Raw genomic sequence first — 230686 nt, forward strand, 5'->3', positions numbered from 1 at the left:
TGTGGGAACCACAACTCAGTCGCGTACTGCATTTTGAAAGAGCCTGCTTTTTCTTGCGTCACAACTTGATAGAAGTTATTGCCTTTGTAAGTGTATTTACGTTGAGGTACATGTTTCCAATCTGAATCAGCAAACGTACCGACAACAAACAGAGGTTTAGAAATTGGGCCTTTCGCCGTGCTATCTGGGTTGTCACAAGCTGCCATGAAAGCAACGACTTCGTCTTGAGACAGATTAACAATAGGTTCAGCAGCACCTTCTGGTTCTGCTGTCGATTGACAACCAGCAAGAGCAACAAGTAAGGCAGCAGCAAGTGAAGTTTTCATCATGTTCATTTTCACGTTAATTCCTTTTTAATATTCCAAAGTAAATACAAACTCACCAATCTGGATAAAGTTAATATTTAAAAAGAACAAAATACCAAACTAGCGATAAAGAATATTATTCTCTATCTTGCTGAGCCAGATTACTTTGAGAGGTTTAATTATTTCCTAATCGATGACGAGTAAGGTTAGGAACACACTTTAATTATTGATCTGTTAAATATGAAAAACAAAGTAAAACAAATAAATTTGTGAATAAGTTAACTATATGTAGGGGTGAGTTTTATCGTTTTAAAATTAATTAAAAAAGGCCAGCAATTTGCTGGCCTTTTTTATTCGTTTATTTGGTATTTACCGCTTTAACAAATACTTCTTGTGCACCTTCGATGCCCAATTCTTTTGCTTCATCAAGCAGTGTTAGCGCTTTAGGAATATCGTCCGCTGCGACCGCTGCCTTAATGGAGCTGTGGTAGTAGCTGGTTAAATCCGTACCTTGAGGAATGTTGTCGTTTTTCGCAACAATCTTAGTATTCACGATGTCGTTCGCGGATACTGAAAAGCGGAACTGGCCAAGTGGGCTGTGTTTCGCTTGAGGATCTGCAATATCTGGCGGCTGAGTATGATTTGCCAGTGCGAAGGCTTTTGCAGGGTGAAGAACTTCAGAACTTCCTTTTAGATCAGCGGAAGTTGTGTAAACCAGTACATGCAAGTCATTACCTGTCATGTCTGGAATCACGTTCATTTCAAGTACGAATTTATCGTTATCCAACAGTTTTGCTGGCTCGTACTTAAACTTTGAGAAATCTGCTTGGTAAATAGTTTCACCTGCCGTGTTCATAACAACGACGTTAGGTGCGTAAAACTCTAGATTTTTGTTTACGAAGGTCTCTAGTTTGATATCGAGACTGCCACGATTGCCTGGTAATGCGAACGCTGCAATTGCACCTGCGCTATTACCATCTAGTAGCATCTGGCTTTTATCAGTCAAAGCGAACTCAGTAACCACAGGTACATCAACTGGTACCCATTGAATATCACCCGATTGCGTGATCACTTGTTGTTGACCTTTCGGGCTCATATCGACTTGTTCTACAGAAGTACATCCTGTAGCCAACATTCCCAACAGCACGGGAGCAAGCCATTTTTTCATTACCGTCTACCTCGACTCATTATTGTTTTTTGAAATAAATACAGCCAGATAAGTTTCTGGCTGTATCATTCTAGGACAATTTAGGACTTAGTGGCTAGATGATTACCACCAAGCTTCAGCTTGTACACCGAATTGGAATGTATCGTCTGAACGACCGCCGTCAAATGCGTTAGAGTTGTCGTCTTTATCTGCAGTTAGGTACGACGCGTAAACGCGGATTTCAGGACGAGCCCAGAAGCTAGAGCCAGCAGACCATGCTTGAGCAACAGTTAGTTTACCGAACTTATTCTCTGCACCGTCGTTATCATCGATAGCGTAACCAGCTTCGAAGATAGTTTTGTGGTTGTCATCCCATTTGTACATTGGACGTACAACTACAGACATTGCTTCCCACTTGTCTTGGCCAGCCCACATGTCTTCACCAACACCGTATACTAACTGGTGACCCATTTCCCAGTTTTCGCCCATGCCGATTACACCCCAGTTGATTAGGCGGTAACCAGATGCGCCACTGTCAGCTTCTGCACCGTACCAGCTACCGTCGCCGTAGAATGCCATTGTTTTAGAGTAGCCTTCTGTACCGTACTGGAATACTGTTTTGTTGAAGCCTGAATCTAGACCTTGAGTCAATTCAGCAGTGAACATTACACCGTCTTCTGCATCTTTAGTGCTGTTTGGTGCGTCGTCAGTTTCGTTAACTAGAGCGTAGTTTAGACCTAGTTCTAGAGAGCCGTTTTCCCATACTGGAAGACCAGCGTAACGTACGTCTAGAGTGTTAACGTTTGCATCGCCGCCATCGTTACCTGGGTCAGCGATATCGCCACGGTCGTTACGAACCCATGCAAAAGATACTTTACCTGGACCAGCTTCGATGCCTTCAACACCAGCGCCCGCGCCAGAGATGTTCCAGTAGTAGAAGTCAGAGATATGGATGTCGTGACGTTGGTAGTAACGCTTACCTGCCCATAGAGTTGCTTCTGGAGCAAAGCCTAGAACGCCTTTAGCTTGAACGTTGAACTGACGTAGAGCGAATTGAGCGTCGTCAGTACAGCTTACTGCATCACCAGCGTCGTTTAGGCCACAGTTAGTTGCAGTGCTTTCCCAGTCGTTAGAACCGTTAGAAGTCATTGCAATCATAGAGTCTACGTAGAACGTTTTACCGTTGTTGTTGTAAACTTCTTTACCTAATTGGATTTCCCCGTAGATGTCGCCTTCGTTACCTAGACGACCAATTTTGTTCTTTTCGAACGTTAGTTGTTGGCCACCGTCAGCGCTTACGCCAACACCAGCACGCATGTAACCATGAAAGTCCACTGCGAAAGCAGAACCAGCAGCTAAAGTTGCAGCAACAGCAGCAGCAATTACACTTACTTTTTTCATTCTTAACTCCATTAAGGGTATTTATAATTCTGTCTTCCCTGCTCACTCTTTTAGATACATATAGGCAGTAAAAATGCACCTAAAGAAAGAGAGGTAAGATGGGAACAAGTCCCCGTTTGTTTCAACAGTCTGCAGATTACCCAAGGAGTACAAGGATGACTTCCTCCGCCCCAAACTAATTTAGGGGGGATGAGAAGGGATGAGAAAATATACCGAATGGTGTTTTTTCGAGTTAGATCACCAATCTAGGGAGGAATTAGTAAGTTTCTTCAGTTTATGTCCGCTACAAAGTGATAGCCATTTCATATTTTTGTCAAAAATAGGTCGTAGAAAGTAATTTAATTACAGTGATAATTTTCGATATAAGGTGGTTGACCTTAGTAAGACAAAGTTTTTTACTTATAGTTTCTTAAAGGTAGCAATAAAATTAAAAAAAGATTCGCTGATGACACAACTTCACTCTCGCCCATACCCACTCGGCGCAACCGTAAATAAAGAAGGTTGTAACTTCTCTATTCACGCTCCGAGTAGTAAAGACATTCAACTTGCGCTATTTGCGGAAGACGGTAGTTACAAGCTGCACGACTTACCAGGCGAATATGCAGGCATTCGCCATACTTTTATCCCTGACATCAAACCGGGGCAAAAGTATGGCTATGTAGTGACGCATAAAGACGAACCTTTGCTGATCTCCGATCCCTATGCAAAGTCGATTGATAAAGCCCTTCACTACCAGCCTCCATTTTCCCCTGCAAAAAGCTTCGATATGCCAAAGTGTGTCGTCATAGAAGACAACTTTGATTGGCAAGACACAGATCATCCTCGCATACCACGAGAAGAGATGGTGTTGTTTGAAACTCATGTTAAAGGGCTCACTCAGCAGAACCCTGAAGTTCCAAGCGATATAAAAGGCCGTTATTTAGGTTTGTCTTCACCTGAAATGTTGGCGTTCTACAAACAGCAAAACATCAATACGTTGCAATTGCTACCTGTCGCAGCGTGTATGCATGAACCGCATTTATTAAAGATGGATAAAGTGAACTACTGGGGTTACAACCCATACTTGTTCATGGTGCCGGACCCTCGCTATGCAGAAAAAGACGCGGTAACCGAGCTCAAAACCACCATCCGCGAGCTACATAAACACGGCATCGAAGTGATTCTTGATGTGGTTTACAACCACACGGCGGAAGGTGGTGAAGGCTCAACGATCTTCAACCTAAAAGCACTCGATTCACGTTTCTACATCAAACATGGTCAGAACTTCGCGAACTTTACTGGTTGTGGCAACACAGTCGACTTAACTTACCAGCCAGCTCTGAATCTCGTTATGGATACGCTGAGATACTGGGTGAGCGAATTTAAAGTTGATGGCTTCCGTTTTGACTTGGCAGCAACGCTAGGTCGCCAAGGCGATGATTACAACCCAGAAGCAGCCTTCTTTAAAGCCGTCGCGCAAGACCCAATTCTTCGCGAAACCAAATTGATCGCCGAACCTTGGGATATCGGTCCTAACGGTTACCAAGTGGGCAACTTCCCATTTGGTTGGAACGAATGTAACGATAAACTGCGCGATATCTCTCGCAGCTTCTGGCGTGGTGACCAAGGCTACCTAAAAGAATTTGCGACTCGTTTGATGGGCTCTCGTGATATTTACAGCGCAGCAAACTGGCCTTACAAACTCACGGTTAACTACATCACGTATCACGATGGTTTCACCCTGCAAGATTTGGTGTCTTACAAGCAGAAGCACAACGAGGCAAACGGTGAAGAAAACCGCGACGGCCATGGCGATAACCGCTCTGAAAACTATGGCGTGGAAGGTGAAACCGAAAACTTGATGATCATCGCCACGCGTGAAAAACAAAAGCGCAACTTAATGGCGAGCTTGCTGTTTGCCTTTGGTATTCCTCATATCCTAACTGCGGATGTGTTGTCGCACACGCAAGCCGGTAACAACAATGCCTACTGTCAGGATAACGAAACCAGCTGGCTAGATTGGTCGAGCACAGAACGTAAACAGCACTTCAAAGTGTGGATGTCACAAATGGTTGCTAATCGTAATCAGTATATGGTGCCATTCATTCGAGCATTCAGTGGTGAGAATCGCAACAACAACCGTATCTTCTGGCGTCGTATTGATGGCAGCTTGATGGAGCACGACGATTGGAATCGTCTAAGCTCTGTAGCGCTGCATTTAGGCATCGGCAAAGAAGGGCAAGAGTTGGTTTACCTGATCAACCAAACCAACGCCCCTGCGCGATTCAAGCTGCCAAATGAGCGTGGTCAAGAGTGGGTAACCGTGTGTGATACCAATGTGCGTAATCTCAATCCTGGTCATGCGGAAGGCGAAGTGTTGCTTTCTCCTACGTCGATGGCAATTTTGCATTATCAACCAGAGTAAGAACCTTACCTGACAAAAGCGAAGCGTATTCCTACAAGAACTGACAAACCCAGCCATGCGCTGGGTTTGTTTTATCAACGTTTCGGATACATAAACAGCAATCAGCTGAAATAGCACACCATACGCATTGATGCACAACTGAAACTAATCTAATATTGCTAGCCAAATCACATTTATAATATATACAACGTTATTTGGCATATGGCTCTACCTAAATTCTTAATCCGCATTCTGCGGCCTTACCTGCTATTACTCGCAGGTTTCATGGTCTATCTGGCTTATGCTCAGTTAGTCGATTCCGAGTCGATGGTCTATCGGCAATCACAGACCAATATCATCACTGCAGAACGGTTGATCCACTCCCAAATCGAAGCGGCTTTCAGCAAATTCTACCTTCTAGAGACCGCATTAAAAGCAAGCAAACAAGACCTCAATGCTCCTGACTTCCGTGAACTAAGCCAAGGCATCATCGATTACTCTCCGCAATACTCCAATATCCTCTATACCACATCCAACAACAGCGTCGCTTATGGCCTATCTGGTCAAATCAAACAAGCAGACACCAGCGCAATCCAATGGCATAAGCTCGATACTGTGAGCGATAAATTTTCTATCTCTTCGCTGTACCAAAACCCACAACAACGCTGGGTATTCGCCATCAAACACGTCAATCCAAATCTAAAATACCAACTTTGGCTTGAGTTCGATCTTCTTCATACCACTCAGCAATTGCGTGGTCTAAAAACACTGAATAAAGGTTATGTGTTTGTCGTAGACAGAGATACAGAACGCTTGGTATTCCATCCAGATCCAAGCCGCATCGGTGATTACTCAGTAAGTTATCATGGCGGTATCAGCGATAAAGTTGCATCGGGCTTACTGTTCGGTAAACACGAATACTATTACCAAGATAACTTTAAGATTTCAGTCTTCGATGCAGACAACGGCTTAAACTGGGTGTTTGTCGCAGGTACAGACCGTGCCGATATCCTTAACAGCAGTTATCCGTTCACGCTAACGGCCGGTGTCATAGCCTCTCTATTAGCGCTGGCCATCGGAATCAACTACCTCACTTACCAACTGCATTTGTCTTTAGCCCGCCTAAATGGCACGGAGAGCGTTGGTGAGTTCAAAACCCAACTCAAGCATGTCTTGGATCGTTTTTGCTACCACAGAGGCATACAGTTCTGTTTATACGACAGCTTGAATTACAGCTTTTACACCCTCGATTATCACGGCAATAAAAAGCTGGTGTTAACTGACGCGGAACTCGCGGCGCGTTTTTCTCATAGCGCTTTAACGTACAGAACGAAGAAGTACGGCGACGAGCTGACGAAAAAGCTCAAGATCAACAGTAACCACTACTGCATTCCATTGTTTGATGGACGAGAGCTGCTTGGAGTGACTTACGTAAGTTGCCGATTCCCAACCTACAAATGCGTGCTGAGCTTGATTCAGAACTACGCCCAAGTGGCCTTAGCAAACCTCAAATTACATGACCGTTTGCGCCATCAAGATCCAATGACGCAACTCGAAAATAAAGCGTGCTTAGCAGCAAAAGTGTCGAGAGAGCTTCATTCAGAGAACCGTTTTATCGCGATGGTCGATATTGATAACTTCAAATACATCAACGATAAATTCGGCCACCCAGTCGGTGATTTAGTCATCCAAAAAACAGCTGAAGTGATGCGCGACTGTTTCCCTAAACCAAAAGGGATTTGTTTAGCGCGCTATGGTGGTGAAGAGTTTGCCATCATGTTCCAAGCCAATGACGAGTTTGATGCCAAACATCAGCTTGATAACTTCCTAACCGCGTTGCAAAGAAGCCATCTCACATTGGGTTGTGGCGATGTGCGATTTACGGCAAGTGTTGGGTTTACACCACTAGAAACCAGCTATCACCATGTAGTGGAGCAAGCTGACAAAGCACTTTATCAAGCAAAAAGATTGGGCAAGAATCGCGTCTGCCACCTCAAAGCAGCATAGCGAATTTCTTACGAAAAACGACAAAGCCAGAGCTGACAAAGCTCTGGTTTTTTATATTTATTACAGTCAGTTAAATCAAAAAAATCTGACACTCCCCTTCCCTCTTTCCCGTCTTTTACCCGACTCAAGTTCTTCCCCCAAAGACCCTCTCGTTAATCAGTTCTGAACAGGTGTTTATTTTTCTTTGATTTAACTTAACGGCTCTCATCAATAACCTTAAATGCATCAGGGGATTGCACGAAGCCAATTGAAAATGAAAGAACTGGACGATTACGTAGAGCAGATAAATTTAGACCTGACTAGCGAGATGTTAGAAGAGCTAGGTTGGGTCAGCGATAACGTCCATCAAGTTCTTTATTGGGTTATTGCCGCCATCCTATTCGTTGTATTGATTTGGGGTATTTTCTCATGAAGGCATCCAATCCATCTTATGGTCAGGTTTATTTGGTTGGAGCAGGCACAGGCGATGCGTCGCTGCTCACCATTAAAGCATTTCGTCTGCTTAATCGCGTTGATGTCGTGCTTTATGACCATCTGGTTTCGGAAGAAGTCTTGGACGTCATCCCACGAAAAACCCTAAAAATCTGCGTGGGTAAACACTACGGTAAGTGTTCGCAAACTCAGGCAGAAATCAACGAAATGATGAAGGGCTACGCAATCACAGGTCTAACGGTATGTCGCTTAAAAGCGGGCGACCCGTTTGTATTTGGTCGAGGCGGTGAGGAGGCGACCTATTTAACACAGCAAGGCATCAACTATGAGGTTGTACCGGGTGTAACTGCGGCACTTGGATGCTGCGCTTACGCGGGGATACCGGTCACTCATAGACAAGTTTCGAGGGGTGTAACCTTGGTAACGGGACGAAACTGTAATGATGCTAGCGAACCGAATTGGAGCGCACTTGCCGCCATCGACCACACCCTAATTTTCTACATGGGGCTACACAAAGCAGAAGCGATCGCAGACAACCTTATTGCTCACGGTCTCGCGCCAGATACACCTTGCGCTATCGTCAGCAATGGGACACGAGAAAATCAAAACAAGATCGTCACTACCTTAGCTGGACTGTATGAAACCTGCAAAGCGCAAAAACCACCACTGCCAGCAATCATAGTGGTGGGAGACGTGGTTTCCCTTTCACAGTCACTGGAATGGTTTGAGTCCACCGCCGAGCCCTGTTTAGAACGCACGATTCATTAGTTTTTGAAAATAACGAGATAGAACAATGCCTAAGTTTTTAACTACTCAGCAAATGGGTTCGGCGATCGAAGCGTTACGTCAGAGCTATAAGGTGATGGCGCCCGTCTATGAAGAATACGCAGGTCGTTTTGCCCATACCCCAAATTTGGATTACCAAGAATTAGAACGTTACGACCAACTGGAGTGGAAAGAGAAAAGCCATTTTTCACCCAAAGAGATCGTCTTTCCGATCACCGAAACTCTGTTTTGGTTTAACGCCGACGAGTTGCGAGAATCCAGTGTCGATGCGCGCCCTGTGTTTCTGTTTCTCAGAGCTTGTGACATCAATGCGCTCAAAAGTCTTGATTACATGTTTTTAGAAAACGGCGGTCACGAAGACTTCTATTACAAACGTCTACGTAAGAAACTCAAACTCGTACTGATTGAATGCAGCGAAAGTTTCGAAAACTGCTTTTGTGTCTCCATGGGCACCAATAAAACGGACAACTTTGCAGCTTCAGTTCAATTTAGTGAGCATGGCGCAATTGTCACTATTAAAGATCCAGAGCTAGCGCCCTACTTTTCACAAGGCAAAGACGTTGAGCACAGTGTCAGCTTCGTCAAGTCCAATCCGGTCAAAGTCCGCACGCCAGATTCGGTTTGCGATGACCCAACGAAAATACGTGAAGTCTTACTCAGCCATCCGGTGTGGTCAGAATACGACTCACGCTGCATTGGTTGCGGTCGCTGCACTTCTTCATGCCCGACTTGTGCCTGCTTCAACGTGTTTGATGTGGTTTACAACCAAGAAGCCAAAGTGGGTGAGCGTCGCCGCCAACACGCCAGTTGCATGATTGATGGCTTCTCGGATATGGCAGGCGGTCACAGCTTCCGTCATAAAACCGGAGAGCGCTTACGTTATCGCGCCTTACATAAGGTCAACGATTTTAAGTCTCGCCAAGGCGAACACCATATGTGTGTCGGATGTGGACGCTGCGACGACCGATGCCCTCACTACATCTCATTTAGCAACATCATCAACAAGATGACATCGATTGTAGAGGAGGCGCTCTAATGTGCGATTGTGAAAACAAAATGCTGCCGCAAAGCTACCCGATTATTCATATCGAAAAGCACACAGAACTGGAATGGAACTTTCGCGTCGCGTGCGACTTTCCGGTGCACTACGGACAATTTGTCGAAGTGGGTTTATCCCTTGTGGGTGAAGCTCCTATTTCCGTCTCCGACTACGGCTTAGGTTACGTCGACTTGCTGATACGTAATGTCGGCAAGGTAACCAGCGAGCTGTTCCAATTAAACGCCAGTGATCGCGTGATGATGCGCGGCGCAATGGGCAATGGCTACCCGATGGAAGCATACCAAGATAAACACCTCATCGTGGTCGCGGGCGGCACTGGCGTTGCTCCGGTTAAAGGGCTGATTAACTACTTTCACAACAACCCAAGTGATGTGAAGAAGATGTCCTTGATCCTCGGATTCAAAAACCAAGATGCCGTGTTGTACAAAAACGACTTGCTGAATTGGTCTTACTCCAATCACGTCATCACCACCTTGGATGACGGTGGCGACGAACACTTCTATGAGAGCGGCTTAGTCACCGAGCACATCAGCAAGCTTGACCTCTCAGACAAAGAGAACATCCGCGTCATCGTAGTGGGTCCACCAATCATGATTAAGTTTGTCGTGCAGGACTTCTTATCCAGAGGCATTCAAGAAGACCAGATTTGGGTCGACTACGAACGCAGAATGGCCTGCTCAGTTGGTAAATGCGGTCACTGCCGAATTGGTGACAAATACGTGTGCTTGGATGGTCCGGTTTTCCGTTATGACCACGCCAGAACCATGATCGATTAGGAGGGAATCACAATGACGATGGACGTAGATATCATCAAAATGCGCGCCAATGGCGATTACCGCCTATCGAAAGTGCGTGGCGAGTGCATGATCAGCGTGCGCATTCCGGGGGGCATTATGCCCGCATACTTACTCGGTGCTGCGCAAGAGATCGCCGAAAAGTGGGGCAATGGTGTTATTCACCTCACCACACGACAAAAGCTGGCGATGCCCGGCATTCGTTATGAAGACATTCCTGAAGTCAACAAAGCGCTTGAACCCTTCATCAAAGACATCACCGTCGATACGTGCGGCATTGATGTCGAAGATACGCAAGCCGGCTATCAGTCGATTGGTGGACGCAATATTGTCGCGTGTCAGGGCAGTCGAATCTGCCAGAAAGCTAATACCGATACGACTGGCCTGGCGCAGCGAATGGAGCGCCACGTTTACCCAAGTAAATACCATTTAAAAATGGTCATGGCAGGCTGTCCGAACGATTGTGCAAAAGCCAATATGGCGGATTTTGGCATCTTAGGTATCGCCAAGATTAATTTCGAAAGTCATCGCTGTATTGGTTGCGGCGCCTGCGTCAAAGCTTGTGCGCACCACGCAGTAGATTGCTTGTCACTCAAAGACGGTAAAGCGGTGAAGGAAGAAAGCAAATGCATTGGTTGCGGCGAATGTGTGCTCGCTTGTCCGACGCTGGCTTGGCGTCGAGATCCAAAACAATTCTATATGGTCAAACTGGGCGGTCGAACTTCGAAGAAGACCCCTCGCGTTGGCAAGATGTTCCTCAATTGGGTAACGGAAGACGTCCTACACCCTGTCATCGACAATCTGTTCGAATTTGAAAAAGAGATGTTGGGCGGTAAGCCGATTTACCTCCACATGGGACATCTGATTGATAAAGGCGGCTACTTGCGTTTTAGAGAGCGCGTCTTAGATGGCGTTAGCCTGAATCCGGAAGCTAAAGTCGCCGAACGTATGTATTGGGCAGAAGATGAATACGTAGCGAACATGCACGTGAAATAGGCATAGTATGAACAAACTAGAAGAGATGTTTAAAGAGGTGTTAGCCCCAGCAGGTATCACCATCAATGGTTCTAAACCGTGGGATATCCAAGTGTTTAACCCAAAAGTGTATGAGCTTGTGATGCAGTCAGGCTCCTTGGGTTTAGGGGAAGCGTACATGTCCAAGATGTGGGATTGCAGCCGCTTGGATCAGTTCTTTGAACGCATACTTTTAAACGATATTGAAGGCAAACTAGGACTGGCTGAAAAGCTCAAGTTCGCCTCTTCCGCTGCGAAATTAAAACTGAAAAGCTGGGTTAACCCACAAAGCATTGAGCGCTGTAAATTCGATGTACCGCACCATTACGACATCGGCAATAAGCTTTACCAGAAGATGCTCGATTCACGCATGACCTACACCTGCGGGTATTGGAACCGAGCTGCAACGTTAGACGAAGCGCAAGAACATAAAATGGATTTGATTTGTCGCAAGCTCGATCTACAACCGGGGATGCGTATCCTCGATATTGGCTGTGGTTGGGGCAGCTTTATGATTTACGCAGCGAAGAAGTATGGCGTAATTTGTGATGGTCTGACTCTATCCAAAGAGCAGAAGAAGCTCGGCAGCAAACTGGCAATAGAAAACGGCGTAGTCGCGAACTTCATTTTGAAGGACTACCGCGAGTTCAAGCCCACCGTGCAATACGATCGTCTAGTGTCTATCGGTATGATTGAACACGTGGGACCGAAGAACTACGCGGAATACTTCGAGTGCGCAGAGCGCTTCATGAAAGACGATGGCGTGTTCTTGCTACACACCATTGGTTCACACCACAGCACTACTGCATCGGACCCGTGGATCTCGAAATACATCTTCCCAAATGGTGTCATTCCATCGATGAAGAACCTCGCAGAGGCGATGGAAGACCGATTCAATATCGAAGATGTGCACAACTTCGGTGAAGACTACGACAAAACCCTGATGTGCTGGTTCTCCAACTTCCAACACTCGTGGAATCAAATCAAAGGCGATTACAGTGAAGATTTCTACCGTATGTGGAAATACTACTTACTCAGCTGTGCTGGCGCCTTTCGCTCACGAGATTTGAGTTTATGGCAACTCGCCCTAACTAAGATTGGCCGCCGCCGACCACTGACCGTACGTTCCATGTAAGCAATCTGCCTCCAGATTGTGTTTTGAGCACCTTCGTTTAGCTCCAAGCCAGAATGGGCGGTTTCATTCTGGCTTTTTTTATACCCAAGTGACTTCAATGTGAAAGATTCAAAACATCGTCATTAGCGAGAGGTTACTTGGGTATATATTACAAGAATTTACGCTTTCATTCGTAAATACAATTCAATATTTACTTAATTACACTTAATTGAACGAAAATATATTTTCTAGAAAGAAGCAAAGAAAATATTTTTAGTTAACTTTTTATTTCTAATTTATTTCGGTTATTCCGTAGATAATAAAAAAGCCGCTTACGCGACTTTTCGTAAAACAGAGTTTTGCTGATTAACCGCCTCGGCGACCACCCATGGCATAACACATATTGGGTTGCATCATGACAACCTTGCCATCAATCAGGCACGCCTCATACCTTGAAGAATCAGGCATATTGCGTTCACTACTCGCAATAGACAAAGGCGCGATGAGCATAATCAGTACAGCCAATACAAACTTCTTCATATTACTCTCCTTCTATAATTACTCTAAAACGTACTACTTGATATGTAAAATCCGCACGCAGTTATGATTTATTAGATATTGAATCTGAGACTATTAAAAAGTAATTTAATCCAACTCTCAATAGTTATTTTTATTTTAGATGCAATAAATCAAACTTGGTAATTTATTTTTTCTTTATAATAAACCTCAATAATATGAGTATCTAAGCTAACTCGATTTATTTGTATAACATTCGATTTTTGATAACAATTCAAAGCAGCTCTGAATCACCACTTCGCTCTCCTACCCCATCGAGAGCTTCTAACTTATCGTTTTACTTGTTTAAGTCTCAAAAGGCATGACTAAAGCATCAGGTTTAATGACTTTCATCGCAATTACTCATACTTAGTAACGCCTATTGTTACTTTCAGTCTTCTTAACTGTGACTTGTTCAGCATTGATGGCCGTACTGTGCACGCTCAGGCAATCTTCGTCTCAAGCAAGGCTCATACAGAAAACCAAAACCAGAGCCATAATAAAAATATTGAGAGTAACCATTATGAAAGCCATCAAATCAATCATCATCGCACTGCTATTCACGTCAACACTTTCTGGTTGCGTGTCTACATCAGGTCATTATCGCCTCGCGCCCAATGTTCGCCCAACGCTGATGAACGCGAACATCAACGTTCAACCACTGGTCAACACGGCGGTTTCTGTTGGCAAGGTGGTATTGCCTTACGCGATTTCTGCAGGGCATGCTTACGTAAATACGCCTTATTTCTTGCTGCGATAAGCCTAAACGCTCGCCTGTCGCTCTTCGAAAGAAACCCAAAATTAAAGCCGATGCGTCTTCTCCACATCGGCTTTACGTTCAATTTCAATACATTTTCGGGAACGTTCTCTAAAGTATTCTTACGTTAGCAGCTTTCACGCTCAATGTTTTGGAAAGTAAGCACAACTTTACTCATCTCTTTTCCTCGACCTTCGATTCGTTCAATCAACATTTTCGCTGCGTTTTCGCCCGCTTTATCAAACGCATAGTTGAAAGTAGATAGGCTTGGAATGCTAATGCTTGCCAGTTCATCGTTACCCACACCGAGTACACGAACTTGCTCTCCCACTTTTACACCCATCTCACGAAGCGCTTTAACCGCGCCTACGGCAATACGGTCGGTGGCACAGAAAAGTCCGTCCAAATGAGGATACGCTTCCATCTGTTCTTTCGCTTGCTGATAGCCAGATTCAATCGAAAAATCACCGCGCGCGTGGAACAATAAAGCTTGCTGATGAAAGTCCAAAGATTGCTTTAACCCTTGCGAGCGCTGCACATCAACAGCGATATCTTCACCTTGCACACCAATAAAACCAATCTGCTTGCAACCCGCGGCGACTAAGCGATTACCTGCTTCAAAGCCAACTCGAACATCATCGTGCACTACGCTTGGTACGTTATGCAGTGAACCATCTTGCCCTACCAATACGACAGGAACATTGGACTGTTGAATGGCCTTGTTCAGCGCGGCATCAAAGTGCGTGGCGTAAAGGATAATGCCCTCTACACGCTTCTGGTTGAAGATCTGAATGTACTCGATTTCTTTTTCGTACACTTGGTGAGTATTCGCTAACAGGACGTGTTTGCCTGCTTGCTCAATGATCGCGGTTAAACCATCCACACCCTGAGAAATCGCATGGGATGAAACACGAGGCACAATCACACCAATCAAATTGGTCTTTTGCGATTTTAGGTCTTTGGCGACTTGGTTGACGACATAGCCACACTCTTCCACCGCTTTGCGCACCTTGATTTTCGTCGCTTCTTTTACCCCGTATTCATTATTGATCACACGGGATACTGTAGATTTGGATACGCCAGCCAAACGCGCCACATCGTGCAAACTCGCCATATTGTCCCTATTCCATCTTTGTCATTGTTGATTATTGGGATTGTTTGCAGAAATCTGCTACTTCCCATGAAGGATTAACGTGATTTTACCCTCGTTAAGCGGATCATTGTCACCCAATATAACGATCATTCTCACATAATTCGGCCTTATCTTTTGACCCGTTGCCATTAATCATCAAAAATCCGCTTTGCAAACGTTCCCAAAAATAACCAAAACAATATTTATTTCAATTAAAGACAAGTAATACCAACCGGGGTGTGCAATGAACTATCCAGTCATAGCAAAACAACTACTTGAGCATTTAGGCGGTAAAGATAACATTCAAGCCCTTGCTCACTGCGCAACACGTTTACGTTTAGCGCTAAAAGACGAAGAAAAGGTCAGCGAAGAAGCGATCGGCAACCTTGATGGCGTAAAAGGCCAATTCAAAGTAGCGGGTCAATACCAAATCATTTTCGGCTCTGGCATCGTAAACCAAGTTTACGCAGAGATGGCGAAACAAACGGGCTTGGCTGAGATGTCGACCAACGATGTTGCTTCTGCCGGAGCGGATAAACAAAACCTAATTCAACGCGCAGTTAAAGGATTGTCGGATATTTTCGTTCCGATCATTCCAGCGATCGTTGCAGGTGGTTTGTTGATGGGTTTGTTCAATGTTTTAACGGCACAAGGCCTATTCATTGAGGGTAAATCGATCATTGATGCCTACCCAGGGCTTACCGATTTAGCCAATATGATCAACACCTTCGCGAACGCACCATTTGTCTACCTTCCTGTTTTATTGGCGTTCTCAGCTTCGAAGAAATTTGGCGGTAACCCATTCTTGGGCGCAGCGCTGGGTATGTTAATGGTTCACCCCGATCTGCTTAACGGCTGGGGTTTTGGTAGCGCTTCTGTATCCGGCACGGTACCGACTTGGAACATCATGGGTTTGGAAATCCAAAAGGTTGGCTACCAAGGTTCGGTGTTGCCTGTTCTGGTTTCTGCATTCATTTTGGCTAAGGTTGAACTTGGTTTACGTAAAGTCATTCCATCCGTATTGGATAACTTGCTCACACCAATGCTGGCGATCTTCATTACGGGTTTCGTAACGTTTACTTTGGTCGGTCCGTTTACGCGTGACCTTGGCTTTATGCTGGGTGATGGCCTGAACTGGCTTTACGATTCAGCCGGTTTTGTGGGTGGCGCGCTGTTTGGCTTCATCTACGCACCGTTCGTTATCACTGGTATGCATCACAGCTTTATCGCAATTGAAACCCAACTATTGGCTGATATCGCAACCACTGGCGGTACCTTCATTTTCCCTATCGCGGCAATGTCTAACGTTTCACAAGGTGCTGCAGCACTGGCGGTTGGCTTTACTACTAAAGATACCAAGATGAAAGGCATCGCGGTGCCATCGGGCGTGACTGGTCTACTAGGGATCACCGAACCAGCAATGTTTGGTGTGAACTTGAAGCTACGCTACCCATTTATCGCTGCGATCATCGGTTCAGCTGTCGCGAGTGCATTCATCACGCTATTTAACGTTAAAGCGCAGGCACTAGGAGCTGCAGGTCTGCCAGGCATTATATCTATCGCACCAGATAAGATTGGTTACTACATTGTCGGCATGGTTATCGCGTTCGCAACCGCGTTTGTTCTGACCGTCGTATTGGGCATGCGTGATAAAGCAAAGACAGCGACAGCATAAGAAGTTTTAACTCCTTGCCCATTCAACACAGTCTCATCTTGCTTGTTCGGTATCGGGGGCTCAGTAGTATCGAGCAGTAAGGTGGGGTTGTGGGGCATAATCCCCCTGCCACTCGCTTTGAGTAGCAAGCCAGCCAGAAGGTTTCTGACTGGCTTTTTTTGTGCTTATTCGCAAGGCGGCGCTAGGTGAATCAAAGCCAATCCACCCAGTGACGTCTCGCGGTATTTCTTGTTCATGTCTTTGCCCGTTTGATACATGGTTTCAATCACCTTATCCAACGAGATCAAACATTTACTATTACGCTTTAATGCCATACGAGAAGCATTGATCGCTTTCATTGCGCCCATTGCATTACGCTCAATACACGGTACTTGCACTAAGCCACCGATTGGGTCACAAGTCATGCCTAGTGAGTGCTCCATGGCGATCTCGGCCGCAATACAAATTTGCTCATTGCTGCCACCACGTAGCGCGGTCAAGCCAGCTGCCGCCATGGAAGAAGACACGCCAACTTCGCCCTGACAACCCACTTCGGCACCCGAGATAGACGCATTGGTTTTGTACAAGATGCCAATCGCACCGGATACAGCAAGGAAGTCTTTAAGCTGTTTAGTATCAAGCTCTTTGATGAAGCGATGGTAGTACATCAATACTGCAGGAATCACACCCGCCGCACCATTGGTTGGTGACGTTACGACTTGTCCACCAGCCGCGTTTTCTTCACTCACAGCAAAAGCAAACAGGTTAATCCAATCCATGATTTCCATTGGATCGTTTTCGATTGCTGCATTTGCTTCAAGCTTCTTCAGCAAGTTTGGCGCACGGCGGGTCACGTTCAAGCCGCCATCCAAGATACCTTCTGTCTCGAAACCACGCTCCATGCAACGCATCATCACACGCCAGATTTGTTCTGCGCGTTGATTGATGGCTTCCATATCCTGAAACGCTTGTTCGTTTTTCAGAATCATGCCGCCGAGGCTCATGCCGTTCTTCTCAGCCTGTGCCAACATTTCGTCTGCACTGGAGAATGGGAACTCAACGTCTACGGGAGCAGTCGCACTGCCATTTTGCAGTTCATCTGCCGTTGCGATGAAACCACCACCGATAGAGTAGTAAGTTTCAAACCCAACCTGATTGCCGTGTGCATCTAACGCAGTAATCGTCATGCCATTCTCATGCAGAGGAAGGTTCTCTTCGTGGAACAACATGTCCGTTTTGTAGTTGAATTCGATTTCATGACGGCCATCGACAGACATCATGCCCTCTTCAATCGCCTTGCGCATCGCTTTGTTCGCAGAAGCGATTTTGATGGTATCTGGTTTGTTACCCAACAGACCCAAAATCGTTGCACGGTCTGTATGGTGACCAATCCCCGTTAACGAGAGTGAGCCATATAAATCGACTTGAATACGAACCACTTTTGCCAAGTTCGATTCAATCAAACGAGTGAAGTGGTAACCCGCGATCATTGGACCATTGGTGTGAGAGCTAGAAGGGCCCACACCAATCTTGTAAATATCAAAGATGGACAGCATAAACTTACCTATTACGACAATGCAGCATAAAGCCAATCAGGGAGAACCATACAAGCAGCGATGGTCGCCACAGCGAACACCAACAACCCGTAATGGCTTGCGGTTGGCTTTGCAAAAAGATGTTTTTGATTATTGATAAAGATTTGTTGCTCGGCAGTCACAGCGCCCCAACGACGGCTCACTAACACACCAAACAAAAGGAAGACGAACGTACCAATTGGCGCGAACCACGGCCAAGCCACGTCGAGATACATCGCAGTAAACACCGCAATCACACTCATGATACTGCCAACGATCACGCCTTTCTCATTGGCTTTCGCCCAGAATAAACCAAGCACGAATGAACCCAAACGAATACCAACGAAGATAGAAGTCAGACTAGCGATGGTTTTGAGTACCGATTCATTCGATACCGCCAGTAGAGCTGGCACTACCACCATGGCCGCCGCAAGCAAACTCATCTTTCTTGCGACTTTTTCGTAGTGCTCATCATCGGCACTCTTGCGAACGAAACGCTTGTAGATATCGAACGTTGCGACGGTCGCCATCGAGTTGTAGGTCGAGTCCAGCGTCGACATTGCGGCCGCCGCCAATGCGGAAATGATCAAACCAACCACAATAGGGTTAGTGTGGTTGAATACAAAATCCAAAATCACTTCGTTACTGTTTTCAAACGATTGATCTTGATAGAAAACACTCAAAAGAACACCGAGTACCGCGAAGAACAAGTACACGAAAAACGCACCGTAACCACACAACAGCATCGACTTCTGCGCCGTCTTTTCACATCTCGTCGCTAACGTACGTTGGATGATCAATTGGTTGGTGCCGTACACACTCAAATGCAAAAAGCTCACGGCAACCACGCCAGCCCAGAGTGTGGTATCCACGCCCAAATCAAAGTCTAAATTGATGATATTCAGGTGATCACGAGAAAGGTAATCTGCCGCATTAATCTCTGTCATTAGAATGGCAAAGATAGCGATGCTGCCCGCAACCAATACTGCAGATTGCAACATATCGGTCCAGATAACCGTGGAAATCCCGCCCGCATAGGTATAGCAAGCGGTGAAAATACTAATGTAGATAATGGCTTCAGAAATACTGATAGGCAGAACTTGCACTAAGATCAGCGCCACGGCATACAAAATCACACCCGCTGAGATACATTGAACCACAATAAACACTATCGAGTTGATGGTTCTTGCATACACCCCAAAGCGGTGCTCAAGGTATTCATAAATCGAAGTCAGACCCAGCTTATAAAAGACAGGCACAAAGAAAATAACAGTGAAAAAGATAACGATGGGATAGTTAAGGTGAATACTCATCGCTTCCATGCCAGAGCTATAAACCCAACCAGGCATCCCTACAAACGTCATCGCACTAATGTAAGTCGCAAGTATCGAAACACCTGCCGTAAACCAACCAAATTGCTTTCCACCCGTGGAAAAGTCGCCACCATTGCTGTAGCGCTTATTCACTAAATAGCTGATTAGTATGGTAATTGCTACATATAACGCAATTACCACAAAACTTGAGTACGTAACCATTTTAAGGTTTTCCTAATTCTGGGTAGCTAATTATTATGCCCAGATATTACTGTAAAAAGGCATTTTTAAACGACAATCCCACTGTAAGTGTGATTATTATCACCAATATAGGCGAAAATGTATTCAAAATCGCCAAAAACGCCGATTAGTGAGATCCTTGTCACTAAAACCCACAAAATGGGTACGCATTCATTTTAAAATTGATTTTGATCACGGATCTAATAACCTTAAAAAAACTATGATTCACCCCGACACGAAATCGAAGATGATCCAAATAAGATCGTGTTCATTAAGTTTGAATAGCAACAAATCCTAAGTGAAATAGAGGTTTATCGGTCATGAATGCCAAAAGACACATGAGCGAAGTTCCTATGATTCAAAGGGTAGCTGCCTATCTAGCGATACTGGTTGGTTACTTTTTCTATTGTTATAACTTTGTAATTATTGACTACGTACGCCCATACATCGTTGAAGCGTATGATGGTATTAGCCTGTCAGACACTGCCCAGTTCTATACATGGCAGTCGGTTGGTGCACTTATCGGTGCATTGAGCTGTGCTTGGTTCGCAACAAAATTTGGTAAGAAATCCACTCTTATTACCATCACAGCCCTAAACGGTGGCGCAACGATCATCAATATGATGTTCACCGACTACGCAACATGGGCAGCAATGCGTTTCATCATTGGTTTGTCACTGGGTGGTTACTTCACCGTGGCAGTAAGCCTAATGATCGGCCTATTTACACCAACGGTACGTGGTAAGTTGACGGCATTCGCGTCTTCTATGTTCTCTGTAGCACTGATGGTCATGGGTGCGTATGCAGCATTTATTGCAAGCATTGATGCACCATGGGAAAGCCTAATGCTTGTAGGTGGTATCCCACCATTGGCAGCCGCTGTTGTCATGATCTTTGTACTACCTAGCGACAGCAAAGTGATCGCTTACGGTGAAGAAGAGCAAGCAAAAGTAGAAGAATCAAATGCACCAGCGAAAAAAGGCTCTTGGGGCGAAATGCTAAGCAAGCCTTACCGTAAGATCACACTAACGTGTCTATTACTGGCTGGCCTTAACTTCTACGGTTTCCAATTCTTTGGTGGCTTCGTAACCACATACCTACGTGATGTACGTATGTTCGACGGTGCAACCATCGGTCTCATCTTCTCTATCTCAGCATTTGGTTCACTGTTTGGTGCGTGGTTCTGGGGTTGGGTAGCTGACAAATTCGGTCGTAAGGTGAACGCGTTTGGCTTCATCCTAGCGGGCATCATGGTTTCAATCTTCTTTGTTGCACCTGGCGACATGGTGATTGGCGGCCTAAACATGCTGGCTCTACTTGGTCTGATTTACAACTTCGGCCTGTCTTCTTCAGCGGTATGGGGTGGTTACTTCTCAGAACTGTTCCCAGCACACCTACGTAGCTACGGCGCGGCGCTATTCCACGGTGGTCGTATCCTCGGTATGTGGGCACCAATGGTACTTATCTTCATCCAAGAGCGTACCGACCTACAAACCGCAATGTGGGGTTCACCAATCGTATGGATCCTTGCTGGTCTTCTATGGCTATCACTGCCAGAGACACTAAAAGGCGGCGTGTTCGATAAGAGCAAAAAAGCCGAAGCAGCAAAAGCGTAACTGAATTTCAAAAACTCCGGCTGGCTCCCCGGCCGGATGAAAAAACTTAATTTCGAGTCCTGTTCCCAAAGCCGACTCGACAGCAAATAAGAGAGTTTATTATGTCTAAATATCAAGAAGCGAAACGCGTTGTACGTGAATACTTCAGCGCAATGGAAAACGCAACTCACGAGAACGTGGCAGAAGTACTAAAAGCACACACTTCAGAAGATTACCTATGGCGTGGTGTTTACCCATTCCGTGAGCAACAAGGCGCTCAAGCAGCGGCTGACGTTTTCTGGGCTCCTTTGATGAAATCAATGACTCGCATGCAGCGTCGTCAAGACATCTTCATCGGTGGTGAGAACGAAGTAACATCAGGTGAAATCTGGGTAATGAGCATGGGTCACTTCATGGGTCTATTCGACGCTGAATACCTAGGCATGCGCCCAACTGGCAAAATCATGAACATCCGTTACGCAGAATTTAACTGTGTTGAAAACGGCAAGATCACTAAGACTGGCCTATTCCTAGACCTTCTAGGCGCGATGGACCAAGCGGGTTGTTACCCACTACCACCATCAACAGGTAAGCACTTCGTATACCCAGGTCCTCGTAACCACGACGGTCTACTGTTCGAAGACGCAGCACCAGAAGAAGGCGTAGCAACACTAGCACTAGTGAACAAGATGGTTGATGACCTATCTGCACTGAACGACAGCGGCGCTATGGGTTGCCCACCAGAAGTTCTTGAGAAGAGCTGGTCTAAAGACATGATCTGGTACGGTCCATGTGGTATCGGTGCGTCTTACACAATTCCTCGTTACCAACAGCAGCACCAATTGCCGTTCCGTAACAATCTGAAAGACAAGAAGTTTAACGGCCACGTATGTCGTTTCGCAGAAGGTAACTTCTCTTGTTTCTTCGGCTGGCCAAACCTATCTAACACGCCAATCGGTGGTTTCCTAGGTATGACAGGTGGTGAAGTACGTGCAGACATGCAAGTGGTTGACGTTTACTACCGAGACGGCGACAAGCTATCTGAGAACTGGGTACTGATCGACCTACCTTACTGGCTAAAACAGCAAGGTCTAGACGTGTTCGAGCGTACTCAGCAGATCCTAAACCCTTCTCTATAAGAAGTCCTAGGGGCGGATTGTCAACCCGCCTTTATGTTGCCTGAATCCCCTCTCGGTTCAGGTGACATGCTCCCAACTCGTGCCTCAAGGATGGGGCACAACCTCAAGATAGAACCCCTATTCAAAACGGGCATGAACGCACGGTGGCTTTCTGCGCCCTGAATAATGAGATTGATGATGAAAAAGTCGACCCTTTCTGCAGTGATTTTAGCAGCGCTTACTTCTAGCTCAGCCTTTGCTGCACACACTTTTGTTAATGACGCTGGCGACAGCCTAACCATCGATGGCCGTTTCGATCTTCGCTACCAAGACCGTGGCGGTGATGACAACGGCGAATGGAACAGCGGCAGCTCACGTTTCGGTTTGAAAGGCCAAATGGGTCTGGATAACGGCTGGACTGGTTTCGGTCACGCGGAATGGGGCTACAACTCTGGCGCGAACGGCGACAACATTTACGACCGCTTGCTATACGCAGGTGTTGATCACGAAAAATACGGCAAGATTGCTGCGGGTACTAAGCAGTGGTCGACCTTCTACGACGTAGCATGGTACACCGATTTAGGTCGTGTATTCGGTACTCGTGGCTCAGGTGTTTACAACCTAGCTGACTGGGGTATCGCATCCGGTGCTGGTCGTGCAGAAAACTCAATTACGTACCGTAATTCAATTAATGAAAAAGTGAGCTACGGCTTTACTTACCAAACCACGCGTGAAGATGTTGCTCTAGCAAGCAATGCGACAGCCTCATTGAAAAACGGTATGGGGGCGTCGATCACTTACAAACCGGTTGACGGCGTAACACTGGGTGCAGCTTACCATCAAAATGAAGTTGCGGATCTAGACGCAAGCGTGGTTGGCGTAGAAAACGGCGACAACATGCGCATCATGCTATTGGGCGCAAACTACAGCAACGGTGGCTTCTACGCGGGTGCGACTTTCCACGTTGGCGAAAACTGGGAAGCAGTGAGCCAAGGCGGTACGGACGTAATGTTCGATACCCTAGGTGGCGAAATCTACACTTACTACCACTTCGATAACGGCCTACGCCCAACGTTGAACTACAACTACATGGAAGATCGCGGTGACGAGACACAAGGTTACGAGCGTAACTTGCTGATCCCTGGTCTTGAATACCACTTCCAGAAGAACAAATTCCTAGTTTGGACTGAATACCAGTTCGACCTAGGTAAAGATCAGTACGATGGCAGCAAATACGAAAACCGTGATGATCAATTCGCGGCAGGTATTCGCTACTACTTCTGATAACCACGAGATAAGTTATTCCGGTTACGTAACTTATTCGATTTAGTGGAAATGGGAAATAAGAGCAAGCCTTACCTTTTTTGGGTAAGGCTTTTTTCGTATGCAAAACATGAAATGTGACTTGGGTACTACCCAAATTGCGCCACCAAAGACAATCTAACCCTTTATTTACTTAAATCTTGCTTATTTCTCTTTATGACTACGTACCTATTTGTGTTAACCTAGTCACAGTTAAACTGACTTATGAATCAACTCACATGAATCCTGCAAAACAAACCGTAACATCGAAGGACGTTGCCAAACTGGCTGGCGTTTCTCAATCTACTGTATCGCGTGTGTTTGTTCCGGGCAGCTCAGTATCTGAAAAGACCAAGCAAAAGGTCTTCGAAGCCGCGAAAGCCCTAAACTACCGTCCAAATGCTTTTGCACGTAGCTTGACTACCAACGAATCTAAGTTGATCGGTTTGGTATTCCCAGATGCGGACTACCCTATCCACATGAAAACACTTCAATTGATTTCAAGTGAATTGCAGAAGCAAGGCTACTCAGCGGTGTTGATTCCATGGCAAGTGGATGATGAAGACAACCACTCAATCCCGAACATCTTCCAATACCGTGTAGATGGTGTCATTGCCGCTTCCGCTACCTTCAACAAATCACTGTATGAAGAGTGTGAAGAGTTCAATATCCCTATCGTTCAGTATGCACGCGTCGTAGAAGGCACTAAGAGCAGTTACGTTATCAGTGACAACTACGAAGCTGGCCAACAAGCGGCACAACTGCTGCACGAAAGCGGGGTGAAAAACGCGGTTTACCTGACGGGTGAAGTGCCAACCTTTACCAACGACGAGCGTCAGAGTGGCTTCAGCTCTGAGTTTGAAGACTTAACGGGCAAAACGCCGCGAATTATTGAAGCGAGCTACGACTACGCAAGTTCGCTGGATAAAGTACGTGCGATGCTAGCCGATAAGAATCGTCCTGAAGCCGTGTTCTGTGCAACCGACAACCTTGCAATGGCGGTAATGGACATTGCACGTATTGAGTGTGGTATTCGCATCCCTCAAGATCTGAAAGTCATCGGCTTCGACAACATTCCACAAACGGAATGGTTGAGCTACCAACTGACCACTTTCCGCCAAGACTTCCGTCGTCTAGCGCGTGAGTGTGTGAAAATTATCGTTGATCAAATCAACAATAAAAACAGCAGCTTGGTGAAGATGATGGTGCCAGTCAAATTGATAGAGCGCAGCACCACCAAAGCCTAATCTCAGAGAAGCCAACCCTAGCGGTTGGCTTTTTTATTTCCTCATCTCTTCTTTCTCTTGCCCCTCACCTTTTACTTTTACTTCTAAGATTTCGAGCCAATGGTTCATTTGGTGTTGTGGTTACTAATGAACCTCTGTATATTTATGGACCATTACAGTATATGAACCAACTTCAAGAGACGCATTGCATCCATGGCTACATTTCTCTATACGCGGCACTCGCCTAAAAACCGAGCTTACCCTGAGCAGCTCAACGCTTTGAGAGCCTTTGCTCCTGAAGCAATTCACCTTGAAGACAAGGTACGCGGCTGCACGCCACCAGCCGAGCGACACGCCTTTCAACAACTCTTAGCTACGGTGCAATCTGGCGACACCGTTGTACTTTGGTGGCTAACCGCCTTTGGCCGAGACTTCAGCCAAGCCCTAAGCACGATTCAAACTCTGCTTAACAAAGGCGTCACCCTAAAAACCGTCTGTGAACCACTGACCTTTGAGCCTGGTTCCGTACAAACGCAAACCTTGCTTTCGCTGCTTTCAGGTTACGGACAAGTGCAAACACAACATCGCTTGTTCGCCGCAGAACAAGGCCGAAAAGCGCTAAAAGACGACCCACAGATGTGGAAGCAGAAATTCCGAGGTCGCCCAGCAGACAAAGCGAAGCATCAACACATTGCGACTTTGCTTCTGGAAGGCAATACGCTACAAAGCGTCGCAGAACAATGCGAAGTCAGCCTATCGACGGTCAAACGAGTGAAAGCCAAATTGAATGAATTTGATGAGGAAGGAAGCCTGCGCCGCCGTGGCGATGGTGAAAAATCATGAGCCGACCGATTGAATTTAAAACCATCTTGCTGGCGTGTCTCATCATCAGTGTTGGTCAGCTCAGTATGGGCTTGGTGTTCCCATCCCTGCCTTGGATCGCCAAAGATTTCGACATTTCCCTCGACCAAGCTCAGCTGTTAGTCAGTGTTTACTTACTTGGTTTTGGCCCGTCTCAGTTTATCTATGGCCCGGTATCCGATGCGTTAGGCCGTAAAAAGGTGCTGTTAGCCGGCTTGTTGATTGCCATGCTCGGTCTATTGATGATCATCTTCCTAAGCCACACTTTCACTGGCATGGTAGCAGGTCGTTTTCTGCAAGGTTTAGGCACAGGTTGTTGCGCGGTGTTAGCCCGAGCGTCTACTCGCGACCGCTTTAATGGCCCTGAGCTCCCTGTCGCTTTGTCCTACATTGCGATGGCGGCTTCTATCACACCGTTAGTTGCTCCTGTTATTGGTGGTTTCATTAACGCCCACTTCGGCTGGACTATGGTGTTTATCTCGCTGTTGGGTTACGTATTATTGGCTTGGACTGTGATCGTATTTCGCTTCCAAGAAACCATCACACAAACCTCAGCCTTGCCATCACCGAAAAAGATGCTGCTGCAATATCGTGACCTACTGACTTCTCGTTACTTTATGAGCTTTGCCAGTATCGGTTGGCTTAACTTCAGCTTGATGATCACCACTGTTTCGGTGATGCCTTTTATCATGCAAAACCAAATCGGCATGACATCCGATCAATACGCGATGTGGGCACTGATTCCGGCGTTCGGCATGATTTGCGGCACCAGTATCTGTAACCGTGTGCGCCCAATCATCGGCACGAAAAAGATGCTATTAGTCACGCCAATCCTGCACGTCAGTTCCGCAGCATGGCTGTTCTTCTGTCCTGTTGAGCCGCTGTACTTAATGCTAGGCCAACTGCTGATGATTTTGGGCAATGCTATCGCTCTACCTTGTGCTCAAGCCATGGTAATGCAACCCTACAAGAAACAAGCAGGGGCAGCTGCGGCGATGTCGGGCGGTGGCCAAATGGTGGTGTCATCGATTGTGAGTATGGCATTGGTGCAGCTCGGATTAAGCCAAGCGTGGCACCTGTCATTGGTGATTGTGGTCTTTGCGACCATTACACTGACCAACGTTCTGCGAGGCTTTGCCACTGAGCAACCTTCCGAGCAATAGAGCCCGGGCAAAATAAAGTAACAAGGAAGACAAATAACAACATGAAATCACTCAATCTTGCACAAGCACAGAAATTGGCTCTGCTCTCTCAAGGGTTGTCGCTAACAAGCAACAAAGGCAGCGCCAAAGCAAAGACCTTAGCCGTCTTTGAGCAACTGGGCTATGTACAGATTGATACGATTTCTGTCGTTCAACGCGCTCACCATCATACTTTGTGGAGCCGAAACCCAAGCTACCAACTTGAGCACCTAGACCAACTGGTGGCAGAAAAGAAAGTCTTCGAATATTGGTCTCATGCGGCGGCGTATTTACCTATGTCGCAATACCGTCATAGCTTACCTCGCAAAGCGGCGATCAAATCCGATCAGCAAAAGCATTGGTACAAAAAAGACCACGACTTGATGGCGTCTATCTTGAAGAGAATTGAGCAAGAAGGCCCATTGATGGCAAAGGACTTCGAATCTGCCAACCATAAGACCGATGGCTGGAATACTAAGCCAACCAAACGCGCCCTAGAGAACTTATACATGCAGGGCGATTTGATGATAAGCGAACGTCGTGGTTTCCAGAAAGTGTATGACCTGACCTCACATGTTCTGCCTCGAGACGTTGATATATCGATGCCAACCGAGCAAGAACACGCGCGATTCTTAGTCCTCAACTATCTTAAATCTCATGGGTTCGGTACTTTGCCTGAAATGGTTTACCTACTGAAAGGAGTTAAGAAGCCAGTACAACAAGCTCTGTCCGAATTGGTCGATTTGGGTGAGATTGAAGCCATTAGCATCAACAATTCAGCTTACTATGCCTGTAGCGATGCACTGAACTTGCTCGACAAACGGCTCAACCGCAAACGCGCTAAAATCCTTTCCCCATTTGATAACCTACTTATCCAACGAAAACGCGCCAGCGCAATTTTCAACTTTGATTACTTGCTTGAGTGTTATGTTCCAGAGCCAAAACGCCAGTTCGGTTACTTTTGTTTGCCAATATTGTGGGATGGGAAGCTGGTCGCGCGCGCCGACTGCAAAGTGGATAAAACCAGTTCAACGCTGAACGTTCTTAACCTAGTAACCGAGCCTTCGCTCAAAGACAGAGAAGCGTTTTTCGTCGCCTTAGAAGAGGAACTACAAGCTTTCGCGCAGTTTAATCAGTGCCAAGCGTTTGTGATTCAGAAAGTGGGTCAAAGAACGTAATGAAAGGAACTGGCCCGAAGAATCGAAGAGCAAAGTGCTGAGAAACCAAACTGTTCTCTTCAAGCCCATGCACTCTGCATATCGATTCTGAATTACATCCGTCTCTCGCTATTCCAAGAGACGAAATACTTAGGTGATAGTGACCTTTAAGAACTTTGTAGGCTCACCAAAATCACGCCAACGGTGATCAAGCCAATCCCCATCCAGTTGACCATACTGAGCTTTTCTCCCAATAAAACCACACTGAATATCGCCACCAGCACCACGCTTAATTTGTCGATCGGTGCAACTTGAGAAGCTTGCCCCAATGACATCGCGCGGAAGTAACACAGCCACGATGCACCTGTCGCTAAACCCGATAGCACCAAGAACACCATGCCTTTGGTCGAGATCTCTCCAATGGCACTGAACTGCTTGGTCGCGTAAGCAATCAAACCAACCAAAACAAGAATCACGCAGGTACGAATAAAGGTCGCCAAGTCTGAGTTGATGTTCGCCACACCAAGTTTGGTCAACACTGCGGTCATCGCCGCAAATACCGCCGACATGAGCGCCCAAAATAACCAAGAAGTTTGAAGCATTATCTTTTCCTATTCATCCCTAAAAGCAAAAAAGGCGTTACAGAGTGTACTGCAACGCCATGTCTTGCTGCGATTAAATTCGACTTAAATCCAATCTAATCAGTCTGTAATTAGAGCTTAAAAGTCTGCTGTCATACCAACGTAGTAAGTACGCGGTGCTTCAACATAGCCGATGTTTTCTAGCTCTCTTGATACGCTTTCATCGGTTAGGTTGGTGATACCCGCACGAATACGTAGTGCGTCATTCACATGGTAAACCGTACCTAAATCCATCGTGGTGTAAGCGTCTTGTGTTAGCTGAGAGTCAATCTTACGGTCACCACGGTAGCGTGCGCTCGCAAACAGGTTCAAATCTTGAGTTGGGTACCAGTTTAGGCGAGCAAATGCAGAGTGCTTGTAACGCTCGTTCAGCTCTTCACCTGTCGACTTATCTTCTGTGTCTAAGTAGGTGTAGTTACCAGACATCGCCCATTGCTCATTGAACTGAATGCTACCGGTTAGCTCCACACCTTGAATAACGGCTTTCGATACGTTTTGGTAAGACTTGTACGGGTTAGACAGTTCACGATCGATTGGGTCGCCATTGTCATCAATACAGCTCATCACTGCACTGGACCAAGTACCGACTTCACAGAAGATGTCTGTCTGTTCGATTAGGTTTTCGATTTCGTTACGGAATACCGCGCCTTCTAGGTTCCAGTTACGACCACTGTATAGCGCCGAGAACTCGTAGTTTACGCTAGTTTCTGCTTCCAGATCTTCGTTACCTACGATGTTACAGTTACCTTTACAGCTGCTCATCGAGAAGTCTGGGTGGTTTTGCGTCATGGTTGGTGCTTTAAACGCTTTACCCACACCACCTTTCAGTACCAAGTCTTCCGTTGTTTGGTGTACTAGGTACACTCGCGGGCTGAACTCTTCACCGTAGTGCTCGTGCTTATCCAAACGACCACCAATCGTCGCCATTAGCGTATCGGTCATTTCCCATTGGTCTTGGATAAATACCGCACCTTGGTAAGCTTCTGCTTTGTTACCCACGATGTGCTCTGGGTTGGTTAGCTCACTAGTTTGGTAGTCCACGCCAAACGTCACAGTGTGGCTTTCACCTAGGTAAGTGGTTGCTGACGCTTCAAAAATTTGTGTTAGTTCTTCAATTGAATCAGCACCATCGTTTGCCGCTTCAATGTTCTCTACGCTTTCACGTGAGTAACGAACTTGCGTATCACCCCAAGACCAAAAACCGGTATGCGATAGCGCTTGGCTGTTACGTTTGACGCGAGACTCCGAGAACAGAACCGTAGTGCCACTTTCTGCTGCGGTATCACGCTCGTCGTCGCTGTAACCAAGGTCAAGGTCGATAAATTGATTGTCCGCTAAATGCCATGAAAGCGTACCGAACATCGCTAAACTATCGCGATCTTCAAGTGCAGTAACCTCTTCGCGATCGATGCCGCCTTTCTCGCCAGAGTATGGTTGCCACGCGTTGCGACTCGTTTGAGAAACAGAGAAACGAGCGAATAGAGTGTCTTCAATCAGAGCACCAGACGTCGTTAGACCCACTGTGTACTCTTGCCCACCATTGCCATCGTTTGGCGTGGTGTTGTCTAAGCTAAGTTGCGAGCTCCAATCGTTGCTTGGTGACTTAGTGATGATGTTGATCGTACCGCCCATACCATCAGAACCGTAAAGCGCCGACATAGGACCACGGATGATCTCCACTCGCTCAATTGAATCCATTGGGATCGCAGAAAGATCGAAGTCGTTACCACGTACGATCGCACTCGCCGAACTCATACGACGGCCATTTACCATGATCAGTGTGTATTTCGAATCCATACCACGAATCGAGATCTGCTGACGACCTGCACGTGTGCTGTCGAAATCTGACTCCACGCTGGTTGCGTTAGACACGATGTCCGCCAACGTGATGCCTGGATCGTTTTCGATGTCTTCAGCGGTGATCACCGACATAGAAGCTGGAGCATCTTTCAGCTCCATCTGGGTACGAGTTGCTGTTACAACAAGCTGCTCATCGGTTTCGATTGGCGTTGTATCAGCAAAGACGGAAAAAGAGGTACATAACGCACCGATCACCACTGCTAATGGTTTTGGCGCAAACGGAGTCGTCTTCGACATGGTAAAAACCTATAAATTTTAATGGAACTTATAATGATAATGGTTCGCATTAAATAGCCTTTATTTGACGAAGACAAGCAACCAAGCATTTGTAGGATTAATTACCACTATGTCGAAAATGAATAATAATATTCTTTACCATTCAGCCTCAGTTGAGCCATATATTTCCTTGAATAATGACTTAACCCAATTACACATCGGGTCGTTATGGTAGCGCTTATGCCAGTACAAATAGACCGATTCACTGTCCATCCGAATCGCTTTTGGTACGGTTTTGGTGACCAATTTTCTGCCCTGACAAGCGTCTTGTGCAAACGGCGTTGGCAAGTGGAAAATCACATCCGTTTGTTCAGCAATCGCTGGCGCAGCGTTGAAGTTTGAAAGCTGAACAGGAATCGATAATTGGCGCTTTTTATCTACCACACCAAGCTCAACAAAACGGTGATAAATCGATAGTGTTTTGCCACCTTGAAGTGAGATTTGACCGAAGTTGCAATCGAGCAGCATCTCCACCGTCAGTTCCTCAACATGGGCAAGTGGATGGGTTTCGCTCATCAAGAATCGGTAGTCGCGATTGGCAATTTTCATGCGGTACAAATTCTGCTCAGAGCTAGGCGGCTCGGCGGTTGAGAGCACAAAATGCACATCCCCCGCGATTAGCGCATCGAAATGGCGCTTCGGGATGGAATCGATATCGACAATCATGTTCGGCGCTTCTTCGCGGATGCGAGAAACAATCGGTGGCAGTAAGAAAATTACCTGTGGAACCAAGCCGTAAAAACGGATCGTACCGTTGCTCTTTTCTGGCACAAATGACTGGCCGTACATCAGCTTTTCTAGCCCGGTTAGAACGGTGTTCAAATCTTGCTTGATCACTTCCGCTTTTGGGGTCAATTCGTAGCCGTGTGCAGTACGTACTAACAGCTCATCGTTGAACAAGTTTCTGAGTTTCTGTAAAGAGCGGCTCACCGATGGTTGACTCATATTGAGCGATACCGCGGTGTTGGAAACATGCTTCTCTTCAAGTAGGTGTTTGAGAATAAACAATAAGTTCAAGTCGACTTGAGCTAAATTCATTTTTTGAATACTCACTATTCCGCTAATTCTGTTGCTGCATATAGACTATCTGCTAATGTGTCTGCAATCAATAATCATTCTTATTTGATTTTAATCAAATTAGTTATACCGCTTTACGACTAATCTCGCGCTCTATTTTTTAAAGCACTATTTGTTTTTTAAGGCACTAATGCGAGATTGCATCGCACCTTTTGGAAATCATTATGTTGGGTAAAACTTCTCTTCGCGTAGCAACGGGAGCTTTGCTGCTTGCATTGGCTCCTATCGGGGCAATGGCTAAAACCTACCAACACAGCTTGGGCACAGTAGACATTGATGGCGTTCCACAACGTGTCGTTGTTCTAGGCTACGGCAGTTTAGACTACATCGACGCTTTGGGCATAACACCCGTCGGCATGCCAAAGACGCTGCTGCCAAAATCACTAGAAAAATTCCAAATCGACTCGTTTGTGAATACAGGTAGCGTAAAAGAAGTGAACTTCGAGACGCTGTTTACGCTCAAGCCAGACTTAATCATCGCAGAAGGTCGCATGGCAGATATCTACAAGGATCTGAGCGACATTGCGCCAACTTACATGTTCCGTATCGACACCACCGACTACTGGAAAACAACCCAAGAACACTGGCGCACGCTGGGTGACATCTTCGACAAAGAAGAGCAAGCAGAGCAGTTAATCGAAGACGTTCAAGAGCAAATCGACCATCTTCACGCGAAAGTAGAAGAACAACCACGACGCGCACTGACGGTCTCAAACAGCGGTAACAGCTTGGCGATGTTTGGCACTAACAGCCGTTTCTCATTCGTGTATGAAGAAGCAGGTTTTGCAACTTCAACTTCTGAGAACGTGAAATCTGTACCACGTACTCACGGTAATTTGATTTCATTCGAATACATTGCTGATGCGCAGCCTGAAGTACTGCTTATCCTTGACCGCGAACAAGCCATCGGTCAGAGCAGCGGTAAAGCAAAACAGCTATTCGACAACGATCTTGTCAAGTCGACGCCAGCGGCGAAAAACAACCGCGTGCTGTTTATGGACCCAGCGGCTTGGTACTTAACCGCAGGTGGTTACCAATCGACGCAAACCATGATTAAAGAGTTGAACCAAGTCATTGCTAACTAACAGATTCGGCTCAATCTCACTCTAAAAGATGACCTTTCCCGCTTCACGGTGCGAAAGGTCATTGTTGTTTTTATCACCCTACAAATACACCATGAAATTACATCATATCTTGGCTTTTTTATTGCTCGTCGTACTCGCCTGCGCCTCTTTGCTGGTTGGGGTGGCGAACGTTTCTCTCTCGCAGATTTTGGCCGGTGACAGCCACAGTCTGAACATCTTACTGGTTAGCCGATTACCCCGCTTGTTAGCCATCGTCTTAGCTGGTGCAGGCTTAAGTATTGCAGGTTTGATCATGCAGCAGATCGTGCAAAACCGCTTTGCTGCCCCGTCTACAACGGGTACCGTCGATTGGGCAATGTTCGGCTACATCGTCGCGCTGATTCTGTTTGCAGACATGAGCAGTTGGGTACACCTGATCACCATCTTCGCGTTCTCTGTGATTGGTACGGTGATCTTCGTACGCTTCTTACAACGCTTGAAGTTTAAGAACACCGTGCTCGTCCCTCTGATAGGTATCATGTATGGCAACGTGGTTTCGTCCATGACCACTTTTATTGCCTACAAATACGACCTAGTACAGACCCTTGGTTCTTGGACGGTGGCTAACTTCGCATCAGTATTGCGCGGTAACTACGAGTTCTTGTATCTCGCTCTGCCAGTCTCGGTTCTGGCTTACGCTTACGCCAACCGCTTTAGCGCTGCGAGCGTGGGTGAGAGCTTTGCTAAAAACATCGGTTTAAACTACCAGCGCATTGTTTTGGTCGGTGTCGTTCTTGTGGCTGTGCTGTCGTCATCGGTGGTGATGATCGTTGGTATGATTCCGTTTCTTGGGCTTATCGTGCCAAACCTTGTGTCGCTGTTCATTGGTGACAACATGCGTCGTAACTTGCCTTGGACCGCATACGCAGGCGTGATTTTAGTGCTTACTTGCGACATCCTCGGTCGTCTTATCATCTTCCCTTACGAGATTCCAATTTCGATGATCATCAGCATCTTGGGTGGCTCAATCTTCATTTACCTAGTTCTGAGAGACAAATCGAATGCGTGATTCTATGAAAGTAACGCTGCTGGCAATCGCGGCGGTTTTGATTTGTGCGGTGTTCATCGGTAAAGGCTTAACGCCAGATAACTACCAGTTCTTCTTGTCACGTCGCATCCCGAAAGTACTGGCGATTGTCTTGGCAGCGATGGCGATTGCGTCGTCGTCACTGATTTTCCAAACCATCACCAACAACCGAATCCTCACCCCTTCGATTCTGGGTTTCGATTCCATGTACGTGATGATTCAAGTGCTGCTTGTGGTGATGTTTGGTGGCTTGAGTGCTTTAGTCATCAACAGCAAGCTCAACTTCGTGTTGTCGACTGGCATCATGATTGTGTGTGCGATGACTTTGTTCAGCTTCTACTTCCGTGGTCGTCAGCGCAATATCTTCACCTTGTTGTTGATTGGTATCGTGTTGAGTAGCTTGTTCAATAGCGTCACTGGTTTCTTCACCATGATCACCGACCCAGATGAGTTCACCTTCATCCAAAGTTCAATGTTCGCGAGCTTTAACAACATCAACAGTGAATTGGTGTACTGGTGTGTGGTTCCGATGCTGCTGTGTGGCGCGTACCTAATGCGTATCGCCCACAAATTGGACGTAATGTGGCTTGGCGTCGACAACGCGAAAAGCCTTGGTGTGGATACCCACAAACTGACCATGCAAGTCATGTTCATCATTACTTTGATGGTGTCTATCTCGACCGCATTGATTGGTCCAATCTTGTTCTTTGGTCTGATTGTTGTGGCTCTGACTCGCCAAATCTTCACTGGCTACCAGCATCGCTTATTGATTGTGGCGAGCTCAGTACTGTCGGTTGTACTGCTGTCTGGCGGTCAATGGGTGGTTGAAAACCTGTTCGATTTCGACACCACCATCAGCGTTATTATCAACTTTATCGGCGGCGGCTACTTCTTGCTTCTGCTTATGAAAAACAAATTCGATTAAGGGTTTATCACATGATCCGTATTCAAGGTCTTAGCAAAAAATACAACGAAAAATACGTGGTAAAAAACGCCGATGCCCTTTTTCCACTTGGTAAAGTAACCAGCATTATTGGTCCGAACGGCGCGGGAAAAAGTACCCTGCTGTCGATGGCGAGTCGCCTAACAGAAAGCGATGCTGGCAGCGTCGTGATTGGTGATAAGCCACTTGACCAATGGAACACCGAAGACTTAGCAAAGCGCCTATCAGTGCTGCGCCAGTCAAACAACATCAACATGCGCTTTACGGTGCGTGATTTGGTGGCGTTTGGTCGCTTCCCATACTCGCAAGGTCGCCTGACAGAAGACGATCACCGCATCATTGATGAATCGATGCAACATCTGGAAATCGACCATTTGAAAGATCGCTTTATCGACCAACTGTCTGGCGGTCAGCGCCAAATGGCGTTTATTGCTATGGTGGTGGCGCAAGATACCGACTACATCTTCTTGGATGAGCCGCTGAATAACCTCGACATCAAACACTCCGTCGACATCATGAGTACGCTTCGCAAGCTAGCGGAAATGAAGAACAAAGCCGTAGTGATCGTGATTCACGACATCAACTTTGCGTCTTGTTACTCTGACCACATTGTGGCGATGAAGCTTGGGGAAGTCATTAAAGCGGGCTTAGTTGAAGAAGTGATTGATGCCGACGTGCTGAGCGATATTTACGAGATTCCATTTATCGTGCAAGAGATTAACGGCAACCGTATTTCGTTGTACTACCGACGTTAACGTAACCCAATCTGATTCCAAAGGCGGCCCCGTGTCGCCTTTTTTAATTTTGGTCAATGAAGAACCGTTAAACACGGAAAAGCGGTGTGTCTCGGCGGTAATAATGATACTGTACTGAACAGTTTTATTTAAGTTGATTTAGTTATGCGCGCATCTACTGAAAAGAAAAGAACTCGAATCATCGAAGTGGCAACCGAGCTGTTTATTGAACAGGGTTACAAGGACACGTCACTCGATCAAATCGTTGCTATTTGTGGTGGTTCAAAACAGACCCTTTATCGTTACTTTTCCAACAAAGAAGGCTTGTTTGTTGAAGTGCTCGCGCACAACACCAAAGTCAGCCTAGAGTCCGTTTTCCAACTTGCCGATAAACAGAACGAACCTCTAAGAGAAACCTTAGAAGACTTCGCGAAGAAGTATCTACGCGGCATTTGCTCTAACCCAATCCTATCGCTTTATCGCATCATCTCTGCCGACTTCAACAAACATGACTCGGTTCCAAATCAGTTTTGGCAAACCGGACCGCAGCGTATTCACCAGTACTTAATTGAGTTTTTAAAAACCGACACCATCAGCCAGCAGCTTAACATCGACGATGCCGATTTAGCTTGTGGTCAGCTACTCGCGCTGATCAAAATGGATTACCAGAACATGGCACTGATGGGCTTTGATTTCTTAAGCGATGAAGAATTGGATTCGCATACACAAAAAGCCGTGGCGGCGTTCCTTAAACTTTATCAGCGATAAGAACCTCAAAACTAAAAAGCAAAGGGAGCACATTGGCTCCCTTTTGTTCTTTTACGGCTTAGTTACCGAGTTGCTTGGCTAGCTATTTGTTCTGTTTACATAACCTCAGTACGCTTCTTGTTTTGCGGCTAGCTTCTTACCAATCAACAAGATTGGCGCAAGCGCAAAAATAGAGACAATAAACATCACCAACGAATTACTCAGTGCTAATGTCGTAGCTTGCTCTTTCACAACCGCACTAATTTGGCTCATCCCAAGTGCCGGATTAGGTAAGCGACCATGAGTCAGAATCGCACTGCTCAATGCCTGTTCATACGCCGCAAACACATGGTTTGAACCGTCCAGAGTGCGACCGATTTCGCCCGATGCTTGCGCGCTGTGGCTTTGAATCACACGAGAGAAAAACGCTCCACCAATGACCCCGCCCATGGTTCGGAACAGATAGAAGTTAGCAATGCCTTCTAAGCGCTGTCCTACTTGGAAGTACATCAACACAGCAATCGTCACCGACACATTCAACAAGCCAACACCAAAACCGCGCAGCAGCATTGGAATGGGTAGTGACTCCGTACCAACAAAACTTGGTAATTGGCTGAACTCGTGTACCGACAGCAGAATCATCAGCACGCCAAAAGGCACCACTGCATCTGCCAGTGGACGGCGGAAGTAATACACCAACACACTCACCAGCATGCCGACCAACATGGCGTAAAACGATGGTAATTGTGCATAACCCGCATTGAGGCTGTTGTAGTGCATCGCCATTTTTAGGAAGTTGGCAAACAGCACTGTACTTGCCATCACGGCAAAGCCTGCAAGAAAGGCGTTATACATAAACACGTTGGTCTTTAACTTACCGTGCAATTGCATCGACGCAGTATCCAATGGGCGCGTTTTCACCAACTGATACACCGCCAACAAAACCAGTGCCGCAGCGACAGAAGAAGCCTGCACAAACCAGTCTGAATCCAACCAGTTGTAGTAGCTGCCACGCATTAGTAGGAACACCACCAAACTCATCGTTAACGCGAGTACGAGGTACACCGAACCTGAAGACTTTGGCTTGGCTTCAATCTCAATCGCCTGAGGCTTGTACACGCCGATCATCACTAGAGCAGAAAAGTACAACCAAGCCGAGGCAACGTTCAAAAACGACCAATCAAACACTTCGACAATCTCAGCCACCAACCACGGATAAGCGCCCATTGGTAACAGTGTTGAGAAGATCAGTGTCAGCGCAATAATCGCAGGCAACCAACGCTGCTCAAAGGTATTGAGTAGATAAAGGTTCACCACCACCAATAACATGCTCATGAAAAAGCCGCTTACTAACCAAGTTAGCGTGAACAACAACGCATGCTGACCAGTCCAATAGAGCGCAACGTTTGTTCCCAAACCCACCAGCAATGCGGAATGCAATGGCAATGACGTACCAAGCTTACGCACCAAGATAGGGGTAAACATAAACCCCAACACTTGAGTGATCATAAAGCCGATTTTCACTAACTCGACTTCATCTGCGGACAAACCGGATGTGGCTGCCATCTCGTGGGACAACTCGGTAAACATCACCGAATTGACCCCAAAAGCCGCAATGGCGAACAGCGCAAAAATCAGCAATGGTGAACGTGTTTTCATGGCGATTAACCTTGCGTTGCGGTCTCAATCGACACTTCAGCCGACAAGCCAGGGTAGATGCGCTGTTTCAGCTCTTGCGGGATATCCAACTCAATACGCACTGGCACGCGTTGTACTACTTTCACAAAATTACCGGTCGCATTTTGCGGTGGCAACAAACTAAACTGCGCGCCTGTTGCAGGGGTGATAGAAGATACACGACCATGCAACGGATGATCAGGGAACATGTCTAACACCACTTCTACATCTTGCCCTTGTGCGACGTTCTCTAGTTGAGTCTCTTTGAAGTTGGCCTCAATCCAAACGTAATCCGGCACCATCACGATCAACCCCATACCCGGTTGAACAAACTTACCTACTTGCACTTGTCTGTCTGCCACATAACCATCAAATGGCGCTCGAACGATGGTTCGCTCAAGGGCGATATTCACCAGTCTCAAGTTCGCTTCGGCTTGTTTGCGTTGCGCGGTTAACTGCATCTTTTCTGTCACGAGCGCGTCAAGCTGCTTCTGTTCTGCGGCTAACGCTAGCTTGGCAGTTTCAAGATTGCTGTTCGCTTCAATAGAACGCGTTCTTTGCGCCTCAAATTGGTTCTTACTCACCGATTGCTTTTGTACCAAACGAGACAGACGTTTGAACTCCGCGGCTTGATGTTCCGCGTTGGCACTTGCACTGTGAATGCCCTGCTTCGCCTGCTCAATCTTTACCAGCTGCATTTCGGTTTTGGTTTGATTTGCAGTCAGCGCAGCTTTTGCGACATCTAACGCTGACTTCGCGATTTCTTGGTTGGCAATGAAATCTTCATCATCAATCGAAAACAGTGGCGCACCTTTGCTGACCCACTGGTTATCTTCGACAAAAAGTTGGCTTACCTGCCCACCGACTTCCGGAGAAATCGCCGTCACATCCGAGTGAACATAAGCGTTATCAGTGGTCACTGTATTCGGTTGGTATAACGCACAACCTGCAGCGACTAACGAACCAATAACAAGCGACAACACAATGACTTTCTTCTTCATTTTTGAAACCCAACTTAATGATTTTTACAAACTGTACTGTACCGTACGGTTTTAGTAAAGATACATTTGATCATTGATAAGAAGAAAAGATCCATCCCACTGATTTTTATCGATCTTATTTGGTGGTTACTTTTGAATAAAAGAGAAGGAATTGAAGGGCTGTCGCGAGAAAAACAAAAAAGGCGACACCGAGGTCGCCTTTTGATTATGAAAAAATGCTTCGAGATTGAAGCCGGTGAGTCACGCTTATTGCTGCGCTACCTTCACTTGTGGTTTGGTTGAGCTTGTGTAATCGAAGTCAAACACAATGCCATCTTTGGTTACGTCCAAAGCCATACCACCGATAAGTTCACCTTGTAGGCTCATCTTCACGTCTTCCGGTACTGGCTCGCCAGACACTTCCGATGCTGTTTCAATCACTTCTAGTACGCGGTCTGAGTCCATAGTGAAGCTCAATAGACCATTCGCCGTTAGCGGTTGAGCCATGACTTTCTCACTTGCTGCCGCTGCTGCCTCACCACTGTAAAGCGTTAGGTGGCTGCCGTTTAGACGAGCAAATACATCCATTGGTTTACCTGCGTATGGTTCAAGCAGACCACCGATGTTCACTGGTTGGTTATCCGGTTGGATTTGAATCTGTGCCAGCTCAGGCATGAACATTTGTGCCGTTTGCAGCAGCATGTTTGGATCGTCCGCTGAAATAGAGAAGATCGCATCCAGCTGACCTAGTTCAGGTCCGTATTGGCCATTCATGTTCACATCAAGACCGAACATTTCCATGCTCAAACCTTTCAGGCCATTTGCCATACCTGCGCCCATGCTGATCGCCGGAGCTGGGTTTTGACCACGCATGTCATTTTGCGCCTGCGCTAGGATTGAACACTGGTACTCAGGGGTCGTTAAATCTGTCCAGATCTTACCAATCGCCGGAGCCAACGTTGCAACGTCTAGGCCTAATGCCACGCTAAACATGCTCTGCTCACCATTTGATTCTGCCAAGACACCGCGCACTGATTGCAATGCTTCAAGAATCACTTGGTTTTTCGATTCAACAACAAAGCCGCCGTTGATACGAGCCTTATCGTCACCCGCGCTGTACTCGGCAAACGCGACCATTTGCGGCCAGTTTTCAGCGATTTGAGTGAACTCAGTGTGACACGCAGGAGAACGCAGTTGCTCTAGCGTTGGGTCAGAGTCGGCCATCTTCAGTTGGCGCGCCATTCTGTTGCCATCAAGTGCCGTTAGACCTTTAATGATTTCGCGGATGTCGAAAATACCGAACGAGTTGTTGCTCGCACCGTATTTAGTTTGTACCGCTTCAAGACGTCCGGAATCGACAATGCTGCTCTTCGGAGATTCAAGACCAAAAGCCAATTTAAGTGGGTTCTCAACACCAAGCTCAGGAATGTCGAAAGTCACGGTCAGTACATTGTTAACCACTGCCACTGCCAGACCAATACCCAATTGTGGGTCTTGCGAATCCGTCAGCTCGTAGCGGCGGAACTCAACCGTATCTAGCTTCACAAGCTCATGTTGGATGCCAGCAAGTTGCTCTTGCTCATCCAAGGTTTTCCAAAGCGCTGCAGGGTTCTCTAGTTGTACCTTGTAAACAGGAACAAGGCCTAGGGTGTACATAATTGGGCTCACCATATCGCCCGTACCTAAGAAGGCTTTCAAGCTTTCAGGAGAAGACGCCGCAGCCATGTACGCATCCAAGAAGTTAACCGCAAACTCTAAACCAGGAGTCAGATCTTCTTCTGCGAACAGTTCTCCCATTGGTGGTTGCTGCGACGTACCGAATGCGTTCATGTACTCGTAGTGATTAAAAGGTTCCGTTTGGTAGGTAATCAACAAGGTATCCGCTGGAACTTGGGAAAGTAGCGAGGTTGAAGATTCACCTTGGGCAAGGTTATTTTGGTACACATACGCGGCACCGCCTGCTGCTGCGACCACTGCAGTAGCTAATAATAGTTTTTTCACGACCAACTCCGTTGTCTTAGTTTTATTTCCTCAAACCAACAGATTGGTTTGAGTGAGCATTAAGCCCCGAATAAATGCTTGGGAAGGATGACAATTTTCGGCATTTATTCATCTGCAATGCCATGATAAACGGCCTAACAGAGTTATCAATTTGCTGAATGCCAATTTCTTAAGATATCCAACATTTATAAGATGAACCGTGAAGTGGGTTAAATTGCGCGACCGCACTATTAGCAACTCACTCAATAAAATTTCATAAATGCTATACCCTATCGGCCAAAATCCACGCAATATTAAATCCAATTACCGATTTTTCTCTATTGTCTGAAAACAGCTCACGACCTGACATTTTCGTCGATTCCTCCTCTAGAAGACGGTCGTACTTTTACTTAAAGTCAGAGCTATCAATAACGAATGTTGAACGTCTATCGCGCCATTAATCACCATGAAAGATCAGCTGACTATCTCTATTTCCAACATCAATGGCTCTAAGCATTGGTACTTCAGCAAAGCCATGCAGCGCAACTTTAAAACGGGCTTGGTGGCATTTATTTTGGGATTAACCGCAACCGCTATCTTGATCAATCATCTTTATTCTCAGGTCGATGACGCCGTACTTGAGCAAGCAAAGTTAACCGAGCAATCGCGCAGTATGGGTCAGGAGTTAAGTGAGCTAAAGGCTCTGAAATCAGAGCTTGAGAATGACCTCTCAGAGCGAGAAGAACGCGTTCAATTGGTCTCGGAGCGTTTAGGTGAATTGGAGAAAGTGCTCGGTGTCGCCAACGAATCCAACACTGAAAGTTTGGATGCGCGCTTTGATACTGCAGCTATCACGTCTAATGTTCGAATGGTGATGCTCAACCAGATCCCAAACGGCTCTCCAGTCGGTAAAGCACGGCTTTCATCAGGGTTTGGCAAGCGCGTTCATCCGGTTACCAAAAAAACAAAAATGCACCGAGGATTAGATTTTGCGGTTAACACTGGTACCAAAGTGTATGCCTCTGCTGATGGCGTAATAGAGACCACACGCCGAAGTAGCAAAGGGTATGGAAACTTACTGCGTATACAGCATTCCTTTGGCTTTTCGAGCGCTTATGCCCACTTGAAAGAGTTCAAAGTCAAAACCGGTGAGTTCGTCAAAAAAGGCCAACTCATCGCCATTTCTGGTAACACCGGGCTCTCTTCCGGCCCTCACCTCCATTATGAGGTGAGATTTATTGGAAGAGCCGTAAACCCAAGGCCATTCGTGGATTGGAACCTCAATAATTTTGAAGACATCTTTACCAAGGAGCGAAGAATACGATGGGAATCTTTAATCAAAACCGTGGAACAACGAGTGGCTCATCAGCTTCAACTCTCATCGCCAAAGGCTGTTCTGTTAGCGGAGAACTCAAAGTAGAAAGCGATATTCAGGTTGATGGCATTATCGAAGGCCAATTGCACATCGAAGGCACATTGGTCGTCGCAGAGAGTGGCCGTGTTAAAGGCGATATCTACGCAAAACAACTTATCATCAATGGCCTGCTTGATGGTAACTGCCATGCGGAACACATTCAGGTTTTAGCGAAAGGACGAGTCAGTGGCAAAATCTGGAGCAACAACCTGAGTATTGAAGCGGGTGGTAAGTTCTTCGGAGAGGCCGCAGAACTACCAGAAAAAGAAGTGGTGACGCTGAAAGAAAAGTCCGCTGAAACCAATAAAACGGACAAGTCACAAGCTCGCAAAAGCGCGTAATTGATGATCTCAAAAAGGGCACTGACTGTGCCCTTTTTGAGTTATTTCTATTCTTGCGTTAGACCAAATTAGAATTCGTAGAACAGGCGAACACGCGCGCCGAAATCGTCTTCTTCTTGAAACGCTTCGCTCGGTGAGTTTGCGCTAAGATCGTTGGTAACGGTTGTAAAGTAAGAACCCAACAGCACTGAGAAGTTCTCAACCTCTAGTACGTCCGTGAACTCGTAAGAAGCGTAAAGCGTCGATACCTTCACATCGCCTTCTGCCCAGCCTTGAATCTCTTTGTTTTCGTATTCGTTCAGCGCGTAAACGTAACCAATACCTAGCCCTTTCCAAAGTGCGTTAACCCCTGTCGAGAAGTTGTTCTCGTCAACCGCATCTAGGTAAGCCACATTTGCATTCACAGACCAATCACCGCTGGTCCAGTTACCTGTTAAGCCGTAACCAGTACGGTCGGAGATATCAACACCTTGGTCGGTCACCACCGCATCAGAAACGAGGTTGGTTTCCATCGAGGCTGCTAGGCTGAAATCACCCATTTGGTAAGCAACAACAGGGCGTACTAAGAAGGAGTCTTTGCTGCTTGTAATCGTTTGACCGTGGTATTTGCCGCCATCGGTACCTTCATGGAAAAGATCCGAACGGTCACCAATCATGGTGCTCAGTTCCAGATAAAGATTGCCGAAGCTTTGGCTGTACATCAGCTGACCATCAGATCCGCGACCGCGTGCTTCTTTCATTTGATAGGTGTAAGCCGAGCCATCAGTGTAAAGCTCGTTAGAGGTATCACCTGAGTACTCTAGGAACACATCCAAACCAACAGGGAACATGTCATACGCTTCAAAACGACCCGCTTTGATTGCCCAACTGTCTTTCTTACCAAACTCGAAATAAGCATCATCAAGGTTTACGTCGCCCGTGCTTTCAAACAAAGGCTGCGCTTTCACGCCAACATAGTGACCGTTGCTTGTGAATTTCTCACCTGCAAATTCGATCAGTACGCGACCATCTTGGTTGAATTCTTGATCGCCAGAATCGTTCGACTCGCGGTCTTGGTAGTTGAAGTTCAATTCAACGTCACCGCCGATAGAAAAGTTACCTTCTTCGTTGTCGATAATGCTGATGCCCGCATTTGCCGATAGTGCCGTGCATACGCCGATGGCGCTCAGAGATAGTTTCAGTGCTTTGTTCATGTTAAACCCTATATGTATTAGATTTTATTGTGTAAAAGTGCTGATTTTAGAGACAGCAAGCCCCGCCCTTTCTTTTGAAAAAAGAAAGACTTAGTAAGATTTATTGTTGTTATTTGAGTATCCCCTAACCGCCGTAAATCTCGCGGTTAGGGAAATTTGGAATATCGAGAATTAAGCAGATTGCTGCGCGACTAGCTCAACCGCTTCACGCGTTAGCTGAGCTAATTCTTCCCACTTACCCACTTCGATAAGTGTTTTGTCGACCATCCAAGTACCACCACATGCCAGCACTCGCGGTACGGCTAGGTAGTCTTTAATGTTCGAAGGATTGATACCGCCAGTTGGCATGATTTCCACATCACCATAAGGGGCCAACAGTGCTTTCACCATATTGACACCACCAGATGCCTCTGCCGGGAAGAACTTCAATGTTGTCAGTCCCATTTCTAATGCCGCTTCAACTGCGCTTGGGTTGTTGACACCAGGTACGATATCAATACCAATCTCTTGGCAGGCTTTAACGGTGTTAGGGTTAAATCCCGGAGAAACCACAAAGGTTGCCCCCGCTTCTTTGGCTGCAATAGCTTGTTCACGATTGAGCACTGTGCCTGCACCAATCAGCATGTCTGGTTGCACCTCACGCAATAGACGAATGGCCTCAACAGCGGCATCGGAGCGAAATGTGATTTCGGCTGCTGGCAGGCCGTTTTCTGCCAACACGTTACCCAGTGGGATGATGTCTTCTGCGCGATCAATGGCGATCACTGGGATCACTTTTAACGCTTTCAATTGAGCTTTTAAATTCGACATGTTGTTTCCTGTAAATCTATTTCTTGAACTGGGCAATCGCCGTATCGGTTGCCGCTTGTGGGATGATGGCGCCTTTGTGTTGAATAACGGTACCGGCGAGGGTATTACCATTCATACACGCTTGTTTGATGTTGCCGCTCGACAAGTAAGTCGCGAGGAAGCCACCGTTAAATGAATCGCCTGCCGATGTAGTATCGACAACATTATCTATGGGCGTTGTTGCCACAGAGTAAGGCTCAGGTGTATTTGAATCCGCGACTAAACAGCCTTCTGCACCGAGCTTGACCACCACATTTTTCACTCCTTGCTTCTGCAAGCGCGTGATTGTGTCGTGCGCCGTTGCATCACCCCAAGTAAGCTGTTCATCATCGAAAGTGACCAATGCCAAGTCTGTAGTCTGGTACATCACTTGATAGCATGTTTGAACTGTCTTCATTTGGTCTTGCGGCCAGAGTGCCGGACGGAAGTTGCTGTCAAAAGCAACCTTTACGCCTGTAGCTCGCAAGCGACTCAAAAGCTCAAGCAGTTGGATACGATCTTGCTCAGGCAGAATCGCCAAGCTAATACCACTAACAAACACCATATCAACTTGCTTGAGCGATTCCGCCACACGTTCGAACTCAGCGTGTTGGATCAAGTAGCGCGCTGCCGATTGATTGCGCCAGTAAAGGAAAGTGCGCTCGCCTTGGTCATCTAACTGAATCAGATATAGGCCCGGCGTGCGCGTTTCGTCTCTCAAGACTAACTCTGTAGCCACGCCTTCTTGTTGCCAACGCGCCACCATGCCGTCACTCAGTGGGTCTGTCCCCATGGCAGTGACGTATTGCACCTGCACTTTCGGTGATGCGCCTAGGGCTTGGCTGCAACGGCTGAGATAAACCGCCGCGTTAAGGGTGTCGCCACCAAACGTCTGCTGCATGTCGCTAAACGGCTTGCCGTTCAACTCGATCATGCATTCGCCAAGTATTGCGATTGTCTTCATAACAGTTCTTTTAAGCGTGCTGAAGAGACCTGTCGCAAATGGACACGACAGATCTACATAGAGAGAAGAAAGGGATTATTTGTTGTCGATGCGTACAAACATCATGGTCATTGCGAATGACAGCGTGAACACGCCAATCACACCCAATACCGCTTGAACAAAGTTCTGAGTACCGCTTGCCAAGTAAGCTGGCAGGCTGAATACCGAAGATAGGATGTAGCTTGTTAGGTGAGTATCGATAGTCACTGAAATCGCGCCTACGATACCCGTCGCCAAGCTCGCCATGAATAGTGCTTTAGTGTACTTAGTCAGTACGCCGAACAGCGCTGGCTCTGTGATGCCAAGGATTGCGGTCACACCCGAGCTTACGGTTACTGAAGATTGCTCTTTGCTTGCGTATTTACGTTGCTTGTACCAAATCGCCATCGTCGCGCCTGCAATACCTAGGTTACCCAGACACATAATTGGCATCAGCAAATCTTTTCCGTACAGCGCGAAGTTATTCAAGCTAATTGGCGTCATGCTGTGATGAATACCGAACACAATGGTAATTGGACGAGTTAGACCAAACACGAATCCGGTCAGCGTTGGTGAGATCTCTAATAGTGAGCTCACTACCCAACCTGCGCCGTTACTTAGCCACATCCCCGCAGGGGCAACAACAGAGAGCACAAGAGTCGACGTCACAGTGAAAGCAAGTAGCGGTGTGAATACTGGTTTGGCAGAAGCAGGAACTAACTTATCTACCATAGGGGTGATTTTGGACAGCACCCAAACCGCTAGAATCGCAGGTACGATCGCGCCGCCGTAGTTAAGCAGCTCAATTGGAATCACACCAAATACGTTCAATTCCGGTGCATTGCCAGCTTCAGAAAGAATGGTCGCTTTTTCCAATAGTTTTGGCGACATCATCGCTGCAGCCACCGCTAACGCAATGTATTCGTTAACTTTAAACACTTTCGCCGCAGAGAAAGAGACCAACATAGGTAGGAAGAAGAACACCGCGAGAGAAATCGAACGGAAGAAGAAAACGGTATCTGAGCTTTCCGAAATCACGTTGGTCGCAATTAAGCCCGATAGCAAACCCATCAACATGCCCGAACCCGCAATCGCAGGTACGACAGGACCAAAAATGCCCGCCACCACGCGCATCGCGTTTTGGAATAGCTTGCCTTTCTCTTGCTCGATTTCTGCATCTTCTGGTGCAGCACTCGCGCCAGACAGCGCTAAGTACCATTTTTCAACGTCGACACCGATGATCACCTGCGTCTGACCTTGTCCAAGCACCACGCCTTTTACGCCTTGAATTGCTTCAAGTTTTGCTTTGTCGGCTTTCGATTCGTCCACCAGCTTGAAGCGTAAGCGGGTCATGCAGTGGGTAATGTTAGCAATGTTCTCGTTGCCGCCCAGTGCCGCGACCAATTCTTGTAGTTTCATGCTAAAGCTGTCTGCCTTATCTGACGACGCATCGCCAGTTGCCATATTTGTTTGTGTCAATTGCATCATACTTTCCTATGTGCTTTGTCTGCTCATTCACTGCGCTCATCTTAGCTACTGGAGGTATTTATCCAATCGACAAATTAGTGATTAAACTCACATTAAAACGGCTAAAAATTAAATTTTCGGCTTTTTTCGCCAATTGGTTCGTTTTTCTTGCCGAATTCAAAACAGGAACGAACCAGTTAAATTTAAGCATAATTTACCGCTTGTAATTTGTATTTTTTCACGCTTATATAAAATAAATCCTGTTAACTAGAGATAGTTTGAAGTGAACAAAAATACCATATCAAATATTGAGTGCGTGATTACTAAGCCAGACAGACATAACCTGATCACTGTTATTGTAGAAACAGAATCTGGTGTAACAGGCTACGGTTGTGCGACATTCCAACAACGACCATTGGCAGTAAAAACCATGGTTGATGAATATCTTAAGCCATTATTAATTGGTAAAGATGCAAATAATATTGAAGATCTGTGGCAAATGATGATGGTCAATGCATATTGGCGCAATGGCCCTGTGATCAACAATGCTATTTCTGGTGTTGATATGGCACTTTGGGATATTAAGGCAAAAATAGCTAACATGCCGCTTCATCAATTATTTGGTGGTAAGTCTCGTGACGCTATTCAAGTATATACGCATGCCACCAGCGATACGATGGAAGGCTTGTATGAGCAAGTCGATAAATACCTAGAACAGGGTTATCAACATATTCGCTGTCAGTTAGGTTTCTACGGCGGTGTGCCAGAAAATATTCAAACGGCACAAAATCCAACCCAAGGCTCTTACTACGACCAAGACCAATATATTGAAAACACGGTAGAAATGTTCAAAAACCTACGTGAGAAATATGGCAAACAATTCCATATTCTTCATGATGTACACGAGCGTTTGTTCCCGAACCAAGCGATTCAATTCGCGAAGCAAATCGAGCAGTATAACCCCTTCTTTATTGAAGATATTTTGCCGCCAAGTCAGACAGAATGGTTGGATAATATTCGCAACCAATCGAGCGTGTCTCTAGCGCTGGGTGAGCTGTTTAACAACCCTGAAGAGTGGAAAGCGTTGATCATCAATCGCCGTGTCGACTTCATTCGTTGCCACGTATCACAAATCGGTGGCATCACACCAGCACTGAAACTCGGTCACTTCTGTGAGAGCTTTGGCGTTCGCATTGCTTGGCACTGCCCACCAGATATGACACCAATTGGTGCCGCAGTGAATACTCACTTAAATGTGCATCTGCATAACGCTGCGATTCAAGAACATGTAGAGTACAAAGCCAATACACAGCGCGTTTTCCCGAACGCAGCAGAGCCAATCAACGGTTACCTATACGCATCTGAAATTGCAGGTATCGGTGTGGAGATGGATCGCGAAGCGGCACAAGACTTCCCTGTTGAATACCGCCCACACGAATGGACGCAAAGTCGTTTACCAGACGGCAGTATTCACACGCCTTAATGCCTCATTTTTCCTAGCGACGGCGTTAAATGCAGACCTAAAAAAACGACCGCTATTCGCGGTCGTTTTGATCTCGGTAGTTAAGACTCTCGGGATTAAACTTAGTGTGATAAGTACACTGGTAATTAATATCAATAATATCGCTCACCACAAAGACCTCACCTGTTTTTAAGAATCCTCGATTAGTAATGTTCATCGCGGAACTATTACGTTTACAACCCAATAAATCCGCATCTTCTTTAGAAACATTAATTGCTTGATAAGTGGTTAAATAACTGTCGATTTCTAAACCTAAAGACAACACGTGTTTCTGTAATGAACTCTCAATAATCTCTTCGGTAATTTTAGGAAACATACTTACAGGTAATTTTGTTTCCTCAATCTGTGTCACTTTACCCTGAATTAATCGCAGACGTTTAATATTCCACAGATATTCATCTTCCTCGATAGAAAACATCTGCATTTCATGCGTAGTGGGTAGACGTTTATTCAGTTTTATTTTCTTGTATGAAATCTCACCAAATTTATTTTCAGTGACCGAATTATAGATGAGTGGCGAACCAATAATTGAGGTATTAACGAAATAACCCGAACCTACTTTGGATTTCACAATACCAATCGCTTCAAGTTTGGACAGCGCCTTTCGTACCGAAAAACGAGAAATATCATACTTTTCCGCCAATTCACGCTCAGACGGCAACTTCACATCGATGACGTTTTGGCAAATTTTACTGATGATATCTTGAACTAATTCTTCGTATTTCTTCATAAGCATTCAATTATTATCGACAATGGGTGATTTATACCATCTTTTACTTATCAATATAATCCAAATACCGAAACTTAGAAGAAAAATAGAGAATACGCGCACCTTATTTTATTTCCGAGTGATTATTTACTTAGCATTCACTATAAGAGTGAAGATTACCTTGGCTCAAAAACAACAAAAGGGCACATTCCGTGCCCTTGTTTTTTGGGGTGATAAACCGTCGAAGTTACTTGGCTTTCAGCCAGACGACGTCGTATGCGCCCATGACCAGTTCGTCGCCAGTTTTCTCGTCTCCCGTTAGGATGTCTGCGACTTGGTGTGAACCTAGAACGTCACAAATCGACATTGGGATACGTTGTTCATGCTCGCTGAAGTTGCACACTGCCAGCAGTTTATCGCCATTGTCATGCTGTCGGCAGTAAGCAAACAGATGTGGACGATAAGTTTCTAAGATCTCGGTTTTCGCCGCGCCAAACACAGGGCTTTGACGGCGCAAACTGACCATTTGCAGCAAGTCGCTGTGAATACGATGCTGATAACTGCCTTTGGTTTCTGCCAATGCGACGGCTTCTGCGCTAATTTGTGGGCGGTTAACCCAGCGTGCATCTTCGCGTTTAAACTCATCATTCAAGTAGCTATGATCGTTCAAGATACCCAGCTCATCACCCTGATAAATCAGCGGAATACCACCGATGCTCAAGTTGATGCTATTAAGCAGACGAATACGCTTCAATGCGTGCTCAATCGCTTGTGAATCATCCGCTTCTATCGCTTTTTCTAGCCCTGCAAGAGAGGCCAAAGAGCCACATACTCGGCAATCACCCGTGGTTGGATTTTCTTGGAATGGCACACCCTGAGAGAATGAACCGTCAAATTTTCCAGTGTAGAACTGGTTTAGGAAGCGGCGATGCTCATAGCCATTAATGCCAAGCTGCTCAGCGACTGCATCATCAAACGTCCAGCCAATGTCGTCGTGACAACGAATGTAGTTCACCCATGAACACTGGTCTGAAATCTCAAAGCTTTTCTTCAGGGAGGCGGTAAGAAGCTCAGTTTTACGTGTTGCCAAACTTTCCCACATCAACGCCATCATCAGTGGGTTGTAGGACAACTGACACTCTTCTTTGTCGATGTACTGTGCCACCTCGTCCGGGTGCACAATCGCTTCAGATTTGAATAAAACGGCAGGTGCTGCAATCTGCAAACAGGTATTGAAACACTGAATCAGAGTATGCGCCTTCGGCAAGCTTTCACATTGGGTCCATTTCTCTTTCCAAATAAACGCCAGCGCATCAAGACGCAATCCTTCACAGCCAATATTGGCAAGGAACAACATCTCATCGGTAATCGCATTGAACACCGCTGGGTTTGAGTAGTTAAGATCCCATTGGAAGCTGTTGAAGGTTGTCCAGACGTACTTCTCTACATCTTCTAAGAAAGTGAAGCTGCCACGACGAACGGTTGGGAAGATCTCGCGACAGGTTTGGTTGTATTCATCCACTTCTTGCTTATCGGTGAAGAAGTAATAAAAGTCTTCAAACTCAGGGTTGCCTTTACGCGCTTGCTCCGCCCAGTGGTGTTCATCTGAGGTGTGGTTGAACACGAAATCCAGCACTAGGCTGATGCCCTCGTCTGATAGTGCTTCTGCCAGCTGCGCTAGATCTTTCTCTGTGCCTAGCTTTGGATCGACCTTGCGGTAATCCGACACGGCATAGCCGCCATCGCTGTCCCCTTCTGGTGCTTTGTAAAGCGGCATCAGGTGAAGATAGTTGATCCCCAGAGACTTGAGATAAGGGATCTTCATTTGTAGCTTTTTCAAATCACCCGCAAACAGGTCGACATACACAGCCATACCGAGCATTTTTTCACTGCGGTACCAACTTGGATTACCGAGACGCTTTTCATCCAAGTTCTTCCATTTGCGTTTACGACCAGCAAAGGCTTTGGCAAGCACAACCACCAGCTTTTGTAGGTGCAAGAAGAAGTCATAACGTTCACCATAAAGCGAGTGCAGTTGCCCAACTAGAGATGGAAAATGCTGCGTCAGACGTTCAAGAAACACCTTCTCATCTTTCTTGGTTAGCTTTGGCAATTCAACCGAATCAAGAACTTGCTGCAGTGCTTGCTGGGTTTGTCGTTCGTTTAACATGTTTTCTCTCCTGCCAAGCTAGACACTTGAACGTTGCGCAGTACCAGCGAGCCGCTATCTACGTTTAGGGCGACACTTGCTTGCGTTTCTTTGGCGTAAACAAGGTTGGTAAAGCTGAATTGACCGCCATTGATCAGCAACTCGACTGAGCCTTTGTCGATCAACACTTCGACTTGGAATTCATTCTCAATCGGTAAGGTCACGCGGTAGTCATGTGGAAAGTGTTCATCAATGCGTTCCGAGCCAAACTGACCGCGACGTACAGAGCGCACTTCTATGCCTTGCTCGACGCAAGCAAACTCAAAGTAAGCTGGATTGTCTTGGTACACATTCAGGTGCAACGTTTGTGCGTCTTGTAGCGTCACATCAGCGCTGAACTTCATGACTTCTTGCAGGCTGTAAAGGCTAATCGCTTGTTCGTCACTTGGCTCTGGCGTTTGCACATCAAGACTTAACGCCTGATTAAGCTCTTTCACAAAGCGTTGTCCAACACGTAACCCTGCTTTCCCTTCAAACAGGAACAGCTCACGAGGCATAGCCATCGAACTGCGAAACTCTTGGGTTGGTAACTCAAGCGAGTACTGATGATTACTCATCCATGTACTGACTAAACGGCGACCGTCTTCTACTGGGATGTCAGAAAATGACTGAGTCGCGTAGTAATCACGACCGAAATCAAGCCACAATACACTCTCTGGATGATTGTGATTGATGAAGGTTTCGCCATCAAAGTCACCGATAAAATACTGCGTACCTGCTCCGCCACAGTGAGCGCCTTCACCAATGCCAACCACCAATACCCAACGTGTTTCTTGCGAGCCTTCGATAGGCAGTTCAAACAAGTCTGGGCATTCCCACGGGCCTTTACTGTGCGCACCATGACGGTAGCCAAACTCGCTCACTAAACGCCAGTCCAATAGGTTGGTCGAACGGTAGAACTCGATATGCTGACCGCAGGACACCACCATCACCCACGCTTGGCTTTGCTCATGCCAAATCACCTTAGGATCGCGGAAATCCGGATTGCCCCGTGCAGTAATGATCGGTGCGCCGTTGGCGAACTTCTTCCACGTCATGCCATCTTGGCTATAAGCGAGAGACTGCTGTTGAATTGGATCTTCAACTTCAGTGCCATCAGCCAATGTCACTTTAGGCTGAATGAACGAGGTGTAGAACGCCAATAAGCCTGGTTTGCCGGCCTCAAATAAACCTGAGGTGTTGTGCCAATCGACAATCGCACTGCCCGAAAAGCACATGCCAGATTCATCTGGATACAGTGCAGGCTCAAGCTCTTGCCAATCTATCAGGTTGGTGCTGATTTTGTGTCCCCAGTGCATTGGCCCCCAAACTGTATCGCTTGGGTAATACTGGTAGAACTGGTGATAATGACCGTCGAAGAACACCAATCCGTTTGGATCGTTCATCCAACCCGAATCCGGCGTCATGTGAAGGTATGGGCGGTATTTTTCTGTCATAGCAAATCTGATCGTTGTAAGTAAAACTTGGTTTGAGCGAACCAGCAGGAAGAAAAAAGGAGTCCCATAGAACTCCCGGACAAAGTCGTTGCTGCCAAAGCGCGTCCAAAACAAGGCTTACTCTAAGTACCCTTCAAATAACCTTGCCTCGCGGAACAAATTAGCCCCAAAGGAAAAGTTAACGTCCAAAAGACAATCTGAATCGGCACTTCATAAGCAAATAGCTTTCTCCCCCAGAGGAGAAAGCTATTGGGGTTTAGAAGCTGTAGTTCACACCTAGGATGAACAGTGGGATGTAACCATCGAACGCATCACGCTCTGGGCCGCTTTCTAGGTCAAGTTTCTTGTAGCTTGCCTCACCGAACATGCGCCAGCTCTTAGACAGTGGGTAGTTCGCTGAGATACCGATTTTTGAGTAATCTTCAGTCCATAGGTGTGCGCTGTCTGAGTTGCGCTCTTTCTCGAATGAACCAAATTCACCCCATAGAGACGCCGACAGTTTGCCCCAGCTGTACCAGATACCCGGTTTGATGATCCATTCGGTTTCCGTTTCTGCGTAACCGTCTTTTGCGTTCCACTCACCGACTTGGTAACGGAAGTTTAGCCATGCGCCTGAGTTGTCAGAGATTTTGTAACCAAAGCCCGGTTCCACTTCCCAGTAAGGGAACTCACCCGTACCGCGTTTGTATTCCACGTGGTAAAGCGCGTAGCCGTGCATTTCTAAATTGTTGGTCAGTTGGTAAGAACCGAATACTTTTGCTTCTGGCGTGGTACGTTTATCAATACTCTCACCCGCCAGTTTTACACCCCAACCGATGTGACCTTTGTCGTGACCGTAGCTGCGGTTCACAAAGATCTCTTGAATTGCGTTCACGCCTTTGTCGTATTTCGCGTGTTTTAGGTTGCCGTTGAACAGTTCTTCACGGCCAGAGTAGAAACCGAAGTCCCAACCTGGTAAATCATCATGGCGGAAGTTACCTTGCAGCAAAGTGTATTTCACTTTACCTTCGTTCACGCCGTCATCGCGGATCACACGTTCCACTTCCACGTTGGTACCCAGTGTGCCGTGGAACTTCGCTTCTTCCTGCTTTGGCACGTCCAATGCAGTGAGCAGTTCTGCGGTTGAGTAATCCGCTTTCAGTTGTTCCACTTTTACAGCAAGCTCAGCGTCCTGCGTTTCTTTCTTCTCTTCTTCGGCAAAAGCGTATCCTGAAAGGGTCAAGCTAAAGAGGATGGAAGAAGCCACTACTGTTTTTTTCATGATGTTTACCTTATTATTTCGTCGTTACTGTCTGTCCCGCGCCAACGGGATAGTTTTTTTGATGCCTGCGCCAACAGGCATTAAGGTCACATTCAAAATTCATCCAGAACCCGAATTTTGAATGCAGTAATCCTAAGCCCGCCGCTGTAGCGGGCTTTTTTATTATTTTTAGAATGGTGTCGGCGTACGCCGAATTAGATAGCTTGTTTGACTTGCGGCGGAGGCGTAATCAAGTCGTTCAACGTCATGCCACGTTGGAACGCGTGTCCCTTGCTATCGAATAAATGACATTTCTCAGCCGGAATGCGGATGTTCAAACGCTGGCCGATTTCGACATGCACAGTACCTGGCACGCGAACTAATACTTCCTGACCACCGCGTACTAGCGTGGTGTAAAGCAGCGATTCTGTCCCTAGGCGTTCGAAGCCCTCAACAATCACACCCACACCTTCTTCATCAAGGTGGATGTCTTCAGGGCGGATACCAAGCGTCATCAATGCGCCTTGTGTTGCGCCTTTTGCGTTTACGTCCGCTTGGAAGGTGTAGTCACCCACTTCTACCGTTGCTTTTTCATCGCAAGCAGAAACCAGTGTCGCTGGCAGCAGGTTCATTTTTGGAGAGCCGATAAAGCCTGCTACGAACAATGTTTGAGGGAAGTAGTACAGCTCCAGAGGCGAGCCAACTTGCTCTACAACGCCTGCGCGAAGTACCACGATTTTGTCGGCTAGCGTCATGGCTTCAACCTGATCGTGGGTTACGTAAATCACGGTAGATTTGAGTTTTTTGTGGTATTCCGCTAACTGCAAACGCATACGAACACGTAGTGATGCGTCTAGGTTAGATAGCGGCTCATCAAGTAGGAACAACTTCGGATTGCGAACGATCGCACGACCAATCGCCACACGCTGACGCTGGCCACCCGATAGTTGACTTGGTTTTTGTTTCAGAAGGTTTGTCAGCTCTAGCATTTCCGCTACCTGACGTACTGCTGAATCAATATCGTCTTTGCTTTTCTTCGCCAGTTTTAGGCCAAAAGCGATGTTTTCGTAGACCGTCATATGCGGGTAAAGCGCATAAGATTGGAACACCATGCCAATCCCACGATCGGTTGGTGAAAGGTTATTAACCACCTCACCGTCTAAGCACATGTCCCCTGATGAAATCTCTTCCAAACCTGCGACCATACGCAGCATGGTTGACTTACCACAGCCTGATGGCCCAACGAATACCGTGAATTCACCGTCTTCAATGGTCAGGTTGGCATCCTTGATGATGTGTGCACCATCAGGATAAATTTTGTTGATGTTCTTCAGTTCTAAACGTGCCATTGTTCTACCTATAATTCTTTAAGAGTCTGGGCTTTAGGTGATTCGGGGGCAGCACGTCGATATCAACGACTGCCCCACCACACTTCTTATTTTGGATTAACCTAGGATCTCGCCCAAGTTGATGCCTTTGGTGTCATCGAAGCGCCATGTCGCGTGACCAACACGGTCGTTAGGACCAATGCCTACTACGCGCATGCCTGCTTCTTTTGCTGCGTCTACACCCGCTTCTGCATCTTCAACTACGATGCACTCGTCAGCGTTTACGCCCACTTGGCCTGCCGCGTGGATGAACACGTCCGGCGCTGGCTTAGAGCGGTTAACTGACCAACCATCACCGATAGCATCAAATAGTGGTGTTAGGCCAAGACGGTGCAGGATAGGACGAGCATTCTTACTTGCTGACGCCAGTGCCACTTTGATGCCACGTGCGTTTAGCTCAAGTAGGAATTGCTCAATACCCGGTAGAACGTCTTTCGCAGAAATCGTGTTCAGCAGATCCACGTAGTAATCGTTCTTACGCTTCATTAGCTCAGCAAACTTCTCTTCGCTGATCTCTTTGCCGTTCAAGATGATGTTCAGCGACGCTTGACGAGATACGCCACGTAGCTGCTCATTGATTTCACGGTCGAAGTAGTAACCTTCTTCGTTCGCCATACGTTGCCACGCTTGGTAGTGCAGCTCAGCCGTATCCGTGATAACGCCATCTAGGTCGAAAATAAATGCCTTACACATTGAACGTCACCTCTGTTGAATCGATTACACGTGGCTCACCTGCAACTTCGATGTTTAGCACTTGGCCATTGAACTCAGGGCGCTCGATTCGAACTTGCTCTTGGTCAACGGTCACTTCTAGACGCTCACCTTTCCAGTAGATCGGGAAGTTCAGGCTTTCCCATTGCTTAGGAAGGTTAGGGTTGATACGCAGGTTGCCACCTAGCATACGAACACCACCGAAGCCGTAAACCACACACTGCCACATGCCGCCGATAGACGCCGCGTGAATGCCGTGATCTGAGCTCTTCATGTTCTGACCGATGTCGATAGACGCGGCTTGTTGGAACAGGTCGTAAGACAGCTCTGGGTTGCCAACATCTGACGCTAATACCGAGTGCGTAGACAGACTTAGCGACGAATCGTGTAGTGTCTTCGGCTCGTAGTAGTTCCAGTTAGCCAGTTTGGTTTCTAGGTCGAACTTATCTTCTTGCTGTAGGAACAGCACCATGATGTCCGCCTGCTTAGAAACCTGCATGTCGTTAACCTGTTCTAGGTTGTAGTCTTGGAACAGGCCACCAACGAATGGCTGCTCTTTGTACTTAGTCAGGTCGATGATTTCTTTCTGTAGGTAAGTGTCATCCTGTGGGATTACCTTATCTTCAGCACGTGGCTTCGGTAGGTAGATGTTGTCTACGCGGTCTAGCCACATTTGACGAGCTTCCACTAGGTTTAGCTTGTCAGACAGCTTAGCCAGTAGATCTGGGTTCGACGCTTCTAGATCCTCGTAGTAACGAATCGCAAGTTTGATGTTCTCTACCGCCATGTAGTTAGTGAACGCGTTGTTGTCGATGTGCTCTTTGTACTCATCAGGGCCGATTACGTCACAAATACCCCACATGTTGCGGTCTTCTAGCCAATCTAGGCGGCTTGTCCAGAACGTTGCTGTGTCGAACATGATCTCGTAGCCCATGTCATCCATGAACTTCTGGTCGCCAGTGATTTGGTAGTACTGCCACAATGCGTAAGTGATGTCACACGTGATGTGTTGCTCGATAAAGCCAGACCAAATCTTCGTCGACTTACCCGTGATGATGTCTACTGCGCCCCATACAGGCGTTACTTCTTCACCCGTTAGTGCCGATTCCCATGGGAACTGTGCACCAATATAGCCGTTGTCTTTCGCTTTCTTACGAGCGCCATCTAGCGTCTTAAAGCGGTACTCAAGTAGGCTGCGCGCCACTTCTGGCATGGTGTAGATGAAAAACGGAAGCATGAATACTTCTGTATCCCAGAACGAGTGACCTTTGTAGCCTTCGCCAGATAGACCTTTCGCACCGATACCGAAGCGGGAGTCGTGCATTGGCGTGAAGATGTTCAACTGGTATTGAGCAAAGCGAATCGCAAGTTGGTCGAAATCGCTACCACCGATAGTGATGTTCATGCCTGCCCAACGCTTATCCCACTCTGCTGCGCTCTCTTCTAGAAGTTCATCAAAGCTGCGGTCAGCGTTGTTTTTTAGGTTCGTCAGAGCGTGGTCACGAAGTGCTTGAAGCTCGTAACCTTCCACATCGAACTGCTTGTCGCGAGACGTATGAACCACACCGACTTTTTCTGTGCCGAACGTTTCGCCCGCTTTCAGATCGTAGTTGATGTTTACCCATACTTTACGACGGTCCATCGCAAGTGATGGGTCGATTTCTGTCTCTTGGCCGTCAACTAGGTAGCGGTGAGACGTTAGGAAAACAAAGTCTACTTTGCTCTCTGTTGTGTGTTGTAGAAGCTCGATAAAACGCTTGTCGTAGATACGCTTTTCGCCTTCGTGGAAGTGCTGAGCACCTGAGTTAGAAAGCTGCGCATCCACACCAGAGCGGATTTCGATTTTCGCATCGCTGTTCAGTGCTTTTACTTGAACATCGAATGCCATTAGGTGAAGGTTTGCTTGCGAGAAGAAGCGACGGAAACGCATCTCAAAACTCTTACCTTCATTGTTTGTCCATGTGAATTCACGGATTAGCTCACCGTTTTTCACGTTTAGGCGACGAGAGTAGTTGCTCACTTCACCTGTTTCTAGGTGGAAACGGCGACCATCGATGAAGATTTCAATCGAGCTCATGTCTGCAGAGTTTGGCAGCTCGGTTACTTCGTCTGCATCAAACTTGTTGTAAGTACCAGCAACGAAAAGGTTGCGAACTTGGCCCACGTATTTTTCTTCCGTTGCACTACGCGCACCCATGTAGCCATTACCTTGGCTCATTACCACTTCACATTTGCCTTGGAAAGCTGAGTCAAACGCCGTCTCTTCAACGATCCAGTTTTTTAGTTCGCCTTGACCAGCGTTGTAGTTCATAAACATCTTAAATATCCCCGAAATTTAACCTTTAACAGCGGAAGAAATGTCGTTACCCACGAAGTAACGTTGGAAAACCATAAATACAATCAGTACTGGGATTGTTGACAGGAAAGCCCCCGCCAAGATCAGGTTCCAGTCACCTGCTACGCCATAGGCGTTACGTAAACTCAATAGACCAACAGGAAGCGTGAACGCGTCAGCTGGGCTGTTAATCACCACAAGCGGCCAGAAGAAGTCATTCCAAGCGCCTTGGAAACCAAGGATGGTGACCGACAAGATGGCTGGCTTCGCCAGTGGCATGAATACCTTCCAAAGAATCACAGCAGGGCTTGCGCCATCTACGATTGCGGCTTCTTCCAGTTCTTTCGGAATGTTCTCGAAGAACTGTTTCATGATCAGAACCTGACCCGAAGCGACGACCGCGGTGATGACCGCCCATGGTGTGTTCAATAAGCCAATATCCTTATAAATTAAGTAGTTAGAGATGAACGTTACTTGGCCCGGAATCATCATGCTGAACAACATGAAAGCGAACACAGCACGCGCACCAGTGAACTTCAATCGAGCTAAGGCATAACCCGCAGTACATGCAAAGAACAGGGTCAGAATCACCTTACCAATCGCAATGAAGAACGAGTTGATGGTCCAGCTCATAAATAAGCTCTTACCTGTATCTAGGCTCACCGACTCGGTGTACACGCGAACGTAAGACTTAAATACATAACCAATCAAACCCGGTGCTGCGTTATCCCATGCCGCAACACGGCCACGACGTTCCATCTTGCTTGGCGCTAGTGTGCTATCAATCAGCACTTGGCCGCGCGGCGCTTCTATCGTTAGTGGTAGCGTTGCAATCTCAGGACCTTGCCCTTGATACTTGATGGAAAATGCCCACGTTTGGCTATGACCTTGCTTAGTAAGTTCACGACGACCACGCTTCTCTACAAACGCCACGTTATCGTTAGTGTCTACCAGCACTGGCTCGCTGACTTGTGCGTAATCGGCAGCAAAGTCGGTCACGATAGCCGCAGCCATACCTGTACCTGGACGACGGCGTGGCACTTCAATCTCTGGCGTTGCCAGCTCTTTGCCGTCTTCCACCGCGTAAGTCACGGTGAAGTTCACTTCTGCGCCCGGAGCAAAACCACCGAACATTGGCGCATCGTTACCTTCTTTACCGAGTTGGTAAGCCGCACCCCAGTTGCTTGGTTGAACCTGTGCAAAGTTGAACTTAAATGGCTGCTCTAGTGGGTCATCTTTCAAACTCGCTAAGAAAGCCACCACGAACGTACCTAACATGACAGTCGCAACCAGTAGCAAAGCACTGTAAACCCACGCTACCTTTGCCCAGCGACGACGCGCTTGGAACTTGGAAATCTCTTCCATTGATGCCATAGGTTTCGCATCATCGTGATTCATGGTTGAAACGGGATTAGTCATCTGCTTTCTCCTTCACACCAAAGATTTTCTGCAGATAAACCACTGCCAACGTGATGAATGCCAATACCAATGCTGCTGCGCTTGCCATGCCGATTTGTGGCGTGCCACCCGGTGGGAAGGCGTTGTGGTAAACGTAGTAAGCCAGCGTAATACGTGATTCCAGCGGAGCTGCCGAGCCAAGTAGTGCTACTTGGTCAAACATTTGTAGCGTACCGATAATCGAGAAAGTCACGACGACGAACGTCACCGGTGCTAACTGAGGAATCGTAATGTTCCAGTGTTGCTGCCACTTGTTCGCACCATCAATGTGCGCCGCTTCGTAAAGCTCACCCGGAATGCCTTGCAAGCCTGCTAGGAACAGCAACATGAAGGTCGGGATAGTGGTATAAATGTTCTGAATCACAATTGCCCAAAGTGTTAAAGGCATTGGCCCCACATTGTCTCGCGTGTTCAACCAGTTAACTTCCACGATTTGGTCTGTCACTTCTACCCAGCCCATTGCGCTGGCTACGAAAGTCGCCACACCCGCAACGATGAAAGAGAGAATGCCCCATGCTGGATCCAACCAACCTACCGGTAAGCCTTTCAAACGGTCTTTGGTTACCAACACAAACTGAGTAGCGATAGCGACAAGCACAAAGCAGCTCAAGTGCGGGTAATGGTTCACGACATCGGTGACAAAGCCATTGAGATAACCGTTCTTTTGGTAGAACCAAATGAAGATCAGTGTCACCGCGGCACTCGACAAAATACTTGGTAAGTAAAACGCGGTTCTAAAGAAGCTTTTTGCGCGAATTTTAGAGTTCACCAAAATCGCTAAGCCAAGTGCTAACACGGTTTGTACACAGGTCACGATTAGTGAGAACCAAATGGTGTTTGCCAGTGAAAGCAGGAATAAATCGTCAGTAAGCAGAGCTTTAAAGTTCGCTAAACCAACCCAGATTGCATCGCTGAACAAGTCGTACTCGGTAAAGCTGAAGTAAACCGTTCTGATCAATGCGTATAGAAAAAACACCACCAAAGTCAGTACAAATGGCCCAGCTAGGAGCCATCCGTAAACTTGTTGGCGTAAACGTAAAGAGTTCATCCCTCGCCCCGTTATTTCGCCATCAGTGCATCGTATTTAGCTTGCGCCATCTTGATCGCTTCTTTTTGCGTCATCTGACCAAGCAACACTGAATTCAATGCTTCATTAATCGGAGTCATCCATGCTGTGCCGTAGTTACCAAATGCGAATGGCTCTACATTTCCTTCAAGAGCACCTTCAAATACTTGTTTTGCCAATTCGTTTTCTGCTTTTTGCTGTGCAAAGAACTCTGACTTACCAAGCGCTTCACGGCTTGGCAGAGCAAGACCTGAATCCAACACCCATTCTTGTGCTTTTTGGCTAGTTAAGATCTCTACCGCTTTTTGCGTCGCTTCGATGTTCTTACCATCTGCATTTACGCCCCAAGCAACAGTAAACAGTAGATTGCCACGTTCACCGCTTACTGGATCTTTTGGCATCAACGTTGTGCCATAAGGCAGGTTTGGCGCTTTATCGCGTAAGTAACCACTGATCCAGTTACCTTCTAGAGCGATTGCCGTTTCTTCCGTACCGAAACAGCCGCCACCCCAGCCTTGACCAAGGTCAGTCGCCAAGATTCCCACTTTGTCTTCGGTAACTAAGCCAGTGTAGAAGTTAAATGCACGCTCGAAGTTCTCATCCAGAACGGTTTTGCCTTCAGCGTTGAATGGCGTCCAGCCTGTTGCGAGCGCAAAGGGTGCAAAACGCGCGTAATCAGGCATAACGCAGATACCAGACACTTCATCTGCTAGCGCATCTTTCACATCCAGTAGTTTTTTACGTAAATCTTCCCAAGAGTCTTGATTCGTTGGGTAAGCGACTTCAGCATCATCAAAAATGTCTTTGTTGTACTGCAGTGCAATTGTGTTGAAATCCTTAGCTACGCCGTACTGTTTACCTTCTAACGTAAACGCCGAGTTCAAGCTTGGGATCATGTTGGTCGCGACTTTTTCTAAGCTGCTGTTATTTGGAGAAACTTTGCCAGAGTTAACTAACGTGTTAGCGAATACAACGTCGATGTAGAAGGCGTCTGGTGCAGTGCCAGCTGAAAGAGAGTTAGTAATAAATTGAGAAAAATCGCCTTCAACCGCTTGATATTTAACAGTAAGACCTGCTTTATCAAAATCGTCAACAAGTACCTCGTTCACCAACTTGTTCAGAACCACAACATCATTACCGCCCCAGCCGGCAATCGTGACTTCTGTATTTGCAACTGCGTTTGCAGATAGGCCAGCAGCTAGTAGGGATACTGCCAATATTGTTTTTTTCATCTCGCCCTCAAATCCCATTTCTTTCAAAATCTGAGGGTATTATGCGAAATTAACGTAAGCGCTTACGTTAAGATGATCACAAAAAACTCAGTTACGTATCAGAACGCACAAGAATGGTGATCTCGCTTACAAAAATGGTGCATTTTTCGCTCGTAAATTCAGAAAAACGCCATAAAAGGCCGTTATGTAACGAAATGTGATTCGTAAGACCATCTCATTCTTACGAAAAATTTACGTAAAACAGATACAGAGATAACGATTAATAAAACTCGATTGGAGATAGGAAACGGAGAAACGAAGAAATGGGTAAGAAGAGGATGAAAACCGTAAACAAAAAGAGCATGGACTCAGCCATGCTCTATGCTTTCGATTACCGATATGAGGAATGAAAGTTAGCTGGTTTTACCTAGCTTCAGAGACACAGGAACAACGGAACCAACAGGCTGTTCACGCAGCATGGCTTGCTCTAGCATGCTCGCAACACGCGCCGCGATCTTGTCCGTGTCTTGCTCAATAGTCGTGAGTTCACGTGAAATACCAGGTAAACCATCGTAACCCACAACAGAGAAGTCATCAGGTAGCGTGTAACCGCGGTCTTTTAGTGCCGCGATGACACCAAGTGCCGTTTCGTCACACTCACAAACAAAGCCCTGATAGCCCTCAAGCTGCTTTTTATCAATGTTCATGAAGTAACGATAAGCCGCGATTTCACCCAGTGGATCAGCACCCGTTCTAAGCTCTCGAACAGGAAGCGCATTGCTTGCCATCACTGACATGTAACCTTGATGACGGAACTGATAACCGTCGCCATAAGTTGTTGGCGTCACGAAGCAAATGTCTGTTAGCCCTTTATCTACAAGGTGTTGCGTGGCTTCACGGCCGCCATTGAAATCATCTGGAGCCACCCAAAAAGAGCCTTCACTCATGCCGATACAAACGTAAGGCAAGTCCATCTCTTTACAGGTTTCAATGCGTGGGTCGTTGTGGGTAATACCAAGCAAAATAGCGCCGCCAACCTGTTCTAAATCTACTTCTCCAAAGCTTACTGGCAACAAATTGCGTCCAGAATTACGGATGGAAGCAGATAAAGAAGGCCATAGCATACCGAGGTAACGAGAAGCGTAAAAATCGTGCGGACCAAGCGAAATTGCGATGGTATTTTTGTGACTACCAGTCAATTCACGTGCAGACGTGCTTGGTACATAACCCAACTCTTTGCATATATCGAGAATCTTTTTACGCGTTTTTTCGCTGATCCCCGGTTTATTATTTAGAGCTCGACTAACAGAAGCGATTGATACACCTGCAATTTTTGCAGCTTCGTGTATGGTCGCTTTCTTCAGTTCCGCATCAGTTTTTGGTGCACTCACGGCGCTCTCCTACGGCAAAACGTAAAATTTACGTTCATTATGTGAGTAAACAGAGAAAAAGCAAGCGAGAAATACGTAAAACGATAGCAAAGCGTAAACTTATGACTCATATGTCACATTTTGTATAAAACCAATAAGCACAAGCACAGACAAGGCCCATTCTTTTATAAAAACGTCGAATAATCTGACAGTTAGAATAGAAACAAGATGAATATCAGCACAACAGGCTGATAACGAACGTCGAGAAAGCACTCAGAAACTGGATGTTTTTCTCGCACCGCCTATTCAGAAATTACGTAAATCGATTTACGTAAACCGTCTTGAACTATCTGCGAGCGATGAAAACCGCTAAATACCAGTCTCAGCCCCTTCCCTAATACAACTGATGCTTTCTTCGCCTAAAGTCAGCGAATTGTGAAACTTCATCCACATCAGAAAATATTGCTAGCTGTTTTTCATTCCTCTCGACTATGATTCGCGCTCCTGTGTTTTGGTGATTTTTTAAATGAGAATTTATACCGCTATTATCACGGCAGCATTGGCTGCAACAACACTTATCGCTCCTGCACACGCAGACGATAAATTCACTTTAGGTCGTACTATCTTGCTTGAGCACGGTAACCTAGCTGCAAAAATCCCAATGGTGATTTGCCGCAACACCAACGCGATCAAAGTGAAAGCAGAGAAAGACCTAGAACTAAGAAAGGTCGTTGTGCGATTCCAAAACGGTGACGAGAAAACCATTCGCTTCCACCGTGATCTAAAGAAAGACAAGATGACCGACTGGCGTTACTTCGGTTACCGTCGCTGTGTGAAAAACATCGAAGTATACGGTAACTCAGAAGGCTCTAAAGCGGGCGTACGCGTTTACGGTAAAGAGAAGAACGATTAATCGTTACTGATCTCGACCTTCAAAAGGGATGAGAATTAACCTCCTCTCTACGAATACAAAAATCCCTCGTCGATTGGCGAGGGATTTTTATTTTCAGTCAGAAACGAAGAAGGCTCTTATTCTGGCGAAACCAATTCGGTTCCGTTGACCGTAATTTCCACTTTGCGTGCGGCTTGCTCACGATGCTCTTGTTCAATGACTGACGTCTCAAGACGAATGTTGTCCGCTTTCACGCCATGCAAAATCAAGAAATCCGCCACGACTTTTGCTCGCTCTTTCGCTAAGTGAGTATTGTACTCCAGATAAGCAGGCTTACTATCTGCCCCTCCTGTTACCACCACTTCATAGCTTTCCAACTCAGTAATTCGACTGGCCAATTGCATCAATTGAGTTTCCATCTGTGGGTTGAGCGCTGCATCGTCGTAGCTATAAACCGGACTGTTTTCCGCTAGAATCACGGTTTGCTCTTCTGGCGCATCTTCTATGTGCTCAATAGGTTGCGGATCGTAACTGCTGCTCGACCACGGATGAAGCACCAAAGACAAGTTCACCTGACGCAGCTGTTTGGTGTCTTTTTTGTCGTAGTACTGATCGAGCACACTGACGTTAAACAGATTGTCGAATTGCAACGAGACGTCGATGTACTCACTCAAGGCATAGTAACCGCCCACCGACAAGTACGGTGCCACGCCGCTGGTTTCCGTCGGAGAATCCAACTGTGGCTTATCCATGTCGGCGTTGTAGATGTAACCACCCACGCCAGCAAACAAACCACCATCGCGCCACAGTGACCATTTGTGTTTGGCGAGAATGTCCAAACCTTTCATGTCAAAACCATTGCCGTCCGATAAGCTGCGATAGCCTAACTCATAATCAAAAGGCTGCGTCGAGATACCTAAGCTGTACTTCAAACTGGTAATGTCATTGTCGTGCTTGTAAGGATCGTCTTTAAACTGAGCAAGTCCCCCTCCCACTTGAAAATACAACCCATTGGATACCAAAGTATCGATAACGCCTTTCTCGGGTTCGTCGACTTGCTGGGCCTCTTGTGCCAAAACTGGGGAGAGTGCAAAAACAGAAATCGCGAACAAAATCATTTGTTTGTAATTCACAAGCCTTCCCCTATAAGTAAGAAACGGTGTACACCACCATTCCCTCGAACTTCCCTTTCTTAATGTTGGCAGGGTCGAAAGGCACCAGTTTGGCGAAGTAACGGTCATAGCCGACTTGCTCTACTTCGTAACCATCACCGACAGGCTCATTAAGTTGCACTTCTTCACCACTCGGAGTGTAAAGCTTGATGCCGTAGGATTTGATTTCCGTGCCGCTTTCGTCAAAAACAGGGACGTAAGATCGGTTGTTCAGGTCTCGAACATTATCAAAATAGCCACGTAGCTTAACGGATGGACAATCGGCACCGTACTTTAAGTTGCGAACGATAATAGTGAGAGGTCGAGGCTCGGTTTGCACAATATCGTCCACACCAATGCGCCCGTAGTCGATGTTGTTGTTCTTGATCTCCAGCTCAACCAAACATTTAGAAGGCTTAAGAATGTCCATGTTCTGAATCACGCTGCGGTAGTTCGCATACGCACCGTTGTAGCCCAACTCCCCATCTAACTGGAAAATGTTGACCGGCGCGCTATATCCAGAGAAGTCCCCCGGCCCCGTAACAATAATGGGCTGGTATGTAATGGTTTTGGATGTTTTAGTGCGTGATTCACAGGCGTTGTTATCTTCACTAGCACTACACTGAGGAACCCTGAAGCCATCGACCGCCGTTTTTACGCCATAGATATCTCGGCCTTCATATCGAAACCCCACCTTAATACCGGGAATATTCGGGACGACGGTATCACCCGTTTTACCGGGCCAAAAGAACACTTGTTCGGGGAAATCCTTCAGGTGAGGGAAATTCGTCGCATCTTTATAGCAAGTAACATTCACCGTTTGAGACGGGCCACGCCATACCACTTGTCCATCAGGTGCATCAATGGGTACCGATGCAGAAGGGTCAATGTAGAAACTGCTTACACCGCCAGGACCACTACCACCAAAACTACCACCGGCTTCTGTGCTGTAGCAGGCTAACGCCCACGCATTGGGAGCAACTGAAAGCCCCGTAACGAGCAAACAAAGTGTTAGAAATAACGCTCTCATCATTACCCCTCACTTTCGTCTTTGGCAGTGCAAATGTTTCTTGAATTGCAGAAATAGGTGTTGCTCACCGTGGCACCATAATCATTGATGTGGCTTAACGTGTATCGGTCGCTTTTTTCTACTTTCAAGGTTCTGCTGGTGAACGGGGCAAGCATCACAGGGGTGAAACCTGTCGCGTCTTTCTTCGCTTTCCCCACCATCAATTCAGAGTAAGTCACGTAAAATGGCGAACCGTTTTGTACCAAGATCTTATTGCTGCCCGTGCGCTTAATTTTGGTTGCGCTCGCCACCGCTTTATCGACGCGCTTAATCTTGTCCAGACTGGAAGGTCGATAGAAAAATTTGATCACCGATTCAATCGCGATTTGGATAGAACCACTGGCAGTTTCTGCGACAGCATCATCGTGCTTGTCATGCTCCGAAGGCGGCACTTCGCGAACATGTAAGAAGTAAGCCGTTTCCCTGTCTTGCGGCAGCTGGGAAGCGGTTGGCAAAGATTTGATGCGCAACATGGCGTAATCTTTACTCTCGATTCTCAACACGGGTGGAACAACGATGAATTTGTCTTCTACATCCTTTCCGTCCATGTCCGTCAACCAAGATTGCGCTAAGAATGGAATGTCAGCGGGATTCTTTATTTTGACGGTCTCTACCTTTGAGTTACCTTCATAAACCACACGAGTTCGGTCTAAAGCCAGTGCCGCGTTCGCCGATGCCGAGACCATCAAACAACACATGACGGCTAAAATTGATTTTTTCATAACTTCTCAACTACTGATTAATTATCACAATGAACGGAACGGATGACTTCTTTACTATTTAGAATTGAGTCATCAATGATTAAGTGGCAGCTTTGGTTATCCCCCCAGCTCACACTGATTTTTGAATCGAGATTGACGCCGACCAGATAAGCCGTCGAGTCTTGCCCAACAATGCCAATCTCTTGATTGAGTTCGTCGTCAAACACCAATGCGCCAAACGGAATGTCTTGTTCGCCTTGCAAGCGCGCCATGAAGTTGCTGCCTTGGCGGGCCTTGATTTTTTGATAGCCGATCGCACCTTCGGTCAGCACCATGCTCTTAACGCTGCCGAGCACCTCAACATCATCAGGTAGTGATTTGTAGTCGATGGTGTTGTAGCTCTTTTGATAAGGCGTCACGCCATTGATCAGCGCCAAGCCAAACGCATTGGTCTCTTCGTTGTTACTACCGTTAATGGTGACGTCTGGTACATTCGAGTCGATAAGAATGCGCGACGTACCCGAGTTAAGTGCGCTGTAAGCCAAGCCATGTTTTGAAAGCAGTACCGTACCCATCGCATTGGCGTTTACTTGGCTGTACGAATTGGTTTTGTAGCTGCCACCCACAGACGTCGACATGAACGAGAAATCGCGATTGTAGTTGCCACTTACGCCGTTGGATTCACCCTCGTAAACATCGTAAGCAACACGATAGTTAGAACCGTCATCATTGTTGTATCCCGAGTAGGCAAGGTTTTGAGAGTAGTCACCACTGCGCGAATTGGTTTGAACTGAGACAGTGTTGCTGCCACCGATAGGAATAGAGATCCCCAATGACCAGCCTTTTTCGTCAATGCTTGGCGAGTATTCATTAATGCCCGACTCGTAGTCGTAACTGATGTATGAATCGTTCGACTTGTACAGGTTCATCGTTAAGTAGAGATCGATCCCGTTGATCTTCAACGGATGCGAAATATTGACGTCGTAACGAGAACTGTCGCGGCGATTGTCCCAATAGTTGTTTGAGGTGTAAGACAAATACGCACTGGTCGAGCCGAAACTCTGGGTTAGTGCAATGTACTTTTCATCTTTGCGGTTGTTGTTCGCGGCATAGACGATGGAAGAAGTGCGGTCATCATAAGACTTCAAATACTCATCAAATTCGTAGTATTGCTCTTCCGAAAATCGGTAGCCCGCCACACGTAAACCCAAGCCAAAGTCGGTCAGCGTGTTGTTGTAAGTAAAGCCATAAGACAAGCCAGAGGCATCCGTATCGTCGCCTAATTTCGCCTGCGCAGAAGAAATATCGAATGAAGCCGCCCCGAAGTAATTCAGGTTGATGCCACTACCGAAAGTGTAAGATTGGTAATCTTCAGAGAGCAGCGTTGCAGAGAACAACGACAGGTAGTTGTTGACACCATAGGACGCTTCGGCGGAAAAAAACTCTGGCGTGTGCTCATAAGCGTCACTGTCCGGTACGCCCGCAGAAACGCTATAACGCACGTGATTAGGTCGAGTTAGGTACAGCACATCTGCACCGTTCACTTGGTAACGTTGAATCGTCCCGTCTGCTTGTTTGACCTCAACATCCAACGTACCTTGAGACGCTTGTGATAGGTCATCAATCAGATACGGCCCCGCATTCACATTCACTACTTTAAGTACGTTGCCTTGCTGGCGAATGGTGATCACCGCATTGGTATTGACCGTGCCAGAGACCACTGGCGAGTAACCACGCAAGTTAGATGGCAGCATTTGGTCATCGCTTTGCAGGCGAACACCCGTCATTTGGAACGAGTCGTACACGTCCGAGCCAAACTGGGTATTACCGAACGTCAGTTTCGATTTAATGCTGCGGATCGGCGCATAGCCATACAATGAAGTAAAGTCACCCGAGTAGTTGTTGGATGCTTGGTAATTTGCTCGAAAGCGAAACGCTCCGGCATTTAACCCAACAATGCCGTAGGTGGATAGATCGTCATTCCAACCGTTTTCATCGTCTTGTTGGCTGGAAAAGTAGTTAACGTTGTAATCCAGATAGAGCGCGGCGATGCCATCGTCCCATAAACGATCAGGTACAAAGCCATATTTGTACTCACTGGCGATGTATTCTTGAGGCGTTGTGATGTCTAAACGTGCTTTACCGAGATCGGACGTGACTTTGGTGTAGCCGACATCTTCAAACTGATAACACACACCACCATCAACTGAGATCGCGTTTTCTTTGTAGACTTTATAACCACGCTCACTAAGAGGAAGGCTGTCCATTAATGCATCAGAAATGCAGGGTTTGTTGTTATTAAATACAATATTTTCTTTGGTTAAGAACTCCCCATTAATATAAACCTCTAGTTCATATTTACCGTCTTCCACAAAGTTCGCATTCGAGAATTTGCTTAAATCGACACTATTTTTACTTCTTATAAAATAATCATTGAAGCTGGTCGCGTAAGAAAAAGAAGGAAAGGAAAGTACAATTATTAAACCGAGTAAATGACGACGCATTTTATCAACCAGTGTTTTTTATTAGAACGAGAGCTTTGGCTAAACAGCCAAAGCTCTCTCGGCAACTGCTTATGGGTACGTTACGCGTAGTAGCGCCCAAGATTCTGCAACACCCGCTGTAACAGGCGTTGCTGTTACGTCCACGTTTGCTTCATACGCTGCAGAAAAAGACGCGATGTTTGTGCCGTCTACAATTACGTTGCTTGCTGCTACGTCACCGTTATCGATTGGGTTACCATCGTGAAGGATACGTACGCCAACGCCTGTTGCACCGCCTTCAACGCTGAATAAGTCGCCAGTGGTGTCTGGGTTAGAATCGAATGTGAATTCCGCTTTTGTTGCTACAGTCGTATCACAATCCGTCAACTTCACTTGGAAAGGCACTGGTGTAGAGCGGTCACCTTTTGCTTTAAAGATGTGCGTTGGCTGTTGACCAAGTTGGATTGTCTGATCGATGCTGTCTGGTGATAGGCCACATGCTGATTCTACGATTTCACCTTTGAAGTAAACGTTGGTCGTGTTTTCTGCCAAAGCAGGGGTTGCAGACATCAGTCCAAAAAGAAAAGTAGCTGCGATTGATGAGCGAATGAATTTAGCTTTCATTTTTAAATCCCGTGTATTTTTAGCGAATAAATGCAGACAAGAAGTGATGACTTCTTATCGTTGCAATTCAGTTTTTAATAAATGTGTGGATGGAATAGTTTTATTTCCAACTCGATGTGTTTGTATCGTTTAACAAACGTTATGATTTTTGGTTAGCGTGAATGTTATTAAGTTCTAAACCATTAATTCTCCCTAAATTATTCGCTCCTTTTCATCAAGAAATAATGCATTCTTGTTATGAGCCTATATATTTAATTACCTGTTCCTAATGAGATTTATCCAATTAAACGTTGACCCGAACTGTAAAGTTATTATTGGGTGTACGGTCCGTGAACATTACGCGCGATTTGAGTGGCTCCACGAACGAATCGTAAGTAGCTCACCCAATACATAATCGGCCCCCGCGGAATAAACACCGGTGCTTGCTCCGACTTCTTCAAGTTGGAACACACGTACTTGCTTAACGGTTTTCTTTTCTGGCGCAACCATTAAGAAAAGCCTTGCCCGACTGGCGTACAACAACTCAATCAATCGCTCAATGCTAGTCAGCAAAGCCGAATAACTGAGACTCTCGGTATGCATGAGAATGAACGCGTCACCTTCGACTCGGTAAGTCAAAGAAGCCAAGGCACTCCCACCAACGGACCATTGCTCCGTCGACTCTTTGCCATTGAGAAAGCGTTCATACTCTGTCAGTGAACAAAGCTGTCTTAAAAACTGACGACCACTGCCCTTTTCGTTCAAACGTCGCCACTTCCCCTTTCCTTCAGGAAGCGGGACAAGGCCAAAGTTGCCATGACGATAACGCTCGAACCTTTTGATCAATTGAGGCTTGGTCGGAAAGCAGCATGCCTTGAGTTCATCTACACTGTTTTCAAGCACTCTGAGAATCTGAACCATCCGCTCTGCAGTGGGTTGGACTTTCTCACTTTCCCACCGCGAGAGCGCGTTAACATCGAGCCCAACAAACAAAGAGAAAGGGAAATGGCGTAACCGATCCACCAGCTCTCTTTGCGACCAACCTCTTCTCTTTCGTGCCTTTCGAAGGTGTTGAGAAAAGTTCGACTCCACCTTTACCTCCACATGCCTTAATTGACTTATGAATCAAACAGTTAAATAGGCATAACAAAGTTAAGCAATATGGGCATGCTCTGTCGGTTTGAATTTGAACAAGGGTAGAATATGCCCCGAATTGAGCGAGGTTATATTCCTGAAAAATAAAGGGAAACGCTTAAAATCGGCATTTTGATTCAATGGTAAAGAACAATTGCTCAATTTCAGAAAAAGGTGTGTAGCACGTAGTACCATTCCTACAGGAGTGAGGACAAAAGCGTGCAATCGACCTATTAACAGACGTCAAAAATTGCCTCTCATTGCGAGAGTTTGGGGCTTGAGATACTGGGATGCCTGAGGTCGCGCTGGCTTCCTCAACCGATAAACGAAAAGGTCGTTGTGTTATTCGCTACGCGAAGAAATAATCAAACAGCCGCAATTGCGCCCGCTTAGTATCTTCATCTGAAATACCGATATACCTTAGCGTTGTCGAAACAGACTGATGGCCGATAATCGTCGCTACTAGGCCAATGTCCATATCGCTTGAGTGATAAAGGTGACGTGCGAATATTTTCCTTAGACTGTGACAGCCGATTTTGTACTGTCTTAGCTCATCAATACATCGAGATAAGCACGAGAAGACACTCCAACAAGCCTGACGCGAGATAACGCCTCGCTGTCTTTTAGCTCGATTACTGGCTAGGGTAGAGCGCGAAAAAATCAGACCGTTATCCTTGTCTTGCCACATTCTTCGGCGTTTCTTCAATGCGGTTAAAGTACGCGGGCTAAGATAAGCGATGCGCTTTTTCACGGGCGCGTTTTTCGTTGCTTCTTCCAAGCGTGCTTGAATGCTCTTCTTCCAACTACGAGGCACTAACCCCGCTACGTTTCGGTAGTCACACACGTACACTGAGAGCAACTTGGTATGATCTCGTTTGTAGTAGTTGAGCAATTCATTTTTGATGCTTTTTAATACCTTATGTCGCGCTCTTGCTTGTCGCGCCAGCGTTCCTTTACTCTCAATCACCACCACTTCACCCGATTCAAAATTAATGTTGTCGTAGCCCAGTTTGGTGATGTCGGTAATTCGTAATCCCGTTTCAATGCCTATTCGCCAAATTAGCCAATAAACTTCATCGTGGTGTCGCTTCAGGTATTTTTCTGCTTTCTTTAAAATACGCTTGTCGCTAATTGCCTGCACGGTACTCATGAACATACCTTCCATTACGTTATAATTATTAATATTAAATATAGCTCAAGCGGTAATAAGCATTTGAGTTAATATGACTTACTGTTATTAAGCTCAATTGCCACGGTTATATTTGTTCCTATACCATTAATTTAATTAATGTATTAATTGAATAATTCCAATCAAGTGATTTATCAATCGCTTTCACTATATCAATTTGATTCAAGCCCCTCACAGTGATGATTTGATAAGTAAATTCATGTATTAATTCGATAATTTATCTAGATTCATAACTATATTGATTTTTTACTCAGAAAGATGGCGGTTTATTTGGTGATATGAACGGTGTGAAATTGTTTTGTAGCGCATTTTTTGTGATCTACTTCTCATGACAGTTTTATTGAACCGACATCACACACGCTCTCGAAGTGTCGTTGAGTAAGTATTCGGCAATGGAAAGCCAAACCTTTATGCGCAAACCAATGCAAACCAAACAAAAAAGGCTCCCAATTGGGAGCCTTGAACATTCTATAGGGAGTAAAAAGTGGTTTCGATTACTGCGCTTGTTGCTGCTTCATCGCTTCTAACTTTTTAAGCTGCTCTTGTTGACGCTTCTCTAGCGTCGACTTTTGCTCCGCAGTTAGAACATTGTAGATATCGTGCTGCGCTTTCAGTTGAGCCAGCTGTGTGTCTAGCTGTTTTGCATGCGCTTGTTGGATAAGTTGCTTGGCTTTTGCTTCATCAAAAGAAGACGCTTTCACTAGCTTCTCGAACTGCTTCGCACTTTCTTGTACTGCTTTAGGATCCTGCTGACCCGCTAGTTTGCTGCTTAAATTGATTTGAATTTCTTCAATCTTCGCTTGTTGATCAGCCGTAATGCTCTCTAAACCGAATGGTTTTGGCGCTGCAGGTTGATTTGGTGCTGCTTCTGCAAATACATTTGCGCTGCTTAGTAGTAGAATCGTCGACAATAGGTAGCGTTTCATTGGGGGAACCTTCATTAACTTCAGTTTGGAGTTAGGTGAGACTCAATCGATACCACATGGTTTCCTGTACCTGACAAATATGAGACTTTCCGTCACAAAAATAAGCAAAGACTGATATGACAAAAACGACAAATAATTTCCAATTTCCTTCGTCTTTTTCTTTTGTCCGTCGTCTTAGTCGTTATTTATACCCAAGTAACCTCGAGATGCTAGGTTCAGCGAGAATGACTTGGTTTTTAGACGCGGCGTCGATTTAAAGGTTTGGTGGGTCCAAATCAAGAATCGACAACAAAGTATACAAGCCAAGTCAACTCGCCCTTCGGGAGCGTGTCATTGACCCGATTTCTGCGTCAAACAACTTGGAAAGAGCTGGCTATTACGCTGCGTTGCTTTCCTTGACCTCGAATCAATGACAACGCTCTGAATCCTGCATCTTGAAGTCACTTGGGTATAACAGTAATTTAAGAGCTTATGTTTACTTTTAAACCTGCAATCATCGAGATTGATCACCACCAAATCATCCTTTCACCTGACGACCAAAATCTGGTTGAGGTGGCACGCAAGGTCAAAGTGAATATCGCCGCACCTTGTTTGAAGAACAAACGCAAACACGGTTGCTGTCATGTATGCAAAGTGGAAGTGGACGGTGAGCCTCGTTACGCTTGCAAGGTAAAACCTAAGTCGGGGATGAAAATCGTGGTGCGTCGCCCTGATCTTGATGCGGCAAGAAAAGAAGCCGTTAAAGCTTACAAGCAACAAATAAAGACAGGCGAAACCACATCTTGCCAGTGCGGTTAAAACCGACAATCGAGTTTACCCTACCGCGCAAAAACAAAGGGCGACACGAATGTCGCCCTTATTGATGATTATTGTTGGGGATTTAAAATGATGGTGGTGCGTTTGGCTTTGCTACCAAAGGCCTGTTTCGCTTTCGCCCTCACCTCTTCTAATGTGACGCTTTGCGCTGCTTTATCAACATCCAGCAAGACATCGAGCCCGTAATCATGCACTAAGTAGCGAGTGTATGACCAACTGCGTTGTCCCGGATTGTCATCCATATCTTTCATAGAAACCGCAAGTTGCTTGGCAGCCGTATCGACTTCTTTTTGCGTGATGTTTTTCGCTAGACCATCAAAGATTTTATCCAACTGAGCGTCCATCTTGTCGACGTCTTTTGGATCGATTTGTGATTCAAAGAACCAATCAGAAACCTGTTCTCTATCTTGTGTAATTGGGTAGATGCCAGGGCTGTAGTCCAAGCTTGCTTCTTCACGTAATTGCGCCGTAACACGCGCAGCAGCGATACGTTGCAGCATGTCTTCAACCACCGTATCACGCGCCATTCTCGGTGACTCACGCTCATTGGTTAAACGCAGTAAATATAGCGAAGATGGCTCGTTACCTGCGGCCATGACCAAACGACTTTTCGCATTGGGATCAAACTCAATATGGTAGTCCACAGGCGCTGCCGCTTTTAGATCAATCGATGCGACATACTTACGCAGCAGCGGTGTGATCTGCTCAGGTTCAACATCGGCTACAATGATCATTTTGTAACCGTAGTTATGCTTGAACAAGGCTTCATGCATCGCAAGCACTTGCTCCGGAGTGACGTTCTCTGCGCCATTAATGGACAAAAGGCGATGGCGACTGTTCGGCAAGTATGCGTTTTCATTTGCGGCCTTAATCCATTGGCCCATTGGTGATTCAAAGAAAGCGCGTCGCTGTTGAACGTATTCACGTTTTACCGCTTCGAGTTGACGCTCATCGACTTTGATTTCCGTCGCCACGTTATACAGACCATTCATGGCACTGGCTAAATGTGCTTTCGGTGTGATGACCTCAATGCCGTGATTCGTAGGGCCAAGGATCGGAAAGAGTGAAATGTCGTTTTTGCGTAAGTAGCTGTCGAGTTCAGAACCTGAGAAATCCCCCAACCCACTGCGTGCCGCTGCCATGGTCGCCACTTCAAACGCAGGATAGAGTGATTTATCAAGTGCAGCCTTACCACCTTGGCTAGCCAAGTAAATGTAGGCTCGGTTCGCCGCTTTCTCATCTTTCTGGAACCAAACTTCGATGCCATTTGAGAGTGAGTAAACTTGGAAACCGCCTTTCTTTTCTCGAACGGCGGTGATGTCACCTTCTTTAGTTGGCTGAATAAAACCATCGGTTTTCGCGTACATCTCAAGCGGCTTTTCACCGGCTTGTGCGTAAGCTGCGCTTAACAACGCAAACTCACCTGCAAACTGTTCTTTGTTTTCTGTTCTACCTAACCCCACCACAAAATTCGCCGGTTCCGATAACAGGGCTTCCAGCTCATCGTTCGCGTGGTTAAGGTCATTAGCAGCGACAAAGGTGGCTAAGCTTTGCTCATACCCTTGTTTGGATTGCGATACTGAATCTCGCTCCAATTGATACACTCGCGCTTCTGCATAACCAGCAGGCTTTCGCTTCGCCCAATCGGCATCTAGGTTAGACAGTTCGCCATACCAACCCGACATCACACCATCCAGTTCCTCTTGAGTCACACCGTAATCACGCAGCGAGGTCAGAGTATTCAAGAAGATTTGTTGGATGTTGTCACGGCGCTCAGGGGCAAAAGACACCCCTGCCGACATCATGCGATGATAGTTGGAAGAATAAGGCTGCGCATAAGCATATTGGAACGATTCCGCCGCATCATTCAACACCGTCAGTAAGCGTTGTTGGATCAACTGAGCACTCAACTCATCTTGCCAAGCTTTGTGTTGTTGCTGCATGGTTTGTCGAGTAACAGAATCCCGATCGATGACCAAATGCAGGCTCGGTGATTCCATCTTACTGCTTGGTAAAATGCGATTAGCGTTATTCACTCGAATATCACGACGCTTTTCTACTGCCGCATTAGAAACGCTTTCCCAATTAGAAAATTTGTTCTCAATGATCTTTGAGATGGATTCGACATCAACATTACCTGTGACAATTAACTCTGCGTATTGCGGCTGATACCACTTGTCATAGAACGCTTTTAGCGCTGGCGATGTCGTGTTCTCTATTGAGCTACGCGTGCCAATCGGATCGTGCTCCGCATAAGGCGTGCCTTCAATAGAAGCTTGGTACGCGTTAAAAGATAGGGATTTATCATCAGGCCGCGCACGACGCCACTCTCCTAAAATCACCCCTTTCTCTTTTTCTACCTGCGTTGGGTCGAACTCGATGCCATCACTGATATCACGCATCCACGTTAACGCATCATCCAGTTTACTCGGATTAGCAAGATCAAGCTTGTAAGTCGTCTGTTGATAAGTCGTCGTGGCATTAATATCTGCACCAAAGCTGCCGCCTGATGCTTCAAACAGCTTTACAACATCATTGCCAGAAAAGTGAGTGCTGCCGTTGAACGCCATGTGCTCAATAAAGTGCGCGTAGCCTTTTTGAGTCGCATCTTCTTGGAAGGAGCCAACGTTCATCATCAAACGTACCGAGACTTCTTCATCTTGGGTTGGATAAATGTGGTATTTCATCCCATTAGGCAGTTGATCAACGTACCAATTCGGATCGGTTTGAAGCGGTGTCGATTGGGGAGTCAGAGCACACCCTGACAGCAACAATGCGGTGAGTAACAACGTGCTACGCATAACTATCGTCCCTAATAATAATCAATTGAGGCAATATATCGAGCACGCCATATGCTTGATATTTAATATGAAAACTACGCCTGAATAGTAAGATCTAGCTCACATTTTATAAAATGAGAAGGTTTTACAACGTCTTAGATAACACTTCGCCATTAATCAAGTTAGCGCAAAAAGGCAACACGCATTGTTTAATATTTGTGCACCGAGGTTAATGCGACTCAAATACGCGACATAGATCGGAATTTATTTTGACCACTAAAATATAATGTTCGCGCGAAACACCCATTTTTATAAATATAAGAGCCAACGATACCTTTATGCTTAAGAATTTATCTTTGAAGAACAAGCTGGCGATCTCTGCCAGTGCTGCCATCATCCTCGGGGGAGTGTTGGTGGAGGGGCTGTCTTTCCGTGATGCTTTAGAGCGACTTGATGTTGAAGTCGCGCAACGCCTAGAAAGTACCAGCGCATCTTACAACCAATATGTGAGCGATTGGCTGCTGTCGAAAGAGCGTGCACTCACATCACTGTCACAAGATGCTGAGAAATCCGCCATTGTGACTCACCTAAAACAAGTTCGTGATTCTGCCGCGTTTGATAACGTCTTCCTTGCGTATCCAGACGGTTCTCAAGACAACGCGAACGGTGTTGTCCTGCCACCGGGTAACGACGACCCTCGTCAATGGGGTTGGTACACCAACGCAATCGCAAACCCTTCGAAAGTCTTTATGGACAACCCTACTGTCGCCGCAGCAACTGGCGCGAACGTGGTGTCTTTGGGTAAAGCATTGCAACTTCACGGTCAAACAAGCGTGCTAGGTGCAGACGTGGAAATCGGTGACATCTTAAATAGCCTGAACCAAGTGATTCTGCCTGGTGAAGGTTATATGTTTATCGCCAACGATCAAGGCAATATCTTCACCCACAATGACAGCAAACTGCTTAACCAGCCTGTCAGCAAATTGGGGCTGAACAACAGCGATATCACAGCGGCAGCAAATTCTGGCCAAGATCGTACCGTGTCCATCAACGGCAAAGACTTCGTGGTTTACGCGAAAGCCATCGACGGTACTAAGCTAACAACGGTCACGGTTCTGGATAATGACTCTTTGGTTGCCCCACTTTACGACGCAGTTTGGGGCCAAATCATCGCGACGACTATCGTGGTGATCATCTGTGTGGCTTTGTTTAACCTGCTGTGTAACATCCTATTCCGTCCGCTTTACAACGTTTCAAATGCTCTATCGCAAATCGCCAATGGTAGCGGTGATTTAACTCAGCGCATCAAAGTCGAGAACCGTGATGAAGTGGGTGAATTGGCAGAGAACTTCAACCAGTTTGTTGCCAGCCTTCAGCAACTTATCGGCCACATTCGTCACCAAGCGGAAGACTTGAATCATCAGTCAGAGCTTAGCACCAAACGTGCAAACCAATCCGTTGACGAGCTCAACCACCAGCAACAAGAAATCACACTTGTGGCAACGGCAGTAACGGAAATGGCTTCTGCGACGCAAGAGATCGCTTCTCACGCTGAGCAAACGGCTAAAGTGGCACAAGACTCTTCCGTAAGCACGCAAAACGGTCATGCGTTGGTAGTGAACACTAAAGACTCGATCAACAACCTGTCTTCGGAAGTGAACCAAGCCAGCGGCGTGATCAGTGAACTAAACCAACATGCTCAAGACATCAATACCGTGCTGTCGACCATTCGTGACATTGCAGAGCAGACTAACCTACTTGCATTGAACGCCGCGATCGAAGCCGCGCGTGCAGGCGAGCAAGGCCGTGGTTTTGCTGTGGTTGCGGATGAAGTGCGTGTTCTATCTCAACGCACTCATACATCGACAGAAGAGATCAAATCCACCATCGAAACGCTACAACGCACGACTCAGCGTGCTGTTACTTTGATGGAACGCAGCTCTGAACTGGCAGTAGGCTCGGTAGAAGATGCTGACCGTGCTTCTCAAGCGCTGGATGAAATCAACTCGGCAGTGGCGATGATCAGCGATATGGCGACCCAAATCGCCACCGCCGCGGAAGAGCAAACCCACGTGACCAATGAAATCACCCAAAACGTTACTTCAATCAAAGACGTGACAGATCACTTGGTGATCGGTGCAGAAGAGTCGATGAATCAGTCATCTGAGTTGAAATCTCAAGCAGAAGATCTCAACTCGAAAGTGGCAACCTTCAAACTGGCGTAAAACCCACTTCAACCATTAATTTCAAACCCCGCCATGTTGCGGGGTTTGTTATTTTTCCCGCCTGTAAATTCGGCTTAATTTGACCCGAAAGCCCCGAAGAACCGTACATAAAAGCAACACAATCAACATTATCGCCTCTCAACATCAGTAAGTTCCTCAGAGAACAAGATAGGCAAAACTTTTAGGGAAACGGCTTTTCAACCTTATTCAGAAACTTTTGAAGGGGTGCGCTTATGAATCTTATGGACCTACCCAAAAAACGGGGCAAATGGAACCTAGAGCTGTGCAAACAAAGTGCAGCAAAATTCAAGACTCGCACGGAGTGGTGTGAAGGATGCAAAGCGGCTTATAGCGCGGCGTATCGCAACGGCTGGCTCGACCAATGTTGCGCTCACATGCAGCGCGTTGGCTTGAAATGGACGTACGAAAAATGCAAACAAAGCGCCTCTGAATACAAGACTCGTTCTGCATGGAATCATGGTTGTAAGAGCGCTTACCATGCCGCCAGAAAAAACGGATGGGTTGAAGATTGCTGCGCCCACATGCTCCCTTCTCGGACTGGGAAAAAGTGGACATCTGAAACCTGTGCAGAAAACGCCAGACAATACAAAACTCGCTCCGACTGGCAGCGAGGATGCAGCGGTGCTTACAACGCGGCTAACCGCAATGGTTGGTTAGAAGACTGCTGTGCCCACATGAAACCAATCGAACTTAAGTGGAACCTATCAGCCTGTATCCAAAGCGCACGACCATTCAAAACTCGTACGGAATGGATTAGCCATTGTAAAAGCGCCTATCAAGCGGCAAGAAACCGCGGATGGCTAGAGCAATGCTGCGCTCATATGGGCGAACCAAGAACACAAAAGAAATGGACGTTGGATGCGTGTATGAGAAGCGCTGCAGAATACAGAACACGAACAGCGTGGCAAGAAGGATGCAGCGGAGCCTACTTCGCCGCCCATCGAAATAATTGGATGAAAAGGTGCTGCGCCCACATGCGTTCTGCACGTTCAAAATGGACGCTTAAGATCTGTAAAGGCAGCGCGTCCTATTTCTCAAGCAAACGAGATTGGCTGCGCTGTTGTCGAGGTGCATATAACGCTGCTCACCGTAACGGTTGGCTTGCAGAATGCTGCTCACACATGGAGAGACCGCGAGCAGCATGAGGAAACTACTTCGCTGCCGCGCCTGTGAGCTTGCTCAGCACACCACTGACTTTGGTCAACACCTCGTCACACCCTTCAATCTTGTGGCGCTCCTTTAGATACATTGGGTTGTTGTAAGCGAGCCACGTTTTGCCTTCTGCATCTTCATAAACCAGCACTTTTTGCGGCAAATCGATCGCCACCTCTTGAGCGCATTGCATCAGCGGCGTGCCCACTTTGGGATTACCAAACACAATCACTTCGGTTGGTCGTAGCGCCATATCGACCTTAGCTGCATTCTCTTGGTGATTCACACGTGCAAACACGTTTAAGCCCTTACTTTGCGCGATTTCGACAAACTTATTCGCCGTATCTTGCACCGAATGTTGACTCGCAACTCGTACCACACTGTCTTCTGCCAAAGAGGAAAACGACGCCAACACTGCGACCAATCCTACCGTTATTGCTTTTACCATCTGCTGATTCCTTATGCTTCGATTTCACTACCCAAAAACTATAGAAGCCAAGACCCAGACTCGCGACTTGTACGTGTTTGATTTTCGGCTTTCCTTATCAACAATAGACCGACTCAGAGTGAAAATTGATTCAGATTAATAAAGCGTTAATCAGTCCAACATTAAAACCGTGAAGCACATAAAATACGTGACCTATTTTACTGAGTAAGAGATAACTAGTGACACGCGATCAATTTGAGTTATTAGCCCCGGGCGGCGATCTGGATTCCATCAAAGCAGCCATTGCTGCGGGTGCCGATGCTATCTACTGCGGACTCGACCGTTTTAATGCCCGCAACCGAGCGACCAACCTCACTTTAGATAACTTGAATGGCGTGCTGACGCTAGCTCATCAGCACAACTGTAAGATCTTCCTGACTCTGAACGTATTGATACTGGAAAGCGAAATCCCAGCCATCGTGCGTTTGCTCAGCCAGTTAAACACCACCGCAATTGATGGCGTGATCGTGCAAGATCTTGGTTTGGCTTACATTCTCAAGAATCATTTCCCAGATCTAGACGTACACGCTTCAACTCAGCTCAACACGCACAACGAAGGACAGATCTTGTTCCTTAATCAGCTGACGGCAAGCCGTGTGAACCTCTCTCGTGAACTGAACATCAATGAGATCAAGCACCTGGCTCAGTTTGGTCGTGAGCATGACGTGATGATGGAAGTGTTTGTGCATGGCTCTTACTGCATCGGTTTCTCAGGCATTTGCTACATCAGTTCTGCGCGTAACGGCGCTTCGGGCAACCGTGGTCGTTGTAGTCAGCCTTGTCGTGAGCAATACGAAACCACCAAAACAGGCAACAGCTACCCTCTCAACATGAAGGACAACTCGGCATTTAGCGATTTAGAAGCGCTTGCCGATGCGGGCGTGTATTCGTTGAAAGTGGAAGGCCGCATTAAGAAATCTCACTACGTTTACACCGTGGTCGATAACTGGCGTAAACAGATTGACCGCTTGTGTGATGGCGTAGAACTGTCAAACGACACCACAGAGTTGTACACCGTATTTAACCGCGATTTCTCTAACGCGTTTTTGCAAGGTGATTTCGGTAAAGCGATGTACATCGACAACCCTCGCGATCACGCCGTAAAACACTTCTCGAAGATCTACAAATGCGAATCCGCCGATGATGTGCAAGGCGTGAAGAAGAAGCTCTACAACGACAAAACCGCAATCATTGAGAAGGTTGCAGAGAAGACTCAAGATTTTGATGTGACTTCAACGCAAGCCTCTGGCAGCAGCCTAAAAGGCGCGATTGATGTACCGACTTTGCCGACGCTGCCTCAACCAGATATGCGCGAAGGCGCTCCGAAGCTATCTGTCTTGATTTCATCAGTAGAAGACACCGCACTATGCGAAGACAGCAATGTCGATGTGTATTTCCAGCTACCAATGGGATTGGCGGGTGAACTGAATGCGATGATTGAGTTGTTCCAAGCAAACCCAAGATTGAAACCTTGGTTCCCTGCAATTTTGATTGGCGACGATTACCAAGCCTCACGTGCATTCTTAGAAGCAGTGAAACCAGAATTGTCGATCACCAATAACTCTGGCGTGGGCATGTTGGCTCAAGAGCTAGGATTAGGTTGGGTTGCTGGCCCGCAGATGAACACGGTGAACTCCTACTCATTCAAATGTTTGCAAGAAGAATTCGCCGCAAGCGGTGCGTTTATCTCTAACGAGCTGAATATGAAGCAGATGCGCCACATTAAGCGCCCGCACAATATGCGCAGCTACTACAGCATTTACCACCCGAACACTCTGCTGACTAGTCGCCAATGTTTGTTCCAACAAACCGAAGGTTGCCGCAAGATTAAGGTCAACAAAGGTTGTTTGAAGCGTTGTGACAAGCGCACATCGATCATCAACCTAAAAGACAACCCGTATGTGGTGCAAAAACAAAAAGGCAGTCACAACTCGATCTACAGCGAGCACAACGTATTGAACCTGCAAGTGCTGCAGGATTTGCCGCAGCTGTTAACTGACGTATTGATCGACCTGCGCGACATCCAGACGGAAACTAAAGTCACGATGACCAAACCTGAATTGATCGATGCCTTTACCGCTCTGCTGAATGAACATAATGAGCAGTATGTTGAAGCACTTAATACTGCGATTCACCCAACGGCAAACGCTCAATACTTGAAAGGCTTGTAACGGAATCTCATCAGATTCAACTGCACAATTTATGGAAGACTTATGCACCCAATGAAGCAAGAAACACTGAGCTACTTTGATGATTTGAACTACAGCGTGATGGCTCAAACGGAAGCGGTTTATGAGCTCAAACAAAACCGTACGGGTTTAACCGTTGAGCTTAACTTTTCAGCGCTTGGTAAAGGCAAATTGCCCGCAGAAAGCGAACAAAGAACCGATAAGAAGCTGTATTTCATTGATATTGAAGACATCGAATGCATTGGGTTTGAAGCACTCGAACCGTTCGTGGTTGGGCTTGGTGAACATTGCTCTATGGTGGTGTTTGAAGAAGAGTTCTTTGAACAAAGCATGAAAGAGATGTGGATGTTCCTATCGAACGATCCGCGTGATCGTGACGTTTTCAACGAAAGTAAGTTTTATCGCGCTTAACTCTTTCAAGGCGATTTTGCTCTTGATTTTTATCTCTTGGATGGCCGTTTTGAACACCAAAATCGCCATCCAATTTATCACTTTATCCCGCTTATTCTGACTCTGTACCAGCTTATTTTTGGGCTCAAGATCCACTTTTCTCATCGTATTAGCAATTCATTTTATTCGCCCCAACAATGCTCTCCCACTCAACCAAAAGCATTAGTCAAGTAAATACTCTAGCCACCAATAATTGACATCAATATTCATCCCAATCAATAAATTAACTCAGTTTATAAACCTGAATGCATATAGTGATTTTTTTCTGAATCGGCCTTCAAATTTTGAGTTGTTTCTTTTCATTTGTAACTGGATGTAAGCAAAAAATATGAGTGATTTCGGCAGTGGTTAGATCAAGGGGCTTCCCTCTCTTTGTGACGTTTGCTTAGTGTTTGAAGTCCTCGCCGGAAATCCCCCACGAATAGAAAATCAACAAGGACAGTCACTTAGCTTTTTTAAGCAAGTGATGAGGATTCAACAATGAAAAAAACAACAATCAGTTTGATGGTAACAGCGGTGCTCATGGGTTCCCCAATCATGGCCACCTCTGCACTCGGCGCAACACAAGAAAACATCATAACGGCCGTTCAAAGCGAATCAGTCTCTGCCACGATAACCGTGCCACAGGTTGACCAGTGGTACTCACAAGCGCAGGTCGATTTGAAGAATATCTCAGGTCAGCAATTAGACTTGGCGGACGCAGAGATTTGGGTTACCTCAGACAAAGACGCGACGGTGAATAGCTCATGGGGCGCACCTTTTAATGTCAGCAGCCCTGCTCCCAATACGTTTGTCTTTACTCATGACAGCACGTCACAAATTCTAAACGATGGCCAAACAGCTCAAATCTTCTTTGGTCTTAATGCCAGCAATGGTGATTACATCGATGGAAACGACGTGCATGTCGAGAAGGTGATCATCAAGAATGATCCTGCGCTTCAAGGCAAGATCACCTTACAGGCACCAAGTGCACCACATGCCAGCCTAGCCGCAGCATCGATTTTGGTTGAGGGTGAGAACTACAGTGAGACCGTGTCTGTACCGTGGGGAAGCAGCTTTGTTCTGGAGCACCTCCAAGATGGCGAGTATCAAGTCACCGCGCAAGATGTAACGAGCGAAATGGGGATTGCCCACGCCTCCTCGCCAACCTCAACCGTGACTGTCGATAGCGATGCAACACAGCCTAGTGTCTCCGTGCAGTACGATGCGTTTATCTACTACGCTACCATCTCGCTCACCATGCCTGCACTGGATGGCATTACGGCAAGCCTAACCACAGATGCCACCGTGAAAGCGGCAGGCACGCAAGACGTTGAACGCAGCCTAGTGGTGCCATTTGGCGGCGAGATCGACATCAGCAAGCTGCTTGATAACCACAAATACGATCTCTCCTACTCACCTATTACGGTGAACAACGTGCTTTACCAACCGAGCGACAACCTCGATGTAATGGTCAACAAAGACACGGCGACAGAAATCAGCACTAACATCGTTGAAACGCCGATCGCGAGTGACGACTTCACTACCGTTCAAGCGAGTATTGTCAACTTACCTCAAGAAGCGATGCCAATTGTGCTCAACCTTGTCGCGAAAGATGGATCTAGCCGCTACAGCTACGAGATTAGTAGCTCGCCATTCACCTTACCTGACGACGTTAAACCGGGTGAGTACGATATCCAAATCGATTCGGTGTTTGCTGGAGACACACGTTATGCCTATGACGGGGATGATTCTGTCTCTGTCACGCAAAGCGATGCTCCGTTGTTGCTGACGCTGCCATTCCGCGAAGCGATGAGCCTTGCAGTCAAAGGCTTCCCAGATTACGTAGCAAACGGCACGGTGACGAACGACAGCGAACAGACCACCAATGAAATCGGCGCAACCAAGGTCAACGCCATATTCAAGTATGCTGGCTTGAGTGGTTCTGGTGATCCGGGGGTAATCCTGCCGAAAGACGAGCTTCCGCTGCATAGAACCTACGCGAATGCACAAAGCGCTTCAGAGCTTTCAGGCCATCACGTACTGCCAGTCATGGTGGTTTACACTGCAAACGCTAGTGGCGGTGCAAGCTGGACAGACTTAGTCGATGATGAATTGCTCTACAAACATTACGCGACCTTCATTACTCAAGCCATTGCGGCGCAAGAGTACGCAGCTGGTGATGGCAGCTCGCCAATGTCGTTTGTGCTTAACCCTGACTTCTTAGGTGAACTACAGAAAAACCCAAGCCATGTAGACGACCTAAACCAAGCGGGCGCGGTCAATGTGAATGACCAACTCGCTCGTGCGTTGGATTACATGAAGACGACTTACGGTTATCAACCACCAGTGGCCGTTCCTCAATTCGAGAACACACTAAAAGGCTACATTGCGTCACTCAACTTCATCATGAATGGGTTGGCAGAAGACGTAACTTACGGCTGGCAAATCAACTTGTGGGCGGTAGGCTCTGCCAACTGGATTCACCAGACCGACGACCAATCAGCTGACAAAGGCCAAGAAGTGGCGAACTTCGTCAACTCGCTGGATGTTTACACTGGCACTTACCAACCAGATTACATTGTGTTCGACAAATATGAGCGCGACGGTTTCGGCTCAGAAGCGATCGCGAACTACGCGTACAACGCCACCAGCTGGACACGTTACCTATCGTATGTAAAAACCATCAGTGATGGCGTTGAGTCTCCGGCCATGATTTGGCAAATCCCAGGTGGCCACATGCCGACTCATGATGAAGGCAATACATTGATCAACGTTGAACATGAAGCGTCTGGCGGTTCTTACTTTATGGGTGATGCACGCATCGGAACGGACATCAACAACGTACGTACTGGCCTACTCGACAAACAGCTCAATCCAACCACGTACAACGGTGCGAGTAACGTTCGAGAATTGCTAGAAAAAGACGCGGGCTACGACTGGTCTCATGTCGCGATGCAAGATCTACCGAAGAGCAACGTGTTTGCCTTGTTATGGGGTGGTGGCTCAACTACGGCGGTCGTTACCATGGGCTCAAACGGCACGGACAACGGCTGGCTAGACAACAAAGTCGACGCTTACGCGCAAAATCCAACGTGTTTGGTTGGCAACGATTGTGACGGCTCAATTTGGGGCGGTGACGGCGGCGATAAGCCACCAGTCGACAATAATCCACCAAGCGTTTCACTGTCTCCGAACTATCAGGTAAACAGTGGCGAAAGCGTAACCATCACCGCTAACGCTTCTGATCCAGATGGCGATGTGATTAGCTATAAATGGAGTGTCCCTTCTGACCTGACAGTTGTCGGCGACACCAATAGCGACACGTTAGTGGTAACGGCTCCGGTCACAGACCCAGACCTCACCTTCACGATTTCATTGCAGGTTTCTGATGGCGAGCTAAATGCCTCAGATTCAACTTCATTGAAAGTCGTTGGTGATAACAGCGGTGGCGGTGATGGCATTTGTGCCGACATCCCAGAGTTCGAACAAAGACAGTACCAACCGGGCGAACAAGTGACCTACCAAGGCAGCTTGTATGAAGCCGACCGTTGGACAGACTCGACACTGACCCCGGCTGACTCATACTCAGGCTGGACGTTGATTGATAGCTGTTCGTAACCGTCTGATTAATTGGCGTTAACCATCCAAATTCATAACATTTGATACCGTCTTGATAGGCGGTATCTTTTTTTGTTTTAACGACACCATTCTTTAGGAATCAAAAAGCCCATCACTCGTTCAACAAGTGATGGGATAAATGCGGGACACAGTAAAAGACTTAAACCAGTGTCGCGCCTTTGAAAGCGCCAATCGGAGCAATTTCATCAAGCTTCGCAAGGGTTTCTTGGCTCAAAGTGACGTTTAGAGCACCCAAGTTTTCATCAATGCGAGAGGTTTTACGACTACCCGGAATTGGGATGATGTTATCGCCTTGCGCGACCAACCATGCCAAAGCAAGTTGTGCTGGAGTGATGTCATACTCAGCAGCAATATTCTTGATCTCTTCTAAGCGCGCTAAATTGCTTGTGAAGTTTTCGCCCTGCATTTTTGGGTTGTTGTTGCGAAAATCATTTTCGTCCAACTCTTTAACCTGACCAGTCAGAAAACCAGCACCAAGTGGCGACCAACAAACCAGTGCTGCACCGATTTGGTTTACCGCAGGTAGGATGTCCGTTTCCGCTTCACGACGGAACAGTGAGTATTCGTATTGCACCGCCGAGATTGGGTGGATTTCATTAGCGCGCAACACTTGCTCCGCTGTAACGTTAGACAGACCAATCGCTTTTACTTTCCCCGCTTTCACTGCATCTGCCATTGCAGCGACCGTTTCTTCAAGCGGAATTTGTGGATCTAGGTAGTGTGCATAAAGTAGGTCGATTTGTTCCACACCCAAACGCTCTAGACTGTTATCAATCGCACGAGCAACATACTCTTTAGTGCCATTGATGGTTAAAGGGAATCCCCAGCCAGTATCTAGCGTGCTACCTACTTGGTCTTCTTCAAACACGATGCCAAATTTAGTCGCAATAAACGCTTTTTGATTGGTTTGCGCGATGGCTTTTTTGATCAAATCTTCGTTGTGCCCTGCACCGTAAGCGTCAGCTGTGTCGATCATCATGCCTTGTTCAATAGCATGAACCAGAGTTTGCACCGCCACTGCGTCATCACTCTCACCGTAATAGCCCTCAAGACCCATTGCGCCGTAACCGATTTGTTTGATTGCTGCAAAGTTGCTATTTGACATGATTCTTCTCCAATTCTCTTGCTGCTGACCTCAGCAACAAAACGCGATTTGTGTGTGTTTCGAGTCACCTCGATTGCTTGGTAATAAGATTAGCAACGCATGGAGAAGGAGGATTGAAGATTGTTGCCTGAAGATTTGTACTTTATTGCTAACTGCCTGAAATGGTGTCAGAGCGAGAGCAAGTTTAAGCTCAAAAACACGTTAAAACTTCTTCGTCAGTATAATTTTAACATTTTTATTAATAGTTATATCACATTGATTTTTAACATTTAAAATACCCATACATAGCGTGAGCAAGCACCCAAAACAAACAGTATGCATACTCCATAAAAGCGATATTTCAGTCCATTTCATTGCGCATACATTAATTAATCCTAAAGTAGTAGATGCGATATGACACACATATCAATAACTTCATTGCCAAACTCATCGTGAGGTGAGGACGGAAAGCCACGGGTCTTATCTGTTCAAGATAAAAAGGAATTAAGACAGCCGGGTTGCGGAACTTGGAATCCGAAAAATGAAAAATTCAATCACTACAATCGTCATTTCATCACTCTTCCTATCGACAAATGCCTTCGCACTTCAAGGCAAAAATTTTGACTCCATCCACGACGCAAACAACGCTGCAGGTGCTCGTGTGGGCTGGGATGTCGAATCTGATGGCGGCTTGGTTTTAAAAGGCGATAACAACATGGAATCGACCTTAACCGTTTCAAATACTCGTGACGCTGGCGGAGCGAAAGCCCCCGTTTTAAAAGTACAAGGCAGAAACGAGAAAAGAGCACTCAACGAAGCACTTCCAATACTCAGCGTTGAGAGCATCGAAAACCAAGCTGGTATTGAACTGACGCGCGGTTCAATGAAGCGCGATGCAAAACTGGGTTGGTCGATCATCTATGACGGCAAAGATAAAAGTGACCTGATTCTACGAGAAGTACGCGGTAGCGGTAACTGGATTGTCACTTCTTTCTACAAGCTTGAAAGCAAAATGCTGCAAGATTTTGAAGGCAGCCAATTTATGGCTCAAGTGTTTGTTCCATACTGCCCAACAGACAAATATGGAAATGTAACAGTGACACCAAGAACAAAAGAGAAGTTAGCGACTTGTCCTGAGTAATCTAGCCCTTCTATAGCAGAGCACTAAAACTCAAACTACCTCAATAACAACAAAGGGTGACTTTCATGTCACCCTTTCTCTTCTTAGATACACAACATACTGCGAATGATTCGGTGTGCTTCTGCTAAATCGTCAAGACTGCCAGATGCGATCACTTCTAATGGCTTTCTGCCTTCAAAGAACACGCTTTTGCTTGCGCTGTTCATAAAGGTTTTGCGCGCTTCTGGTTGACGAAAAAGTAGCTGCAAACACTCTTCAATTGCCAAGATATGCTGCTCACGTTGCAGCGCTTCTTGTTCGTCCATATCGCTTGGTAAAATCTTGGAGATTTGGTTCTTATTCGCACCCCACATGACCAGGGTTTGATGTGTTTTTTCTGAGTTCATAGTGGACTCCAAACTAAGTTGAAAAAGCCGACTTCCGTGTGCAGAAGGAATTAGTACTGACCAATTTTAATCGAAGGTTCTTCAAAGATAGACGTCAGTCGCTGCGCATAATTTTCTAACTCAGCTTTGCGTTCGTCTTCCGTTTTTCTTGCTGGGCCAAATACCTTATGCGGCTCAAGCACAGAGAAGCCATTGAACTCAAACACACCGCGATGAACTGGACGAAGAATCGCATCTAAATCACCATTCCACCCGTCTTTAACATACAGCTCTTCTGGGCCCCCCATGGTGACACTGACCATGGCTTTTTTGCCTTTGTAAACGCCATTTTCATAGAAGCGACCGGAGCCATAGGTGCGCCCCATTGCAAACACACGATCCACCCAACCTTTGAGCATCGCTGGCATCCCAAACCACCAAAGTGGGAATTGGAAGATCACCAGATCACACCATTCGAGCTTTTGAATTTCAGCCTCAATCTCGGGGGCGAAGCCATCATTATCGGTCGCGTACATCTCTTCTAACTGTTGCTTGAAGAACTCCGGATCGTTGGTCGTCGTGAAGTTATGGCGACCCGAAACAGGATCAAAGTTCATCGCATGTAAGTCCGATGTTTTGACCTTATGCCCTGCGCCTTCTAACACTTCAATTGCCGTTTGGAACATTGCGCCGTTAAAGCTCTTCGGTTCTGGGTGCCAATAAACAACAAGTACATTCATTATTTGTTCTCCAATAATTCAACAATCTCGGCGTAGTGGTATTCTTTCGCGAGCTCGAGTGGTGTTTTGCCGTCAAAGCCTTTTAATGCCAACTCTGCTCCAGCTTCAATAAGGGCTTTCGCTGCATCGGTGTGTCCGTGCCAAACCGCGTCATGCAAAGGGGTGTAGCCGTTATTTGGCCCCTGTGCGTTTAACGTTTCATGGAATCCAGCGTAGTTAGCCAACACTCGAACCACATCAGCACGACCGTTGTAGGCGGCTTTATGCAGTGGGATCGCCTTCATGTAATGATCGGGAATGGTTTGGTCACCCCCTTTTTCCATCAATATACGTAAGCTCTGGGTATGGCCATCACGTGCGGCAACCATTACTGCCGTATGTTCGTCATTCCCCGATGCATTGACTGGTGATGCTACATTGAGTGTCGACCAGTCCTGCAAAGCGTCAAGCGCCGCTGCCATTTGCTCATCGCTAGATTGCACGTCTGTCACAACTTGATAAGCAGCCAATTGGGCTTGTTTAGCTGCGAATTTTTGTTGGTAGTCGGCGAATATGTCCTCCATGTCTTTGGCTTGGTGCTGACCAAAAACATCACCTCGGCTCGCGCCAAAGTCGACGAGTTGTGCAGCTTTTGCTCCGAAGGTAGAGACAATCTCGGTGTTCACATCTGGTTGAGCGAGCAGCACTTTCACTATGTCTGGTTTACGATGCCAAACCGCCACCATCAAAGGTGTCACACCATGCTTTGGTGTTTGAAGATTGATAAACGCGCCCGATTCCAACAACTTGCTTACCCACTGCGTTGAGCTTTGTTGAGCAGCAATATGCAGTGGTGCGTTTCCCATCACAGGATCGAGTTGGTTTACGTCTGCACCCTGTTCAATCAATCCAACAAACTGCTCATAGTGATTATCGACAATGCTTTGGTGTAATGCTGGTAAGTTCATGATGACCCCGTTGCTGCTGCGTTTTGCTTCAATGGGGATAGTATTGAACAAAATTTCATTAACCTGTAGATTACAAATGGTTACTTTTAAGATGAGTAAAAGTTAATGAAATCACTTCCATCCCAACTTCCTATCTTCATTCAAGTTGCGAAAAACGGCAGCTTTGCCAAAGCAGCTCGGGCACTAGGGATCTCCGCACCAGCGGTCAGTAAAGCGATCACCAAGCTCGAAGAAGAGTGGCAAGTGAAACTGTTTTTTCGCTCATCTCACTCATTGAGTTTGACGCAAACAGGCCAACAACTTTTCGATGAGTTAACCCCTTCTTTGGAGGCGATTCAAAGCACCATTACACAGCTTTCCGATACTGAGCAAAGTTCCGGCGGAACGGTAAAAGTGAATCTACCCGCAAGCTCAATAGGGCGAGAGCATATCTTGCCGCTGGTAATCGAATTCATGGAAATCTACCCAGACGTGACCTGTGAGCTGCATTTTGATGATAGGAATGTTGATTTGGTTGAGCATGGTTTTGACCTCGGTATCGGCACAGCCATAAACCAAGATTCACGCTTGATTGCTCGTCCTTTGCTTACCCAAGATGTCGGTATCTATGCCTCTCCAGATTATTTGCAAAAGTACGGAGAGCCAAAGAGCATAGAGGCGTTAAGCCACCATAAGTGTTTACCTATTCGCTCACTCACAACTGGACGTTTCCACTACTGGCGAATCAACGAAGGGGGCAACGCAAAGCTCTATGAGCCCAGTGGTAAGCTGATCATGAATAACTTCGCCGCAGCAAAACAAGCCGCGCTGGCGGGAGCGGGGATCACCATGTTAGGCAGTTGGTTATTTAAAGAAGAATTGCGCCAGCAGACCATCGTCCCTATCTTAAAGCCTTATTGGGGAGAGCCTGCCATCATTTGGGTCTATTATTCTTCAAGGCAGTACTTACCCAATCGAGTTCGTTTGCTTATTGACTACTTGATCGAAAACATACACCGTGTTGCCTAAGGAAGGATGTCATTAAACGCGATGAGAATCCTTGAACACTCGCCTTGCACTGACTACAATGGCGCACTTTTTTTAATGACTTCAAGGTCACAAACATGACAGATACAGCTAAACCAGCTCTACCAGATCGCCTAGCGGGTAACCCACGTAGCCCATTCTTCATCAAAGAATGCTTCGAGCACCAAATCGGTATTCGTATCAACGGCCAAGAGCGTACTGACGTAGAAGAATACTGCATCAGCGAAGGTTGGGTAAAAATTGCTTCTCCTAAAGCAAAAGACCGTTTCGGTAACCCAATGCTAATCAAACTTAAAGGCGAAGTTGAAGCGTACTACGTGTAAGCTGACCACGCTGAATGTATTTGAAAGCTCGAGTCTGACTCGGGCTTTTTTAATGCCTGTCATATCCCCTACTCGTTTAATCTATTCCCTCTTCTTTTCAGTACAAGTTATTAAGAAATCGATGTAAATCGCTGTTTTTATCTGATTGTTGTCTAAAGTTTCTAGAGAACTAACTGCAATAGCCATTGCCAAAAGAAACGACACCTTTTTAATACAGGGAGAGGAAATGGAAAGCCCACTTGTCACACTCAAACACGCCAGCAAAAGCTTTGTTGATGGCAAAGAGACACATCGCGTGTTGGAAGGCGTCGACTTTACGTTGAACACAGGAGCGAGTGTTGCGCTGACGGGCGCCAGTGGTAGCGGCAAAAGTACCCTACTCAATGTCATCGCTGGCTTTGAGCCGCTTTCCGAAGGTGAGTTGTGGTTAGATGGCGATAACACGGCGGCTTGGAAAGACCCACAATGGAGCCGATTTCGACACCAAAAACTCGGTGTTATCTTCCAGCAATTCAACCTATTAACGCCACTCAACGTGCAGCAAAACATCGCCTTCCCTCTGCATTTGAATCAACAGAAATGGAATGACTGGTGCGATTATTTGGTCGAGACTCTGGGCATCAGCCAACTGCTCGATAGACATGTTTCTGCCCTTTCCGGTGGTCAACAACAACGAGTCGCTATTGCGCGCGCCATAGCACACAAACCTAAACTGCTACTTGCTGATGAACCCACAGGTAACCTCGACCAAAAAGCGGGGTTAGAAGTGATGAAGCTACTCAGTGAAATCACCACCCAAGGCAATACGGCAGTGCTGTTAGTCACCCACAGCCCTGAATGCGCTGAGTTTATGAAAACACGGCTGCGATTAGATAATAGTCAGCTACAGAACAGTCATCACCAAAACAAACATGAGCTTCGCCATGAAGCAAGCTAAGCAACCAAATACCAGATTCACTCATACTCGACTCGCCCTGAATCTATTTGCAGCGCACTATCGGCAGGCGCCACTGCAAGCCGCCGCAATTCTGATCGGTATCGTGCTGGCAGTGACCTTGTTTGTTGCGGTGCAAGCCATCAACCTCAATGCCAAGCGCAGTTATGCTGAGTCTACCGAGCAGCTCAGCGCACAAGCTCAGAACTTAATTATTCCACCAGCAGGGCAAAACTATCTGCCTGAATCGCTCTACTTCGCCCTTAGACAAAACGGACTCAGTGCAGCACTACCGGTAATCGAAGGGCGAGTGAGAGACGAACAAGGGCGTCGCTGGTCAGTGCAAGGTAGCGAGTTGATTGCCGCCATCTCATCACGTTCGCGCTATTCTTCAGAAAACCAACCGAACGTCTCTTTGTTCGACAGTGCTTTGCCTTTGCCTGAGCTTTTAGCTGGCAAGCCAATCGTGATGATGAGCCAATCTCAACATCAAAACTTAGGGGAGGTAGAAACCCTAACTCTGGACGACATTCCAACCCAAGTGGTGGTGCTACCTGACGAATGGCAGTTAGGTAGCCGAATGTTGATGGACATTGGTTTTGCGCAGCAACTGCTCAATAAGCAAGGACAGCTCAGTTACATTGCGGTTTTCCAGTCAGGTGATAAAGGGAATAAAAACACGCAAGCAAAATGGCAGAACCTGATTGGCGATCAAGGGCAATGGATTGCCAATAATCAAAGCACTGACCTTGGCTCACTGACCGACAGCTTTCACCTCAATCTCACCGCAATGAGTTTACTCGCCTTTTTAGTTGGGCTGTTCATTGCCTACAACGGCGTAAAATACAGCTTGCTGAAACGCAATCGTCTGTTAGTACAAATCCAACAGGCAGGTGTTGCACCGAGCATTGTGTTCTCTGCACTGTTAGTTGAACTCACTCTTCTCGTTACCATCGGCGCTTCCCTCGGTTTTGTATTGGGCATGCAGCTCAGCCATTGGTTACACCCGACCGTGGCACTGACTCTAGAACAGCTTTATGGCGCGACACTTCTGCCCGGCACTTGGCAGTGGCAATGGTGGGCGCAAGCGCTGCTGCTCACGTTAGCCGCCACCCTATTAGCATGTTGGCAGCACTTTAAACAGCGAGTACGTCAGCCGCTTTCCTCTCATGGTGGATTTTATCAAGCGCCGGAAGCCTCTAACGAAAACCAATTGTTCGTGATAGGTGCTGCGTTGACGACTCTCGCACTCGCAGGGTTATGGCTGAGTGAGCATCACCGCTTCACCATGGCGTGGCTCGGCGTGCTTGTGGTGTCGATTCCTTTGTACCTACCCAAAACACTCAGCGTGTTAGCCAATTGGTGTGAAAAGCGCACCAGTTCTGGTTTGATGCAGTATCTGTTTGCTGAGCTACGCGAGCTGATTTCTCCGCTTTCTCTCGCCATGATGGCACTGCTACTCGCCGTTACAGCCAATATGGGGATGAACACGCTAGTTGGTAGCTTTGAATCCACCCTAAAACAGTGGTTAGAACAAAGGCTGCACGCCGATATTTACGTCAGCCCTGCCCAAGGAGAAATAGCTGATGTAGAGCGCGCGTTAGGGCAGTTCGACAAGGTTGAGACCGTCTACAAGCAATACTACGTCGACGATAATCTGCAAGGCTTACCGATTTTGCTTGGCACCAAAGACAAAGACACCTTAGAGCAAACCATGGTGTTCAAATCGCATTTGGAGAACTTCTGGCCACGCTTTTACCAAGGTGAGTTAGTCGCTATCAGTGAGCCAACCGCGGTCAAACTGGGTTTATCACTGGGTAGCGAGCTCACGCTTGATGCCGTTCCAAATAAGAACCTACTTGTGGGTGCGGTATTCCATGATTACGGCTCACCTAACGGTGAAGTCTTATTAGCACCAAAGCTATGGCAAGAGAGCGGATTTACCGACTTGCCAACAAGCCTTGGCATTAAAGTCTCGGGGGATCCACAAATCGTCTACGAGCAACTTCGCGAGCAACTGAATCTGCATCCAAGTCAGCTCTACGATCAAGCGCAAATCAAATCCATTGCATTGGATATTTTCTCGCAGACCTTCGCCATTACACGCGCACTCAACGGCGTGACTTTGATGGTCGCGGTGATTGGCTTGTTCAGTGCTTGCTTCATGTTGCTCGACGCGCGCAAAGCCGCCATTGCAAGGCTGTACGCACTTGGCGTTAGTCGTCGTAAATTAATGACCATGGTGGTCGGACAGATCGTTGCTCTGGTCAGTTTTACTCTGGTTATCGCCCTGCCCCTCGGAGCCATGGTGGGTTACGTGCTGACAGACATCGTCACCTTACGAGCTTTTGGTTGGAGCTTAAATTATCTGTGGAATTGGAGTGACGCGCTGAGCATTGCGGCGATCACCATCTTAGTGGCAGTGATCGCAACCTTGATTCCGCTGTGGCGATTGGTCAGCAAGCCTGTCGTTTCCAGTTTGCAAAGCGAGGTATTGTGATGGTTCGAATAGCAAGCACACTTACTCTATTCATGAGCAGTCTGTTCCTGTTCGGTTGTGAAGATCCCCAACAACAAAATATGGGCACGTTGCTGGGAAGCGGAGATACGCAAAGCGAGAGCAACCTATTCACACGCGTAGAAAAAGGGGTGGAACTCACCTTTCCTACCGATCATCAAGCGCACCCAAACTTTCGTCATGAATGGTGGTACTTAACCGCTAACTTAATTGATGAAGACGGCAACCCACTTGGCGTCCAATGGACACAATTTCGCTTTGCTGCTGCGCCGCCAAAAGGCGAAGATGACGTAAAGAAAACCGAATGGCAAACTCAGCAAATCTACATGGCGCACAGCGCAGTGACGACCGCAGACAAACACTACGCCGATGAAAAATGGTCGCGCGATCAAGCCTCTCTAGCTGGCGTCGATGATTCTCCATTTCGGGTTTACCTCGATGATTGGCAGTGGACTTCTTCAACCAACGACCTCTTCCCTGCCACTTTGAAGGCGAACTCCGAACAATTTGGCTATGCGCTGACCCTTACCAGCAGCGCACCTTATCAAAAGCAAGGCGAGCAAGGGTACAGCACCAAAAGTGCCGATGGACAGGTGGCTTCGTATTACTACAGCCAACCGTTTATTGATGTCTCAGGTGAAGTCACCATCAACGGCAAAACCCATCAAGTGTCGGGCAAAGGTTGGATAGACCGAGAGTGGAGCTCGCAATTCTTACTCGACTCACAACAAGGCTGGGACTGGTTTGCCCTAAGATTGAGTGACGACACCAGCTTGGTGGTGTTCCAATTGCGGGATTCCAAAACCGGATCAGCCAGTTACTCCAGCGCAAGGCTGATGCAGCAAGATGGTTCTGGCATCGCTATCCCACAAAAAGACATTCAGTTAGAGGCAACCAATCAAACAGAAATCCAAGGGCGAAAGTATCCAACCCAGTGGCAAGTGTCGATTCCTGACCAGCAAATTGATCTTACCGTTTCTGCTCTCAACCCGAACGCAAAAATGCCGCTTTCTGTGCCTTATTGGGAAGGCCCAGTGCGTATTGAGGGCTCTCATTCTGGGACTGGTTACATGGAACTCACTGGCTACTGAGCACAAAAATTTCCGTGCACAATCTTGATTATTCCATTCATAATGATGACATCCTCATCCCCAAGAGCTGTTGAATGCCCTCATGAGCAATATGATTTCGCCAATTCGACAAGTGCGACTCATTTTAGGTGAGCCGTGTCGAGCGCTTGAATTTTCGGACATCCAAGAAGACCCATACATCGAACCGCATCGTCACGAGTACTGGGAAATCGTGTGGTGTTTAGATAATAGCGGAACGCAGAGCGTCGACTTCGTCGAATACCAAAACCGCGTTGGTCGCTTGTTTACCATTTCACCAGGGCAGGTTCACCATTCCGAGTTCATGGGTAAAAACATTCGCATGTTGATATTCCGTCCTGGCTTTGCTGAAACCAATCCACGCAGCACACAGTTGGTGAATAGCGTATTTTCTACGATTGAACGACCGCCGTACCTCGATTGCAGCGACGAGGGTTTTCCCTACCTAGAATCGATTTACACCCTAATCAGAGAAGAATGTGAAAGAGAGGATTGTGATTGGGACCTTGTCGAATCACTCATCAACAGCTTTCTACGCTATGCGTTACGCTTTGCTAAAACACCATCCCAGAAAGGGGAGCAGAAAGACGCTCGCATCGTGCAGTTGACCGAATTAATCGAACTGCATTATCGCGAACAAAAGAAATGCCAGTTTTACTCCGATGCATTAGCTCTCACCAGCAAGCGTCTAAATGAGTTAGTGAAAGCCGCCAGAGGCAAGACGGTCACGCAACTGATTCATGATCGAATCATATTAGAAGCCAATCGAGAGCTGGTGTTTTCGACCAAAACCGTCAAGACCATAGCATTTGAACTGGGCTTTGATGACCCTGCCTATTTCAGCCGCTTCTATCGAAAGCAAAAGGGAGAAACGCCAGCGGAATTTCGTCACCGATGTTTAGATAGTGCAATATAATGGGCGGATAATCCCTTTTCGCTACGCTTGAATGTACTGATAATACCCGAACATAAATCCACCACATTCGAGTATTTTTCTATTCCATGGCTATCAATCTAAAAACTGATCCCATTTCAAAATCCTTTTATCAGTATCTATGGCCAGCGCTAACTGGAATGGTGATTAAATCACTGTTCATCATGGGTGATGCGTTATTTATCGGTTTAGGCGTCGGGCCAGATGGGCTTGGTGCTATTGCCTTGGTGATTCCACCTTTTTCTATTTTTACTGCCATCGCCATGATGGTTGGTATTGGTGGCGCCGCCAAAATGTCGATAGAAATAGGCAAAGGCAACACGGAATCCAGCCAGATGTGGTTCAGCCAATCCATGTTGATTACCACTCTGTTATCCATTATTACGGTGACGCTCGCGCTCATTTGGTTGGATGAATTGATAGCCTTGATGGGCGCTTCAGGCAACTTGGCTCAGCTTGCTCATGATTACCTGATCGTGCTGCTGCCCTTCTTTGTTCTTTACTCGCTGGCTTGGGTGTTGTCTTGCTTTGTGCGTAACGATACCAACCCGAAATTGGCCACCTATGCGATGTCGATTGGTGCCATTACCAACCTCGCTTTTGACTACCTGTTTATCATTGAGATGAACATGGGGATGAAAGGCGCAGCTTATGGTACAGCCATAGCTCAAGCGGTCATTGCACTGATTTTGCTGACTCATTTCGTGCGTAAGAAAGGCTCATTAGAATTCAGTCTGAAAGGCATCGGCTTAAGCAAGACTAAAGAAATCTTAAGCATAGGTACTCCGACTTTCTTTATCGAAGTCACATCCGCGATGACCATCGTCTTGTTCAACTATGTTTTGCTGAGCCAATTCGGTGAAAGCCACATCATCGCTTATGGGTTAACCACCAATGTCGGTGTATTCGCTCTGTTTGTGATGGTCGGTATCGCGCAAGCTTGTCAGCCAATCATCAGCTTTAACCACGGCGCAGGGCGACCAGAACGCATTGACGAGATTCTAAAACTGGGGATGAAAGCAGCCATGGGCAGCGGCACAGTCTTTCTTTTAGGAATCTGGCTGTCAGCACCACTGATTGCCTCGATTTACTTAGGCAACGCGAATGACTTAATCCCAATCGCCGCAAGCGCACTGACGTTCTACTTCTTCGGCGTCCCTTTGATGGGATTAAACATGGTGATTGCCAACCTGTTCCAAGCCATCGCCAAGCCAAAACAAGCGACGCTTATTTCCTTATGCCGAGGGTTTGTGTTTGTCGCGCTAGGTGTCTTGCTACTGCCTAAGTTCTTCCCGCAAGACGGCATTTGGGCGAGCATTGTCTTTGCAGAAACACTCACTGCGGTGATCAGTTTGAGCATGTTATTCAACTACCGAAAACGCGCAGTGGAGCTAACAACTTCCTTGGCGAGAAGTTCCTAGTTCAACCAAGCTCAGCCAAATGATAAACTCGGGTTCTATTTCATTCTGTGATTAAAAGGAAATGCGATGAACCCGATTATTGCGCTGCTAAAAGAGAACAACATCAGCGATGAGCAAATCAACGAGATTTTTCAGACTCTGACGCAAAACCCTCTAGCGGCAATGGCAACAATCAGCCAACTAGGTTTGCCACAAGACAAGCTACAAATGCTGATGGCGCAAGTGATGCAAAACCCTGCGCTAATCAAAGAAGCCGTAGACGAGTTGGGATTGGATTTCTCAAAGGTTGAAGAAGCAAAAGAGAAGCTTCAAAGCCAAAACCAAGGCAACTAAGTCTTAGCCATCTAGTGCTGAATATAGAAAAGGCCGTTAACCTAAACATCTAGGTTAACAGCCTTTTTTGTTCACTACTTTGTTGTTAGCTACTTTTTTGTCAGCTAATTATTAGCGATTTAAAGACGCGAATTGCTCTGCTGTCATGCCGTAGTAAAGTTTATCGTCAAAGCCTTGCTCTAGTTTGTAATAGTCTTTCTGACGGCCTTCTTGAGTAAAACCATTTTTCTCTAACGTCTTGTAAGAGCCAGCATTAGAAGCGTAGCAATCGGCACTGACTTTATGCGCGTTTAGCTCAGTAAATCCAATCTCGGTCATCATTTGGCAAGCGCGAGTCGCAACGCCTTTACCCCATGCACAAGTTGGTAACTGATAACCCACTTCGTAGTTGCCAGTTAAGAACATCACTGCGGTCACCGCACACATTCCCATGTACTGACTTTGCTGGTCACGAATCACGAACGTTGGGCTATCTGGCCAAACACCGTCTTTGATCGCTTGTGCCGTATTTTCAATAATAGGGCCAAAGAAACCCTCATATAAGCTGTTGTCAGCAGGTGCGAAGAATAGATACTGATTGACCTTATCGTCGTTCAACATCTCGATAATATCTTGTAGATCAGAGCCTTGAATCAGTTGGATAGTCAACGATTCGTTAAATGGGATGGCTTCGCCTTGTTTTAGTTTTTGATATGACATGTGTTACCTCGTTATCTGCGGAAAATAGTAGCCCAGCGGATAAGAGAAAAATTGGATTTTTGCGACAACTTTCGGGCTGATTAGCAATGTATTACGACTCAAAGTCGCCATAGATATCGATGGTTAAATCGCGCTTTTTCAAGTATTTGCTCGGCGTTTTTCTTAGCTGCTGTTTGAGGGTACGAATCAAATGCGATTGGTCACTGAAACCAAATTGCTGTGAGAAGCTCGCCCAATCAATCGCCTCTTGTTGCTTGTAGAGGGTCAAAATCATCTGCTCTAGGCGTGCCATTTGTTGATACTGCTTAACACTCAACCCCACCACCTGCTTGAAACTGCGCTCAAGCGTTCTGCGAGAACAGGCGCACTGTTTGGCTATCTCATCAATATCCATCGCTAACTCAGGTGAGCATAGTGCTTGAGCATCCATCACGGACACTGCTTTTTGCGATGCCAAAAACGGTTTGGTACGACAAGGTTCGATATCTAACGCATCTAAATGTTGTTTGATGTAGTTCAGCAAACATTGCGGTGAATCTTGCAACTCTAGCTGCCATAACCCTTGTTGAAAGCGCTCATCAAACGCCGTGTTGAGCCAAGCAAACCATTCGCCTTGGTTAATTGCGCTAACTTGGGATGCATCACTAAACCGTGATTCAATGGCATACAAACCCTCTGGGCGAAAAGTGATGCCGATACGCTTGATGGGAGCCGTATCTTCCAACAACAGTAAGTGTTCGTTAGCCGTTAATAAGTGACAGCCTTTGCCAGCAAGCTTAGTGTCTCCCGTGTCGTAGCTGTAGCTTTGCTCTGATGGCGTAAAGAGTAAATGAGCACGCGGGTTTGGAATAAGGTGCGGCTTGGGGTCAATGACTTCACCCTCTGGCACTTCCAAGTACCAAATTTGATGAATAAGCCATTCGTACTCTGGCAGAGACTGTTTCCAAGCTATCATGATTGTCCTAGCGATTAGTAAAGATAATGAGCGCAACGTTTTTGCTTCAACATCTGCTCGTTGAGTGTGACTGATTGATGCTCATCTCGCCACGCATTTCTCACCCTGCTCCCTTGCAAGCTTGTTGGATTGCGGTAGGCTTTGAGCAGAGAAAACAAGCTGAACAGAACAAGGAAATCCCCCGATGCGCGTCGACTACCACCAACGACTGGTTCCTGTGATTCGTTATTTAGAACAACACTTTAATGAACCACTCAATCTGCCAGAAGTGGCCGCGCTGGCGAACCTTTCTCCTTATCACTTTCATCGCACCTTCAAAGCCGTGCAAGGCGAGACATTGGCTGATTTCATTCGACGTTTGCGTCTAGAAGCCGCCGCCGATGACTTATTCAAATCCAAGCAACCGGTATTAAACATTGCCCTAGAGTACGGATTTTCTAGCTCACAGAGCTTAGCCAAAGCCTTCAAACAACATTATGGCGTTACACCTACGGCCTTTCGCGACTGCGAAAACTACCAGCAGTTTTCTGAATTAGCACGAAACAGCAAGATTGGACACACGTTGCGCAAGAATGGAAACGAAGTGACACCAAGCGATTCATATACTGGCTCTGAACTCACCAAATGGAGCATGACAATGGAAACGCAAAACTTTGAAAAAGCAAAACTGGCTTACATTCGCGTAAACGGCCCTTACGGCCAAGGCTATGAAGAGCCGTCAGGTCGCCTGTATCAATGGGCAGGAATGAAAGGTTTGGCAGGCAATACCTGCATCTTCATCTACCATGACAACCCAGAAATCACGCCAGACGAGAAGTGTCGCACTGATATCTGCTTGATGGTGCCAGAAGATACCGAAGTTCCGAAAGGCATTGAACTGCAAGACTTCCCCGGCGGTCAATATGCGGTAATGCGCCAGCACATTACTGACCCGAGCCAATACTCAAAAGCGTGGGATGATGTCATGAGCAAGGTAATTGAATCCGGTATTGAGAACGACGATCGTCCTTGCTTTGAGCTTTACCACAGCTTCGACCCACAAACGCACCATGCAGACGTTAGCTTCTGCACCGCCATCAAATAAACCAAAAGCCTGCATCGTTGCAGGCTTTTTCATTTCTTACTCTGGTTGCTTAAATTCGCTGTTCCAAACGCTGTTTATCTTTTAATCCAATCACTTAGAACACGAACGAACACCTCATTATTTTCGTGATCCTACTTCGCGTTTTGACCACGCGCATTCATTTGCTCGGCTGAGTTGGGATTCATTTCACAGATTATTCATGAAGCGAACCTAGACTGAAAAAATTCTATCGACCCCGTTCGACCTACAACGCTAGGCACAATAAAAACTAGGTACTACAGCACCTCTAGGACATCCCATGAAGAAGAACTTACTTGCCATTGCTCTTGGTAGCGTGATTGCGCTGACTGCTGCCCCATACTCTATCGCGGCTAACGATGCTGCCGTCCAATCTTCCGCCGATTACTCACAGATCGTCACTAAACGTCAGGTTGTCGACCAACTGCTGAATGACGCGGTACAAGCATTCAAATCCCCTGCGCGTATCTCGCATGCGGGTTTTACCGCCAAAATGCCGAGCAACATGGAGATTGTTACCGACCGCTTACTAGAAGCATACAAACTTGAGCCGTACCGCACTGATCTACTGATTTCTGCAGCAAACGCGCAGATCTACAACAAGAATGAAGACCGCGCGATTGAGCTGTTTGAACAAGCCCTTTCTGTTGCGCCAGACGATGTGGATTTGCACGCCTACTTAGCAGTGTGGCAACGCTTTGAGGGCAACCAAGCGGAATCAGCAAAACACATGGCAACGCTCACTAAACTCAATGCAGGTAAAGCGGCAGATATCCAACGCATCTTCGACACCGTAGACCGCGTACTTGCAACGCCACTAAAAGAGAAAGCCGACAAAGGCAAACTGGATGACAAAGGCGCAATCGTCACATTGGGATACGCGCTGAACCCAGATGGTTCTATGCACCAGATCTTAGTTGAGCGTTTGGAAACCACATTAGCAATGGCGAAAACAAATCCAGACGCGTTGATCGTATTGACGGGCGGCGTACCGAAGAACCACAAAACCGAAGGCAAGTTAATGGCAGATTGGCTGATTGAAAAAGGCATCAGCAAAGATCGCATCATTGAAGAAAACTACGCCACCAGCACGGTAGGTAACGCCCTATTCAGCAACTATGCATTGGCGCGTCATAACATTAAACACGCGACCATCATAAGCTCAGCGAGCCACGTGCGCCGTGGTCAAACCTTGTTTGAAATCGCAAGCTGGCAAACTGGCCCACAAGGCATCACTTTTGACACCGTAAGCTACCCAGACAAGCCACTGAAAGACTTAGCCAAAGCCAGCGATAGCGAGCTGCTTGGTATCTACCGCGATGCACTGCGTACTTACGGCATGTGGAGCTACCGATCTTACCCGCTCGAGTCGCGTTAAGTATTCTCGACTCATACCAATCAAAAAAAGCCTGCGTGCTTGCAGGCTTTCTTGTCTTTGTGCAGTGATAAGAACCGCTTAAATTGCTTCGCCGTTTACCGTTACTGCCACATCAATGTTGCCACGAACTGCGTTTGAATATGGGCAAACTTGGTGTGCAATGCGCGTTAGCTCTAGCGCTTGTTCTTTTGGCATGTCTAGCTCTACCGCTAGACTCACTGTTAGTGCAAAGCCACCGTTATCGTTAGGACCGATACCCACTTCCGCTGTCACGGGTGCGCTTTTCAGGTTTACTTTACCTTCACGCGCTACGTGCAAAATCGCGTTAGAAAAACACGCTGAATAACCCGCTGCGAAAAGCTGTTCTGGGTTAGTTGCTGCGCCTGTGCCGCCCATTTCCTTCGGGTATGACAGCTCTAGATCGAGAAGACCGTCATCAGTTTTTACTTGACCATTACGACCAGCCAAAGCGGTAGCTTGAGTTTTGTATAGAGTAGTCATGCGAGTGTCCTTCTTAATTTAAGTTGTGCACAATTTAATTGCTTGCAATCTTATATCGAAGTAAAGATCGTTTGCAACTATATTGTGCACAATTTATTTTATAACTCTCTTTCCCTGTGAGCAGGTAGGCAACGCCAATGAGCCAGTGTTACACCGACAACACCATGACCGACGACGATAAACTCTTACTCGAAAACCAAGCTTGCTTCCCGCTCTACAGCGCAGCAAATGCAGTGATCCGAGCGTACCGCCCGCTGTTGGATGAGCTTGATCTGACTTATTCGCAGTACTTAGTGATGATGGTACTGTGGGAGAAAGACGGTGCCAGCGTGAAAGAGCTGGGATCACAACTGCATTTGGACTCAGGCACACTCACACCGCTGCTCAAACGCTTAGAAGCAAAAGGTTATGTAGAACGCGGCCGAAGTGAAACCGATGAACGCGTTCGCGTACTCAATCTAACAGAGCAAGGTCGTGCCCTTAAGGAGCAAGCCAAGTCAGTGCCAAACGCCATGATGTGCAAAATCACCTTAGAGTTGGATGAAATGATCATGCTGAAGAAGTTGTGCGGCAAAGTGCTCGACAATCTGGGCTAACAAAATAGAAGCATCCGCTTCCCACTTCCTATTAGAAAGAGCCTGCCGAGATGCAGGCTCTTTCGATCTTATTCAGACGATCCACTTAAGGTCATCATCGGTATTCTCTATTGCTAATCCGCCTTCATCTTCAATAAAACCTATCAAAGCAAACTCACTTACATCGGATTTCCCTATCAAGTGAAATAGGAAATGGCTATCAATAGGATAGTTACAAGCGATTTTCCTTAAACACACTCCGATGAGAATATACTTTCCGAAAGCAACAACAGCTCAGCTTAAAACATTCAAAGGAAAGTAAATTATGATTAATACTCAAATCAAACCATTTGCAGCTACAGCGTACAAAAACGGCGAATTCGTTGAAGTAACAGAACAAGACGTTCTAGGTAAATGGGCAGTATTCTTCTTCTACCCAGCAGACTTTACGTTTGTATGTCCAACAGAACTGGGCGACCTAGCAGACCACTACGAAGAGCTACAAAAACGTGGCGTAGAAGTTTACTCAGTATCAACTGACACACACTTCACTCACAAAGCATGGCACGACAGTTCAGACACAATCGGTAAGATTCAGTACTACATGCTTGGCGACCAAACAGGCAACATCACAAACAACTTCGGTGTGATGCGTGAAGGTCAAGGTCTTGCAGACCGTGCAACGTTCCTAATCGACCCAGAAGGTACTATCCAAGCAATGGAAATCACTGCTGAAGGTATCGGTCGTGACGCAGAAGACCTACTACGCAAAGTGAAAGCAGCTCAATACGTAGCAGCGCACCCAGGCGAAGTTTGTCCAGCTAAATGGAAAGAAGGTGAAGAGACACTAGCTCCATCACTAGACCTAGTTGGCAAAATCTAAGCCACTGAAATTTAAGTTCTAATCAGTTCCGATTTCCTTTTTCTGATTAGAACTGAATTAGAGAGCACTTCAGGTTAGATACCTTGACGACCTTCTGCCTGATTTGCTCTCTCCCCCTCAGGTTTTATCTACAGTAACCACTTTTTAGTTTTAATTAAGGTAGTAACAACTATGTTAGACCAAGCGATCCAACAACAACTCAAACAATATCTGGCTAATGTAAAAGAAGAAGTTCGTTTAGTGGTTAGTCTAGATGAAAGCAAAGCATCGAATGACATTTTGTCTCTAGCGAACCAAATCGCAGAGATGAGCGACCTAATCACCGTTGAACGTGACGACAACGCAAGCGCACGTAAACCAGTGATGGCGGTAACTAACCCAGCAAAAGGCACAGCACTACGCTTTGCAGGCTTGCCAATGGGTCACGAATTTACCTCTCTAGTTTTGGCTCTGCTTCACTCTGGCGGTCACCCAATCAAGCTAGAACCAGAAGTGATTGAGCAAATCGCAGCACTAGACAAAGATCTAGACGTAGAAATCTTCATTTCACTGTCGTGTCAAAACTGTCCGGACGTGGTTCAAGCGTTCAACATGATGGCGGCGATCAACCCGAAAGTAAAAGCAACCATGATCGACGGTGGTTTGTTCCAAGATGAAGTGAAACAACGCGACATCATGGCAGTACCAAGTGTATTCGTGAACGGTGAGCTATTCGGTCAAGGCCGTATGTCTCTGACTGAAATCCTAAACAAAGTTGATGACGGCGCGAGCGAGAAAGCGGCGAAAGCATTGAGCGAAAAAGACCCATACGACGTACTTGTTGTTGGCGGTGGCCCTGGTGGTAGCGCAGCTGCTCTATACGCCGCTCGTAAAGGTATTCGTACTGGTGTTGTAGCTAAACGCTTTGGTGGTCAGGTTATGGACACCATGGCAATCGAGAACTTCATTTCGGTAAAACGTACTGAAGGTCCAAAACTGGCAACTGACCTAGCAGAACACCTAAAAGAATACGACGTAGACGTAGTGACTGAGCAACAAGCAGAGAAGCTAATGGGCGCAGCACACACTGAAGATGGTTTGATTCACATCCAACTTGAAAGCGGCGCAACGCTGAAGAGTAAGAGTGTCATCCTAAGCCCTGGTGCACGCTGGCGTGAAATGAACGTTCCGGGAGAGCAAGAGTACCGCAACAAAGGCGTCGCTTACTGCCCACACTGTGACGGCCCACTGTTCAAAGGCAAGAAAACTGCAGTTATCGGTGGTGGTAACTCAGGCATCGAAGCAGCTATCGACCTTGCTGGTATCGTAGAACACGTAACAGTTCTTGAATTCGCAGACGTACTTCGCGCAGACCAAGTGCTTATCGACAAAGCGAACTCACTACCAAACGTAGACATCATTACGATGGCGCAAACAACAGAAGTAGTGGGCGACGGTACTCGCGTAACAAGCTTGAAGTACAAAGACCGCAACACAGATGAAATCAAAGAGATTGAACTGTCAGGTATCTTTGTTCAAATCGGTCTAGTACCAAACACAGAATGGCTAAAAGATTCAGAAGTAGCGCTATCTGAGCGCGGCGAAATTGAAGTCGGCAGCCGTGGCGATACTAGCCTAGAAGGTGTGTTCGCAGCCGGTGACGCAACAACCGTTCCTTACAAACAGATCATCATTGCGATGGGTGAAGGTGCAAAAGCAAGCTTAGGCGCATTTGACTACCTAATCCGTAAGCAAGGTTAATCTCCAATTTCTTGAGCACAAAGCGCACGGTGCTGTGTTTTCTTCCCCGGAAAACCAATCGGGGCACCGTGGCAGCGATGAGTAACAAGAAATAAAATCAAAAAACCTAGAAGCCCAAAGACTTTGCCAGCAGGTATTAACTGCTGGCTTTTTTGGTTTTTGGGGCCGCACTTATTTAAACAAAAAGGAACTGATGGCAATCAAAACAACTAAGCATGTCTTGCCCACCCCCTTCTCTCACGAGCATATTGATGAGACAGATGACGTCCAGAAAAATCAAAGTAATCCGCAATCAGGTGCATCAAAGTAATTAAAACCCCGCTCCCAGTTTTAAATAAAGTCATAACGTAATTTGGGTCAGTTTGAAGGATGATAGGAATACGGGAATATCCAAACCAAATGACAAAAATGATCAAAAGTACAAACGTAATATATCGCTTTAGGAAAAAAGCTTTTTTCAACTGCCCATTTCTTAGAGATTGTACAAAGTATCTTTTGAATGGTTGTGGAAAAAAACACCTAAACCGCCGACACATTTTGTAAAATCCAAACTTAATGTAAGAAAACTTATTCAATACTTTCAATGGATCGTACCAAGTAAAATTAGCTAAACAATACATTGGGTTGTAAAGAATAAAATCCAAGTAAGTCAGATGGTTTAAGCAAAAGAGAATACCCTCTCCCTTGAACACCACATTCAAATGCTTGGCAAACCATGCCGAGAAAAGGGGGAGTTGGAGGGGGTTGCAAGCACATAACTCAACGTTAAGCCTTAAACCACCAACCCCACCTAACCTCCCCTTGTACCAAACTCCGAAGCTCTCAATACTCCGAGAGCAAAGGGGAGGGACTGGTTCTGTATTCGCGGGTAACTCAATTCACAATGCAACATCACAACGCGCTGAAATTAGATTCTGAATACTCGCTTAGGCTCCTTCAGAATGACGCAGTTCGTTTCACGCTCTCTCCCCGTCATTCCCGTGAACCTAGGTGAGACTGGGAATCTACTCACCACAAACCCGATCGAAAATGATTAGCAAGAACAAACAAAAGGTGGAAGAAGGTTGCAAGCACCTAACCCAGCGTTAAGCCTTAACGCTGCTTAGCAAACACTTGAGTCCAATAGTAGCGGTAGCTTGCTGACTGGTTTTCAACCATGGAGGCACCCATCTGGTCGAAGTTGGCATTCATGATATTGAGGCAGTGGCCTTCACTCGATAGCCAAGAGTTCATCACGGCATTAATTGAGCTTTGCCCTGCTGCCACGTTCTCACCTAGTCGACTCCAAGCATAGCCCGTCGCGTTGACTCGACTTGAAAGCGTGCTGCCATCCGACCCTGTGTGACTCATAAAATCACTGTTTGCCATATCACTGGAGTGTCCATATGCAGCGCTTTCTAGATCGTAACTCCAAGTCAGTGCGCCAACCGGTGGCATTGTTTTAGCGCCACATTGCTGAGTTTTAGATCGAGCATCGTTTACGGCGGCCAGCATCTGGTCGGCAAAAGTGGTTTCTGTTGGTGGTGTATCTGGGGATTGTGAGCCGCTGTCTGCAGGTGATGACGAGTCTCCATCGCCACCACATGCGCTGAGAAGTAGCGCCAATGCTGGCACTAAGATCTTTGTTGGCATTGTCTGTCCTTATATTCATAACGAAAGGCAAAATACGCTTTCGATAACCAAGAGCAATAACCTAACAAAAATTCATTTGAGCGCCATATGGTGCAGAGTGTTTTGACCGAATACTCACATGGCGTTTTCAATAACCGAATTTGCCTACTTTGGGAGATTCAATTCCATATCAATACGGTGCATATCCTTGCCCCATCCATCGGGAATATAGTTCAGTTCTACGGCACTGTATTTGGCAAAAAACGGCGCAGACAAATGACTTGCAGCAATTTTGATTTGTGGGATGTTTAAGCGCTTGGCGTGATCAATCGCTCGGCTCATAAACTCATTCCCTATCTTCATTCCTTGCGCTTTTGGTGAGATTAAAATCCAGTTCAAACTATGAAATACCTGTGTTTTGCCACTCAAACCATAAGCACCAACGAGTTCACCATTTAGAAAGCACACCTCATAACCTTGAGGATCACTATCAAGAAACTCCGCGTAATCTTCTCTTTCATTGATTGCAAAATATTCAGGGCAGTTTTCATCGAAGATGCGCAGGCAATCCTCTTTATCACTTGGTAAGAAGGATCTAAAACTTATGTTATTTGCCATGCGACTGCCTCTTTTGATTATTTATTTGGAGATGCTAACCGATCTGTTTGGCATTGGCCTTAACAAAAGTTAAAACCATCGATCTGAAGAGAGAGAAAGCGCCTCAATGCACCGACTAAACGCGCTTTTTGATAGTCAGAACGAGCCTTTTGATTGGTGTGCATAACCGAAGCCCTAACGGCGTCTACACTCTTAGTCTTTGATTGTTTTAGTCGAGGCAACTATGGATGGAAGAAACCCAACAAGGCGAGATGGTAGACCACACACTTCTTCGGGCGGCGCGTATCAACCTCAGCATCCCGCAGTGCAGCAGAGTACCAGTCAGCCTCGGAGAGAAGATACGATGTTCGCTCGCTTGAACAGACAAAGGCTAGCGCGAGCAGAAGAGCTTCGATTTACCGATGCAGACCAACAAAGATGGGCAGCAAATCGAACAAGAGTAGACGCTGAAAGACGACGAACAGGTGCAGCCCAAGTGCCTGTGAGAAAAGTCGCTTCTCTTCATCTTGGCACTCGACGGGATCATCGAGATATTGTGGATATTGTCCCTACTTTTCAAAAAGATGGACGTCTTAGCCCAGATAGCGAAGCTGCTCTAAAAGGCATGATAGACAGCAGTAGAGATTACGTCTTGTCGTTAACGGGACACTCATCCTCTAGCCCTATCCCCAACCAGAAAACCTACACTAAACACGACGTAGCAACCAACACCGTTAGTGGTGGTTTTAATACCTCCGGCGCAATAGAACACGCTTGCCAAATCATTACCTCAAAAGGCTCACAGGTGGTCGGTTTGGTATCTGGTCATTGCCATGGAAAATCCAGAAGCCTTGCCATGATGAAACAAGGCGCCCTAAAAGCAGGTGTTTTATTGGATGATGAATACACGTTTGCCACTCCCAAGAGCATTACAGCAGGGGAAACTCGCGAACAGGCTCTCAAGTTAGTTGTGAAGCTTAATAAGTTACGAAGGGAGCGGCGGTGATGTGGTCTTTCAACCTGCCGATGTCATGACGAGCAAATAAATACGCATCACCTGAATAAGGCGCGACATCAAAGGTGAGGTTGTAACCCAATTCAATATAGAGCGATGAGAATGCGCTTTTTAGTGTTTGGTGAACGCTGCCAAATTTAGCGGCTTAAGCGAACACGACTTTTGAGATCGCAATGCAGCACATTTTTGCCCCACCACTCGTAAATAAGAACAGAGATCCCCATATATGTGGATAATTGGGCGTTCATTTCATAAGTCGTTACACAACTCGGGGCTTTAGGGCTTTACATCTGGCGCAATGAGATGAACACTTCCCACCAAAGTAAAATCGCAGCCGACATAGTAGAGTCAGTAAAATTATGAGTAACACGACGGCGAAAAAGTCGAATCCATTATTCGAGATCCTGTTTAACGTCATCATTCCTTCGTTCATTTTGATGAAGTTCAGTGGTGAAGAGCACCTAGGTACAGCATTGGCATTGGTTGTCGCTTTGATGTTCCCTTTGGTGTACGGCGGCATGGATCTTATCCGCAACAAGAAGTTTAACTTCATCTCCGCACTAGGCTTTATCAGCGTGCTCTTAACCGGTGGTATTGGCTTGCTAGAGCTAGACACGCGCTGGTTGGCATTGAAAGAAGCATTAATCCCAGGCTTGATCGGTCTTGCTGTGTTGGGCTCAACCTTCACTCGCTACCCGCTGATGCAGAAGATGCTGTTGAATGACACGATTTTGAACCTGCCGCTGATTAACGAGCGTCTGGCTCAGAATGGTAAAACACAAGCATTTGACCGCTGCCTAATGTCTTCAAACTACATGTTCGCAAGTACATTCGCATTCTCTTCAGCGATGAACTACTTCCTTGCAACGTGGATTGTAACCAGCCCAGCAGGTACAGCAGCGTTCAATGAAGAGTTGGGTAAACTAACGCTGTACAGCTACCCAATGATTGCGATTCCGAGCATGTTGATGATGTTTGGTATTTTCTACTACATCTGGCGCCAAGTTCGCGCAATGACGTCGCTAGAGACTGAGCAGATTTTCCATACCAAATAATGCTCGTTCCGCCTTGATAGGCAAAGTGAGATAAAAAGAACCCCGATAGTTGAGCACCAATTATCGGGGTTTTGTTTTTTTGGAGTGATTTATCTAAGCGTGATTAGAAGCTGTAAGCCACAGACGCTTTAAAGTTACGACCTACTTCGTAGCTGGTGTATTTCACTGAACCCCAAGAGATACCAAAGCCTGTGTGCTCTGCGTATAGCTTGTTGAACACGTTGTCGACCGCTAGATTAACTGATAGGTCTTTCGCGAAGTCCGGTACGTACACAGCCCATAAGTTATGTGTTGCGAAACCAGGGCGCTCCACTTTCTCGCCATCTTCGTCTGTGTAGTCGTTACCTGGAACGAAGCGTGAATCCCAACCGAACACCACTTCACTGGTTACATCGTACTTAAAGCCCGCCTTGATGTTGTGAATACCCGTCTTATTCATGTGGCTCGTCTTGCCGCTTTCTAGACTGGTTTGCTCACCATCAGAGTATGAGTGGTTTGCGTACAGGTCGAAATCTTCAATGCTGTAAGTAAATACGGTTTCTACACCCCAAACTTCTACATCATTTTGGTTAGCCAAGGTTCTGTTGTTCTTGGTCGGGTGCATTTGATTGTCTAGGTCATACTGGTAAGCAGTGAAGCCAAGAATCGCATTATCCGCCATCAATAAACCTGACATGTCGTAATCGAAGCCCGCTTCGTAGTTGTTACCTGTCATGGCTTTGGTGTCTGCCTGAGTTACGTCAGCCGCCGCTTTCATGGTTAGTGTTTCAGGTAGTGAAGCGCCTTTGAATAGACGACCGTAACCAACACGCAGTCTTAGGTTATCTGTGGTTTGGTATTCACCTTGGAACTTAGGCGACAGCTGGTCGTATTTACCTTTAAATACACCACCCAGCTCATGCACGTCATAACGGAGACCAGTAACAAAACGGAAGTCATTAATCTCGAATGCGTCTTGAGCGTAGATGCCGTAAGCCGTTACTGTACCGCCGTCGATGTCGTAGTTCTTCGTCTCACCGAGTTTCGAGCCCGACGTGTAATGACCAAGGCCAGAATCAACCCACTGCTCTGATTTGTAACCCTCGAAGCCGTAAGTCAACTCATGCTCGCCAACCCAAGAGATGTTGCGGATATCACCACCAATTGTCGTCACGTTGTACTCACGAGAAGGGATTGATAGGTCACCATCTTTGGTGAATTCCCAAGCGCCATTCACTTGGTTCCAATCGCCATACTCTTCAGTTAGCGCATCACGATCCATGTACTGACGGTTGTAGTATAGGTTCGTCTTTAGGTTCACCAAGTCACTGCCATCGTCATAGCGATGCATGAACGTCACAGTATCTCGGTTAATCGAGTGGTAGTTGTGCTCATCGTGTGCGTACAGTGCACCCGCTTTCTCACCCGATAGCTGACGTTTACCACCGTCTTGGTACGTGTCGTAAGACAATTTAAACTCGTTCGCGTCGTTTGGTACGAACACCACTTTCACCAAGCCAGACTTCAACTTACCTTGCTTAGAAGTCACATCATCTTTACCCGGAATGTACAACTCACCGTCATCTGAGTAGTTCGCAATACCCATAAGTTGGAGTTCATCGTTCAGTTTCGCGTAAACCGCAACGTTCGTCGTGAAGCGTTCGTAAGCCGTTTGATACCCCGTTTTAACGCGAGCACCGATGCTTTCGTCTTCCGCAAGGAGGTCACTGGGATCTTTCGTTTCGTAGCTGAATGAGCCGTTAATCGCGCCCGCGCCCGACAGTACCGAGTTACCACCTAGGGTAATTTCAGCAGATTTAAGCATGGCTGGGTCAAACGTCTGATCGCCAGAGTGATGGAATAACTGACCTTCTTGGCGTGCACCATCAATGGTGACAACCGAGTATTTGTCTTCCATACCGCGGATGTAAACCTTGCGCGAGTAACGTGCGTTACCGTCAACCGTTACACTCGGCATGGTGTTCAGGATGTCTTTAATATCAGACGCTTGTTTTTGTTCTAATGTCTCTGAGTTGATTTCAGTTTGAACAAGTTGATCAAGAGCAGAACCGACAACGACGATGTTTTCGTCAGAAGCGTGAGCAGCAAAAGAGGCAATCGCAAAGGTGATGGCTGCGGAAAGTGACTTCAGTTTCATAATACTACTTATATTTTATAAACAATAACGAGGGAGCGCAGCATAATACATGAACTTAATGATAATTAATCTCATTTACATTCTTTACGTTAATGAGTGATTTATTTTTAATCAGATCGAGCAAATCATCATCACATGATCAGTATTTAGGAAGAAGATTGAGATGAGGTATGAAAGGTTTTTCGCGCAAGGTCGAGCACTTAAACCACTCGTTTGTCCAATCTTGCCGAAGCAGTGTTAGACTCAATACGATGCTTTCAGAATGTGGAAATACGATGTCACCTCGCCCAAAGACCTTCTATGAACAAGAAATTGACCGCGTATACAGCGAGATGTCGTTGAGCCCAAAGCAGTTTCTTCTGATCAGGCAATCAAAAGCATTTATGGAAAAGCATCACTCAGAAAACATCGAATTAAACGACTTAGCCAAAGCCGCCTTTATGTCTCGCTTCCACTATGTGCGGATTTTCAAACAGATGTATGGCGTGACCCCACGAAGCTATTTAAGGGATATGCGAATTAAGAAAGCCAAAGCGCTACTCAAGGAAGGTCACTCAATCACGGATACTTGTTTTCAGGTTGGCTATGAGAGCTTAACCACATTTTCGAGTGTCTTTAGAAAGAGCACGGGTTACTCACCCAAAGCGTTTCAAAAAATGCAGAAAAGCAATCTAGAATAAGTTTTTGAGCCTCACTTTCAGTATCTTTTCCTCATCCAAATCCAGCAAAGGTAAATACCCGTGATCAGAATTTCCCTAACCAGCGTACCTGTGGACGATCAGGACAAAGCCCTCGATTTCTACACCAATGTTCTTGGCTTTATCAAAAAGACCGAAGTACCAATCGGTGAACATAAATGGCTAACCGTCGTCTCTCCACAAGAGCAATCGGGTGTAGAGCTATTGTTAGAACCGATGGCATTTGGTCCAGCGAAAGTGTATCAAGCCTCCCTAAAAGAAGCGGGTATCCCGTGGACGTCCTTCGCTGTCGATGATCTCAATGGCGAGTATGAAAGGCTGACTGCGCTTGGCGTACAGTTCTCTATTGAGCCAAGAGAAGCGGGCACTGTGATGATTGCCGTGCTTGATGACACTTGCGGAAACTACATCCAACTGATGCAAGAGCTCTAAAGCTATAACAACTAAGTGTAAGTAGGCGGAGGCTGTCAGATCTTTCTTAAGATTTGAAGCCTCTGCTTGGTTATAACCTTACATAAAAAGTGTGATTCGACCGAGCAAAGATATGAAAGTCATCGTGTATTCGATACTCAACTCGATTAACATGGATTTTTTAACATTCTGTAATATTTATAAAACCTATGTTTGGATTAAAACGAATCAAAGCAGAAAATGAGGCGCTAAAACAAGAGTTAGCAGACCTTAAGCAGAAGTATCAAACCGATGTTACCGTTCTAGAAAATCAGCTCCAAGAAACTCAACAACTTGTTGGCTCAGCACAACAAGATCACCACAACTGTGATGAGTTAATGTCGAGCAGCTTAAAAGGGGGCGATATGCTCCAAACCATTCGAACTGAAATGGTCGAAAGTGCTCAGTCCATGGCGAATGAAAACCAAGAACTGCAACAGCTTGATGAAATGTTTAAGCAGACGCATCAGGCCTTAGCACGACTTGATAACCGAGCTGTAAAGATCAGCACTCAAGCCTCACAAAGCATTGAATCTGTTCAAATATTAGATAACACCGCCACTTCTATTTCCCACCTTGTATCTACTATTCAAGAGATTTCTGACCAAACCAACTTGCTCGCTCTCAATGCCGCCATTGAGGCCGCACGAGCCGGTGAAGCCGGACGTGGATTTGCCGTGGTCGCAGACGAAGTGAGAACACTTGCAGGTAAAGCGAGCGAAGCCAGTGAGAAAATTGATTCGTTGGTTAACCAAGTGCTCACGCAAGTCAGCGCAATTAAAAACTCCATCGACGAAAACCAAACTTGCGCGGAAGAAGTCTCTGCCTCTTCGGCTCAAATTGGCACCATCGTGAATGAAGTGGTGGTGAAGTCAGAACACATGAAGCAAGTGATTCACATTGCTTCAACGCGTGCTTTCTTAGATACGGTCAAACTCGACCACGCCATCTGGAAAAACAACGTTTACCGCCTCCTACAAAGCGGTGCATTCGGTGAAACGGTGAATAGCCACTCAGAGTGTCGCTTAGGCCAGTGGTACTACCGTGGCGATGGCAAAGCTTACAGCCACCTAAGAAGCTATGCGTTACTTGAAGAACCACACAAAGGCGTGCATGACAGCGGACGTGAAGCAATGAGCCAAGCCAAATCTGGCAACATGACCGGCATGGTGACCGCAATTAACGCTATGGAAGACGCCAGCGAACAAGTCGTCGTTCAGATAGACCGCTTGATGGAAGAGATTATCGCGAGTTAATTACAGTGCTTGTTCCTCCTCCCTTCTCATCGAATGAATTAAGGGAGGAGGTTGGACTTACCTTCCCTATCATCCCTTATCCATTCTTTGGCAATTGCGTCTCAAGCCATTCAATAAATGCAGCATTCTTTGGTCTGTGTTGCTGCCCGTTTAAACAGATCAAATCGTAGCCTCGCTCTGCACTTACGCGCTCAAAAGGTGCCACTAGTTCATCGTTTTCTAGGCTGCTTTTGACTAAAGATTCACGGGCGATCCCCAATCCCATTCCGTTCTTAGCCGCTGTCATTGCCATATCGGCGTGATTAAACAAGTAAGTTCTGTCCATCACGTTAAGTGTGTTGAGTAGCGGGTTAGATTGTTTATCCAGCCACATCGCCCATTCTTGATTGGGTTCACTCGCCTCTAATGATTCAGAGCAATGAATAAAAGTCACACTGGCCAATTGCTCAAGCAATGGTGCTGGCCCAGTGAAATGGTCGTTAAAGTATTTGGGGCTACAAACCGGCAACAGCACTTCATCAAATAAACGCTGATGGTAAAAACCCGGATGTTCGCTATCGCTGTAATAAATCGCGATATCGACGGGCTCATGCTGAAAGTCCAAACGGCTCGCTTTCACCCTCAGTTTTATATTGAGATGCGGATACAAACGTTGGAAATCTGGCAACCTTGGCAAAAGCCAACTCTGGGCGAACGTCGGCGCTGCTCCAATATATAACTCACCGCGCAGTTCATTGAACTTGATGTCTTCGAGCTCAGAGAAAATAACGTCGAACGATTGGTTTAATGCATGCAGTAATCGCTCACCTTCTTTGGTCAGTTCTAATCGTCTCGTCATGCGCACAAACAAACTGAAGCCCAGTTGCTCTTCTAACGATTTGATTCGCTGGCTCACCGCCCCTTGGGTAATGAAGAGCTCTTCCGCTGCTTTGGTAAAGCTAAGAAACTTACCTGCAATCGCAAAAGTATACATATTGGAGAGCATCTGCTGCTTTCTGTCCATCACTCGACCTTCTATAAATTAGCTGTACTAATCCATAGCAAGATTTGTTTGGTTTGTGAAGTTCATAAGGGTGCTTTTTAATCAAACTGTCTTATCCATAACGAGAACATCACGATGAAAAAGAATCTTAAAATTACCATCATTGGCGCAGGCTCTAGCTACACACCAGAGCTGATCGAAGGTCTGATCAAACGCAATCATGAACTGCCAATCGGCGAGCTGTGGTTGGTTGATATTGAAGATGGCGCAGAGAAAGTCAGCATCATTGGCGATTTAACACGTCGCATGTTGGCTAAAAACGACATGTCGCATATTGATGTGCACGTCACTTTGGATCGCAAACCTGCTTTGAAAGACGCAGACTTTGTATGTTCTCAATTTCGCGCTGGCTGCTTGGAAGGTCGAATCCGTGATGAACGTATCTCACTGAAGTACGGCATGATAGGTCAGGAGACCAATGGGTTAGGCGGTTTTGCCAATGCCTGTCGTACTATTCCTATCGCGCTGGAAATCTGTAAAGAGATGGAAGTGTTGTGTCCAGATGCTTGGTTGCTAAACTTTACCAACCCATCAGGCATGGTGACAGAAGCGATTCTCAAACACACCAAAGTGAAAGCGGTCGGTTTATGTAACGTGCCAGTGATCATGCAAAAAGGCATCGCCCAAATGCTAGGTGCTAACGAGCAAGAGTTTGTACTGCAAGTTGCGGGTTTGAACCACTTTATCTGGGCACGCCAGATCCTGCACGATGGTCGTGACAAACTGCAAGAAGTGGTCGAAGAGATCCTATCCGGCAACGATCCTTTGGTGCCGCAAAACATTCCTCCATTCGACTGGCCACAAGAGCTGCTGCGTAATATGGGGATGATCCCGTGTGCTTATCTGCGCTATTACTACACCAGCGAAGACATCATGAGCCAAGAGATTGAAGAAGCGAACGGCGAAGGTACTCGCGGTGAAGTGGTCAAAGCCATGGAGAAACGACTGTTCGATATCTACCGCAATCCAGAACTCAACGAGAAACCAAAAGAGCTCGAAAAGCGTGGTGGTCAATACTACTCAGAAGCTGCCTGCGAGCTGATGAGCTCTATCTACAACGATAAGCGCACCATCATGCACGTAAACACCCGTAACAACGGTGCCATTGCAGGTTTACCTGACGATTGCGCGGTGGAAGTCAGCTGCATGATCACAAAATCGGGACCTGTGGCTTTAAACGTCGCGCCATTCCCAAGCGATACGCTGCGCTTGATTCAATTGATGAAAGATTTTGAATCACTCACGGTAGAAGCGGCTGTCACAGGCGACCGCAATGCCGCGCATCGAGCATTGATTTTGAACCCGCTCGTGACCACTGGGACGATTCTAGAAAAGGCTCTAGAAGAGACGATTGAAGCCAACCTCGACTACATGCCACAGTTCCGTTAATCCTAACGAACACGTAAAAGGGATGGTGAATGCCATCCCTTTTTATTCTTCAATTTACCCAGTAACCTAAATGCGCTTGAATACAGTCACTGCATGGTCAGAATGATTTTGCCTTGCAGCGTGACCGACTCATCTTCTATCAGCTCAAAAGCACGCGGGAACTGTTCTAACGGAAGGTAGCGATCCACATCGAGTTGTATCTGGTGTTCCATAAAGTGTTCTAGCATCTCGGCAAAGACTTGCTTGCGAGCGCTCTTACCAACCGACTCTTCCCAATAACGCAAAAAGAACGTACTGAAGTCTATATTGTTCTGCTTCATACAAGCGAAGAAAGCTGGCTCATAAGGGGTGAGCGAAAGCGTTCCGTAATTGATGTATGTTCCCGATTTACACACAGCTTGGATGAGTTGTGTGCCCAACTTGCCGCCAATGGCATCGAGTGCAACATTGGGTTGAGGCTGCTCTCGGGCATCGATTTGAGATTGCAGATCTTGCTTACTATCTAGCACTGCAATGGCGTCGTATGGATAGCGCTCTGGCGAGGAGCTTATTGCAATTAAAGTAAATCCAAGTGAATGCGACAACTGAGCGAAGATCTTACCAATCGCAGAATTGCCCGCGTTGATGATCACCACATCCTCTTCGCACAACTTGGCAACGTGAGTGGTGATCACCCAAGCCGTCAGGGCGTTGATATACAACTGGCAAGCATAGCCGCTCTCAAGATCTTCCGGCACTACAAAGACATTCTCCGTAGGCGCATCGACATAGCTTTGCCAAGTCCCGCTCTGTGCCACCAGCACCTTTTGCCCAATGTGAAATTCGGTTTGATGCGGATCGTTTATCTCAACCACACGCCCAACCGCTTCAAACCCAGGCACTCGCGGCGGTACATGGGTACGACGATACTGCCCTACTCCCTGAATCGACAATCGGTCACTTGGATTAATGTTTGTGGCTTCGATTTGCACGCGCACTTTGCCCAAAGCCAGTGGTTCTAACTCTACATGCTCCAACACCAACGATTCACTTGGCAAACCAAAGCTCAGTTGATTAACGCGAGTGTTGGTCTTGGCCGAGTTGGTCTCTGTTAAGCTCATCTGGATACCACGGGATTACTAGAGGAAGTATGGCGCGCCATAGCGAAACGGGTATATAACGTTTTCTCGGCGCGCGCGTCAAATTGGATAAGAGCTTACACGAGCTGACTCAGCATAAACACCACCACTAAAGCGAGGCTGCTGCCCATGCATCGGTTTACCCACACTACCTTTTGTGGTGACTGAATAAAGCGGTTCAATACAGTGCCAAAGTACGCCCACGCAAACATCCCCAGCACACCGGTTCCCACCATCACGCTGATAATGATCACCACCTGAGTCAGGTAATCATTGTTTGGCGAGATAAATTGAGAGAACACCGTCAGCGAAGCAACCCAACTTTTCGGATTGAGAATTTGCACCCAAACGCCAGATAAAAAGCCAGACTTTTTTGCATGCGAATCATTGTCGAGTTCCATCGTGGCAATCGACCATGCGAGATACAGCAGGTACGCCGCGCCAATCCACTTTAACGCCGTGTACAAATCTGGGTAAAGGGTAAACAAACTGACAAGCCCCACACTTGCACCAACCAACATGATGATCACCCCAACTGCATTGCCCAATACAAACGGCACGGTCGCAGAAAACCCATATCGGCTTGAAATACCTAACAGCGCGACGTTACCCGCTCCCGGTGTTAAAGAAATAGAAACGGCAAACAACAAAAATGCCGCCAACAATTGAGCACTCATGCACTCTCTCCCAAAAAGTAATCAACGAATATGGGAACAGTCTAACGATTTGGGTAGAAAGAAAATTGCTATCTGCGCTACGATAAAAGTTAATTTGAGCAGACTATTTCTAAAATAATCATGAAAAAGAAAGAATCCACCAACCTTGAATTGGATAGTACCGATTTCGCCATTCTTGACCACATTCAGAAAGATGGTCGCATGAGTAATTCCAAGCTCGCAGAGACCGTTAACCTGAGTGAAACGCCCTGCTGGCGACGCTGGAAAAAGATGGAAGAGGAAGGCTACATTGAGGGTTACGCGGCGAAGTTGAACCGCAAAAAACTCGGCTTTCAAGTTTCTGGTTTTACTCTGGTTACCCTCGGCAGCCATGAGGTAGAAAACACCACGCCTTTTGAAGACTTCGTAGCAGAAACCGATTGGATCTTAATGTGTCACTGCATTGCTGGCAGCGCGGATTATATGGTGCAAGTGGTGGCGAGAGACTTAGACGAATACTTTGACCACATCAGTACAATTCGCCGCGTAAAAGGCATCAGCGCCATTCAATCCAACGTCTCCGTTAAGGAAATCAAGAGTACCTTCCAGTTGCCGCTAGAGTAGTGTGATGGACGAGACCGATGTTGTAGACAAGATTGTACTCGCTATCCCCGTCGACCATTCACGCGAAACTGCTGTGGGGTGACATCAAAATAGGCTTTAAATGCTTTGATGTAGGAAGAGTCATTTTGATACCCCACTTTATCGGCAATGCTTTGGATGGAGAGCTCTTCGTCCAGCAAAGAGAGCGAATAAATCAGCCGAATTTGTTGTCGCCAAAGTTGAAACGAGGTGTTGAACTCTTTGGAGAATAAGCGCGACAACGTTCGTTCCGATGCACCGACTTTCTCTCCCCACTGTTTGAGTGACCAATCCAATGCTGGCGTGTCGGTCAGCGCTTCAAAAATCAGCTTTAAGCGTCTGTCTTCAGGCAGCAGTAACTGAAAGGTCTGCACGTTGTCTTTCATGATTTGATCGTGCAGTACGCCTAGCAAGCGCGATACTTCCTCATCACTGACGAACCCTTCGCATTGACGACGTATTTCCTGTAGCAGCTCGTTCAAGAAAGGAGTGAGAGTGATGGTTCTAACTTGATGCTCGTACTCAGTACCGAACTTAGGGTTTAGATAGATACCGACAAATGTCGTATGGCTTAGTGCGATGGATTCATGTTGAATACCCGCAGGTACAAACAGCGCAGAGGTATGAGGCACAAGGTGTTGGTAGTGCTCGGTTTTGGTTTGCAATAGCCCTTTGATCGGGAAAATGACTTGATGCCACGTGTGTTGGTGCAGCGCATCAATGTAACCTTTCGGCATGTCGATGGTCTTAACCAGTGCCGGTGAGTGGGGATTAGCAGCCATCATCTCATTGGAGGTCATGACACCGGAGTGAGAATCAATTTGGCGGGTTGGCATCATTAACTGTCCTTACATCCCTACTCTGACACAAGCTCACTAGGCTATCATGCTCAGCAAAGTGAATGAAGCCGTGAGGTGCGACGTATGCGATATCAAGTTGAAATATCCAAAGAAAACCAACTCTTATTCAAAGTCGATATTGATAACATCAACCAAGACAAGTGCGAAGCATCGCTCGAAACCGTGTTAACCAAGTTTCCTAAAACGGAAGGTTATCAACGTCATGTGTTGGTTTCAGATAGCGAAACGCGCTACTTAAGAAGCACAGAAAAGCGCATTGAAGTACTGGCAGCGATTCCGGTATTTAAGTCATTGGGCGAGCGCTAGCGTGGTCTTGTCTCACGCCGTTTGGCAAATCAGTTTCAGGCGATAAGGAAAGAATATGAAGAAGTTAGGCGTAGTTAACAGCGTATTAGCAGGTAAAACCGTTGCCTTTGCACATGGTGCGAAAAGTGCGATTAACAAACAGGTTCTGCCGCAGCGTCAGCACGCAACAGAACTGGGTTTTACCAGTGACGAACAAGGCGACCCGCGCTTTCATGGTGGGATTCAAAAAGCCCTTCATATTTATCCAAGTGAGCACTATCCGGTTTGGCAGCAAGAGCTGGGCGACAAAGCGATTTTCCAAGCAGCTGGCGCGTTCGGCGAAAACTTAAGCTCAAGTGGCGTAACAGAAGAATCCATTTGCTTGAAAGATAAAATCCGCATCGGCTCAACCTTGCTGGAAGTATCCCAAGGGCGCATGCCTTGTTGGAAACTCAACGTCCGCTTTGAGCAAAACGACATGGCGAGAAGACTGCAAGACACGCTTCGAACAGGCTGGTACTTCCGAGTGCTACAAGAGGGCGATATCGGCGCAGGTGACGAAATTATTCTATACGAAAGACCTTACCCAGACTGGTCACTGGCTCGCATCATGGGCGCAGTATTTACTGGTTGCCTAGATAAAACGGAGCTAAGCCAACTGGCGGAACTTCCATTGGTTGAATCTTGGGGCAAGCTTGTTGAACGCCGCCTGGAAACTGGCGAAGTAGAAGATTGGGAAATGCGTTTGGTTGGCCCGACTGCGGGTTAATTCCCGTTTTGACTCCCCGGAGCGTATCCCTTCCAATATTAGCCCCACAACCAAGTCAGTGGGGCTTTTGCTTTTTAGTCGTTCAATACAGCAAATCTGTATTTAAGCTGGAGCTTGGCAATTAACAAAGGTTAATGAATCCCGTACAAATACTCTTTATGTTGTACCCAAAATAATACAAGGGGAAGCATGATGCTCGAATGGAGAATTAAGAAATTCGCAGACCTGTCTGTTCAAGAGCTTTACGATTTTTTGCAGCAAAGAGTCAATATTTTCATCGTAGACATGAACACGCCATATAGCGATTTGGATGGTAAAGATAACCATCCCGACACCTACCATGTGATGGGATATGATAACGAACGTCTGGTGGCTTATAGTCGTATTATGCCTCCGAAACTCGGATATCCCGTTGATGTTTTACCCTTGCTGAACTCTGATGCCAATGACGTGTGTATTGGTCGCGTTATCGTCGCAGAGGATTACAGAGGGAAAAACATCGGCAACCATTTGATGCAAGTGAGTTTCGATGCCACAAGAAAGATCTACCCGAACGACAGTATTTTTATATCCGCACAAGCACACTTGAGAGACTACTACGGCAAGTTCGGCTTCGATGTTGTCACCGATAGCTACTTGGAAGACGGATGCACTATGTTGGGTCTTAGACACATTCCGAAAGTTATCTGCTCAGCATAAAACCATTCATCATCCTATACGTTCACTTATAACTCTATTAGGCGTTTTATCTCAAAGCCAAAACCGTCACCACTTTGCCCTGTATCGTGTATTGAAACAAAGCAAAGGAGAAAGGCAATGAGCGGACAGTTAGTAAGATTGGTTTTAAGATGGATGCATATATTGTGTGCGCTGTTGGTGGGTGCAGCGCTTTATTCACCGCTGAAGGCAAATGAAATGTTCATGACTTTAACGTTATTTGTACTTGTTCCCGTTGTTGCCATCACAGGCGTTATGATGTGGAAGCAAGGGAAAGTCATGAAGTACCTTCACCGCAAACCCAGTTAAACCATCTCAACGGCGATAGAGATCATCTATACCAACGTCTCAACCATGCCTTCATAGCGGGCATGGTTCTACTTCTTAGCATTTTTTAGGTGAAACCATACATTTCTTAAAGTCATCATTACACTTCCATACGTTCTGCTGATAGAGGGTTACAACCTTATTTTGTACAGCGTTCAAAACCAAGTGACTGGGACAGAACAATGAACAAAACAATTATTGCATTATTAACGTTGACGGCTGCAGGCACGGCAACAGCGGGTGATACTTACATTCGTAACGGTAACATCTACAACAACGAAGGTGGCTGGATGGTCGAAGCTGGCGTAGTACAAGCGAGCGATCTTTTCAAAGACCAAAAACACAACACTGCGCCAGTTCTAAACGGTGGCTACCATGGTGAAGACTTCAACGCTGATTTAGGCGGTATTAACTACCGTTTCCTAGGTAACAACGATGAACTACTTAACATGAGTGCTTACGTGGTAGGTAGCGGTGTACCTCGTGATAGCGATGTAGCGAAAAGCCTAAAAGGTACGAAACGACGTGATATCGCGATCGATCTAGGTTTGAACGCAGATTTCAGACTTGATCCAAACAACGTGATCTCAACTTACCTACAACATGATGTATCAGGCGCTTACAAAGGCTTCCAAGGTGGTGCTACTTACTTCCATATCATGAATATCGGGAATGTTGATTTCGTACCATTTGCGAGCGTGTCTTACCAAAGCAAAGATTACGTTGATTACTACTTCGGTGTAACAGACAAAGAAGCACGTGCAAACCGCAAAGCATACACAGGCGACGCAACCGTAAACTACGGTTTAGGTTACAAACTGGTAGTGCCAATCACTGAGCACTGGCAAATCAGCCAAGTATCACAATACACTCGTCTAGGTAGTGGCATCAGCGATTCTTCTATCGTAGACAGTGCAAACCAATGGGCAGTAGGCGCGACAGTTTCTTACAACTTCTAAGCACTACCCCTATTTAGACACACACTCCATTTAATAAAAAAGCCATCATTACGATGGCTTTTTTATTTGGTTTTGCTCATTTAGCTTTAGGTGCTTGGCGTTTCGGCTTGCCTTGGAACTGCTTAATGCTCTTCTTGGCATTGGTTCGGCGATTGGCTTTTTTATCACGTGGGGCGCGTTTGCTTTCGCCTGTTGATGGCTTATCCGTTACTGGGAAACCTTCAAGGTCTTGCGTTGGTAATTCACGTTGGGTCAAATTACGAATCGCCGTAAGAGCTTCGGCTTCGCCATGACAAACCAGCGACATTGCAACACCTTGCTCGCCTGCACGGGCTGTACGTCCTACTCGGTGAACATAAGTCTCTGCGTGCATTGGCAACTCAAAGTTAATCACTACTGGTAGTTGCTCGATGTGAATACCGCGCGCCAATAGGTCGGTGGCAATAAGCACCTGTGTTTGCCCAGATTTAAACTGCGCCAGCGCGTCTTCTCGCTCTGCTTGGCTCTTATTACCGTGCAGCGCATTCGTTGTGATCCCCGCTTTGTTCAACTTCTTAGCTAAACCATCTGCATTCTCTTTCGCGCCAATAAACACCAATACCTGTGTCCATGCATTTTGCTTGATCAGTTCAATCAAGGCTTTGGTTTTACTACCTTTGTTGACGAGATATAGCGTCTCAGAAATATCTTGATTGGTGCTGTTTTCTTGATGCGCTGCTACCTGTTTTGGTGCGAGCATCAGCTGCTTGGCTTTGCCCTTCAACTCATCAGAAAACGTTGCTGAGAACATCGCGGTTTGACGCTGGTTTGAAACCTGCCCTGCAATATTTTGCACGTCTGGCCAAAAGCCCATATCCAACAAGCGATCCGCTTCATCCAACACTAGGTAATGGATATCACTCAGGTCCAAACCGTTGTTCGCCAGATCAACTAAACGACCTGTTGTCGCCACAAGAATGTGAGGGTTTGCCGCAAGTGCTTGTAGTTGCGTCTCTTTATCCACACCACCACACAAACACACTGCGTTGAGACCAATAGCTTGACCAACTAGGTTAATCGCCTCGCTCACTTGTGTCGCCAGCTCACGCGTTGGTACTAGAATTAGCGCTTTTTGCTCTGGGTTTACACTTAGCTTTTCCAACAGAGGCAAACCATACGCTAGGGTTTTGCCACTGCCTGTATTTGCTAATGCCAATACGTCTTTACCACTAAGTAGTTCAGGAATTGCCAAAGCCTGAATATCGGTTGGCTTCTTGAAGTCTTTTGGCAGTGCATGAATCAGCTCAGAGCTCAAAGAGAGAGTAGAAAATGGCATTAGCTTAACCTTGTGCTTTTGGTTGAAGAGGCAGTAAAACAATATAGATGCAGTAAATCGCAGGCGCGGACTTTACCACAATCCATTAGACGAACAATCCCATTTTAGAAGAGGAAGTCTGCAAACGTCGTTGGTTCTTAATGCCTCAAACAAAAACAGTGATTAGATTGCCGCTTGGTAGGTACCACGAATAGGGTAATCATTTTCTGGGTTACGGATAAACGCCAATCCTGAGAGCAAGACTTCTAGGTCAGGTCGAGCGAATGGACCGTTGGAAATATCGACTAGCTGAACTTGTCCTTTACTGTTCACCACAAACAGGCCCGGTTCTGCAAAGAGATGGTCTGTCTCTTTTTCTGAGCGAGGCTCCGAGATATACAAACCTAGCGTTTGCATCTGCTCTACTGTCAGACCATAAGCGATTGGGAACGTGACGGTCAGTTGCTCCTTATGCTGCTCTAGCTGTGCTTGGCTATCTGCGGAGACTGCCACGATGTCCATCCCGAGTTGTAAGAATCGCGCTTTTAGTGTCTCTAGTTGGTTGAGATAGCGAGTACACAAAGGGCAATGTTTGCCACGGTAAACCACCACTAAGCGCCAATCAACATTCTCAGAAGGTGTACCCAGCTCGATAGTTTCGCCACTTAGCGTTGGCAGAGTGATAGAGGGAAATAAATCACCTGCGGTAAATTTTGTGGTTGTCATTATTCAGTCCTATTTACTTCACGTTGTTTAAGATAAAACGAGCGCGACACAGGTTGGAGTGGAGAGCATTGCTGCCCTCACATGTCGCGCTCCAACTAACAGACCGGAGTTATCGTTGAATGTATTCGTAACTTTCGTCAGATTTGTTGCGTTTACCTACGTACTTATCTTCAAAGTTTGGGGACCACACTGCGCTCGCATCTTGGTTTTGGTTCCAATCAAAAGCGGTAAAACGGTGTACCATTTTCCAAACACCATCACGACGTTCAAAACGGTACAGGTGACGACCACCTAAAATGCCTTCTTTGTCCACGCCATCTTCTTCATGCACGTGGTACGCCCACACATAGCTCTCTGCAGTTGCTGTATCACCATCTACTTCAATGAGAATGTTGCTGATGCGGTGCTGTGTAATTTTGATTGCTTCAAACCCTTTCATTGCTGGTTCAACAAAAGCGTGGGCATTGTCGTTATAGAAAAACAAATCTGGGAAGATTGGGTCTTGATGGTCTTCAATAGCATCTTCCCAGTAAGTGGACTTCATCAGCTCTGCGTCCATACGATCTAAAGAGCGAGCATGACGGAAAATCACTTCAGTAATATCTTGTTTATCAAGTAGAAGTTGCAGTTTTTGTTGCATGTCCATAAGCGCCTCCATTGGCGAATCAATCTTGGTTAATCTTTCTTACCGATTTGTTTTTCGGCTTGGGATGTATCTTAGAACCAACCAATATCGACTAAAACTGAGCTACAATGACTAGCACCTATGCCTATTTAGAATAATTGAGAGCACTAATGGACCAACTAAGTGCAATGCGCGCATTTGTTCGAGTGGTACAAACGGGCAGCTTTTCTGCCACGGGTCGTGAAATGAATACCTCACAAACAACGATCAGCAAAAAAGTGGCAGCGTTAGAAAAGAAAATCGGCGTCAAGCTCCTCGCTCGAAGCAGTCGCGACCATGCTTTAACGCCTGCAGGCGCGAAGTATTATCAAACTTGCGTTGATATTTTAGGTGAACTGGATGAAGCCGAAGCTGAGGCAAGATCGGAGGTGGCTTCTCCCCAAGGGACGATTCGCATCTCAGCACCAGTGGCGTTTGGTCGCATTTTGCTTGCTCCTATCATGGCAGAGTTTTTCCAACGCTATCCTGATATCAAAGTGGATTTGCAGCTCAGTGACCAGCACACCGACTTGATCAGTGATGGGATAGATGTCGCAATTCGAGCTAAACAACTGGAAGACTCAACGCTGATTGCGCGCCATTTGTTTGATAACCCAATGCTCGTTTTAGCGGCGCCGAGTTATTTACAACAGCACGGAGAACCCAAAGCTCCTGAAGACTTAAAACAACACAATTGTTTGGTTTATTCGCGGATGAGAGACATTAATGTATGGAGCTTTACCAAGCAAAATCAGAAACATGCCGTCGCGGTAAATGGTAATTTTCAAAGCGACAATGGGGATGTATTACTAGAGGTTGCATTAACTGGAATGGGGATAGTCACTCTTCCGATTTGGATGGTTGAACATCACTTAAAAGAAGGGCGACTTACACAATTGATGAGCGATTACACAGGGCAAAATTTACCGTTCAATGCGGTGTACTTACAAAGCCGTTATACGCCTCTTAAGGTTCGCTGCTTGATTGATTATCTCAAAGAAAAGCTTCCCAACAGCGAGTAAAAACAAAAAAGCGCAGAGCTAAAACTCTGCGCTTTTACATTGTAAATCGAACGGTTCTCTTGGCTTTATGCCACTTCAGCACTGTACATTTGAGCCATGTGAAGGCACTGCGGTTCTGGTGAGAAATCAACGATACCTCCTCGACCTGCTTCAACATTGCAGTACTCAACTAACAAGGCTTTGAGCTTAACTCGACCACGCTGAATTCGGCTTTTCGTCGCAGAAAGCGAAAGCCCCAACTGATCCGCGACCGTTTGTTGAGGCAATCCATCAAGTTCAGACAGAATCATGGCTTGGCGATATTTCTCTGGTAGACATTCAAACATTGGGCGCAAACAATGCCCCATGGTTTGGAGATTCTCTAGCTCTATCGGCATTTCCTCTTCAACCTGATTGTCTATCAGCTCTTCGTAACTTTGGTGCGTACGATAGTGATCCATGATCGCGTTGTGCGTGATGCGATATAACCAACTTTTGATTTTGCTTCGCGCTTCTAACTGGTCGATCTTTTGACTCGCCTTGATGTACACCTCTTGCAAAATATCATCGGCTAAATCGGGATCACTGGTCTGTTTGACAATGTAGTTTTTGAGCTGCTCTTTGTGTGCCAACCACTCTGCTAACATGCGACGGTCTCTATACATAAAATAACAATTCGATATTAATCGAAATATAAGCAGTATGGCAAGTGTGACCTATGCCGTTAAGACTCAGACTCAACAGCGCCATCTGCTTTCACCCATTCAGCAAAACCACCAGCAAGGTTGAGCACAGGTTCAAGCCCCATGTCAGATGCTTGTTTCGCTGCATAGAGGGAACGAAGTCCATGCGCACAGTAGAAAACGTACGTTTTATCTTGAGCAAAGACTGGGTTATGCACTGGGCATTGTGGATCAATCAAAAACTCCAACATGCCTCTTGGACAGGTAAATGCCCCCGGAATCACGCCAAGTTTGCGCCTTTCATCGGCTTCTCGTACATCCACGAATACGTAACCTTCGTCTGCAAACAGCGCTTTGGCATCCTCAATAGAGAGATCTGCGACACTCAAGCGCGCTTCTTCCGCTAGGGCTTTAATGCCTTTGGTGATGGTTTGTGTCATCGTTTTATTCTCCTACCACTGCACTTACTTACGTTTATCGACAGCGGCTTTAAGCAGCTCAAACGAGGTTTGAATTTGCTCTAAAGAACAAGCGAAGTTCATGCGGTAGTAGTTTTCATTGGGTTCACCAAACCAAGTACCTGGCGTCAGTGCCATTTTGGCTTCTTCTGTGAGCAAGGTTTTTAGCTGAGAAGATTCCAATTCTAAACCAGAAAAATCCAACCAAATTTGATTGGTTCCTTGTGGCAGGAATGCTTTCACCTGTGGCAAGTTGTGCTCAATAAACTCAATAATCCAGTTACGATTGTTTTGCGTGTAAGCATGAAAACCTTCAAACCACTCTTTGCTCTGTTGGTAAGCCGCAATCGTCGCGTAGGTAGTAAACGCATTGCCATGATCGATAGAAAGTGAAGCGGATGTCGCTTTGATCTTCTCGAAAAGAGCTTGGTTATCGCTATAAATGTAGCCGTTAGAGATGCTGTTCAAACCAAAATTTTTCGCCGGAGAACCAATGATCGTCAGGCTGTTTTCATAACCTAATGAAGTCATACTGGTAAAGGTTGAACCTTCAAATACGATGTCGGCATGCACTTCATCGCTGATGATCATCACCTTGTATTTCTCAGCTAATGCCACCATGCGCTCTAGTTCAGCTTTGGTCCAAACTCGTCCCACTGGGTTATGAGGGTTGCACAGCAAAATCATTTGCACTTCACCACTTTTCAACTGATTTTCAAGCAACTCAAAGTCCATCACGTAGTGGTCGTTTTCAATTTTCATTGTGTTGCCCACAACGGTTCGGCCAGCTGACTCAATCAAACGTCGGAACTGATGATAAACCGGCTTCTGGATCAGAACGCCCTCACCTTCTTTGGTGAACTCGCGAATCAGTAGCGCAATGGCACTCAGTACGCCCGGCACTTGAACAAAGTTATCAGTGCTAAGCTCAAGACCATGCAAATCCTTGTTCCAATCAGCAATGGACTGAAAAACCGTCTTGCTATCAAACTCGTACGAGAAGGTTTCACGGCTAACAAGTTGCTGCATCGCTTGCGAAATAGGTGATGCAATAGGGAAATCCATGTCTGCAATCCAATACGGCACAACTTGGTCTGTTCCGTACACTTGGTTGAGCATTTGGCTATCATGCTTGATGAATTTGTCTTTAATATCTGAGCGCGTTGGCTGTGGCTTGAACATGTCATTCTCCGGTCGAAATCGTTTTTACACAGATAAGACGACTGTGGTTGGAAAAAGACGCAAAATATTTTCAGGTATTCATCTGACAGAGTATCGCAGATACTTTTTATGGATAATTTTCAAGAAATTAAGAACAAAAAACGCAGAGCCTAGACTCTGCGTTTTGTTAGATGGGTTTGCGGTTTTTTACTTACTTGGTGTAGAAAGCACGTTTTAGTGCCATTTCTAGACCACGCACTTCCGCAAGGCCTTTCAAGCGACCGATGGCTGAGTAGCCAGGGTTGGTCTTCTTCTTCAAATCATCCAGCATTTGGTGACCATGGTCAGGACGCATTGGAATCAAACGGTGATCGCCTACTTCTGCGCGACGTTGTTCTTCATCCAGAATCGCCATCACCACGTTGTACATATCCACATCACCGTCGAGGTGCGCTGCTTCGTGGAACGTCATTGGGTTGCTTTCTTCACGCTTGGTTGAACGCAAGTGAGTGAAGTAAACACGATCGCCATGCTTTTTAATCATCTTCACTAGATCGTTGTCACCACGCACACCGTAAGAGCCGGTACACATGGTTAAGCCGTTCATCTTGCTCGGTACTTTTTCGGTTAACCAATCGATGTCTTCGATGGTTGAAACAATGCGCGGCAAACCAAGAATTGGGCGCGGTGGATCGTCTGGGTGTACCGCCAATTTCAAGCCATGCGCTTCACACACTGGCATTAACTCCGCTAAGAAATACGCCATGTGCTCACGCAGTTTGTCTTTGCTGATACCTGCGTAGCGGTCCAATTGTGCTTGGAACTCTTCTAACGTGTAACCTTCTTCTGCGCCCGGCAAACCAGCAATGATGTTGCTTGTCAGTTGTTGGATTTGATCTGCCGTCATGTTGTTGAAGTACTCAAGCGCTTGAGCTTGCTCAGCTTCGGTGTAATCCGCTTCTGCGCCCGGGCGTTTAAGAATGTGTAGCTCAAATGCCGCAAATGCGATTTGGTCAAAGCGTAGCGCTCGAGAACCATCTGGCATTTCAAATTCTAGGTCAGTACGTGTCCAGTCTAGTACTGGCATAAAGTTGTAGCAGACCGTATCTACGCCGCACTCTGCAAGATTACGCAGCGTTTGTTTGTAGTTGTCGATCCATTGCTGGAAGTTACCCGTCTGAGTTTTGATTTCTTCGTGAACAGGAACACTTTCAACCACCGACCACGTTAAGCCTTTCTCTTCGATGATGGCTTTACGTTTTAAAATCTCTTCTTTCGACCACACTTCACCATTTGGAATGTGGTGTAAGGCATTCACGATGCCTGTTGCGCCAGCTTGACGAATATCGTCTAGCGACACTGGGTCATTCGGACCGTACCAACGCCAAGTTTGTTCCATGACACTCACCTTTTTTAAGACGCACTCAGCCCGCTCGAATTATTCAAGCTAAGTGCACAACGACTTCTTAATATGCAGCCACGATAATGCAGCTACGCTGACTAGAGCCGACCGAAGCCGGCAATGTGGTTAACCGTTTTCAGCGCCCTGCAGAACAACAGGGTTGGAACTGAATAAGTAACCATCAAAATTTGGGTCATCGATGTCAGACAGCTCCAACAGGCGCTGTTTAACGTTTTCAAGGTGTTGCCACATGGCATTTTTTGCAGCGATAGGATCTTTACGCTGCAATGCGGCGAGGATTTTGGCGTGATCGTCTAACCACTCTTCACGGTAGTCTTGACCAGCAATGTGAGAATGAAGTTTCTTCCACATTGGGCTACTCTCGCGTCGCTCCCAAGATTGCTTCAGCATGTCCACCAGCACAGAGTTTTGAGTTGCCTCTGCAATGCACATGTGAAACTTCTCATCACCGTTGCAATCTGCGGTGCCACTGGCGAGTTCTTCTCGTTCTAACTCAAGGGCTGCGCGCATTTTCACGATATCGCCAGGCGTTACTTGCATCGCTGCAAATTCCGCAATGTTACTTTCAAGCAACTGGCGAGCTTGGAGCATTTCAAACGGACCAGCATCATCGCTGATCACGTTTTCACGGGAGTTCGGTTGAGATGGAATATTGATGACATACACCCCAGAACCTTTCTTCACTTCGACAAGGTTTTCCAGCTCAAGCATGATGATCGCTTCACGCACTACTGTGCGGCTAACGTCGAGACGTTCTGCGATATCGCGCTCAGGCGGCAACCTATCACCAACCTTGTACAGGCCGTTGATTAACTCTTGTCTTAGGACTAGACCGGTTTCTTGATACGGTCTTTTCGGTTCAAAAGGCATCATGATGATATTATCACTATATTCCATCTAACTTCTCACGCCATCATAACGACCAATAACAATTGGTCAACCTCTATGTACCAGAATGTGGTAACACCTTGTTTTCGATTGTTTCGTACTAATTAAATTGTGAATTATTGAACAGCTTTAATTTTCTCAACCAATTCATTTAATTCAGGATTTGTTTTTTCTAGGTCCGCATACATTGGTTGAACCGCTTCAACAAATGCCGCTTTATTTGGCTCTACAAAAGTCACGCCCATCTTCTCTGCTTTCGCGCGCTCTTTCGCTTCTGACTCAGCCCATAGCTTCTTCATGTATTCCGAAGAGTCTGCCGCTGCTTTCATCAGCGCTTTTTGCTGCTCTGGCGTTAGCTTGTCGTAAGTCTTCGTTGAGATAACCAAAACGTCCGGAACCATAGTGTGCTCATCTAAGCTGAAGTATTTTGATACCTCACTGTGACGGCTCAAGCTGAACGATGGGATGTTGTTTTCCGCAGCATCCACCACACCTTGTTGCAATGCTGTGTATAGCTCACCGTATGCCAATGGTGTTGGGTTACCACCTAACGCTTTTACCATCGCAATCGCTGATGGGCTTGGCTGTACGCGCACTTTCAGACCTTTCAGATCTTCCGGCGTATTGATTGGTTTATTGGTGTAGAAACTACGCGCACCCGCATCGTAGTAAGTCACACCAATAAAGCCGCTGTCCGCTGAAGAATTCAGGATTTCACGACCTACTTCACCGTCTGTCACTTTGTAGTAGTGGTCTTTATCGCGGAACAAGTAAGGCATGTTGAATGCTGCGTAAGCTGGGGAGAAAGCTTCCAATTCTGCCGCGTTGCTCTTCACCATATCCAGAGCGCCGTTTTGCATTAGCTCCATCGATTCACGCTGTGTACCTAGCTGTGCATCAGGGTAAATACGGATACGAACTTCACCGTCTGTCATTTCACGAACTTCTTTTGCCATAAAGTCCATTGCTTTATGCACGGCATGGTCACGAGGGTGGTTGTGACTCAGCTTCAAAGTGGTCGTAGCATAAGCAGAAGCGGTGGCGCCGAAGGTCATTGCAGCACCTACTACAGCGCTTAAAAGAGTCTTACGCGTCATCATTGTTCTATTCTCCTTGGATTGGTTGTCCAATATGTAGGGTAGTTTTAATTTTTTAACGGTATTTCTTGTTTCGAGGCCATTATTGGCGATCAAAAAACCTATCGTCAAAACAAAAATGCAAATTGATTGACCAAAATCACAATCACAACCCTTAAATTGGTCAACCAATCCAATTGTGAACCTGCTCACGTGACAACCAAATCGGCTAACTTATAATCCGACCAGAAAGATTAGCGTATGTTACTGCCCTACACAGAAACAACTTCTTACATTGGTTAACCAGTTGTTATGAGGTACGCGTATTTACTTAAAGGAAATAAAAATGAATAAATTGGTCAAATACATCAACAGGGGGCTGGCCGCCTTTACGGTCTCTCTCTCGACCTTCCTCGTCATTTGCGTAGTCTGGCAAGTGTTATCACGCTATGTGATTGGCAAACCAAGCACCGTTACTGACGAACTTGCTCGCTATCTCTTTATGTGGGTTGCGTTAATTGGCGCGGCATACACCACAGGTCTTAAACGCCACCTTGCTATCGACTTGCTAACAATGAAGCTGCAAGGCAAGCGCAAACTCATCAATGAAATCGTCATCCAAATTGCCATCGCACTGTTCTCTTACGTGGTGTTGGTTCACGGCGGTACACAACTCGCACTGAAAACACTGGCAACTGGCCAGTTAACACCAGCGCTCGGCTTGGAAATGGGCTACATCTACTTCTGCCTACCAATCAGTGGCGCACTGATGATCTTCTACTCTGCGGTATTTGCTTTCGACCGTGTAAAACAATTGACGTCTGGTGAAGCCCTACTCACCGACACACAACTTGATTAATCGAGGGTTCCACAATGGAATGGCAATTAATTCTCACCCTATTCGGTAGCTTCGCGGTCTTATTGACGATTGGCGTACCGGTTTCTTTCGCTATCGGTTTGTCATCGCTAGCCACTATTTTAATGAGCTTACCGCTAGAGCCTGCGATCGCCGTTGTCGCGCAGCGTATGGCGGCAGGCCTTGATAACTTCGCTCTACTAGCAATCCCGTTCTTTATCTTGGCGGGTAACATCATGAACCAAGGTGGTATCGCACTACGTCTTATCAACTTTGCAAAAGTGCTTGGTGGCCGCCTTCCAGGTTCACTCGCACACGTGAACGTAATGGCGAACATGATGTTTGGCTCGATTTCTGGCTCTGCGGTTGCGTCTGCAGCAGCGGTTGGCGGCACCATGTCTCCTCTGCAAAAGAAAGATGGCTACGATGAAAACTTCTCTGCGGCAGTGAACATCACTTCTTGCCCGTCTGGTTTGTTGATTCCGCCAAGTAACACACTGATCGTGTTCTCATTGGTGTCTGGTGGTACGTCTATCGCGGCGTTGTTCCTAGCGGGTTACATTCCTGGCATTTTGATGGGTCTTAGCATCATGGTGGTAGCAGGTATCATTGCAAAACGCCGTGGCTACCCAGTGGCAGCACGTCCTTCTCTGGCAATGGTTTGGAATACCTTCTTGAAAGCCGCCCCATCTTTAGCACTGATTGTGATCATCATGGGTGGCATCATTGGCGGCATCTTTACCGCAACAGAAGCCTCAGCTATCGCAGTGGTTTATACCTTTGTGCTAGCGGTGTTGATTTACCGCGAAGTGAAATGGCGTGACATTCCAAAGATCATCCTAGAGTCTGCGGTGACCACTTCTATCGTATTGCTACTGGTTGGCGCATCAATGGGCATGTCTTGGGCGATGGCGAACGCCGACATTCCTTACATGATTGCAGATGCCCTACTTGCTATCTCTGACAACCCAATGATGATTCTCTTGATCATCAACGTCATTCTGCTGATTGTCGGTATCTTCATGGACATGACACCAGCGGTACTGATCTTTACGCCTATCTTCCTGCCAATCGCACTGGATATGGGTATTGACCCTGTACACTTCGGCATCATGATGACCTTCAACTTGGCTATCGGTATCTGTACCCCACCAGTAGGTAGCGCGTTGTTCATCGGTTGTTCTGTGGCGAACGTTGCCATCGACAAAGTAATTAAGCCTCTACTTCCATTCTACGTTGCACTGATTGCAGCACTAATGGCCGTGACCTTTATTCCTCAGCTAAGTCTGTTCTTGCCTAACCTTGTTCTTGGTTACTAAGCGCTGGGTTATAAGTTTTAGATTACGAATTATTAAAATACACCATCCCGCAGGTTCGCCTGCGGGAAAAGGAATACCACAATGAAGACTATTTCCAATTCCACTCTGAATGACCACGTTCTGCTTCCGGACTACGACCGCTCAACGCTTAAAAGCCGTATTGTTCACCTTGGTTTCGGTGCATTCCACCGAGCACACCAAGCTCTATTCACCAATGAAATGTTGAGCAAAACGGGCTCTGACTGGGGTATTTGCGAGATCAACCTATTCGGTGGTGAAGATTTAATTCAATCGCTACGCGCGCAAAATCACCTCTACACAGTGGCAGAGAAAGGCGCAGAATCAACTGAGGTAAAAGTGATTGGTTCAGTCACCGAATCACTCCACCCAAGCCTCGACAGCATTCAAGCAGTGTTAGAAAAAATGGCAGAGCCACAAGTGGCGATCGTTTCAATGACGATTACCGAGAAAGGCTACTGCGCCGACCCTGCGACGGGCAAGCTTGATAAAAACAACCCGCTAGTCATTGCTGATCTTGCCAACCCAACGGAGCCAAAGTCAGCATTGGGTTACATTGTGCAAGCACTGAAGATGCGCCGTGAACGCGGCCTAACGCCATTTACCGTGATGTCTTGCGATAACGTGCAAGAGAACGGTCACGTAGCAAAAGCAGCGGTACTTGAGTTCGCTCAACTGCTTGACCCTGAATTGCGTGACTGGATTGAAGCCAACGTTACCTTCCCTTGCACCATGGTTGACCGCATTGTGCCAGCAGCAACCGAAGAGACACTAACCGAAATCGCTGAGCTACTTGGCTGTGAAGATCCATGTGGCATCGCTTGTGAACCATTCCGCCAATGGGTTATCGAGGATAACTTCGTGGCAGGTCGCCCGGATTGGAACATGGCTGGCGCAGAATTTGTTGCCGACGTTGTGCCTTACGAAGAAATGAAGCTGCGCATGCTCAATGGTAGCCACTCGTTCTTAGCCTACCTAGGTTACCTTGGTGGTTACGCGCACATCTCTGACACCATGACAGATGAAGGCTACCGTAAAGCGGCATTCGACATGATGATGCAAGCGCAAGCTCCTTCGCTGACCATGCCAGAAGGCACCGATTTAGAAGGCTACGCCAAGCTGCTTATTGAACGCTTCACTAACCCGAGCTTGAAACACAAAACATGGCAAATCGCGATGGATGGCAGCCAGAAGATCCCACAACGCATGGGTGGCAGCTTACGATTCCATCTTTCTCAAGGTTCTAATTTCTCATGGTTGGCAACAGCGATTGCAGGTTGGATGCGCTACGTATCCGGCGTGGACGAGCAAGGCAACGACATTGATGTCCGCGATCCAATGGCAGAGACACTACGTCAGATCTGCGACCAACACGGCTTGAACGTTTCTGTTGTGCCTGCGTTGCTCGCGGTTGAAGCCATCTTCCCAGCAGAGCTTGGTCAAAACCCACAAGTGATTGATGCGGTGAGCAGTGCTTACCAATCTCTAATCGATAACGGTGCTCGTGCCACTGTCGCTGCGTTGTAATAGGAGTTAACGATGAAGAATTTCTTGTGTGAAGACTTTTTACTCTCAAACGAAACTGCACGCCGCTTGTACCATGAGCATGCGTTCCAGCAGCCAATTTATGATTACCACTGCCACCTAAACCCAGCGGAAGTGGCGCAAAATCGTCAGTTCGATAACTTGGGTCAAATCTGGCTTGAAGGCGATCACTACAAATGGCGTGGCATGCGCTCGGCAGGCATTGAAGAGCGTTTGATTACGGGTGATGCGAGCGATTACGACAAATACATGGCGTGGGCGAAGACGGTACCTCAAACCTTGGGCAACCCGCTTTACCACTGGACGCACTTAGAACTGCGTCGCCCATTCGGCATTACCAATACGCTGTTTAGCCCAGACACCGCTGACCAAATTTGGCATCAATGTAATGAGCTGCTTGCGACACCTGAATTTACGGCTCGCGGCATCATGCAGCAAATGAACGTCGTAATGGCGGGCACAACCGATGACCCTATTGATTCACTGGAACACCATAAAGCGATCGCAGAAGACGACACCTTTAACGTCAAAGTGCTGCCGAGTTGGCGTCCGGATAAAGCGTTCAAGATTGAATTGGACGTGTTTGCAGATTACATGCACAAACTGGGCGAAGCAGCAGACATTGAAATCCGCCGCTTTGATGATTTATTGAGTGCGCTCGATAAACGTTTGGCGCACTTCGATGCGCATGGTTGTCGTGCGGCAGACCACGGCATTGAGATCGTCCGTTACGCGCCAATTCCAAGCGAAGCTGATTTAGATGCGTTGCTGGCTCGTCGTTTAAATGGCGAAGTACTGTCAGAGCTTGAATGTGCGCAGTTCTCGACCGCGGTTCAAGTGTGGCTCGGCAAACGCTACGCGCAGTTGGGCTGGGTAATGCAGCTTCATATTGGCGCGCAGCGCAACAACAGCACACGCATGTTCCAACTGTTAGGTGCTGATGCTGGCTTTGACTCGATTGGCGATCGCCCATTTGCTTTTGAACTAGCACATCTACTGGATGAAATGGATCAAACCAACGAGCTGCCTCGCACCATTCTTTACTGTTTGAACCCTCGTGATAACGAAATGATGGCGACCATGATTGGTAACTTCCAAGGTGGCGGTATCGCTGGCAAAGTGCAGTTTGGTTCAGGTTGGTGGTTCAACGACCAGAAAGACGGCATGCAGCGCCAAATGGAACAGCTTTCTCAACTTGGTTTGCTCAGCCAATTCGTCGGCATGTTAACGGACTCACGCAGCTTCTTGTCTTACACTCGTCACGAATACTTCCGCCGCATCTTGTGTGACATGATTGGTCGTTGGGCAGAGAACGGCGAAGTTCCAAATGACCTATCGTTGCTTGGTCCTATGGTCGAAGACATCTGTTTTGGTAACGCAAAACGCTACTTTGAAGAGAGGGCGTAACCAATGAAGCACATCGCCATTATTGGTGAATGTATGATTGAGCTGAATGGCAAACCGTTCGGCTCAATGCATCAAACATTTGGTGGGGATACGCTCAACGCTGCGGTTTATTTGAGCCGCGGCTGCGAAGCCAATAACAAACCTAATGAAGTCAAAGTCTCTTACGTTACGGCGCTTGGTAATGACCCGATCAGTACAGGCATGCTGACTCGCTGGGAAGACGAAGGCGTCTCAACAGACTTAGTGCTGCGCGATGAGACTCGTACGCCGGGTTTATACCTGATTCAGCTTGATGACCAAGGCGAACGTACATTCCTATATTGGCGCAATCAATCAGCCGCACGTTACCTACTTCAACATCCTAACTTTGGGCTGGTTAAGCAAGCATTAACTCAAGTGGATGCGGTGTTTCTCAGTGGTATATCTTTGGCCATCTTGCCAGAAGAAGACCGAATTTCACTGCTCAACTTATTGGTCGAGCTTAAAGCCCAAGGCGTTGAAATCGCGTTTGATAGTAACTTCCGCCCAGCACTATGGCCTCAAGACGATAATCAAACCGTCAAGAACGTTTACCAAGCCATGTATCAACTGACGGACGTTGCCTTAGTGACTTTTGACGACGAACAATTGATCTGGGGTGACGAAACACCAGAGCAAACCATTGAACGCCTTACCTCTCTTGGCGTGGGCAAATGCATCGTCAAGCTCGGCGCAGATGGCTGCTTAGTTCAAGACTCAACAAATCAGGGTTCGAGCGCGGCTCTGGCTCCACAAGCCGTGCCAACCCAACCTGTCGCTCAAGTGGTGGACACCACATCGGCGGGCGACTCATTCAATGGTGGCTTTTTATCGGCATACCTTACTGGCGCCGATCTCGCGACTTCATGTCAAAGAGGCAACGCACTGGCAGGTGCTGTGATTCAACATCGCGGAGCCATCATTCCCAAAGCATTCACACAACCGGCGCTTGGCGTCGTCTAAGGAACACTCATGTCTAGCATTAAAGAACAATTGAAAGCTCTGAAAGTCATCCCAGTTATCGCCATTGATAAAGCAGAAGACATTATCCCATTGGGTAAAGTACTGGCAGAAAACGGACTACCAGCGGCTGAAATCACCTTCCGTTCAGCAGCGGCTGCAGAAGCGATTCGCCTACTGCGTGAAACCCAGCCAGACATGCTGATTGGCGCAGGTACGGTATTGAATCGAGAGCAAGCAATTGCTGCAAAAGAAGCAGGCGCAACCTTTATTGTATCGCCTGGCTTTAACCCAAATACCGTTAAAGCGTGCCAAGAAATCGGGATTGATATCGTACCGGGTGTGAACAACCCAAGCACAGTTGAAGCCGCACTGGAAATGGGTTTAACCACCTTGAAGTTCTTCCCTGCCGAAGCTTCTGGCGGCATCAACATGGTGAAATCACTGCTCGCGCCATACACCGACATCGAACTGATGCCTACTGGTGGCATTAATCCTGCGAACATCAAAGATTACTTAGCTATCCCGCGCGTATTGGCATGTGGTGGTACGTGGATGGTAGACAAGAAACTGATTGAAGCTGGCAACTGGGAAGAACTTGCACGCCTGACTCGCGAAGCAGTAGCACTTGTAAATGAGTAATGATTGGTAAGTCATCTCAGGCTCTTGGGTAACCCCTTAGCGATTTAGATAAAGTGCCCAGCCCTCCCTTTGTGGAGGGCTGATTCGTTCAAAGCATGGCTCAATTGATTGGGTTATCGCGGTAAGTAGATTCCTGATCTCGCCTAGGCTCGTCGGAATGACGATATGACAAATGTCTCCCTATTCGTCATCCTGAAAAGCGAGGCACGAGCGTGATTCAAGATCTACTCACAGAGTGAATCAAACTCTAAAATGACAGCTACTTTGAAGGATGTTCAGGGCTTGCTCACTTAATGGAAATAACTCAAAGAACAACACTCTAGGGAAATAGATGGAAAACTGGTTAGCACAAAGCATTGGTGGCATTGCGTTTATGGTTGGCGTAATGGCATTCTGGCAGAAAGACGACATGCGCTTCCGCTATCAGATGATGGCGTTTTGCTTCATCATGGGTATTCACTTTACCCTGATGGGTGCAACCGTCGCCGCCATTGGTGTGATCATTAATGGTATTCGCAGTTTTGCCTCAATCAAAACTCAATCACGCAGAGTAATGTGGTTCTTCATTGCACTGATGTGGCTGATGACCCTTCCAAACATCACTCACTTTTTTGAGCTACTCACGGTAATCGGATCGTCCGTCGCCACTTGGGCACTCTTTTCCAAACAAGGCATCACCCTACGCAGCTTAATTTTGTTTAATTCCTTCTGCTGGGTCAGCCACAATATTTGGCTTGGCTCGATCGGTGGTTCATTGGTCGAGAGTACTTTTATCATCACCAATTTACTGACCATATATCGCTTGTATCAATCAAGTAAAAATAATAACCAGACACAAACTTTAAATCAGGGCTAATGTATTTAGCCCTTTTTCTCACCCGGTAATAATTTTGGAGTAAACAATAACAACCATAGCGTTACATAGAATTTGGAAGCGACATAGCACAAACGTAAGGTACTGATTTTTAAGAATTTAAATAACAATAAATAGACTGCAAAACTAAGATCACATTTAATTTGGTCAACCTATTTTTAATTATATATTGAGTTAAATCACCTAAATAAAAAATATGGTGATCCAAATCTTCAGTTTAATTTATTTTGGTTAACCAAAACTGCGCTTATTACTAATATTGGTCTGGAAAAACAACTATACCAACATTAGGACAGCGACATGAAACGCCTTACCCAACTCACTCCTATCGCAGTGGCGCTTGTTCTCGCAGGGTGTAATTCATCCGACGATGACAACAGCTATGTTCAACCAGAAGTCTTCTCTCGAGTACACGACGTGCTCAACGTTGACGGCTATCAATTTAGAGATTCCAATGGCAACGGGACGTTAGAGCCGTTTGAAGATTGGCGTCTCACACCAGAAGAGCGCGCAGCTGATCTTGTTAGCCGAATGACGCTTGAAGAGAAAGCCGGCATGATGCTTATCGACACTCTAAACTCCGGTGAAGGCGGTGTCGTGACAAGCAAAGGTCAAGACATGATCGCCGATGCTCAGATGACGCGTTTTATCTTCCGTAACAATGTGGTGGAAACCCCAGAAAACGCACCAAACTGTGATAGCGGGCGCTCTGGCTGCCAGATTTCACCTAAAGAAGCAGCGACTTTCATGAACAGTGTTCAAGAGCTGCGAGAGAAAACCCGCATGGGTATCCCTGCTCTATTTAAGTCCAATGCACGCAACCACATCGACCCATCGGCAAAAGCGGGGATCAACGTCTCTTCGGGTGCATTCTCGGCTTGGCCAAAAGAAGCCGGACTTGCGGCCACTCGCGATATGGCGCTGATTGAAGAGTTTGCGGGCATCATGAATGAAGAATGGTCATCGATTGGTCTACGCAGTATGTATGGCTACATGATGGACTTGGCGACAGAGCCTCGTTGGTACCGTGTGCACGAAACCTTTACAGAAGACGCGGATCTTGCGGCAGATATCATGCGCTCTTTGATCAACGGTCTACAAGGTGGTGGAGCTATTGACCAAGACAGCATCGCCCTTACGATCAAACACTTCCCTGGTGGTGGTCCTCAAGAAAACGGCGGTGATCCTCACTACGACTTTGGGCAAAACCAAGTCTATCCAAAAGACAACTTTGACTACCACCTAATCCCGTTTATTGCCGCGATTGATGCTGGCGCCTCTTCGATCATGCCTTACTACGGCATACCAGTAGATCAAAAGTGGATGCCAAATGATGTGGGCATGTCCTTCTCTAAAGGCATTGTGACCGATCTACTGCGCGGTGAGCTAGGCTATACTGGCAACGTCAACTCCGATACAGGTATCATCGGCGACCGAGCATGGGGTGTGGAAGATAAAACCATCGACGAGCAAGTTGCGATGGTAATCGAAGCTGGCGTCGACGTTCTCTCTGGCTTTAATGATAAAGACGTCATCGTAAATCTGGTCAACAAAGGACTGATTGACGAAGAGCGTGTCGATCTCTCAGTGACTCGTCTGGTCAAAGAGCAGTTCCAACTTGGTTTATTTGAAAACACGTATGTAGACGTCGATAAAGCCCAAGAAATTTTAGGCAACGCCGAACATCAAGAACGTGCAGACTACGCTCAGAAGAAATCCGTGGTTCTGCTGCAAAACACAGACAAGACACTGCCGCTCGCCAAACCAAGCGCCGACAAAGCAGTTTCACTCTATGTGATGGGTATGGATGAAACCATCGCCGGTGACGAACGTTATGGCTTTGATGTGACCTCTGGTGATTATGAAGATTGCGAAGTTCGCCCTCCAGTACCAGCAGGCACCGATTACGCCGTTATTCGCGTGCGTGTTTCCAATGAAGGTGCGGATCCTGAGCTTATCTTTGGCGGTGCAAACCCAGATGAACTTGACCTGCTGGCATTCAGTCAAATGGCAACCGCAGCATCTTGGAAAATTGAGCCAAGTCTGACCGATATCCAAGCCGTCATGAGTGAAATTGGCGCAGAGAATACCGTGCTTTCAATTAACTTCCGTCAACCGTTTGTACTGGATGATGCAAGTAACATGAAAAAATCGGGTGCAATCTTAGCCACCTTCGGTGTATCAGACAGCAACTTAATGGAAGTCCTTTCAGGCAACTTTGCTCCTCAAGGTAAGCTTCCATTTGCACTGGCAAACAGCGCACAAGCGATTTTGAACCAGCACTCTGACTACCCGGGCTATGACGAAGCCGACACCTTGTACGAATTCGGTCACGGACTAAGTTACGAATAACCTTTTACCCACCTAACAAGGCAGTGTCTTGCGCTGCCTTTGTTGGATCTACCTGAGGAATAAACCATGGAACACATACTGCAGTTAGACTGGGTTGACCAAAGCATTCCCCACAAAGTTTGGGTTGAACAATACTACGATGGATGCCGCATTTGCCTCAAAGTCGTCAAGGATGTTGAGCCAGAAATGCTCTCATTGATTGTGCCGAACATTGATGTAAAAAGCGTTCGTCAGGCATGGCAAGGTAAAGCTATTAACGTTACACCTGCTTATGATGATGGCGTCCTTTTCACTCAAACCCGTTCGCTGTTCAACCTCCCTCATGGTTGCGTGATTTGGGCAGTGACTCATATCAAGATGCAAAATGGTTTGAAGATGTCCGCAGACAAACTCTGTTTTGTACCGAAACATTCAAAGCAAGATTCTCGCTTTCAACAAGAGCATCACGCTGAAGCATGTTAAATCAGCAAGGTCAGTCCAACCGCTGACCTTGTTTTTATCTGTGCTCTTCTTGCCTGACATATTGCTAAAACCCAAGACTTCAAAGCTCATCTATAAACAGCCAAAGTACTCCGACAATTTTGCGCGAAATGAAGACAAATATCTTTGTGATGTGCCTTCTAAAAGAAGCTGCAAAATTATGGCGTGATACAGCAAATCATCAAGTATAAAACGACGCTTTAAGTCTCTCCTTTTCTTTTAAAATCAGAATTCTAATGAAAATGCGGGAAGGCTCCTCACTCCGCCTTATGTCAGAGCTTTGTCAAGACAGAGAACGCACACTTATCCTCGCATAAAACCTTCACATCACGGTCATAATCTAGGGTCTAAAATTACCCTTGAACTCGTGTCTACGGACGAAATTTTCAATCGTTAGTTGTGGGAGGTTGCTATGGAAAAGTACTGTCCAATATGTCAAACAGAGTTAATCGATAGAAGTCACTATCTTATCTGTCCTAGAAACAATATTGGCGAATGCGCGTATGATGGCTACGAGGATCACCACAACCATTGCTGTCATGAAGTGGGCGAAAACACCCATGAGAAAGAATTGGTCGCTTTAGATTAAACAAACCTAACAGTGACGAAGCATAAAAATGCCACTCAATGTTGAGTGGCATTTTTCTTTGTATTGTCTGAGATTTACGGGCAGGTTACATCTACACTACCAACCAAAGTACTATCGGCTTGGACTTCAATGTTAAAACTATTGCCATTGGTTGATTTGAGACATGTCACTGAAACCGAGTAGGTTCCATCATTGTTATCCACAATATCACTAAATGAGCCAAATCCCCCTGCTGTGAATATGAATGCGTCCGAAGAAGAGTCAACAGTCACTACGTGCCCTCCATGCCCTAAATCGGTACCACTCGAATCTTTAAGCGTGATTGTGATATTACCTGAACCATTTAACTCCGTAGGTGTTACAACACTTTCTGCAGCATCGACTTGGGTAACCGTTAAAGGCAGCGAATTACTCAATGAGAGATCCCCAACAGCAGCACTCACGACATAACTGCCCGCAGTATCTGCAGTAACTGACACCGTGTATGTACCATCACCATTATCTACGGGGGTGCCATAGCTTAAACCCGTACCTTGTGGACTCAGCACCAACTCTCCGTAGCTTTGTGTGTAAGCACTGCCATCAGCTTTCTTTAAAGCAACCGTGATAACTGCGCTATGAGCGCCTCCCACACCAAAGGTGGAAATATCACTCGAGATGGTAGACTGAGAAGCGCTTGGTGCTACCGCCTCAAATGTGAGGTTTGATGTACCAATGGTTCCAGAGTCATAGGTCGCGGTAACAGTGACCTCTCCAACAACGCTAGCGCTAATACTGCTTGTATAAACCCCATCGCCAGCATTCACTAATTCCGTCTTATTGGCAGAGCCTACTGTAATCGTGAGCTCAGGACTGTTCGATGCTGGTACAAACGCATTGCCTGCGTAGTCTTTTAGCGTGACTGTCAACTGAGCAGTACTGTTGCCATCTGCTGCAATAGTGGTGATATCGGCTTGCAATGTCGACTGCGATAAATCAATGACAGCATTAAAAGTAAGCTCAACATCGTTAGCTAACTGAGTGCCACCTATGCTCGCACCAAAGGTGTAAGTACCTGCGTTCACCGTTGTAAAGACTGCTGTATACGAACCATCACCGTTGTCTGTTTTTGATTTTTCCGTTACCCCATTAGGCACAGAGAATGAAATCTCCCCCGCGGACGATGTATAGTCAGCACCATTGGTGTCTTTTAGCTGAACCGTTACGGTGATCTGGTCACTACCATCTGCATTAGCGGAGTCTTTATCACGGCTGAACGCTGCTGCAGAAAGATTTAAGACCTGAGCATAAGACAAAGAAATAGAGCTGGATAACTGGGTGCCACCAATCGACACTCCTATTGATTTGTTACCTGCACTCGAGCTAGAGAAACTCACAGTGTAAGTACCATCACCATTATCTTGAGAAGTAACGGAACTAACGCCTGTTGGCATAGAGAGCTGAAGAGTGCCACCTGAGCTTGTGTAGTTGTTGCCTTCAGAATCTTTCAGTTGAACCGTCACCGTAATAACTTCGCTACCATCAGCGTTCGCCGAGCTTTTATCAGGAGTAAACTCTGTGTTGCTGAGGTCAAGAACCTGAGTAAATTCAAAAGTAATGGATTCAACAAATTTACTGCCGTCTAGCGAAGCTCCCACTGTGTAGGAGCCTGACGTCGAGCTCTTGTACTTCACAGTATAAGAGCCATCGCCATTATCTTGGCTGTCGAACTTAGTTAACCCATTTGGTGTATCAAAAACGACTGCACCGCTAGAACTGGTGTAATCATCCCCCTCTTTGTCTTTTAGCTGCAAGGTCACGGTAATGACGTCAACACCATCTGCGCTTGCTGAACTTTTATCAACTGAGAAGTCAGCGCTGTTGGTATCTAACACTGGAGTAAACTCGATATCTATGCTGCTAGATAGTGCGCTACCTGCAATCGATGCTGTGATATTGAAGATTTTTGACGTTTCACTGATGAAAACGCCTGTGTAAGTGCCATCGTCATTATCTTGGTAAGACTTCAAAGTTAACCCAGAAAGCTCGCCAAACTTTATGTCACCACCAGACGATGTGTAGTCATTTCCATCCGCATCTTTGAGTTGTACAGTCACCTTAATTTGCTCACTACCATCCGCACTGGCGGACGCTTTATCTCGACTAAAGACGGCATTTGAGAAATCAACAACAGGAATAAACTCTACTGTCGCAGAGCCTCCTAAGGCATTGTCATCAATCTTACCGGAGATAACGACTTCTTGCGCTTTTGTAGACGTTACCTTGGCGCTATATGTACCATCACCATTCGAAGTAACCCCAGAAATCATGACCTCTTCAGCAGGTTCAGCACTCAAGGTAAGCTCACCTGAATTCGATTCACGAGCCGTACCAAACTCATCGCGCTCCTGAACGGTAATAATGATTTCTGCGACACCGTCTGCCAGCGCTTCTGTGTTCTCAGCAAAAACGAACGTTTGAAGGTAATCAATCGGTAATTCGGCAAGACAATATTCATTGGAGCTTGGTAACTGAATATCAAAAGTGATCGCATTATCGGCACTCGTCGTGGCGGTTGTACGTTCACCCCAGTAATAACGGTTCTCAAAGTAAGAATAGGCTGAGCCCATGTATTCAATCGATTCGACCGCATCACTTTGCGTGGCGTTACCATCAGAGTCTGTTCTCCCCCATAAATAGTGAGAATAGTGTTGGTTGTACATCCAAAAATACGCTTCAGGTGCTGCCTTAAAGCGCGTGACGGCCATATCGTCGTCGGTACATACCAAGCGGGTTTTAATGGCTTGGTCAATTTTGTCACACAGTTGAAGTGACATCAGTGAAATAGTGGTCGTGTCTGCTTTGGCGGTAAATTCTACTTGTGCCCAAGTCTGCCCACCGTAGTAATAGAGTCGATATAACCCGTCTTCAACCAAGTTGGAAAACGTAATGCTATCCCCATTTACTTCACCCGAACTTTCATAAGAATAACCGGAATATAAGTAGTAATAGCCTGAGTTAACTGTCTGAGTTTTCGTTTCGTCGATTGGGCAAACTAATGACAGCCCTGTTTCGATATCAATACGAGGAGGGTTTACAATATTTAAGGTCGCCTTGAACGATTTAGTGGAGTCACTCGATACACCAAAACAGAAGTCATCGAGATCGAGTCCCTCTGAACCATCGGCTACTTCAATGACCTCACCGTCCACTTCAATCGACGCCAGCAAACTATTACCTTGGCTGTCGAGCAAATCGAAATGACCAGCGAAGGCAGGCACTCGATTGATGTTTAACTTTTCAGGGTCATCGCCCCACCCAGAAGGCTTGTAAGCCCAACCACCACCAGCTTTAGCAAAGGAGAGGCGCAACTTTTGATTATTGGGGTCGCCATTCGCATCCACAACGTCGACATCAAGTTGACAACGATCTTGTCCATACCAATCCAGATTGTAGTATGAGAGGTGAGTGATTGGTTTCGAGACGGTAAAGGTGTTTTCGTTTTCTTGCTCTATGACGGCATCACCTTCATAGCGCCATTTACCCGTAGAGTCGGTATAGCTCCAAATAGGGATCGTGCCGTCATCCAAAGATAGTGGTTCACCTGTTTGCGGATTTATCGTGGATTTTGGAACTTCAAATGCCAAGGTAACCCCTTCGCCATCAAACGATAACACTTTGTTGCCACTCTCATCACCAATCTCAATCGCAACAAAACCAGCAGAAATAAAGGTTACGCTGTCAGGAGAGGTAATATCGCTTGGGAGCTCACCATCAAATCCTTCTGGTGATAAACCACCAGGGAAAAGGTATAGCGGGTTATTCTCATCATCAGCTAGGCCTTTTGGATCCGCTGAAAACAGCATCATCGAAACAGAAACCTCTCCTAAAGGCGTAAAAGGCTGCCCATCTTCACCGATGAACCCCGTGCCGGCAGGAATCGATAACTTGGCAGTTGCGCCATCAAGGATTTTTCCTCCATCCGTGCTGTCATCTTTGCTAACCGTCGCGACATCCACCTGAGAACTGGTGACGTGACCATCTAAGCCAACACGTTCTTCCGCAAAAGTAGTTGCCTCTTCAGCCTTTTCTGACTTAGGAACAATTTCAATCCAATAGTTATCGGACATCGTGGTTTGGGTCAGATCAAACACTTGAGAGTTAGAGAAAAAACCATCCCCTCTCACAATCACCGTCATCTTAGCCACACCGCCATTCACATCGCTGGCGTTATCGACATCGAATGTGAATGGCACAATGCCAGATTCAGGCACTACCACAACGTTACTTTGAAATGCTTCCCCCTGATGGAAACCAGCCACTTCTCTTCCTAGAACATCTTGTACTCGAACGGTAAACGTCTCATTCTGATTGGCAACATCGAAAACAAACAGCAGTTCTAGATTAGACATTTCGGTCTCATCAACTCGATTAGAGACATTAAGTGACAAGCTTTGTTGGTGAGAGATGTGAGACGTTAATGAGGTGGTCGTTTCAGTGGTAGAGTCATTACAGCCCGAGATGGCAAGCAAAGACATCACTCCCATCAGGCAATACAACCCCGCCCTTCTGCACGTGTTGATCATAACCATAACCTAGCCTTTATTTTTATATGAAACACAATACATATAAATAGCAGCTAAATAATACACCTGCATGATGTATGGGCAAAATCATACTCAGAGCACATTAGGATGAAACAAGTGTTTTGCTATTCATTTGGGCATTTTCTGCGATACAAATAAAAAAGCACCACATCTTTCAACATGGTGCTTTTTGGGGGGAAATTCAGAAATGGTTTACAGCACAGCTTTGCGGCTTGGTAAGAACACTTCGCCTAACATGCAACGTACTGAGCCACCGCCAATCGATTCAATGGTAGAAACGTCGAATGGCAGCAATTTACCGTGAGTCGCCAGTTGATTTCTTTGTGCTGGTGAGAACGCATCGTAAGCCGATTGAGACATAGCAATAACCTTATCGCCACGTACCGTTTCCAGCTGAAGGATGTTGCCGCAGAACTGGTTCATCTGCTCAAGCGAAATCGAGATAACCTGCTTATCTTTCGCCAATGATTTAAGCACAAAGCGACGCTCAAACTCAGGGATCACTTCATCACAAATCACGCAGAACTGCTCACCCACCGCCATCATCACGTTAGTGTGGTAAATCGGCGCGCCAGAAGGCAAACGGGTTTGGAAAGAAATCACGCGATCGTAACCAATGCGCTTGGCATAATCTTCTAACACCAGACGATCACAACGCTGTGAAAGCGCGGCATAAACGGTTTTGTTGAAGTGGTCGAACACCATCACGCCTGTGCTTTCTAGGTAGGCTTCTTCTCCGAGGTATTCGGTTAATGAATCTTGTTGATGCACTTCACGACCCGCTTTTGCTAATGCGGCGACCAGCGCATCTGGGCGAACTTCATGCTGACGGTTTTCACACGCCATCGGGAAGGTATACAAAGTGCCTTCTGGAGTGGTGCTAAACCAGTTATTCGGGAACACCGCATCTGGTGTGGCAATGTCTGATTGAGGGTAATCAAACTCAACGACTTGCACGCCTTCTTTGCGCAATGTTTCAACCATCGCGGAAAATTCAGCCATGGTATTACGTGAGACTTCTTCTTGAGTCAGAGAAACTTGGTGTTGAAACTCGTTGTCTTGCGCGGTTTCTTCGTTAAAACGAAACTCTTTCGGCGGCACCATCACAACGCAATTTGCGGTATGACGCAGAGCACTTTGCGTGCTTTCTTCTTTTCCATGTGCATTCTGAGGCACTGATTCGTGTAATAGCATCCAAACATTCCTTTTCACTAGAATGATGAGATTGTAAATTTATTGTTAACTTCGGTTTTGCTGTTTTTAATAATAAATTCATCAGTCAAAGGTAAATGTTTCTGACAAAAACTCTTTTTGCCCGACTTTTTATTGTCACCGTGCCGATTTACGGTTTTGTGGCGTGTGAATGACAATCTCAAGAACAATGCACAAGTGAATTCTTCATAACCAACTAGTTACATTTAAAATGCAATCGGTTAGACTATTTTTTCGCCTCTCTCACGTACGTAATTTGTCTGCTTTTCTGGCTAGCAGACCTCAATATGTCTTATCACCACGTTCAGTGTTTCGACCTCGTCCAAGGTAGAAAGAATTGGTGAATTCACTCTCTGGCGTGGCAATGTTTTAACTTTAGGATGAGTTATGTTTAAACGATTTGAAGGCTTTACTGAGCCGTTCCCCAAATCACAGCCTGACCAACCCCCAACCGGGATTTACGCCTTCTTGCGCCATTACACTCGTGGCTTTGAGAAACCGCTGATCATCATGTCGATCATGTCGACGATTGTGGCAATCGTAGAAGTATCTCTGTTTGGTGCCATGGGTCAGTTGGTTGATTGGCTATCCACCAGCAACCCTGAAACCTTTTTGCAAGACAACAAAGCGGACCTTATTTTCTACGGCTCTTTATTGCTGGTTGTCATGCCAATTTTGGTGGTGGTTTACTCGCTGCTGATTCACCAAACTTTGCTGGGTAACTACCCGATGTCGGTACGTTGGCTTGCACACCGTTACTTGCTTAATCAAAGTCTGAACTTCTATCAGGACGATTTTGCAGGACGTGTCGCCACCAAGGTGATGCAAACCTCTTTGGCGGTGCGAGAAACCGTCATGAAGACGATGGACGTGTTTGTTTATGTCTTGGTTTACTTCACCAGTATTATCGTGATGCTGGCGGCGGCTGACTGGCGCTTGATGATACCAATGTTGGTTTGGCTAATGGCGTACATCGCTATTCAGATCCACTTTGTTCCGAAACTAAAGGCCGTGGCGACTGAGCAAGCCGATGCACGCTCCACCATGACTGGGCGCATTGTCGACAGCTACACCAACATTCAAACCGTGAAGCTGTTCTCGCACAGTAAACGAGAAACCGAGTACGCCGAAGAAGGCATGAAAGGCTTCTTGAATACCGTATATCGCCAAATGCGCTTGGTGACCGGCTTCGACGTAGCGGTAGAGATTTCCAACTATCTATTGGTGTTCTCAGTGGCTGCGCTGTCGATTTATTTGTGGCTGGATAGCGCGATTAGCGTGGGTGCCATTGCGATTGCTGTCAGCTTAGCTCTGCGTATCAACGGTATGTCGATGTGGATCATGTGGGAAGTCGGTGCCCTATTCGAAAACTTGGGTACTGTAGTCGATGGCATGAAGACGCTGTCTAAACCGATCGACATCAAAGACAAAGCCGATGCGAAAGATCTGCAAGTTTCTCAAGGCGGCATCCACTTCGATAACGTGAGCTTCCATTACGGTGAGAAAAAGGGCGTGATAAACAACCTCGACCTTAATATCAAACCGGGTGAGAAAGTGGGCTTAGTTGGACGATCTGGCGCAGGTAAATCCACCTTAGTGAACTTGTTATTGCGCTTCCACGATGTAGAGGAAGGTTGCATCAAGATTGATGGGCAGGAAATATCTAGCGTCACTCAAGACTCGCTACGCTCGAATATTGGTATGGTAACGCAAGATACGTCTTTGCTACACCGCTCAATCCGCGACAATATCTTGTATGGCAACCCAGATGCGACTGAAGAAGACCTGATTAAAGCGACTAAGCAAGCGCACGCACACGAGTTTATCGAAACCCTAACCGACCCGTTCGGCAACGTGGGTTACGACGCACAAGTCGGTGAACGTGGTGTGAAGCTGTCTGGTGGTCAACGCCAGCGTATTGCGATTTCACGCGTACTGCTAAAAGACGCACCTTTGCTGGTACTTGATGAAGCGACTTCAGCACTGGATTCCGAGGTGGAAGCCGCCATTCAAGAAAGTTTGAACGAGCTGATGCAAGGCAAAACCGTTATCGCCATCGCGCACCGTTTGTCGACTATTGCACAAATGGATCGCTTGATTGTGCTTGATAAAGGCAACATCGTCGAACAAGGCACACACAAAGAGCTTATTGCTAACAACGGCATTTACGCTCAGCTTTGGGCGCACCAAACAGGTGGCTTCCTTGGGGAAGAGTTGGAGAGTTAATGCTCGTTAGATAGCTGTAAATCACCAAACAAAAACGGCGCACCAAGCGCCGTTTTTTATTCAATTTTGCTATATCCATCCGTTTTCTTCAGAAACCAACCCAACACAATGCGTGATCATGATCACTTAAAATCTCAACCATGAAACAACTTTATGGATGCAAATCACACTTTTTCTGCTAGTATAGCGCCCCGTTGCGTATTCGTTAGCAGTGGACACAACGCAGAGTATCTCGCTGGATTCATTTGTAATTTCACTTTTTGAGAAACAGCTATACTCAATTGATGGCTTAGTTATTAATCTAATAATAAGGTAATTAGCTTATGTGTAAATGTGGTTCAATGCAGATCGTACAAGTAAAACAAAGTTGGGCGGATAAATTATTCGGCTACTCAGAGCGCTGGAAATGCCAACTTTGCCGTAAGGTCTTCCGCTTCTAAAAGCACAATAAAAAATAATCTTAGAGTTTCTAAGAAAAAGCAGTGGCCCGACAATGATTGTCGGGTTTTGTTTTTTTCGCCCCTACTCTATCTCGCCCACATGAATCCTATTGTTCTCAACCTAGCATCTAGCTGTCGGTTGGGTATAAAATCATGCCCACTTATTACTTCATCAACTCATACATAATCGGTCACTATGAACAAAAGTTTGCTGACTAATATCCTCGCGATCGCCATGATGGGCGCGGGATATCACATTCAAAATGATTACCTTTGGTACGCGGGTCTGTTCGCTTTTTCTGGCGCGATCACCAACTGGCTAGCGATTCACATGCTGTTTGAAAAAGTACCCGGCTTATATGGCTCTGGCGTTATTCCAGCGCGCTTCGAAGAGTTCAAGCTGGCCATCAAAAACCTGATGATGGAGCAGTTCTTTACTGAAGCAAACATCGACCGTTTCTTAAACAAAGAAATGGCAGGTGGTGTAAACATCAATCTTGAACCTGTGATTGAGAAAGTCGACCTAAACCCAGCGTTTGACTCACTGGTTGAAGTTATCGAAGGATCTCAGTTTGGTGGCATGCTAGCGATGTTTGGCGGAGCAGAAGCGCTGCAACCTATGCGACAACCATTCGTAGAGAAGATGCAAGAATCCATTATCGATCTAAGCAAGAGCGACAGCATCAAAGAAGCGCTAAAAGAGCAGATGGAATCGCCAGCAATGATGGATGAAATCAAGCAGAACATCGAAAGCATCATCGATCAGCGCCTTAGCGAACTGACACCAGCTTTGGTGAAAGAAATCGTACAGAAGATGATTAAAGAACATCTTGGCTGGCTCGTAGTTTGGGGTGGCGTATTTGGTGGCCTGATCGGCGTATTGACCACTTTCGTCAGCGCTTAATTGATATAAGCTACCTACGAGAATTGAAAAGGAGCCTCCATGGCTCCTTTTTTGTGTCTGTCATGTGAACCTAAACGTGGGTATTAACCAAGCAGCTCTGGATTTACACCAAATCCAGTCTTGTGTTCTTCGATGACCACTTCACTACGAGTTTGTATTACGCCAGGTAGCGTCCCCAGCTTACTCGACATAAACTCTTGGTAAGCCTTCATGTTCTTCACTCGTACTTTGATCATGGTATCGAAGTCACCCGACAGCGAGTAGCACTCTTCAATTTCAGGCATCAACTCGACCGCTTTAGCAAATTTCTCGAAAATCGAGAAGCTAGTTTGATCAAGACGAATATGAATAAAGACCTGCACATCCAGCCCAAGCTTTTCGGCATTGAGCTCTGCGTGATAGCCATTGATGAAGCCTTCTTTTTCCAACCGTTTTACGCGTTCAGAGCATGGTGATGTGGTTAAGTTAACCTGCTTCGCCAATTCCACCACTGGAATTCGACCTCGAGAATGTAACACTCTCAAAATCTGCAAATCAATTCTGTCTAGTTGATAACTCATTAACCACATCCTTGTAACAACTCAGGAATCACCAGATTAATAGTTACTATTCAGTTTGCAAATAGTGAAATGAGCAACGTGTGAAACTCGCAGGCATTTAACGTTTGCCCTGAACAAAAAGTCGTCAAATATTCTAAAAATGAAAACATTCATGCATCTAATTTATAAATAGGCCAAACGATATAGGTGACTTTATTAATAAGATAATTTTGTTAACGAAAAAATGGAATGATGAACTTTGAATAGAAAAACATGAGCTTTTAAGAAAAGAAATGAGCCAAATGGTAAGGCAATAATAGGCAAAAATAATGAGGAGAAAGCAATGTTAACCCTACAACTCGCGTACAAGCCATTTGGTGTTGGTGAATGGACGTACACGACCGTTTCACACGAAGTGGCAAAATCTCTGGCGTCTGAATATGCCTCTTACGGCTGGCCAGTTATGATCGATGGAATGCCATTTGCAGCAGAGAAAGAGCTGGCTGCTTAAAAGTCGATTACATGATTGCTGATGTCTGTCGCGCTGGATGTTGAACCACTTCACCGATAGCGCGATGGTTACAGCAACGGCAGTAGTACTGCGGTTCCATTTCGTAGTAATGCTCACCTGATACAAACTTTGCCATCAATTGAGTAAAACTCACGACTTTGCCAGTTAGCGTAGCGATATGCTCTGGTTCACAACGCTTCATGATCACTTTATGCTGCGTTGTTCTTTTGCAAACTGAGCAATAAATATTAGGCATTTCCTTTCTCCCTGATTTCCTGTGCTACTGACAATTGACATATTTTGTTCAAAATAATTCCACAATAAAAAAGCCCCTTTGCTTTTTTGTGTTCCACATCCAAAAAATGACACCCAAGAACTCAAAAACTGAGACCTTGGTCAGACCTCAATTTTTCGACCAAATTATGAAAAATAGCACCTATGTATGTAATACTACGAGACATCATACATAACTGATTGTACGTACTTATTTTTTACATTCGATATTGCCCATATTGCTCTGCTTGCCTACGAGAGAAGACGGATTTATCTCTCCAAAACGGCTTCAATTTACAGTGTGAATTGTGTGAAAAATAAGCAGTGGAGCTAGCTCCCTCTTCGTACAGAACATGCCGTTCCAATGAGATAAACAAGGAAGTAAGATGATTCATATAACCTTCGTCCGCCATGGACGTTCACTTGCAGATGATTTGCGCGTTCATGAAGGACGATTCGACAGTCCACTCACCGAAGTAGGGATTCAACAAGCCGAAAATCGTGCAAAGCAGTTTGCCGAAGAAGGGCGAAAATACGATGCGATTTTAAGTAGCTCAATGCAGCGTGCACGTCATGTTGGAGAGATATTTTCTACACACCTAAATGTCCCTATGACCACGCATGATGAATTGATGGAGCGTGATAACGGCCCGTTGCAAGGGCTACCTTTTAGCGAATCTCAACACAAATACCCTATGGCTGATTTCGTCAACCCGTACCAACCTTGCGTCGTCTCTGCCAATGAAGGGGAAAGCGGTGTTGAACTTTACGCACGAGCAAGCCTTGCCCTTCAATCTATCATCAGACGTGGCAGTGGCCGCTACTTGGTGGTTTCCCACGGACGCTTCCTCAGCACGATGTTTAATGTGATTTGTGGCAACCAACCAAGAGCCAACGAAACTGGCGTCCGATTTGCGTTCGATGATTTGGGCTACTTCGACACAACTTACCGACCTGATCTCGATGTGTGGGTCATTCAATCTGTAAGGTGATTCCGTTATGCCAACACAACCAAAACTCGTTACTGAACGACTCATTCTACGACCTTTCCAGCATGAAGATAGCGAACGCGTCGCTTTACTCGCGGGTGAAAAAATCATCGCAGATATGACCGCGAACATTCCGCATCCTTATGAGCTGCCTATGGCGAAAACTTGGATTGACGGACATGCGCCAATGTACAAAGAGCGCAGAGGCGTCGTCTACGCTATTACCTTGCGTGAGTCAGGAGAGTTATTAGGTGCTGTGAGTATACCGAGAGTTGAGGATGGCTATGGCACTTTAGGTTATTGGCTCGGTGTCCCTTACTGGGGGAAGGGTTACGCGTTTGAAGCTACGAACGCCCTAATCGAGTTCGCACGTGTCGACTTTGAGTTAGCCGGAATTAAGGTACTGCACTTAGTGGAAAACCAACGTTCCAAATCGGTGATAAACAAACTCAATGTACCTTACGTCGAAAACACTTGGGTTGGTCCTAAAGGGGCAGAGCGTGAAGTTTGTGTTTATCAAAAAACGTTCGTCTGAAGGGACAAAAAAGCCAGCGATGATGCTGGCTTTTCTCTCTCTTAGTCTTGAGCAACTTTCACGCGAATCTTGCTTTTCGCTACGCTGGTCAAGTTCAGCGCTTCCAGTGCAGCAATCGCCTCTGCTTCGTCTGGCATGATCACAAAGCCGAAGCCTTTCGATAAACCGGTTTCTTGATCAAGAACCAGAGTACAAAGTTCTACTTTGCCGTGCGCTGAAAATAGTTTGCGCATCTCTTGCTCGGTTGTTTCACGAGCCAAGTTTCTTACTAAAAGTTTCATAATGAACCTAGTTGGTTTAATAACCGTACGATTCTCTCAGGTTCTTCCAAGCAAACCAAGCGAATAATATTGTACGAACGACTAGATCATTCTAAGTACATCTGATTAAATGATTTTTCGTTCATTTCCACCCAAAGGAGAGCCGATATGGAAACGAAACGTCTTAAGCTAATTCCCGCTTGTTTAGAACGTGCAGAGGAAGCACATCAAGTCGTGGTACGTTGCCAGAAGACGCTCGAAACGTACCTTCCTTGGGTGCCACATGTGCTCACACTAGAAGCCATGATTGAGGGAACAGAAAAAGCCATCGCCAACTTTGAAAACTTCGAAGAGGAATTGCGTTACTTCATTATCGAAAAGGAAAGCGATCGCTTAATAGGCGCCGTTGGCTTGATGATTAGAGACCAAGAAGTACCAGCATTTGAGATTGGCTACTGGTTAGATGATATCGCTGTTGGTAACGGCTACATTTCCGAGGCGGTGTTAGAATTAGAGCGCTACGCGTTTGAAGATCTTGGTGCGAGGCGCATTGCTATTACGGCAGATTCAACCAACCTAAAAAGCCGCGCCGTGGCAGAGCGTTGTGGTTATGATTTTGAAGGTGAGTTGAGACACGATCGACTCTCTACCTCAGGGGAATTGAGTAACACTGTGGTTTACTCAAAAATCCGTCAATAGGCAGTTTATGATTAAACTTTTTTATTAAATATAGCGCCACAAAAAATAAGCCTCACGAAGAGGCTTATTTTTATTTAACCGGTTTTTAATACGCTGTTTAGGCGCTAATTATAGAGCACGAATGCGCACAATTTCGTCTTGCTCAATACCCAAAGATTCAAGGAATTTTTGGTGCTCAGCAGGCTCCATCTCTTCAAATTTCTGGTGCCATGTCACCATATCGTTTTCAGAAAAACCCGCCGCTTGCATGATTTGTACCCAACGTTCTTTAGTCACAATATTATCCTCTATCAGTTGTGGTTCTTGCAGTAACACCACGATCGCTTTTTGCTGCGCTCGTAAGTTTTGAATCTCACGTTCGAGTTCATTGAAATGGTCTTTCAAGATCTCCGCTTGAGATTTGCCTTTCTGTGCCAACAAAGTGCGTATGCTGGAAATCGGTAACCCATAAGAACGATAGGACGAGATGGTTTTTAAACGCTGAATCTCTTTTTCTCCATACCATCGATAACCGTTTTCTGAACGATGTGCAGGTGCTAGCAAGCCTTCACGCTCATAGTAAAGAATCGTAGTACGAGAGAGTCCACACTCTCTGGCCAGTTGGGTTACGGTTAGCATAGTGGCTCCTTTTGTCGGTACAGACATAGCATCAGCCCTACACTGATAGACGGGTCAACACGTTTTTTACTATACCTCAGAAATTCTCTAATTGAGGTGTTAGTAGTCATTCAAATCACCATCGACCATCAACCATAGAGTAAGCACAAAAAAGCCCGCGACAAACGCGGGCTTTGTTTGCACTTGAGAATGATTAGTCTAGCTCAACCAATTTCTTCTCGTATTCTTTGTGTTGCTCAAGCACTTCTTGTGCTGCACCACCAGTCATTTTGCTCACCACCACGATAGCGATAGTAGAGAAGATGATGCCCGGTACGATTTCGTACACATCGAACCAACCGCCTGTTAGCTGTTTCCAAACCACGATAGTCACACCACCGATTAGGATACCCGCTAGTGCGCCGTTACGGTTCATACCGCTCCAGTAAAGGCTAAGTACAACTGCTGGACCAAACGCAGCACCAAAGCCTGCCCAAGCGTAAGATACAAGACCTAGAACAGAGCTGTCTGGCGTCATTGCTAGGAATAGCGCGATAAGAGAAATCACGATAACGCCTACACGACCAATCATTACCACTTCTTCAGACGTTGCATCTGGCTTAATCACTTGCTTGTAGAAATCTTCTGCAAGAGCTGATGAAGATACTAGAAGCTGTGAATCCGCAGTACTCATTACCGCCGCTAGGATTGCCGCCAATAGGATACCTGCAATCACTGGGTGGAATACTGTGTTCACCAATAGCATGAAGATTTTCTCGCCGTCATCGAGCTGTGTACCAGGGTGACCTGTTACCCACACTAGACCAACAAGACCAACGAGCATTGCACCCGCCATAGAAAGCGCAGTCCAGCCCACAGCGATACGACGCGCTGTTGTTAGGTCTTTGTTTGAACGAGAAGCTTTAAAACGCGCTAGGATGTGTGGCTGGCCAAAGTAACCTAGACCCCATGCTACCAAAGAGATGATTGCGATAGCCGATAGAGGCTCGCCTTTCACGTCGCTCCATAACGTTAGTAGCTCTGGGTTAATGTTGTGCATGTCCGTCGCTAGTTGACCTAGACCGCCGTCCATTACTGCAACAGGTACAATCATAAGTGCTGCCGCCATCAATAGGCCTTGCACCAAGTCCGTCCAAGATACCGCTAAGAAACCACCGAATAGCGTGTACGAAACCACACACACCGTACCAATGATAACGGCAATGCTGTAATCCAAGCCGAATACGGTCTCAAACAGTTTACCCCCTGCTACCAAGCCTGAGCTGGTGTAGAAAAGGAAGAATAGAAGAATGAAGAACGCAGAGATTGTCTGAATCAGTTTCGACTTATCGTTAAAGCGACGCGACAGGAACTCAGGCAGCGTTAGCGCATCAGTTTGGATGCTGTACGTACGTAGGCGTTTTGCACTGATTAACCAGTTTAGCCATGTACCCACAAGCAGACCACCTGCTAGCCAGAACGCTTCAATACCTGCTGCATACGCATACCCCGGAAGACCAAGTAGCAACCAGCCACTCATGTCTGATGCACCTGCAGATAGTGCCGCTGGCCATGGACCAAGGCTACGACCACCTAGGAAGTAGTCTGATGAATTGGAAGTCCTCTTATACGCGTAAACGCCAATGGCAACCATAATTAGTAAGTACGCCACAAAAGTGGTCGTGATAGCAAAGCTATTTTCTATCATTTGATAGTCCTCGTTATAATTATTTCCTTCCTTGCCCGCTTTGATATTTTGCCATCGCAGCAATACATCAAAGTAAGAGATACCAACCCGAGTAAGCTCTCAGGCATTTTTGATTCAGATTGGTATCACAAGTCAGGTTAGTGGGAGTCGCTTCCCAACTCGAGTAGAGTCGCGTTACCGCCCACTGCTGTAATATTTATCGTTCGAGTACGCTCGGTAATGAAGCGCAACGACAGATGAGGATCATGAGCCAATGTCGGTGACTCTAAATCCGTTTCAGAAACTAAGCCGACGATGGCACCGTCACGCTTAGCCAGTTGCAGGTTAAGCGCATGCTCAACCTGTGAATGCCCAACATAACCCACACTACGTACGTCGCTGTCTAACAACGGGGAAGACGCATCGTACGCAACCACTTGGACTAAGTTAGATGGGAAGTTTGCTGACGCTACAGCCTGCTTAACCAATTGAGTAAGCTCTGTATTGTCACTGCAAATCACCACGCTGTTGCCTGCAATCAGAGCACAGGTGATCATTGCAAATGTGCTGTACAGAGCGTTCTCGGTATTTGCTAGGTTGTTTTCACAAACGACCAAAGCCACACCGCGACCCGCTGCGTACAGCTCGTTAGTTTCACCCGTAGGGCCAACTAACTGATGAGTTTCTGCCAACAGAGCAGACGCTTGCTGCAAGTGGTAAGACACCACTTTGCCAACCACGCTATGCTGCTCTTCAATCGCAGATTTAAATGCCAGCAAATGCTCACATTTGTAATCAAAATCGGTCAGATTCCACTGCTCCCACGCAGAGAATGCATCTTTAAAATACGTGATCTGATGAACCATAATGCGACTCCTTACGCCTTCTCTGCTTGAACAAGATGTTGTTTAGTAAAGCGGTATAGGTAGTGAGGACCACCTGCCTTCGGACCCGTGCCTGACAAGCCTTGACCACCGAATGGCTGAACGCCAACCACCGCACCAACCTGATCGCGGTTGATGTAGCAGTTACCCACGCGAGCGTGTTTTTCAATCCAACGGTAAGTGGTTTCGTTACGGCTGTGGATGCCCATTGTGAGACCAAAACCAGTTTGGTTGATTTGCTCAACCACGTTTGGCAACTCAGACGCTTTAAAGCGAACAATGTGCAAGATAGGACCGAATTGCTCTTCTTTCAGAACATCAATGCCCGAGATTTCGAACGCACTTGGCGACACAAAGTCACCGTGCTGACAAACTTCATCCAATTGCAATTGAGCAACTTTGGTTTGCGTGCTTGTCATGTGCTCTAGGTGAGCAAGGAGTTTGTTTTTTGCATTGCTGTCGATAACCGGACCCACATCAGTTTTGTGTAGGTAAGGAATACCAACATGCAGTTCATTCATCGCACCTTGGATAAGGTTGATGATGCGATCCGCAACATCTTCTTGAACGAACAGAACGCGCAGAGCAGAACAGCGTTGACCTGCAGAAGCGAAAGCGGAACGAATCACGTCACGCACAACTTGCTCTGGTAGTGCCGTACTATCCACAATCATGGCGTTTTGACCGCCAGTTTCAGCGATAAACGGGACTGGCTTCGCGCTGCGCTCGGCAAGCGTCACGTTGATGCGTTGCGCCGTTGCTGTCGAACCAGTAAATGCCACGCCTGCAATCGCATCGTGAGATGTCAGTGCATGACCAATTTCACCACCACGACCCGGCAATAGCTGAATCACACCCGCTGGGAAGCCAGCTTCTAACATCAATTCGATCGCTCGCGCCGCAATTAAGCTAGTTTGTTCAGCAGGCTTAGCGACGACGGTGTTACCTGCAACTAATGCGGCTGTGACTTGACCAAGGAAAATCGCGAGTGGGAAGTTCCATGGGCTGATACAAACAAATACGCCCAAACCTTCACGGCTAGAAATGCGCTTCACGCCATCAAAGCCCTCTAGCTCAAACGGCTGAAGATTTTGCGCTTGTTTCGCGTAGTAACGACAGAAGTCGACCGCTTCACGCACTTCATCAATGCTATCGTGAATCGTCTTACCCGCTTCTTGGTGACAAATCGCCACCAGCTCAGCCAAGTTTTCTTCCATCAGATCCGCAAGCTTATCTAGGCACACCGCTTTTTGTTCAATTGCAGTGCCTTTCCACTCAGGGAATGCAGCATCAGCCGCTTCGATTGCAGCGGAAACATGATCAAGGCTTGCAAAAGCCACCTGACCCACTTCAATACGACGATCGTAAGGTGCAGTAATGATCTCTGCGGAGTTTTCCTTGATCATGCTTTCGGCATGTTTCACGCCGTTGATGATCGGACCCGCAGTCCACTTCTGATTCAGGAAGCTTTCAACCTGCCCTTCAAACGGCTTCGCTTCGCTATCGATATCAACGTTCACACCGTACGAGTTTTTACGCTCCGGGAAGATGCCGGTTGGCATTGGAATTTGACCGTTGTGTAGCGTCTCAAAAGAGGTCAGCACATCAACAGGATGATGCGTCAGCTCTGAAATCGGACAACGCGCATCGACCAAACGGTGCACAAACGAGCTGTTCGCGCCGTTTTCTAGTAAGCGACGAACCAAGTAAGGCAGCAGATCCGCATGGCTACCGACTGGCGCGTAAATACGTACTGGCTGACCATAAGTGTCCATTACATGGTTATAAAGCGAATCGCCCATACCATGCAGACGCTGGAATTCGTAATCTTTGTGCTCTGCCATTACAGCAATCGCAGTAACAGTGTGCGCGTTGTGACTAGCAAACTGCGGGAAGATGTTACCGCGCACGCCTTCACTAAGTAGGAAACGCGCACACGCTAGGTAAGCAACATCCGTCGCTTCTTTACGCGTGTAAACAGGGTAGTTCTCGTAACCCGCTTGTTGCGACCACTTGATTTCGCTGTCCCAGTACGCGCCTTTTACTAGACGAAGCGGGATCAAATCACCCTGCTCTTTTGCTAGACCGTTTAGCCATACGAGTACAGACAGTGCACGTTTCGAGTAGGCTTGAACTACTAGACCAAACTTGCCCCAACCTTTCACTAGGTCGCTGCGGTACAGTTTTTCAAACAGTTTTAATGACAGCTCAAGACGGTCCGCTTCTTCTGCGTCAATCGTGATGGCAACATCCACTTCGATAGCGCGTTTAAGCAGTTGCGTTAAGGTGTCATAAAGCTCTGTCATCACGCGTTCTTCATTCGCCACTTCGTAACGTGGGTGAAGTGCAGAAAGCTTAATAGAGACAGAAGGCGCAGGGCTCGTATCACTGCCGTACGTTTCGCGACCTACGGCTTCAATCGCCATTAGGTAATCTTTGAAGTACTTGCTTGCATCTGCCGTGGTCAGCGCCGCTTCACCCAACATATCGAACGAGTAAGTGAAACCTTTGTCGCGCATTGGGCGACCGTTCTTCTGCGCTTCTTCAATCGTACGACCACGTACAAACTGATGACCCATGATCTTCATTGCCTGATACATGGCTTTACGAATCACAGGTTCTGAGAATTTGTTTACCAGACGGTTTACAGCCTGACCTGGGCTCTGGGTTTCTTGCTCACCAAGACCAATCACTTTACCCGTTAGCATTAAGCCCCAAGTTGAAGCGTTAACGAACACGGAATCAGAACTCTTAAGATGAGATTTCCAATCCGCTACGCTTAACTTATCTTTAATCAGCGCATCCGCCGTTGCTGAATCAGGAATACGCATCAATGCCTCTGCAAGACACATCAACAAGATACCTTCTTGGGTATCAAGGCTGTATTCCAGCAATAGCGCATCAATCATCTGGATTGACTTCTTATCCGCACGGATAGCTTCGATAAGCTGGGTTGTTTGGGTCGTGATTGCCGATTTTTCTTCCGCTGTCGGCGTCGCTAGTGGCAATAATTGCTCTAGCCATTGAGACTCGTCCACCATGTACAATGGCGAGATCAGTGACCATAACTTATCAAGCGGCTGCTCGATAAATTCTGGTGTTAACACGTTCGTTGCAGTAAACATGCGTTTTCCTCAATCTCTCTCCTCGAAAACCGCTTCGAGGATCATCAATGGCTGGCAGTGTATTTTGAGGGCGAGAAGAATACTTGTCAAAAACTCCGAGCTTTTTGCTAAAAACTCGCTTTTATAACAAAACATCTACATAGTCACATGCAAATAGATAATATATTGTGTTGTAAAAATTCATCTTTGCATGTCATTTACAACAAAAGTAGACAGGTTTTCGACAGATTTTGTTTGAATAAGAAGGATTTAGATTGCGCTTTTGTGAGAAACGGACAAAAACGCTGAAAACTTTCGGAGAATTACGCAAAAAAATTTGATTTTCCTGTGCAAAATGTAAGCACAAAAAAACCGCGACTCATGCGCGGCTCTTTCCAAATAAGCAACTAAATGAACAAGATTAACCAACCTGTTTCTTATACTGAGAAGGTGATAATCCTTGTAAACGAGTAAAAGTATGCGTGAAGGTACTTTGGCTCGAAAAACCTGTGAATTCAGCAATTTGTCCCAAGGTTAAGTGACCTTGTTCAATCAAATCGCGCGCCATGTCGATGCGTTTGCCAAGTACGTACTGATGCGGCGTAATGCCCATCTGATCTTTGAACAAGCTATGGAATTGGCTTTCACCCAAAAACACACTGCCTGCCAATTGCGCCACACTGATTTTATGACTCAAATGCTGTTCGATGTAGCGGTCAATGGCATCCAAATCAAAGCGCGATTCTTTCTTTGAGGTTTCAAATGCAGAGATATGACGCTGCATAAGAGCGATCACGGTATCGTTACATGCGCGGCTAAGCAGCAAGTCGTCTGGGTGATTACGCATCTCTTGCACTAACATTTGAATCAGCTTTTGGATTTGACCATCCAATTGGAAGTAAAGATGAGAGCGCTCTAGATTGTTGATTTTCTGCAACATCTCGGGATCATCGTTGGCAGGCTTTGGCATATTAAGTACCAAAATGTCTGATTGATGAATCACGCCGCCGAAAGCATGATCAGAAGACGCCGTTACGATGCAACCTTGACCTGGCCCGACCAAATTACCCTGACCACGAACCTCAAATTCGGCCTGTCCTTTCAAGCCGATCACGATCTGCGTATAAGCATGATCATGGCAATCCATATAAGACGGAAGCGTGATCAATTCTGCTGGTTTAGGCAGCATGATCTCTTTATATGGCGGGGCTTTCGGGTTATCTGAATCACTCATTTCGAACAGTCGTCTTTATACAGTCGGCTTACACCTTGGCATCATATACCTTCTCGGTTGGGTTGCAAATCTTCCCCCTTCCAATCGCACAAGATCAAACCAACACTATTAAGGCGTTCTGCATGATCATAGTTCCGGAACGATGATCATGTAAGAGTAACTTACGGTCAATGTGCAACCAATTTTTTTAACAAAAACGGACAGATAGCCAAAATTACCAAAGATGAGACAAGCCGTTCACAAAGATCCTTGCAGTTGAAATGCAAACCAATGTAAGCCACGAGGTCAAAATTACGATCGAAAGCGTGTGAAATGCCCGAAAAACAGAGGGATAGAGGGATTTCCCCCCTTACCAATATGCTCACAATTCAATACATTAGACCTCGAGCTCTAGGATGCATACGACCCTGAGCTCAACGGTATCTACTTGATACCTCTAACTTACTTAGCAGACCCTCGCTATGTAATTTAGAACCTCTTCTACACGTCGACAAGATTATATCTTGTGTTGCCAGCCCGTCTTCAGGCTGGCTTTTTTTTGCCTATCGCCAATGAAAACAATGGCATAAGCTGATAATATATCGGCCATCTCACCGTATCCTGACGTTAATCATCACGCTGAGTTATCTTGCTCGACCTTCTCTCTTCCAGTTCTATCTGGCGCGATTCTCGAAAGCATGATCAAGGTGATGGTTGTGATTCAAAAACGCAGGATAAACGAAGTGAGAATACCGACCTGCAATCATGCAGGCGATGAGTAGCAGTAGTGAGTCCATTGTGAATATTCCAGTCAATACCATAGAACAGTCGCTCCTTCGACAGCTACCGGGTTGTTGGGGATGCAAAGATAAAGATTCGGTATTCCGCTATGTGAATCAGGAATACGCCGAGTTAATTGGGTACGATTCACCTGAAGCCTGTATCGGTAAAACAGACTTTGAAATGGCTAGCCCTACCACGGAGTGCGCGCAAGAGTTTCGAGAACAAGATAAACACGTGATTGAAACTGGCGAGTCGCTAAAGATCCTCGATATACACCCTTATCCAGATGGTCATTGGCGCGCGCATATCTTTACCAAGACGCCTTGGCGAGATGACGATGGCAACATCATTGGCACCATATTTTATGGCCGTGAACTGACTGATACCGCCGTCATCGAAGTAGGCTATTGGGTTTGCCGAGCCATTGGCGGCTCACCGAATCAGCAGTCGATCTTCCGATTCGCTAACCTTAAGCCCGAGCCAGAGAAGCTAACTTGCCGTGAGCAAGAGACTTTGTTCTTGTTGCTGTATGGCAAAAAGCCGCAATTCATCTCTCAGGTGATGGGGATTTCAACCAAAACCGTAGAAGGGCATGTGGCTCGTCTACGTACTAAGTTTGAAGCCAACAGTAAAAACGAGCTCATCGATAAAGCCATGGAAGCTGGTTACGGTTCAATTGTGCCAAAGACGCTGCTGAAACATCAGCTTTCAGTCGTGCTCAACGGCGAACGCTGATTCTTGATTCTGTTCAAACAAAAACACCGCCAATTTCGGCGGTGTTTTTTTATCTCTTCATCGAAGTGACTACGGCGCAAGACGGTCGATGTCCCACTCACCTTCTTGATTTGAGAACAAGAAACGGTCATGCAGACGATGTTCACCACCTTGCCAGAATTCAATGCTTTGTGGCTTAACGCGGAAACCACCCCAGAAAGTCGGCATCGGGATTTCACCTTTGGCAAACTTCTGCTTCAGTTCGAGGAATTTACCTTCTAGTACGCCACGCGCTGAAATACGGCTACTTTGTTTGCTCGCAATCGCAGCCAGTTGGCTGTCTTTCGGGCGAGAAGTGAAGTATTTCATGTTTTCCATGGCGGTGAGTTTTTCAGCCACACCTGTAATGTGAACCTGACGCTCAAGCGGGTGCCACGGGAAATGCAGGCTGATGTTGCTGTTGTGCTCAAGCTGCTGCGCTTTACGGCTGCCCAAGTTGGTGTAGAACACAAAACCATCTTTATCGACGCTTTTTAGCAGCACAATACGTTGAAACGGCATGCCATTTTCATCGACTGTCGCGACTGTCATCGCCGTCGGGTCAGTCAGACCAGCTTGTACCGCTTGCTCTAACCACAGGTTAAATTGATCAATCGGATCTGCTTTTAAATCTTTACGACGCAGGCCACCTTTTGTGTACTCACGACGAATATCAGCAAGTTCCATCTTCACTCCTTCACTCGTTTTTGTCGATTGTGCGCCCGATAATTTCGAAATACAAGGACAGCACACATGGATGTTTAAAGACCTAGTACGACTCTTACGGTTGGAGTACTACAAAGATCCATCGCACGGGATGCCGAAGGGTAACAAACAAGCCCAGACTTCACTGTGATTTATGTCGTTAGGTTGATGAAAGTAGGGTGAAAGCCAACAATGTGAAGTCATTCCAAAATAATATTGCTCGTTTTTGCTCCACTAAAGACAATAATTACTGCCCAGTGACCTCAAAAAACTCAGAATTTCAGGTACTAATGCCGGTGAGTCGTAAGTTTATTAGCTTATTCACCTACCTCAATTCGCTCTGAAAACCGGACTCTCAATCCCTTTTTTGAGGCCGCTTGGGTATACTAAAAGACATGCATAATAAAAGTGGATAACCACAACACATTAAACAACGTTGCTAGGAAAGACATTTGCTTATGGACAAGCTAAGACTGTTCGAACTCTCCAACCAGCTCAGATGCGCCGAAAGCTCTGACGCTATTCACGCTTGGTTTGGAGAACTACAAAACGAAATTGATTTTGAATTCAGTATCCTCGGTTTATTCGGTGATGATTACGCTCCAGACCCTGTCTGTTATGGTTTCTCTCCCGATCAATTTGCCAACTGCTTTAGCAAAAAAACCGCCGAAAGTGACCCATTAATCGCGGCATTACAGCAATCCAATCACGGCATCATGGCTCTGATGGACTCACATACCCATCCAGATTACGGTAAGCGCTTACTGCTGGCCGGATATCATGGCGACAAGAAGGCCATTTACCTCACCTCCTTTGGTGACCGCCAACCTTCCAGCGAAGAAATCGACGCGTTGTATCTTTTAACGCCCCACCTCTATATGGCTTCGAGCTACGTCTGTGATCGTAACATCCGAGTGGAAACGCTCCCTGCTCCAGAGAGCCAACTGACGACTCGAGAATGTGAATTGCTTCCTTGGCTAAAACTGGGCAAGAGTAATTGGGAAATCAGCCGCTTACTCAACATCAGTGAACGTACTGTCAAATACCATCTACAAAATATTTATCGTAAGTTGGACGTACATAACCGAACGCATGCCGTGTCAAAAGCGATCGAGTTAGGTTGGTACGAGGATTAAAAAAGGCTTAGGACGAATATCCTAAGCCAAGTAGTACAAGCCAAGAGTGTCAGTAAATTAGGCGGTTTGTGGTTTGTGTTGTGCTGCTTTGGCAGATTTCCCAGTCACTTTAAGCAAGGCAGGAATCAACAACAAATCAAGCACAAGCGCGATAATGATGGTGATTGCGGTCATCAGGCCCATGTCCGCATTCATCTTGAAGGAACTGCTCGCCAACACAAAGAAGCCTGCACTGAGCACTATTGTAGTACCCATGATTGCCACGCCAGTCTCTCGAACGGCGGTAACAATCGATTCATCTTCCGACTTCCCTTCCTTACGAGACGTGTGATAACGATAGAGCAAGTGAATGGTGTCATCCACGACGATACCTAGCGTCATACTCGCAATGACGGAAAGACTCAAGCCAACTTCACCAATGCTCAATCCCCACAAACCAAAGGCAATGGAAGCCGGCAAGATGTTTGGCAAGATGCTAATCACACCAAGGCGAACGGAACGCAGAATCAAACCAATAAGGAAGGAAATCACCAACAGTGCCGCGGCAGACGCCGTCAACATGCTCACGTTGTTGCGATAACCAATGTGCGCAAACATGATGTCCGCACTCACTCCAGGACTAACGCTGCTTTCAGGAAATAAGCCTAACAACTGGCTGCGTAACGTCGATTCCAGAGCAATCAAATCATTGGACGACATCTTCTTCGCCGTTACGATAACGCGCAGTTCTTTTTTATCCAACGCGACTTGGTTGCTGAGGTTCAATCCGTAAGGAAGCGACATGTCATAAAGCAAAAGTGTTTGAGCAGACAACTCAGGATCACTGGTGAGACGATATTCACCCGCTTCATCGTTATGCAAGCTGCTGTTCAAGCGCTTCATGATGTCAGTCAGCGATTGAATGTGATACACGCCTTCGGTTTGGCGAGCCTGTTGAACAAACTGATCCAACTTATGCAGGAAATCAGGAGAGGTAATCAGTTCACCTTGTTCTGGTCGAATCGCATATTGAATACTCGCCACACCCGTTAAGTTAGCGTAGGTGAAATCATTCGCTTGGCGCACCGCATAGGATTCATCGAAATATTCAAACAAGGTGTCATCTATATCGTTTCGAACCAAGTTTGCAGCAATTACGCCACCACCAAGTACAACTACAGCGATCTTTAATCCGGGCTTCACCATTGCCCAGCGAGCGATGGATTCAAGTGGCTTAGCAAGCCCAGAGCGCTTCACTACTTTACTCTTTCTTGCTGGTAACACCGCCAAAAGCGCAGGTACGAAGAACAACGTCAGGAACATAGCAGCAATCACGCCCATCGCGGTGATGTTGCCCAAATCGTTAAACGGAGGAGAGTCACTGAAGTTCATCGACAAGAAACCAACCGCAGTAGTCAAACTGGTCAGAATAATGGGTAGACGATGCTTCTCCATCGACTGCTGCAAAGCCACCAGCTTGGTTTCGCCTTTGTTCAGCGCGTGTTTATAGCCTTGCAAATAGTGAATGCAGTCGGCTACCGCCATGGTCAAAATGATAAGCGGTGCAGATGCAGACGGAGAGGTAATAGCCATGCCGAGCCAACCTGCAGCACCAAGCGCGATGAAGATTGAAGAGATGATGGTTAATGTCACTACCACCGAACTCCACAAGCTACGCAGATAAATGCCCGTGCCGATGACTATCAGCAGCAATGCGCCCGGCACCAAACTGCCCATATCTCGCTGTGTCGCCTCACCAAACGCGTCATTTTGCATCACCTGACCAGTGAGATAAAACTGCACGTCAGGGTAACGTGTTTGAGTTTCAGCGATCTTGTCTTGCCAGAACTGCGCGATTTCACGCACTTCTTCGGACTGACCCTCCGTCGTCAAACGCACCAACACATTGATTGCTGTCGAGTTCGCATCTTGAGCTAAGTAACGATTGACCAACTCAGGTTGTTTAAGCGCATAGGCTTTCTTCTCTGCAAGCAGCTGGGTATTACTCAGTTGGTTCGCGTTTACAAAATCTTCGACGATCAGGTCATCATTTTGAGCATGGGTATATTGATAGTTGGTCAATGAATCCACACGGTATGAGTGAGGAGTTTGCCACGCATATTCCGTCAGTTCCATGACCGCTTTCAGCACATTTTCCTGAAAGACATCGCCCGATTTCGGGTGCAAGACAATCAATACGCTGTCATTGCTGTTGTATTTTTCTTCGATGCTCTCAAACGCGATCAAATCTGGATTGTCGTCGCTAAAGAACACTTTATAGTCATTGTTTAAGCCGAGTTTCCCTAAGCCAACAAACGCTAGGGCCATGATGCAGAGCCACCCCACAAGGGCGAGCAAAGCTCTGGGTTTTGTCCATTTTTTCATTATTCGAGACTTCCTTTGAATTAAGCCTGCTGAGTCGCCAACACAGACAGGCGGTGGTTTTCTATTTCTATCGCCTCTGCTTTCACCTTGTTCACCGCTTTTTCGATCGCCTCATCTGGGTCGACATATAAAGGCAACTCGAAGTGTTCCGCGATGGTAATCAATCGGTGACGCAAATCACCGCCAACCGTGATGTAAGGGATGTTGAGCTCTTTCACAGTAGAGAGCAGAAGATCATTGGAGAGCGTTCTAAAACTTTCAGACACAGGACGGTGACCATCTTCCACCAAATCAAATTCAATCGGCAGGTGCACAAACTTGCTGTAGGTCTTTTTCGCATGACGCTTTGCAACGTTGCCAAAAGCATCAATGTAACCACGGTGAATTGACGCATACGGTTTGCCTATCAGTCTTTTCATAGTCAAAACCAAGTCGCTGTCATTTGGGTTAATCCCAGTTTCCAAGCGCGCAGCCCCATACACCCATTCATGCAAACAAGAACCATCAGAGAAAAAGCGATCACCACATCGCTCTTCATTCACAACACGCTCACTCAAACGACTAAGCCCCAAGTTCAGCAGCTCCGCAGGATTACACTGCTCTAAGGTTTTACCCGGCACCGCATCTGGCAGAATCTCACGCATGGTGCGCGCTTGAGTTCGTGGAACTTGAGTCGCGATCGCCAGCGCTTCCGTTAATGTCGTTTTTCCGGTTGAGTACGTTCCTGAAATGGCAATTTTCACGCTGGTTCTCCTTGTGGTAATTGATGGCATAGTTTTGCAGTTAGATTGAATTCTGGATGGCCGGAAACCGAGCCGTTTACGGTGGCAAGTCGCCATGAGGAGTCTTTCTTTTTCACTAAAGAATTCTTCATGCTGCGAAGTGTGAGTGTGTGTTTACGACGAGGGATGATTGGATACGGCGTTGTGACCGTGACAGAGCGCATCCACAAGTTGTGAGTCTCATTACGATCCAACTTATCGAGGCGATACATCACCAACTGCGACAGCTGAGCAAAACACGTCAGCCAATCGACCATCATCAATGCATTGGGGTAATGCCCCATCGCGCCCGTTGATGGTTTGCCTGGGCATTGAAACAGCAAGTCACTGGAGACTGCACAAATGGCGTCACAAAAGGTGTTGTTCGCAAGGTGGCAATGACGCAAACGGAAATCACTGTTGAAGTACTCATCCTCATCCGAAAATGACACGACAGATTGCGAGTGATCCGCTTCCGCCTCATGATCGATGATCACTTCAATTTCCATACTGTCGAGCTTGGTTTTGACGCGAGTTAATGTGCCAAACAAACTGTCTTGTGAACTGCTGGTATCAAGTAACTGGGCAGAAAGGCGCACCGCATCAAGATCCTCTAGCGCTTCTGCGCCAGCTTTAATCGACACGTGGCGGATCCACGCTTGAGACGACTGGTGGGCTGACAACTGATAATGGCGTTTGATGATCGCGTAGGAGACACGGCCAGCAATCAGAAACGCATCAATCGTACTGAGATGAGGCCGACGAGATTGCGTCTTCTTTTGTGACCAATCTGTTCGATACGCAACACTGACTAATCCTTGTGCGGAATCCGTGTCGTAATTGATGTTGCATTCATATTGAGTGCGCTTGTAGCCTTCACCGAAGTAGCGCTGTTCAGAGGGGCCCAAAATGTCATCAATACTGGTGACCACCTCGTTTATTTCCTTACCTGAAAGATTAAGCTCCATAAAAACAAATACTCCTTGTGCGAATCACATTGGTTGCGGAGTTTTTTATGCTACCTCCTGTGTTTCTATTTTTATCCTGTCCGAATACCCGCTGAAACTGTCCACTCGTACAGGTTCAACCCTGTCTGATTTCTTGTAACTTGCACAACAAAACTCGTCCTTCAACAAGGAGTTAACTATGAGGATGTTTTTCGGATTACTCATGACACTCTCAGCAACGGCCGCCGCTGAGGGTGTCTCCGGGTTCGATGTAGCAAAGGAAATGATCAGTCGAGATACCGGATATATTTCCTATACATCAGACGTGGAAATGTCGATCGTCGCAGCCAATGGCGACACAGTGCGCAGACAATTGACGATCAAAGGTATCGAGCAAGAAAACGATGGCGATAAGATCATCACTTACTTCCAAGCGCCACGAGATATTGCAGGAACCGCCCTTCTTACGTTTAGCCACGCCATTGAAGCGGATGATCAATGGCTGTTTTTACCTTCCATCAAAAGGGTTAAACGCATTTCTTCGAACAACCGTTCAGGGCCATTTATGGGCAGTGAGTTTGCTTATGAAGACATGAGTTCGTGGGAATTGGACAAATATCGCTATGAGCTCGTCGAAGAAAAAACACAAGATGGGCAAAGTTACTGGCTGTTGGCTTGCTTCCCTCGCTACGAAAATTCGGGCTACTCGAAACTTGTCGCTTGGATTGATCAAGACATTTATCAACCACGAAAAATCGAATACTACGACCGAAAAGGCACGTTGTTTAAACAACTCACCCTCTCCGATTACGAGCAGCATAATCAGCGCTACTGGCGTCCGAAGTTTGCTCAAATGGACAACTTAAAAAGCAAGCGTTCCTCTACATTGTATTGGCAAAACATGACATTAGGTGTGGATGTTCCACAAAGCCAGTTTGAGCCCAAACAACTCCGTAACGCATACAGGCACAACTGATGAGGAAAGCGCGCACCTTACTACTCACCAGTTTGTCTCTTTCCTTCTCATCGGCAGGATTTGCCGATTGGCAAACGGAAGGTTTTGTTGGGTTAACCGCAGACCTCTACAAAGACGAAGCGCAAATGGGGCAATGCTGTGACACACTCGCCAATCGAGCTCTTATTGCTCCTCGTCTACTGTGGTGGAACGATTCTGGATGGGCAGCAACCTTCAGTCCTTATGCAGAATATGAGTTTCAGTCCGAACAAGGCTTCATCAATCTGCGCGAAGCCAATATTACTTATGCGGGAGAAACGATCGAGTGGCTGCTTGGCTATGGTGTGGTTTACTGGGGTGTCACGGAAGTCTACCAACCCGTCAACGTAGTAAATCAATATGATGGGCGCATCGCTTTGGGGTATGAAGAGAAAATGGGGCAACCCATGCTTCAAGCGCGTTGGTTACCTGACTGGGGAGATGTGCAAATGCTGTTACTGCCATTCCACCAGCCTCGTAAGTTTAGAGAGCCAGATCAACGTCGAACCTTGATTAAGCCTGTCGACGATGATGCGATCTATTCTGACGGAGAGAACGCCCTCGATAGCGCGATACGGATTGGCTTTTGGCAGGATGCATTGGACGTTGGCATTAGCGCTTTTTACGGCAATAGCCGAGAACCTTTGCTCGTCGAACGTCCTAATGACTGGCAAGCCTCATACGCACGAATATTCCAGCTCGGTACCGAGTTACAATGGACACAGGATGACCTCTTACTAAAATGGGAAGGAACGTTTAAATCAGGGGAAGGCAGTAACTACTTTACCCTAGTCACAGGGTTTGAATATTCGGTGTACGGTTTTTCCTTTAGCCAAGGCACTCTCGGTTTAATTGCCGAATACGCATGGGATAATAGGGATACATACGCACCACCTACTATCTACAACAACGATGCTTTTCTTGGTTTGCGTTGGCAAGCGAATGATGTCCAAGATACCGAGTTTTTGCTGTCTGGATTGTTCGACTTAGAGCAAACTTCACCCATCTACAAACTGACCGCTTCTGGGCGCATCAATGAACACTGGAAATGGATAGCAGAAGGTTACTATCTTTCCTCCATGTCCAGTAATGAACCCATTGCTTACCTAGAGAACGACAGTTATTTCTCTATCGGCGCAGAATACTACTTCTAAAAAGCAGATCGATTTCTCGTTGTCGCGGCGGCTCACAACATCGTTAAATGCCTTTTGATAACATGGCGTTAAAAACTGGTGAGCCAATCGTGAACTTACTGAACCCTAAAGCCCTGCGCCATTTTCTCTTGATACTGTTTGCCATCGGTATGGTTGGGCTTGTTTTAACTCATCACTACGCGACAAAGTACCAACATCAGCAATGGCAATCGGATCTCAAACAGCAAGCCTCTCAGGTGGCACAGGAGATCGACTATGAGTTGGCTAAGTTTGAGCAAATTCCTAATCTACTCAGTCATGACCCAAGATTGCTTGAAGCAGTTAAAGTGGGTAAGCGTTCTGAGTCCCTCAATAAATTGCTTTCCGAATGGCTAACGCAGAGCCTTGCTGACACTATCTATGTGCACGACAACACCGGCTTAGTTATCGCATCGAGTAACTACCAGCAAGATGACAGCTTTGTGGGCTCTAACTTTGCCTTTCGTCCTTACTTTCAGCACGCCCTAAATGGAGAGAAAGCTCAGTATGTCGCACTGGGCGTACGCTCAAATAAGCGCGGCTATTTCTTCTCGTCCCCTCTTTGGGTTGAAGGCGAAGTCGCAGGCGTGATTACCGTTAAAGTGAACCTAGAGCAGTTAGAACAAAGGTTGGCACAAGACGATGGCGGCTTGCTGGTTACGGGTGTGCACGATGTCGTCTTCATGAGTAACTTGCCTGATTGGCGCTATCGTGCACTTTTCCCGTTATCCGAAGCTGCGAAAAAAGAACTCAATCAAACTCAACAATATGGCGATACCCTACCGCAATACCGAGGCGAGTTAACCGGACAAAGTGGCGCAACGCAGTTTGAGAACAATCAGCTACTGGTTTCCCCTAACTACCTTGCTTATGCGACCAAATTATTCGACAAAGGCTTTCGCGTCGTCGCACTGATTAGCCAACAAGAAGTCCTTACCGCGGTATTGCAGGCGGACGTGGTTTACCTGTTGCTCTACGCGCTCGTGGGTTTAATTGCCTTGGCGTGGTTTCAAATGCTCGTCAACAAGGCACGCCTCGCGAATGTGAATGCCAATTTGGAAGAAAAGGTGACAGAGAGAACCTTAGTCCTCAGCCAAGCCAACCACAAATTACAACAAACCGTGCATCAATATGAGCAGAGCCAACAAGAGCTCAAACAGACTCAACAAGAACTGACTCAAGCGGCGAAACTCGCGCTGCTTGGCGAGCTATCCGCTAGCATCAATCACGAAATCAACCAACCACTTGCAGCGCTACGCACTTACACCGAAAACTCTCAACGCTTGATGGTGATGGAGCGCTACCCGATGGTGACAGACAACTTAGATAAAATGCTCTCTCTTAATGACACCATTGCCGAAGTGATTGCACGCTTAAAGGTGTTTACACGCAAAACGGACGACAACCCACACAACGAAGTGGCGGTCTTACACGATGCTGTGCACAACGCGACGAGAATCCTAAGCAGCAAACTCATCAAGCAAGGCGTGACACTGAAAGTGCCAACCATCGAATACAACGTGAGGTTAGCGATTCACAGCGTGGAGCTTGAACAAGTGCTGATCAACCTCTTCCACAACGCTGCTCAAGCAATGGAAGGGCATTGTATCGATCCACAAATTTCAATTGCCGTGCAATGCGACGAAACCAACTGCGATATTTTAGTTTCCGACAATGGACCAGGTATGTCAGAACAAGCGTTAGCAAGAATATTTGACCCATTTTTCACTACAAAACCGGAAGGACTCGGATTAGGGTTGACCATTTCAAAACGGATTTTGGAAAGCTACCAAGGCTCACTCAGTGCTTACAATCATAGCGCTAACCATTCCATGGATACGCACTCTCAACCATCTGGTGGCATGACTTTTGTGGTCAGCGTGCCTTTAGTGCCGCCTCATAGCACAGAGGAAAATTCACATGCATAGTCCTGTTTTCTTTGTCGATGATGAACCACACATCCGTGATGCAGTAACTCAAGCCTTGTTGATTGAGGGCATCGACGTGACTTGCTTTCCCAATGCAGTCGAAGCCTTACGTGTGATTGACCCAAACTCGCCGGCACTGATTATCACCGACATTCACATGCCCGTGATGAACGGTTTGGAGTTCATGCGCACCTTGCTTGGCAAAAATAGTCACTTTCAATTTATCGTCTTAACCGGCCATGGCGATGTGAAGACGGCGGTTGAGGCGATGAAGAGTGGTGCGTATGACTTTCTTGAAAAGCCGTTTTCGACAGAGCAACTACTCAAGTCCCTCAATAACGCAGGTGACAAGCTGACCTTGCTGCAAGAAAACGTCTGGCTAAAGAAAGAACTCGACATGCAAACCCATGTTGGGCCGAAAATGATTGGTCACAGTCAAGCCATGGTCGATATTCGCCGAGCTTTAATCAGCGCTCCACTCCACCAGCCGCTGATTTTCGTTGGTGAGGACGGTACAGGGCGAAGGCTTGCTGCTCAGTTCGCTCACGACATTCATGCCACAGCTGAAAGTGAGCTGATTGTCGCGTCCGGCGAGGACTTATATGAACTCTCTCTCGATGCCTTGGACAAAGCCATACATCATCTTACAGACGGCAAAAGCCAATGTAGTTTGTACTTACACAGCGCAGAGCACATCTCGAAGAAGCAATGGCAATGCTTATTTCAGCATACCAAGTTACAACGTGTATTTGGCGCGGCCAATAGCGTCGATAAAGGGATAGAAGAACGGGTGTTGCTGATTCGCATGCCAAATTTGAATGAACGCAAAGAAGACATCGGTCCCTTATACAAACACTTTGTGCGCCACTCCGCCAGTCGTTACCAGCTGCAACCACCACAGATAAGCCTTGATGAGGTGAGAATGGTCACGGAACTCGATTGGCCAGAGAATATAAAACAGCTACGACAGTTTGCGGAATTGAGAGCATTAAAACCCGATGCGTTTCGTATGGAAGATTGGAACAACGAGAAAAGTATTGAAATCCAAAGTATGACTCAACGCACAGAACACTTTGAATATTGCTTGTTGTTTGACGCCTTGCAACGACATAGAGGCAGACTCAAAGAGGTTCAACTAGAATTACAAGTGTCGCGCAAAACCTTGTACGACAAACTAAAAAAACATCAGTTGGACAAAACAAAGTTCAAGGCACAGTAAATAAGGGGCACTTACCCCTTTCGCACATTTTTATTCGCCGAGCATGCTGACATGGTTGGCTAATAATAATAAGATCAAAAAGATAAACCGTCTTTATAAACAAGGAATGTGATGAGCCGAGACAACTACAACAAACTTAGCAACGATGAGTTGGACTTTGTCGATGACAAGACCGCCGCATTGCTCCTAAACACGCCAAGTAGCGCCCGCTTAATGCTGTGGGTCATGGTGCTGTTTTTTGTTGCAGCCATTGGTTGGGCGTCTTGGGCGCAAATCGACAAAGTCACCGTCGGCCAAGGCAAAGTCATTCCATCTTCTCAAATCCAAGTGGTACAAAACCTTGAAGGTGGCTTGGTCAAAGAGATCTTAGTTAAAGAAGGTCAGCAAGTTGAAAAAGGTCAACAACTATTGCTGATTGATGACACACGCTTTCGTTCTGATTTCCGTGAACGTGAACAACAAGTAGCGAACTTAACCGCTTCGGTATTACAACTTTCCGCCTCAATCAGCAGTGTGGAAGTCAACCGCGAGTTTGATAACAGCAACTGGGAACAAAACGTGGTGCTGGATTACGGCAAACTGACTTTCCCACCAACCCTAGAAGAAAACCAACCTCGCCTAACCCAACGTCAAAAAGCGGAATACCGTGAAGACTTGGATAATTTGCGTAGTCAAATTTCGGTTATCGACCAACAGGTAAAACAGAAACAACAAGATTTAGTAGAAATCCAAGCGCGTGTAAGCAACCTGCGCCAGAGCTACCGTTACGCGAAGAAAGAGCTGGATATCACCAAACCGCTCGCAGATGAAGGCGTGGTACCTCGTATCGAACTGTTGAAACTTCAACGCCAAGTTAACGATACCCGCCGTGAAATGACTTCTAGCGAACTGAAGATTCCTGTGCTCAAATCCGCTATTCGCGAATCCATGCTTAATCGTATTGATGTTGCGTTGAAATTCCGCTCTGAACAACAAGAGAAACTGAATAGTACTCAAGACCAACTGTCTTCGTTAGTCGAGTCGGCGGTTGGCCTAGAAGACCGTGTAAATCGTACTGTTGTCGTATCTCCGGTAACAGGCACCATCAAAACATTGAACGTCAACACGGTCGGTGGCGTTATCCAACCCGGTATGGACATTGTCGAAATCGTTCCGACCGAAGACACCTTATTAGTTGAAGCGAAGATCGCACCGAAGGACATTGCCTTCTTGCGCCCAGATCTTCACGCCATCGTGAAATTTACCGCGTACGACTTTACTAAGTACGGCGGACTTGAAGGGGAATTGGAACACATCAGTGCCGATACTACGCAAGATGAGGAAGGCAACAGCTTCTACATTGTTCGCGTACGCACCGATAAAACCAATTTTGGACAAGATGCAGACTTGCCAATCATCCCGGGTATGACGGCATCAGTCGATATCATCACAGGGAAGCGAACCGTTTTGGAATACTTACTCAAGCCAATTTTGAGTGCCAAAACCAACGCACTGAAGGAGTAAGTGTCAGCAAGGTATGCCCGATGTGTCGTTTAGCGTTGATAAGTGGTTAAATAGAAAGCACTTATTTCTCACTGACGAGCCCGTTGGAAGAGTACACTTGTGATGTGAGTCGAATATGCCACCCAGATTGAAGCGTAAAGTTACATTATTAATCAGCATCGGTTGTCTTTCGTTCCAAATCGGAGCGTTAAACAGCAAAGAACAACGATGGGTCGATACGATCACTTCAGTCTATGGTGAGCGCGCTGGGATGCGCGTGAAAACTTGGCGAGACAACATCGATTTTTTCAAAACATTGGAGACTCATGAGAAGCTTGCAGGCGTTAACGACTTTTTCAATCAACTTTACTTCGTTGACGATATAGACCTGTGGGGTAAAAAAGACTACTGGGCGACACCACTCGAGTTCTTGGGCAGTAATGCCGGCGACTGTGAAGACTTTACCATCGCCAAATACTTTTCCTTACTTGAGCTCGGTATACCGGATTCAAAGATGCGTTTGATCTACGTTAAAGCCATCGAACTGAATCAATTTCACATGGTACTCGCTTACTACCCAACCCCAAGTTCGGAGCCTCTCATCCTCGACAACCTCAACCCAGAGATTGTTCGAGCCTCCAGACGTAGCGACTTGCTACCGATATACAGTTTTAACGGTTCAAACCTATGGCTTATGAAGTCTTCTGCTGGCGTTGGAGAGCTAGCAGGAAAAGCCTCACGTTTGAGCCTTTGGAATGACTTACGCTCGCGCGAACGTAAGTTGCAGTTAAAAAAACCTAAAATTAACTATGACGAGTGAAAAACATGACCCTATATAAGAAGCTTGTAGTGGGAATGGTTACGGTCTTTATACTCTTGATGGCATCAGTATTCGTAATCCAGTTCAACACTACTCGAGACAGCTTAGAGCAGCAGCAACGTTCAGAGGTCAACAACACCATTAATACCGTTGGTTTGGCGCTAGCTCCTTATCTGAAAGACAAAGATAAGGTGGCGGTCGAATCTGTGATTAATGCGTTGTTCGATGGCAGTACTTATTCTGTCGTACGTCTCACCGCGTTAGATTCGGATTACCAAATCGTACGCTCGTACCCAGTCAAGCCAAGTAGCGTTCCGCAGTGGTTTATCGACTTGAACTTGTTCAAGGCAATTCACGACAAACGTGTGGTAACCAGTGGTTGGATGCAGCTTGCAGAGGTGGAAATCATCAGCCACCCAGGCGCAGCCTACGAGCAATTATGGCAAGGCTTTATTCGCCTGCTATCGGCATTTGGCGTTATCTTCCTAGCCGGTCTAGTAGCGATTTCTTACATCCTACGTCGCTCACTCAAACCTTTAGCGGCCATCGTGAAGAAAATGCACGAGATTGCCAACAACCAGTTTGGTGATCCGCTAGCTCGTCCTAAAACGAAAGACTTGATTGCAGTTGTTGACGGCATTAACTCGATGTCGGCACAAATCGAACTGTCGTTTAAAGAACAGGCAAAAGAGGCGCAGCGTCTGCGTGCTCAAGCTTACCTAGACCCAATCTCCAAGCTAGGTAACCGCTCGTTCTACATCAACCAAGTTGACCAATGGCTAGCAGAACAAACGCAAGGGGGTATCGCGCTACTCCATGCTGAATACATTGGTGATATCTACGAGACAAAAGACTACCAACGCGCTGATGCCCACGTGAAAGAGTTGTCTCAACGTTTGAAAAACACCATCGACGTTCCGGGAGCAACCATTGCTCGTCTATCAAGCGACGAATTTGGTCTTCTATTCCCGCACATGGATGAAAGCGAACTGCGCATTCTGGCTGACAGCATCGTCAACTGTGTGAATGGCCTTAACACCGACCCAACCGGCCTTGCTAAGCCAAAAGCTTCACTGGGTGTGGCACACAGTAAAGATCAGAAAACCCGTACAGAAGTGCTATCAATGGTGGATAACGCGCTATCGAAAGCGAAAGCGCAACCAGACAAAGCGTACGGCTTTGTGGGTGGTGAAAACACTTCTAACCTTATGGGTAAACAGCAATGGAAAGCGCTGGTTGAAGAAGCGATTCACAGCGATTGGATTAAATTCCGCTTCCAGTCTGCGAAAAACACGTGGGGTAAAGTGTTCCACAACGAGGTGTTCTCAAGCATCGAAAAAGATGGCGAGACCTACCGTGCGAACCAATACTTGTTTGCTCTTGAGCAGCTAGACGCAACTAACATCTTCGACCAATACGTTATTGAGTCGATGATCAAGATGCTAGAAAGCGGCGAGCTAAAAGAGCCAGTGGCAATCAATATTGCGCAAAGCAGCTTGTCTCAACCATCGTTCATTCGCTGGACCACCAGCATGCTCGAGAAGCACTCGAAAGTTGCCCCAATGCTGCACTTCGAGCTTCCTGAAGCGTGTTTCATTGACCATCCGCATCACACAGCGCTGTTGTGTAACGCGATTCGTCAAGCAGGTGCGGAATTCGGTGTTGATAACTACGGCCGTAACTTCCAGTCACTTGAGTACATTCAGGAATTCCGCCCGAATTACGTGAAGTTGGATTACCTATTTACGCACAACTTGCACGATGAGAAACAGAAATTCACCCTGACCTCAATCTCTCGTACCGCTCACAACTTGGGTATTACGACGATTGCATCGCGTGTTGAAACACAGATTCAGTTGGATTTCCTCACCGAGCACTTTGTTGAAGTCTTCCAAGGCTTCATCGTCGACAAGGAATAAGAAAAGGTATACCAAGGATGAAAGACCCTTTACTGAACTCGCTCATTTACGTTAGCCGATACTACGGGCTAGCCAACTCACCGGAAGCGCTGATCAACGGCCTTCCGCTCTCTGATGGCAAGCTTACCCCGTTTCTGCTACCAAGAGCGGCGGAAAGGGCCGGATTGGTTGCCAAGGAAAACCGTGCAGAGTTAGACCAGATATCGAGTCTGATTCTGCCGGCTATCTTACTTCTAAAAGGTGGCGATTCTTGCGTTCTCAACAGCATTAACGTTGAGAAAAAAGAAGCAGAAATCACCACCCTAGAAAGCGGAATGGTGCCTATCTCCATTCCTTTAGAAGACCTACTTGAGCAGTACACTGGTCGCTATTTTTTAGTTAAAAAGCAATTCCGTTATGACGAGCGCTCTCCCGAAGTGCTCAAAACCAAAGAAGGTCACTGGTTTTGGTCAACCTTGTGGCAATCGAAACGCATCTACCGCGATGTGCTTATCGCTTCTATCCTCATCAATATCTTCGCCATTGCTGCACCAATGTTCACTCGCTTGGTGTACGACAAAGTAGTACCCAACCTCGCGTTTGAAACCCTGTGGGTGTTGGCAAGCGGTATCTTCGTGGTGTTCTTGTTTGATTTCTTGCTCAAATCACTGCGTAACTACTTTATCGATGTTGCGGGTAAGAAATCCGACATCCTGATTTCTTCAAAGCTGTTTAGCAAAGTCATGGGCATCCGAATGGAGTCCAAACCACCTTCAGTGGGTGCGTTTGCTCGTCACTTGCAAGAGTTCGAATCGATTCGTGAATTCTTCACCTCTGCTACCGTGAGTGCGCTGATCGACTTACCTTTCGCGATTCTCTTCCTAGTCATCATCTGGCTGATGGCGGGCGACCTGGTTTACGTGCCAATGATTGGTGTGGTGATTCTGATGATTCACTCCGCGCTGATTCAAGGTCCACTGCGCCGCTCGATTGAAGAAGGTTCTCGCCTTGCTTCACAAAAGTACGCCAACTTGATTGAGAGCTTATCTGGCTTAGAAACGGTGAAAATGCTAAGTGCACAAAGCCAATTCCAATACCGTTGGGAAGAGGCAGTGGCGCACATGGCAAACTGGAACATCAAGAGCCGTCGCATCACCGACAGCATTCAAAACGCAGCGGGCTTTGTTCAGCAAAGTAGTAACGTCGGCATGATCATTCTGGGTGTGTATCTCATCTCAAATGGTGATTTGACGATGGGTGGCTTGATTGCAGCAACCATGTTGAGTGGCCGTGCGATTGGCCCTATGGTTCAGCTTTCATTGTTGTCTACACGCTACAACCAAGCTAAGTCTTCAATGACCATCATTAACCAAGTGATGGAAATGCCAGACGAGCAAGAAGAAGGGAAACGCTACATTCACCGTCCTATCGTACAAGGTAAGATTGAGATTGACCGTGTGACCTTCCATTACCCAGATGCGCCAGTGGCATCGATTCGTGATTTAAGCCTAACGATTAACCCAGGTGAAAAGGTCGCAATCATCGGTCGTATTGGTTCGGGTAAAACCACGCTAGAACGCCTGATAATGGGCCTGTACAAGCCGACAGAGGGTCACGTGCGTATTGATGACACAGACATCGAACAGCTTCACCACGTGGACGTACGACGCAATATCGGCTGTGTACCGCAAGATTCGAATCTGTTCTTCGGCTCTATTCGCGACAATATTACCCTAGGTCGCCCGCTCACCGATGATCGCGATGTGTTAGACGCCGCCAACCGTGCAGGTGTCACTGCCTTTACTCAGTCGGACCCTGCGGGTCTAGAGCGCCAAGTAGGCGAAGGTGGTGGCATGTTATCTGGTGGTCAACGTCAAGCTGTGACCATTGCACGAGCGTTCTTGGGTCGTCCTCCAGTGCTCTTAATGGATGAGCCAACCAGTGCAATGGATAACCGTTCAGAGATGCACATCAAGCATCAATTAGCACAGTTAAAACCAAGTGAAACGCTGATTTTGATTACGCACAAGACCTCAATGCTCGACATTGTTGATCGTGTGATTGTGATGGAAAAAGGCAGCGTGATTGCTGATGGTCCGAAATCGCAAGTGCTGAATGACTTGAAGCAAGGTAAAGTTCGCGCCGTGAGCTAAACCGCACAAAAAGAAAATCAAAGCCCCGTTGAACACTGCGTTTCGCGGGGCTTATTTATTGATGGTCAGCAATCCAAAGTAGCCAAACTCTTCGAGGAATATCCAAAGCAACACAAAGCCGACAATAACCACCAATCCCATGATTGCCCTTTCATCTTCTTCCATCGCATCCCCACCATTTTCCATAACGCTCTTAAGTTACGTTTCTAGATTAGCAGCAGCCAAGGCGCCAGATATCAGAGTTCATCTCTTATCAATTCGGAACTGAGATGTCGGTCAAAATTTGTTCAACATGAATATTCCTCTACATCTAAAATAGTTAATTACTTGCGAGCAAAAATCGGCTATAACACGCGCCTTCTTAATATTCTCGAGTTGAAGAAATGAATCATTGGATGCATTTAGAGCAAATCAGTCAGTATTTCACGGCTGGCTCTATCGGTTATAAAGTGTTGATGGGCGTCATCATTCTGATCGCTTATCGCTTGCTAAAGAAAATCGCCAACCGAGCGATCCTAAATTTGGCAGAAGCTAAAGGCGTAAACAAAGCGCGCTTGAGCTTTATTCAGCGCTGCTTCAACGTCGCGTTCTTGTTTTTGTTTGCTTCGCTTTTCGCCATTGTAACCGGTATTGGTTATGGCGATGTATCACTCTTCCTATCGTCTATCTTTGCGGTATTGGGTGTGGCTTTCATCGCACAGTGGTCGATTCTAAGTAACATCACAGCAAGCTTTCTGATCTTCTTTGTCTTCCCGTACCGTGTCGGTGACCGAATAAAAGTCGTGGACAAAGACGAAGACATCAGCGGTGAGATTCAGGAAATCCGCATGTTCCATGTGCTGATCAAGCACGACAACGGCAACCTAATCACTTACCCGAACAACTTGATGTTACAAAAAGCGGTCTTAAAGCTGGCAAAAGAAAAAGCCAAACCTGAGGAGCCCAAAACCACCTCACGCATTTATACCCGCAGAAATAAATAACCCACTAAAAAGCCGATGTAGATACATCGGCTTTTTAATTACGTTGTGTGTCCCATCCTGAGATAAGTTGACACTTCGGAGACTTATCAATGAACTCTTCAAGGTACAGCAATAAAGCGCTCTCAACGAAATTACACAATGGACTTTAAATTGGCGATCGTTGCTCACGTTGAAAAAGGCAAGATGACATACAAACAGGTTCAGCTCACTATGGCATTCAAGGGCACAGTACCGTTCTCGTTTGGCTCAGAAAGCATGGTAAGTTGGATTGGCCGAAACCAATAGAGCACTCTCCAATGATCAAAACGCCCTTGCAGAGTGAGTTAAAGGAGCTTGGAGATGAAAACCCAGAGTGAAGTGCATGAAAAGCCAGCAGAGATTACATACTGGCTTCGTAAAAAAGCGGCAACCTATTTTAGGACGAGACGCTGATTGTACCTAAAAAACATTAACCACCAACCACAAAACTTAAGATATCAAACATACCTTTATTGCTCTAGCTGCATGATATCAAACTCTAATTCGTCAAATCTCAAGTTATACCTCTCCCCAGTATAGATATCTTCAACCCCAACAAAATCAAATGGAGGTTCAATTCTATACACCTCATTCTTATTTGATTTAAAGCAAAGAAAAGCCAACCTATATTCCAACTCGCCCACCTTTTTACAGACGACCCTATGCACAATACCGTTCCCAGCAACTTCCTTATAACGGCATAATAAAGAAATGTTGTAACCATAAGGTACAAGTAAATGCCCTGATTCAAGAACGCGCCTTTCAACTAACAGTTCCCAGTTAGCTTGAACCCAGTCATCAATAAAATAGGGGGACTCGTCCCAATCCAAATCATCTATCGTTACCATCAAATACGGCCAACTAGCTCTTAAAAAGTCGCGAAAGTTCACAATACATTGATACACAGACAAATTATTACTCCTTATAATTGTGTTTTTTCTTCTCAAGCGGCCCCTTGTAGTTACGCGGTCGATTAACATCTACATGATTTGGCTCTCGGTACTTACCATACTCTTTGGGATCAATATGATATGAGCGGCCTGTTTTTGGGTTAACGTATCCACCTATACCCTTTAATGGATCCGGCCCAACTGGTTCAAATCCCTTAGCTTTAAACATCGAGTCTATCTCTTTCGCAGTCTTATCTTTAAACGGGTTTCCAAGTCCACTAACCTTAGCAACAGACTTTGCCAAATTAGCAGAAGCTTTAACCTTTTTACCAACGATTCCTATCGTTGTACTTAACGCCACCTCACCTGCGACTTTATAGTCTCCAGCAGCAAGGGCTTGAGCTGTACGAATTGTACCGTCGATAACATCAACAGCGGTGGCAATCGGCGACATTTCATAAGCAAAAGTAGCAACCGCAACGAAAGCGCCAAACCAACCAACTTCAGTGTCTTCTTCCGCAATATCTCCCTCTTCTGAGACTGCTAGACTTCGATTTTCTCTCTCTTGGCGCTTTCTATCACGTTCACGCTGACCATTTCTATAATCATTGCGCTCTTTTTCTCTATTTGTACTGTTTCCATTTGCATCTTTGTCTTGATCGGTACCTTTAGGGATATAGTAACCTGTAGGATCAACGTACTTTAATGGGTTATTCCAAACATAAGAATAGCGGTTGAAGCTAGCTGTAACATATGGTGCCTGTACAAAAGGATCGGCACTTAGAAAGCGTCCAAGCTCTTGATCATAAACTCGGCCATTCATATGGATAAGGCCTACTTCAGCAATCTCCTCATGCCCTGTATAGCCGCGATTCGTTATTGCCTCTTGAATAACCTCAGCGGCACCGCCATTTTGCCAAACAATGTTACGCTGCTTACCCCATGTATCGTAGCTACGTCTTTCAACAACTAAGCCGTAGCCATCAGTGACCATATCAACAGAATTTAGCGCGTCATAATGAAGGTAACGAATTTGCTTATCTTTAAGTTTACTGTTGGTATCTGTTGTTTGCGTATTTAGCGCAATCAACTTCCCATCAGCAAAGATAAAGTGCTTATGCTGTAACTCTCCTGTGTGGGTGTTTTTCACCCTTTCGTAAGTCTTTCCGAAATAGAAGGTTTCAGTTCCATCAGAAGACTTTTTCAGATAACGCTGATGGTTTGCATCGTAAGAAAACTCAACAGTTTTACCATTTCGTACAATTTTTGTTGGTTTGTTGAACACAGACCATTCGATGCTCCGTTCACTTGCTGTCGAGTTATCCGAGTACGCTCTGAGCATATTACCGACAGCATCGTAACCGTAGTTCAGGCCATTTGCTTTAGTGACAGCATGAGGCCCAGCATTGATACCACTGTATTGATAAGAGCCAATGCCAGACTTGTAGGTTATATTGCCAAGCTTATCGTAGCCGTATGTTCTTCCACTGGCTAAATCTGGATTATTAAGACCATGCTGTGTCTTGTCTGATAACACGATGGTATTAGTTTCGACTCTATCTAAATCATCGTAGGTCCAGATATCTGTAATGCCGAGCTGATCATCGTATCTCTGAGTCACATTGTTGTGGTTATCATATTGGTAGCCAAGGTAACGAATATTTCGTTTGCTCGCTGTGCTACTTGCGATACCAGAATTAAATACCTGACTACCTTTATGCGTTGCAATAACGCTAGGGCGGCCAGTTCTGGTGTCATGCTCGTAAGTATTCACTAAACCGTTGCCTAGCGTCTCGGCTAAGGTGTGATCGTACGCATCCGTATCACGACGTTGCCAATAGTAAATATAGGCGTTATTGCCACTCACCTTTGCGAGCTCCGAGTTCGTCAGAATGGTCTCGAGGTGATCTGCCTGACTAACACTGCCATCATCCGCACATTGATTGCGTAGTGATGCATTAACATGGTCCCCACCTAGAGCATTCGCATACTCACAGTAAAGGCCACTCAACTCCGCCACTTTCTCTGAAAGGCCGATCATATTTGCAGCGAGATCGGTATAAAGTTTGTAATAGCTGTTCGCAAGCTTGGCTGCCTGCTCTAAGTCTTCAGCAGCGAATAGCAGCTCTTCCCTTGCTCGGCCATCAGCTTTGGCAGAATAGATGTCACCTTGATGCATCATGTCCAGTTGACCATTTCCGTCGTAATCTCCGGATAGCAGGAAGTCTTCCGTCTGGCTTAATGCAAGATTGTTAAACTCATTCTCTGAAATAGTAGACGCCGTTAGGCTGTGCTTACGAATACCATTTGATGTATTTTTCAGTGATGAATTTAACCGGTAAATTGCCCCCTCTAGAGTAATATCGAGCGGTATAGTGACATCATCGTGCAACAACACCCATGTCGCCGGACGCAGATAACAATTGCCTTGGCTATCACACCATTGTTTATAACGATGCTCACCACTCAGTAAGCTGGCTGAATAGTCGTCTAGGTTATAAACATCTACCGTTTTATTTTTGTATTCGTTAACTTTTTGCTCAAAGAAAGAAGTCTGTGTTGCATAACGACTTGCCTTCTTAAGATACTCATTTGCTTGATTGATTGCCTCGTTCAGAAGCTGACGAATATCTTCACGGAATTTCGCACTAGTAAATACGTCATCAGCATAAGTTTTAGGGCTTCTAACCGCTGACATATAGCCATATTGGTTGTAGATAAACTCGACAGCTAATCGGTTGTTATCTGGCTTTTCCAATGCTGAAGATATGGTTTGCCCATCAGGCCTAACTTCACGCCCAACTCGTTCAAAATTATCATAACCGTATTGAGTGGTGAAAATTTCACTTCCAACCGTTACAGCTTTTTCAAATAGTAAGCCTTTGCTGTTATAGAAGTAATCCGTTCTCTGCCCTTTGCCACTAAACCAAGATAGGGTGCCTAATGCACCACGCTCATCATATCGCCAATGGGAAGTGTCTCCCCCCTCAACCTGCTTGGTCTTTCGACCTAGCGTATCGTAATCAATAGTAGTAGTAACGCTGTTCGCATCTCGCTTATAAACTAACTCGCCAATGGCGTTATAACGGTAATTCCAAAGACCAAGGTCAGGATCATCTAATTGCGTACGGTGACCAAGGTTATCGTACTTAATGCTTGTGGCATTCCCTACTGCATCAATCGTTGTCTTTAGTTTTCCATCAGGGTAGTAAGCATAGGTTTGATACGCTCCCAAAGGCTCATCTTTACGAATGATATGTCCTTGAACGTTGTGTGTAGTACTGTGTTTATAACCTCTAGCATCCGTAACTTCAGTTTTGTAACCATCATAATTGGTAGTAAAAAGCGCAAGCGAACCACGATTTGCAGGTTCTACTTTACGAGTTTCCCTATCCAACAAGTCATATTCAAATGTCACTTTAGGTGCAGATGTTGTCGCGGATAGGAAGTGAGGGCGTGTAACGGAAAGCTTACGGCCGTTTCTATCCCAAGATGTATCGACCACAACCCACTTGCCATCGAAAGCTCGATGAAGCTGACGAACCTCTCTTCCTGCGTAGTCATAATGAGTGGCCACATCTGAGCCAGTAGCAGACTTAGCGGAAACACAGCTTGCCGTAGTATCAAGCGCGTTAGAACATTCATTAGCTAAGTGATAAACATTGCTGTTGATGTTGCCGATCCCTGGCAGTGTTTCTTTCTCAACTCGGCCAAAAGCATCATAGTCATAACTGGTAGTACGACCTTTTAATGGACTAATAGAAGACTTCAAACGCCCTTGAGAATCATAGTGCCAAGTCGTTGTATGTCCTTTCGCGTTAGAGCTTGTTTTTAGGTTAAGTCCGCTGGAGTCATAAGTATGTGATGTAGTGCGAGTCGCCAAATCACTACCAGATTGAACCTCTGACAGTAAATTCCCCCACCCATCATAACGATATGCGGTCGTTAAATATCGACCAGAGACTGACCCTGCCTCATATGCTCCGCCACTGGTTTTTACAGACGCTAACAAGCCATTTGATGTATATCCATAATCTAAAACCGTGTTTTTAGATAATCCCGACTGATTGTCAGTAATCGTCGTTGTACTTTGTTTTACAGCTCCGACTTTCCAATACGATTTACCCGTTTCTGTAATTAGTTGAGTAATGGAACTAGAAGTTGTACTCAATTCTGGGCTTAAATCACCAGTAAAGTTGCCATAGGTATAGTGACCACACGCTACCAACGACTGACGCTCAAAATCAGACTGTGTAGTTTGTACTAAAGTGCCGTTTTTGTGGGTAATGCCATTAAAGTCATTGATGTCACTGTTTGATGGATTAAATCGGTAATACTCATTGTGTTTCGTCACCAGAATAGGGGTGTCAACTTCACCATGAATCAACACAAATTTGTCATTTGGCTTAAAGTAAACGGAGCTTCCGGATGCAGAACAGTAAGCAGTAAAACCATCTTGATAAGTAGCAAATTTTGTCGCCATATCAGAGATACTACTAGAAGTAATAGTGTGAATGACGTGATTGGTAGTCGAGTATCCCGTGGATTGATACAGCTTCTCTGTGAGGGAAGTAAACGTGTCAGCCTTATTTTTCTCGTTAACAATCTTCGTTTCTTCACGGGTAACACTACCAAACTTATTTATTGTTCGAGATGTGGTAGACGTTTTTAGAAGTGCTCCTTTTTCATACTGAGATTGAACAATTGAATCGGCATAAACCTGATAGATTTTACCTGTCGTATTCGTTTTGTATTGATAACTGGTAGACGAAACCTTGTCTACTTCAGAGTATGAGAAAGCATCTGCTCCCTCATTCTGTTTATATATATTTACGCTCTTTAACTCACCTGCGGTTTTTAAATCGAGTTGGTAATAACTACTCACTTTTGTCGTCGTGACATCGGCATTTGCTACTTCAGTAATAGTAGCGAACCCAAGAAAGCCACCACCTAAGTAATGAGACTTAGCGCCTTCATAAAGGTATGTATACGTTGTTTGTTCGTAACCTTTAGGACGCTTTTTTACCTGAGAAACCAAATAACGAGGAGGAGTGGTATTCACGAATGGAAATTCAAAGTAACGTTTCTGTTTATGAACACTCTGGTCAGCGGCTGGCTTATACGAGATGGCATAATCTACAGCTTGCTCTTGAATATATGAAATCTTATCTAGTGCATAAGGCGAAGAAGTATGAGTAAATAGTTTTGGGTCAACGCCAGCGTTTTCTTTTTCGCTGACGAAGTCAATAAAACCATCACCATTGATGTCAGCCCATGTTTTAATATTTACTGGCGCACTTTCACCGTTGCCATCAAACTGCAACTCACCAAACTTGTTTAAATAACGCTTTCCATTGATATATAACTCAGGGTAACCATCAGCATTATCATCTATAAACTTAACTTTGCTGTTATTTACACTTTCTGCTGGAAAAGACTTTGTGGTGTAAGAGTGCTCAAATTTTTTTCCATTAAAGATAAAAAAGTCAATCGCACGGTAGGAGCCTGAGTTATTCCCCTTCTTAAAGTATGCAATGTCGACATAACCGTCATTATTAATATCAACTAACTGATGTCCATGAACATAGAATCCAGGCGAAACACGAAGCACTGAATGAGCTTGAGAAGAAAGATAGAAACGAAGTTCCCCACGGTAATCAACGTAATAATCATCGATACTATCGTAATCAAAATCTAAAACTTCAAGTATTGGGTAAGAATTTCCTGCTGGCGAGGAAATAAGAGTTTCCTTACCATCACCATTAAAATCACCAGCGAACTTATTCGTTTGGTTACTATAGTCTACCAACACACCATCTAACTGAGGAATGTAGGACTTAGGGTCAGGCCCTAAAACTAGAACGTCTTTACAAACTTTTTTTAGATGCCCGCGATCTCCCCAAGGCACCATTTTACATTCTTCTTTATAAGAAAAATTGTGTTTGTTCAAAACTGGCTCATTGATGCTACCTTGTAGGGTGTACTTATCAAAAGTTGCAGACTCCACTTCAGGTGTTCCAGAAGGTGGAAGCAATAAAAAACGTTCTTCCTTTTTATTGTGAGTAGCGCCATAGGCTTCCTTTTTTCCGTCGCGATCTACATCAAAAAAGCTTATGTGTTTAAAATCTGTTTCTGCCTCTTTCCTGTCTTTTAGACCATTTAACGTAACCAGCACACCCGAGTCAGTAGAGCCACCGATAATTGAAGGCTCTGTAGGATAGTGGAGTTCTTTAGGGTAATTATGATTCCAAGAAAATAGAACTTTCGTACTGCACGAACCGCCCTCAGTACAGTAGCGAATATCTTGAAGTAGGCTTCGTTTTGTTATTCTAGACTCATCATAATTTAAGTCGTATGCGCCTAATTCGTTTAGATCTGCATCATGAATGACTACTCGGTCTAAGCGCTCTATTCGAGATAACTTGCTTCCGTAAAGATACTGAAATGTTTTATCCGGCCGTGATTCATATTCAAACGAAACTTTACCACCAACGTAACTGATTGAACTGAGCTGATGTGAACCAATGTTACCATCTTCTTTATAGAAATAATCAGTGTGATTATTCTTGCTTAAGTCCGTTACTTTGTTTAATGCCCACTTATAGACGTGAGATTGTTCTGGAAGCTCAACACGAGAATCGGCGGTAACTCCATACTCATAAACCGAACCGTCAGTACGCCAAACTTTGAAATATTCGGGTCCAGAGTCCCCACTTCGACCGAAAGAGACAACTTTGTCGTAGCCATTTTTTTTAACTCGGTACTCAGTTAGATTCGCACCATTAGCACCTTTCACGGCAATAAGGCGTTGACCATCTATACAATAACGATCGTTAGAATCAAAGTTTACGCCTCCCCAATTGCCATCAGTATTGAGATTTTTACCACAACGATAAATAGAGGAAGTCCCGCCTAAACTCCACCCCATCCCCATAATATTGTTAGGAGAATCACTTTGATAATTAAAGCTCAGATCTGGCTGATGACCCGCTCTTCCTGGGCTAATGGTAATTGGTAACGTATACGTAGCCTCTCCGCCAGAGGTCATATAATCTCCAGAAAGTGCTATTTTTTTGCCGTCACTGGGTGTTAATGCATGGGCTGGCAACATAAAAAAAAGTGCAGCTATAGATACAAAAACAAAAGGAACTACCGAGGGGTATTTATTATTAGACACCATTAAATCCTTTCTACTGAGATAAGCTTTGCTGTAGTTTTTTGAGTTGTTTTAACCGAGCTTCAAGTTCCTCAAGCTCTCTGGGTGATGGGTATTTCTTGTCAATGTTTTCGTCGGAAAACGCTTGCAAGTCTCCCCTAATAAGAGGGAGGGATGGCTCTGATGTTTGAATCATTCCATCCGCCATCGTTTGTTGAAGCTGAATAACTGGGGAAGGAAAAGCGACTTCATCGCTTAATGAAGTCGCTTTATTGTCTAACTCTGGCTCTGATTTCGATGAGGGAACACCTTTACTTATCTGCTCATTGTAGGCAGGAATATTCAAATAAAAGGCAACAAACATAATGGAAACTAAGCACAATAAGCCAACAGTAATAGAGTGCTTTTTAAGCATTTCTCACCTCAAAGTCATTGATATGCAACGTTATAGATTTCACATACGGGACTTGCACTGCCTGACCACTTCATCAATGTATTCCCATATATGATTATGGGAGTTTTGGCTTGATAAGCAGCCAACAACATACTCAGAACGGAGTCGTAGCCCGCGCTTCCTTTATCAAGGTAATAACCGTTAGCGCACTGCTGACCGTTGTTATCTAATGAGACAAAAACATCACCATTGCCTCTTTTAGAATAAGCAATCAACCGATTGACTAAGCTAAGAGACGATCCCTCAAGCTCAGATGCAGCAACCGGAAAGCTGGTACTTAAAGTACAAGCAAGTATTAAAACTGAAGTTCGCAAAAGCATAACGATCCTGAACCGGTAAAAACTATGGTTTGTAACGTGAACCCAAAAAGCAAAGCTTCTTCTCACTCAAGCCATTGATCACGCAAATGTATGAAAATCATAAATAACTCAATGGTTACATTTCAATATACATTCACAAAAACATGAACAACATTGAATGATTTTATGAATATCAAGCTTGTTTTATATAACCCAGTCACATTTTTGATATTTGACTTTTTGCTTAGAAACAAAGTGCCTGTACGCTTGCGCCTTGATAACAAAGTAAATTTGGCCAACGAAATGAAAACTCGAGCTTATTCTGCCCACACTCTTCTAGCCGCGCTGGTAATGGTAATTCCACTAGATTCTCGAGCAGAGGTTTCTACTGGTTTGGTAACAAAAATGGAATATGGCCCTGTTTACAGAGGTTTAGTGTTTGTCGATATAGAAGGGGAAACAAATACAGAATGTGCAACTAACCGAAACGGCTTCAATTACGCTTTTGACGCTTCAACCGAGGCTGGAAAGCTCGTTTTTAGCTCTTTATTAGCAGCCCAAAGGAGTGGTGTAGAGGTAACATTGTCAGGCGAAGGCACTTGTACCTTGAATACGACCATTGAGGATCTTCGTTGGATGCAAAGTAAATAAAACCTCCAGAAAGTAATGCCCCCAGCTCACATTAGGAGAACTATTTTGAAACGAATTTTTTTAATCACCATGATTATCCCTCTTTTCTTTTCAAGCTTTGCTTTCTCTTCAAATAAAGAAGCCAGTGGAAAAGTTAAGTTATCTGCATCTAGTGGCTACATAATCGTTCAATTATTGGGTGGAAGCGAAAATAGCTGTTCAAATAGATATTACTTTAAGCCAGATACAGACTATAACCGGGCACTTCTTTCAATGCTTCTCTCTTCACAGATGTCAGGAAAATCAGTTTGGGTAAATGGTAGTGGGGAATGTCAGTCAGGTTATCCATTTAATAAAGCATACAAACTTGAAAATATGACTATATATGTGAACTAAGGATTACTATGAGAACTATCGCTATTTTACTCACTCTATTTTATTCTGCATTTTCTTACTCTAGCTCTTCAATCCACTGCAAAGGAAATATTAATAACACTTGGGTAGACTCTAGCGGACTTCTACTTATTTCGACAACCTGGTCTTCGAAAGCTATCGGTTTATGCAGGGTATCTACAAAACATAACAATATTGAGCCTGAGACTTGTAAAACATGGGTTTCCATTGCCCTATCTGCATTAACAAGCAAGAAGCCAACGACAATACAGTACTTCACCGTAAGTTCTTGTAATGAGGTCTTAGGCTACTCTAGTTCCCAACAACCTGCTTATCTAATGATAAGAAATGAATAACTAATACTTGTTCACACAAGGATAGTGAAATGAAGAAAGTACTCTCTCTATTATCAATAATATGCACAATATCTTTCCCATCCTTGGCTGCAAAACCTACTTGCTCGCCAAATTACAATGGATACTGTAGTTACACTGGAACGGTAGACCGGATCTACATTAATAGTGGAAATCTCATTTTAATTTATTTTGATGAGCCAATTAACCTCTCAGAACCATCCAAAGCTGGTTTATCAATTACAGAAACAAGTGCAGCAATATATAGAGTTAATGATAACCCTGAGTTTGCTCATTTGTTCTACTCTACAGCATTAGCTGCACAGGCATCCAAAAGAAAAGTAACAATTCAAATGCGTGACACGCTCAATGGTTATTTGAAGTTTGATCGTATTTGGCTAGCGGAATAGATTATGAAAAATAAATTATTAATGTCGCTATTTTTACTTTTTCCAACAACGGTTACCGCAGGATCTTTGATTTGTTCAGGAAAAGTAGATCAAGTCGCTTACCATGGAAACAATAGATTAATGGTAAAACTGAGCTCCATGAATACACCAGTTTTCTTTTGTAATCCCGGCTCCGACTGGAAAGTAGCTGGTGAGCCAAACCGTGTAATGAGCCCAGACACATGCAAAGCTGTCTTTTCAATTTTTCTTAGCGCTCGCTCTACAGGGGAAACAATAAACCGTGTGCATTTTGATGGCGACAATGTACCAGAAAGTTGCAGTTCGTTTAAATCATGGCAAGAGGTATTTATTCGATATGTCAATTATTAGTCGAAGTATTAATTCGTTTAAATACATTATATTGCTAATGTTATTCTCTGGCTTTTCACAGGCAGCTTGGCTTAGTACTTCTGGCAAAGTTGAAAGCATTGTAACCTATTCAAAAACAAACACTGTTTTAGTGGCACTTACGTCGTCAGGACAAGAAGTTGAAGAATGCTCGAACAGAACCATTTTTGCGATCAGCAAGGACTTGGTACCAGAAGCCAGAAATAGGATGTTTTCAATGTTGTTAGCATCCGAAGCATCAGATACCGACATAACCGTTTCATATATTAATTCCGGAGGCTGTGAGCCTTGGGATTCAAGTCCAAACGTATATAGAAAAATCGTAAGAATGACTAAATAGAAATAGGTACGACTATGAATAAATTAATCGCTGTATGCTTAGTATTATTATCGTTTAATGTTCATGCCTCAAGATATACGTGTTCAGGAAAAGTTATTGGAGTTAGCATCGATGCAAAATCAGGAGATGTCTTAGTTGAAAGAATCGGCCCTTTATCTTGGCCTCGTTTATGTAAAGTTGACAATGAGCACGACAATATTAGTGCAGAAGCATGTCGCACGATTTACTCAACATTGTTAACTGCGCAAACAACGAATAAAGAGGTGACACTTTGGTTTAACGATTCTAAAGATTGCTCTGAATCAAGCCATCAGCCATGGAAATGGCTAACTGGTTGGTACTTTGGCCCTAAGCTTGAGAATTAAAAACATTATGCGAAATTTATTTACTTTGTTATTAATATTGACAATTTTACCTATAAGCTTTGCATTAGCAAAAGATTCATATTCAGGAAAAATCCTTAGAATTCAGTCTGAAGGGATAGGAGACCCTTACAATACACTATATTTAGACCGCGATGTTATTAATTCTCCTTATAAAAGCAGTAACCAAAACAACCGTTTTACCATAGTAAACAAAGCTCAACAAAGTACAGCTCTAGCAGCACTAATGGCTGATAAGAGTATTACAATCATGACCACAGGGGTTTGTAATGCGGCTGACATTGAAACACTAAATTACATAATGATTTATGCTGACAAATAATATTGAGAAATTTTAAATGCGAATAATTACTTTTATCTTTCTTCTCTCAGCTAGTTTCTGTGCCTTTTCAAGCAGTCAAACGGGAAAAGTTACACATATTTTAGTTCGAGATGATGGATTACATTGGTTTTATATTGAAGGAGAAAGAACTGAGAAACCACAGTGTGCTAAGAATAATTACTGGATGATAAAAGATGAACACAGTGTGTATGGTAAATCTCAATTCAGCTTATTGTTGTCTGCATACATGTCAGATTCAAAAGTAGTTATCACTGGAAAATCCTCATGTGAAAGATGGGGAGATGGTGAAACCATTGGTACAGTTCAACTTACAAAGAAATAAGGTGAAAAATGAGATTATTAAAGTTAGCAATATTAATGCTATTTTCTATATCCCCATTAACTTCCAATGCAAAATATTTCACTGCTTTAAACTCTGAAGGTGTCGAAATTACTAGAATTCATAATCATGCAAATGGAGGTTTAACATTATATATCTCCGGTTCAATAGTTAATCTTGATAACTGCACTGTTACAAGCCGAGTACACTTAAAGGGTGACTTGAAAGGCCATGACAACATGGTATCCGCAGCCTTAATGGCCTTTGCAACAGGAAAAAGAATAGGTTTGCACGCTTCAGGTTGTGAAATTATTCCATTTTGGGGGACCAGCGGTGGTCTTACACCAGTCATCAGTGATTTATGGGTACTAAATTAGAGTATCAGAACGAAATCGTTTCAGGTTATTTATGAAAAACTTACTATTTGTTATACTTTTTTTACCAACTTTATCCCATGCTGGGAATATATATTGTAAAGGAAAGATAAAAAACGTTTACGTAGAAGAAAATGGCAATGTGAACATTATGGGTGCATGGAGAGAGCATTGGACAAGGCTTTGTAATACCAATGATGACACTATTGTATGCTCACTCTGGGCATCCTATGCGGCCAATGCAGTGAAAGATAACCTTAATGTAACTATTATGTACAATGCCAATAATGGCGTTACATGTAACACCCTACCGACCTATGCAGACTCTCCACCTCCAAGATACTTTATGGTACATAACCCTGCGATTTAAAAAGTTATTTACCACTTCTAATTAATATTACTTGTTATTAATTAGAAGTGGCTTAATAAGCCCTATCTAATCTAGGTATACGCCGACTATGTTTCCCTGAGCATTACTTCCATTTATACAACCGTCATATCGAACTGAAACAGTTTTTTGCGCTAATTGTGCAGCCAAAAGAACAGAAAATATAGCATCATATTTAGGGTGACTTGGGCTTAAATAATACCTTGAACCAGAGCATCCATGTGATTTTAGATCTACATAAGTATTACCAGCGAAGTTATATACATGAAGATTTTTAGGGACTACTTTTGATACAACCCCTGCCGATGATAATGCATAAAATGACGTAAGTACTAAACCTATAGAAATTAATATATTTTTCATAATTTTCAACCTGTTTAAAAATAACAATACTCTAATATATTTTCTTAATCTATTGGATCAAATTGGTTAACAATACAGTATCCAACACCATTGTTCCTTCCTGAAGTGTATACTGTACCTGACTTTTTATTTGCAGCCCATACAGCAAGAACTACTGATATCATTGCAGTATTTTCTTGTCTGATAAGCATCCAACCTGAAGAGGACCCCTCACAATTATCAGGGGTCCCGCTGTCCATCATAATTAATATTCCATCCTGGATAGCTGTTAGATTTTTTATCTTGCCACTCAAATAATTGGGTCCAGAAGCTGCGAACGCAGGTAATGTAAAAATAAATAGTAATAAAATAATCTTTCTCAAACTAAGCCTCTCAAATGCGTTAAATTGATCATGGGCAATAATAACTAATCACTAATAAGAATAAAAACACCACTAACTAATAATGTGAAAGAATGCCATTCATAACGCTTAAATTGATCAGCAAACATTTAGTTCACTCATTTCAAACCATCTCTTGACCTCAACCAAACTTGAGGTTTTAGCCTTATCCGCACGATTCAAAATCAACAATGAAAAAGGAACCATTGTGTCCAAAATTGCGATTATTTATTTCTCTAAAACCGACGTTACAGGCCAGCTAGCTCGCGCGATTGCCGCTGGCGTTGAACAACAAGACATTGAGCAACAAGGTGAATTTGAAATTTTCTCTCACCGTATTGAAGGCAGTGAGATTATTGAAGGGCGTTTTGTGAACCCTAGCCTAATGGATGAACTTGCTGAGTGCGATGCGATTATCTTTGGCTCACCGACCTATATGGGCGGCGTAGCAGCGCAGTTTAAAGCATTTGCCGATGCAAGCAGTGAATCTTGGTATTACCAAAAATGGGCGGGTAAAATCGCGGCTGGCTTTACCAGTGGTGGGGCAATGAATGGCGATCAGTCAATGACGTTGCAGTACCTACAAACGCTCGCTAGTCAGCACGGTATGATGTGGGTCGGATTGGATAAGATCAGCAATTCTGGCGAGCAAAATCTGAACCGGTATGGTGTGCAAGGTGGCATTGTTGCTCAAGGCGGTGAAGACGGCCAGTTGCATGCCTCAGATGTTGCAACGGCGGAGTATCTTGGCAAACGAGTGGCAACGCTCGCTAATAAGCTCTCTACTCGCTAGCAATAAAAAGAAGCCTCGCTAGACACATCTTCGGGGCTTCTTATTTATCGCTTGTTTTAAGCGCTACTTCTTAATGTAGAGGTCTTTCGAGTAGATACGGCCCTCTACGTTGTTCTTGGCAAAACCACCAACCGTAGGACGAACCAAACGCGCTTGCATGTAGTAGTAAATCGGTGCGATTGGCATATCTGCCGCCAACAATTGCTCGGCTTGATCATAGAAACCTTGGCGCGCTTTCTCATCCGTTGCGGCCAATGCACTGTTCATCGCGTTGTCGTAGGCTTCACTGCTGTAACGCGCAAAGTTACCTGACGAACCAGAGCGCAGTAGACTCAAGAAGGTCGAAGCTTCGTTGTAATCTCCGCACCACGAGGCGCGCATCACATCGAAGTCCCCTTGTTTGCGAGCGACGAGATAAGACTTCCACTCTTGGTTTTCTAATTCAACTTTCGCGCCCAAGTTGTTCTTCAACATAGAAGCAATCGCCACTGCAATCGCTTTGTTCGATTCACTGGTGTTGTACAGCAATTTGAAATCCAGAGCCTTACCGTCACCGTATCCTGCTTCTTTCAGCAGCTCACGCGCCTTTTCATCACGCTGTTTCTGCGTCCATGTGCTGTATTCAGGCTGAGTCGCATCAAAGCCAGCCGTGTACTGGTGTGCGAACGTATAAGCAGGCAGATTACCTACTTGCGTGACACCATTCGTGATCACATCACGCATCATCGAATAAGACACGGCTTTTCGAACTCGTACATCATCGAAAGGAGGACGCGTGGTGTTAAACGCGTAGTAATATGTACAAAGTAGTGGAACCGCGGTATACGCTTGCTCGTAATCTTTCTTCAGCTTTTGCGCCATATGGGTTGGTACATCTGAGGTAATGTCCACTTCGCCCACCGCATAGCGATTGATCGATGCGTTTTGGTTCTCAAACGGAATGTATGTCACTTCAGTGAGATGAGTATCCGCGCTATCCCAATAGTTTGGGCTCTTTTTCAGTTCAATGCGCTCATTCACCACCCATTTATCCAGAACAAATGCACCGTTACCAACAAACTGCTGTGGGTCACTCCACGGCTTTTCGCTGTTCTCAACCGTTGCTTTGTGTACCGGCATCATCGAGGTGTGGCCTGTCATTGCGACAAAGTACGGCACCTTGCTATCAAGTTCGAAGCGCAGAGTATGTTTATCGACGGCGGTGATACCAAGAGCATCCAGTGGCTTTTTACCTTCTGCTACGTCAGCGATGTTTTTGATCTTAGTAAGTTTGAGATACCAAACATTGGGAGAAGCAGTTTTCGGATCCACTGCACGACGCAGTGAATAGACAAAATCATCCGCTGTCACAGGATCGCCGTTCGACCATTTGGCGTCTTTACGCAGATGGAACACAAAGGTTTGGTTGTCTTCGGTTTGCCAAGATTCCGCAACACCAGGAACGATATTGCCATCGCGGTCTTGAATGACTAATCCCTCAAACAAATCACGAATTACGTGCATCTCTGGTAAGCCTTCGGCTTTTGCAGGGTCTAGCGTCGCCGCTTCTGCATCGTTTGCTCGTACTAGGTGTTGTTCTGGTGCGAGTTGCACACCATCAGGCAAAGAATCAGCTAGAGCTGAAGCGGATAAAAATGGGGTCAATAAAGAGGAAACCAGCAACGCTGTTGAATGCTTTTTAAAATCCATATCGTTTTTCGTTCTCCTAACACGTCTTTTGAAGCAAGTACCACAATTCATCATACAAGCATTGACGAACTTTAAGTGTTCAGTTTATATCCGAGTAATCTCAAGATGCTAAGTTCAACGGCAGTGACTTGAGTTATAAATAGCTTGAGTGATGAATAGATACTACTCGAACAATCAGGAGATTACGGTGAGTCTAATTCCAAGAACGGAAAGAGCGGCATTTTTAATTACGCCAACATCATATGGAAAATCGGTACTGGGCGCGCCGTTGTTGTATTTCCCAGCACAAGTAGAAAGTAACTCGCGAGGCCTTATTCTCGCGGGGACACACGGCGACGAGACCGCCTCAATCGCCGGATTGTCGTGCGCGTTAAGAAGCTTGCCAGCAGAGTGTCTGAAACACGATGTGATTTTATCGATGAACCCAGACGCAAACCAACTGGGTACGCGAGCCAACGCCAATCAAGTCGATCTAAACCGTGCGTTTCCTACGCAGAATTGGACAGAGCACGGCACAGTCTATCGTTGGAGCTCGCATACACCAGTTCGAGACGTGAAAGTAAAAACGGGCAGCAAAGAACAGCTAGAGCCAGAAGTTGACGCACTAATTAGTTTGATTGAACTGCAAAGACCAAAATTTGTGGTCTCGTTTCATGAACCATTAGCATTTGTCGACGACCCTGCTCATTCTGATTTGGCCAAATGGCTCGGCAAGCAATTCAATCTACCTATCGTTGACGATGTTGATTACGAAACGCCAGGGTCTTTCGGAACTTGGTGTAATGAACGCCAGTTGCCTTGTATTACGGTGGAATTGCCCCCGATCTCGGCGGATCTCACGATCGAAAAGCATCTCGATGCGTTTATTGCTTTGTTGCAGCACGATCCAGATCTTTAACTTCTAGCGATACGAAGCGATCACGTAAGGATCTGCTTGATATCGGTACTGATATCACTGATCAACTGACGCGCGCTTTCGTCTCTTTGCTGCACCAAAATAATAAACAACAGATCCGTAATCACGTTTTGGGCCGTGCGTGAAGCAATGGAAGAGCTGCGGTGCTCTGTTTCATTGGCGATGGTATCAAACGTGATGTCCGCAATGTCTCTCAAGCGGCTTCTCCCCGGAGCTGACAAAGCAATCACCTTTGCTCCCTGCTCTTTCGCCGCTTCTGCAGCTACAAGAATCTCTTTTCGTTCTCCTGAAAAAGAAATCGCGATCTGCACATCTTGTGAAGAGAGCGTGCGCGCAACCGCAATTTGTACGTGACTGTCTTGTTCTGATAATGCGGTAATCCCAAGCTTGAGCAGCTTAAAACTCAAATCTTTTGCCGTAAGCGCAGAGCCGCCAATGCCCACCACTTGCACACGGCGCGCTTCACTCAACCACTTCACCGCTTGATGACACGCCTCATAAGAGAGCGAATTGGTCGTTTGGAACATAGCATCGGTTTTCGCTTTAACCAGTTTTTGCGAAATCACCGCAATCGGGTCATCCGCCAGAATGTCACTGTGTAGCGGGGTGGATTGCATCGCTTGCTTACGGCCAATCTCTTCGTTCAACGCCAACTTGAACTCGCTATAGCCTTTATAGCCAATTCTCTGGGTGAATTTGACGATGCTCGATTGGCTCACTTGCACTTGTACAGCAAGTTCTTGACTGGTCAATTGGGCGGCTTTTTCTGCATTTTCGACAATCCAATCGCCAACCAAACGACCACTTTGAGAGAGTTGAGTACGTCTTGCGACGATTTTATTGATAACGGACACGACAAAATTCCAAAAACTTTAAATAAATTATTCCAAAACAGAAATAATCACACTTTTGTTTAACTGCCTGATTAACTTAATAACCCTTGTTTCTACGTAGGTTATCTCATCAGTATTCTCGGTCATTATTCCAAATTTTCACTGAACAAAGAATAACCTCAAGTGTGATTTTTATCACCAAACCTGAATATTTTATTCCATAGAATCGCCCTCAGATTGAACATTTACGAAGAGTACAAAACATGAAAATTGATTTAAGCCGATTGGTGACAGAAAGCCGCAATTCAGCGAGCGCAGAGATCGATACGCTTTCTACCATCGAGATGCTGCAAGTCATTAACCAAGAGGATCAGAAAGTCGCTTTAGCGGTGCAAGCCGTATTGCCACAAATCGCGCAAACCGTCGATGCCATTACTGCAGCGTTCGCCAATGGTGGCCGTTTGATTTACATGGGCGCAGGTACATCTGGCCGCCTTGGTATTCTTGATGCGAGCGAATGCCCTCCAACTTATGGCACACACCCAGATATGGTTATTGGTTTAATTGCTGGTGGTCATCAAGCGATTTTGAAAGCGGTAGAAAACGCAGAAGACAACGCTCAAATGGGCCAAGACGATTTAAAAATGCTGAATCTGACTCAGCATGATGTTGTGGTTGGTATCGCTGCCAGTGGCCGTACGCCTTATGTTTTAGGTGGTTTGGAGTACGCAAAATCTGTCGGAGCAACAACGGCATCAATCGCATGTAACCCAGAATGTGCAATGGCAGAAGCGGCGGACATCGCCATTCTTCCGGTGGTGGGCGCAGAAGTAGTCACCGGCTCTTCACGCATGAAAGCAGGCACAGCACAAAAACTGGTGCTGAACATGCTGACTTCTGGCGCAATGATTCGCAGCGGCAAAGTGTTTGGCAATTTAATGGTGGATGTAGAAGCCACCAACGCCAAACTGATTCAGCGTCAAACTAACATTGTGATTGAAGCAACAGGCGCAACAAAAGAACAAGCAGAAAAAGCCCTTGAAGCGTGTGAGCGTCACTGTAAGACCGCCATTTTAATGATTCTGGCTGATTTGGATGCTGAGCAAGCCAAATCTCGCCTCGCCGAGCACAACGGTTTTATTCGTGCAGCACTAAATAATAACTAAATAGCCCTAGTCCTGAAGGATAGTCCCTATGGCCAAAATTACCTCTAACACAGTATCGCAATTGCTCGCCGCAGTGGGTGGCAGTAACAACGTAAGTAAGTGCGGTAACTGTATGACGCGTTTGCGTTTATCTCTCGCGAATAACAGCTTGGCGGACCAATCCGTCATTAAACAAATTCCCGGCGTAATGGGGGTGGTAGAAAGCGACGAGCAATTCCAGATCATTCTTGGTCCCGGTAAAGCTCAGCAAGCGGCCGATATGATGAATAAGTTGATCGACAGCTTAATCTCTGGTGACAGCGAAGAGCCTGACGCACCACAACAGGATCTTTCTGCTGTCGCTGCAGAGCAGAAAAAACAGATGAAGAGTAAGCAAACCAGTGCGGTTCAGCGTTTTCTGAGTAAGTTTGCCACCATTTTTACACCGCTGATTCCCGGCTTTATCGCTGCGGGTTTGCTGCTTGGTTTTGCCACGTTATTGGAACAAATCTTCGTGCTCGACCAAACGCCAAGCCAGTTTATGTTGGATTTGATTGCCTACATGAAAGTCTTTGGCAAAGGCCTGTTCGCGTTCTTGAGCATTCTAATTGGCTACAACGCTCAACAAGCTTTTGGTGGTTCAGGTGTCAATGGCGCCATACTCGCTTCGCTATTTGTGTTGGGTTACAACCCCGATGCAACGTCGGGCATTTATTCCGGAATGAATGAGTTCTTCGGTTTTGCGATTGATCCTCGTGGCAACATTATTGGCGTATTGATGGCAGCGATCATTGGTGCTCAGGTCGAGAAAAAAGTGCGTCAGTATATGCCTGACGATCTGGACATGATCTTGACCTCAGTTGTCACGCTTTTGATCATGGGTGCAGTAACGTTTTTGATCATCATGCCAATCGGTGGTGAGCTATTCAAAGGCATGTCTTGGTTGTTCCTAAACTTGAATGACAACCCATTAGGCGCAGCGATTTTGGCAGGTTTGTTCTTAATTTCCGTGGTATTTGGCATCCACCAAGGGTTTGTGCCAGTGTACTTTGCCCTGATGGAAGCACAAGGTTTTAACTCGCTGTTTCCTATCCTAGCGATGGCTGGTGGCGGTCAAGTGGGTGCATCTATGGCGCTGTACTTCAAAGCCAAGAAAGACGCCCTACTACGCACACAAGTAAAAGGCGCCATCATTCCAGGTCTACTTGGCATCGGTGAGCCACTGATTTACGGCGTAACGCTACCGCGCGTTAAACCGTTCGTCACCGCTTGTATTGGTGGCGCAGCGGGTGGCTTCTTTATCGGCTTAGTCTCTTACCTTGGCCTGCCTGTCGGTCTAAACACAGTCTTCGGCCCATCTGGTATCGTTGCAATTCCGCTGATGACCTCAGCTAGCGGCATCTTTGCCGGCATGATGGTGTTCATTGGTGGCCTACTTATCTCTTACATCGTTGGCTTCCTCGCTACCTACTTCTTTGGCTGCAAAGACGTTGATTTAAGCTAAATCATTCTAACCCCTATAGGAATGGACTAGCTCGCGTCCTTGAGCTTTCAAGGGCGCACCCTCTCTCTACTTCTCACGACATTGATTTTATTCCGTTATTCGGAAGGGGCTTTGTCGTGCTTAAAAACAATAGAAACGAAAAGGTCGTTCACATGAAAAAGCACATTTTAACTCTACTTCTCCCTACTCTAATGGCATCGAACGCAGCGATGGCCGCTCAACTTTACCAAGCAGAAGACGGGTCGGTTTTGAACATTTACTCTCGTCTTGGCTTTAACGTCACCAATAAAAATGATGAACACGGTGATGCCAATGGTGAATTTGATGGCCGTATTGGTTTAAATGGCTCACAAACCATCAACGAACACGCCTCTGTCATTGGCCAAGCGCAATACCAAGTAGGTGCAGCCGAATACGCCAACCAAGTGAACGACAAGCCTTCTCTCACAGCACGTTACGTTTGGGCTGGTATTGATGCACAAGATTACGGTCGAATCACAGGTGGTCGTGTTGCGTCAGGATTAATCATGTTCACCGACATTGGTGATGTGTTCGCGTCATCAGACGTATCTATGGCACGCCAAGCAAATAAAGTGGATAAAACCGCGACACAAGTTTTCCGTCAAGACGGTACGCTGCAATACCAAAACCGCATTGGTAACTTCGACGCATCGGTGGCTTACATTATTGGTAACAGCACCTCTGAACTCGACTACGGCTACAACGCAGCATTACGTTACACCCTAGAAATGGGCGATTTAGGCACACTAGCTCCTGTAGTTGCAATGCAAAAGAGCAAGGGCGATGCGCGTGAAAATAACGATACCGATTACACCTTCTGGGGTGCAGGTACGCGTTACTACTTGGGTGATTTGATGTTAGGTGCGCTTTACTCAGAAGATGAGCTAGAAGGTTACTTCTCTGAAACCAGTACCGATAAAGTCATGGAGCTGACCGCAGTTTACAGTGTAAATGACAAATGGGCGCTACGTGCAGGTTACCGCTCTCTAGAAAACAGTGACGGCGACGAGCTTGAGCTTAAAGACACAACAGTTGAAGTGCAGTACAAACTGACCCCTCGCTCTTCTATCTACACCAGTTATGTTGACCGTAATGGCTCACGCGGTTACGACAACGCACAAGAAGTCTCGTTTGGTGGTGCACATGCAGATGAAAGCTACTACCACTTCGGGCTACGTTACGAGCTGTAAATGTCCATACACTCGTTTTAGTTAGCTAAGATTTCCTCCTCGATATTTTTCCTGCCTTTAAAATATCGAGGAGTGAAATCTTCCTTCTTTTCAGTTACTAGCCACTCTATGAGTTTCCTAATAGGCATTGCTGTCAATTATCATTACATGCATGTTTACTTTTTCATCATTAAGCAAAGTACTCTCTCATCAATTAATCATCACTGAATCAATATGAGAGCCTTATGCCTGTAAAATTTTGCTCACACTGCAACAAACCGACTGAACACAAACGCGTGATGAAACGCATCAACACTCAACCTGAAAACATCAACGGCAAAACAGCCCGTTTGATGGTGTTGGTATCACGCTGTTTTACCGGTAACCACTATCACGAGTTAACGCCTCAATTCTACTGCCGTACTTGTAATCAACACTTTCAAGGAACAGCAGAGATTAAAGACCTGCACGCTCAAGACAGCCTGTCAGTTTAAAATGATTGCTGTTTGAAATGCTCAATAAACGCCTGCGTTCGCTTTGGTAAATGCTCACGTTTAGGATAAAGAATATAGAGCGGTAGGATCGCATCCGTTTGCCATTCAGGGAGTAACGGCACGAGTTGCGATCGCTCTTCACCGCTGAGTTTCTCCAATGCGAATTCATCCAACATTGCAACGCCGCATCCCGCAAGAGTGGCCTCAAGCATGGATTGAACCAAATTAAAGCTGAGTACACTTTGCAAAGCCACTGACATTTTTTGTTTGGTTTCCATATGATGGAAGTGCCACGTATCGAGGTTTAACACTTCATTTCGATACACAATATGGTCAAGCTGATAAAGATCTTCCGGCGTAGCTATGCTTGGTTTGTTAGACAAGTACGCTTTATGTGCGAACGGTTTACAGTGTAAAGAGCGCAGATGGTGGCCAATATAGCCCTCGGGTGGATTGTTCGTGAAGAAAAACGCCACATCAAAGCCAGACTCAATAAGATCCAAAGGCGTTTCTGAAAAGATCACTTCGAACGTCACTTCAGGATATAACTGGCGAAACTCGATCAAGGCTCGGTTCAATAACGCTGCCCCAAATGACGCCGACGCCGCGATGCGTAAATGTCCGGCGACTCGATCACTTTCCATCACTTGTTCATTAATCTGCTCTGCCCCATCCATCAAGCCCTTCACTTGCTGATAAAAGCGCAACCCATCGTAAGTTAGATTAAATTGCCTTGTTGTACGTTGAATCAACTGTACTGACAGAATCTCTTCTAACTGCCTCAATTGACGGCTCGCGTGCGCGTTTGAGCAACGCAGTTTTTTCGCTGCACCGGCAATACTCTTCTCTTCACATAGAGCGATGTACATCGGCACGTAGCTTAGCCACTTTATTTCCATATGGTAATTATGAATCTCTAAAAACAATCTACTGGAAATAATAGAAAGGCTCTACACTGCTTACAACTTAAAATTTGAACGGAGAATCACGAATGAACGCATTCGATACTTGGTTAAAAGGGCAAGTGATCAAAGACCATGTCACTAACCCGAATATCGAGGTGGGAGATTACAGTTATTACTCAGGGTTTTATCACGGTAAAAAATTTGAAGATCAATCGGTTCGTTATTTGATGGGCGACAGCGTTACCCAACAAGAGTGGCAAGAGGGTGCTTATGGCGAAGTGGACAAACTGATCATTGGCAAGTTCTGTTCAATCGCTTCTGGCGCGACCTTTATGATGGCAGGCAATCAAGGCCATCGGGTAGATTGGATTTCTACCTTTCCATTTTCTCCTGAAGAGTTTGGAGAGGATATACAAAGCGGCTTTGAACGTGCAGGTGATACTGTTGTGGGTAATGATGTGTGGATTGGCAGCGAAGCGATGATCATGCCGGGCGTGAAAATTGGAGATGGTGCCGTGATTGGTGCGCGCTCAGTCATCACAAAAGATGTTCCGCCCTACTCGATTGTTGTTGGTCACAATCATATTGTTCGCCAGCGCTTTGACGACGAATGTGTCGCTATGTTGTTGGAAATCAAATGGTGGGATTGGCCCATTAACCATATTAAACAAGCAATGAAGATCATGTGCAGCAGTGATGTACGTGCACTTGGTGCTTACTACCAAGAACACATTGCCTAACGTTTAAAAACAAAAGCCCGTGTACCTCTCAATACACGGGCTTTTTCATTCTTCCAATTAAAGAATTAAATCGCGACGACGTCTTCTTCCTCTAAATTTGCCGCCACTTTGATTTCGTATTGGTTAAAGCTAAACACACAACCGCCATGGGTGCGTTTGGTTGTCACCTGTTCGTCTCCAAATTGCACTGTAACGCGCGTAAACACGCGATCTTTGGCTTCGACGATATTCTCTTCTAGCGAGACTTCAAACTCTTGCTCAGTGTGTTCTAGCTTCTGTTTAACTTCTTCAAGGCGAGTATTGTTTTGCGCTTTCATTACTTCGATTTGAGCTTGTTCTTCATCAGTACGCTCTGCTTTAGGACGCTTCTTAAATTCAAGTTCCTTACGAATCACATCCATCGTGCCTTCTTGGGCAGATTTGTATTCTTCTTTTAAGCTGGCAATGCGCTCTTTGTACAAGGCGTAATTAGCAAAAGCTTCGACCTTAGTTGCAGTATCGCCTTCTACACCAAGTTGCGAACAAAGCACCTTACCTCCTACTTTGGCATCACCACCGCTTAAAGTGCCGTTTTTACCGCTGGCATCAAGTACCGTCAGGTTGCGTCCACACTCAATGTCGTTATTCATGCTGTGCACAGCGAGCTCTATATCCTCGCAAGATTGCAATTCACAATATTGGGCGTAACTAGCACGAATCGATGTTTTGGTTCGAACATGGCAGCTTTTCGGCTGACCATCACTGACAGTGTGGCCAATAATGCCTTTCGCCACTTGGATATCCCCCTCAGCTTGCACGTCCGCAGATTCAATAAAGCCACCAACGGTAATAGAGCCTGTCGCTTTGACGATCATGCCAGATTCAATGTTGCCACCAATGATGACATTGCCTTTAAACTTAACGTGCCCGGTATTTACGCCCACACTGTTCAGACACAGCGCATTATCGACCTCGATGGTTTTATCTTTGATGAGAGGCGTACCAGATACAGAAGCAATCAGAAGATTAGGATCGGCTTTGCTGATTTCTGTTCCTTTGCCCGGTTTGATAGGGCTGTCTTTGCCTGCTTGAGGAGGAATTACGCGTCCTTGCACAGTAAAACCTGGAATACCCTTGGTTGCAGGCGTTCGACGCATAACCTCGTCGCCAATATCAACAGCAATGGTTTCACCCAGGTTGCGTAAATCAATCTTGTCGCTGGTCGACTGACCTTCTTTCGGTTTGAGGATGCGTTTGGTGATGTCTTTGACGAGGGGCGTAAAGATGGCGTCTTTACCTTTGACAGGTTGTTTGCCAACGGCGACAGGTTGAGTAAAGGTTTCTCCGGGTTTGAGTTGACTGCTGACGACCATAACTTTTTTAAGTGCCAACTTATTGATGCCTTTCGATACTCTCGCATGAGCCAGTGCTTGAACGATTTCAGGACCACGCAAACCTCGGCCCCCATAAGCACCTACTATGTTCATGCTAGCAAGCATGTCGTTGTTCGACAGTTCAACTTCTACCTGAGCATTCTTAATCTGTGCGACGACGATGCCTTCGTATGCTTCAGCTTTACGCTCACGAGCACAGTTAATGAATCGAACCACTTCAGCGTCATCAACAAACGCCTGACTGGCACTCATTGCTTGAAGCTGCTCGGGCAACTCCTTTTGATTTAGCTCACCTCCGAGTTCAATATCTCCCGGTAGGCGGGCAAAAATCCTCGTTTTGTCTTCCGACCATTCAAGGCATATCTTCCACATAACCAATCCATCTGCTACCCATCACCCAATTCAGTCTAACCAAAATCATTTTCTGAACAAACCTCTCAATTCTCAGAATCAGGCTCACATCACTAAAGGAAGCCCCGCGACTTATGAGCTAGAGATAAGCTTACTTAGAATTTCTAAATCCGATTTAGATTCATTTTTTACGTTGCGCTCTCCCTACTTCACCAAAGCATCACGACCTGTATTTGAATAGATGGTGAAGCATCCCTAATGGGTAATCTAACTTTAAGGGAAGTTTATTATTTAGCTCATTTTATATATAGCTAATAAGATAAGACTTCCGTTTACAGTGTAAATTGAGATTGGCCTTACATCTCAACCGTCAGCCTTAGCAAAAGACCAAATAAAAAAGGAGAGGATTTACAGTGTAAACCCTCTCCTCCGGTTAGCCACTTTTACAGTGTAAATTGCTTGTTCTGTTTACACTGTAAATTTAGCTATCAAAACTTGTAGCTCTTTTCTTATCTGCGCTTCAACTTGCTTACGTCCCGGCAGGCCATATTGCTTAGCGCACTCACTCCATTCTTTGTTTAAGAATAATTTACTGATCATCAAGTCAGACACGTCAGCCAAACCACATTGCAATAACCATTGCTGAATCCAAACAGAGACCGATTCGAAGTTGTTCCCACCTTGAGCATAACTCTCTATAAGAGTGCGCTTCGTTAAATGGGACTGGCACGTAGATGCCGAGGCAGGCAAGAGTGCACGAAGCAAACTTGGCTCTAACTTAGGATAAGTAGACGCCGCACTCAATGGCAGCAGTTCTTCGAACAGCGATTTAGCTTCGTTTATCCAACCTTGTTGAGAGCCACACTGACGAACCATCAACAACGAGTAACACCCACTTGCCGCATCTCGCATACTTCCAAGACGAATGGATTCAAAACCAGATTGCTTCCAAAACGTAATCAGTTCTTCTGTTGCTCCAAAGCTGGTGGACAAATATGAGATATGTGGTGGCGTAGTTTGTTCCAACTGCTTTAACATTTGTTGGCCAATACCCTGCCCTTGCAAATCTGGATGCACCGCAATTCGCATGACTCGCAAAGTAGAAAGCGCACCCACATCAGCGTAACCAAGTTGATTGATAATAGTCACTGGTGTCAGGTGCCCTTTCGGACGACGTTTCCCAAGCTGAATATCTTTAACGAGATTCGAATCGAGGTTACCCTCCTCCACAGTTAACATCACCCCGACGATTTCGTTGTTATTCCGAGCTACGTAGATCTGGCAATGTTCATCTTGCAAAAGATGCAGCAAATCATTCGGTGAGGTTTGATAGTGCGCATTCACGAGCAACGCAAAGCACGTTTTCAATACGGAAGGATTAGAAATCAACGCTGACTTACGGAGGTTGATTAATGAAATATCGCCAAGCTCTGTAGGCTGACTCGGAGTGAGTTCTGCATCCAGTAAAAATGCTTGGTAGAGCCACGCTTCTAAATTATCGTTTGTCGCCCATCGAATAGGTTGTTGAAGATGACAAAGTTTCATTCCTGGTCTTTGCTTTTGTAGCCAATCGACAAACTTAAGCGTAAAGCCACGGCCACAACCTTCATAACCATGAATGGTGGTTGAAAACACGAGACGATGATATTGCTCAGTAATCTGCTTAAGCATAGGAACCGGAATCGCGGCGGCTTCATCAACCAATAACAAGTCACACTCAGGTAAAGTAGAGAGTAATTCATCTGGTGCGATGAACTGAATGCAGCCCTGCCCCGCTTCCAATCGGTCTTTCTTAACGCGCTGTGCGGTTGATAGCAATCTCTGCGCGTGCTGATAAACAGGTTCAACCGCTTTGATGCTTGACGCTGTGACGAGAATTCGTAATGGCTTTTGCTCTAGAAGCTGCGCGCATGCAATGCCTAAGGCACTGGTTTTCCCTCGACCACGATCGGCAGTTAATACTAAAGGACGTTTACGATGCCCTGTCACTACTTTTTCGATAAAAGAAACCGCTTCAGTTTGCTCGCTAAACTGGTGCGCTTTTTCCGCTTTGATGAACGCTGGCAATGAAGGTAATGACAAATTCTCCTCAATCACGGTGAGTTGTTGCCATTGCGTTTGCATCCACAGTTCGGCTTCATCCGCGTTTTGTTTTTTATTGGCAACCACAATCAATAGTCCACCGCCGACAAGCGCGCCAAGAGCCGAAGTAAAACTGTTGGCATCAAGCTCTTTTCTCGCGTCAAACAGAAGAACGTCACACTCGCGACCGAGCAACATATTGCCTTGTTTTGCATTTACGCAGTGGGCATTTTCTAGTTGCCACTCCCCTACGCAAAACCAAGTCTGATTTTGTTGCTTTTGATGGAAGCCGGCAATCAAGGCATTTTGCCAATCGGCATCACCGTAAATCACCACGCCATTACGTTGAAAGGCTTTGTAAGATTGGAGCTGAAGCTGAGAAAGGAATTCAGATTGTGCGAGCATTACGTGTATCCAAGCATTGAACTAACGCCATGTTATCACATCTGGATTCATGGAGACTTCGTCAAATTGCAGACATAAAAAAACCGCCCGGAGGCGGTTTCAAACAAGAAGAGGTTTACTTCATTTTACTCTCAACGAAAGCCAGAATTTCTTCCATCAAGCTGTCGTCTACTTTCTTCAAGTTAAGAGCAAGGTTGTTACCTTTACGGCTGTAGCTTGCACGACCTTTAACTAAATCGACTTTTTCTGCTTTCTTAGCCGGCTTCGCAGGCGCTAATTCTGCAATCCAACTTTCGATGCTTTCTGTCACTTCTTTAGTCAGACGAGCCACACCTTGAGCTGTACTGCGCTGCCACAAATAACCTTCCGACGTACGACACTTATCCAACAAGTTTTGTTGTTGTTCGCCGTTCAATGTCGAAAACTGCTTATGCAGCTTAACAATTGTTGGACGACCTAAATCACCAACATTCGGGTAAGCTTGCAGAAGTTCAAGTGGAAGTGCCGCAGCTTTTAATGCGCCACTTACCAATGCTTCACTACACTGGAACATTTTTGCTAGTGCTTTTTGGTCTTCAGCTTCACCACTTTCAAGCTTCGCCTGCATCTCTTTACCTTTTTCGTATAGAGACAGTGGCTTGTGCGCGTTTGCTACATCAGAAAGGAATTTCGCGTGGTCTGTGTTGATGCCGTCACCAACGTAAACCAAGAAATCCTGACCTGCTAAGATACAAGACATACGACGGCGGCTACCGTCTAATACTTCAATCTTACCATCTTCTGTGCGACGACCAACCGCTGGATACTGTTGACCACGTTCTTTCAACGTCACCAACACATCTGATAAAGCGTGTTCGTTTAGGAAAGATTGCTCACGAGCGTTCTCTGCAAATACGCTCGTATCTGTCGCCACTTTATCCGCAGGAATGCGCACCAATTCAAACTGAACGGTGTTCTCGCCAGCTACAGCAAGTTCGATAGTTTGTGCTTTGTCTTTTGCCGCCGTTTGCGCTTCTTGAGGTGTCGCAACACGACGCTTATTGGTTTTACCAAATAATTTCGCGTTTAATTCAGACGTTTTCAATGCCATTTATTCATTACCCCTGATTCAATGACGGCCAGTTAGAGTGCAGTACGCGCTCTAGTTCTAGTGCACTCTTATGTACCGCATCTTGTGCAGTAGCGAGTGTTTTCTTACCACCTTCGAAGTCGCCTACGGTCAAATCAAACACTGTGCTGTAGGTGTCAGCACACGTTTCGAATGCACGACTACGAGGAATAGTGGCCATCATAACTTGGTCACCTAGAAGATAGTTCATTTCAGTTAGAACAGAAACTTGCTTCTTGTTGTCGTCTTCAAACATGGTTGGCATCAGACGAACAAACTCAAGACCGTTCCAATCTTCTGGGAACATCTCGTAAACCGTTGGAAGGTGTTGGAAGAAGTTTACTGTTGAAGCCCAGTCAAGACGCTTCGCTGCACAAGGAATCAATAGCGCGTTTGATGCGTACATTGCGTTCCATACTAGCGGGTCAACGTGTGGACCGGTATCAATCATAATCACGTCGAAGTCATTCGCGATCTTGTCAATCAACTGCTCTTTCAACAGACGAACGATGTCTAGCGACGGATCTTCAGAGAGTGTTTGCCATGCTTCTGCGTTGAACATTGCGTCTTCTGGGAAAGCAGAAATCGACTTTAAGTTCGGGTATTGCGTTGGCAACAGCACGTTCTTGTGAAGAAACTCACGATCGATTTCAACGCCATCTGGCACGTTACCAAGCATGATATCAACCGCTGAATAGATGTTGTCATGCTCTGCCACACTGATTTGTGGGTTCAAGAACAGACGCAGAGAGCCTTGAGGGTCAAGGTCAATCAAACAAATGCGGTAGCGCTTATCTAGATTTAGAGCCAGACATGCGGCTAAGTGAACCGCTGTCATCGATTTACCCGTACCACCCTTTTGGTTTTGTACGTTGATGATCCACGGTTTGTTTTCAGAATTCTTTTTGCGTTCATGGAATTTAGGCACTTCTGCCGCATCCATTAGCATGTGCGCTTCTTCAAGCGTGATTGAATAATGGTTGGCATTATTCTTTGTAAATTGATGACCTTCCGCTTCCATCTTACCGATAGCATCATCCAGCTTACGGCGAGTCAAACCTGAGCGGGTTTCCATCATTGCCTTAGACATTGGTGGGAAGTAGTTGTCACTACGCTCTTCCAAAACAATCTCAATACGGTCAGCTTGAACTTGTTGCGTCAGTTCTGCTAATTCCTGGAGATTTTCAATCGTTGTTTCTCTTTTCATGCCAAATTCCGTTGGAAGGATATCTGCATTTAATTGTACAGCACTGCAATCCAAAAACAACAAAAAGGTGAACATGCATTTTGAATAACCATCACATAAAAAACACTCACAAACGCCTGTTTTATGATTTCACCTTAAAAACATCACAAAATTTAATCAAATCTATGCCAATAAAGTGCTTCAAACTTTGCGAGAATAAAAATGTCACACTGTCACGTATTTACAATGTAAATCTACAATTTTCCGGAACGATTATAGAAAGACGCTAAATTACGGATAGTGTGAGATGAATCTATTGTTTAACGATGAATGAGCGTTTTTAATTAAAAACACGAGAAGCGACTACCTTGATCATGCATCCAGTATGTTTATTCATGTAAAACAGCGATACTGAACGGAAGAATGATCAAGGAAGCATCATGATCATTCTTCCGTCGAGAGCAGCAAATACGAAAGCATGATCAAGGAAATTATGTGTCCCAGTACATTGCACATCGATTTTTCAATGCGATCAATTTATCGGAAAAATGATCAAGTGAATTTCAGCCTCGGAAGCATGCTTTTTCACGGCCAATTTACGGATGAATGCAGATAGACTGGGGGATAGAGGCCAAATCAAAGATAAAAACGTGGAACGATGAAAATAAACCGAAAACAAAATGTAGAACGCGATATCATGATCATGCTTCCGTTAGTTTCGGGATAATACAGAGAAACAAGGCGTGCGATGTAAAATTGGACAAGGTTTCAGCATTTGCGCAAATAGTATTCACAAGCCGCGACAGAACGATGAAAAACGACGCTCTTGATCATTGTTCCAAAGGTAAAACCCCACTGCTTTACCGCAAACGAAGACAAAGTTTTCCAAGGTGTTCCTTTATTTCTGTGGATAAGTTGTACAAACATCATGATCATCGTTTCATGACCTTTTTGATCATCTTTTCAGAAACTTAATGATCATGCTTACGGCGCTTTGTGATCATGCTTTCTGACTTTTGTTGATCATCGTTTCGGAATAATCATGATCATAGTTCCGAATCGCTGCCTTAAAATATCCATTTAAAACATAAACTTACGTCGTCAAAAATCTCCAGATCATTAGATCATATAATCAATTAAGATCAGATTAATCAAAAAGATCAGTTATTTAAAAAACAAAGATTTTTTCTTTATTTATGATCTGTTTTTCTTTATTCTTCGGAACCATAGCAAAACTACGGCTAGTGTGATCTGGATCTAAAATGACGGCTGATGAAAAAATTCTGATTAAAGCGCCAAGAAGCCATAAGGATGGGCACCTTTTTGAGGTACACGAATCTTCTGCAGATTGGGTAGAACAATACCAACACTTCAAAGGGGTCACCAAGAGCATCTTAGAGTTGCTTAATCTGATCTCCTTACGAGGATTCAACAGTAAAGACGGTTTGGTCTCCACAACAGAAATTGTGGCAGCAACTGACGGTCAACTAACCAGAGCCGCATTACAACAACGCTTACGTGCTGCCGTTAACATTGGTTTGTTTACTCAAACACCAGTGCGCTTTGAAGAAGGCCTTGCTGGCAAAACCATGTTGCACAAGTTCGTTAACCCTAACCAGTTAATCTCTACCTTGGGTGCCACCAGCTTAGTCACAGAAAAAGTTCGTCAGAGCGAAAAGCAAAAACGTTCTAAGGCCTTGGCACAAACCCAAGTGAACAAGCGCCTGTTGAATGAGCATGGTCTGAATACCCCACCGATGATGAAGGATGAAGCGGATCAATTTGTCGTTTCACCAACTAACTGGGCAGGGATCATCGACCAAGCTTTAGCGCCACCACGCACTCGTAAGAGCTACCAAAAATCCATGGTGTCGATCTCTGGCACCAAAGCTGTGATTGAAACACGATCGTCGAAAAACATCATGACAGTGGACGATCTGATGACGCTGTTTGCTCTGTTTACACTGACCGTGCAATACCATGATCATCACAAAGATCAGTACCACATGGATGCGGCGCATGTGCCGAATAAAACCCCGTTGTACATCACGGATATCCTGTCATTGCGTGGCAAGAAAGACAGCGGCCCGGCACGTGATTCAATCCGTGACAGTATTGATCGAATCGAATTTACCGATTTCCAATTGCATGAGCTAACTGGCCGTTGGCTAAGTGAAAACATGCCAGAAGGCTTCAAGAGTGATCGTTTCCGTTTCATTGCGAGAACCATTACCGCATCGGAAGAAGCGCCAACAGAAGGTGCTGACGGCGAGATTCGCATTAAGCCGAACTTGTACATCCTAGTCTGGGAACCTTCGTTCTACGAAGAACTGCTGACGCGTGATTATTTCTTCTTGTTCCCGCCAGAAATTCTGAAACAGCACACCTTGGTGTTCCAGCTGTATTCGTTCTTCCGTAGTCGCATGGTGCGCAAACACACCGATTGCATGTTGCTGAGTGAGTTGAACCAAAAACTGGCACGCAACATCGAATGGCGTCGTTTCTCAATGGATCTGATCCGTGAGTTGAAGCGCCTGTCTGACGGCAAAGGAACGGAAGATCTTTTTGTCGTGAACTTATGGGGCTATCACTTAACGATCGAGACTATGATCGAAAATGGCAAAGTGATGGACTACCAAGTCGACATCAAATGCGATGTGGAAGAGGTATTGCGCTACTCTCGCGCTCGTACGACCAACGCAGGAAAGCGCAACATGGCGCCTACGCTGCCAAACCCACTTCGTAATGAGATGGTTACGAGGCAGCAGCTAGACGAGCTCTCAGGCATCATAGACGGCGAATTTGAGCCTATTCAGCGCAAAGCTCCCTCTCCACGTGGCAATTTGGGTCGTCGAGTGAAACAGAAAAAACACCTGGTCGAGATCAACGCGGACGAGATAACCATTACTCTATCTAAATATACCTCTCCAGAGGCCCTAGAACGCAGTATAACGGCTTTATCGGCAATGACAGGGCATTCCTATGCCTCAATCAAAGAAGAGTGTTCTGAGTTCATTGACAAGCTTGATTACCTGCGAGTAGGGGACGCCCCTCTGCCATACGAGACATTGAGCAAGACTGTGGAGCTGTTTAACGGCCAAAATGACGTGAAACATCTGACCATCGAGCGCTTGATCGCGGGTTTGGCTGTTCGCCGAAAAGTGTGTCGTCAGATTTTTGAAGGTCACATGGATGAGATGGTATTCAGAGCGCTTGATGAAATGGCGATTTAATATGAATCACGTCGATGCTTTTCGAGTGATAAGCGTGACGAATTGATTCAGAATGTAACAATGAATTGCACTGATGGAAATCAGACCTAACTCTTACAAATCACTGACATTGCGGTTCCGAGGGCAGACTAAGATTTATCCCGAATAGACAACCTTTTGTCCTTTCTGATGATTAATAGATTGGCTCATATTGTTACATTCATTCTGAATAGACTTCGCGAGTTTCTCCTCAAGAAACTCGCTTTTTTTTATCTAAAATTCCTGTCCTGTGCATCTGTGCTTAAACTGACAAGTCCCAGTCTGTTACCTTGATCATCTTTCCGAATCAATGACGTAACCCTTGATCATGCTTCCTAGTTTCATTCCAATTCAACGATCGCATCAACGCAACGTGTGACTCGATCAAGCTACTCGCTTGTTGCTGCCATTCAGTTTGATCGTGTTGCTGATTACAAAACTCCAACGCCAAAACGGTCAAGTGTTGTAAGCGTTTGAGACACCAATCCTTGATAAGAATATCGGTCATTGGTTGGCAAGCCGATTGTTCGAGCTTCGCACCCGTGTATTGGAGGATTTGGAAGGCTTTTTGATGGTCTTGATGCCTAGCGTGTTGAAAAACTCTTAGGCAGCCATCTAGCCAGCAAGCGATCGCTTTACTCTGTTCGTCCGTCAGTTCTGGACCAAACACAGCGACAGGCGCTTGGTATAAGATCGCTTCTAAGCTTTCTACTTGATCATGCTTCCGATTGTCGTACCAGTCTGATAGTTGATCTTGCCAGGTCATCAAATCCATTAGGCTGCCTCAGTCCATTGTTTTACAAAGTGATTTGGTCCGATTTGATCATAATCTTCGACCACAACGCTGCTGCGACTGCGGATCTCATCGGCATCTATTGAATAGTTTGGTTCACTTTCCACTAGGTTGCCAAATGGCAGATCAGGATCCGGTACCGCAGAGATCAATAACTTAGTGTATGGGTGCTGTGGATTCTTTAAGATCGCTTGGGTATCTCCCCATTCGACGATCTGCCCTTTGTACATCACAGCCGTTTCTTCAGCGATGTAATGCGCGGTTGCAAGGTCGTGAGTGATGTATAGGAACCCGATCCCCAGTTCTTGCTTCATACGTTGCATCAGATTGAGTACGCCTAAACGAATCGATACATCCAGCATCGACGTCGGTTCATCAGCGAGGATAAGTTGTGAGCCTACCGCTAGAGCGCGCGCCAGATTAACGCGTTGACGCTGGCCACCGCTGAGTTCGTGAGGGAACTTGTTCAGCGTTTCCTCTGGCAGCTCAACCAAATCCAGCAGCTCTAGCAGTTTGGCTGGGATTTCTTTGTCACTTTTCACCTGCTTATGAATCTTCAGGGGGCGAGTTAAGTGATGGCGAATAGTATGGGTTGGGTTTAAAGAGCCAAACGGGTCTTGGAACACCATTTGAACCTTACTGCGGTAATCCTGAATCTCACCACGAGCAGTGATGTCGTTGATGTTTTTGCCATTGAAAAGGATCTCACCATCGCTGGCTGGATAGACCTTGGTAATTAATCGCGCGCAGGTGCTCTTGCCGCAACCTGATTCGCCCACCAGCGCGAGGGTTTTGCCTGCATAAAGATCAAAGCTAACGCCCTGAAGCGCACGGAAGGTTTCTTCTTTGGCGAAGCCACCACCGACTTTGAATTCCTTGATCACGTTTTTCATTTGGATGATCGGTTCACTCATGCTGGTGCTCCTTCCGTTTGTGGCTGTTTATGTACATCGTGAATATTCGGGAACGAAGCCCAAAGCTTTTGGGTATATTCGTGTTGAGGATGATTGCGGATTTCGTATGAGCTATTCACTTCAACAATCTTGCCGTGGCGCATGATGGCAATGCGGTCGCACAATTGGCTCATGAGCGCTAAATCGTGGGTAATAAAGAGCACTGAGAAACCAAACTCGTCACGTAACTGATAGATTTGCTGCAAGATTTCACGTTGAACCACCACATCGAGCGCCGTGGTTGGCTCGTCCATGATGATCAATTTGGGATTGAGGGATAGGGCAATCGCAATCACTAAACGCTGACGCATGCCGCCGGAGAACTGGTGTGGGTATTCTCCCAGACGATTTCTCGGAATGTTGACTAAGTCGAGAAGCTTCTCTGCGCGGTCTTTAGCTTGCTCGTTGGTTAATCCTTTGTGGTGGCGTAATACGTCGGCAAATTGCTCCTGAACGGTGAGAACCGGATTCAGCGAGTTCATGGCGCTTTGGAACACCATTGCAATCTCGCTCCAGCGTAGCGTATTTAGCTCATTATCAGGTAGACGAAGGATGTCTTTGCCTTCAAATAGAATTTGCCCACCAGAGATAAACGCGGGCGGCTTGTGCAGACGGTTGATAGAGAAAGCAATGGTACTTTTACCACAGCCTGATTCACCCGCAAGACCAAATATTTCGCCTTTACCAATATCAAAGCTCACCGATTTCACAGCATTGAAGTCGCCGTTGTCGGTGATGTAATCCACACATAACTCTCTGATCTGAATGACAGGATCAGAGTGATATGCCTGATTCAGGTTTAGTTCACTCATCATTACACCTTACCAATACAAAAGATAATTATTATCATTATCAGGTGTGTAAGGTTTGCGAAAGGCAAAACCGTCTAATCAGTGAAGTGACTCGAAAGTTGAGTGTAATAAAAAGAATTTTTTCCGTTATGGAAGTGTGAATTTACGAGGGAAAAATGAGAGCTGGATCAGCTCACTTTTCGTAGGGGGAATTCTTCAAATTTAATCGCTAAAAACGCGCTTTGCAAAAACTAAATGATGAATCTATTAACGAGTTAGTGAAAGGTCGAAAGGGGTCACATTTCCCCACAGTTTTTCTTACCTCTGCATTGGGGGTTTGCTATAGATTACTCATCGAAAACATGGTGTGTTCGGAGGAAATATGTCCATTAATTCTATCGACCATGAAGAGATGAGCAACATCGCTCACAAATGGGAACTCCCTGAAGAAGAAACCGTTGTGAGACCAGAGAAAACCGTGAAATCTGCCGAAGCAAGACGTCGTATTGAAGCTCTTCGTGAGATCCGCGAAAGCGGCTTGAGCATCGAAGAAGCAAGGGAGCTTGGCTTAATTCACTAATTCTCGCACTGCGGAATTAAACCATGGGGTGGTCATAAGACTGCCCTTTTCATTTTTATGATTTACAACCAGTTATTTGACTTTCTCTCCCTGCGTTACTAAAGCTTATATCAATAGCAATATGCTTTTTGTTGACTATTGAACAGCAACGTCAGGAGAACGATTATGGTTGATCAGATCCTTTTCTATGAACCCGATGAATCCCACGGTTTCCTCTCCAACTTTTGCCAAGCGCAAATAAGAGTTTCTACCCAATCTTGGCCCACCAGCGAACACTATTACCAAGCGCAAAAATTCAACGACCGCGCACTACAAAATAAAATCCTCACCGCAAAAAGCCCCGACGAAGCCTTTGCTTTAAGCCGCAAATATCAACATCTCGTCCGTGAAGATTGGGACGACGACAAACTCTCCGTAATGGCGTTTATCGTCCGTGAGAAGTTTCTGCAAAACCCTCTGCTTGCCCAACAGCTGATGGAAACGGGGAATGCCTGTTTGACCGAACATTCGCATAAAGATGCCTTTTGGGGCGATGGTGGTGACGGCTCGGGTGAAAACCATTTAGGGGAGATTTTGATGAATGTACGTGCTGAGCTGAAACACGTCGAGGCATATAACTTGGTGCGCTTTGTCGATAAAGCCAAACTGCCAACCCAATGGGGCACGTTTATCATGCATGGTTTTATCGAGAACGCGACGGGAAAAGAACATCTGGCTTTGGTGTATGGTGACCCTGCAAATAGTAAAGCGCCGCTGATTCGTCTGCATTCAGAATGTTTAACCGGTGATGCCTTGTTTAGCACTCGTTGTGATTGTGGTTTCCAGCTTAACCGTGCATTACAAAATATTGTCGAAGAAGGTTGTGGCGTACTGCTCTATTTGCGCCAAGAGGGGAGGGGAATTGGCTTAATCAATAAGATTCGTGCCTATCACTTACAAGATGAAGGTGCAGACACTGTCGAAGCCAATGAGCGCCTGGGTTTTGCTGCTGATATGCGTGATTACGCGTTTTGTAAGGGGATGCTCGACCACCTGAATATTGATCAAGTGCGTTTGATGACCAACAACCCACGCAAGCTTGCAGCGCTGAAGAAGGTGAACATCAACGTGGTTGAGCGGGTGCCACTACAAGAAGGCAATAACCCAAATAACCAACACTACCTACAAACCAAAGCCAATAAGCTTGGCCACATGTTCGACCCCAAATTTGTCGAACAAGATTAAGCGCTCGAACAAGATTAATCGCAGATACGAGATAAAGATGAAACCGCCAGCTTATCTAATCTGGCGGTTTTTTCATGATTGGTTAGGTATGAACGGTTAGATGTATTTTTTGATGATGTTGTCGATTTGCCCCGAACTTTTGAGCTCTGCTAGGCGCTTATTGATGAAGCTCTGCACTTTCGGATTCATCTCCGGAGAGAAAGCCAGATAGATGGAGTAATCTGGAATGACAGAGCTGAAAGATTGGATCTGGAAGTCTCCCATTGGCAGCTCTAAACGTTTGATGTTGTACACCACACGCGATTCCATCTCGACAAACGCGGTATCACCAGGAGTGCGTTGTAGGACGCGGTAAGCGGCGTCATAGTCTTTCACGCGCATTTCATTGACGGTGCCGTTTTCAAAGAACGGACTCAAGTTTGGATAATCAAAGCCAAGCAACAGTACGATAGAGCGGCCTTGCATATGCTGCATATCGCTGAATTTGAATGGCGCTTTACTGCTCGAGACCAGTACGTGTTTTACAGTGTAAATAGGTTGTTCAGAGAGGTTTTCTGATTGCACCTTGCCCCAATTCGGACTGCCATAAGTAACCCAATTCTCTTCGCCGCCCGCTTCAAGTACTGAAATCATGCGCTTAAATGGGTAAGTGTGGTATTTCACCTCATAATCGGATTCGGCAAAGATGGCACTGACGATGTCAGTCACAATTCCGGAATGTTGTTCACCTTGTTGTTCTATTTGGAATGGTCGAGCTTGCTCAGAGATAACGTAGTAGTTCACTTCGCTCGCCATGGTGTGTGCGCTTAAGGCCATAAAACTAAAGCCTAATGTACGTAAGAGTCCTTTCATCCTAACCTCGATTATTGTCGTGACGTGACTATATTTATAGTAGCGCATGTTTAAGGGAGCGATTTCATATGGAGACAAAAGAGCGAACTCAACGTCGGTTTAGTATCGGCAACCAGCTGATGCTGGCGATTTTTGCGTTGAGTTTAATCTTTACCGTGATCATTTCTTCCATCAGTTTGTACCGTGACTTCAACGATGATCTCGCTCGCTTGGATAAAGAGCTGGAACAGGTGAAAACCAGCTACCTTTCTAGTTTTTCTGCCAGTCTTTGGGTGGAAGATAGAGAGTTGCTGCACACCCAAGCAGAAGGGGCGATGCGCTTACCCTCAGTGGATTACCTAAGAATCGCGACGCCGGATGAAGTGATCTTCGAATTAGGCTCGGCCTTGACGGAAGATCGGATCGAGCGTCAATGGCCTTTGCAGTACGACATGGGCACAAAAACCTTTGATCTTGCCGAAGTAACGGTGCAATCAGATCTCAGCCCGATCTATCAAGGATTATGGCAAACCTTCTTTTTTCTTGTGATCGCGGAAGCGATCAAGATCTTCTTGCTCATCATCGGTGTTCTCTGGGTGACGTTTCGTTTGATGGTCAAGCCACTTCAATTGCTTTCAGGTGCGGTGAGTGATTTTAGCGGCGGCCATGTACCGAGCAAAGTGCAGCTCCCCAAGCGTTGGTTTTTCGATGAAGTGAGTTTATTAGAACGTAAATACAACCGAAGTGTTGAGCGTGTCAGTGAGCACCAATTAGAAATCGAAGAAGCACGTGATAAAGCTGAAGTGGCAAACCGTAAGAAGAGTGAATTTCTTGCCACCATGAGCCATGAAATTCGTACGCCGATGAATGGGATTATCGGCATTGCTTCCTTACTCGGTGATACCAAGCTAGATGAACAGCAAAAAGACTTTGTTTCCATCATCAACAGCTCTTCCAACTCACTGATGGTCATCATCGACGACATTCTCGATTTCTCTAAAATTGAAGCGGGTAAAATTGAGCTTGAGACAGCCACTTATAATCTGCTCGATCTACTGCATGAAGTTGGCAGATTGCACACCGTTAAAGCTCAGCAAAAAGGCTTACAGTTGGTTTGCGATATCGACGCTCAACTCCCTTCAGAAGTGGAAGGTGACGTGGGTAGGCTCAAACAAGTGCTGAGTAACTTACTCAGTAATGCCGTCAAGTTCACCGAGCGTGGCCATGTTAAGTTGATGGTGTCACAAGTGAGCCGAGAAGATGACGTCGCCAGCGTACATTTCCGTGTGGTCGATTCGGGTATTGGTATCGCAAAAGAGAACCAGCAAGCGGTGTTTGAGAAGTTTCAGCAAGCCGATGGCAGCACCACGCGTAAATACGGCGGCACTGGTTTAGGCTTAGCGATTTGCAGCAGCTTGGTCGAAGTGATGGGCGGCGAGATCCGTCTGACCAGTGAGCCGGGGCTTGGCAGTTGTTTTGAATTTACTATTCCACTCAATATCGTCAGTGATACACCAATTGCGCCAAGTACACCGAACGTGCTTGATTTTCGTAACGGTGAAGACTGCGCGCCAAAAAGCCTTAAACCAACCAAAGACGAGGGCAAACCTTGGATTCTGGTGGTAGAAGACACCGCGGTAAACCAAAAAGTCGTGCGCATTATGTTGGAAAAACTCGGTATGCAGGTGAATGTGGCAGAACACGGTGAAGAGGCGCTCCAACAGTGCCAAGAACATCAATTCGATTTGATATTGATGGACTGTCAAATGCCAGTGATGGATGGGTTTGTTGCTACTGAAAACATTCGCAAGATGGGCGAGTGGGGTCTGCAAGTGCCGATCATAGCGTTGAGCGCCAATGTGATTAAAGAAGATCAACAGCGTTGTTTTGATGTTGGTATGAATGAGTTTGTTGCCAAACCGGTTACCAAGGAGCGTTTGCAGCAAATTTTTGAGCAATATCTTCCTGATTCATTGCAAACCCGATCGAATCCCAAGGAAGCAACTTGAAATTGATCAAGGAAAGTGCGTTTCACTTCTTAAAAGTCAAATCTGTGTGCTATAGTGCGCGGCTAGTATTTATTAAAGTACCTTGAGGCTGTGAATGTCGTTCAATCTATCCCTGTTGCCGCCTGACGAGAAAAACAAAATCGAACTTGATAAGCAAGCATCGTTTTTGGTTTGGAAGCTTAAAGAAGCGAAATCTGGTCCTGAAGCGATAGAAGAAGAGTTGTCTAAGATTAACGACGCTGATGAGAAAGTGTTTTTTCAACAGGCAATCGATAAGTACAAACGAGTAATGGGTGTCGCATAAAGCGAGCGTGGCTCTGGTGTAAACCGTAGCGGCGAATGAGGTTTCCTCCCCATTCCTTTGCAAGGTGAAAGGTAAAATCTTCACTCTTTGCTAAAATCCTTCGCATTAAATTTGAATTTAGAGAGACATCCCGATGGGAAGAAGTTTTGAAGTGCGCAAAGCCTCAATGGCGAAAACTGCAGGCGCAAAAATTAAAGTTTATTCCAAATACGGTAAAGAAATTTACATGTGCGCGAAAAACGGTGGTGGTGATCCAGACATGAACTTGTCTCTGAAGCACCTGATCGCAAAAGCGAAAAAAGACCAAGTTCCTGCACACGTTATCGATAAAGCGATCGACAAAGCGAACGGCGGCGGTGGTGAAGACTACACTCCAGCACGTTACGAAGGCTTTGGCCCTGGTGGCACAAGCGTGATCGTAGACTGTCTAACAGACAACGGTAACCGTACATTCCAAGACGTTCGCCAATGCTTTGTTAAAGTAGGTGCGAAAATTGGTGTTGAAGGTTCTGTTTCTCACATGTTCGATCACCAAGCGGTATTCCAGTTCAAAGGCGAAGATGATGAAATCATCCTAGAAACGCTAATGATGGAAGACGTAGACGTTACTGACGTTGAGCTAGAAGACGGTGTTGTTACTGTATTCGCACCTCACACTGAGTTCTTCAAAACAAAAACTGCGCTTAACGCTGCATTCCCAGATCTAACGATCGACGTTGAAGAAATCACATTCGTACCGCAAACGAACACGCCAGTAACAGGCGAAGACGCAGAGAAATTCCAGAAGTTCCTAGACCTTCTAGATGACTGTGACGACGTTCAACAGGTATACCACAACGGCGAACTGTAATTCGGTTCTCCAGTTGTAAAAAAGGCTTCCCGAGGGAAGCCTTTTTTGATCGTGTTGTTTGTCTTTTTTATTGTGACTAGTGTTTAGGTGTTTCGGTACTTGGAATAACACAGCGACATGATTACACCAAAACAGATGCCTTGGGTTAGCATCGCCGTACCACCGTAGCTAAAGAACGGCAATGGGCTACCCATTACTGGCAACAAGCCACTTACCATGCCGGTGTTGATGAAGGCGTAAAGGAAGAAGCTCATCGCCAATGCACCACTTACCAGACGACTGAAGAAGTGCTCAGATTGGCATGCCAGCAGCATCACACGTGCCGTAATAAACAAATACAGCGCCAACAACACCACACAACCAATAAAGCCCCATTCTTCTGCGTAGGTCGAGAAGATAAAGTCAGTATGGCTTTCAGGGATAAACCCTAATGTGCCTTGAGTGGCATTCATCCAACCTTTGCCTTTCATGCCGCCAGAACCAATCGCAATCAACGATTGGATGATTTGGTAGCCCGAACCCAGTGGATCCGATTCAGGGTGCAAAAACTGCGTTACACGGCTCTTCTGATACGCTTCCATCACAAAGAACCAAAGTATTGGTGCCAGCGTAAGAATGCTCACCAAAAAGCCGCCAATTATCTTCCAGCTCATGCCTGCAAAGAACAGTACAAACAACGCGTAAATCACAGTGAAGATAGCGCCGTCTAGGTCAGGTTGTAAGGCAATTAGGCCCGCAGGAATAAAGGTGATCAGCAAACAGAAAGCAATCTTGCGAATGTCTGGTCGCCCACCTTCTAGATGAAGCATCCACGCAATCATAATGGGAATGGAGAGCTTGATCAGCTCAGAAGGTTGAAAGCGGAAGAAGCCGATATCGAGCCAACGCTGCGAGCCATTGGTACTATCGCCAAATAAGGCCACGGCTGCCAAGAGAGAAACCGCAACCAGATACAAATAAGGCGCTGAACGTTGATAACTGGACGCAGGAATCGACGACATGACCAAAATACACACCAGCGTCAAACCGCATCGAGCGAGGTGTTTAAAGAGCATAGCTTCATTGAATCCACTGGCACTCC

General features: G+C 46.0%; 201 protein-coding genes, 1 pseudogene and 1 riboswitch (2 of these 203 running past the window's edge). Of the genes and pseudogenes, 108 read left to right on the forward strand and 94 right to left on the reverse strand.

Going from position 1 to position 230686, the window contains the following annotated elements; genetic code table 11:
- The 3 genes from A9237_RS25265 to A9237_RS25275 form a co-directional block, all read right to left on the reverse strand.
- Positions 1-335, reverse strand: partial view of a hypothetical protein gene (locus A9237_RS25265; protein ID WP_020195601.1) — the 5' portion only. Its footprint begins 172 nt before the window's first position; 335 of the gene's 507 nt are visible here — the first part of the coding sequence; it begins with the start codon at positions 333-335; its stop codon lies off the left edge, out of view.
- A gap of 328 nt (positions 336-663) precedes the next feature.
- On the reverse strand, positions 664-1473 hold the full coding sequence (locus tag A9237_RS25270) for a MalM family protein (protein ID WP_009706534.1): 810 nt from the start codon (positions 1471-1473) through the stop codon (positions 664-666).
- Between the two features lie 102 nt (positions 1474-1575).
- The gene (locus A9237_RS25275) at positions 1576-2853 is read right to left on the reverse strand and encodes a maltoporin (protein WP_009706535.1); all 1278 of its coding nucleotides are present in this window, start codon (positions 2851-2853) and stop codon (positions 1576-1578) included.
- A gap of 445 nt (positions 2854-3298) precedes the next feature.
- Between A9237_RS25275 and glgX the strand changes: the two genes are divergently transcribed.
- The 8 genes from glgX to cfa all read left to right on the forward strand — a co-directional run bounded on the left by glgX (position 3299) and on the right by cfa (position 12464).
- A complete protein-coding gene (glgX, locus tag A9237_RS25280) occupies positions 3299-5257 on the forward strand; it encodes a glycogen debranching protein GlgX (protein ID WP_078610041.1) in 1959 nt (652 codons plus the stop codon).
- A gap of 264 nt (positions 5258-5521) precedes the next feature.
- Positions 5522-7243, forward strand: a complete 1722-nt coding sequence (locus tag A9237_RS25285) for a sensor domain-containing diguanylate cyclase (protein ID WP_078610250.1) — start codon at positions 5522-5524, stop codon at positions 7241-7243.
- Between the two features lie 253 nt (positions 7244-7496).
- Positions 7497-7655 carry a hypothetical protein gene (locus A9237_RS27435; protein WP_009706538.1) on the forward strand — a complete coding sequence of 53 codons (159 nt, stop codon included), beginning with the start codon at positions 7497-7499 and terminating at the stop codon, positions 7653-7655.
- Positions 7652-8443 (forward strand): uroporphyrinogen-III C-methyltransferase, encoded by a 792-nt coding sequence (cobA, locus tag A9237_RS25290; RefSeq protein WP_005429209.1) that lies wholly within the window; start codon positions 7652-7654, stop codon positions 8441-8443. The genes A9237_RS27435 and cobA overlap by 4 nt, the downstream gene beginning before the upstream one ends.
- Before the next feature lie 25 nt (positions 8444-8468).
- Positions 8469-9497 carry an anaerobic sulfite reductase subunit AsrA gene (gene asrA, locus A9237_RS25295; RefSeq protein ID WP_078610042.1) on the forward strand — a complete coding sequence of 343 codons (1029 nt, stop codon included), beginning with the start codon at positions 8469-8471 and terminating at the stop codon, positions 9495-9497.
- Positions 9497-10297, forward strand: coding sequence for an anaerobic sulfite reductase subunit AsrB (gene asrB / locus A9237_RS25300; RefSeq protein WP_009706541.1), 801 nt, complete (start codon positions 9497-9499; stop codon positions 10295-10297). Before asrA ends, asrB begins: the two co-directional genes overlap by 1 nt.
- A 12-nt stretch (positions 10298-10309) precedes the next feature.
- A complete protein-coding gene (gene asrC, locus A9237_RS25305) occupies positions 10310-11311 on the forward strand; it encodes a sulfite reductase subunit C (protein ID WP_005429205.1) in 1002 nt (333 codons plus the stop codon).
- Between the two features lie 7 nt (positions 11312-11318).
- Positions 11319-12464, forward strand: a complete 1146-nt coding sequence (gene cfa / locus A9237_RS25310) for a cyclopropane fatty acyl phospholipid synthase (RefSeq protein WP_078610043.1) — start codon at positions 11319-11321, stop codon at positions 12462-12464.
- A gap of 345 nt (positions 12465-12809) precedes the next feature.
- Here the strand turns inward: cfa and A9237_RS27440 are convergent, their stop codons facing one another.
- Complete coding sequence (locus A9237_RS27440; protein WP_009706544.1) at positions 12810-12983, reverse strand: hypothetical protein; 174 nt, start codon at positions 12981-12983, stop codon at positions 12810-12812.
- A 538-nt stretch (positions 12984-13521) separates the two neighbouring features.
- On the opposite strand from A9237_RS27440, the gene A9237_RS25315 reads away from it, so the two are divergent.
- Positions 13522-13758: a hypothetical protein gene (locus A9237_RS25315; protein WP_078610044.1), complete on the forward strand. Its 237-nt coding sequence runs from the start codon at positions 13522-13524 to the stop codon at positions 13756-13758.
- Between the two features lie 124 nt (positions 13759-13882).
- Here A9237_RS25315 and A9237_RS25320 read toward each other — a convergent pair whose 3' ends face one another.
- Positions 13883-14869, reverse strand: a complete 987-nt coding sequence (locus A9237_RS25320; RefSeq protein ID WP_009706545.1) for a LacI family DNA-binding transcriptional regulator — start codon at positions 14867-14869, stop codon at positions 13883-13885.
- A 262-nt stretch (positions 14870-15131) separates the two neighbouring features.
- Between A9237_RS25320 and A9237_RS25325 the strand changes: the two genes are divergently transcribed.
- Positions 15132-16562: a sucrose-specific PTS transporter subunit IIBC gene (locus tag A9237_RS25325; protein WP_078610045.1), complete on the forward strand. Its 1431-nt coding sequence runs from the start codon at positions 15132-15134 to the stop codon at positions 16560-16562.
- A gap of 164 nt (positions 16563-16726) precedes the next feature.
- Here the strand turns inward: A9237_RS25325 and A9237_RS25330 are convergent, their stop codons facing one another.
- Both A9237_RS25330 and A9237_RS25335 read right to left on the reverse strand, forming a co-directional pair.
- Positions 16727-18097, reverse strand: coding sequence for an L-serine ammonia-lyase (locus tag A9237_RS25330; RefSeq protein ID WP_078610046.1), 1371 nt, complete (start codon positions 18095-18097; stop codon positions 16727-16729).
- Between the two features lie 11 nt (positions 18098-18108).
- The gene (locus A9237_RS25335) at positions 18109-19650 is read right to left on the reverse strand and encodes a sodium:solute symporter family protein (protein ID WP_039840591.1); all 1542 of its coding nucleotides are present in this window, start codon (positions 19648-19650) and stop codon (positions 18109-18111) included.
- Between the two features lie 338 nt (positions 19651-19988).
- Here A9237_RS25335 and A9237_RS25340 point away from each other — a divergent pair, with 338 nt between their 5' ends.
- The 7 genes from A9237_RS25340 to A9237_RS25370 all read left to right on the forward strand — a co-directional run bounded on the left by A9237_RS25340 (position 19989) and on the right by A9237_RS25370 (position 28129).
- Positions 19989-21284, forward strand: coding sequence for an MFS transporter (locus tag A9237_RS25340; RefSeq protein WP_045390635.1), 1296 nt, complete (start codon positions 19989-19991; stop codon positions 21282-21284).
- 101 nt (positions 21285-21385) lie between these two features.
- A complete protein-coding gene (locus A9237_RS25345) occupies positions 21386-22402 on the forward strand; it encodes a nuclear transport factor 2 family protein (protein ID WP_005374772.1) in 1017 nt (338 codons plus the stop codon).
- Between the two features lie 177 nt (positions 22403-22579).
- Positions 22580-23665: a porin gene (locus A9237_RS25350; RefSeq protein WP_078610047.1), complete on the forward strand. Its 1086-nt coding sequence runs from the start codon at positions 22580-22582 to the stop codon at positions 23663-23665.
- A 257-nt stretch (positions 23666-23922) separates the two neighbouring features.
- Positions 23923-24930 (forward strand): LacI family DNA-binding transcriptional regulator, encoded by a 1008-nt coding sequence (locus tag A9237_RS25355; RefSeq protein ID WP_005429187.1) that lies wholly within the window; start codon positions 23923-23925, stop codon positions 24928-24930.
- A 192-nt stretch (positions 24931-25122) separates the two neighbouring features.
- Positions 25123-25752 carry a recombinase family protein gene (locus tag A9237_RS25360; RefSeq protein ID WP_078610048.1) on the forward strand — a complete coding sequence of 210 codons (630 nt, stop codon included), beginning with the start codon at positions 25123-25125 and terminating at the stop codon, positions 25750-25752.
- The gene (locus tag A9237_RS25365; protein WP_009706552.1) at positions 25749-26933 is read left to right on the forward strand and encodes a multidrug effflux MFS transporter; all 1185 of its coding nucleotides are present in this window, start codon (positions 25749-25751) and stop codon (positions 26931-26933) included. The genes A9237_RS25360 and A9237_RS25365 overlap by 4 nt, the downstream gene beginning before the upstream one ends.
- Positions 26934-26974: 41 nt before the next feature.
- Positions 26975-28129: a winged helix-turn-helix domain-containing protein gene (locus A9237_RS25370; RefSeq protein WP_078610049.1), complete on the forward strand. Its 1155-nt coding sequence runs from the start codon at positions 26975-26977 to the stop codon at positions 28127-28129.
- Positions 28130-28275: 146 nt separating this feature from the next.
- Here A9237_RS25370 and A9237_RS25375 read toward each other — a convergent pair whose 3' ends face one another.
- The 3 genes from A9237_RS25375 to A9237_RS25385 form a co-directional block, all read right to left on the reverse strand.
- Positions 28276-28710 (reverse strand): EamA family transporter, encoded by a 435-nt coding sequence (locus tag A9237_RS25375; RefSeq protein ID WP_033004842.1) that lies wholly within the window; start codon positions 28708-28710, stop codon positions 28276-28278.
- A 117-nt stretch (positions 28711-28827) separates the two neighbouring features.
- Entirely contained in the window at positions 28828-30846 is a 2019-nt protein-coding gene (locus tag A9237_RS25380) for a TonB-dependent receptor domain-containing protein (RefSeq protein ID WP_078610050.1), read from the reverse strand.
- Between the two features lie 135 nt (positions 30847-30981).
- Positions 30982-31923, reverse strand: coding sequence for a LysR family transcriptional regulator (locus tag A9237_RS25385; protein ID WP_078610051.1), 942 nt, complete (start codon positions 31921-31923; stop codon positions 30982-30984).
- 203 nt (positions 31924-32126) lie between these two features.
- On the opposite strand from A9237_RS25385, the gene A9237_RS25390 reads away from it, so the two are divergent.
- From A9237_RS25390 to A9237_RS25410, 5 genes are all read left to right on the forward strand, one after another.
- Positions 32127-33047 carry a siderophore ABC transporter substrate-binding protein gene (locus tag A9237_RS25390; RefSeq protein WP_078610052.1) on the forward strand — a complete coding sequence of 307 codons (921 nt, stop codon included), beginning with the start codon at positions 32127-32129 and terminating at the stop codon, positions 33045-33047.
- Positions 33048-33138: 91 nt separating this feature from the next.
- Positions 33139-34095: an ABC transporter permease gene (locus tag A9237_RS25395; protein WP_078610053.1), complete on the forward strand. Its 957-nt coding sequence runs from the start codon at positions 33139-33141 to the stop codon at positions 34093-34095.
- The gene (locus A9237_RS25400; protein ID WP_009695905.1) at positions 34088-35038 is read left to right on the forward strand and encodes an iron chelate uptake ABC transporter family permease subunit; all 951 of its coding nucleotides are present in this window, start codon (positions 34088-34090) and stop codon (positions 35036-35038) included. The genes A9237_RS25395 and A9237_RS25400 overlap by 8 nt, the downstream gene beginning before the upstream one ends.
- A gap of 11 nt (positions 35039-35049) precedes the next feature.
- Complete coding sequence (locus A9237_RS25405) at positions 35050-35811, forward strand: iron ABC transporter ATP-binding protein (protein ID WP_078610054.1); 762 nt, start codon at positions 35050-35052, stop codon at positions 35809-35811.
- A 144-nt stretch (positions 35812-35955) separates the two neighbouring features.
- Positions 35956-36558 carry a TetR/AcrR family transcriptional regulator gene (locus A9237_RS25410; protein ID WP_078610055.1) on the forward strand — a complete coding sequence of 201 codons (603 nt, stop codon included), beginning with the start codon at positions 35956-35958 and terminating at the stop codon, positions 36556-36558.
- A gap of 105 nt (positions 36559-36663) precedes the next feature.
- On the opposite strand, the gene A9237_RS25415 is transcribed toward A9237_RS25410, so the two are convergent.
- From A9237_RS25415 to A9237_RS25425, 3 genes are all read right to left on the reverse strand, one after another.
- The gene (locus A9237_RS25415) at positions 36664-38196 is read right to left on the reverse strand and encodes an MFS transporter (protein WP_078610056.1); all 1533 of its coding nucleotides are present in this window, start codon (positions 38194-38196) and stop codon (positions 36664-36666) included.
- Between the two features lie 5 nt (positions 38197-38201).
- Positions 38202-39215, reverse strand: a complete 1014-nt coding sequence (locus A9237_RS25420) for an HlyD family secretion protein (protein ID WP_078610057.1) — start codon at positions 39213-39215, stop codon at positions 38202-38204.
- A gap of 246 nt (positions 39216-39461) precedes the next feature.
- On the reverse strand, positions 39462-41195 hold the full coding sequence (locus A9237_RS25425) for a hypothetical protein (RefSeq protein WP_078610058.1): 1734 nt from the start codon (positions 41193-41195) through the stop codon (positions 39462-39464).
- Positions 41196-41640: 445 nt separating this feature from the next.
- Here A9237_RS25425 and A9237_RS25435 point away from each other — a divergent pair, with 445 nt between their 5' ends.
- Together A9237_RS25435 and A9237_RS25440 are read left to right on the forward strand one after the other, a co-directional pair.
- Entirely contained in the window at positions 41641-42594 is a 954-nt protein-coding gene (locus A9237_RS25435) for a M23 family metallopeptidase (protein WP_039840605.1), read from the forward strand.
- The gene (locus A9237_RS25440) at positions 42498-42929 is read left to right on the forward strand and encodes a bactofilin family protein (protein ID WP_078610059.1); all 432 of its coding nucleotides are present in this window, start codon (positions 42498-42500) and stop codon (positions 42927-42929) included. The genes A9237_RS25435 and A9237_RS25440 overlap by 97 nt, the downstream gene beginning before the upstream one ends.
- 68 nt (positions 42930-42997) lie before the next feature.
- Here the strand turns inward: A9237_RS25440 and A9237_RS25445 are convergent, their stop codons facing one another.
- The 4 genes from A9237_RS25445 to A9237_RS25460 form a co-directional block, all read right to left on the reverse strand.
- Positions 42998-44122 carry a carbohydrate porin gene (locus tag A9237_RS25445; protein WP_078610060.1) on the reverse strand — a complete coding sequence of 375 codons (1125 nt, stop codon included), beginning with the start codon at positions 44120-44122 and terminating at the stop codon, positions 42998-43000.
- Between the two features lie 171 nt (positions 44123-44293).
- Entirely contained in the window at positions 44294-44932 is a 639-nt protein-coding gene (locus tag A9237_RS25450; RefSeq protein ID WP_078610061.1) for a bifunctional 4-hydroxy-2-oxoglutarate aldolase/2-dehydro-3-deoxy-phosphogluconate aldolase, read from the reverse strand.
- Between the two features lie 16 nt (positions 44933-44948).
- Complete coding sequence (locus A9237_RS25455; protein ID WP_078610062.1) at positions 44949-45914, reverse strand: sugar kinase; 966 nt, start codon at positions 45912-45914, stop codon at positions 44949-44951.
- 75 nt (positions 45915-45989) lie between these two features.
- Entirely contained in the window at positions 45990-47396 is a 1407-nt protein-coding gene (locus A9237_RS25460) for a PTS transporter subunit EIIC (RefSeq protein WP_237358470.1), read from the reverse strand.
- A gap of 286 nt (positions 47397-47682) precedes the next feature.
- On the opposite strand from A9237_RS25460, the gene A9237_RS25465 reads away from it, so the two are divergent.
- On the forward strand, positions 47683-48882 hold the full coding sequence (locus tag A9237_RS25465) for a D-galactonate dehydratase (protein WP_005434298.1): 1200 nt from the start codon (positions 47683-47685) through the stop codon (positions 48880-48882).
- 52 nt (positions 48883-48934) lie between these two features.
- Here A9237_RS25465 and A9237_RS25470 read toward each other — a convergent pair whose 3' ends face one another.
- The 11 genes from A9237_RS25470 to A9237_RS25520 form a co-directional block, all read right to left on the reverse strand.
- Complete coding sequence (locus A9237_RS25470) at positions 48935-49651, reverse strand: GntR family transcriptional regulator (protein WP_009706571.1); 717 nt, start codon at positions 49649-49651, stop codon at positions 48935-48937.
- A gap of 226 nt (positions 49652-49877) precedes the next feature.
- Entirely contained in the window at positions 49878-51800 is a 1923-nt protein-coding gene (locus tag A9237_RS25475; RefSeq protein ID WP_078610064.1) for an alpha-amylase family protein, read from the reverse strand.
- A complete protein-coding gene (locus A9237_RS25480) occupies positions 51794-53275 on the reverse strand; it encodes a glycoside hydrolase family 32 protein (protein ID WP_078610065.1) in 1482 nt (493 codons plus the stop codon). Before A9237_RS25480 ends, A9237_RS25475 begins: the two co-directional genes overlap by 7 nt.
- A gap of 256 nt (positions 53276-53531) precedes the next feature.
- Positions 53532-54536: an OmpG porin family protein gene (locus A9237_RS25485; RefSeq protein ID WP_005434293.1), complete on the reverse strand. Its 1005-nt coding sequence runs from the start codon at positions 54534-54536 to the stop codon at positions 53532-53534.
- A 194-nt stretch (positions 54537-54730) separates the two neighbouring features.
- Positions 54731-55864 carry an ABC transporter ATP-binding protein gene (locus A9237_RS25490; RefSeq protein ID WP_005434288.1) on the reverse strand — a complete coding sequence of 378 codons (1134 nt, stop codon included), beginning with the start codon at positions 55862-55864 and terminating at the stop codon, positions 54731-54733.
- 96 nt (positions 55865-55960) lie between these two features.
- Complete coding sequence (gene pgmB / locus A9237_RS25495) at positions 55961-56596, reverse strand: beta-phosphoglucomutase (protein ID WP_005434287.1); 636 nt, start codon at positions 56594-56596, stop codon at positions 55961-55963.
- Entirely contained in the window at positions 56589-58931 is a 2343-nt protein-coding gene (locus A9237_RS25500; protein ID WP_078610066.1) for a glycoside hydrolase family 65 protein, read from the reverse strand. Before A9237_RS25500 ends, pgmB begins: the two co-directional genes overlap by 8 nt.
- 18 nt (positions 58932-58949) lie before the next feature.
- Positions 58950-60368 (reverse strand): carbohydrate ABC transporter permease, encoded by a 1419-nt coding sequence (locus A9237_RS25505; RefSeq protein ID WP_078610067.1) that lies wholly within the window; start codon positions 60366-60368, stop codon positions 58950-58952.
- On the reverse strand, positions 60361-61455 hold the full coding sequence (locus A9237_RS25510; protein ID WP_005434283.1) for a carbohydrate ABC transporter permease: 1095 nt from the start codon (positions 61453-61455) through the stop codon (positions 60361-60363). Before A9237_RS25510 ends, A9237_RS25505 begins: the two co-directional genes overlap by 8 nt.
- 11 nt (positions 61456-61466) lie before the next feature.
- A complete protein-coding gene (locus tag A9237_RS25515) occupies positions 61467-62705 on the reverse strand; it encodes a type 2 periplasmic-binding domain-containing protein (protein WP_009706577.1) in 1239 nt (412 codons plus the stop codon).
- A gap of 392 nt (positions 62706-63097) precedes the next feature.
- Positions 63098-64075, reverse strand: coding sequence for a LacI family DNA-binding transcriptional regulator (locus A9237_RS25520; protein WP_005434280.1), 978 nt, complete (start codon positions 64073-64075; stop codon positions 63098-63100).
- Positions 64076-64580: 505 nt separating this feature from the next.
- Here A9237_RS25520 and A9237_RS25525 point away from each other — a divergent pair.
- Positions 64581-64967, forward strand: a complete 387-nt coding sequence (locus A9237_RS25525) for a DUF2541 family protein (RefSeq protein ID WP_005434277.1) — start codon at positions 64581-64583, stop codon at positions 64965-64967.
- 116 nt (positions 64968-65083) lie between these two features.
- Here the strand turns inward: A9237_RS25525 and A9237_RS25530 are convergent, their stop codons facing one another.
- The 8 genes from A9237_RS25530 to A9237_RS25565 form a co-directional block, all read right to left on the reverse strand.
- On the reverse strand, positions 65084-66079 hold the full coding sequence (locus A9237_RS25530) for an OmpA family protein (RefSeq protein ID WP_078610068.1): 996 nt from the start codon (positions 66077-66079) through the stop codon (positions 65084-65086).
- Between the two features lie 10 nt (positions 66080-66089).
- A complete protein-coding gene (locus A9237_RS25535) occupies positions 66090-67130 on the reverse strand; it encodes an adhesin (RefSeq protein ID WP_032802806.1) in 1041 nt (346 codons plus the stop codon).
- Positions 67130-67888 carry a fimbrial biogenesis chaperone gene (locus A9237_RS25540; protein ID WP_078610069.1) on the reverse strand — a complete coding sequence of 253 codons (759 nt, stop codon included), beginning with the start codon at positions 67886-67888 and terminating at the stop codon, positions 67130-67132. The genes A9237_RS25535 and A9237_RS25540 overlap by 1 nt, the downstream gene beginning before the upstream one ends.
- A gap of 17 nt (positions 67889-67905) precedes the next feature.
- Positions 67906-70371 carry a fimbria/pilus outer membrane usher protein gene (locus tag A9237_RS25545; protein ID WP_078610070.1) on the reverse strand — a complete coding sequence of 822 codons (2466 nt, stop codon included), beginning with the start codon at positions 70369-70371 and terminating at the stop codon, positions 67906-67908.
- Positions 70372-70440: 69 nt separating this feature from the next.
- Positions 70441-70974, reverse strand: coding sequence for a fimbrial protein (locus tag A9237_RS25550; protein WP_009706582.1), 534 nt, complete (start codon positions 70972-70974; stop codon positions 70441-70443).
- Between the two features lie 336 nt (positions 70975-71310).
- Complete coding sequence (locus A9237_RS25555) at positions 71311-71976, reverse strand: helix-turn-helix domain-containing protein (RefSeq protein ID WP_237358444.1); 666 nt, start codon at positions 71974-71976, stop codon at positions 71311-71313.
- A gap of 460 nt (positions 71977-72436) precedes the next feature.
- Positions 72437-73237 (reverse strand): tyrosine-type recombinase/integrase, encoded by an 801-nt coding sequence (locus tag A9237_RS25560; RefSeq protein WP_078610072.1) that lies wholly within the window; start codon positions 73235-73237, stop codon positions 72437-72439.
- Positions 73238-73770: 533 nt separating this feature from the next.
- On the reverse strand, positions 73771-74202 hold the full coding sequence (locus A9237_RS25565; RefSeq protein ID WP_078610073.1) for a Spy/CpxP family protein refolding chaperone: 432 nt from the start codon (positions 74200-74202) through the stop codon (positions 73771-73773).
- Between the two features lie 471 nt (positions 74203-74673).
- Between A9237_RS25565 and A9237_RS25570 the strand changes: the two genes are divergently transcribed.
- On the forward strand, positions 74674-75000 hold the full coding sequence (locus A9237_RS25570; protein ID WP_078610074.1) for a (2Fe-2S)-binding protein: 327 nt from the start codon (positions 74674-74676) through the stop codon (positions 74998-75000).
- A gap of 68 nt (positions 75001-75068) precedes the next feature.
- Here A9237_RS25570 and A9237_RS25575 read toward each other — a convergent pair whose 3' ends face one another.
- Positions 75069-77819, reverse strand: coding sequence for a M16 family metallopeptidase (locus tag A9237_RS25575; RefSeq protein ID WP_078610075.1), 2751 nt, complete (start codon positions 77817-77819; stop codon positions 75069-75071).
- A 317-nt stretch (positions 77820-78136) separates the two neighbouring features.
- On the opposite strand from A9237_RS25575, the gene A9237_RS25580 reads away from it, so the two are divergent.
- Together A9237_RS25580 and A9237_RS25585 are read left to right on the forward strand one after the other, a co-directional pair.
- Positions 78137-80023 (forward strand): methyl-accepting chemotaxis protein, encoded by a 1887-nt coding sequence (locus A9237_RS25580; protein ID WP_038894652.1) that lies wholly within the window; start codon positions 78137-78139, stop codon positions 80021-80023.
- Positions 80024-80256: 233 nt separating this feature from the next.
- Positions 80257-81189, forward strand: coding sequence for a hypothetical protein (locus A9237_RS25585; RefSeq protein WP_078610076.1), 933 nt, complete (start codon positions 80257-80259; stop codon positions 81187-81189).
- A gap of 5 nt (positions 81190-81194) precedes the next feature.
- On the opposite strand, the gene A9237_RS25590 is transcribed toward A9237_RS25585, so the two are convergent.
- Positions 81195-81644 (reverse strand): DUF302 domain-containing protein, encoded by a 450-nt coding sequence (locus A9237_RS25590; protein WP_039840634.1) that lies wholly within the window; start codon positions 81642-81644, stop codon positions 81195-81197.
- A gap of 218 nt (positions 81645-81862) precedes the next feature.
- On the opposite strand from A9237_RS25590, the gene A9237_RS25595 reads away from it, so the two are divergent.
- The 3 genes from A9237_RS25595 to A9237_RS25605 all read left to right on the forward strand — a co-directional run bounded on the left by A9237_RS25595 (position 81863) and on the right by A9237_RS25605 (position 87922).
- The gene (locus A9237_RS25595) at positions 81863-83854 is read left to right on the forward strand and encodes a peptidase U32 family protein (protein ID WP_078610077.1); all 1992 of its coding nucleotides are present in this window, start codon (positions 81863-81865) and stop codon (positions 83852-83854) included.
- Between the two features lie 42 nt (positions 83855-83896).
- Positions 83897-84283 (forward strand): hypothetical protein, encoded by a 387-nt coding sequence (locus A9237_RS25600; protein ID WP_078610078.1) that lies wholly within the window; start codon positions 83897-83899, stop codon positions 84281-84283.
- A 519-nt stretch (positions 84284-84802) separates the two neighbouring features.
- Positions 84803-87922 (forward strand): PKD domain-containing protein, encoded by a 3120-nt coding sequence (locus tag A9237_RS25605; protein ID WP_078610079.1) that lies wholly within the window; start codon positions 84803-84805, stop codon positions 87920-87922.
- A 160-nt stretch (positions 87923-88082) separates the two neighbouring features.
- Here the strand turns inward: A9237_RS25605 and A9237_RS25610 are convergent, their stop codons facing one another.
- The gene (locus tag A9237_RS25610; RefSeq protein WP_078610080.1) at positions 88083-89048 is read right to left on the reverse strand and encodes an aldo/keto reductase; all 966 of its coding nucleotides are present in this window, start codon (positions 89046-89048) and stop codon (positions 88083-88085) included.
- Positions 89049-89457: 409 nt separating this feature from the next.
- A riboswitch (cyclic di-GMP riboswitch) is annotated at positions 89458-89553 on the forward strand.
- 15 nt (positions 89554-89568) lie between these two features.
- Here A9237_RS25610 and A9237_RS25615 point away from each other — a divergent pair.
- On the forward strand, positions 89569-90168 hold the full coding sequence (locus tag A9237_RS25615; protein ID WP_078610081.1) for a hypothetical protein: 600 nt from the start codon (positions 89569-89571) through the stop codon (positions 90166-90168).
- A gap of 83 nt (positions 90169-90251) precedes the next feature.
- Here the strand turns inward: A9237_RS25615 and A9237_RS25620 are convergent, their stop codons facing one another.
- From A9237_RS25620 to A9237_RS25630, 3 genes are read right to left on the reverse strand one after another with little or no spacing between them, the layout of a single operon-like run.
- Entirely contained in the window at positions 90252-90554 is a 303-nt protein-coding gene (locus A9237_RS25620; RefSeq protein ID WP_078610082.1) for a hypothetical protein, read from the reverse strand.
- Positions 90555-90604: 50 nt separating this feature from the next.
- Positions 90605-91273 carry an NAD(P)H-dependent oxidoreductase gene (locus A9237_RS25625; protein ID WP_078610083.1) on the reverse strand — a complete coding sequence of 223 codons (669 nt, stop codon included), beginning with the start codon at positions 91271-91273 and terminating at the stop codon, positions 90605-90607.
- Positions 91273-92220, reverse strand: a complete 948-nt coding sequence (locus tag A9237_RS25630) for an ankyrin repeat domain-containing protein (RefSeq protein ID WP_078610084.1) — start codon at positions 92218-92220, stop codon at positions 91273-91275. Before A9237_RS25630 ends, A9237_RS25625 begins: the two co-directional genes overlap by 1 nt.
- Before the next feature lie 105 nt (positions 92221-92325).
- On the opposite strand from A9237_RS25630, the gene A9237_RS25635 reads away from it, so the two are divergent.
- From A9237_RS25635 to A9237_RS25670, 8 genes are all read left to right on the forward strand, one after another.
- Positions 92326-93228, forward strand: a complete 903-nt coding sequence (locus A9237_RS25635) for a LysR family transcriptional regulator (RefSeq protein ID WP_078610085.1) — start codon at positions 92326-92328, stop codon at positions 93226-93228.
- A 95-nt stretch (positions 93229-93323) separates the two neighbouring features.
- Positions 93324-93569 carry a DUF3297 family protein gene (locus tag A9237_RS25640; RefSeq protein WP_005374689.1) on the forward strand — a complete coding sequence of 82 codons (246 nt, stop codon included), beginning with the start codon at positions 93324-93326 and terminating at the stop codon, positions 93567-93569.
- A gap of 226 nt (positions 93570-93795) precedes the next feature.
- Complete coding sequence (locus tag A9237_RS25645) at positions 93796-94506, forward strand: ABC transporter ATP-binding protein (RefSeq protein ID WP_078610086.1); 711 nt, start codon at positions 93796-93798, stop codon at positions 94504-94506.
- Positions 94493-97003, forward strand: coding sequence for an ABC transporter permease (locus A9237_RS25650; RefSeq protein WP_078610087.1), 2511 nt, complete (start codon positions 94493-94495; stop codon positions 97001-97003). The genes A9237_RS25645 and A9237_RS25650 overlap by 14 nt, the downstream gene beginning before the upstream one ends.
- Positions 97003-98112, forward strand: a complete 1110-nt coding sequence (locus A9237_RS25655; protein ID WP_078610088.1) for a lipocalin-like domain-containing protein — start codon at positions 97003-97005, stop codon at positions 98110-98112. The genes A9237_RS25650 and A9237_RS25655 overlap by 1 nt, the downstream gene beginning before the upstream one ends.
- Before the next feature lie 82 nt (positions 98113-98194).
- Positions 98195-99046 carry an AraC family transcriptional regulator gene (locus tag A9237_RS25660; protein WP_078610089.1) on the forward strand — a complete coding sequence of 284 codons (852 nt, stop codon included), beginning with the start codon at positions 98195-98197 and terminating at the stop codon, positions 99044-99046.
- A gap of 86 nt (positions 99047-99132) precedes the next feature.
- Entirely contained in the window at positions 99133-100485 is a 1353-nt protein-coding gene (locus tag A9237_RS25665; RefSeq protein ID WP_078610090.1) for an MATE family efflux transporter, read from the forward strand.
- A gap of 66 nt (positions 100486-100551) precedes the next feature.
- On the forward strand, positions 100552-100818 hold the full coding sequence (locus tag A9237_RS25670) for a DUF2999 family protein (RefSeq protein WP_004746427.1): 267 nt from the start codon (positions 100552-100554) through the stop codon (positions 100816-100818).
- A gap of 111 nt (positions 100819-100929) precedes the next feature.
- Here A9237_RS25670 and A9237_RS25675 read toward each other — a convergent pair whose 3' ends face one another.
- Both A9237_RS25675 and A9237_RS25680 read right to left on the reverse strand, forming a co-directional pair.
- Positions 100930-101517: a GNAT family N-acetyltransferase gene (locus tag A9237_RS25675; RefSeq protein WP_078610091.1), complete on the reverse strand. Its 588-nt coding sequence runs from the start codon at positions 101515-101517 to the stop codon at positions 100930-100932.
- A gap of 91 nt (positions 101518-101608) precedes the next feature.
- Positions 101609-102472, reverse strand: a complete 864-nt coding sequence (locus A9237_RS25680; protein ID WP_078610092.1) for a helix-turn-helix domain-containing protein — start codon at positions 102470-102472, stop codon at positions 101609-101611.
- 184 nt (positions 102473-102656) lie between these two features.
- Here A9237_RS25680 and A9237_RS25685 point away from each other — a divergent pair, with 184 nt between their 5' ends.
- Positions 102657-103556 carry an AraC family transcriptional regulator gene (locus A9237_RS25685; protein ID WP_009706616.1) on the forward strand — a complete coding sequence of 300 codons (900 nt, stop codon included), beginning with the start codon at positions 102657-102659 and terminating at the stop codon, positions 103554-103556.
- Positions 103557-103854: 298 nt separating this feature from the next.
- Positions 103855-104952 (forward strand): YdcF family protein, encoded by a 1098-nt coding sequence (locus A9237_RS25690; RefSeq protein WP_078610093.1) that lies wholly within the window; start codon positions 103855-103857, stop codon positions 104950-104952.
- Between the two features lie 78 nt (positions 104953-105030).
- Here A9237_RS25690 and ohr read toward each other — a convergent pair whose 3' ends face one another.
- Positions 105031-105453, reverse strand: a complete 423-nt coding sequence (gene ohr, locus A9237_RS25695) for an organic hydroperoxide reductase Ohr (RefSeq protein ID WP_042522254.1) — start codon at positions 105451-105453, stop codon at positions 105031-105033.
- A gap of 137 nt (positions 105454-105590) precedes the next feature.
- Between ohr and ohrR the strand changes: the two genes are divergently transcribed.
- The 3 genes from ohrR (at position 105591) to ahpF (ending at position 108651) form a co-directional block, all read left to right on the forward strand.
- On the forward strand, positions 105591-106049 hold the full coding sequence (gene ohrR, locus A9237_RS25700) for a transcriptional regulator OhrR (RefSeq protein WP_078610094.1): 459 nt from the start codon (positions 105591-105593) through the stop codon (positions 106047-106049).
- Positions 106050-106353: 304 nt separating this feature from the next.
- Positions 106354-106911 (forward strand): alkyl hydroperoxide reductase subunit C, encoded by a 558-nt coding sequence (gene ahpC / locus A9237_RS25705; protein ID WP_005374632.1) that lies wholly within the window; start codon positions 106354-106356, stop codon positions 106909-106911.
- Between the two features lie 171 nt (positions 106912-107082).
- Positions 107083-108651 (forward strand): alkyl hydroperoxide reductase subunit F, encoded by a 1569-nt coding sequence (gene ahpF, locus A9237_RS25710; protein ID WP_005374617.1) that lies wholly within the window; start codon positions 107083-107085, stop codon positions 108649-108651.
- A 1092-nt stretch (positions 108652-109743) separates the two neighbouring features.
- Here ahpF and A9237_RS25730 read toward each other — a convergent pair.
- Both A9237_RS25730 and A9237_RS25735 read right to left on the reverse strand, forming a co-directional pair.
- Positions 109744-110283, reverse strand: coding sequence for a CAP domain-containing protein (locus A9237_RS25730; protein ID WP_078610097.1), 540 nt, complete (start codon positions 110281-110283; stop codon positions 109744-109746).
- 144 nt (positions 110284-110427) lie between these two features.
- The gene (locus tag A9237_RS25735) at positions 110428-110880 is read right to left on the reverse strand and encodes a GNAT family N-acetyltransferase (RefSeq protein ID WP_078610098.1); all 453 of its coding nucleotides are present in this window, start codon (positions 110878-110880) and stop codon (positions 110428-110430) included.
- A gap of 223 nt (positions 110881-111103) precedes the next feature.
- Between A9237_RS25735 and A9237_RS25740 the strand changes: the two genes are divergently transcribed.
- Together A9237_RS25740 and A9237_RS25745 are read left to right on the forward strand one after the other, a co-directional pair.
- Positions 111104-111865 carry a hypothetical protein gene (locus tag A9237_RS25740; protein WP_078610099.1) on the forward strand — a complete coding sequence of 254 codons (762 nt, stop codon included), beginning with the start codon at positions 111104-111106 and terminating at the stop codon, positions 111863-111865.
- Between the two features lie 368 nt (positions 111866-112233).
- Complete coding sequence (locus tag A9237_RS25745) at positions 112234-112929, forward strand: VC0807 family protein (RefSeq protein ID WP_005434212.1); 696 nt, start codon at positions 112234-112236, stop codon at positions 112927-112929.
- 103 nt (positions 112930-113032) lie between these two features.
- On the opposite strand, the gene A9237_RS25750 is transcribed toward A9237_RS25745, so the two are convergent.
- Positions 113033-115066 carry a TonB-dependent receptor plug domain-containing protein gene (locus A9237_RS25750; protein ID WP_078610100.1) on the reverse strand — a complete coding sequence of 678 codons (2034 nt, stop codon included), beginning with the start codon at positions 115064-115066 and terminating at the stop codon, positions 113033-113035.
- A 275-nt stretch (positions 115067-115341) separates the two neighbouring features.
- On the opposite strand from A9237_RS25750, the gene A9237_RS25755 reads away from it, so the two are divergent.
- The 3 genes from A9237_RS25755 (at position 115342) to A9237_RS25765 (ending at position 117470) form a co-directional block, all read left to right on the forward strand.
- A complete protein-coding gene (locus A9237_RS25755; RefSeq protein ID WP_078610101.1) occupies positions 115342-115746 on the forward strand; it encodes a helix-turn-helix transcriptional regulator in 405 nt (134 codons plus the stop codon).
- Between the two features lie 60 nt (positions 115747-115806).
- Positions 115807-116196 carry a VOC family protein gene (locus A9237_RS25760; RefSeq protein WP_038895121.1) on the forward strand — a complete coding sequence of 130 codons (390 nt, stop codon included), beginning with the start codon at positions 115807-115809 and terminating at the stop codon, positions 116194-116196.
- 188 nt (positions 116197-116384) lie between these two features.
- Positions 116385-117470 (forward strand): methyl-accepting chemotaxis protein, encoded by a 1086-nt coding sequence (locus A9237_RS25765; protein WP_078610102.1) that lies wholly within the window; start codon positions 116385-116387, stop codon positions 117468-117470.
- A 76-nt stretch (positions 117471-117546) separates the two neighbouring features.
- On the opposite strand, the gene A9237_RS25770 is transcribed toward A9237_RS25765, so the two are convergent.
- Positions 117547-118473, reverse strand: coding sequence for a LysR substrate-binding domain-containing protein (locus A9237_RS25770; protein WP_078610103.1), 927 nt, complete (start codon positions 118471-118473; stop codon positions 117547-117549).
- A 114-nt stretch (positions 118474-118587) separates the two neighbouring features.
- On the opposite strand from A9237_RS25770, the gene A9237_RS25775 reads away from it, so the two are divergent.
- Positions 118588-119901: a 6-phospho-beta-glucosidase gene (locus A9237_RS25775; RefSeq protein WP_078610104.1), complete on the forward strand. Its 1314-nt coding sequence runs from the start codon at positions 118588-118590 to the stop codon at positions 119899-119901.
- A gap of 86 nt (positions 119902-119987) precedes the next feature.
- On the opposite strand, the gene A9237_RS25780 is transcribed toward A9237_RS25775, so the two are convergent.
- Both A9237_RS25780 and A9237_RS25785 read right to left on the reverse strand, forming a co-directional pair.
- A complete protein-coding gene (locus A9237_RS25780) occupies positions 119988-121001 on the reverse strand; it encodes a zinc-dependent alcohol dehydrogenase family protein (RefSeq protein WP_078610105.1) in 1014 nt (337 codons plus the stop codon).
- A 95-nt stretch (positions 121002-121096) separates the two neighbouring features.
- On the reverse strand, positions 121097-121696 hold the full coding sequence (locus tag A9237_RS25785) for a LysE family translocator (protein ID WP_078610106.1): 600 nt from the start codon (positions 121694-121696) through the stop codon (positions 121097-121099).
- A gap of 120 nt (positions 121697-121816) precedes the next feature.
- Here A9237_RS25785 and A9237_RS25790 point away from each other — a divergent pair, with 120 nt between their 5' ends.
- Entirely contained in the window at positions 121817-122299 is a 483-nt protein-coding gene (locus A9237_RS25790; protein ID WP_078610107.1) for an Lrp/AsnC family transcriptional regulator, read from the forward strand.
- Between the two features lie 41 nt (positions 122300-122340).
- Here the strand turns inward: A9237_RS25790 and A9237_RS25795 are convergent, their stop codons facing one another.
- On the reverse strand, positions 122341-123156 hold the full coding sequence (locus A9237_RS25795) for an AraC family transcriptional regulator (RefSeq protein ID WP_078610108.1): 816 nt from the start codon (positions 123154-123156) through the stop codon (positions 122341-122343).
- 84 nt (positions 123157-123240) lie between these two features.
- On the opposite strand from A9237_RS25795, the gene A9237_RS25800 reads away from it, so the two are divergent.
- The 5 genes from A9237_RS25800 to ompV all read left to right on the forward strand — a co-directional run bounded on the left by A9237_RS25800 (position 123241) and on the right by ompV (position 126234).
- A complete protein-coding gene (locus A9237_RS25800) occupies positions 123241-123483 on the forward strand; it encodes a hypothetical protein (protein ID WP_020195538.1) in 243 nt (80 codons plus the stop codon).
- 55 nt (positions 123484-123538) lie between these two features.
- The gene (locus tag A9237_RS25805; protein ID WP_078610109.1) at positions 123539-124231 is read left to right on the forward strand and encodes an MOSC domain-containing protein; all 693 of its coding nucleotides are present in this window, start codon (positions 123539-123541) and stop codon (positions 124229-124231) included.
- 192 nt (positions 124232-124423) lie between these two features.
- Positions 124424-124930 carry a GNAT family N-acetyltransferase gene (locus A9237_RS25810; RefSeq protein ID WP_045415213.1) on the forward strand — a complete coding sequence of 169 codons (507 nt, stop codon included), beginning with the start codon at positions 124424-124426 and terminating at the stop codon, positions 124928-124930.
- Between the two features lie 117 nt (positions 124931-125047).
- Positions 125048-125257: a hypothetical protein gene (locus A9237_RS25815; RefSeq protein ID WP_005449994.1), complete on the forward strand. Its 210-nt coding sequence runs from the start codon at positions 125048-125050 to the stop codon at positions 125255-125257.
- Positions 125258-125457: 200 nt separating this feature from the next.
- Positions 125458-126234, forward strand: a complete 777-nt coding sequence (gene ompV, locus A9237_RS25820) for an outer membrane protein OmpV (RefSeq protein WP_078610110.1) — start codon at positions 125458-125460, stop codon at positions 126232-126234.
- A 76-nt stretch (positions 126235-126310) separates the two neighbouring features.
- Here ompV and A9237_RS25825 read toward each other — a convergent pair whose 3' ends face one another.
- The 3 genes from A9237_RS25825 to A9237_RS25835 form a co-directional block, all read right to left on the reverse strand.
- Positions 126311-127549, reverse strand: coding sequence for a DEAD/DEAH box helicase (locus A9237_RS25825; RefSeq protein ID WP_078610111.1), 1239 nt, complete (start codon positions 127547-127549; stop codon positions 126311-126313).
- A gap of 162 nt (positions 127550-127711) precedes the next feature.
- Positions 127712-128254, reverse strand: a complete 543-nt coding sequence (locus A9237_RS25830; protein ID WP_041059225.1) for a peroxiredoxin-like family protein — start codon at positions 128252-128254, stop codon at positions 127712-127714.
- 109 nt (positions 128255-128363) lie between these two features.
- Positions 128364-128900: a nuclear transport factor 2 family protein gene (locus tag A9237_RS25835; RefSeq protein WP_038879861.1), complete on the reverse strand. Its 537-nt coding sequence runs from the start codon at positions 128898-128900 to the stop codon at positions 128364-128366.
- Between the two features lie 149 nt (positions 128901-129049).
- Here A9237_RS25835 and A9237_RS25840 point away from each other — a divergent pair, with 149 nt between their 5' ends.
- Positions 129050-129940 carry a LysR family transcriptional regulator gene (locus A9237_RS25840; protein WP_054822437.1) on the forward strand — a complete coding sequence of 297 codons (891 nt, stop codon included), beginning with the start codon at positions 129050-129052 and terminating at the stop codon, positions 129938-129940.
- A gap of 65 nt (positions 129941-130005) precedes the next feature.
- Here the strand turns inward: A9237_RS25840 and sigZ are convergent, their stop codons facing one another.
- The 6 genes from sigZ to A9237_RS25870 all read right to left on the reverse strand — a co-directional run bounded on the left by sigZ (position 130006) and on the right by A9237_RS25870 (position 135632).
- Positions 130006-130566, reverse strand: coding sequence for an RNA polymerase sigma factor SigZ (gene sigZ, locus A9237_RS25845; RefSeq protein WP_020195529.1), 561 nt, complete (start codon positions 130564-130566; stop codon positions 130006-130008).
- 77 nt (positions 130567-130643) lie between these two features.
- The gene (locus A9237_RS25850) at positions 130644-131042 is read right to left on the reverse strand and encodes a rhodanese-like domain-containing protein (RefSeq protein WP_078610112.1); all 399 of its coding nucleotides are present in this window, start codon (positions 131040-131042) and stop codon (positions 130644-130646) included.
- 24 nt (positions 131043-131066) lie between these two features.
- Positions 131067-132242 carry a MalY/PatB family protein gene (locus tag A9237_RS25855; RefSeq protein ID WP_078610113.1) on the reverse strand — a complete coding sequence of 392 codons (1176 nt, stop codon included), beginning with the start codon at positions 132240-132242 and terminating at the stop codon, positions 131067-131069.
- Between the two features lie 190 nt (positions 132243-132432).
- Positions 132433-133620: a mannonate dehydratase gene (uxuA, locus tag A9237_RS25860; protein WP_078610114.1), complete on the reverse strand. Its 1188-nt coding sequence runs from the start codon at positions 133618-133620 to the stop codon at positions 132433-132435.
- Between the two features lie 129 nt (positions 133621-133749).
- Complete coding sequence (locus tag A9237_RS25865) at positions 133750-134541, reverse strand: FCD domain-containing protein (RefSeq protein ID WP_009706637.1); 792 nt, start codon at positions 134539-134541, stop codon at positions 133750-133752.
- A gap of 107 nt (positions 134542-134648) precedes the next feature.
- Complete coding sequence (locus A9237_RS25870; protein WP_078610115.1) at positions 134649-135632, reverse strand: TRAP transporter substrate-binding protein; 984 nt, start codon at positions 135630-135632, stop codon at positions 134649-134651.
- A gap of 322 nt (positions 135633-135954) precedes the next feature.
- Between A9237_RS25870 and A9237_RS25875 the strand changes: the two genes are divergently transcribed.
- The 9 genes from A9237_RS25875 (at position 135955) to A9237_RS25915 (ending at position 146061) form a co-directional block, all read left to right on the forward strand.
- Positions 135955-136467: a TRAP transporter small permease gene (locus A9237_RS25875; protein WP_009706639.1), complete on the forward strand. Its 513-nt coding sequence runs from the start codon at positions 135955-135957 to the stop codon at positions 136465-136467.
- Between the two features lie 14 nt (positions 136468-136481).
- A complete protein-coding gene (locus A9237_RS25880; RefSeq protein ID WP_009706640.1) occupies positions 136482-137783 on the forward strand; it encodes a TRAP transporter large permease in 1302 nt (433 codons plus the stop codon).
- Positions 137784-137864: 81 nt separating this feature from the next.
- Positions 137865-139328 carry a fructuronate reductase gene (locus A9237_RS25885; protein WP_078610116.1) on the forward strand — a complete coding sequence of 488 codons (1464 nt, stop codon included), beginning with the start codon at positions 137865-137867 and terminating at the stop codon, positions 139326-139328.
- A 12-nt stretch (positions 139329-139340) separates the two neighbouring features.
- Positions 139341-140753 (forward strand): glucuronate isomerase, encoded by a 1413-nt coding sequence (gene uxaC, locus A9237_RS25890; RefSeq protein ID WP_078610117.1) that lies wholly within the window; start codon positions 139341-139343, stop codon positions 140751-140753.
- A 3-nt stretch (positions 140754-140756) separates the two neighbouring features.
- Positions 140757-141734: a sugar kinase gene (locus tag A9237_RS25895; RefSeq protein ID WP_078610118.1), complete on the forward strand. Its 978-nt coding sequence runs from the start codon at positions 140757-140759 to the stop codon at positions 141732-141734.
- A 9-nt stretch (positions 141735-141743) separates the two neighbouring features.
- Entirely contained in the window at positions 141744-142373 is a 630-nt protein-coding gene (locus A9237_RS25900; protein WP_005429019.1) for a bifunctional 4-hydroxy-2-oxoglutarate aldolase/2-dehydro-3-deoxy-phosphogluconate aldolase, read from the forward strand.
- A gap of 331 nt (positions 142374-142704) precedes the next feature.
- Positions 142705-143229, forward strand: coding sequence for a YgjV family protein (locus A9237_RS25905; protein ID WP_078610119.1), 525 nt, complete (start codon positions 142705-142707; stop codon positions 143227-143229).
- 318 nt (positions 143230-143547) lie between these two features.
- Positions 143548-145599 (forward strand): glycoside hydrolase family 3 protein, encoded by a 2052-nt coding sequence (locus A9237_RS25910; protein ID WP_078610120.1) that lies wholly within the window; start codon positions 143548-143550, stop codon positions 145597-145599.
- A gap of 66 nt (positions 145600-145665) precedes the next feature.
- Positions 145666-146061: a hypothetical protein gene (locus A9237_RS25915; RefSeq protein WP_005429015.1), complete on the forward strand. Its 396-nt coding sequence runs from the start codon at positions 145666-145668 to the stop codon at positions 146059-146061.
- Positions 146062-146742: 681 nt separating this feature from the next.
- Here the strand turns inward: A9237_RS25915 and A9237_RS25920 are convergent.
- Entirely contained in the window at positions 146743-151059 is a 4317-nt protein-coding gene (locus A9237_RS25920) for an Ig-like domain-containing protein (RefSeq protein ID WP_237358445.1), read from the reverse strand.
- Positions 151060-151446: 387 nt separating this feature from the next.
- Positions 151447-152448, reverse strand: coding sequence for an arginine deiminase-related protein (locus A9237_RS25925; RefSeq protein WP_039987672.1), 1002 nt, complete (start codon positions 152446-152448; stop codon positions 151447-151449).
- Positions 152449-152853: 405 nt separating this feature from the next.
- On the opposite strand from A9237_RS25925, the gene A9237_RS25930 reads away from it, so the two are divergent.
- Together A9237_RS25930 and A9237_RS25935 are read left to right on the forward strand one after the other, a co-directional pair.
- The gene (locus A9237_RS25930; RefSeq protein ID WP_078610122.1) at positions 152854-154692 is read left to right on the forward strand and encodes an ABC transporter ATP-binding protein; all 1839 of its coding nucleotides are present in this window, start codon (positions 152854-152856) and stop codon (positions 154690-154692) included.
- 636 nt (positions 154693-155328) lie between these two features.
- Positions 155329-156036, forward strand: coding sequence for a DUF445 domain-containing protein (locus A9237_RS25935; protein ID WP_005435770.1), 708 nt, complete (start codon positions 155329-155331; stop codon positions 156034-156036).
- 83 nt (positions 156037-156119) lie between these two features.
- On the opposite strand, the gene A9237_RS25940 is transcribed toward A9237_RS25935, so the two are convergent.
- Positions 156120-156596, reverse strand: a complete 477-nt coding sequence (locus tag A9237_RS25940) for an Lrp/AsnC family transcriptional regulator (protein WP_033005158.1) — start codon at positions 156594-156596, stop codon at positions 156120-156122.
- A 322-nt stretch (positions 156597-156918) separates the two neighbouring features.
- Between A9237_RS25940 and A9237_RS27275 the strand changes: the two genes are divergently transcribed.
- The gene (locus tag A9237_RS27275) at positions 156919-157086 is read left to right on the forward strand and encodes a hypothetical protein (RefSeq protein ID WP_009706656.1); all 168 of its coding nucleotides are present in this window, start codon (positions 156919-156921) and stop codon (positions 157084-157086) included.
- 7 nt (positions 157087-157093) lie between these two features.
- On the opposite strand, the gene A9237_RS25945 is transcribed toward A9237_RS27275, so the two are convergent.
- Positions 157094-157342 carry a hypothetical protein gene (locus A9237_RS25945; protein ID WP_020194154.1) on the reverse strand — a complete coding sequence of 83 codons (249 nt, stop codon included), beginning with the start codon at positions 157340-157342 and terminating at the stop codon, positions 157094-157096.
- Between the two features lie 403 nt (positions 157343-157745).
- On the opposite strand from A9237_RS25945, the gene A9237_RS25950 reads away from it, so the two are divergent.
- Positions 157746-158351, forward strand: coding sequence for a histidine phosphatase family protein (locus A9237_RS25950; protein WP_038895075.1), 606 nt, complete (start codon positions 157746-157748; stop codon positions 158349-158351).
- A gap of 7 nt (positions 158352-158358) precedes the next feature.
- Complete coding sequence (locus A9237_RS25955) at positions 158359-158883, forward strand: GNAT family N-acetyltransferase (RefSeq protein WP_078610123.1); 525 nt, start codon at positions 158359-158361, stop codon at positions 158881-158883.
- A gap of 41 nt (positions 158884-158924) precedes the next feature.
- Here the strand turns inward: A9237_RS25955 and A9237_RS25960 are convergent, their stop codons facing one another.
- Positions 158925-159164 carry an RNA recognition motif domain-containing protein gene (locus tag A9237_RS25960; RefSeq protein ID WP_009706659.1) on the reverse strand — a complete coding sequence of 80 codons (240 nt, stop codon included), beginning with the start codon at positions 159162-159164 and terminating at the stop codon, positions 158925-158927.
- A gap of 147 nt (positions 159165-159311) precedes the next feature.
- Here A9237_RS25960 and A9237_RS25965 point away from each other — a divergent pair, with 147 nt between their 5' ends.
- On the forward strand, positions 159312-159842 hold the full coding sequence (locus A9237_RS25965) for a GNAT family N-acetyltransferase (RefSeq protein ID WP_005435778.1): 531 nt from the start codon (positions 159312-159314) through the stop codon (positions 159840-159842).
- Between the two features lie 108 nt (positions 159843-159950).
- On the opposite strand, the gene A9237_RS25970 is transcribed toward A9237_RS25965, so the two are convergent.
- The 5 genes from A9237_RS25970 to A9237_RS25990 form a co-directional block, all read right to left on the reverse strand.
- A complete protein-coding gene (locus A9237_RS25970; protein WP_038895068.1) occupies positions 159951-160460 on the reverse strand; it encodes a MerR family transcriptional regulator in 510 nt (169 codons plus the stop codon).
- A gap of 193 nt (positions 160461-160653) precedes the next feature.
- Entirely contained in the window at positions 160654-162147 is a 1494-nt protein-coding gene (gene putP, locus A9237_RS25975; protein WP_041059275.1) for a sodium/proline symporter PutP, read from the reverse strand.
- Positions 162148-162284: 137 nt separating this feature from the next.
- On the reverse strand, positions 162285-162992 hold the full coding sequence (locus A9237_RS25980; RefSeq protein WP_078610124.1) for a 1-pyrroline-5-carboxylate dehydrogenase: 708 nt from the start codon (positions 162990-162992) through the stop codon (positions 162285-162287).
- An 11-nt stretch (positions 162993-163003) separates the two neighbouring features.
- Complete coding sequence (gene putA / locus A9237_RS25985; RefSeq protein WP_078610125.1) at positions 163004-166135, reverse strand: bifunctional proline dehydrogenase/L-glutamate gamma-semialdehyde dehydrogenase PutA; 3132 nt, start codon at positions 166133-166135, stop codon at positions 163004-163006.
- A gap of 400 nt (positions 166136-166535) precedes the next feature.
- Positions 166536-167348 carry an AraC family transcriptional regulator gene (locus A9237_RS25990; RefSeq protein ID WP_005435788.1) on the reverse strand — a complete coding sequence of 271 codons (813 nt, stop codon included), beginning with the start codon at positions 167346-167348 and terminating at the stop codon, positions 166536-166538.
- A 777-nt stretch (positions 167349-168125) separates the two neighbouring features.
- Between A9237_RS25990 and A9237_RS25995 the strand changes: the two genes are divergently transcribed.
- Positions 168126-168845 carry a helix-turn-helix transcriptional regulator gene (locus A9237_RS25995; RefSeq protein ID WP_027726839.1) on the forward strand — a complete coding sequence of 240 codons (720 nt, stop codon included), beginning with the start codon at positions 168126-168128 and terminating at the stop codon, positions 168843-168845.
- Positions 168846-168914: 69 nt separating this feature from the next.
- Here A9237_RS25995 and pdxH read toward each other — a convergent pair whose 3' ends face one another.
- The gene (gene pdxH, locus A9237_RS26000; protein WP_009706666.1) at positions 168915-169550 is read right to left on the reverse strand and encodes a pyridoxamine 5'-phosphate oxidase; all 636 of its coding nucleotides are present in this window, start codon (positions 169548-169550) and stop codon (positions 168915-168917) included.
- A 476-nt stretch (positions 169551-170026) separates the two neighbouring features.
- Here pdxH and A9237_RS26005 point away from each other — a divergent pair, with 476 nt between their 5' ends.
- Positions 170027-170704: a response regulator transcription factor gene (locus A9237_RS26005; RefSeq protein WP_005435794.1), complete on the forward strand. Its 678-nt coding sequence runs from the start codon at positions 170027-170029 to the stop codon at positions 170702-170704.
- Between the two features lie 57 nt (positions 170705-170761).
- On the opposite strand, the gene A9237_RS26010 is transcribed toward A9237_RS26005, so the two are convergent.
- The 3 genes from A9237_RS26010 to A9237_RS26020 are packed head-to-tail and all read right to left on the reverse strand — an operon-like array spanning position 170762 to position 174797.
- Positions 170762-173068 (reverse strand): efflux RND transporter permease subunit, encoded by a 2307-nt coding sequence (locus tag A9237_RS26010; protein WP_078610126.1) that lies wholly within the window; start codon positions 173066-173068, stop codon positions 170762-170764.
- Between the two features lie 20 nt (positions 173069-173088).
- The gene (locus tag A9237_RS26015; RefSeq protein WP_078610127.1) at positions 173089-173811 is read right to left on the reverse strand and encodes an ATP/GTP-binding protein; all 723 of its coding nucleotides are present in this window, start codon (positions 173809-173811) and stop codon (positions 173089-173091) included.
- Positions 173808-174797 (reverse strand): AvrD family protein, encoded by a 990-nt coding sequence (locus tag A9237_RS26020; protein ID WP_020197838.1) that lies wholly within the window; start codon positions 174795-174797, stop codon positions 173808-173810. Before A9237_RS26020 ends, A9237_RS26015 begins: the two co-directional genes overlap by 4 nt.
- Positions 174798-174981: 184 nt before the next feature.
- On the opposite strand from A9237_RS26020, the gene A9237_RS26025 reads away from it, so the two are divergent.
- The 8 genes from A9237_RS26025 (at position 174982) to A9237_RS26060 (ending at position 186442) form a co-directional block, all read left to right on the forward strand.
- Complete coding sequence (locus tag A9237_RS26025; RefSeq protein ID WP_078610128.1) at positions 174982-175752, forward strand: outer membrane lipoprotein-sorting protein; 771 nt, start codon at positions 174982-174984, stop codon at positions 175750-175752.
- Complete coding sequence (locus tag A9237_RS26030; RefSeq protein WP_078610129.1) at positions 175752-176924, forward strand: malate transporter; 1173 nt, start codon at positions 175752-175754, stop codon at positions 176922-176924. Before A9237_RS26025 ends, A9237_RS26030 begins: the two co-directional genes overlap by 1 nt.
- A gap of 47 nt (positions 176925-176971) precedes the next feature.
- A complete protein-coding gene (locus A9237_RS26035) occupies positions 176972-178870 on the forward strand; it encodes a sensor histidine kinase (RefSeq protein ID WP_078610130.1) in 1899 nt (632 codons plus the stop codon).
- Complete coding sequence (locus tag A9237_RS26040) at positions 178863-180089, forward strand: sigma-54-dependent transcriptional regulator (protein WP_054822456.1); 1227 nt, start codon at positions 178863-178865, stop codon at positions 180087-180089. Before A9237_RS26035 ends, A9237_RS26040 begins: the two co-directional genes overlap by 8 nt.
- Before the next feature lie 111 nt (positions 180090-180200).
- On the forward strand, positions 180201-181592 hold the full coding sequence (locus A9237_RS26045) for an HlyD family type I secretion periplasmic adaptor subunit (protein ID WP_009706675.1): 1392 nt from the start codon (positions 180201-180203) through the stop codon (positions 181590-181592).
- Between the two features lie 115 nt (positions 181593-181707).
- Positions 181708-182391, forward strand: a complete 684-nt coding sequence (locus A9237_RS26050) for a transglutaminase-like cysteine peptidase (protein ID WP_078610131.1) — start codon at positions 181708-181710, stop codon at positions 182389-182391.
- A 5-nt stretch (positions 182392-182396) separates the two neighbouring features.
- Positions 182397-184310, forward strand: coding sequence for a bifunctional diguanylate cyclase/phosphodiesterase (locus tag A9237_RS26055; RefSeq protein WP_032802817.1), 1914 nt, complete (start codon positions 182397-182399; stop codon positions 184308-184310).
- A 17-nt stretch (positions 184311-184327) separates the two neighbouring features.
- Positions 184328-186442, forward strand: a complete 2115-nt coding sequence (locus A9237_RS26060; protein ID WP_005435817.1) for a type I secretion system permease/ATPase — start codon at positions 184328-184330, stop codon at positions 186440-186442.
- Between the two features lie 51 nt (positions 186443-186493).
- Here the strand turns inward: A9237_RS26060 and A9237_RS27615 are convergent, their stop codons facing one another.
- On the reverse strand, positions 186494-186628 hold the full coding sequence (locus A9237_RS27615; RefSeq protein ID WP_257788535.1) for a hypothetical protein: 135 nt from the start codon (positions 186626-186628) through the stop codon (positions 186494-186496).
- A gap of 209 nt (positions 186629-186837) precedes the next feature.
- On the opposite strand from A9237_RS27615, the gene A9237_RS26065 reads away from it, so the two are divergent.
- On the forward strand, positions 186838-187425 hold the full coding sequence (locus A9237_RS26065) for a mechanosensitive ion channel family protein (protein ID WP_021018357.1): 588 nt from the start codon (positions 186838-186840) through the stop codon (positions 187423-187425).
- Between the two features lie 138 nt (positions 187426-187563).
- Positions 187564-187733, forward strand: a pseudogene (locus A9237_RS27280) (IS3 family transposase); the annotation flags it as partial.
- Between the two features lie 180 nt (positions 187734-187913).
- On the opposite strand, the gene A9237_RS26070 reads toward A9237_RS27280, so the two are convergent.
- From A9237_RS26070 to A9237_RS26080, 3 genes are read right to left on the reverse strand one after another with little or no spacing between them, the layout of a single operon-like run.
- Complete coding sequence (locus tag A9237_RS26070) at positions 187914-188354, reverse strand: hypothetical protein (protein WP_078610132.1); 441 nt, start codon at positions 188352-188354, stop codon at positions 187914-187916.
- A 4-nt stretch (positions 188355-188358) separates the two neighbouring features.
- Positions 188359-195513: an RHS repeat-associated core domain-containing protein gene (locus tag A9237_RS26075; RefSeq protein ID WP_078610133.1), complete on the reverse strand. Its 7155-nt coding sequence runs from the start codon at positions 195511-195513 to the stop codon at positions 188359-188361.
- Between the two features lie 10 nt (positions 195514-195523).
- The gene (locus A9237_RS26080; protein ID WP_078610134.1) at positions 195524-195904 is read right to left on the reverse strand and encodes a hypothetical protein; all 381 of its coding nucleotides are present in this window, start codon (positions 195902-195904) and stop codon (positions 195524-195526) included.
- A 524-nt stretch (positions 195905-196428) separates the two neighbouring features.
- On the opposite strand from A9237_RS26080, the gene A9237_RS26090 reads away from it, so the two are divergent.
- From A9237_RS26090 to A9237_RS26105, 4 genes are all read left to right on the forward strand, one after another.
- Positions 196429-196893, forward strand: coding sequence for a hypothetical protein (locus tag A9237_RS26090; protein ID WP_078610136.1), 465 nt, complete (start codon positions 196429-196431; stop codon positions 196891-196893).
- 45 nt (positions 196894-196938) lie between these two features.
- Positions 196939-197268, forward strand: coding sequence for a hypothetical protein (locus tag A9237_RS27285; RefSeq protein WP_153303286.1), 330 nt, complete (start codon positions 196939-196941; stop codon positions 197266-197268).
- A gap of 382 nt (positions 197269-197650) precedes the next feature.
- Positions 197651-198028, forward strand: a complete 378-nt coding sequence (locus A9237_RS26100) for a hypothetical protein (RefSeq protein WP_078610138.1) — start codon at positions 197651-197653, stop codon at positions 198026-198028.
- A gap of 3 nt (positions 198029-198031) precedes the next feature.
- Positions 198032-198397 (forward strand): hypothetical protein, encoded by a 366-nt coding sequence (locus A9237_RS26105; protein ID WP_078610139.1) that lies wholly within the window; start codon positions 198032-198034, stop codon positions 198395-198397.
- A 105-nt stretch (positions 198398-198502) separates the two neighbouring features.
- Here the strand turns inward: A9237_RS26105 and A9237_RS27290 are convergent, their stop codons facing one another.
- Positions 198503-198667: a hypothetical protein gene (locus tag A9237_RS27290; RefSeq protein ID WP_012130375.1), complete on the reverse strand. Its 165-nt coding sequence runs from the start codon at positions 198665-198667 to the stop codon at positions 198503-198505.
- Between the two features lie 102 nt (positions 198668-198769).
- On the opposite strand from A9237_RS27290, the gene A9237_RS26115 reads away from it, so the two are divergent.
- The 5 genes from A9237_RS26115 to A9237_RS26135 are packed head-to-tail and all read left to right on the forward strand — an operon-like array spanning position 198770 to position 200544.
- Entirely contained in the window at positions 198770-199120 is a 351-nt protein-coding gene (locus A9237_RS26115; RefSeq protein ID WP_021018362.1) for a hypothetical protein, read from the forward strand.
- A gap of 7 nt (positions 199121-199127) precedes the next feature.
- Positions 199128-199460, forward strand: coding sequence for a hypothetical protein (locus tag A9237_RS26120; protein ID WP_078610251.1), 333 nt, complete (start codon positions 199128-199130; stop codon positions 199458-199460).
- A gap of 16 nt (positions 199461-199476) precedes the next feature.
- On the forward strand, positions 199477-199803 hold the full coding sequence (locus tag A9237_RS26125) for a hypothetical protein (protein ID WP_031776506.1): 327 nt from the start codon (positions 199477-199479) through the stop codon (positions 199801-199803).
- A gap of 8 nt (positions 199804-199811) precedes the next feature.
- Positions 199812-200177, forward strand: coding sequence for a hypothetical protein (locus A9237_RS26130; RefSeq protein ID WP_061035162.1), 366 nt, complete (start codon positions 199812-199814; stop codon positions 200175-200177).
- Between the two features lie 31 nt (positions 200178-200208).
- The gene (locus A9237_RS26135) at positions 200209-200544 is read left to right on the forward strand and encodes a hypothetical protein (protein WP_078610141.1); all 336 of its coding nucleotides are present in this window, start codon (positions 200209-200211) and stop codon (positions 200542-200544) included.
- A gap of 66 nt (positions 200545-200610) precedes the next feature.
- Here the strand turns inward: A9237_RS26135 and A9237_RS27295 are convergent, their stop codons facing one another.
- Both A9237_RS27295 and A9237_RS26140 read right to left on the reverse strand, forming a co-directional pair.
- Positions 200611-200925 carry a hypothetical protein gene (locus tag A9237_RS27295; RefSeq protein WP_153303287.1) on the reverse strand — a complete coding sequence of 105 codons (315 nt, stop codon included), beginning with the start codon at positions 200923-200925 and terminating at the stop codon, positions 200611-200613.
- Positions 200926-200969: 44 nt separating this feature from the next.
- Positions 200970-201287, reverse strand: a complete 318-nt coding sequence (locus tag A9237_RS26140; RefSeq protein ID WP_078610142.1) for a hypothetical protein — start codon at positions 201285-201287, stop codon at positions 200970-200972.
- Between the two features lie 226 nt (positions 201288-201513).
- Here A9237_RS26140 and A9237_RS26145 point away from each other — a divergent pair, with 226 nt between their 5' ends.
- Positions 201514-202098, forward strand: coding sequence for a flavodoxin family protein (locus A9237_RS26145; protein WP_078610143.1), 585 nt, complete (start codon positions 201514-201516; stop codon positions 202096-202098).
- Positions 202099-202161: 63 nt separating this feature from the next.
- On the opposite strand, the gene A9237_RS26150 is transcribed toward A9237_RS26145, so the two are convergent.
- The gene (locus A9237_RS26150) at positions 202162-203787 is read right to left on the reverse strand and encodes an ABC transporter substrate-binding protein (RefSeq protein WP_078610144.1); all 1626 of its coding nucleotides are present in this window, start codon (positions 203785-203787) and stop codon (positions 202162-202164) included.
- Positions 203788-203974: 187 nt separating this feature from the next.
- Between A9237_RS26150 and mpaA the strand changes: the two genes are divergently transcribed.
- Positions 203975-204685 carry a murein tripeptide amidase MpaA gene (mpaA, locus tag A9237_RS26155; protein ID WP_153303288.1) on the forward strand — a complete coding sequence of 237 codons (711 nt, stop codon included), beginning with the start codon at positions 203975-203977 and terminating at the stop codon, positions 204683-204685.
- Between the two features lie 20 nt (positions 204686-204705).
- Here the strand turns inward: mpaA and A9237_RS26160 are convergent, their stop codons facing one another.
- Complete coding sequence (locus tag A9237_RS26160; RefSeq protein WP_078610146.1) at positions 204706-205557, reverse strand: SIS domain-containing protein; 852 nt, start codon at positions 205555-205557, stop codon at positions 204706-204708.
- A 242-nt stretch (positions 205558-205799) separates the two neighbouring features.
- Here A9237_RS26160 and murQ point away from each other — a divergent pair, with 242 nt between their 5' ends.
- The 4 genes from murQ to A9237_RS26180 all read left to right on the forward strand — a co-directional run bounded on the left by murQ (position 205800) and on the right by A9237_RS26180 (position 209869).
- Positions 205800-206702 carry an N-acetylmuramic acid 6-phosphate etherase gene (gene murQ, locus A9237_RS26165; RefSeq protein ID WP_078610147.1) on the forward strand — a complete coding sequence of 301 codons (903 nt, stop codon included), beginning with the start codon at positions 205800-205802 and terminating at the stop codon, positions 206700-206702.
- Between the two features lie 28 nt (positions 206703-206730).
- Positions 206731-208185, forward strand: coding sequence for a PTS N-acetylmuramic acid transporter subunit IIBC (gene murP / locus A9237_RS26170; protein ID WP_020197824.1), 1455 nt, complete (start codon positions 206731-206733; stop codon positions 208183-208185).
- 152 nt (positions 208186-208337) lie between these two features.
- A complete protein-coding gene (locus A9237_RS26175) occupies positions 208338-209396 on the forward strand; it encodes a porin (RefSeq protein WP_009706687.1) in 1059 nt (352 codons plus the stop codon).
- Positions 209397-209620: 224 nt separating this feature from the next.
- Positions 209621-209869, forward strand: a complete 249-nt coding sequence (locus tag A9237_RS26180; protein ID WP_078610148.1) for a hypothetical protein — start codon at positions 209621-209623, stop codon at positions 209867-209869.
- Here A9237_RS26180 and A9237_RS26185 read toward each other — a convergent pair.
- Entirely contained in the window at positions 209866-210768 is a 903-nt protein-coding gene (locus A9237_RS26185) for a LysR family transcriptional regulator (protein WP_078610149.1), read from the reverse strand. The two genes, A9237_RS26180 and A9237_RS26185, sit on opposite strands and share 4 nt — an antisense overlap.
- Positions 210769-210860: 92 nt before the next feature.
- Here A9237_RS26185 and A9237_RS26190 point away from each other — a divergent pair, with 92 nt between their 5' ends.
- On the forward strand, positions 210861-211514 hold the full coding sequence (locus A9237_RS26190; protein ID WP_078610150.1) for a CatB-related O-acetyltransferase: 654 nt from the start codon (positions 210861-210863) through the stop codon (positions 211512-211514).
- A 65-nt stretch (positions 211515-211579) separates the two neighbouring features.
- On the opposite strand, the gene A9237_RS26195 is transcribed toward A9237_RS26190, so the two are convergent.
- From A9237_RS26195 to A9237_RS26210, 4 genes are all read right to left on the reverse strand, one after another.
- Positions 211580-213259 (reverse strand): DUF342 domain-containing protein, encoded by a 1680-nt coding sequence (locus A9237_RS26195; RefSeq protein ID WP_078610151.1) that lies wholly within the window; start codon positions 213257-213259, stop codon positions 211580-211582.
- 447 nt (positions 213260-213706) lie between these two features.
- A complete protein-coding gene (locus A9237_RS26200; protein ID WP_078610152.1) occupies positions 213707-215725 on the reverse strand; it encodes a GNAT family N-acetyltransferase in 2019 nt (672 codons plus the stop codon).
- A 115-nt stretch (positions 215726-215840) separates the two neighbouring features.
- Complete coding sequence (locus tag A9237_RS26205) at positions 215841-216815, reverse strand: ParB/RepB/Spo0J family partition protein (RefSeq protein WP_012130357.1); 975 nt, start codon at positions 216813-216815, stop codon at positions 215841-215843.
- Between the two features lie 7 nt (positions 216816-216822).
- The gene (locus A9237_RS26210; RefSeq protein WP_005428912.1) at positions 216823-218040 is read right to left on the reverse strand and encodes an AAA family ATPase; all 1218 of its coding nucleotides are present in this window, start codon (positions 218038-218040) and stop codon (positions 216823-216825) included.
- A gap of 1241 nt (positions 218041-219281) precedes the next feature.
- Here A9237_RS26210 and A9237_RS26220 point away from each other — a divergent pair.
- Positions 219282-221252 carry a replication initiator protein RctB domain-containing protein gene (locus A9237_RS26220; protein ID WP_078610154.1) on the forward strand — a complete coding sequence of 657 codons (1971 nt, stop codon included), beginning with the start codon at positions 219282-219284 and terminating at the stop codon, positions 221250-221252.
- Between the two features lie 325 nt (positions 221253-221577).
- On the opposite strand, the gene A9237_RS26225 is transcribed toward A9237_RS26220, so the two are convergent.
- From A9237_RS26225 to A9237_RS26235, 3 genes are read right to left on the reverse strand one after another with little or no spacing between them, the layout of a single operon-like run.
- Positions 221578-222045, reverse strand: coding sequence for a hypothetical protein (locus tag A9237_RS26225; protein WP_009706694.1), 468 nt, complete (start codon positions 222043-222045; stop codon positions 221578-221580).
- The gene (locus A9237_RS26230) at positions 222045-222977 is read right to left on the reverse strand and encodes an ATP-binding cassette domain-containing protein (protein ID WP_045484484.1); all 933 of its coding nucleotides are present in this window, start codon (positions 222975-222977) and stop codon (positions 222045-222047) included. The genes A9237_RS26225 and A9237_RS26230 overlap by 1 nt, the downstream gene beginning before the upstream one ends.
- Positions 222974-223828 carry an ABC transporter ATP-binding protein gene (locus A9237_RS26235; RefSeq protein WP_009706696.1) on the reverse strand — a complete coding sequence of 285 codons (855 nt, stop codon included), beginning with the start codon at positions 223826-223828 and terminating at the stop codon, positions 222974-222976. The genes A9237_RS26230 and A9237_RS26235 overlap by 4 nt, the downstream gene beginning before the upstream one ends.
- Positions 223829-224189: 361 nt before the next feature.
- On the opposite strand from A9237_RS26235, the gene A9237_RS26240 reads away from it, so the two are divergent.
- Together A9237_RS26240 and ribA are read left to right on the forward strand one after the other, a co-directional pair.
- On the forward strand, positions 224190-224387 hold the full coding sequence (locus A9237_RS26240; protein WP_009706697.1) for a PA3496 family putative envelope integrity protein: 198 nt from the start codon (positions 224190-224192) through the stop codon (positions 224385-224387).
- A 165-nt stretch (positions 224388-224552) separates the two neighbouring features.
- Positions 224553-225611, forward strand: a complete 1059-nt coding sequence (gene ribA / locus A9237_RS26245) for a GTP cyclohydrolase II (RefSeq protein WP_078610155.1) — start codon at positions 224553-224555, stop codon at positions 225609-225611.
- A 96-nt stretch (positions 225612-225707) separates the two neighbouring features.
- Here the strand turns inward: ribA and A9237_RS26250 are convergent, their stop codons facing one another.
- On the reverse strand, positions 225708-226463 hold the full coding sequence (locus A9237_RS26250; protein ID WP_032802822.1) for a substrate-binding periplasmic protein: 756 nt from the start codon (positions 226461-226463) through the stop codon (positions 225708-225710).
- A 68-nt stretch (positions 226464-226531) separates the two neighbouring features.
- Here A9237_RS26250 and A9237_RS26255 point away from each other — a divergent pair, with 68 nt between their 5' ends.
- The 3 genes from A9237_RS26255 to A9237_RS26265 all read left to right on the forward strand — a co-directional run bounded on the left by A9237_RS26255 (position 226532) and on the right by A9237_RS26265 (position 229605).
- A complete protein-coding gene (locus A9237_RS26255; protein WP_078610156.1) occupies positions 226532-228451 on the forward strand; it encodes an ATP-binding protein in 1920 nt (639 codons plus the stop codon).
- 94 nt (positions 228452-228545) lie between these two features.
- A complete protein-coding gene (locus A9237_RS26260; protein WP_005435877.1) occupies positions 228546-228755 on the forward strand; it encodes a DUF3283 family protein in 210 nt (69 codons plus the stop codon).
- 133 nt (positions 228756-228888) lie between these two features.
- Entirely contained in the window at positions 228889-229605 is a 717-nt protein-coding gene (locus A9237_RS26265) for a YebC/PmpR family DNA-binding transcriptional regulator (RefSeq protein ID WP_078610157.1), read from the forward strand.
- 83 nt (positions 229606-229688) lie between these two features.
- Here A9237_RS26265 and rodA read toward each other — a convergent pair whose 3' ends face one another.
- On the reverse strand, positions 229689-230686 hold the 3' portion of the coding sequence (rodA, locus tag A9237_RS26270) for a rod shape-determining protein RodA (protein WP_009706701.1). It continues 85 nt past the right edge of the window; only the last 998 of its 1083 coding nucleotides appear in the window; the start codon falls outside the window, past its right edge; it ends in the stop codon at positions 229689-229691.

This window comes from Vibrio owensii, from assembly GCF_002021755.1.
Lineage (GTDB): Bacteria > Pseudomonadota > Gammaproteobacteria > Enterobacterales > Vibrionaceae > Vibrio > Vibrio owensii.

What these genes read in the sequence shown, in the direction of transcription:
- A9237_RS26230 (WP_045484484.1), bottom strand. Translation starts at nt 222,977, where the DNA reads ATGAGTGAACCGATCATCCAAATGAAAAACGTGATCAAGGAATTCAAA.
- A9237_RS25830 (WP_041059225.1), bottom strand. Translation starts at nt 128,254, where the DNA reads ATGACAACCACAAAATTTACCGCAGGTGATTTATTTCCCTCTATCACT.
- A9237_RS26205 (WP_012130357.1), bottom strand. Translation starts at nt 216,815, where the DNA reads ATGGCATTGAAAACGTCTGAATTAAACGCGAAATTATTTGGTAAAACC.
- A9237_RS25360 (WP_078610048.1), top strand. Translation starts at nt 25,123, where the DNA reads ATGGCTACATTTCTCTATACGCGGCACTCGCCTAAAAACCGAGCTTAC.
- A9237_RS26180 (WP_078610148.1), top strand. Translation starts at nt 209,621, where the DNA reads ATGCCTGTAAAATTTTGCTCACACTGCAACAAACCGACTGAACACAAA.
- A9237_RS25840 (WP_054822437.1), top strand. Translation starts at nt 129,050, where the DNA reads ATGGACCAACTAAGTGCAATGCGCGCATTTGTTCGAGTGGTACAAACG.
- A9237_RS25350 (WP_078610047.1), top strand. Translation starts at nt 22,580, where the DNA reads ATGAAAAAGTCGACCCTTTCTGCAGTGATTTTAGCAGCGCTTACTTCT.
- A9237_RS25670 (WP_004746427.1), top strand. Translation starts at nt 100,552, where the DNA reads ATGAACCCGATTATTGCGCTGCTAAAAGAGAACAACATCAGCGATGAG.
- A9237_RS25440 (WP_078610059.1), top strand. Translation starts at nt 42,498, where the DNA reads ATGGGAATCTTTAATCAAAACCGTGGAACAACGAGTGGCTCATCAGCT.
- A9237_RS25325 (WP_078610045.1), top strand. Translation starts at nt 15,132, where the DNA reads ATGAACTATCCAGTCATAGCAAAACAACTACTTGAGCATTTAGGCGGT.
- putA (WP_078610125.1), bottom strand. Translation starts at nt 166,135, where the DNA reads ATGTTTACTGCAACGAACGTGTTAACACCAGAATTTATCGAGCAGCCG.
- A9237_RS25665 (WP_078610090.1), top strand. Translation starts at nt 99,133, where the DNA reads ATGGCTATCAATCTAAAAACTGATCCCATTTCAAAATCCTTTTATCAG.
- A9237_RS25395 (WP_078610053.1), top strand. Translation starts at nt 33,139, where the DNA reads ATGAAATTACATCATATCTTGGCTTTTTTATTGCTCGTCGTACTCGCC.
- A9237_RS25835 (WP_038879861.1), bottom strand. Translation starts at nt 128,900, where the DNA reads ATGGACATGCAACAAAAACTGCAACTTCTACTTGATAAACAAGATATT.
- A9237_RS25785 (WP_078610106.1), bottom strand. Translation starts at nt 121,696, where the DNA reads ATGAGTGCTCAATTGTTGGCGGCATTTTTGTTGTTTGCCGTTTCTATT.
- A9237_RS25755 (WP_078610101.1), top strand. Translation starts at nt 115,342, where the DNA reads ATGTCACCTCGCCCAAAGACCTTCTATGAACAAGAAATTGACCGCGTA.
- A9237_RS25475 (WP_078610064.1), bottom strand. Translation starts at nt 51,800, where the DNA reads ATGTTAAACGAACGACAAACCCAGCAAGCACTGCAGCAAGTTCTTGAT.
- ompV (WP_078610110.1), top strand. Translation starts at nt 125,458, where the DNA reads ATGAACAAAACAATTATTGCATTATTAACGTTGACGGCTGCAGGCACG.
- A9237_RS25435 (WP_039840605.1), top strand. Translation starts at nt 41,641, where the DNA reads ATGAAAGATCAGCTGACTATCTCTATTTCCAACATCAATGGCTCTAAG.
- A9237_RS25345 (WP_005374772.1), top strand. Translation starts at nt 21,386, where the DNA reads ATGTCTAAATATCAAGAAGCGAAACGCGTTGTACGTGAATACTTCAGC.
- A9237_RS25730 (WP_078610097.1), bottom strand. Translation starts at nt 110,283, where the DNA reads ATGCCAACAAAGATCTTAGTGCCAGCATTGGCGCTACTTCTCAGCGCA.
- A9237_RS25930 (WP_078610122.1), top strand. Translation starts at nt 152,854, where the DNA reads ATGTTTAAACGATTTGAAGGCTTTACTGAGCCGTTCCCCAAATCACAG.
- A9237_RS25645 (WP_078610086.1), top strand. Translation starts at nt 93,796, where the DNA reads ATGGAAAGCCCACTTGTCACACTCAAACACGCCAGCAAAAGCTTTGTT.
- A9237_RS25965 (WP_005435778.1), top strand. Translation starts at nt 159,312, where the DNA reads ATGGAAACGAAACGTCTTAAGCTAATTCCCGCTTGTTTAGAACGTGCA.
- A9237_RS25870 (WP_078610115.1), bottom strand. Translation starts at nt 135,632, where the DNA reads ATGATGACGCGTAAGACTCTTTTAAGCGCTGTAGTAGGTGCTGCAATG.
- A9237_RS25765 (WP_078610102.1), top strand. Translation starts at nt 116,385, where the DNA reads ATGTTTGGATTAAAACGAATCAAAGCAGAAAATGAGGCGCTAAAACAA.
- A9237_RS25285 (WP_078610250.1), top strand. Translation starts at nt 5,522, where the DNA reads ATGGTCTATCTGGCTTATGCTCAGTTAGTCGATTCCGAGTCGATGGTC.
- A9237_RS25895 (WP_078610118.1), top strand. Translation starts at nt 140,757, where the DNA reads ATGAAGCACATCGCCATTATTGGTGAATGTATGATTGAGCTGAATGGC.
- asrA (WP_078610042.1), top strand. Translation starts at nt 8,469, where the DNA reads ATGCCTAAGTTTTTAACTACTCAGCAAATGGGTTCGGCGATCGAAGCG.
- A9237_RS26150 (WP_078610144.1), bottom strand. Translation starts at nt 203,787, where the DNA reads ATGGATTTTAAAAAGCATTCAACAGCGTTGCTGGTTTCCTCTTTATTG.
- A9237_RS26055 (WP_032802817.1), top strand. Translation starts at nt 182,397, where the DNA reads ATGACCCTATATAAGAAGCTTGTAGTGGGAATGGTTACGGTCTTTATA.
- A9237_RS26135 (WP_078610141.1), top strand. Translation starts at nt 200,209, where the DNA reads ATGAAAAACTTACTATTTGTTATACTTTTTTTACCAACTTTATCCCAT.
- uxaC (WP_078610117.1), top strand. Translation starts at nt 139,341, where the DNA reads ATGAAGAATTTCTTGTGTGAAGACTTTTTACTCTCAAACGAAACTGCA.
- A9237_RS26040 (WP_054822456.1), top strand. Translation starts at nt 178,863, where the DNA reads ATGCATAGTCCTGTTTTCTTTGTCGATGATGAACCACACATCCGTGAT.
- A9237_RS25740 (WP_078610099.1), top strand. Translation starts at nt 111,104, where the DNA reads ATGGATGGAAGAAACCCAACAAGGCGAGATGGTAGACCACACACTTCT.
- A9237_RS25505 (WP_078610067.1), bottom strand. Translation starts at nt 60,368, where the DNA reads ATGACTAATCCCGTTTCAACCATGAATCACGATGATGCGAAACCTATG.
- A9237_RS25885 (WP_078610116.1), top strand. Translation starts at nt 137,865, where the DNA reads ATGAAGACTATTTCCAATTCCACTCTGAATGACCACGTTCTGCTTCCG.
- A9237_RS25945 (WP_020194154.1), bottom strand. Translation starts at nt 157,342, where the DNA reads ATGCCTAATATTTATTGCTCAGTTTGCAAAAGAACAACGCAGCATAAA.
- A9237_RS25875 (WP_009706639.1), top strand. Translation starts at nt 135,955, where the DNA reads ATGAATAAATTGGTCAAATACATCAACAGGGGGCTGGCCGCCTTTACG.
- A9237_RS26255 (WP_078610156.1), top strand. Translation starts at nt 226,532, where the DNA reads ATGGAGACAAAAGAGCGAACTCAACGTCGGTTTAGTATCGGCAACCAG.
- A9237_RS26045 (WP_009706675.1), top strand. Translation starts at nt 180,201, where the DNA reads ATGAGCCGAGACAACTACAACAAACTTAGCAACGATGAGTTGGACTTT.
- A9237_RS25270 (WP_009706534.1), bottom strand. Translation starts at nt 1,473, where the DNA reads ATGAAAAAATGGCTTGCTCCCGTGCTGTTGGGAATGTTGGCTACAGGA.
- A9237_RS27290 (WP_012130375.1), bottom strand. Translation starts at nt 198,667, where the DNA reads ATGTCGGTATCTGATGCTTCGGATGCTAACAACATTGAAAACATCCTA.
- A9237_RS26060 (WP_005435817.1), top strand. Translation starts at nt 184,328, where the DNA reads ATGAAAGACCCTTTACTGAACTCGCTCATTTACGTTAGCCGATACTAC.
- A9237_RS25950 (WP_038895075.1), top strand. Translation starts at nt 157,746, where the DNA reads ATGATTCATATAACCTTCGTCCGCCATGGACGTTCACTTGCAGATGAT.
- A9237_RS25375 (WP_033004842.1), bottom strand. Translation starts at nt 28,710, where the DNA reads ATGCTTCAAACTTCTTGGTTATTTTGGGCGCTCATGTCGGCGGTATTT.
- pdxH (WP_009706666.1), bottom strand. Translation starts at nt 169,550, where the DNA reads ATGGAACTTGCTGATATTCGTCGTGAGTACACAAAAGGTGGCCTGCGT.
- asrB (WP_009706541.1), top strand. Translation starts at nt 9,497, where the DNA reads ATGTGCGATTGTGAAAACAAAATGCTGCCGCAAAGCTACCCGATTATT.
- A9237_RS25675 (WP_078610091.1), bottom strand. Translation starts at nt 101,517, where the DNA reads ATGTCATATCAAAAACTAAAACAAGGCGAAGCCATCCCATTTAACGAA.
- A9237_RS26100 (WP_078610138.1), top strand. Translation starts at nt 197,651, where the DNA reads ATGAAGAAAGTACTCTCTCTATTATCAATAATATGCACAATATCTTTC.
- A9237_RS25415 (WP_078610056.1), bottom strand. Translation starts at nt 38,196, where the DNA reads ATGAAAACACGTTCACCATTGCTGATTTTTGCGCTGTTCGCCATTGCG.
- A9237_RS25610 (WP_078610080.1), bottom strand. Translation starts at nt 89,048, where the DNA reads ATGTCAAATAGCAACTTTGCAGCAATCAAACAAATCGGTTACGGCGCA.
- A9237_RS25470 (WP_009706571.1), bottom strand. Translation starts at nt 49,651, where the DNA reads ATGAAGAAATACGAAGAATTAGTTCAAGATATCATCAGTAAAATTTGC.
- A9237_RS26220 (WP_078610154.1), top strand. Translation starts at nt 219,282, where the DNA reads ATGACGGCTGATGAAAAAATTCTGATTAAAGCGCCAAGAAGCCATAAG.
- A9237_RS25750 (WP_078610100.1), bottom strand. Translation starts at nt 115,066, where the DNA reads ATGAAACTGAAGTCACTTTCCGCAGCCATCACCTTTGCGATTGCCTCT.
- A9237_RS25315 (WP_078610044.1), top strand. Translation starts at nt 13,522, where the DNA reads ATGAAAGCCATCAAATCAATCATCATCGCACTGCTATTCACGTCAACA.
- A9237_RS25565 (WP_078610073.1), bottom strand. Translation starts at nt 74,202, where the DNA reads ATGAAACGCTACCTATTGTCGACGATTCTACTACTAAGCAGCGCAAAT.
- A9237_RS26200 (WP_078610152.1), bottom strand. Translation starts at nt 215,725, where the DNA reads ATGCTCGCACAATCTGAATTCCTTTCTCAGCTTCAGCTCCAATCTTAC.
- A9237_RS26010 (WP_078610126.1), bottom strand. Translation starts at nt 173,068, where the DNA reads ATGAAAAAATGGACAAAACCCAGAGCTTTGCTCGCCCTTGTGGGGTGG.
- A9237_RS27440 (WP_009706544.1), bottom strand. Translation starts at nt 12,983, where the DNA reads ATGAAGAAGTTTGTATTGGCTGTACTGATTATGCTCATCGCGCCTTTG.
- A9237_RS25685 (WP_009706616.1), top strand. Translation starts at nt 102,657, where the DNA reads ATGCGCGTCGACTACCACCAACGACTGGTTCCTGTGATTCGTTATTTA.
- A9237_RS25485 (WP_005434293.1), bottom strand. Translation starts at nt 54,536, where the DNA reads ATGAAAAAAACAGTAGTGGCTTCTTCCATCCTCTTTAGCTTGACCCTT.
- A9237_RS26090 (WP_078610136.1), top strand. Translation starts at nt 196,429, where the DNA reads ATGAATATCAAGCTTGTTTTATATAACCCAGTCACATTTTTGATATTT.
- cobA (WP_005429209.1), top strand. Translation starts at nt 7,652, where the DNA reads ATGAAGGCATCCAATCCATCTTATGGTCAGGTTTATTTGGTTGGAGCA.
- A9237_RS25745 (WP_005434212.1), top strand. Translation starts at nt 112,234, where the DNA reads ATGAGTAACACGACGGCGAAAAAGTCGAATCCATTATTCGAGATCCTG.
- A9237_RS25580 (WP_038894652.1), top strand. Translation starts at nt 78,137, where the DNA reads ATGCTTAAGAATTTATCTTTGAAGAACAAGCTGGCGATCTCTGCCAGT.
- A9237_RS25490 (WP_005434288.1), bottom strand. Translation starts at nt 55,864, where the DNA reads ATGGCACGTTTAGAACTGAAGAACATCAACAAAATTTATCCTGATGGT.
- A9237_RS26190 (WP_078610150.1), top strand. Translation starts at nt 210,861, where the DNA reads ATGAACGCATTCGATACTTGGTTAAAAGGGCAAGTGATCAAAGACCAT.
- A9237_RS25935 (WP_005435770.1), top strand. Translation starts at nt 155,329, where the DNA reads ATGAACAAAAGTTTGCTGACTAATATCCTCGCGATCGCCATGATGGGC.
- A9237_RS25275 (WP_009706535.1), bottom strand. Translation starts at nt 2,853, where the DNA reads ATGAAAAAAGTAAGTGTAATTGCTGCTGCTGTTGCTGCAACTTTAGCT.
- A9237_RS26195 (WP_078610151.1), bottom strand. Translation starts at nt 213,259, where the DNA reads ATGTGGAAGATATGCCTTGAATGGTCGGAAGACAAAACGAGGATTTTT.
- A9237_RS25660 (WP_078610089.1), top strand. Translation starts at nt 98,195, where the DNA reads ATGAGCAATATGATTTCGCCAATTCGACAAGTGCGACTCATTTTAGGT.
- ohrR (WP_078610094.1), top strand. Translation starts at nt 105,591, where the DNA reads ATGAGCCAGTGTTACACCGACAACACCATGACCGACGACGATAAACTC.
- A9237_RS25650 (WP_078610087.1), top strand. Translation starts at nt 94,493, where the DNA reads ATGAAGCAAGCTAAGCAACCAAATACCAGATTCACTCATACTCGACTC.
- A9237_RS25815 (WP_005449994.1), top strand. Translation starts at nt 125,048, where the DNA reads ATGAGCGGACAGTTAGTAAGATTGGTTTTAAGATGGATGCATATATTG.
- A9237_RS25690 (WP_078610093.1), top strand. Translation starts at nt 103,855, where the DNA reads ATGAAGAAGAACTTACTTGCCATTGCTCTTGGTAGCGTGATTGCGCTG.
- A9237_RS27435 (WP_009706538.1), top strand. Translation starts at nt 7,497, where the DNA reads ATGAAAGAACTGGACGATTACGTAGAGCAGATAAATTTAGACCTGACT.
- A9237_RS25920 (WP_237358445.1), bottom strand. Translation starts at nt 151,059, where the DNA reads ATGTCTAATCTAGAACTGCTGTTTGTTTTCGATGTTGCCAATCAGAAT.
- A9237_RS25790 (WP_078610107.1), top strand. Translation starts at nt 121,817, where the DNA reads ATGAAAAAGAAAGAATCCACCAACCTTGAATTGGATAGTACCGATTTC.
- A9237_RS25380 (WP_078610050.1), bottom strand. Translation starts at nt 30,846, where the DNA reads ATGTCGAAGACGACTCCGTTTGCGCCAAAACCATTAGCAGTGGTGATC.
- A9237_RS26240 (WP_009706697.1), top strand. Translation starts at nt 224,190, where the DNA reads ATGTCCATTAATTCTATCGACCATGAAGAGATGAGCAACATCGCTCAC.
- A9237_RS25915 (WP_005429015.1), top strand. Translation starts at nt 145,666, where the DNA reads ATGGAACACATACTGCAGTTAGACTGGGTTGACCAAAGCATTCCCCAC.
- A9237_RS25330 (WP_078610046.1), bottom strand. Translation starts at nt 18,097, where the DNA reads ATGCTGTCCATCTTTGATATTTACAAGATTGGTGTGGGCCCTTCTAGC.
- A9237_RS25410 (WP_078610055.1), top strand. Translation starts at nt 35,956, where the DNA reads ATGCGCGCATCTACTGAAAAGAAAAGAACTCGAATCATCGAAGTGGCA.
- A9237_RS25825 (WP_078610111.1), bottom strand. Translation starts at nt 127,549, where the DNA reads ATGCCATTTTCTACTCTCTCTTTGAGCTCTGAGCTGATTCATGCACTG.
- A9237_RS27615 (WP_257788535.1), bottom strand. Translation starts at nt 186,628, where the DNA reads ATGGAAAATGGTGGGGATGCGATGGAAGAAGATGAAAGGGCAATCATG.
- A9237_RS26050 (WP_078610131.1), top strand. Translation starts at nt 181,708, where the DNA reads ATGCCACCCAGATTGAAGCGTAAAGTTACATTATTAATCAGCATCGGT.
- A9237_RS25385 (WP_078610051.1), bottom strand. Translation starts at nt 31,923, where the DNA reads ATGAATTTAGCTCAAGTCGACTTGAACTTATTGTTTATTCTCAAACAC.
- A9237_RS25515 (WP_009706577.1), bottom strand. Translation starts at nt 62,705, where the DNA reads ATGAAAAAAACAATATTGGCAGTATCCCTACTAGCTGCTGGCCTATCT.
- A9237_RS25575 (WP_078610075.1), bottom strand. Translation starts at nt 77,819, where the DNA reads ATGCGTAGCACGTTGTTACTCACCGCATTGTTGCTGTCAGGGTGTGCT.
- A9237_RS25620 (WP_078610082.1), bottom strand. Translation starts at nt 90,554, where the DNA reads ATGAACTCAGAAAAAACACATCAAACCCTGGTCATGTGGGGTGCGAAT.
- A9237_RS25545 (WP_078610070.1), bottom strand. Translation starts at nt 70,371, where the DNA reads ATGCGTCGTCATTTACTCGGTTTAATAATTGTACTTTCCTTTCCTTCT.
- A9237_RS26250 (WP_032802822.1), bottom strand. Translation starts at nt 226,463, where the DNA reads ATGAAAGGACTCTTACGTACATTAGGCTTTAGTTTTATGGCCTTAAGC.
- A9237_RS25535 (WP_032802806.1), bottom strand. Translation starts at nt 67,130, where the DNA reads ATGATGAGAGCGTTATTTCTAACACTTTGTTTGCTCGTTACGGGGCTT.
- A9237_RS25640 (WP_005374689.1), top strand. Translation starts at nt 93,324, where the DNA reads ATGACAGATACAGCTAAACCAGCTCTACCAGATCGCCTAGCGGGTAAC.
- pgmB (WP_005434287.1), bottom strand. Translation starts at nt 56,596, where the DNA reads ATGTGTAAGGCATTTATTTTCGACCTAGATGGCGTTATCACGGATACG.
- A9237_RS25400 (WP_009695905.1), top strand. Translation starts at nt 34,088, where the DNA reads ATGCGTGATTCTATGAAAGTAACGCTGCTGGCAATCGCGGCGGTTTTG.
- A9237_RS26025 (WP_078610128.1), top strand. Translation starts at nt 174,982, where the DNA reads ATGTTTTTCGGATTACTCATGACACTCTCAGCAACGGCCGCCGCTGAG.
- A9237_RS25775 (WP_078610104.1), top strand. Translation starts at nt 118,588, where the DNA reads ATGAAAAAGAATCTTAAAATTACCATCATTGGCGCAGGCTCTAGCTAC.
- glgX (WP_078610041.1), top strand. Translation starts at nt 3,299, where the DNA reads ATGACACAACTTCACTCTCGCCCATACCCACTCGGCGCAACCGTAAAT.
- A9237_RS25445 (WP_078610060.1), bottom strand. Translation starts at nt 44,122, where the DNA reads ATGAACAAAGCACTGAAACTATCTCTGAGCGCCATCGGCGTATGCACG.
- A9237_RS26260 (WP_005435877.1), top strand. Translation starts at nt 228,546, where the DNA reads ATGTCGTTCAATCTATCCCTGTTGCCGCCTGACGAGAAAAACAAAATC.
- A9237_RS25365 (WP_009706552.1), top strand. Translation starts at nt 25,749, where the DNA reads ATGAGCCGACCGATTGAATTTAAAACCATCTTGCTGGCGTGTCTCATC.
- A9237_RS25955 (WP_078610123.1), top strand. Translation starts at nt 158,359, where the DNA reads ATGCCAACACAACCAAAACTCGTTACTGAACGACTCATTCTACGACCT.
- A9237_RS25925 (WP_039987672.1), bottom strand. Translation starts at nt 152,448, where the DNA reads ATGCTATTACACGAATCAGTGCCTCAGAATGCACATGGAAAAGAAGAA.
- A9237_RS27295 (WP_153303287.1), bottom strand. Translation starts at nt 200,925, where the DNA reads ATGAAAAATATATTAATTTCTATAGGTTTAGTACTTACGTCATTTTAT.
- A9237_RS25905 (WP_078610119.1), top strand. Translation starts at nt 142,705, where the DNA reads ATGGAAAACTGGTTAGCACAAAGCATTGGTGGCATTGCGTTTATGGTT.
- A9237_RS26120 (WP_078610251.1), top strand. Translation starts at nt 199,128, where the DNA reads ATGCGAAATTTATTTACTTTGTTATTAATATTGACAATTTTACCTATA.
- A9237_RS25810 (WP_045415213.1), top strand. Translation starts at nt 124,424, where the DNA reads ATGCTCGAATGGAGAATTAAGAAATTCGCAGACCTGTCTGTTCAAGAG.
- A9237_RS25420 (WP_078610057.1), bottom strand. Translation starts at nt 39,215, where the DNA reads ATGAAGAAGAAAGTCATTGTGTTGTCGCTTGTTATTGGTTCGTTAGTC.
- A9237_RS25590 (WP_039840634.1), bottom strand. Translation starts at nt 81,644, where the DNA reads ATGGTAAAAGCAATAACGGTAGGATTGGTCGCAGTGTTGGCGTCGTTT.
- A9237_RS26080 (WP_078610134.1), bottom strand. Translation starts at nt 195,904, where the DNA reads ATGCTTAAAAAGCACTCTATTACTGTTGGCTTATTGTGCTTAGTTTCC.
- A9237_RS25355 (WP_005429187.1), top strand. Translation starts at nt 23,923, where the DNA reads ATGAATCCTGCAAAACAAACCGTAACATCGAAGGACGTTGCCAAACTG.
- A9237_RS25770 (WP_078610103.1), bottom strand. Translation starts at nt 118,473, where the DNA reads ATGGACAGAAAGCAGCAGATGCTCTCCAATATGTATACTTTTGCGATT.
- A9237_RS25570 (WP_078610074.1), top strand. Translation starts at nt 74,674, where the DNA reads ATGTTTACTTTTAAACCTGCAATCATCGAGATTGATCACCACCAAATC.
- A9237_RS27275 (WP_009706656.1), top strand. Translation starts at nt 156,919, where the DNA reads ATGTTAACCCTACAACTCGCGTACAAGCCATTTGGTGTTGGTGAATGG.
- murP (WP_020197824.1), top strand. Translation starts at nt 206,731, where the DNA reads ATGGCCAAAATTACCTCTAACACAGTATCGCAATTGCTCGCCGCAGTG.
- ohr (WP_042522254.1), bottom strand. Translation starts at nt 105,453, where the DNA reads ATGACTACTCTATACAAAACTCAAGCTACCGCTTTGGCTGGTCGTAAT.
- A9237_RS25405 (WP_078610054.1), top strand. Translation starts at nt 35,050, where the DNA reads ATGATCCGTATTCAAGGTCTTAGCAAAAAATACAACGAAAAATACGTG.
- A9237_RS25970 (WP_038895068.1), bottom strand. Translation starts at nt 160,460, where the DNA reads ATGCTAACCGTAACCCAACTGGCCAGAGAGTGTGGACTCTCTCGTACT.
- A9237_RS26225 (WP_009706694.1), bottom strand. Translation starts at nt 222,045, where the DNA reads ATGGATTTGATGACCTGGCAAGATCAACTATCAGACTGGTACGACAAT.
- A9237_RS26035 (WP_078610130.1), top strand. Translation starts at nt 176,972, where the DNA reads ATGCCTTTTGATAACATGGCGTTAAAAACTGGTGAGCCAATCGTGAAC.
- A9237_RS25460 (WP_237358470.1), bottom strand. Translation starts at nt 47,396, where the DNA reads ATGGCAACTGGCGATGCGTCGTCAGATAAGGCAGACAGCTTTAGCATG.
- A9237_RS25600 (WP_078610078.1), top strand. Translation starts at nt 83,897, where the DNA reads ATGCACCCAATGAAGCAAGAAACACTGAGCTACTTTGATGATTTGAAC.
- A9237_RS26105 (WP_078610139.1), top strand. Translation starts at nt 198,032, where the DNA reads ATGAAAAATAAATTATTAATGTCGCTATTTTTACTTTTTCCAACAACG.
- A9237_RS26125 (WP_031776506.1), top strand. Translation starts at nt 199,477, where the DNA reads ATGCGAATAATTACTTTTATCTTTCTTCTCTCAGCTAGTTTCTGTGCC.
- A9237_RS25510 (WP_005434283.1), bottom strand. Translation starts at nt 61,455, where the DNA reads ATGAACTCTTTACGTTTACGCCAACAAGTTTACGGATGGCTCCTAGCT.
- A9237_RS25550 (WP_009706582.1), bottom strand. Translation starts at nt 70,974, where the DNA reads ATGAAAGCTAAATTCATTCGCTCATCAATCGCAGCTACTTTTCTTTTT.
- uxuA (WP_078610114.1), bottom strand. Translation starts at nt 133,620, where the DNA reads ATGGAACAAACTTGGCGTTGGTACGGTCCGAATGACCCAGTGTCGCTA.
- ribA (WP_078610155.1), top strand. Translation starts at nt 224,553, where the DNA reads ATGGTTGATCAGATCCTTTTCTATGAACCCGATGAATCCCACGGTTTC.
- A9237_RS25605 (WP_078610079.1), top strand. Translation starts at nt 84,803, where the DNA reads ATGAAAAAAACAACAATCAGTTTGATGGTAACAGCGGTGCTCATGGGT.
- A9237_RS25980 (WP_078610124.1), bottom strand. Translation starts at nt 162,992, where the DNA reads ATGGTTCATCAGATCACGTATTTTAAAGATGCATTCTCTGCGTGGGAG.
- A9237_RS25680 (WP_078610092.1), bottom strand. Translation starts at nt 102,472, where the DNA reads ATGATAGCTTGGAAACAGTCTCTGCCAGAGTACGAATGGCTTATTCAT.
- A9237_RS25455 (WP_078610062.1), bottom strand. Translation starts at nt 45,914, where the DNA reads ATGAAGACAATCGCAATACTTGGCGAATGCATGATCGAGTTGAACGGC.
- A9237_RS25585 (WP_078610076.1), top strand. Translation starts at nt 80,257, where the DNA reads ATGAATCTTATGGACCTACCCAAAAAACGGGGCAAATGGAACCTAGAG.
- sigZ (WP_020195529.1), bottom strand. Translation starts at nt 130,566, where the DNA reads ATGTTAGCAGAGTGGTTGGCACACAAAGAGCAGCTCAAAAACTACATT.
- A9237_RS25525 (WP_005434277.1), top strand. Translation starts at nt 64,581, where the DNA reads ATGAGAATTTATACCGCTATTATCACGGCAGCATTGGCTGCAACAACA.
- A9237_RS26130 (WP_061035162.1), top strand. Translation starts at nt 199,812, where the DNA reads ATGAGATTATTAAAGTTAGCAATATTAATGCTATTTTCTATATCCCCA.
- A9237_RS25370 (WP_078610049.1), top strand. Translation starts at nt 26,975, where the DNA reads ATGAAATCACTCAATCTTGCACAAGCACAGAAATTGGCTCTGCTCTCT.
- A9237_RS26265 (WP_078610157.1), top strand. Translation starts at nt 228,889, where the DNA reads ATGGGAAGAAGTTTTGAAGTGCGCAAAGCCTCAATGGCGAAAACTGCA.
- A9237_RS25500 (WP_078610066.1), bottom strand. Translation starts at nt 58,931, where the DNA reads ATGTTTATGAACTACAACGCTGGTCAAGGCGAACTAAAAAACTGGATC.
- A9237_RS25625 (WP_078610083.1), bottom strand. Translation starts at nt 91,273, where the DNA reads ATGAATGTACTTGTTGTTTATTGGCACCCAGAACCGAAGAGCTTTAAC.
- A9237_RS25450 (WP_078610061.1), bottom strand. Translation starts at nt 44,932, where the DNA reads ATGTCGAATTTAAAAGCTCAATTGAAAGCGTTAAAAGTGATCCCAGTG.
- A9237_RS25805 (WP_078610109.1), top strand. Translation starts at nt 123,539, where the DNA reads ATGAAGAAGTTAGGCGTAGTTAACAGCGTATTAGCAGGTAAAACCGTT.
- A9237_RS25655 (WP_078610088.1), top strand. Translation starts at nt 97,003, where the DNA reads ATGGTTCGAATAGCAAGCACACTTACTCTATTCATGAGCAGTCTGTTC.
- A9237_RS25735 (WP_078610098.1), bottom strand. Translation starts at nt 110,880, where the DNA reads ATGGCAAATAACATAAGTTTTAGATCCTTCTTACCAAGTGATAAAGAG.
- A9237_RS25940 (WP_033005158.1), bottom strand. Translation starts at nt 156,596, where the DNA reads ATGAGTTATCAACTAGACAGAATTGATTTGCAGATTTTGAGAGTGTTA.
- A9237_RS25335 (WP_039840591.1), bottom strand. Translation starts at nt 19,650, where the DNA reads ATGGTTACGTACTCAAGTTTTGTGGTAATTGCGTTATATGTAGCAATT.
- A9237_RS26210 (WP_005428912.1), bottom strand. Translation starts at nt 218,040, where the DNA reads ATGAAAAGAGAAACAACGATTGAAAATCTCCAGGAATTAGCAGAACTG.
- ahpF (WP_005374617.1), top strand. Translation starts at nt 107,083, where the DNA reads ATGTTAGACCAAGCGATCCAACAACAACTCAAACAATATCTGGCTAAT.
- A9237_RS25340 (WP_045390635.1), top strand. Translation starts at nt 19,989, where the DNA reads ATGAATGCCAAAAGACACATGAGCGAAGTTCCTATGATTCAAAGGGTA.
- A9237_RS25960 (WP_009706659.1), bottom strand. Translation starts at nt 159,164, where the DNA reads ATGAAACTTTTAGTAAGAAACTTGGCTCGTGAAACAACCGAGCAAGAG.
- A9237_RS26030 (WP_078610129.1), top strand. Translation starts at nt 175,752, where the DNA reads ATGAGGAAAGCGCGCACCTTACTACTCACCAGTTTGTCTCTTTCCTTC.
- A9237_RS25910 (WP_078610120.1), top strand. Translation starts at nt 143,548, where the DNA reads ATGAAACGCCTTACCCAACTCACTCCTATCGCAGTGGCGCTTGTTCTC.
- A9237_RS25390 (WP_078610052.1), top strand. Translation starts at nt 32,127, where the DNA reads ATGTTGGGTAAAACTTCTCTTCGCGTAGCAACGGGAGCTTTGCTGCTT.
- asrC (WP_005429205.1), top strand. Translation starts at nt 10,310, where the DNA reads ATGACGATGGACGTAGATATCATCAAAATGCGCGCCAATGGCGATTAC.
- A9237_RS25630 (WP_078610084.1), bottom strand. Translation starts at nt 92,220, where the DNA reads ATGAACTTACCAGCATTACACCAAAGCATTGTCGATAATCACTATGAG.
- A9237_RS26075 (WP_078610133.1), bottom strand. Translation starts at nt 195,513, where the DNA reads ATGGTGTCTAATAATAAATACCCCTCGGTAGTTCCTTTTGTTTTTGTA.
- ahpC (WP_005374632.1), top strand. Translation starts at nt 106,354, where the DNA reads ATGATTAATACTCAAATCAAACCATTTGCAGCTACAGCGTACAAAAAC.
- murQ (WP_078610147.1), top strand. Translation starts at nt 205,800, where the DNA reads ATGAAAATTGATTTAAGCCGATTGGTGACAGAAAGCCGCAATTCAGCG.
- A9237_RS25480 (WP_078610065.1), bottom strand. Translation starts at nt 53,275, where the DNA reads ATGACAGAAAAATACCGCCCATACCTTCACATGACGCCGGATTCGGGT.
- A9237_RS26185 (WP_078610149.1), bottom strand. Translation starts at nt 210,768, where the DNA reads ATGGAAATAAAGTGGCTAAGCTACGTGCCGATGTACATCGCTCTATGT.
- A9237_RS25320 (WP_009706545.1), bottom strand. Translation starts at nt 14,869, where the DNA reads ATGGCGAGTTTGCACGATGTGGCGCGTTTGGCTGGCGTATCCAAATCT.
- A9237_RS25990 (WP_005435788.1), bottom strand. Translation starts at nt 167,348, where the DNA reads ATGAGTGATTCAGATAACCCGAAAGCCCCGCCATATAAAGAGATCATG.
- putP (WP_041059275.1), bottom strand. Translation starts at nt 162,147, where the DNA reads ATGATAGAAAATAGCTTTGCTATCACGACCACTTTTGTGGCGTACTTA.
- A9237_RS25615 (WP_078610081.1), top strand. Translation starts at nt 89,569, where the DNA reads ATGAAAAATTCAATCACTACAATCGTCATTTCATCACTCTTCCTATCG.
- A9237_RS25780 (WP_078610105.1), bottom strand. Translation starts at nt 121,001, where the DNA reads ATGAGCTTAACAGAGACCAACTCGGCCAAGACCAACACTCGCGTTAAT.
- A9237_RS26005 (WP_005435794.1), top strand. Translation starts at nt 170,027, where the DNA reads ATGGACAAGCTAAGACTGTTCGAACTCTCCAACCAGCTCAGATGCGCC.
- A9237_RS25540 (WP_078610069.1), bottom strand. Translation starts at nt 67,888, where the DNA reads ATGAAAAAATCAATTTTAGCCGTCATGTGTTGTTTGATGGTCTCGGCA.
- A9237_RS26020 (WP_020197838.1), bottom strand. Translation starts at nt 174,797, where the DNA reads ATGGAGCTTAATCTTTCAGGTAAGGAAATAAACGAGGTGGTCACCAGT.
- A9237_RS25635 (WP_078610085.1), top strand. Translation starts at nt 92,326, where the DNA reads ATGAAATCACTTCCATCCCAACTTCCTATCTTCATTCAAGTTGCGAAA.
- A9237_RS25900 (WP_005429019.1), top strand. Translation starts at nt 141,744, where the DNA reads ATGTCTAGCATTAAAGAACAATTGAAAGCTCTGAAAGTCATCCCAGTT.
- A9237_RS25855 (WP_078610113.1), bottom strand. Translation starts at nt 132,242, where the DNA reads ATGTTCAAGCCACAGCCAACGCGCTCAGATATTAAAGACAAATTCATC.
- A9237_RS25880 (WP_009706640.1), top strand. Translation starts at nt 136,482, where the DNA reads ATGGAATGGCAATTAATTCTCACCCTATTCGGTAGCTTCGCGGTCTTA.
- A9237_RS25800 (WP_020195538.1), top strand. Translation starts at nt 123,241, where the DNA reads ATGCGATATCAAGTTGAAATATCCAAAGAAAACCAACTCTTATTCAAA.
- A9237_RS26115 (WP_021018362.1), top strand. Translation starts at nt 198,770, where the DNA reads ATGAATAAATTAATCGCTGTATGCTTAGTATTATTATCGTTTAATGTT.
- A9237_RS26175 (WP_009706687.1), top strand. Translation starts at nt 208,338, where the DNA reads ATGAAAAAGCACATTTTAACTCTACTTCTCCCTACTCTAATGGCATCG.
- A9237_RS26235 (WP_009706696.1), bottom strand. Translation starts at nt 223,828, where the DNA reads ATGAGTGAACTAAACCTGAATCAGGCATATCACTCTGATCCTGTCATT.
- A9237_RS25560 (WP_078610072.1), bottom strand. Translation starts at nt 73,237, where the DNA reads ATGAGTACCGTGCAGGCAATTAGCGACAAGCGTATTTTAAAGAAAGCA.
- cfa (WP_078610043.1), top strand. Translation starts at nt 11,319, where the DNA reads ATGAACAAACTAGAAGAGATGTTTAAAGAGGTGTTAGCCCCAGCAGGT.
- A9237_RS25865 (WP_009706637.1), bottom strand. Translation starts at nt 134,541, where the DNA reads ATGGAATATAGTGATAATATCATCATGATGCCTTTTGAACCGAAAAGA.
- A9237_RS25850 (WP_078610112.1), bottom strand. Translation starts at nt 131,042, where the DNA reads ATGACACAAACCATCACCAAAGGCATTAAAGCCCTAGCGGAAGAAGCG.
- A9237_RS26065 (WP_021018357.1), top strand. Translation starts at nt 186,838, where the DNA reads ATGCATTTAGAGCAAATCAGTCAGTATTTCACGGCTGGCTCTATCGGT.
- A9237_RS25795 (WP_078610108.1), bottom strand. Translation starts at nt 123,156, where the DNA reads ATGATGCCAACCCGCCAAATTGATTCTCACTCCGGTGTCATGACCTCC.